Below are 225,451 nucleotides of genomic sequence, written 5' to 3' on the forward strand. Positions count from 1 at the left end.
CGCCGCGGCGCTGGCCAGCGCCGCTCCCACAAGGCCAAAGGCGGGCACAAAAACCATGGCCAGGGCCGCCGTTATCGCCAGAACACCCAGTCCCACCAGCACGCCCTCGCGCTGCCGGCCCATCACGATCAACACTTCGCCAGCCTGTCCCGACAGCGCCCGCGCGATCATCCCGGCGCCGAGCACCCACAAGACGCTCTGCCCTGCCAGATAGTCCGGCCCAAACGCTGCCAGCAGTACTGGCCCCACCAGCAGCGTGGCGCCCACGGCGATGCTGGTCGCCCAAAAGGTCAGCCGCGTGCTCTCGAGAATGCTGACCTGCAGGTCAGCGCGGGTTTTCCCAGCGAGGTCGAGAGCAAAGCGCCGGCCCGCAACCAGCGTCATCGCATAGGCAACAAAACCAGCCAACGCCAGGCTGCGCGCCGCCGCGAAATAGACACCCACCACATCGGGCTCGGCCAGCAGCGACAGCACCAGCACATCCGCATAGTTGGTCAGATCGTCCAGCCCCGAGAGCAGCAACAACGGCAGCGATGCCCTGAGCCAAAGTCTTTTTTGTTTTGGGGTCGAGGCCCTTTCCGCCCGCGTAATAGTTCGCAATCGCCGCGCCAGGAGCATCATCATGCCAATGGCCACCACCGCCATTGATCCGATCAGCACCGCCCCGACCAGCGGCAGGGTCAGACGCACCCCGCTTGCCCAAAGTGTCAGACAGACCCCGCCGATCAACACAGGTCGCACGATGTAGACAGGCACCGCCGCCAGGCGGAACCACCCAAAGCTGCGCGCCACCCCTTCGAGGTAATATTCGACCGCCAGGAACGGCAGACCAGCTGCCACCACCAGCACCGTCAGTCCGGGACCGTCTATTGCCCCCAGCCCAATGACAAGGCCGACGACAACCAGCGCCAGCGCCAGGCCAGCGCCGCTCACTACAAGCAGTCCAAAGGCCCAATACTGTCCTATGGCCGTCGCCCGTCCCCGCATCTGGTAGCGCGGCAGGAACCGCACGCTGGATTCGGCAAAGCCAAGCGACGCAAAGCTCCCCATCGCCAGCATCCAGGTCCACAAGGTCACAAAGCCACCATAGCCGTCGGGCGGCATCAGTCGGGCTAGCAGCACTTGCAATCCGAACACCAGCGCCGCGCTCGCCACCCGAATGACCAATGCCACAGCGGCATCCACCGCGCTGCCGCGCCCCTCAGACATAGAGTAACAGGCAGACGGCGGGCCGCAGGACACTGGTGATGCGATCGATCAGCGTCGGCAACCTGCCATGCAGGCTTTTGAGCGCAGGTCGCAAGGTGGGCAGCCAAGCCGAAGCATAGACATGCCCTTTCCATGTCAACGGCTGCGCGTGCGTTCGCACCACGACGCTCGTGTTTGTCCAACTGGCCTTGTAGTCAGCGGGATTTATCAGCAGATCATACGTCTTGATGCGGTTCTCGATCAGCCAGGCAATGGTCATTTCCATCTGCACCTTGCCCGGCGACAGATGGCGCAGCGCCCAGTCGAACCCACCCACATAGGCATAATAGTGCCGCTGCCGGATGAATCCGATCTCCAGTGACACCACCCGGCCGCCCGCACGCAGCATCGACAGGCATGCGCCCTCTCCTGCCACCGGGTCGCCCGGCAATCCGGCAAGGAAGTCGTCGTAACCATCAATGGAGAAGCCGGCACTGTAGCGTCGGGTTTCCCTCAGCCATCGCCGCTTCATCTGCGTACAGTGCCGCGCCAGTTCAGCGAACCGTGGATCGTTCGGCCAGATGACTGCGAAGTCCAATGCACCCAGCCGCGCCAGATGATTCCGCCGCCGATTGCGGTTGCGCTTCTGCAGCTTGCCCAATCCGTTGGTGTAGTGCTCGACAGAAGCAAAAGCCGACAGGTCAAGCATCGAGGCGACATTATCCGCCCCGCGCACCTCAGGCTTGTCTGCCACGAAGCCCGCCAGCGCAGTCCCCTCCGGCACTGCCCGGCAAATCGTCACGTCGCACCCCGACTGCAGCGCCGCCGCCTCCAGCTTCTGCGCGATGCCGAGCTTGGGAGACGTTCCGCGCCGCACCAGGGCACCACAATACTGACTATGCGGCACACCCAGCGTTTCCAGCCGCCTGATGCCCGCCGCTTCGACGATCATCCGCGGCCACAGCGCCAGTAAAGTCTCTTCGCGCCACAGCGTGATCACATAGGGTCGACCGATGTCGCCGAACTGGCGCACCCAATTGCGGCACCAGTCATAGCTCTGAAAATAGGCCATCGGGTCGGCGCAGCTGACCTCGATCTCGCGCCATGCATCTGCACACGCTTCGATCTCGTCCAGCGTGCCCAGCACGCGCATGACTATGCTGTCCTCTGGCCGCACCGCTTCTCTCCCCTGTTCACCACAACGGTAGTGCTCACTTCTGAACATGCCGTTGCCGAGAATGTTGAACAAAAGACTATCGAGGCGAAATCTAAAGTATCGCCAATGCTAGAGAAAGAAACGATTGACGACGTCGAGCGCGCCGGCGACATCCTCGTCATCCACGTCCAGATGCGTGACCCAACGCTGTTGCCCATAGCGCCCGATCACGGCGATACCATTGTCGGCCAGATAGGTGTCGAACCGCTCGGCAATATCTGCATCGGCGTTGACCCAAAGGATATTGGTGTCCGGCATGTCGACCTTGAGGGCCGCATGCCGCGCCAATCCCTCCGCCAGTTGCCGCGCCCGGCGATGGTCATCGGCCAGCCGCGCCACATGGTGCTCCAGCGCATAAAGGCCGGCGGCGGCCAGAATGCCCGATTGGCGCAGACCCCCGCCCAGCATTTTGCGGTTGCGGCGCGCCTTTTCGATCAGGTCCGCCCGACCGACCAACACCGACCCAACCGGCGCCCCCAGCCCCTTGGACAGACAAATCGACACCGTATCGAACGGCGTGACGAAGTCGGCAATGTCCATGCCCAACGCTACTGAGGCATTGAAGGCTCGCGCACCATCCAGATGCAGCCCCAGCCCATGTCGCTGCGCAATCCCGGCCACCGCCTGCATGTAGCCCATCGGTAGCACCCGCCCGCCAAAGGTGTTTTCCAGCGCAATCACCCGCGTGCGGGCATAGTGATTATCGTCCGGCTTGATGGCATCCTCGATGTCGCCAAGCGCCATCGTGCCATCGGGTTGATGTGCAATCGGTTGCGGCTGGATCGAGCCCAGCACGGCCGCGCCGCCAGCCTCGTTGACATACAGATGCGCCTTCTGACCGGCGATGAATTCGTCGCCGCGCCCGCAATGGCTCATCAATGCCAGAAGGTTCGACATCGTGCCCGATGGCACGAATAGCGCCGCCTGCTTGTCCAGCATCGCCGCCATTCGCTGTTCCAGCCGGTTGACGCTCGGGTCGTCCCCAAACACGTCATCGCCAACCTCGGCCTCGGCCATGGCTGCGCGCATGCCAGCTCCCGGCTTGGTCACCGTGTCGGATCGAAAATCATGGCGAATGGCGTTCATGGCAGGCTCCGAATGGGGAGAACCCTTCTGCCAAGCCCGCACAGAAATTGCTAGGCCGCGACGTCGCCGCCATCGACGCCGTCATTGGCGGCGGTCATTTCGACGGCGGGCTTGCGCGCCACCACCAGAATGCCGGTGATCGGCGCACCGCGATCAAACCGCAGCTGTGCCGTTTCAAAGCGCAGCACTTCGAGCCCCGCCACCACCAGCGCATCCCGCGCCGCGGCAACGCCATGCGCATAGCGCAGGCTCGGACGCAGGAACAGCGCTTCGTCTCCGTCATGGGCTTCGAGCGAAAACGCCACCAGACCGCCCGGCCGGAGCGCGGGCACCAGCGCCGTCAGCACCGGCGGCAGCGCACCGCAGTAAATCAGCACGTCGGCGGCTGTCACCAGATCCGCATCAGCGCGGCGGGCATTGAGTGTCGCCACCAGTTCAGCCTTCTGCAGGCTGTCATAAATGCTTTTGCGCGCCGTTTCGGCGATCATCGCCGCCGAAATATCCACGCCTTCCAGATGCCCGACCTTGGCGCGCAGCCGCTCGCCCATCAGGCCCGTGCCGCACCCCAGGTCCAGTGCCCGTTCAAAGCTTGCAATGCCAAGCCGCGCCATCTCTTCCTCGACCATGGCGTCGAGCAGGTCCGGCACGCGATAGCCCAGCTTGCCCACCAGCGCTGCCTCGAACTGCGGCGCATACTGGTCAAACAGCGCTTCCACATAGCCCACAGCCGTGCCTTCGCCCGCTGGCCCGGCATTGTGCGAGGCCAGTTTCAGCCGCGCGCCGAACACGCCTTCATCATCCAGCGCTTCCAGCTGCCGCCAGGCGGCGATGGCGTTTGAAACATTGCCTGCCTTTTCGTGATAGCCGCCCACCAGGTCCCAGCCGGCGGCCCAGTCCGGCACCAGCTCCAGCGCCTGCCCCATCAGCTCGGCCGCGGCCGCATGGTCACCCTGCTCGGCCAGCATGCGGGCATAGTCCGCGCGCCGGTCAGCGATCACATCGCCGGAAGAATAGAACGCCTTGGTCAAGACGAGGAACTTTCGAGAAAACCGGCCCTTTTGGACGGCGCGCGGGATGTGCCGGAAAGCGTGGAAAAAGGCAAGCAAATTGCTGGTTATCCGGCGCAGGCCTGCCTGTGACCAATTGTTCACTTTCCATCCTCCCAGACTTGTCTAGAATGGTAGTGGTCGATCCTCAGCCGAAACTTCGCCTGTCCGATTGACCGCCACGCCTGTTCGCCTCGGCCCGTCCGGGCCACTACGGCGCCGGATGCAAATAAGCCTAACGCGTTGCTGCCTCTGTGAAACTTCTGTTTTCGCCGAGCGATTTTGCACGCCTACACGACATATTGATACCTCGCCTTTTTCGAGCTAGGCTTCGCCCCATCGAATATTGCGGCCGACTGATCTGAAGACGCGAATTCCATTCGCAACTGCTGACGTCATCTTCCGATATTTCGATATCAACTAGGTTCCTGGCCAGGTGCATGGTCGGGGCCGATCCAGCAGCGACTGCACGAGGGAACGCGCATCATGGCAACTGGTACCGTTAAGTGGTTCAACGGCCAAAAAGGCTATGGCTTCATTCAGCCGGACGAGGGTGGGGCGGACGTATTCGTCCACATTTCCGCCGTCCAGCGTTCGGGTCTCAATGGCCTGGATGAGGGCCAGAAGGTCAATTACGAGATCGTCAAGGACAAGCGGACCGGCAAGTCCGCCGCCGACAATCTCGAAGCCTCCTGATCCACGACACATGTTATGATGGGGCGTGTTCCGCAGCGGAGCACGCCCTTTTTAGGCCTAGTCGGCGGGCGCTATGCGGATCAAGCGCCCATTGCCCTCGTCGGTGAGCAGATAGATCGCGCCATCCGGCCCCACGCGCACATCGCGAATGCGGCCCAGCTGACCCTCGAATAGCCGCTCCTCCCCGACCACCGCGTCGCCCTCCATATCGAGCCGCACCAGCACCTGACCGCTGAGCCCGCCCAGCACCAGGTCGCCCGTCCAGTCCGCGAACAGATCGCCCTCGTAAAAATCGAGCCCCGACGGCGAAATCGAGGGGTCCCAATAGTGTAGCGGCTGCTCCATGCCTGCCTGCGCCTGCCCCACGCCTATGGCCGAACCGTCATAATCGGTGCCATAGGCGATTTCCGGCCAGCCATAATTCTTGCCCGCCTGGACCAAATTGACCTCGTCGCCGCCGCGCGCGCCATGCTCCACCGCAAACAATGCGCCGTCGCTGTCCCGCAGCGTCGCCCCCTGTGGATTACGGTGGCCAATGCTCCAGAACTCGGGCGCCCAGCCCTCAATGTGCGGATTGTCCGCCGGCACACTGCCATCGGGAGCAATGCGCACCACCCCGCCCGCCAGGTCCGCCGGGTCCTGCGCCCGCGCGCCATTGCCCCGCTCTCCCAGCGTCACGAACAGATTGCCATCCTGCCCGATGACGATGCGCGACCCGAAATGTCGCGTCGATCCGTCAAACCGGTTCATGCGAAAAATCACGTCCTGCTCGACGAGTTGCCCACCATCGCCGTCCAGTTCCAGCCGCGCGGACATGACCGCCGTGCCGGTGACACTTTGCGCTCCGGCATCGGCCGCGCGCTCGGAAAAGCTGAGATAGAGCCGCCCCGTTTCGGCAAAATCGGGCGCCAGCACCACGTCGAGCAGCCCGCCCTGCCCCTGTGCCACCACCTGCGGCACACCCGCGATCTCCGCCCCGACGCCATTGTCCGACACAAGGCGCATCTGCCCTGATCGCTCGGTCACGAGAAATCGGCCATCGGGCAGAAAAGCAAGCGCCCAGGGATGGTCGAGCCCCTCCGCCAGGACGCGCGCGGTAATTGCCCCCACACTGCTCTCAATGCTGCGCTCCTGCGCATGGGCCAACGGTGTGACAGCCAGCGCACCGAGCATCAGCGCGGCAATGGACTTCTTCACGTTTGACATGGGCATTCCTCGCTTGGACGGACCGTGCTCCTCCCAGATCGTCTGGGCATGGCAAGGGCAAGGCCGCAACGACAATGTGAACCGGCGGGCGGCCGCGAACCATATGCCCGCAGCTCTTGAACGGGCATGTGGACACCTTATCTGCTTGTTGCACACTGGCTTGACCGAACGGCGCGGCGCGGGCAATCTGGCCGGCATCTCCCTGAAAGACTTGTCGTGAAGCAGTTGCCGAACGGAGTTTGGCAGGGAGAAGCTTTGCCGGGCGCCGCACATTTGCGGCATGGCCCAACACCACACTCTGGACTGTCGCGGATCGGTATGAAGCCGGACGCGCGACAGCATTTGTTATGCCCAGCCCATTGGAGGCAGCACGATTATGGACAAGGTTCCGATGACGATTCAGGGCCACAAGGCCCTTGCCGCGGAGTTCGAGCACCGCACCAGCAACGAGCGTCGTCGCATCATCGACGCCATTGCCGAGGCCCGCGCCCACGGCGATTTGTCCGAAAACGCCGAATATTCGGCGGCCAAGGAACAGCAGAGCCTCAACGAAGGCCGCGTCAAGGAACTCGAGACCCTTCTCGCCCTGGCCGACGTTATCGATGTCAGCAAGTTGAGCGGCGACAAGGTCAAGTTCGGCGCCACGGTCACCTATATCGATGAGGACACCGAGGAAGAGAAAACCTATCAGGTCGTTGGCGATCCCGAGGCCGACGCCTCGGCGGGCCGCATTTCCATCTCCTCGCCCATCGCCCGCGCCATGATCGGCAAGGAAGAAGGCGATTCGTTCGAAGTGGCAGCGCCTGGCGGCGCCCGCAGCTACGAGATCATCAAGATCCGTTACATCTGACTGCCCGAGAATCGGCACGGTCCGATTCTTGCGCTGCAAACCCTGCTGATCGGCTGGATCGTCCATTCGCGACGGTCCAGCGCTCATTTTTTGAGCAGCACCCCAGATTCCTGTGTCTTTCCTGTCCACTCGCGCGAGCATCTGCCCCGCGAGAGTGACTTTGCCTTGAAACCATCCCCCTTCGCCCCTTAACTAGGGACAGAGGGAGAATTCCTGACTCTATTGGAGAAGCGTCGCGATGCACGCGAAAGTCATCATTATTGGCTCCGGTCCGGCCGGCTATACAGCTGCCATCTACGCGGCGCGCGCCATGCTTGAACCGGTGATGATCCAGGGCCTGCAGCCCGGTGGCCAGCTCACCATCACCACCGATGTCGAGAACTATCCCGGCTTCGCTGATGTCATCCAGGGCCCCTGGCTCATGGAGCAGATGAAGGCTCAGGCCGAGCATGTCGGCACGCGCATCATCAATGACATTGTCACCTCGGTCGATTTCGATCAGCGCCCCTTCGTGCTCAACACCGATAGCGGCGAAACCCACACCGCTGACAGCCTGATCATCGCTACCGGTGCCCAGGCCAAGTGGCTTGGCATTCCGTCCGAACAGAAGTTCCAGGGCTTTGGCGTATCCGCTTGCGCCACCTGCGATGGCTTCTTTTATCGCGGCAAGCAGGTGCTGGTGGTCGGAGGCGGCAATACCGCCGTTGAGGAAGCCCTGTTTCTCACCAATTTCGCCGAAAAGGTTATCGTCGTGCACCGCCGCGACGAGTTCCGCGCCGAACGCATCCTGCAGGATCGCCTGTTCAAGAACCCCAAGATCGAAGTGCGCTGGAACACCGAGGTCGCCGAAGTTGGCGGCACGCCCATGCCACCCTCGGTCAACACCGTCACCCTGCGCAGCACCACTTCAGGCGAGACCTACGAGCAGCCCATCGATGGAATTTTCGTCGCAATCGGCCATGCGCCGGCGACCGCCATCTTTGCCGGCAAGCTCGACATGAAGCCCGGTGGTTATCTGCAGGTGAAGCCGGGGTCGACCGAAACCAATATTCCCGGCGTTTTTGCCGCCGGCGACGTGACCGACGACATCTACCGCCAGGCCGTGACTGCGGCAGGCATGGGCTGCATGGCGGCCCTCGATGCCGAGCGGTTCCTGGCCGAGCACGAACTGGCAGAGGCGGCCGAATAGACGTGCAAATCACCCGGCCAAGTCACGCTGCTGTCACAATCATTGCCCCTCCCTCGCCACGGGATGGGACCAGTGTTCGACCTGGCTGAGAGTAAACAAAGAAAGCGTCACCAACATGCTCGACTGGGACAAGCTACGGATTTTCCACACGGCCGCCGAGTCGGGCAGCTTCACTCATGCCGCTGAAAAGCTGGGCATGAGCCAGTCGGCGGTCAGCCGCCAGATTTCTGCACTCGAGGATGATCTGGGCCTCAAGCTCTTCATTCGCCACGCCCGCGGCCTGGTGCTGACCGAGGTTGGCGAACAGCTCTTCCGCACCGCCCATCGCATGCACTGGGAACTCCAGCAGGTCGAAACCCAGATGTCCGAAAGCCAGGACGTCCCCACCGGCCCGCTCATTGTCACTACCACCGTGGGTATCGGCTCAACCTGGCTGTCCTCGCGCCTCGACGAGTTTTTGAAGCTCTATCCGCTGATCCAGCTCGAAATCCGCCTCAACGACGCCGAACTGGACCTGGCCATGCGCGAGGCCGACGTGGCCATCCGCCTGCACCGGCCCAACCAGTCGGAAATGATCCAGCGCAAGCTGTTCACTGTCCACAACCACTTCTATGCCGCCGATACCTATGTCGATGAGCATGGCATGCCAAAATCCCCTGAGGACCTCGACAACCATCGCATCATCAGCTTTGGCGAGCCGGTGCCCTCCTATCTGGGTGACATCAACTATCTCGAACGCATGGGCCGGGCCGATTCCAGCCCGCGTCGCGCCGCCCTTCGCGTCAACGCCATCTATGGCATGATGCAGGCCTGCCGCGCCGGCATCGGCATCGCCATGCTGCCCGACTATGTTACCGAAAAAGAAGACGGCCTGGTCCAGATCCTGCCCGAAATCGAACTGCCCCACTACGAGGCCTATTTCGTCTACCCCCCAGCCCTCAAGAACTCCAAGCGCGTCGGCGTCTTCCGCGACTTCCTCGTCTCCAAGGCCCGTGAGTGGTCGTTCTGACCCATCAATTCGGGGCACGTCGACCGCGGCGCCAATGCTCATCACCTCCCTCCCCCTTGTGGGGAGGGTAGCGTCGCTAGACCCGCAGGGTCGTAGCAGAGCTGGGTGGGGGTACTGATCCACCACGGCCTCCGCTTCCTGAAGAGCACCAAATGCCCCGCATCACCACCATCGCCCTCGATGCCGATGACACGCTCTGGCAGAACGAGCAGTTTTTCCGCCTGACCGAGCAACGCTTTTCCGATCTCTTGCGCGACTATACCGATGCGCCCGACCTCACCGAGCGTCTGATCACCGCCACCGCTCGCAATCTCCAGTTCTACGGCTTTGGCGCCAAGGGCTTTGCCCTTTCCATGGTCGAAACCGCGCTTGAGGTCACCGAACATCGCGTCCCCGGCACCGTCATTGCCGAAATTCTCGCCGCCGGTCGTGAACTGCTCGACTATCCGCTCGAAACCCTGCCTTATGTCGATGCGGCGCTCGAGCACCTGCAGCATCGCTACCGGCTGATCGTTATCACCAAGGGCGACATTTTCGATCAGGAGCGCAAGCTGGCCGCTTCGGGCCTGGCGGATTATTTCGCCGCCGTCGAAGTCGTGGCCGACAAGACCGAAGCCGTCTATCGCCGCATTTTCGCCCGCCACACCGAGGGGGCCGAACACACCATCATGGCCGGCAATTCCCTCAAGTCCGACATTCTTCCCGCCATAGCGGCAGGCGCCTTTGCCGCCCACGTGCCGCACGATCTCACCTGGTCCTACGAGCACGCCGAGGAACCCGCCGATCATCCGCGCTACACCCGCATCGCCCACCTGGGCGAGCTACAAGCTGCCATCGACCGCCTTGAGGCTTCGAACTAGGCGGCCGGCTTATGCACTCAATCTAGGTTTGTCCCTCCCTCCCCCTTGTGGGGAGGGTAGCGACGCTAGACCCAACGGGTCGTAGCAGAGCTAGGGTGGGGGTGCCGGATTTGCCACCTCACGGGGCCAGGGTCGGTGCCGACGTCCGGCCCCCGGGCCCCTGCGGCCCCGAACCAGCCTCCCCGCAACCCACTGAACCCGGGTTTGTCCCTCCCTCCCCCCTGTGGGGAGGGTAGCGACGCTAGACCCAACGGGTCGTAGCAGAGCTAGGGTGGGGGTGCCGGATTTGCCACATCACGGGGCCAGGGTCTGTGCCGACGTCCGGCCCCCGGGCCCCTGCGGCCCCGAACCAGCCTCCCCGCAACACACTGAACCCGGGTTTGTCCCTCCCTCCCCCCTGTGGGGAGGGTAGCGACGCTAGACCCAACGGGTCGTAGCAGAGCTGGGGTGGGGGGGGGTGCCGGATTTGCCACCCCCGTAAGAAACCGCCTGGGCGAGCACAAGCCGCCATCGGCCGCCTTGCGGCGCCGAACCAGCCTCCCCGCTACACACTGAACCCGGGTTCGTCCCTCCCTCCCCCTTGTGGGGAGGGTAGCGACGCTGGACCCAAAGGGTCGTAGCAGAGCTGGGGTGGGGGTGCCGGATGTGCCCCCTCACGGCGCCAGGGGCGGTGCCCCCGTCCGGCCCCCGCGCCCCTGCGGCGCCGAACCAGCCTCCCCGCTACACACTGCACCCGGGTTCGTCCCCCCCTCCCCCTTGGGGGGAGGGTAGCGACGCTGGACCCACAGGGTCGTAGCAGAGCTGGGGTGGGGGGGGGTGCATGGAAAGCCACCCCCGTAAGAAACCGCCAGGGCGAGCTACAGGCCGCCATCAACCGCCTTGAGGCCCCGAACCAGGCTCCCGGCCATATACTGAACCCAGCTCCGTCCCTCCCTCCCCCTTGTGGGGAGGGTAGCGCCGCTAGACCCAACGGGTCGTAGCAGAGCTGGGGTGGGGGTGCCGGGATTTACCACCGCCCGTAAGACACCGACAGGGCGAGCACCAGGCCGCAAGCAACCGCCTTGAGGCCCCGAACCAGGCGCCCGGCCATATACTGAACCCAGCTCCGTCCCTCCCTCCCCCGGGTGGGGAGGGTAGCGCCGCTAGACCCAACGGGTCGTAGCAGAGCTGGGGTGGGGGTGCCGGATTTGCCACCCCCGCAAGAAACCGCCTGGGCGAGCACAAGCCGCCATCGACCGCCTTGAGGCCCCGAACCAGCCTCCCCGCTACACACTGAACCCGGGTTTGTCCCTCCCTCCCCCCTGTGGGGAGGGTAGCGACGCTAGACCCAAAGGGTCATAGCAGAGCTGGGGTGGGGGTACCGGGATCTCCCACCGCCCGTAAGAACCGCCTGGGCGAGCTACAAGCTGCCATCGACCGCCTTGCGGCGCCGAACCAGCCTCCCCGCTACACACTGAACCGGGGTTTGTCCCTCCCTCCCCCCTGTGGGGAGGGTAGCGCCGCTGGACCCAACGGGTCGTAGCAGAGCTGGGGTGGGGGTGCCGGATTTGCCACCACCGCACGAAACCGCCTGGGCGCGCTACAAGCTGCCATCGACCGCCTTGCGGCGCCGAACCAGCCTCCCCGCTACACACTGACCCGGGGTTTGTCCCTCCCTCCCCCCGGTGGGGAGGGTAGCGCCGCTGGACCCAACGGGTCGTAGCAGAGCTGGGGTGGGGGTGCCGGATTTGCCACATCGCGGGGCCAGGGTATGTACCGACGTCCCCAGGCCCTTGTGCCGCCTAAGCGCTGGCGACCCCAACGCCGCTCAAAAATCGCCCTGCACCCCTGTGGCAGCGGGTCGCATGCCCGCACCCTCCATTGTTTTCATTGAATAAATCTCAACCACATGCACCAGCCGCATGGCTGGCATAACTTTAGTCGGATTGGCGAACCGGGTGACCACCCCTATATGCGCCTCATCACAGCGGGTGTTTTCTCCTCCCTCCCTTGCGCCCGCTGCGTTCCCTCCTGACAGATCCTTGATCTGTCCCCCTTAGGGCTCCGCTCTCCCCTCGAGCGGGGCCTTTCTTTTTGTTCTCCGGCATAACCGTCCCCTGCAAAAGCGCATAGCTGGCATGCCGCTTCTGGGATTGTCTATCAAACCGGTAGAGTTCATATATGTCCTCGTTGCTGAGGCGCGCTCCGATCTCCTCCTCCCTTCGGACCCCGTATCGCAACACCGGACTAAGGATCATCTCCTCCTCCCTTGATCCAAGGTCCATGGCAGAGCGGCATACTCCTCCTCCCTTGCTCTCTGCCCCACTTTCGATTTGGCTTCGGCCCAGTCATCAGGCCCCATCCTCGGATGGGGCCTCTTTTTTGCCCAAGAGCGCTTCTAGCAAAAGTGGCAACGGTTTTGCGGTTCAGAGCGCGACAAAACAAAGACCTAGAGCATTTCAGCGTTTCAGCTAAACGGTGAAATGCTCTAGGCGCAACCTGTCACCAGCCTGTCGGTTTGCCTATTTGTTGGACAGATTGTCGCTGTGCCTAATGCATAGCAGTTATGACGACCCATGCATTGCTGACCATCCGGTCAAAACCTATATTGGCTTTGTCGCTGGTGAAGCCGCTCCGTATCCTCCTCCCTCGGACCCGCTTCTTGCGACACCGGATCGAAACCGCATCCTCCTCCCGCGGCGACGATCCACCGGTCTGGTGCAAATCCTCCTCCCTTGCATCCGGGCCATCACTTGCGATTTGGCTTCGGCCCTATCATCAGGCTCCAACTTCGGTTGGAGCCTCTTTTTTTTGCCATGATGTCCCCCGGCCGCGGCCCAATAGGCGCGGCAATGCTCATCGAATCTGCATGGCAGCATTTCCAATTGCGCGTTTGCGTGGCCAATGGCGGCGTCGGATAATGATTTCAACGACGGCACTCGTGGTGGCCGTCCCTCCAAGGTCAGCGGCTTCGGCCAAAGACCTCATGGCCCCGCCCATCCCCTCGGGCGGGGTCTTTTTTTGGCCTACGCCAGAAAACGCTGCGGTTCAGGCAATCCCTGCACAAAACGCCTGGATGCGCTTCACCGCTTCTTCCAGCTCTGCATTGCTCGCCGCGTAGCTCAACCGGAAATGTCCCGGCAGGCCGAATGCGGTGCCATGCACCAGCGCCACGCCGGTTTCTTCCAGCAGCGCCAGGACGAAATCCTCATCGGTGACAAGCTTGGTGCCCCCCGCGCTGGTCTTGCCCAATAGCCGCTGACACGAGGGGAACACATAAAACGCCCCCTCCGGCACGAGGCAGTCGAGCCCGGTATTGGCATTGAGCCCGGCGACCACAAGGTCGCGCCGCGCCTGGAACACGTCGCGCCAGTCCTTGAGGAAATCCTGCGGTCCGTTGAGCGCCTCCACGGCCGCCCATTGCGAGATCGAGGAGGCGTTGGTGGTCGATTGGCTCTGTAGCTTCACCATGGCGGCCAGAAGCGGCCTCGGCCCGGTGCAATAGCCGATGCGCCAGCCGGTCATCGCATGCGACTTGGAAACCCCGTTCATGGTGAGGGTCCTGGCCTGCAGCCGGGGCTCCACCTGCACAATGGTCGCGAACTGCTTGCCGTCATAGACCAGCACTTCATAGATGTCGTCGGTGAGGATATGCACATGCGGATGCCGCATTAGCACCTCGGCCAAGCCCTTCAATTCATTGGCAGAATAGGCCGCACCCGTCGGGTTGGACGGCGTATTGAGGATCAGCCACTTGGTTTTTGGCGTAATCGCCGCCTCCAGGACGTCCGGCGTAAGCTTGAATCCGGTTGACGCATCAGCCACCGCAAACACCGGCTCAGCCCCGCACAACCGCACGATTTCGGGGTAACTCACCCAATAGGGCACCGGCACCACGACCTCGTCGCCGGGGTTCAGCGTCGCCATCAGCGCGTTAAAAATGATCTGCTTGCCGCCCGAGCCGACGAAACAATCCGCCGCCGTCACGTCCAGTCCATTGTCGCGCCGGAACTTTGCGGCGACCGCTTCCTTCAGCTCGGCGATACCATCGACATTGGTATAGCGCGTCTTGCCTTCGTCCATGGCCCGCTTGGCGGCATCGCGCACATTCTCGGGCGTGTCGAAATCCGGCTCCCCCGCCGAAAGCGCAATGATATCCTTGCCTTCTGCGGCCATCACCCGCGCCTTCTGGCTGATCGCCACGGTCGCCGATGGCGCCACGCGCCCCAATGCCTCGGACAGAAAACCCATCTTCGCCTCGTGTAAACAGCTCTATGGGCATGGGTTTTATCGGCCAGATCGGGAACTGCGAAGCGGTTTTTGCAGCCTGGCTAGATGCCAATGCCCGCGGTACTGCGCAGGACCACGCCTTGCACCCGCCAACCCTCGTCGCGCTCGTCGGCCAATTGATAGATTGCCTCCCAAACGCGTCCGTCCGCATCCACGAACTCCACCTCCTGCACCACGGCGCCGGGCGCGACCGCGCGAAAAGCCCCGAAACTATGAGAACGCGAGCTTGCGATTGGCCCGTAGCCGGACCGCGTCACGTCATCCACGAATTTCTGCGGGTCTTGATAGGCGGCCCGGAACCCGGCCCCGGCAAACCCGAGCGCGGCAATGCCATCGCCGCTGCGCAGCGCCTCGATCTGCCCCGTCACCGTTTCGCGCCAAGGCGTTTCATTGTCCTGCGCCGCCACTGGCACCAACATCAGAACACTCAGAACCATCATCCAGAATAAACGCATAGCTCGGCCTCCTCGGCATGGGGCGCTCAGGCGCCCGCCACAGTTCTGCCCTCAAATGGTCCCGTCCTGTCCCCCTTCGCTTCACAGTCGAACCGCTTTTGCGTGATTTTGTGACAGCATCGGAAACGAGGATACGACGTCGATCCCATGCACATATCTACGTCCCCCAAGCGCAAAAGTTTCAGGTTTATGGCCGTTCTGGGCACATTTGGTGTCCTACTGGCTGCAACCGGAGCGCTCATTCTTGGCGTGTCGCCGGCCCAGGCTGCCAATTTTGCCAATCAGCCCGATACCCAGATTGCGGTCTTCATGGTGCCCCTGACCCTTTTGGTTCTTGTCCTGCTTTTCGAGGTGGCGCGCTTTGCCTGGCGCGGCGCCCTTCCTGCCAAAACGCCCGCCCGCTCCCCGCGGCCCACTGACTGGGCCAGGCCGGCCGGCGGCCGTTGAGTCCAGGCACTTTTTGACCCCCGACGACCCACTGGCCGGCGCTTGCGTCGGCCTTCTTTTTGACCTTGTGCCTATTGCGGAGCCTTGGGGGCGGGTTCACACTGGGCTCGCCTATCAGGAGGACTGACCCATGCATGTCGATACCATCCTGCAGACCAAGGGTGTCGCCGTTCACACCCTTTCCAAGTCCGGCACGCTGGCCGATGCCGTTGCCCTGCTCAATGCCCACAATATCGGCGCCGTCGTGATCGTTGAGGACAAGGGCCGCATTGTCGGCATTCTCTCTGAGCGCGACATCGTCCGCCAGCTCGGCAAGAGCCCCACTGGCGCCCTCTCGCTCTCCATTGCCGATTGCATGACCAAGGATGTCGTCACCGCCGAGCGCACCACCACCATTGACGACGTTATGGAACGCATGACCCGGCGGCGCATCCGCCACATGCCCATTGCTGACGATGGCGTGCTCGTGGGCATTATTTCCATCGGCGACGTGGTCAAACTCAAGATTGCCGAAGTCGAGCACGAGGCCGAAGCCCTGCGCGAATATATCTCGAGCTGAACGCCTTACTGATCGAGCCGCATCAGGCCGGCCGCCGTCGGGCCAAATCCGCACGCACGGTAAAACCCCTCCAGATGCGGCTCGAAGTCGACGTGCAGCCAGTGTACCCCCTGGTTTCTGGCAATTTCGGCGGCCCGACGCACCAGCGCTGACGCAATGCCTTGCCGCCGATAGTCCGGGTCCACCCCCGTATCGAGAATGAAGGCGTGCACACCCCCGTCCCAGGCCAGGTTGACGAACCCGACCAGCCTCTCGCCGTCGATAGCCGCCACATGTGCCAGGCTTCGCTCGAGCACGGCAGCGTAATTGCCCGGCGGTGGGTCCCCCCAGGCTCGACGCCAGAATGTCTCCAGCACGTCTGCTTGGGGGAATGGATTTATGCGCAATTCCATCATCTCAGCCACATTACCAAACTCTCCAAATCTTCATCCCATCGCAAGGTCGTGAAGAGCTTGCCATCGCTAGGGTCGTCGTCATGCCGGTTACCGGCGATATCCCATGCAAAGGATGAACGACCATGAAAACCATTTCCACCTCTGCCATCGTGGCGCTGATGACGGCCACCATTGGCCTTGGCGCTTTGGCACCGACTCTGGCCCAGGAAACAGCGCCCGCGACCCAGTCTCAGCCAGCCGACACCAATCCTGCCGAACACGGCTTCCGCCATGGCGGTGGCATGCGCCAGGGCAGTATGGGCGGCGGCATGGGGGGCGGCATGGGCGGTTTCCTGAACATTGAGCGCGGCGCCGAAGCCATCGAGATCGCCATTGTGCGTCTCACCCACGCCATCGATCTCACCGATGAACAGTCCGTGCTGCTCGAAGACCTCAAGTCCGATGCTCTCGCCGCTGCTGCCGCATTTGAGACGGCAACCGATGGCCTGCGCCCAACACCGCCCGCCGAGGGTGAAACGGCCGAGCGTCCCGACATGTCCGAGCGCTTCGGCAATCGCATCGCCATCCAGTCGGCACAGCTGGCTGCCCTTGAAGCCGTTCAGCCTGCTTTTGCAGCCTTCTTCGACAGCCTCACCGACGAGCAGCTGGCCGAGCTGATGCCGGAGCACGGCGAACGCGCCGCCGGGATGGGCAAGCACGGCGGTGGCCAGCACGGCGGCCAGCACCCCATGGGTCCGGGCAACCGTTAAGCCGAGGGCCGCCAGCAAAAGTGGTGGCCGGTTTTGCGCCCGGCGGCCCGACCCAGGCATCAACCGGGCCGCCAGCAAAAGTGGTGGCCGGTTTTGCATCCGGCGGCCCGACCCAAAGACCAACCGGACCGGCCATCCTTCGTTGGCGGTCCGCTCAGCGGTGCCCACATGACCCTGTTGGCCTCGGCACCGCCGAACCCCGGCTCTCAACAGCCGGGGTTTGCTTTTGCCCGTGTCTGGACTACGAAATGGAGAACATTTCCGGCGGGCCCTTCATGACCAATCTCCCTCTCGATCTTGCGCGCATTCGCGCCCTGTTCCCTGCCTTTGCCGAACCCAGCCTTGCCGGACAGGCATTTTTTGAGAACGGCGGTGGGTCCTATACCGCGCAGACGACGCTCGACCGGCTCGATCATTATTATCGCGCCACCAAGGTGCAGCCCTATGGCGTCTATCCGGCCTCCGAAGCCGCCGGCCAGGCCATGGACAATGCCTATGCGCGTCTGGCGCAGGCCCTCAATGTCTCGACCGACTGGATCCACATCGGCCCATCCAGCTCCGCCAACACCTATGTGCTCGGCAATGCCTTCGGCGCCTGGCTCAAACCCGGCGACGCCATCGTCGTCACCAATCAGGATCACGAGGCCAATACCGGCAATTGGCGGCGCCTCGCTGCTCGCGGCATCGAAGTCCGCGAATGGCGCGTCGATCCAGAAACCGCCTGCCTCTCCCTCGCCACCCTCAATGCGCTGCTCGACGAAAAGGTAAAGCTCGTCACCGCCCCGCATTGCTCCAACATCGTCGGCGACATCAATCCGGTGGCCGAGATCGCCGCCCGCGCTCATGCTGTCGGCGCTGTGGTCGTCATCGACGGCGTCAGCTACGCCCCCCATGGCCTGCCCGACCTCACCGAACTGGGCGCCGACATTTACTTTTTCTCCGCCTACAAGACCTTTGGACCCCATCAGGGCGTGATGGCCATTCGTCCAGAGCTGGCCAGTGCCCTGCCCAATCAGGGTCATTATTTCAACGACGCCAAGCTGCGCTACCGTCTGACGCCCGCTGGTCCCGACCATGCGCAGATTGCCGCCACTGCGGGCGTTGTCGACTATCTCGAACAGGTCGCCGCGCTGGCACCGCCGTCAATCGGGGGCGCAGATCCTTTCCGCCGCGCCCATACCGCCATGCGCGCCCAGGAGATTGCCCTGGCGACACCGCTGCTCGATTATCTGCGCACCCGCAACGACATCCGCCTCATCGGCCCGTCCGATCCGGCCCGGCGTGCGCCCACTATTTCCGTCCTGCATGCCGAACCCGGCATCGCCCTCGCTCGCCGTCTGGCCAGCCACGGCATCATGGCCTCGGGCGGCAATTTCTACTCCGTGCGCCTGCTCGAAGCCTTGGGCATCGACCCGTACAACCACGGCGTCCTTCGTCTCTCCTTCGTGCACTACACCTCGCCCGAAGAAATCCAGCAGCTGATCAAGGCTCTCGACGCCGAACTCTAGCACCTCGTTTCGACCATCCACCGGCCCCGCCCTCCCCCTCGTGGGGAGGGACGCGAGATAGGGCTCGGCAATTGCCAAGTCCGTTGAATCGAACAGGGCGGGGAATGACGCCCACCACGCCTGCAGAAAAGCAAAAAAATGTCCCGCCTCCTCGCCTCGCTCCTCCTCCTGCTGTGCACCATGTTCTGGGGCTTTGCCTTCATCGCCCAGAAATCGGCCATGGATGTCATGGGGCCACTCACCTTTTCCGGTGTCCGTTTCCTCATTGGCGGCCTGCTCATTCTGCCGCTGGCCCTGCATGAATTGCGCCGCAAGGCCGTCCGGCTCGGTGGCACGCAGTGGTTCTTCATCCTCGCCATGAGCACAGTGTTTTTCCTCGGCTCCTGGCTGCAACAGGCAGGCCTGCTCACCACCACCGTCACCAATGGCGGCTTCCTCACGGGGCTCTACGTGTTCTTCGTGCCGCTCCTGGGCTTCCTGCTGTTCCGCAGCCGCCCGCATCCGATCATCTTCATCGGCGTGCCGATGGCGCTGGTCGGCATCTATTTCCTCAATGGTGGCGGTCTCGACAGCTTCAACGGTGGGGATTGGCTGATCGTCGGCAGCGCCATCTTCTGGGCCCTGCACGTTATCCTGCTCAGCCATGTGGCACGCATGACCGGCCTGCCGATCTTTGTCTCGGCTGTCAGCTTCCTTTTTGCCGGCGTGGCGGCCAGCGCCCTGGCGCTCGGTACTGAAGCACCAAGCCTTGCGGCCATTTCGCTGGGCTGGGTCGAAATCGCCTACGCGGCCGTGCTCTCCACCGCCGTCGGCTTCACCCTTCAGGCCATCGGCCAGCAGCATGTGCCGCCAGCCAATGCTGCGATCATCCTCTCGGCCGAAAGCCTCTTCGCGGCTCTGGGCGGCGCTGTCATTCTTGGCGAACGCCTGCCCATGGTCGGCTATGCCGGCGCGGCGCTGATCTTTTCCGCCATTCTGCTGGTGGAAGCCATTCCGGCTCTTTGGGCCCGTCGCAAGCCGCACGAGCCCCGTATCGTCAACTGAGGGCCTACTCCGCGTAGCGATACATCTGATAGGTCTTGCAGATGATGAAGGCGACGCAGCCCGTGAGCGTGATCTGGTTGGCGCTGACCTGCGAGATGGTCCCCGCCGCCCGCTGCCCGTAGATATGCAACTCGCCCTTCCACTGCCCGGGCTTGGTCTGCCGGGCGTGATCGATCAGCAGCGTATTCATATAGGGCAGGTTCTCTGGGCTGTCGGCGCCATTGCCCAGCCAAACCAGTTCGGCGCACAATTGCGTGCCATCGCCGCATAGGCTCACGTCATAGCGCGAGTCCCGCATTTCGATTTCCCACATTCCGACCGGCGAAGCACTGGCCGGCACAATCGCTGCCAGACCAAGCGCAAGTCCAAGGGCCAAATGGGCAAGTCGCTTCATGGTGTTCTCCCGCACAATACAATGCGTCATTTCTGGTTTCCCGTGCCTGAACCCAAGCTGAACGGCTTTTGGTGGGCAATCTCTAAAATGAGGTCTGCACCGTCACTTACCCGTCATCTTGGACACATAGGGTCTGCGTGTCCCGGCGCCCCCATTGCCAGGACCTGCCGGTCCCGCGTCCCCAACGCCGCACCTGCATTGGAAGGCCCGGGCCGCCAACCCCCGGCTTTCCCGACCGAACATTCGGTCCTGGCCGCCTTCGGGCGGCCTCTTTTTTTGTGGAGCGGGTCCGATTTCACCTCGCGCCCGTCTCCACCCTGCGCCAAAGCTTAAAGCCGTTATTTCAGGCGCGACCATGGCCAAGCTCTACTTTTCCTACGCAGCAATGAATGCCGGCAAATCCACCTTGCTGCTTCAGGCCGCCTATAATTATCGCGAGCGCGGCATGCGCCCGCTGCTCTTTACCTCCGCGCTCTATGCCGAGGGCGGGGTTGGCCTCATTACCTCGCGCATCGGCATTGCCGAACAGGCCGAGCTCTATGCGGCTGGCGACGACCTCTACCAGTCCGTCCGCGACTATCACGAGGAATCCAAGGTCGACTGCGTCTTCGTCGACGAAGCCCAGTTCCTCACGCGCGACCAGGTCTGGCAACTGGCCCGCGTGTCGGATCGGCTGGGCATTCCTGTCATGTGCTATGGTCTGCGCACCGATTTCCAGGGCAAGCTGTTCCCCGGTTCGATGGAACTGCTGGCCGTCGCCGACACGCTGCGCGAAATCCGCACCATCTGTACCTGCGGATCAAAGGCGACCATGGTCGTACGCCAGGACATGTCCGGCCGCGTCCTGACCGATGGCGACCAGGTCTCGATTGAAAAGTCCGTCTACCTTTCCCTCTGCCGCAAGCATTGGGAAGAAGCGGTGGGCCGCTGGCCCGTGAAAGGACCCTGACCGATGCACACTGACGCCACCGAACCAAAGGGCGCGCTCACCATCCGCACCCTCGCCATGCCCGCCGATACCAATCCGGCCGGGGACATCTTTGGCGGCTGGGTCATGAGCCAGATGGATATTGCCGGCGCCATCGCTGCCGTCGAGCGGGTCAAGGGTCGCGTGGTTACCGTGGCGGTTGAGGCCATGACCTTCATCGCCCCGGTCAAGGTCGGTGATGTGCTCTGCGTCTACGCCTCGATTGAGCGGGTCGGCACCACCTCGATCACGGTGGGCCTTGAAGCCTGGGTCCGCCGTAATCGCCTTGATGACCGCACCAAGGTCACCGAGGCGCGCTTTGTCTATGTTTCGCTCGACGACAACGGCCAGAAGCGCCCCATCCCGACCAGCTGACCAGTTTCGTTCAGACTGCGTTCAGCCAGGTCCTGCTTAAGTCATGCTCAAGACACTGGCCGGTGCTATGGTGTAACAAGTTGATTACGCCAATAATGCTGTGCCGGAACTCTTTGCGCATCGACTCCGTTTCTGGAGTCATAATCAAAATGGCAAGGCTGCCGAAAAGCGTCGCCTCGGATGTCCGGGGCCGGAAAAGCCAGGCCGAGGGAGCATGACATGCATCGTCAAACACGTAAGAAACTTCTGAACCTGGCCACCGGCGTCGCTGTCGCCGCCGCTGCCGTCGTGGTTTTCCTGCCCGCCGCCCAGGCTGCACCGGGCACCGTGACCACCAATGTCAACGTGCGCTCCGGCCCTGGCACCAATTATGCCGTCGTCGATGTCGCCCGCGCCGGCCAGCAGGTCGATGTGCAGCAGTGCCAGGGTTCCTGGTGCTACGTTTCCAAGCCCGGTCCGGACGGCTGGGTATCATCGAGCTATCTCAGCGCCAGCGGCCGTCCGGTCAATCCGTCCAATCCGGGCATTTCCTTCGGCTTCACCATTGGTGGACCCAATGGCCCGCAGATCAGCATTGGCGTCGGCAACCAGCCGCAGCGCCCCGGCACGCGCCCCCCGGTCATCCAGCCGGTTGACGATGAAATCTGCTTCTATGATCGCACCCGCTTCCGCGGCAACAGCTTCTGCATGGATCCGGGTGAATCGACCCGCGACCTGCGCAGCTGGGCCGACCGGATTTCCTCCATCGACAATCCCGGCGGCTATGAGGTCCAGGTCTGTTCGGAGCCCAATTATCGCTCCTGCCGCACCTACACAACCAGCGCTTCCTCGCTGGGCGATTTCGACGACTACATCGTCTCGATCCGCACCCGCTGAGTTCTGTACTCGGCCCAATCCAATCGGCTGCAACGCCGCCCCTCACCGGGCGGCGCTTTGCTTTGCATCCGCCGCCGCACCGCGCTAACCTCCTGGCGCTTTCACAGATGGATTTGCCATGCGCTCGTTGCTCGCCCTTGGACTAGCCCTCGCGTTCTGTCTTGTTCCCGCAGCTCCTGCCCTATCCGCCTCCGAAGCCGGCAGCCATGGCTGGAGCCGCGAAACACTGGTCCTGCGCGCCGGCCCCGGTGCCCATTATGACGTTGCTGGCGAAATTCCCGGCAAGGTCGCCATCAAGGTGCTGCGCTGCCAAAAACTCCAGTGCCTGGTCGATGGCCCAGGTGGCCGCGGTTGGACCGGCAAGGCCGCCATCGATTTTGGCAAGGACCCGCATTGGCCCCTGCTGGACGCCGACAACAACTGGCCCGATCTCGCCGGCGGCCAGATGTGCTTTTACGAAGGCACCAATTACACGGGCCGTTCCTTCTGCGCCGGCACCGGCGAGGTGTTTCTCGATCTAGCCACCTGGGGCTGGGACAATCGCATCGCCTCGATCAAGGTGACGGTCCAGACCAGCGCCGCCATCTGCCGCGATCGCAACTTCCAGTCTTACTGCGAGCGTATTGCCGGCAGCCAGCCCAGGCTCGATCCGCTGCTGGCCCGCAAACTTTCTTCCATCCGCGTTTACTGAGCGTTCTCCGTTCAGTTTGAACGGTCTTTGCCGCCCGGTTTTCGGGCGCTTTGCCACGGCTGCCTAAATGCCCCATTCAGCGCCGGTTCAGCGCCAGAAGCGCCTTATAGCCCTCAGAAACGAGCTGCCGCAGCGGCTTGTCACACAACAAATGAGGGAAACCAAATGACCATCAAGCGCATCACGTTCGGCACCACCATTGCCGCTATCACCCTGCTCACCACCCTTGCCGCATCAGCCGCTCCCGGCGTTGCCACCGGCGCAGTCAATGTCCGCACCGGCCCCGGCACCGGCTATGCCAAGGTCGGCACCCTGGCCGCCGGCGAAGTGGTCGATGTCAAGCAGTGCCAGGGCTCCTGGTGCTTTGTGGACCGCAATTCGGGCACCGACGGCTGGGCCTCCAAGAACTACCTCGCACCCTATGAGGGCGGCGGCGGTGGCGGCGGCTCGGACGACACCGAAATTCCGTTCAACTTCGGCATGAGCGTCGGCCCTGGCGGCCCCAGCTTCTCCTTCGGCATCGGCGATGCCCCCCCGCCGCCTCCGCCGCCGCCCGCTCCGGCCAAGGTGTGCTTCTTCAAGGGCAACAATTTCTCCGGCGCCCAGTTCTGCGTCAGCGCTGGCACCGACGACCCCAACCTGCCCGGCGGCTGGAATGACTCCATCTCGTCCATCAAGGTTCAGGGCGGGGCCCAGGTCACCGTGTGCAAGAACGTCTGGTATGGAGGCTTCTGCACCACCATCTCCACCGACAAGCCCGCACTGGGCAGCTACAACAACGCCATTTCGAGCTATCAGGCCTTCTGAATACGCTCCGCCAAGTGATCAGGACGCCGCCCTTCGGGGCGGCGTCTTTTTACATTTGGTTCCCCAATATTCGCCCCGCTGTACCGGCCCGCGACGCAGCGCTACTCTCTCATTGTGCGCACGAATCGCCATCCTGGCGCCCGGCGCACCTTGGGGGGACTTTCAGCATGCCAAATCTGGCACAGGTATACTTCCGCACGGCCATTCTGTTTCTCATCGCCGGCATCAGCATCGGCATCTACATGTCGATGAGCGGCAATCACAACGTCGTGGGCGCCCACGCGCATATCAACCTGCTGGGCTGGGTGACGAGCGCTCTGTTCGGCACCTATCTGGCGCTCAATCCGGCCAAGGCCAACGGCACGCTGCCGCGCCTGCAGTACTTTATCTATGTGATCGGCGTCATCGTCATGGGCGCGTCGCTCTATCTGATGCTCGACGGCAATACGGCCATGGTTCCGGTCGTTGCAGGCGCTTCGCTGGTCGCCTTTGCCGGTGTCCTGCTCTTTGCCGTCATCATCTTCATGCCGGCTCGCAGCTAACCAGAATGCCCGACGCGCTGGCTTTGGTCAGCGCGCCGCCTTGGCCGTTGCGGCAACTCTGCCGATAACGCGGCTGGTCAGTCTTTCAAGGTCGCTGAGCAGGGGTTCAAAGGGCGCAAGGTCGCTCCCCCGGCACTGGTCCTGTTGTGCGAAGGCCAACGCATCAGCATAGCATGCCGCCTCTTTTGGGCGCATTTCGGCGCCGTCGATGACGACCGCGTCAAGGCAATCAAAACTATGCATCGCGACCTCGGTCAGCAGGTGCAATCCGGCAAGCCCAGCCAGGTCACGCGTCAGCGCCGCCCAGGTGCACCCCTGTGCCGCCTGGCCCACATCCCAGTTTCTCAGCAAGGCCAGCAGCGCGGACACTGCTGTTGTGATCTGCTTTTCGACGTCCGCCTTCATCGCGCGAACGGATCGATCCGAAGCCATATTGGCGCCGCTGCGGTTGATGCCGCCGGGTCGCACCGCCTCGCGATAAAACTTGGTCTTGACCGCCACCAGGCGACCGTTTTCCTCATTCGGCATCGTCGGCCTCCAGATCGCCGTCTGTGCTTTCGGTATCGCCCTGCCGACGCTTCGGGGTGCCGCCACGTTCGTCTTCTCGAAACCGGCGATCCGGGCCGAAATAGGTGGCGCTGTCCCAGAACGGGCGCGGCTTTCGGGCGATCCAGTTGATGCGATCATAGAGCACAACCGGTGCCACTGGCTTGGACAGCACGAAATTGGCGCCGCAATCACGGGCTTGTCCGACGCTGATGCGCCGCGCCGTACCCATTGTGATCACCATCGGAATGGCACGCCTCGGATGTTTGGTGTCGAGCCGTATGGCCCGCACGAAATCGAGCCCATTGCTGGCGCGACGATCCTTGTTCGCGGGACCCGCAAGATCGACTGCGCAAATCATGAAATCCACTTCGCGGTCGGTTAGCAACCGGGCCGCAGTCTGGGCATTGGTGGCTTCGTGTACAGTCTTGGCGCCAAAGCCGAACAGCAGACGGCGGAACAACTCACGATACAAATCACTGGGGTCGGCGACCAGAAAACCGACCTCCGAGAGATTGACTGAATCTTCCGCGAACTTGAGCGCCATGAAGGCAATGCTTAGCGCAAAACTCCTGACGCACCCTTAAACGCCAGGCCTGTTCTGATCGCCAGCGCTCTTCACGCCATCCATTTCGCCGAACGTATTGAACCCGTGGTTGAGGTGGAATTTCAGCGCATATTGATAGCCAATCCGGTCGCGCGCCCTTAGCGCGTCGATAATGGCGGCGTGCTGCTCAAAGGTCGATGTGCGGAAATCCTGACGCGACTTCCCCTTCTCCATGATGCGGATGATGATCGGCTTCATGATCCTGTAGGTCTCGTCGAGCGCGGCATTGTCAAGCACGCGCACCAGCCGCATGTGAAACGCAAAATCGGCCTCCGACGCCTCCGGGATCGTCAGCGCATCCCGCATCGCCTCATTGGCCGCTGTCAGGTCCACCAGATCGACTTCCCGCAGCAGATCCATGACGGAGTCCACCGAATTGACCTCGATGAGGGATCGATATCCCTGGATATCGGAAAAGGTTTTGCGCGAGATTTCGAGCGTATTGAACGTGAACAGGTCCATTGCCCGCGCCATGCGGTTGTCGATGATCGTCGCGCCGACCTTGGGCCGCACGTCCACCACGCCATAGGCCTTGAGCATGCGCATGGCTTCGCGCACCGTGTTTCGGCTGGTGGAGAACCGCTCGCACAACTCGCGCTCAGATGGCAGGGCATCGCCCACGCTCAGCGTCTGCTGGTCGATCATGGCCCTGATCTCGCGCACCAATGTCTCGACCGCCGAGGACTTTTCACCTTTGCCGGTCTCCATCTCCTCGCCGCCTGTCATCGTCAGCCCCCTCCCGAACCCTCGGCATTTTGTAGGACCACGCATCGCCAGAATGCAAAGTATTTCGCGGGATAGGCCCGATTGCTGGTGAAAATGTATCGATTTCATTGAAACTGGTTGGGCAAAAAAGCGAAAACGCCGGACCTTGCCCATTGATCATACTTTTAATCCATGCAAGTTCTGGCGCGCTGCGACGTCGGGAGTCATCGCACAATCAATCAGACGTACGTCTCAATGGGAGGAAAGCATGGGGATTTTTAATCACCTGTCGAAATTCGCCGCCGTAACCGTTTCGCTGGTCGCCATGAGCGGTGCAGCGCTGGCCGCTGACTACAACTGGACATTCCAGACCTCTGAAACTGCCGGTGAACCGGGTTTCGTCAACAAGACCAAGTGGGCTGCCGACGTCGGCGTGCTCTCCGGTGGTCGCATTGCCATCGAAGTTCTGCCCATCGGCTCGGTTGTTCCGCACACCGATACGCTCGACGCTGTCGGCGCCGGCATTCTGCAGGGCCACCTGACCGACCCGAGCTACTTCTCCGGCAAGGATCCCGCCTTCGCCATGATGGGCAACCTCGTCGGCGCCTGGAGCGATCCCTTCGAGCTGCTCGGTTTCATGCAGTCGGGCGGCGGCAATGAACTCTATGCCGAACTGGTCGAGCCCTATGGCGTCCACTTCATCGGCGCAGCAGCCACTGAGCCGGAAGCCTTTGTTGCCGGCGTGCCGATCCGCACCGTCGAAGACCTCAAGGGCGTCAAGCTCCGCGCGCCTGAAGGCATGGTCTTCGAGATTTTCTCCAAGGCTGGCGCCGCCCCTGTGTCGCTGCCCGGTTCGGAAATCTTCTCGGCGCTCGACAAGGGCGTTGTGGACGCGGCCGACAACACCGTCTTCGCGACCAATCAGGCTCTGGGCATGAACGACATTGCCCCCTATCCGCTCTATCCCGGCTTCCACTCGCTGCCGCTCATCGACATTTCGATGAACAAGGAAATCTGGGATGGTCTGCCGGAAGACCTGCAGGCAATCCTGACCGCCTCGGTCAGGCAGTTCAGCTTCAACCACATCTATTCGGTGCGTCAGCTCGACGCCGCTGCTGTCACTGAAGCCAAGGCCAATCCTGAGATCGAGATCATCAACTGGTCGGGTGACGAACGCGCCAAGTTCCGTCGCATCGCGCAGGAAGAATGGCAGAACTGGGCTTCGCGCAGCGAGATGACCCAGCGCTACTACGACACGGTCACTGCCTATCTCACGGGCCGCAACCTGCTCTAGTACCGCTCACTGTCGGAGATAAGCTGCGCCCGGCGACCTTTCGTCGGGCGCAGATGTATCGGGGAGGAAATCATGACCAAAGAAGCTGAGATCATTGCCGCTGTGGAGGACGGGGACGCCGAAATCCGCACCGGTTTCGACCGTGTGATCGCAGGGTCGAGCAATATTCTGGCATGGGCGATCTTTGCCGCCTTTGTCATCACCGTCGTCGAAGTCATTGCGCGCTACGTGTTCGACAGCCCGACCTTCTGGGCCCACGAAAGCACCACCTTCCTGATCGCGGCGACCTTCCTGATTGGCGGTCCCATCGCCCTGGCCCGCGACAAGCATATTCGCGTCCGCATGTTCTACGACGCCGTCACCCCGGCCCGCCGCCGCCTCCTCGACATCGTCAATTCGGTCATCGCGCTCGTCTTCTTTGCCGGCCTGGCCTATGCGGGCTGGATCATGGTTGGCAAATCCTGGTTCTCACCCATTGGTGAACTGCGCCTTGAAGGCACTGGCACGTCCTGGAACCCACCCACCCCGGCCCTCCTCAAAATGCTCGTCCTGGTCGCCGTTGGGGTGATGTTTGTCCAGACCCTGCTGCACCTGATTGCGGCCATTCGGCGCGATGTGTCGTCGCCGTCCACGACCGCCGGGGAGAAATAATCATGGGCCTGAGCGCTCTCGGTATTGAATTCGGCTCCTATGTTCTGGTCGCCGCCATCTTTCTGCTGCTGCTGACCGGCCAGCCCCTGGCCTGGGTCACCGGGCTTGTCGCCCTGATCTTCACCTTCGGCTGGTTTGGCGGCATGGCCCTGCCGCTGGTGACCTCGCGCATTTTCGGTTTCATCACCGAATATTCGCTCGTCGCCATTCCCATGTTCATTCTCATGGCCGCACTCCTCGACCGCTCCGGCATCGCCAGATCGCTGTTCAGCGGCATGCGGATCCTGGCCGGTCGTTTGCCCGGCGGCGTTGCCGTGCAAACGCTCATCGTCGCCATCCTGATGGCCGCCATGTCCGGCGTCATCGGCGGTGAAATCGTGCTCCTCGGCATCCTGGCCCTGCCCCAGATGCTGCGCCTGGGCTATGATCGCAACCTGTCCATCGGCGTCGTCTGTGCGGGCGGCTCGCTGGGCACCATGATGCCGCCCTCCATCGTGCTCATCATCTATGGCCTCGTCGCCAGCGTCTCGATTGCCGACCTCTTTGTGGCTGCGGTCACTCCGGCGCTGCTGCTGCTGGCCTTCTATGTCGCCTATGTGCTGTTCATCTGCTGGCGCAACCCCACGCTTGGCCCGCCGATGACCAAGGAGGAGATGTCCCAGGAATCCCTGGGCTCCGCCCTCAAGTCCCTGGCAGCGCCCCTGTTCATCGTGCTGGTCGTTCTGGGCTCGATCTATGGGGGCATCGCCTCCATCACCGAGGCTGCCGCGCTTGGCGTGTCCGCCGTGCTGCTCATCTCGCTGTTCCGGCGCGAACTGACCTTCAAGATGCTGCAGGACAGTCTCGTCCACACGCTTGAAACCTGCGGCATGATCATCTGGATCGGCATCGCGGCCGCTGTGCTGGTGGGGGTTTATAACCTCATGGGCGGCAATCGCTTCGTTGCCGACGCCATTCTGGGCATCGACGCAGCGCCTGTGGTCATCATCATGGTGATGATGCTCATCCTCCTGGTCCTGGGCATGTTCCTGGACTGGATCGGCATTGCCCTTTTGACCCTGCCCATCTTCGTGCCCATCGTCATCCAGCTCGGCTACGACCCGATCTGGTTCGGCATCCTGTTCGCGGTCAATATGCAGGTCTCCTACCTGACCCCGCCCTTCGGCCCTGCCGCTTTCTATCTCAAGAGCGTGGCCCCGAGGGAAATCACCCTCAAGCACATCTACACCGCGTTGCTGCCCTTCATCGCGCTGCAACTGGTGGTGCTGGCCATCATCCTTTTCTTCCCCCCCATCGCCACCTGGGCGGTCAACTAAACCTGAAAAGGCCGGGCGATCTGCCCGGCCTTTTGCTTTGGGCCATCACCGCACAAGCGGAAACACCGCCCGCACCTTCTCCTCGCGCAGCCAAAGCGCCAGCCACACCGCGATCCCCAGATAGATCGAAAACAGCGTGTGACTGAACAGCGGATTGTCGACCCGCAGATTGGCCGCCAGCGACCCGCCCAGCAATCCGGTGGTCAGCGCCGCGCCCAGCAGCGCCGTGCGTGGAATGAGGAACAGAACCATGCAGACCACCTCGATTGCGCCGATCAGCACCAGATATTTCATCGGCCACCCCACCACCTCCATGGTGGAGGTCGCCGCCTCGATCCCCATGAATTTCGGCGCCGCCGAGGCCCCTGCCAGAAACAGCGCGATCAACACGCTCAACACCCAACCTGCAATTTTCATTTCACTTGTCCCCGTGGCGAACCCTTCGCCTTCTGCCAACGCGACGTTGGGCTCGCCCCATTTTCGACCGCGTCTATCGAAAATTTGACCCTTTCCCGCAACGCATGCTGATCGTCTCGCCCCCGCTCGGGCTGTGCAACATCTGGACAATTGTGGACGCGTCGCTCCAGCAGGCTTGACCTCCCTGCTCCTCCCCCTATCAGGAAGAAGCCGGGTGGGGGTAACCTTGGCCCAACACATAAGGACACCCCATGATCCCTTGGCAAAAACTCGGCGAGACCACCATGCCCGGCGGCGGCCCGATGACGCTGATGCAGCGCGGTACCGAGTTCTCCGTTATGTCCGGCGTCATCACCCTGATGAACAGCCGCATGAGCAATTCCGAGGAGCAACTCGCCAGCATGTCGGCCTCCCGCATCGGATCGCGGTCCGCTGCGCGCGTCCTCATTGGTGGCCTCGGTCTGGGCTTCACCCTGCGCGCCGCGCTCAAATGCTTTGCCGCTGACAGCGAGATTGTGGTGGCCGAGCTGGTGCCCGAAATCGTCGAATGGGCGCGTGGCCCCCTTTCGCCGCTCCACGGCGATAGCCTCGACGATCCACGCGTCCGCATTCACCTGGGCGATGTGTCGACGGCCATCAGTGCCGGCAAGCCGTTCGACGCCATCCTGCTCGACGTTGACAATGGCCCCGACGGCCTGTTCCGCCCTGCCAATGATCGCCTCTACAATGCCGCCGGCCTCGCCGCCGCCCGCGCCGCGCTGACGCCGGGCGGTCATCTGGCGATATGGTCATCCCACCCCGACGCCCGCTTCACCAAACGCCTCAAGCAGACCGGCATGCAGGTTGACGAAGTCACCGTCCGCGCCCGCAACAACGGCAAGGGCGACCGCCACACCCTTTGGTTTGCGACCAAGGCGGGCGGCTGACCTCAGGCCTTGCGATACTGCACGCCGGCCGAACCAAGCGCCGGAACGCTGGCGGAGCGCTGCAAATTGCCCCATCCCACCATCGTCCCGCGCACTGCCGTCAATGTGGCCTTGATCGCCACCAGGTAAAGCAGCTGCCGGTAGTAGAAGCGCTGCGGCAGGAGCCAGGGCAGCAGGCGCCAGTCCTCGCGCCGTTCGTGCCAGAAGGCGACGGCGGCGGCCAACAGGTCAAGCAGAATGAAGGCTCCGAACAGCGCCAGGAAGATCAGCGCCTCGGTCAGCCCGATCACGCTTGATCCCGTAATCATCTGCGCGCCCAGCCCGATCAGGATGCCCAGGGCCACCAGATCGGCGAGCGGCGCCAGAAGGGGGAAGACAATCTGGAACAACAGGATATTGGGCATGCCGATCAGGGCGAATGCCTTGGAATCCCGCAGAGCCAGGGCGCCGCGATGCTTCTGGGTCACTTGCAACATGCCGAACATCCAACGGAAACGCTGCTTGAACAGCTGATGTGTCGTTTCCGGTGCTTCAGTTAGCGCAATGGCGCCCTCTTCATAGGTCACCTTGTATCCCGCGCGCAGAATGCGGATCGTCAGGTCGGCATCTTCTGCCAGCGTATCGGTACTGTAACCGCCCAGTTCGATCACCGTATCCCGCCACCAGGCCCCCACGGCGCCTGGAACCACGGTGATGCAATTGAGCAGGTCAAAGGCTCGCCGGTCCAGGTTTTGCGCGGTGATATATTCCAGCGCCTGCCAACGAGTGAGCATATTGAGGCGATTGCCGACCTTGGCATTGCCGGCAACGGCGACAACGCGATCATCGTGGAAATGACCCACAAGCCTGGAAATCGTGTCCGGCATGAAAATGGTATCGGCATCGAGCGCCACGACGACGTCGACATCGAGCATCCTGAAGCCGAAATTGAGCGCTGCCGCCTTGCCGCCATTGGGTTTGGTGACCACTTCGACGCGCGGCTCCTCAGCAAAGGCATCGCGGCAGATCGCATATGTCTGATCCTTGGACCCGTCGTCCACAACCAGAATCTTGAGGTTACTATAGTCGGACTGAAGCAGGGACTGCACCGTCTTGAGAACAACCTTTTCTTCGTTGTAGGCGGGCACGATCACACCCACGCGCAGGCCGTCCTGCGCTGGCGGCAAGCGGCGATGCGGACGCCGGAAAGCGGCCAGCGTAATCAGGATCACCGAGCGGGCAATGCCCAGCCCAATGGCCAGCAGGAACAGCCCCACAATGAGTTTTTCGCCTTCGCGCAACAGGGCAAATCCCAGCGTCTGCGCTAGCGTCTGCCAACCAAGGTCGGCCGGCGCGTAAGGCATGACCTCGTCGGCGCTCAGGCCGATCAGCTCGGAGACCGCGACAAATCGATACCCGCGTGCCTGCAACGTCTCGATAATCTCGGGAAGAGCATCGACTGTGGCTTGGCGGGGTCCACCACCGTCATGCAAGAGGACAATATTGCCGCCACCCTCAAGAATGCCGTCCACCGTATCCGAGACGATGCGATCTTTGTTGGGAAGCCACCAGTCAACCGGATCGATATTCATGTTGACCGTGACATAGCCCATGGCGCCAACGGTCTCCAAAGGCGCGATTTGCGAGGGCGTGATCGGATTTGCGTCCACCGCATAGGGCGCGCGGAACATCGCCATTTGCCGGCCGGTTATGCTTTCGAACACACGCTGCGTCGCATTGAGGTCCAGGCGCAGCATATCCGCACTCATGGTCGAAATATTGACATGCGAGTAGGTGTGGCTGCCCACTTCATGGCCTTCCGCCACGACACGTTCAACCAGCTCGGGATGCCGCAGCATCTGCGCGCCAACGGCAAAGAATGTGGCCGAGACGTCATAGCGCGCCAGAATATCAAGGACTTGCGGGGTGAAGGTCGGATCTGGCCCGTCATCGAAAGTCAGCGCAACCAGTTTGGCGTCGCTGGCTCCCCAGTGATCGATTTCATAGGCGCGCGGGATAAGATCGACCTTGGCTGCGCGGATCAGCCCCGCCTCAAGGCTCAGCGACCGCCTGCCCGTGCGCGGCAAATCAACGAGCTTGATGACTTCGCCAACGCCATTTCGGGCGATCTGATATTTGTAGTCGATCTGTTCCAGCGCCGCGGCACTGGCCCCATAGGGGTCGGACAGGATCTGCCAGATGCTCGCATCTTCAGTTCCCAGTCGGTTCAGTGCAATGCCGTGCGGCGCCACCGCCGCCAGGCTCCTCATCTGGTTGAAGGCGCTGACCCCATCGAGCATCCAGACGGTATGCCTGCCGTCCTCCGCTGTGTAGGTGAAGCGGTTGTTGAGGGCCTCGACGTCCAGGGCAATCTCGCCCCCTGCCCATTCGGCGCGTCGAAAGGCCTCGAGCACGGAGATCGCTTCTGCCGTTTCGCCGTCCTTCCAGTCCAGTGCAAAATTGGCAATGGCAAAGACCAGCTTGTCCGCCGATATGCGCCGCCGCCAGGAGGCCAAGCGCTCTTCGAACCAGAGCTGAGAAGCCATCGGGCCCGGTGACCCGGCCATGGTCGTCTGGCCCTGGATTTCAACGATGAGCACATCGACAAGATCAGCAAAAAGCGTCGCGTCCAACGCGCCGCCTTCAATGTTGACCACATGCTGCAACCGCAGCCCCTCGGCTTCAAGCAATGGCTTGAGCAGGCGAAGGAAGCGGAGATGATCCGCCCGGTCATCCACCGCCAGGCCTACAAAGCGAAGTGTTAGACCATCGAAATCGTTATCGACCAGATAGGCGATGACCGATGCAGCAAGCCTGTTCGCTGCCTCCGGTGAGCGTAGGACTGACCGCAGGCGCTCTGCCTGCCATGCGCCGTCTGCAAAATTGGTCAGAACCGGCATGATCTGAAGGTCGGGATGAGCATCATCGCGCAGCGCCAGCGTTTGCTGTGTGCGCTGTCCTCGCTCAACAGTCACCGCACCCTGTTCGTCCCGCAGTGTGATCCACTCGGGCAGCAGAATATCGATATTGCGAATGTGCTCAGCCAGCGAAGACGCGCTGGCCTGATCCCAGTTGACGTGAAACGCCTGAATTTCAGGATCGACCGGCGATGCTGTGAACTCCTGTGCGGCCACCGGCGGCGCCAGCACGGCAAATAAAGTACCGAGGACAGTGTCGAGCAGTGTCGGCTCGACAGCGCCCAGGTCCATGTCATCGGACTGAGGGCGTCCCAGGGTCACGAAGGAACCGCTCGTGCCCAACGTGACCGTAGTCCCGCCATTCCCGCCGCCGAGCGTCGTAAAGCTGGGGCTGGATAGACTGGCCGGCGGCGGCGGCTGCCTTTGATGCTGGTCTGCGAGCACCAGTTGAAGGGGGGCTACTGCCGGGCGCGGACGCGGCAAGGGTGGCGTGGCGACGGCGATTTCCGCCAAGGAAATCGGGTCCGGCACTGCCTCAACCACTGCATCGACCGTGCTTTCGCCCTGCGTCGAGGCCATCACGACAGTTGCAGTGACAGCCAATGGCATTTGGGCTGGCCGCCGCACAAGGGCGCCCGTATCGACGCTCGGCTCGTTCGGCAGGCTGGCGACAGCAGCAACCGGACTTGCGAGCGGCACGGGACGAATGGTGGGAGTCTCGACGATGGCCAGGCCCAGCATGCCCAGCAAAACGGCGACAAAAATACCCAAGGCGCTGGAGACCAACGAAAAGCCGAACCAGCGCCGACGCGAAGCATCGTAGAAAATCGGGACGCTTCCGTGACCCGCCTGATCTGTATTTACCGCCGCAATACTCATCCGCCACAATCTCCCGCATGATCGGCGCGACACCCGCCTGCATGCTTAAGGAAATGTTAATAAGGAAGAGGCGTCGGTATCTACAAGGTTAACAAAGCGTTACAGTAAACAGCCGTGGAGTTCATTAAAATTGAATGGAAATATCTCCGCGTGATTTCCGCACCTGCAGACCGTTCAACTGACCTGAGGCCAGCTATTGTCTGGCCACTTGCTGCCACCCAAAACTCAGGAGTATTGACCGGCCCGATCCCCAATTGTCGCGCCATGATTGCGCGCGCCGCGGTGCGGCCTGTTAGCGCTCTGTTCGCCTCGTGCTAAGACCAATCGGCATTCAGCTCAGGCTCAGCCGAAAATGTCGGTTTTCGAGAACCGGAGCGCAGCCGCATTTGGGTACGTGAGTGCCGGATGCGCAGAAAACTGCTGTTTGCAGGCCAGCATCAGTTGAATGTCGATTGATCCTGACGCCGCCCCGCGTTCCCGGGTCTTTGACGCTCGACTGCCAGCATGACCATCGCAGCAGGTATCGCAAAAACCAGGCCGCCCAGGGACACCTTGTTGCGACGTCGATGAGCCTTTGGAGAGACATCCTCGCCCGGCCACGGCGCCCCGACATGGTCGGCCACATAGGCGCCGCGCTGACCCAGGGGCTCCCATGCGCCAGTCGTCGAATCCTGCGCCGTCTGGTGCTCGATTTCCGCATTGGCCATGGCGCCCACGATGATCACCGTTGCCGATATCCAAAGCCATGTCATCAGGCCGATCACCGCCCCCAGCGACCCGTAGGCTGCGTTGTCGTCGGAGAAATTGGCGACATACCACGAAAAGCCGACCGACCCAGCACCCAGGGCGACCACCGCCAGCACGACGCCGGGCGTGATCCAGCGCCACTTGGCCTGCTGGCGGCTCGGGCCCCAGCGATAAAGAGCGGCAATCATCAAGGACAGAAGCAGGAGCATGGCGAGATAGCTCGCGATGCGCACTGTCCATTCCAGGCCCGCGCCCATGGGAAGGAGGCTGACGATGAGGGGCATCACCAACACAACCGATACGATCAGCACCGCAGCCACTGCGCCGCCCAGCGTGAACAACAGCGATAATGCAATGATATGAAAGAAATTGCGGCGCTCTTGTTCGCGATAAGCCACGTTCATGGCCTCGAACAGCGCCTTTACCCCGGCGCTGGCGCTCCACAGGGCAATGCCGAGGGACACAATCAAAGTCCACCCAAGGGTGTCATTGCTTTCCGAGGTGAGGCGCGTCAATTGCTCGGTAACGACGGACAGAGCACCCGGCGGCACGATGCCCCGCAACAGCTCTACTTGATCGAGCACGCTGGCACGGTCGTTGAACAGGCCATAAATGGACACAAAGGCTGTCAATGTCGGGACCAGCGACAGCAGCAGGTAAAAACTGACCCCCGCCGCCGTGAGCAGGATGTGGTTCTGGCCAATGGCCCTGGCCAGCCGCCCGGCAATGTCCTTCCATCCGGTCCTCGGAATTTCTTTCGGCTCGTCGGCCTGCCTGCCGCGGCCCTCCGTCCAAGCGGGATCATTCGGGGGTGCCATGTTCGCCTCAGAACAAGAAAGCTGCGGGCACATCGCACCCGCAGCCTGTATGGTCAGTGGTTTCCGTCGGTCGTGTCGTGGCCGGTTGAGCCCGTCAGGCTCTCCTTGGCGCGGTCATAGGTCCGACCGGCTTCGGTGGCAGCATTCTCGTAAAGCTCGACCGCCTTGTCTCGGCCCTGCTGATAGAGCCCTTCAGCCTGCTCGGCAGCCACGGATTTGAGACCGTCGGCGGTTTCGCCCATCAGCTCATCCTCCTGCTTGGTATGCGGCAGGGCCGAGCCGAAGGCAGCGCCGGCGGCAAAGGCCAGAGCACCTGCGACCAGTGGTTGATCGCGAAACTGGTGCATGATCGTCTGGTTGAGCGAGTTGAACTGCTCGCCAACCACCTGCCCGGCATGCTCGGCCTGGGCCCTACCTTTGGCCATGCCGTGGCTGACAGCCTCGCGAGCGCCATCGACCATGTCGTGCGCGCGCTGCCAGGTGTGAGAAGCCCAACCGCTCGCCTCGTCCAGCAGATTGCCTGCCTCATCGCGGAAGTGCTGGATCTGTTGACCTGCCTGATCGGTGAAGCCGCGATAGGTCTTGCCGGTTTCATCCATGAAATGCCCGGCCCGCCGACCCGCTTCATCGGACGCCGCACGGTACTTTTTGCCCGCGTCGTCGATGAACTCGCTGACATGGGCGCCGTGCTCGTCCTTCTGATGCGATACCCGCTGCATGCTGGTGCCCGAAATGATGGCCACCGGGTAGTCCTCATAGGGACCATGCGCGCCATACCCGCGACGGGCATTGATGCTGTTGTCCCACTGCCGGTCAGTCTCGGCCGTTGTCGGAACGGGTTTGGCAATCAGCCAGGCCAGGCTGACGCCCAACAGGGCAACCGGCAGCGGGTTATGGGTCACATTGCGCTGCAAGCCGGAGAAAAATTCTCCGCCGCCGCCCTTGGCATAGGCCAGGACCTCGTCCACCAGCTGCCCGGGCGACAGCCGTTCCTGGATAGTGTCCAGTCGATCTTCCAACTGGGCCCGTTGCTGTTCGACTTCGCGCTGCAACTGGGCGGAATTCTTTGTGTCATCGTAAGCCATTAGAGCCTCTCCTTGACCATATCTGCGTCACGACCCAGAGAAGTCGTGGTCCGATTGAGATTGAGATTGGATGCCTTGAGCGTGTTCAAACCCTTGGAGATGAACATCCAGGCGATGATACCCACGACGATGGTGACGATGCCGGCCGCCAAGGCGTTCGACAGTGTGGGGTCCATGCCTTGGGCAACGAACATCGACGCGACCAGGGTGACGATGGCGCTGAGCAATACGCCCAGGGCGCCAAGGGCCAGCACGCCCCCGATCAGCAAGGAGACTGCCCCGCCCATCATCTCGCCGACCTTCTCGGAAGTCTCGGCCTTGGCCAACTGGATTTCCTTGCGGAACAGCCCGGAAATATCGCTCACCAGGCCAGACAGCAGCGTCGAAAGTGAGCTGTCCTGATTAACCTGAGACATTGCCACCTCCCGCATAGTTCCCGCTGGACTGGCCATAGGCAGATGAACCCGACGTGCCGGCGCCCCCGGCATCGCTGGTGCCATAGCTCGCGCCCGAAGGGCTCACCGCGCCGGAATTGGTCCGACTGTCCGGGTTCTCTCGGCGCTGCGCCGAAGCGCCGGCAAAGCGGCTGGCCAGGAAGCCTGCCAGGGCCGCACCGCCCAGAAAGGCCAGCGGCTGCGAGCGGCCGAAGCGCTCTGCCTCACCGAACAGTTCGTCGACATTCTTGCCCTTCACCTGCTGGCCGAAGCGCTCGAGGCCGTTGGCGAGATCGCGCATGTAGCGCGCCGTTGTCGCCTGGTCGCCGTCAAGCTCGTCGGCAACCCGGGACATCGCCGAGGCCACGCCTTCGACCTGTGTGGCGACGAAGTCTTTCTGGTCTGTGGCAAAGGTCTTCGCCTTCTCGGCAGCCTTGTCGACCTGATGCTGCGCCTCTTGCTTGAGGTTCTGCACGTCGTGAGCAGCCCGTTCACTCACGGCATCGAGATCGTGCTGAAGGCGGCTCGCCGCATCATTGGCGTCTTGCCGGGCCTTGTTCTCGGCATCAGACATGGGAAGTCCGTAGGTTTCCGGCTGATCGCTGTTCATTGTCATCTCCTCATAAGCTTGGGCGTTCAGCGCCCTTGTGGGACATCAATGGCGTGGCGCGGGCTCGGTTCCGGTCTCACGCATAATGTGTACGAAGCGACGGCTCCCGGTTGTCAGTTCGTCTCCGGTTCATCCGGCGTCACGACGTCGCCCAGCCGCCTGTTCCCTCTCCGTTCGCCTCGTGCTAACACTCGTGATCCATTCCCCTGCTGACATTGCGTGACAGAGCGCCCATCTATGGGATCATCTGTACCGCCCCCCTGTTGCTGATCTTGCGAGCGCGCCATGGCCCCCAAATCCACCCGTCCGGGAAAAGCCGAATTCTCCATCGACGAGTTCTTTGCCGAAATCGAGAAGGCCGAGGACATGCAGGCGAGCAAGCCGCTTTATGCCGAGCGCATGAAGAACAAGCGCGCCCTCGACCGGGCCGACGCGGCAGAGAAGGAGGCAGCGGCGCCCCAGCCCGCCCGGCGCGAGGGCGAAAAAAAGACCGCCCTCGAAAAGCGCCGCACCACCAAGTCAAGCCACGACACCGCCACCGGCATGTCCGCCAAGGCCGGCAAGACCAAGATCAACTCGGTGGACCGCGTCGATGTGGAGGGTTTTGGCGAAGCGCCCCAGGCCGGCTTCGGCCACATGCCGTCCCAAAAGCTCACTGCCCGCGATATCTCCCGCACTGCCGCCGCCGATCCAGAGACCCAGGCCAAGCTGCGCGAAGCGCTCGACGCTTCGGTGAAAAAGAACAAGGCCCGCAACAACGAGGACGTGTCGGGCGCCACCACGGTCGGCGTCACCGCCACCGTCAAGGCGCTCGAGCAGATCATTCTGCATGGCCGCAAGGAGGTGGAAGGCTCCGCCCCCTGGATGCCGCACCGCCCCGAGCGCCCGGCCAAGCGCGGCGAGAGCAAGCCCTTCCGCCTCGTCACCGACTATGTCCCCGCCGGCGACCAGCCCACCGCCATTGCCGAACTCGTCGAAGGCATCGAGAATGGCGAGACCGACCAGGTCCTGCTCGGCGTTACCGGCTCGGGCAAGACCTTCACCGCCGCCCAGGTCATCGCCCGCACCCAGCGCCCGGCGCTGATCCTGGCGCCAAACAAGACCCTCGCCGCCCAGCTCTATTCCGAGTTCAAGGGCTTCTTCCCGGACAATGCGGTCGAGTATTTCGTCTCCTACTACGACTATTACCAGCCCGAGGCCTACGTCCCGCGCACCGATACCTATATCGAGAAGGAATCGACCATCAACGAGCAGATCGACCGCATGCGCCACTCGGCCACGCGCGCGATCCTCGAACGCGACGACGTCATCATCGTCGCCTCGGTCTCCTGCATCTATGGCATCGGCTCGGTGGAAGACTACACCGCCATGACCATCGACGTGCAGAAGGGCGAAAAGATCGACCAGCGCCAGCTGCTCGCCAAGCTCGTGGCCCTGCAATACAAGCGCGGCGACACCGGCTTCGTGCGCGGCACCTTCCGCGTGCGCGGCGATACCGTCGAGATCTTCCCTGCCCACTATGAAGCCGCCGCCTGGCGCGTCACCCTCTTCGGCAACGAGGTGGAATCGATCACCGAATTCGACCCTCTAACGGGCAAAAAAAGCGCCGACCTCACCTTCATCCGCGTCTATGCGAACTCTCACCACGTGACGCCGCGCACCACGATGAACCAGGCGATCAAGCAGATCAAAGCCGAGCTGGCGGCGCGCCTGCAGGAGCTCAACGGCGCCGGCCGGTTCCTGGAAGCCCAGCGCCTCGAACAGCGCTCCCTCTTCGATCTCGAAATGATGGAAGCCACCGGCTCCTGCGCCGGCATCGAGAACTATTCGCGCTACTTCTCCGGCCGCAAGCCCGGCGAGCCGCCCCCGACGCTGTTCGAATATCTCCCCGATGACGCCCTGGTCTTTGTCGACGAAAGCCATGTCACCATCGGCCAGCTCGGCGCCATGTATCGCGGCGACCTCCGCCGCAAGGCGACCCTGGCCGAATACGGCTTCCGCCTCCCCTCCTGCATGGACAATCGCCCCCTCCGCTTCGAGGAGTGGAACGCCATGCGCCCGCAATCGGTCTATGTCTCGGCCACCCCCGGCTCCTGGGAAATGGAACAGACCGGCGGCGTCTTCGCCGAACAGGTCATCCGCCCCACCGGCCTCATCGATCCCCCGGTCGAAATCCGCCCGGCCACCCATCAGGTCGACGACGTCATCGACGAAATCCGCCAGACCATCAAGGCCGGCTACCGCACCCTTTGCACCGTCCTCACCAAGAAAATGGCCGAGGACCTCACCGAATATATGCACGAGCAAGGCATCCGCGTGCGCTACATGCACTCGGACGTCGACACCATTGAGCGCATCGAGATCATCCGCGACCTGCGCCTCGGCGCCTTCGACGTGCTGGTGGGCATCAACCTCCTCCGCGAAGGCCTCGACATCCCCGAATGCGGCCTCGTCGCCATTCTCGACGCCGACAAGGAAGGCTTCCTCCGCTCCGAAACCTCACTGATCCAGACCATCGGCCGCGCCGCCCGCAACGTCGACGGCAAGGTCGTCCTCTACGCCGACCGCACCACCGGCTCCATGGAACGCGCCCTGGCCGAAACCAACCGCCGCCGCGAAAAACAGATGGCCTACAACCTCGCCAACGGCATCACCCCCCAATCCGTCAAAGCCCGCATCAACGACATCGTCGACAGCACCGCCGAACGCGACCACGTCACGATCAGCATCGGCAAGGGCAAGGACGGGAAAGAGAAGGTCGTCACCGGCGACAACCTCGCCACGGTCATCAAGGACCTGGAACGCGAAATGCGCGAAGCCGCGACGAACCTTGAGTTTGAAAAGGCGGCGCGGCTCAGGGACGAGGTCAAGCGGCTGCGGGAGATGGAACTGGATACGCTCGAGGGGGAGGTATCCTAAGCCACAGAACGCCCGGCTCCATGGCCTCCCTCCCCCTTGAGGGGAGGGTAGTGAAGCTGGCTGCGGAGCAGCCTAGCGCAACTAGGGTGGGGGTGTCGGATTGTGCTGCAAATCTCGATGGTTGCCGGAGGCGCTGACACCCCCACCCGAGCGCCGCTAAGGTCCTGACGGACCTAAGCTCTGCTTGCCCTCCCCTCAAGGGGGAGGGAAGCCAGAACCGAAAGTCCCGCGGACGCCCCCCGCAGCCCTCATGGGGAGGCGCGCAGCGAAGCGAAGCCTCGAACCACGAGGGCACCGACCGCGTCCCAGGACACTCAATTGTCACCCCGGCGCAGACCCGGGGCCAATCCTGAACGCGGGTGATGGATACCGGATCAACGCCGGGATGACAGCCGGTGGTTGCTGCTCTACCATGAGGATAGTCTTATGGGGGCCGGCGCGTGCAAGAATTTTTCAGAGCCGCAATTGAGAATATCTACAAACACGGGGACACCGATATCTTCCCGTTTCCGATAGAGAATAGAATTCTCTACGATAAAATAGATAGCGTGCTGCCCCTTCTAGTCGAAGCGCATGAAAACTTCGATTCAAATTTTGCCGCTAATGCGCCGCAAGACATAAGTTCCCTCGTTCCCGCTGGGACATTTGGCTTCCGTCAAGGAACTCAACTGGACCCTTTTTGGAACGCATTTTTCTTGGGAAATGTCCTATCCGTAGCTGAGAAAATAGAGGACGCCAGACTCTCTGACAAAGAGATTTTCTCGTATCGGCTATCCAGAGAAAACTACATGTCCGGAGACACATTCAGGAGGGACATTGGTTGGATAGATTTCATGCGACGTTCGGCAGAAATAGCAGAACAACATGAATATATAGTCGTTTGCGACATTGCAGACTGTTACTCTAGGATAAGCCATCACAAAATTGAGAATGCACTGCAGTTGATCGGCGCGGACCCAAAGGTACGAAAAAGCATCATGGGTTATCTGGGAAATTTAACACAGACCCGATCAAGCGGACTTCCCATTGGCGGACCAGCATCCAGAATTTTGGCAGAACTGGCCCTAGTCAATTCAGACATATACATGAGAAGCAGCCAGATAAATTTCACAAGATATGCCGATGATTACCATATATTCTGCACATCGAAGCATGAAGCTTATGCATCGCTCCTTAATGTATCTAAAATTCTTTCAAACGATAGTTTGTCCTTGCAGAAATCAAAAACGAGAATTCTCACAAGGGCAGAATTCATAGCAGTAAACAAGAATGTTTTGGTTGATGCCGGCGCGTCTGTGACACCTGTTCAAAGGTTAATGTCACTTACCTTAAGATATGATCCGTATTCATCAAACGCTGAGCAAGACTACGAAGCTCTAAAATCCGAATTGAACTCAATCGACATTGTAGCTTTACTCAACGAGCAGTTGGCGCAAACCAGAGTTCATGTCGCGACGACAAAGAAGATAATTTCCGCACTCCGGCACGTATCGGAAAGTGCCCAGTTTGGTGCGGCAATTTCCATGCTAGACAATATGGATGTCCTATACCCTATCGCCTCGAACGTTTTCATAGCAATTGCGTCATTCTTTAAAAACCTCAACTCCCAGTCCAGGTCTCAGATATGCGATAGAATTAGAGATTTATATTCGGATAAGCACGAGGTATTGCAATCAGCAGCAAATTTGGCGTTCGCAAATCGTATCATTTCGATGGAAAAGAGTGCACTGAATCAGGAGCATCTACACAGATGCTACGACAACTCGACCGATTCAATCGTTCGTCGTGACGTGATTATTACGTTCGCCAACTGGCAGAACTTTGCTTGGATTTCGATGGAGAAGCAAAAATTTCAGACACTTAGCCTTTGGGAGCGACGCGCACTTATCCTAGCCTCATATTACCTAAATGATGAAGGTAAGCATTGGCGAGGCTTTGCAAAGGATTGGTTCAATCCTTTCGAAAGTATCGTTCGCGATTGGCGAGCGGAGAAGCAGCCAGATTTCAAGTTGCCGCTATGATCAATGAGCGAACTTTTGCGCACAATTTCTCAGGTTTTTGGCGCTCTGCGCTCCCAAATTTGGAGGCAGTTCTTCGTACCCTCAACCTCGGCTATGAACGGTTGCAAACACCCCTTAAGACGAAATCGGAACCGTCAAGACGCGACTTGATTAGCGAAGTTGGCTTTCGATTGGCGGCGCTTGGCGACAAGCCGCCTATCGAAGAGAATTTAAGTGTCGCCTTTGACGAGGCCACCCGCTTCCTCTCAAGCGAGACAAGCTCAAATGCTTCCACGGATGGAATTAGACTCACGGCGCCTGAGTTGTCCGAAGTCACCTCAATCGCGCAACGCATAACAGAGCTTTGTAGGTCAGTCGGTGGAAAAGACGTCACGTTTTTCCCCGAATTTCGCGGTTTAGGAATGCTAGAAAAATGCCAAGGGGACATTCGGGTAGATGATACAATAATAGAAATAAAATATGTTGATCGATCGTTTAGAAGTACAGACTTCAGACAAGCTCTAACTTATGCGACTCTGGCAAACTTGGGGGGGGATAATGGAATAGATAGAATAATTCTATACAATCCTCTTCGAGGAACTTACGTGGACACCACGCTTGAAGAGCTCATATTCAGCTCCAGCGGACGATCGGTTGAGGAATTTGAATTTGAATTTTTGAGCGTTTTAGATGGATCAGGTGTGTCTCGCTGATTCTTCTTGAGCGACATTGTGACCTTTCATGTTGAATCACCTAGCCCTATCCCCCCAATAAAAATCCTTCATTGGACACCAGAACCCTCCGGCGCCACACTCCCCTCATGCCACCGCGTTTCTCTCCAACAGCGGCCCGCCGCTTGATGATGACGACACCTACACCCCGCCCAGCGGGCTTCGCAGGCCGTCCGGCATAGCCGGATGAAAGGCTCCGGTGGAGCCTTTCAAGCCAAGAAGGCCATGAGAGCTATGCGCGAGTGGCAGTCCTCGAAATCCTCGAACGCGGGCGGTATCTCGGCGCCAGCGACACTCGCCATTCGAGCGTAGCTCTCATGGCCTTCTCACCTAAATTCGCTCCACCGGAGCGAATTTGCCTACGGCCCGGCTCGAAGATTGCGCAGATCGTGGCGAAGCGTGGGGTGAGGTACTAGCGAAAACCCCACCCAACCTCCCCCTGAAACAGGGGGAGGAGCAGAGGGGGTCCACCGCAGGTCCGGCATACGGGAGCAGAGGGGGTCCACCGCAGGTCCGGCATGCGCCGGCGCGTCACCGCCCCCTGGAGGGGGGAGGCAAGCAAAGCTTGGCCGCAGGCCTTAGCGCAGCTAGGAGGGGGTGACACGTCCACCCATGCCGCGCTCTGCACTGAAACGACACGCCCTCGGCCCAAGCCCGAGGGTGACGATCCGAGCAAGACGACGGCCCATGCGTAGCGACCTCGCCCGCCCCTAAGTCCCATCCCCATCGACCGGGCAGGCCTCAAACAGCCGCGCAAATTCGTCTCCCGCGCCCGCGGCCGAGTAGCGCCCCTGCTCCACGCCGTCGACTTCCACCGAGAATTGGCCCGAGAGGATGTCCATCACCTCCGGCGTGAACAGTGTCGTGCCGCCCGTCGAATAGCGCTCGTTGACCACTCCGCTGACCGGGGACGCCATATCCACCCGCCGGTCACCCGCGACCACGCTCAGCACCTTCGGCTCGGTTTCGGGTTCGTCCATGAAGGCGGCAATGCTCACATCGGGCCAACCCTCCTGGCAGCTGATCTGCAGCACCTGTCCGCCCACCGCCGGGTCCAGCCAATAGAGATAGATATCGGTCAGGCCCGAACGCGCAAATTCTTCGAGAAACCAGCCCTCCGGCATTGCCTCCTGCGCCGCCGCCGCGCCGCCCATTGCCAGCGCCACGCCCAAAGCGACCCATCCAGCACCTTGCCTCATCCACGCCTCCTGCTCCGATGTCATGATCCTACGCTGCGCAGCGCCGGGCGCGCCAGTGGTGCGACTGTGGCAGGGCAGGAAAGGACTTGTCCCCGCCCCCGATCCCCGCGCGCACAATGGCCCAAACCACTTTTGGAGATCCATCATGCGCAAAGATTGGCGGCTGAATCACAGCTCCATTTCCTTTCACCAGCTCAACACCTTTCGGCATCTCGCCATCGAGATCGACCAGCTCGAAGCTCAGCTGCGGACCCTGCCCGACGCCGTTTCGCCATCGCCGCTGCTGGTCGAACTGGTGCGCCTGCTGCGGGCCGATCTCTATCGGCTGGTGTCGCGCGAAGTGGGCGCCCGCGCCCTCCGTCGTCCCCTGCCCGAGGCGCCCGGCAAGGCCACGCTGACCCAGAACCTCGACGAAGCGCGTCTGGCGCTCGCCCGCTTCCGCGAGGCCCATTCCGCCGCCTGGTCCGACCGCGACGACCGCTGGCTGGTGGACCGAGAGCCGTCCTGAAGGGCAAATCTGAAAAGGCCATAAGACCTGTCGTCGAGTGGCGAGGGCCGCTGCTGTCCCACCGCATTGAAACACCCCCACCCAACCTCCCCCTGAAAAGGGGGAGGGGTAGAATTGAGTTTCTCTGCTGATCCGGACGCCACCACCATGCGCTCCTCCCCCCCTGTCAGGGGGAGGCAAGCAAAGCTTGGCCGTCAGGCCGTAGCGAAGCTGGGTGGGGGTATCCTCTTCAAAAAAAATCACAAATCCGAAAGTAATCCCCGCCCCATCCAGCGTCCCCCATACTGCCCTCGTTCCCGCCGATAACACGCGGCACTGACGAGGTGTCGGGCGGGAAGACTGGGCCGCACGGTGTCGACCGGGCGGAGGCGTGTATGCTGACCACCGGCCAGTTGTCGGCGGCACGGCTTGAGATCGGGACCAAGCGCCATCGCGAGGCCCCACCGGCAGACCACCGCCGGGCGTATCCATTCCGTGATCCGAGGCAACAACCTGCAAGGGGGCCGCTCGATGCGTGCGTCCGAAATCCCGGGCGTGGGAAGCGGCTTTCGCCTCTTCTTTACTAAAACCTTCGGGGCGAAAGCCGCTTTTCACCGTGTCACCGCACGCCGTAAGGCGAAGCGGCGATTCTGCACGTCTTGATGTCGCCATGCCGATCCCGCATGGATGGGAAAATTTCCTCAGGAGGCCCCCATGCGCGCCCTCACCCGCCTTGCCATCGCTGCGCTCGCCGCCCTTGTGCTCGCCACGCCCGCGCTCGCGATCACCGTCACCGCCCGCGTGTCCGGCGGCACTATCGCCGTCCATGCCGGGCCCGATGCCCGCTTCGCCGTTCTCGGCCATGTCCGCGAGGGGCAGGAAATCCCCATCGACTATTGTACCCAGACCGATGGCGACAGCGACCGCGGCACCTGGTTCGGCGACGCCGGCCACCCGCTCTGGCCCTCGGGCTCCACCCAATGGTGCCGCATCCCCGACTATGGCTGGGTGGAGCGCAGCTATATCGTGGGCCGGGGCCTGGTCAACGTCACCCCGCCCGATTTCGTCGGGCGCGGATGGTGATGTCACGCCACCCTCATTCCCTCCCCATCAAGGGAGGGAGGCGCAGACCAAAACGCCGGTGTTCATCCCTCCCTCCCCCTTGTGGGGAGGGTAGCGTCGCTAGGCCAGGGGCCGTAGCACAGCTAGGGTGGGGGTAAACGAGGGGGAGGTCAAAGCCACCCCGCCAGTTCCCGCCGCACCATGGCTTCCACGAAGTCCATGCCGCCGGGCGAGGCATTCAGGCACGGGATATAGGCGAACTTCTCCCCGCCCGCTTCCATGAAGCTATCCTTGCCGCCCATGGCGATCTCTTCGAGCGTCTCGATGCAATCGGCCGAAAAGGCCGGCGCCAGGATCGCCACCTTCTTCTTGCCCTGCCCCGGCAGCGCTTCGAGCGTCTTGTCGGTATAGGGCTGCAGCCATTCGGTCGGCCCGAACCGGCTCTGGAAGGTGACCATCAGCCGGTCCTTGTCCCAGCCCAGGTATTCGCGCAGCAGCCGCGTGGTCTTGTAGCACTGGCAATGGTAGGGGTCGCCGCGCTGCAGATATTCCACCGGCATGCCGTGGTAGGAGGTGATCACCACATCCGGCTCGAAATCGAGCGCCGCGACACCATCCCGGATCGAATCGCCCAGGGCCTTGATATAGGCCGGGTCGTCGAAATAGGCCGGCGCCGTCCGCACTGCCGGCTGCCAGCGCATGGTCTTGAGCACGTCGAACGCCTTGTCATTGGCCGTCGCCGTCGTCGTCGCCGAATATTGCGGATAAAGCGGCACCAGCAGGATCTTCTGGCACCCGGCAGCCTGCATTTTTTCGAGCACGCTCTGGGTCGATGGATTGCCATAGCGCATGGCGAATTCCACCACGATATCCTCGCCCTTGAGGCGCTGTGCTAAATTCTCCGTCTGCTCCCGCGTGATCACCCGCAATGGGCTTTCGTTCTTTTCCTTGTCCCAGATCTGGGCATAGGCATGCCCGCTCTTTTGCGGCCGGAAGGAGAGAATGACCAGATTGAGGATCGGCCACCAAAGGAACTTGTTGGTCTCGATCACCCGAGGATCGGAGAGGAATTCCTTCAGATACCGCCGCACGCTCCAATAATCAGTGCCATCAGGCGTACCCAGGTTGAGCAGCAGAACGCCGATTTTCTGCTTGGGCACGGGAGGATGGTCAGGGGGAAGCTGCGCGGACATCAGGGACCAGTTTGGAAAAGTTCCAGGGTGACGCACCATAGCCTGTTACCGCATGGCCGCAAGGCGGCGATGGGTCGCGCCGATCCGGGTGATCCAACTCAGAAGCTGGCGATCAGCAGCAGCACCCCGAATGCCAGCACCGCAACTGCGCCCAGCAATTCGGCCCACCACACCAGCGCCCCGGCCAGCGCACTCTCGGCTCCGCCGATCCGCCCGGCCAGGCCCTTGGCCGTCGCCGCCAGGGTCGCCAGTGCCGCCACGGTAATCGCCGTCCCCAGCCCCATCAGCAGCACCGCCGCAATCCCGGCCGCCAGCAGGCCCTGCGATAATGCAAACACCAGCACCACCAGTGCCCCCGAACAGGGCCGCAGTCCCACCGCGAGAACCACGCCCAGCTGCTCGCGCCAATTGCCCCGAATATCCCCGGGGCCTACCGCGTGGTGCATACTATGCTCGTGATGCCCATGGTCGTGATCGTGATCGTGATGATGTTCAACATGGGAGTGATCATGGCTGTGCCCCCAGCCAAATATCTTGCGCGCTACCAGCCACAGCCCCAGCAGCGCCACCATGGCATAGCTGACGACGCCCACCCAGTGCGCCGCCTCGCCCAGCGCGGTGCTGGTCAGGTTCAGCGCGCCCGCCAGCACCAGCACGAAGCCGATCGCCACCAGCGACTGCATCAGCGCCGACAGCGCACTCAGCACGATGCCCTGGCGCAATTGCTGTTCATTGGCCAGCACATAGGACGAAATGACCACCTTGCCGTGCCCCGGCCCGGCAGCGTGGAAAACGCCATAGAGAAAGCTCAGTCCGCCCAGCACCCAGAACGCCGTCCAGTCGGTGCGCAGCGCATCCAGCGCCGCCGTCAGGGCCGCATAAAATTCACGTTGCTGCGCCTGCAGCCAGCCGAAAAACCCGCTGCGCGGCAAGCTGATGCCCACTTCGGGCGGCGGCCCGCCAAAGGGCGCTGCTGGCCGGGCGGCGGCCACCTGCTCAACCGCCTCAATCGCGGTCGCGGCGACAGGTGCCGCACCGCAACTCACCACCACCAGCCCCTGCGTACCCCGCATGGCGGCGGCAAGATCGGGCGGCAGCTCCAGCACATCTGGTCCAAGCGAATAAAGCCGCTCCTCGACTTCGGGGGCCACTGGCACGGGCGGTTCAAGCCGCGCCGCGCAGCCCTCAGGCGCATTCTCCAGCGTCACATCGGCAGGCTCATTGACCGTGATCGCCACGTAGTATTCGGGGTCATAGACACCCAGTTCAAACCGCTCGCCCACGGCCTGTGGTGTCGTCGCCGTAATGGTGAAATCCAGCGTCACCCGATTGTCGGCATAGACCATCTTCTGGTCCCCGACCGGGGCAAAATCCATGCCGTCCCCGGCATATGTATAAAACCCGTAGTCGGCCAGGCCGAGCATATTCTCGTTGGCCAGGTCCTGCATTTCCGCCGAGCTGACGGTGCCGTCGCCGTCCGTATCCAGTCCCTGCACCATCCACACCGAAAAGGCGGTGTCGAAGGTCCAGCTGTGGTGCAGCGCCGTGACCCGGCCTGCATCATCGAGACGAACCACCGCCCTGGCGTCGATCATGATGTGCGGATGCGCCAACGCGGGCTGCGCCAGCCCCAGTGTGATCAGTGCCACACCGATCAATCGCGCCGAAAGTCTGGTCAAGTCGGGCCTCTAGTGCACGGGATGGGTGGCGAACCACTCCACCAGATGATCGATCAGTGCCCGCACCTTGCCGGCCAGGTGTCGCCGGTGCGGATAAACGGCCTGCAGGGTTTGCCCGGTCGGCAGGAAATCCGCCAGCACCGGCACCAGGTCACCCTGCTGCACCGCCGGCTCGGCCAGATAGGAAGGCAATACGACAAAACCGAGGCCCATCACCGCCGCCGTGCGCGCCGCCAGCGGCGAGTTGACACGCAGCGGGCCGGTCACGGGCACCGAAATGGTCTTGCCATCCTCGGTAAAGCGCCAGTTCGACTGTCCCTGCAAGTTGACATCGACAATACAGGGCAGATGCCGCAGGTCCTCGGGATGCTTGGGCGTACCCACCTTGCCGATCAGTTTCGGCGCAGCGCCCACCACCACATGCATATCGGCGATCTTGCGGGCGATAAGCGAGGAATCGGCCAGCGTCGAAATCCTGAGCGCAACATCGATCCCCTCGTCGACCAGATCGACATAGCGATCCTCCAGCCGCAGGTCGAGTGTCACCTTGGGAAACTTTTCGAGATAGGCAAAGATCGCCGGCGCCAGCGTGCGTTCGCCGAAATTGCGCGGCGCCGACACCCGCAGCATGCCGCGTGGCTCGGTCGTCTGGTCGGCAATTGTCGCGTCCAGATCGTCGAGTTGCTGCAACAGGCTCGAGGCTTCGCGGTAATAGGCCTCCCCCGCCTCGGTCAGGCTCAGCCGCCGGGTCGTGCGGTTCATCAGGCGCACGCCCAGGTAATCCTCGAGATCAGTGACATATTTGCTGAGCAGGGCTTTGGAGCGCCCGTGCTGCCGGGCAGCGGCCGAAAAACCGCCTGCGTCGAACACTTGCACAAAGGCACGGATGCGGGAAATATCCTGCGACATGACGGGTCCGTTCGATGACAGCGACAGCGTGGCGCGCTTGCGATTATGAGCAGGGAGCCGCCCAATGGTGGTCAATCGACGCATAACTCATCTGCGCACAGTGAACAATAACGCCCCTTGGTCGTTGAGCGATTAACGATAGGATGGATGCGCAATCGACGGCGACGAGGAGATCGGATTATTTTCCCGCCCATGTCCAGACCCTCCCCCCGCTCCGCGCTCTATCGGCTCATCGAAGCCGGACAACTCGCGCACAAGGCGCTTCTGGTGCCTGTGGTCGAGAAGGGCCTCGAGCCGGGTGATGACGCCGTGCTGTTCGTGCTTGGCCGCTCCGGCACCACCGAGGCGGACCTGGCGCGTGAACTGGGCCTGTCTGCCGACATGCTCTCAAGCCGTCTCGAACGCCTCGCCAGCCGCGATTTCATCACCCGCCAGGCGGTTGGGCCGGAGCTGGAGCCGGGCCTGGCCCTGACCGAGCGCGGCGTGCGCATTCGCAATGCCCTGGCCGATCACTGGGCTCAGCTCGAAGAGGCGCTGATGGGCGAACTCAAGCCCAAGCACCGCAAGAAATTTGCCGACGCCCTGGGCCGCTTCGTCGACCTGCTGCGCTTCTAGAGCGTTTCCCGCAACGCGGTGCCGTTTTTGCGCCTCGGACTTGATCCGAGAATCGGAAACACGACAACCAAACACCTGGATCACCGGCCACATCAGCCTTAACGCTTCGTTCAGCTTGGGTTCATGCGCAATGGGGTTCTCTGAGACCAAGGCATCAATGCCAACAGTACAGGGAAAGGACCTCCGCCATGACCCTCAGGAAAAAACTCTTCGCCTCCGGTCTCGCGACCCTGGCCGTCATCGCCACCACCATGGCCGCTTCCGCCGCACCCGCAGTCGCCACCGGCAATGTCAACGTTCGCACCGGCCCCGGAACCGGCTATCGCGTGGTCGATACGCTGCGCCGCGGCGAGCCTGTGAACGTCCAGCAATGCCGTGGCAGCTGGTGCTACGTCGAAAAGCGCGGCCCGGACGGTTGGGTTTCCGCAAACTATCTCAGCACTGGCCGCCCGCATTGGGACGACCGCTGGGATAACGATTGGGACAATGGTTGGGATAACGGCTGGGAGCGCCCGCGTCCGCCGCGCCCACCCCACTGGAACCCGCGCCCACGCCCGCAGCCGACCTATCCGGGCCACTCCGGGGGCAGCGTCTGCTTCAATGGCCCCAATGGCTACTTCTGCATCGGCAACTGACCGATCCTGCGCCGCTCCCTCACTGGGGGCGGCGTCCTTGTCTGGAACCTATTCGACCATCAACCGGTCGATATCGACGCCGCGCCGCTCCAATGGCGCGCGCATCCGGCGCGCCAGATATTCATTGGCGCCGTAAGTCACGATTGCGCCGATAGCAGCAACCGCACCAAAGCCCAGCCAGCCTTCCTGGCTGCCCACAACCGATGCGCCCAGCACCGTTGCGATTGCCGTCCCCATCACAATCCAGCTCTTGCGCTGAGCAGCGATCTTGAGGTTTCGCGCACCGGAATGCAGCAAGTCGCGCAATTCAGTGTCGCTCATGGCCGCCAGCTCTGCCGAGCGACGTTCCCTGCGGATGGTTTCGATATAGGCATCAACCCGCCGCATGGTCAGCGCGTCGCGCTTGTCGCTCTGCTTTCCGCGCGTCAGCATGGTCCAGCCGCCACCAATCAGCAGCAACACCAGGGCAATCTCGATAAGCCAGATCATTGCGCGCCTCCCATGCCTGTCGGAGCGTCGTCGCTCAACACTGTGCACACATGCCCTTTGCGGTCCGCCAGTTCAAGACCGCCTTACTCGACGGCGGGCAGCGCTTCCTGCCCCACCTTTGGCACACGCTTTGCCCGCTCACGCGCCATCACCACAAGGCCGGCCGCGACAATGACCGCAGCGCCAAGCAGCGAAATGGCATCGATCCACTGTCCGAACACCACGACGCTGAGCACAATGGCCCAGGGCAGCGAGAAATAGTTGAAGGGCTGCAAAACGCTCGCCGGCGCCATGGTCAAGGCTATGGTCATCAGCCCGTGCCCGGCACAGGTCGTCGCCATGATTACCACCACAAGCGCGACATCCGTCCAACCCATATTCTGCCAGAAGAACATGCCGACGATGCCCGACAAGACCAATCCCACAAGGGCAGCATAGGTCATGCTGGTCGCAGCACTATCGATCGCCGCAACCTTGCGCGTGACCACGATGTAGAGCGCATAAAGCGTCGCCGAGGCCAGGGCAAAGCCAGCGCCCCAGTCCAGCGGCACGCCACCGGGACGCATGATGATCAGTGCACCGATGAACCCGGCGCCAACCGCCGCAAACCGGAACAACCCGACTTTTTCGCCCAATATGGGAATGGCAAACACCGTCACCAGCAGCGGATAGACAATGACAATGGCCTGCAATTCGCCCAGCGGCACCGATTGCAAGGCCAGCGCGAAAAACCAGATATCAGCCATCAGCAGCACGCCGCGCAGCAATTGCAGCTTCGGCGTTCGCGAGCGCAGCGCTTGCCGCAACGGCGCCTGCCGTGCCACCAGAAACAGCGCGAACGCGGCAAAGCCCCAATAGCGCATCATGGTGATCTGGAACGGCGAATAATCCTGCACCAGCAGTTTGGCGACAGCATCCTGGATGCCGAAGACACCGATGGTGATGAGAGTCAGGACAATGGCGCGCCCCACCTGGTCAGCGCGCTCGACAGCAAAATTATGCGGCATGGAGAACTCGGACGTGAACGCGCCCCGCAATGCAATGATCGCGGGGCGTGGGAAGCCTATTGCAAGCTTCAGCTCTTCGCCATGGCCGACTTGATGATCCCGGCGATGGCCGTCAGCAGGCCGCCTCCGACGAGGCCGGCAGCACCCTGGCCGGCCAGGGCGCCAAAGTCGAACGAACCGGCAGTGCCCGCTGCACCGGCGGCTGCACCCACCAATGTATCGAGACCCGGTATCATGCCAGCCAGCCAGGTGCCTGCGAGCCCGCCAATGGCGCCGACAATAGAATTGCCAGCGGTGCCCAGATTAAGTTGCTTTGCCAATTGACCGATGACATTGCCGCCGGCACCGCCAGCAATCAATTGCACCAGGATGGGCACGATTACGTCCATGCTAGTCCCCCTCTTCTTTGCGCGAAGCCTCCCGCTCCGCAACACCATGAGGCTACGCCCGTTTTAAGTTCGGACAAAGCACAAAACCTGCTGCCAAGGGGTGACAGGGGCTTTGTCTAGTTCTGCCGAGGATGCGGGCCTGCAGCAAGCCCGATTGAAGCCCGCCCCCGTTCCGGCCTATGGTCCGCTCGATGTCCAAACCGCTCAAAATCCAGCCGAATCAGTCCACTGCCGTCGCTCTTGTCACCGGCGCCGGCGACCGCATCGGCGCTGCCATCGCCATGGCGCTGTCCAATGCCGGCCATGCCGTTATCATCCATTATCGTTCCGACGCCGAGGGCGCCAAAACCCTGCGCTCGCGCATCCGGGCGGAGGGCGGCCAGGCCGAGATCCTGCGCGCCGATCTGGCCAAACGCCGCCAGCGCAGCACGCTTGTTGCCCGCGCAGCGGCCCTCTTCGGCCCGCTGACAGTTCTCGTCAACAATGCGTCGGCCTTCGAGCCAGACAGCGCCCGCGATGTCGATGAAGCGCTCTGGGATGCCCACTTCGCTGTCCACGCTGAAGCGCCGGTGTTTCTCTCACGCGATTTTGCCGCCCAATTGCCCGAAGGCGCCCCGGGCAATATCGTCAATATCATCGACGAACGCGTGCTCAATCCCAGCCCCGCCTATTTCAGCTATTTCCTGTCAAAATCCGTGCTCTGGACGGCCACCCAGACCCTGGCGCAAACGCTGGCCCCCGCCATTCGCGTCAACGCCATCGGCCCCGGGCCCGTCCTGCCCAATGCCAGGCAAACCCAGGCCGAGTTCGACCTTTCGGTCGACAACCTGCCGCTCAGGCGCCATGCTGGCCCCGAAGCCATTGCTCAGGGCGTCCTCGCCATTCTCTCGATGCCGTCCTTCACCGGCCAGATGCTGGCGCTCGATGGCGGACAACACCTGACCTATCCGGCCAAGCGTGGCCCGACGCCTCGATCATGACTGACATGACCAATCCGCCCCCGTCCGGCCCGGACGTCATCCGCGCCTTTGTCCGCACCCTCCCGGCTGCGCCCGGCGTCTATCGCATGCTCGATGCCGATGGTGGCGTCATCTATGTGGGCAAGGCGCGCAGCCTCAAGGCCCGCGTCACCAACTATACCCGCCCCGAAGGCCTGCCCGTCCGCATCCAGCGCATGATCGCCGCCACGGTGAGCATGGAGTTCGTGCGCACCGAAACCGAATCCGAAGCGCTGCTGCTCGAAGCCAATCTCATCAAGCGGCTGAAGCCACGTTTCAACGTGCTGCTGCGCGACGACAAGAGCTTCCCCTATATCCTCATCACCGGCGATCACGAAGCGCCCGAACTCACCAAGCATCGCGGTTCGCGGCGTCGCAAGGGTCACTATTTCGGCCCCTTCGCCTCGGCCGTCGCGGTCAGCCGCACCATTGCGAGCCTCCAGAAGGCGTTCCTCCTGCGCAATTGCTCGGACAGTTTCTACGCCGCCCGCACCCGCCCCTGCCTGCAATTCCAGATCAAGCGCTGCGCTGCCCCCTGCACGCGTGAGATCAGCCTTGAGGGCTATGCCGAACTGGTCGAGGACGCGCGCCTGTTCCTCTCGGGCAAATCGCAGACGGTCCGTGACCACCTGCAGCGCGACATGAACGCGGCCGCCGAAAATCTCGATTTCGAGCGCGCCGCCCTGATCCGCGACCGCCTGTCGGCGCTGGCCCTGATCCAGTCCCAGGGCGATGCCACTGCCCGTTCCGTGGAGGAAGCCGACGTCTTCGCCATTCATCACGAAGGCGGTCAGTTCTGCGTGCAGGTCTTTTTCTTCCGTGCCTTCCAGAACTGGGGCAACCACGCCTTCCGACCCAAGGCCGACGACAGTCTCACCGACGCCGAAGTGCTCGAAGCCTTCCTGGTACAGTTCTACGAGGATCGCAGCCCGCCCCGCCTGGTGCTGCTCAGCCACGACATGGCAGAGCCTGCCCTCATCGAAGAGGCGCTATCTTCCCGCGCCGGCCGCAAGGTGCGCCTCGAAACCCCGCAACGCGGTGAAAAGCGCGATCTGGTCAATCACGCCCTCAACAATGCCCGCGAAGCCCTTGGGCGCCAACTGGCCGAAGGCGCGTCAAACCGCACGCTGCTTGAAGGGGTGGCCGAAGTTTTCGCCCTCGAAGACGTTCCGCGCCGCATCGAGGTCTACGACAATTCCCACATCTCCGGCACCAATGCGGTGGGCGGCATGATCGTCGCCGGCGAGGAAGGCTTTTCCAAAAAGCACTACCGGACCTTCAACATCAAATCGACCGACATCACCCCCGGCGACGACTTCGGCATGATGCGCGAAGTGCTCACGCGCCGCTTCTCGCGCCTCGCCGCCGAAAGCGACACCGACGCCGAGGACGAAAACACCGGCATGCCCGACTGGCCCGATGTCGTCTTTATCGACGGCGGCGCCGGTCAGCTCAACGCCGTGCGCGAAGTGATTGCCGAGATGAACCTGCCCAAGGAGGTCACCTTCATCGGCATCGCCAAGGGCGAGGATCGCGACGCCGGGCGCGAGAAATTCTTCATCGAGGGCCGCGACGCTTTCATGCTGCCCCACCGCGACCCGGTGCTCTACTATGTCCAGCGCCTGCGCGACGAAGCCCACCGCTTCGCCATCGGCACCCACCGCTCGCGCCGCAAAAAGGACGTGGTCAAGAACCCCCTCGACGAAATCGAAGGCATCGGCCCCACCCGCAAGCGCGCCCTGCTCAATCACTTCGGCTCCGCCAAAGCCGTCTCCCGCGCCTCGCTCGTTGATCTGCAGGCCGTCCCGACCATCTCCGCCGCCATGGCCCAGCTGATCTACGATCACTTCAATCGGACCTAGGTGCTCGAACACCACTTGGCGCCGCGGGAAATATTTTACGCGGCGCGCGAACCGTTTTGGCCGTCCCTCTCCTCTTTACTTGCAGCTGCATCGCTGTGGTGCTGCATGAAACAGGAGAGAGCGATGCTCTACCGCAAGAACATCTATGAATGGGAACAACGGTCCCGGGTCGCCGCCGGCATCGCCATGGCCGTCTGGGGATTTGCCTTCGCCCCCAACCCAATCTTGGGCTACACCATTGCCGTTGCGGGGATCGGACTGGCGATCACCGGAGTGTTTGGCTGGTGTCCGGCCTGCGCCATGATTGGCCGCCGCTTGAAGGATTGACGATGTCCCAGGGCCGCATGGATGCACAATCAAGCACGGATCTCGTCATTCGCGCCCAGGCTGGCGATCATGCGGCCATCGTGGGCTTGCTCGAACATGCGCAGTCCGATGTCCGGCGTTACGCGCGGCGCAATTGCAAGCTGGAAGATGTCGATGACGCCGTGCAGGAGGCCATGACCGTGCTGGCGGGCGGGATCAAGGCGTTGCGCAGTCCGGCCGCCCTGGCGGGATGGCTGTTCACGGTCGTCAAGCGCGAATGTTCCCGCCTGGGGCACTGGGCCACCAGCACCTTGCGCAGCAGGGCCGCCGCCGAAAGCCTGGCCGCCATCGCGGCGCGCCCAGACCCTGATCTGCGCTATGATCTCGGCATGGCCATCCAGTCACTGCCAGAGCACTACAGGGTGATAGTGATCAAGCGGGATTTGGAAGAGCGGACCATTGAGGAAATCGCCCAGGCCGAAGGTCTGTCGAGAGAAGCGGTCAAGGCCAGGCTACACCGGGCCCGGCTCATGATCAGGGAATATCTGACGCCCTAGGAGCCGACCTCGCAATTCCGGCTTGCCCGCTACCGCGCAATCAGCAATTGCCGCGTTCAATGCCAAAAATGTCGAATTCCGCCCGCCCCAATCGTCGCCTCGGCATAACCCCCAAGGGAGACCCACAATGAAATTCATCACCATGGTCAAGACGCTCAATCCCGAGGTCGCCATCAATCCGCCGCCCGAATTGATGGGCGCCATCGTGCAGCTCGGCATGGAAGCGGGTGCGAAAATGACCGAGACCGGCGGCATGGCGCTGGCGGGCACCGTCACGACCCGCAAGGGTCAGATGATCACCGACGGACCCTTTGCCGAGGCCAAGGAAATGGTCGGCGGCTACGCCATATACGAACTCGATACCGAAGCCGAAATCGTCCGCTGGACCGAGCGCTTCGTCGAACTGCACCGTCAGCACTGGCCTGAATGGGACGGCGAAGTGAGCATCCTCCATCTGCAGCAGTTCAACATGGCCGGTTGAGCCAACGCGCTCACAGATCGCAAAGAATCGGTTAGCCTCCTTTTCCCAAGGGGAGCTGACCCGATGTCACCGATCATTTCCGCGACTGGCGTGGGCAAGACCTTCCGCCAGCTCAAGCGCCAATCCGGTTTCGGTGGCGCGCTGAAAAGCCTGTTCTCGCGCGATTACACCGACATCCGGGCCGTCGACGGCATCAGCTTTGCCATCAATGCTGGCGAGGCTGTCGGCTATCTCGGTCCCAATGGCGCCGGCAAGTCGACCATGATCAAGATGATGACCGGCATTCTCACGCCCAGCGCCGGTACCCTCTCGGTGCTCGGCCGCGAGCCGCATGCTCACCGCATGACCAATGCTGCTGAAATCGGCGTGGTCTTCGGCCAGCGCAGCCAGCTCTGGTGGGACCTGCCGGTGCGCGACAGCTTTGATCTGAACCGTCACATCTACGACATTCCCCCGGCGCGCTTTGCCGACAACCTGCGCTATCTCACGGCCATGCTGGACATGGCCTCCTATCTCGATCGCCCGGTTCGCCAGCTCAGCCTTGGCCAGCGCATGCGCGCCGAAATCGCCATGGCGCTGCTGCACGATCCCAAGATCCTGTTCCTCGACGAACCCACGATCGGCCTCGATGTTGTTGCCAAGGACGCGGTGCGCAAATTCCTGGCAGAGATCAACCGCGAGCGCGGCACCACCATCATTCTCACCACCCACGATCTGGTCGATATCGAGGAGATCTGCCCGCGCCTCATCATGGTCGATGATGGCAAATTGCTGTTCGACGGCGAGTTGAACCGCCTGCGCGCCAGTCTCGGCTCCCGCCGCCGCCTGACCCTCGAATTTGCCACCGACCCCGGCCCCATCGCGTTGACCACGGCAACGCTGACCGCAGACGAGGGCGCCGCCAAGCATTTCGTGCTCGACGATGAAACCGTCTCCCTGCTCGACGTGCTGGGCGAACTCGGTCGCGGCCACGGCCTCAAGGACGTCAAGCTCGAGGAGCCCGACATCGAGGAGGTGATCCGCACCTTCTACCTGAACAAGCCAAATCTGGCGTCGGCGCCATGAAACTGAGCGCCTACCCCGCCTTCACCGCCACAGCCTTCACCTCGCGCCTGGCCTACCGCAACCAGGTCTGGTCCGGCATGTTTGGCGAATTGGTCGCCACCTTTGCCTTCATCGCGGTCTGGACGGCAGCCTTTGTTGGCCGGGGCACGGTCGATGGCGTCACCCTGCCCGACATGGTCACCTATGTGATCATCGCCGGGCCGCTGCTCAATTGGAACACCACCCGCTATATCCGCGAGGTCGGCGACGCCATCCGCACCGGCGACGTCACCACGTTTCTTTTGAAACCCCTTCACTATCCGGCCCTGCTGTTCTTCAACCAATTGGGCAACAACGCCTTCGAACAACTGAGCATCACTCTCCCCGTGGCCGTCATCGTCGCCCTCGCGGTTGGTCTGCTGCCTCCGGCCAGTGTCGCCCATGGCCTGCTTTTCCTGGCCTATTGGGTGGTGTCCTGGAGCATGATGTTCCTTATTGCCACGCTGACCGCGATGCTGGCCTTCTGGCTCCTGACAGCCTTTGCGCTGGATTGGTTCCTGCGCGGCATCATGGCGGTCGCCTCGGGCGCCGTCGTGCCGCTCTGGTTCATGCCCGCGCCCCTGGCCGCGATCCTGGGCTATCTGCCCTTCGCCTGGGTCAGCTATTATCCAAGCGCCGTTTATCTTGGAAAACTCGACCTGCCCGCTGCCAGCCTGCATCTCGCCATCGGCTGTATCTGGCTGGCCACGCTGGTCGGCATCTTGACCTGGCTCTGGTCCCGCATGCGCCATCGCCTGATCGTGCAGGGAGGCTGAACATGTCCAGCATCCTCAGGGTCATCCCCCATCTGGTCGGCATCCATATTCGCACCCATATGGAATATCGAGGCGCCCTGCTCATCGGCTGGATCGCCCAGGCCATTGGCTACGCCGGCATCTATGCCTCCATCGCCCTGCTGTTGGCGCGCTTTGAAAATCTTGGCGGCTGGACCTGGCCGCAAATGGCTCTGCTGCTCGCCTTCCACCTCCTCGCCTATGCCCTGGGCGCCGCCGTCAGCTTCGTGCAGTTTCGCGACATGGAGGAAAAGGTTCGGCTCGGCACCTTCGACGCCATCCTCGTCAAACCCATTGGCCCGTGGACCTTTCTCGCCTTTTCCGGTCTCAATATTGAATATGGCGGTCACATTGCCTTGGCCATCGGCCTGATGGTCTGGTCGGTCTCCAGCCTCTCCATCGACTGGTCGCCCGGCCTCGTCCTCTATTTCCTCGCTGCCCTCATCAGCGCCGCCATGCTGACCGCCGCGCTCATGACCATGATTGGTGCGACCGCGCTCATCTGGGTGCGCTCGCGGCACCTGTTCGCGATCTATTTCGGCTTCTGGGAACTGGCGCGCTACCCGCTCAATATCTTTCCCCTGCCACTACAGGTGATGATGATCACCGTCGCGCCGCTCGGTTTCCTGGCCTTCATCCCCACCGCGGTAATGCTGGGCAAGCCCGTCCCCATTCTGGGCGATTTTGCGCCCCTCGCTTCCCTGCTTGTCGGCCCCCTGTTTGTCCTCATCGCAATGGCCCATTGGCGCCATTGCCTGCGCAACTACCAGGGCGCCGGCGGCTGATCGCAGAAGTGATGGCGTCGTCGGCAACCGGCGGCACACCGTTCCGTTCTCCTTCCACCGGTTTGAAGGAGTTCGGACATGACCGACGACAACAACGACCATCTCTCGCAAGACGAAGCAGTCGATCGCATCTGGAAGCTGGCTGAAAAGATCGATATCTGCATGTTCACCACCTGGGATGGCGAGCAGCAGCGCAGCCGCCCCATGTCGGCGCGCGTCAGGCGCGACGAACACGCCATCTATTTCCTCACCGACCTGGAAGGCCACAAGCTCACCGAGATCGACAAGTTCCCCCATGTATCACTCGCCTGGGCTGACAATGGCGGCCACAAATATGTGGTCATTGCAGGCGAAGCCGAAGTGTCCAACGACCGCGACAAGATCCATGAACTCTGGGAAGCTTTCGACAGAGCCTGGTGGGACGATGAGCACGACCCCCGCATACGCCTCCTCAAGGTGACGCCGGACGACGGCGAAGTCTGGGATAGTCCCAACATGCTCGTCTCCGGCGCCAAAATGCTGGTCGCCGCGGCCACCGGCGCCAAGCCCGAGATGGGCGAAACCGGCAAGGCGGAGCTGTAGGGCGCATCGTCCGTCAAACACCGTTCCGCCCTTGGGCCTGACCCGAGGGCCCGCCTTGGCGGGCAAGGTTTCAGCTCTGGGCAACCTGTGTCAGTCGGGGTGGTCTGCGGCTCAAGCCGAGGGCGGCAGGACGCCCAACCGTAATTCCACCCCGACCAAAGTCGGGACTCGACAAGCCTGCCACTCGTCGCTAACAATCGCCGCCATGACCAACGCCGCGACCTTCTTTTGGTATTTTAGCTATCCGCTCCCGGCGGAGGCTATCGCGCGCGTGTTCTGACCCCAGACCAAAACACCAAACCGCAAGCCAGCCGCCCGACTTCCGAGGCGGCTTTTTTGTTGGCCGCTTCGAGCAACCCTCGAAAGACCGACAAATGCTCAAATCCACCGACGACCTGCGCATCGCTGAAATCAAACCGCTGCCCACGCCCATCGACGTGATGCGCACCCATCCGCGCACCGATGCTGCCACGCGCACCGTGATCACCGCCCGCCACGACTTCCACAATATCCTGACCGGTGCCGATGACCGCCTCGCCGTCATTGTCGGACCCTGCTCCATCCACGATCCACAAGCGGCCATGGACTACGCCCGCCGCCTTGCACCCCTCCGTGAAGAGCTGGGCGACCGCCTTGAAATCATCATGCGGGTCTATTTCGAAAAGCCCCGCACCACGGTGGGCTGGAAGGGGCTGATCAACGACCCCGATCTCGATGGCAGCTTCAACATCACCCAGGGGCTGCACACCGCCCGCACCTTGCTGCTCGATATCGCCAATCTCGGCCTGCCCGCCGCTTGTGAATTCCTCGATATGACCACGCCGCAATACCTGGCCGACCTCGTCGCCTGGGCCGCCATTGGCGCGCGGACAACCGAAAGCCAGATCCATCGCGAGCTGGCCTCGGGCCTTTCCTGCCCTGTCGGTTTCAAGAACGGCACCGACGGCAATGTGAAGATCGCCCTCGACGCCGTCCTCTCCGCTGCCCAGCCGCACCATTTCATGGCCGTCACCAAGGGCGGGCGCTCGGCGATTGCCGCCACCACCGGCAATGAGGACTGTCACATCATCCTGCGCGGCGGCAAAACCACCAATTACGACGCAGAAAGCGTCGATGCCGCCGCCATGGCCGCCAAGAAAGCCGGTCTCAACCCAGCCATCCTGATCGACGCCAGCCACGCGAATTCGTCGAAAAACCCCGAAAACCAGCCCCTGGTCCTGGCCGACATCGGTGTTCAGCTGGCCAATGGCGACAAGCGCATCATCGGCGTCATGGTCGAATCCAATCTGGTTGCAGGCCGCCAAGATCTGGTCCCCGGCCAGGACCTTGTCTATGGCCAGTCCATCACCGACGGCTGCATCGACTGGGATACCACCGTCACGGCCCTCCGCGCCCTCGCCGAGGCCGTCGAACAGCGCCGCGCAGTCAACAGGAAGGCGGTTGCGTAACACCCCCACCCTTGATCCCTCCTCACAAGGGGGTGAGAGGCGCAGGCTGCGGCGGTTCGGTTCTTTCTGCACCCTCCCCCCTGTGGGGAGGGAAGCTGAGCAGGACTTAGCTTGCTAAGTCCGTTGCAAAGCAGGGTGGGGGTGCCGCCGGCCTATCCCCAATCCCGATCAATCCCTCCCCCTATCAGGGGGAGGTTAGGTGGGGGTATCCACTCAAGAAACACATCCCGCTTGACCCCTCCCCCGCCATCCTGTTCTCTCGCGCCATGAACCGGAACCCGCTCTTTCTCGTCCCCAATATCATCACCATCGCCCGCATTCTGGCGATCATCCCCATTGCCGCCCTGGTGATGTCCGGCGACACGACGGCGCGATCAGTCGCCCTGTTTCTCTACATTGTCGCGGCCACCAGTGACTGGGTTGACGGCTACCTCGCGCGCGCCTGGAACCAATATTCCGATCTCGGCCGCATGCTCGACCCCATTGCCGACAAGCTGCTGGTGGGCATTCTCATCGCCGCCTTCGCATGGGATGGCAGTCTTTCCGCGCTCGACATGATCCCGGCCATCGCCATTCTGTTGCGCGAATTCTTCATTCCCGGCCTGCGTGAATTTCTCGGCAACAAGACCGTCGTCCTGCCGGTCACTCAGCTCGCCAAGTGGAAAACCACCATCCAGCTGATCGCCTTGGGCCTGGTTCTCGCCGAACCCATCGTCCCTGGCCTGTCTTTCGTCTCGGACCTCGTGCTCTGGATCGCTGGCGCCATCACCCTCTGGACCGGATGGAATTATCTCCGTGCCTCCTGGCCGCATCTGTCGGGCGTGGGCAAATGAAAGTCCTCTACTTCGCTTGGCTGCGCGAGCGTCTCAACCGCGCCAGCGACGAGGTGTCCCCACCCCCCGACGTAAGAACCCTGGCCGATCTCGTCGCCTGGCTTCGGAGCCAGGACGACGCCCTCGACCACGCCATGGCCAATCCGGCAATTTTCAAGCTCTCCCGCGACGCCCGCATCGTTCCCTGGGACACCCCGCTTGCCGGCGCCCGCGAGGTGGCCATCCTGCCCCCCATGACCGGTGGCTAGCCATGATCCGCGTCACCGCCGACCCCTTTGATCCGGGTGCCGAGGCCAATGCCTTCCAGGCTTCCCATGTCGAAGCCGGCGCCATGGTCACCTTCACCGGCATCGTTCGCTCGCGGCCAGACGACCCGATCACCGCACTCATCCTCGAATGCTATCCCGCGCTGGCTGAAAACGAACTCGCCGCCATCCGCAACACCGCCATGGTCCGCTTCGGCCTCATTGATGCGGGTATCATCCACCGCCACGGCCGCCTTGTGCCCGGCGAAACCATCATGATGGTGATGACCCTCGCTCCCCACCGCCAGGCCGCCTTCGACGGCGCGGCCTTCCTCATGGACTACCTCAAGACCGGCGCCCCCTTCTGGAAACAGGAGGAGACAGCCGCCGGACTGCGATGGGTCGAGGCAAAGCAAGAAGACGACGCTGCAAGGGATCGGTGGCAATAACCCCCTCATCCGCCGCTACGCGCCACCTTCTCCCCGAGGGGGAGAAGAATGAGTCGGCGCTCGCCTCTAATTCCTCGCCCCCTCGGGGAGAGGTGGCTCGGCGAAGCCGAGTCGGTGAGGGGGATGTAGCCACAAACAAAAAAGCCGGGGCAAAAACCCCGGCCTTCTGAAGTCCAAACGCGGAAAACCCTTATTCCGCCGCTGCCTTCTTGGGCTGCACCGCCCGCGCATAGGCATCGATCAGCGTCCGGCAGGCATCGCCCGGCGTGAACTTGTACTCCCCGATCAGCGACACCGGCGTCACTTCTGCCGCCGTGCCGGTCAGGAAGCATTCGTCGAACTGGCTCAGTTCCTCGGGCATAATGTGCCGTTCGGTGACGGTGTAGCCATTTTCCTTGGCGAGACCAATCAGCGTCTGGCGGGTAATGCCATTGAGGAAGCAGTCCGGCGTCGGCGTCGTGATGTCCTTGCCCTTGACGAAAAACACATTGGCGCCGGTCGCCTCGGCCACATAGCCGCGATAGTCCAGCATCAGCGCATCCGAATAGCCATTGGCCATGGCCGCGTCTTTCGACAGCGTGCAGATCATGTAAAGACCAGCCGCCTTGGCCGAGGACGGAATGGTTTCCGGGCTCGGACGCTTCCAGCGGCTCCACTCAAGGCGAATGCCCTTGAGCTTTTCCTCGACCGAGAAATAGCTCGGCCACACCCAGGCGGCGATCGCCAGATGCACCGTGTTGTTCCGGGCCGGCACCGAAAGTTCTTCCGAACCGCGCCAGGCCACCGGACGCACATAAGCATCCACCAGATTGTTCTTTTCCAGCACCAGCGCCTTGGCCGCCTCGATCTCGTCGACGCTATAGGGCATGGGCATATCGAGCGTTGCCGCCGAGCGGATCAGCCGCTCTGTGTGCTCGCGCGACTTGAAGATTTCGCCGCCATAAGCGCGCTCACCCTCGAATACGGAACTGGCGTAGTGCAGCCCGTGCGTCAGCACGTGCACCTTCGCGTCTTTCCAGGGTTTGAGTTCGCCATCAAACCAGATCCAGCCTTCACGCTGGTCCATAGGCAGGCCTGCCATTGTTCCTCTCCGAAATCCGTGGTCTGTGCCAGTTCTTGCCGAACGGGCTGTTTCGTCAATCATGCATCAGGGTCATACCCTTGGCAAACCTGAACGGCTTTGGGATAAGACGAAGCGGCGGCGCTGACGGAGGGACCATGCCAGCGGACCAAAAGAATGTCAACAAGGCTGACATAAATTCGCTGGCGGGACAGGCGCACCTTCCGCTCGACATCATGGGGCTGTTCTTTTTCGCCTACCGCGATTTCACCGGCGACGCCGATGCCCTGCTCGAACGGCAGGGTTTTGGCCGCGCCCACCATCGCGTCCTCTACTTCGTCAACCTGCGGCCCGGCATGCCGGTGGCCGACTTGCTCGATATTCTCAAGATCACCAAGCAGAGCCTGGCCCGCGTGCTGCGCCAGCTGATCGACAATGGCTATGTCGAGCAACGCACCGGCCACGCCGACCGGCGGCAGCGTCTGCTGCATGCCACCGACAAGGGCCGCGAATTTTTTGGCCAGCTGTCGGCCACCCAGGCCAGCCGCATTGATTCAGCGATCAAGGCGATGCCGCCCGAGGCCGCCCATGTGGTGCGGCAATTCCTGGTCGGCATGGTCGATCCCGCCGACAGGCCGGTGCTTGATCGATTGAGTCTCACGGCCAAACTGTAATCAGGCGTCGAGGGGGTTGCCGTGACTGTGACTGCCCCGCGCGACGCCAATAGCGCCCAGATCCTCGCCCACATGGCCGCCGCCATGACCCACATCGGGGCCAACCGCCTCGTGGATGCTGCTGCGCAATACCATGCCTGCCTGCGCCACCCGGCGCTGGCCAGGTTTCCCGCCGCTCGTGCCGAAGTGCTGGCCAACTACGGCACCGTGCTGCTGCAAAGAGCGCGCTTGATTGCCGATACGGGTGACAGCGAACGTCGCCTGGACCTTGCAATTGCCATGCTTGTCCAGGCACGCATCGGCTCGCTCCTGACCAATGCCAGCCAGCTGCGGACGATCATCGATTCCAATCTGGCTCTGGCCTATCTGGAACGCGACCGCGTTGCCGGCCGCCACGTTGATCTAATTTCCGCCCAGCTTGCGCTCGACAGAGCCGAAGCCGCCACGGATCAAGCCGATAGCGACCTGCACCCGTGGATCCAGTCCATTCGCGACACAGTGTCAAAGCGTATGGAGCATCAACGCCATCCGCGTTGATTAACCGCGCCCCAGTTCCTCGCTGCGCTTGCGCGCGGCTTCGACGGTTCGACCGATGAGCGGCGTCAGGCCGTCATCGGCCATCAGCACCGCCAGCGCTGCCGCCGTGGTGCCGTTTGGCGAGGTCACATTCTGCCGCAACACGCTCGCCGGCGCCGCATCGGCTTCCAGCAGCGCGGCCGAACCCACGACCGTCTGGCGCGCCAGCTGCATCGCCACCGCAGCATCCAGCCCCTGCGCCACCCCGGCTGCGGCCAGAGCCTCCACCAGGTTGAACACATAGGCCGGGCCGGACCCGGACACCGCCGTCACCGCATCAAGATCGCCCTCGGCATCGAACCAGGCCACCTGCCCGGCCGCCGACAACAGCGCATCGACAGCTTCGCGATCCTCGGGACCAATGTCAGCCCCGGCAACCGCGCCGGTGATCCCCTTGCCGATCTGCGCCGGCGTATTGGGCATGGTCCGCACCACGCGCGCCGTGTCGAGGCCCGCCGAGAGCTTTTCGATGGAAATACCGGCGGCAATCGAAAGCACCAGCGTCTGCGGACCGATGACGGGCTTGAGGCCCTCCATCACCGCACCGATGATCTGCGGCTTGACCGCGAGCACCAGCACATTGGGCTCAAGCCCCGCGGCTTCCCCATGCACCACCAGCCCATAGTCTAGGGCAAATTCCTGGGTCGCCGCGCTCGGCGCCGGATCAACCAGCACCAGATTGCTCGCGGGCAGCCCGGCGTCGAGCCAGCCGCGCGCCAGGGCCATCCCCATCTTGCCGGCGCCCACCAGCATCACTGGCCCAAGGCCCCGCAAATTTGTCATCAGGCTTCGCCCACAGTCTCGAACATCACATGGCTCAGTGCGTCGCCGGCCGATTTACCGGCCCACACCACGAACTGAAACGCCTGGTAATAAAGATCGCAGCTATCGCTGGCCGAGCGCAACAGCGCCTCGCACTGCTGCGGCGACACATCGGCACCGCCGGTCAGCAGGTGCGAATTGCGAAACAGCACCACGCCTTCCTTGTGCCAGATGTCGAAATGGCCGATCCACAGCTGCTCATTGATCAGGCTGATCAATTGCTTGATTTCGGCCCGGCGCCCCTCGGGCACCTTAAGGTCGAAAGCGCAGGCAATGTGCAGGCTTTCCAGATCTTCCATCCAGTTGAACGACACGTGATAGTCGCTCCACCCGCCGCGAACGGAAATGGAGATTTCGTCGGCGTCCTGCCGCTCGAAAGTCCAGTCGTTGATCGATGCGATGTGCTCGACCAGGTCCACCGGATGGGCCACTCGATCGGGCTCGTATTCAATCAGGGACATGAAAAAGTCCGTCCTCAAAAGGCGTTAGTCGGTAGTGCAGCCACATGGCCACCGCTCGTCGGATACGCAGGAGAAACAAACTTCGCCGCAACTACGGCACTCGAATCGTCCTTGGGATGAACCCTACACCGCGCCATTGATTCAGGGCACGCGGGGGACGGGGAGAACTCCAATCTCTTGTGGATGATGATTGGGCTGCGCTGGTTAACGAAAGATTAACGCCGTCCGGCACGCTGTACCAGAATGGCAAATCTCCCATGGTTTAGACGCTTTCCACTGTCTTGCCTCGGCCACGGCCTCTTCTCCTCCCCCGATCAGGGGGAGGCAGGGTGGGGGTCTCCAAACGCATTTCCGTCGCAGGGAGCCATGCGGCCACCCCCTACCCCAGCGTCTCCGGTCCGGCCCAGCCAAAGCGGATCGCCTCGCCCCAGCCCGGAAAGCCATTGGCCTCCGCCATGCGCGCCGCTGCCTCGGCATCATAGGGCACGCCGATCAGCATGGTCTGCCAGCCGCCGCGCCGCTTTTCGATCACCGCATAATGCGCATCAGGTGTTCCGCGCACCAATTGCATGCCCACCGATCCGGGATTGGCAATCAATCGCCCGTCCGGGAGCCGCAGCGTGCGCGCAATATGGGTGTGCCCGCAAAGGATCACGGGATGCACGATGCCCACGGCCTCGCGCGCAACCTCAGCCTCCGAAGGCAGCACCGTGGTTCGGCCATTGTAGAAATTATCGAGCCAGGCCGCCTCGTCGTCCGCCGGCGTGCCATGGCACAAAAACACCGCGTCCCCCACGCTCGCCGTGGCCGGCAAACTCCCGAGCCAGTCGAGGTGCGCCGCACCGAGGCATTCGCGTGCAAACACATCCACCGACCAGGGCTCGGCGCGCCGCGATGGGTCCAGCACCCAGCGATCATGATTGCCGCGGATCGAAATGGCGCCCAGCGCCATGATCCGCTCTGCCGCGCCCGCCGGATCTATCGGCCCGCTGACATGGTCCCCCAGGCACACCACCGCATCAAAGCTCTGGCGCGCCATATCCTCGAGCACGGCGTCAAGCGCCGGCACATTGCCGTGAACGTCGGAAAGGACCGCTACGCGCAAACCGGGACCCGGGCGTCAGGACTTGGACTTATCGCCCGCAAGCGCCGCCAGTTGCGCCCGCAGCGCCTCGATTTCCTCGCCCTGCACCTGCACCAGCTCACGCAGCGCATCGAAATCCTCGCGCTTGACCAGGTCCATGTCATTGACGATCCGCGTCGCCTGAGACTTCACCACCGTCTCGACCTCGCGCCGCACCCCGTCAGCCACCCCGGCCGCCTCATTCATGACGCGCCCCAACCCATCAAAAATCCGATTGCTCTGGTTCATGGCACGGCTCCGGCTCGTGTGAGAATTGTTCTGCACGATATGTAGGGCACACGCAGGAACTTGACCAGTGCGGCGGATTGGTGCGGGACTGGCTTGTTAGGGGTCGGCACCGAGCTTCAGCTTTGCCCTGATGTCTCCACCCTCTCCGGCTGTCACCCCGGGCCTGACCCCGGGCCCATCCTGAGATGCCCTCGCGCGTGTTGAACGCCTGTTGGAGCAGGTGGGTGCACCAGGATCGCCCACCCACTGGCCGTCACCCTCGGGCTTGACCCGAGGGCTCTGTACTTGAAGAAGCCGGAATGGGCGGCTTCGTTTACATCCTCGCCAATATGCGTCGGGGGCGCACCTACATCGGTGTGACCAGCGACCTGGTTCGTCGCGTCTATGAACACCGAGAAGGGCTGGTGTCGGGCTACACCAAGGCGCGTGACATCAAGCGGCTTCTCGCTCAAGCGCTGGTACAGCCGCTGGAAGCAAGACCCGATCGAGCAGCATAACCCGGAATGGCGCGATCTCTGGGTCTTTCCGTGGAGCGAACCAACCTCGATGCGCTCCTCCCCCTATCAGGGGGAGGCTGGGTGGGGGTATCCAACAAGAAACTTATCCCCGCCTCTCAACCATCCCCCATACTTCCCTCCATCCCCACCGGCAACACGCGGTGCCGACGAAGCATCGGGTGGGGAGACGGGCCGCACGGTGTCGATCGGGCGGGGCGTGTAAGCTGACCACCGGCCGCTCAACCGAAGCGAATGGCGACAGGCGGCGATGGATGTCTAAAAACATCCGGGCCCAAGGTCTGCGCCGACAGCCAAGGGGATGAGCACCTGCAAGGGGGCCGCTCGAGGCATGCGTCAGAAATCCCGATCGTGGGAAGCGGCTTTCGCCTCTTCTTTACTAAAACCTTCGGGGCGAAAGCCGCTTTTCACCGTGTCACCGTAAGCCGCAGGGCCGGGCGGCGTCGAACCATGTCCGCACCGCCTCATGCTCACCCTTGAACCGCCGGCGGCATCGGGTTACGGCACTCACGGTGCTGCCATGATTTGACGGCATGCCGGTCGGACCCGCGGAGACAATCCTTGCCCTTCCCCAATATCGACCCCATCGCCATTGCCATCGGCCCTATCGCCATTCGCTGGTATGCGCTGGCCTATCTCTTCGGCGTGCTGCTCGGCGCCGCCTATGGCTATCTGCTGCTGGCCAATGAGCGGCTTTGGCATCGCGGCCGCCCGCCCTTCCCTGCCAAGGACATCTGGGACTTTGCCTTCTGGACCATGCTGGCCATCGTCATCGGCGGGCGCGTGGGCTATGTGCTGTTCTACAACCTGCCCTATTATCTCGAAAATCCGGGCCAGATCATCAACACGCTCGACGGCGGCATGTCCTATCATGGCGGCATGCTCGGGCTGATGCTGGCCGTCGTGGTCTTCAGCATCCGCCGGGGAGGCAATTGGCTCTCCGGGCTCGACCTGATCGCCGCCGTCGCCACCATCGGCATCTTCCTTGGCCGCATCGCCAATTTCATCAATGCCGAGCTTTATGGCGCGCCAACCACCGTGCCCTGGGGCGTCGTCTTCCCCACCGATCCATTGCAAGTCGCCCGCCACCCCAGCCAACTTTATGAAGCCGCGCTTGAGGGCCTTCTGCTGTTCCTCATCATCCGTGTCGCCACCCACATCTTCTATGCGCTGCGCAAGCCGGGCCTGGTCGCCGGCATATTCGCCATTGGCTATGCGCTCTCGCGTATCCTGGTCGAATTCGTGCGCCTGCCCGATGTGCAGCTCGGTTATCTCTATGGCGACTGGCTCACCATGGGCCAGGTGTTGAGCCTGCCTATTCTCTTGGGCGGCCTCGTCCTCGTTCTCTATGCGGCCACCCGCCGCGAAAACCCGTTGCGCCCATGACCTCGACCGAAACCCTCACCCTCGAACAGCAGATCGACCTGCAGATCCGCACGTCCGGCCCCATCTCGGTTGCCACCTATATGGGCCTCTGCCTGACCCATCCCTCCAAGGGCTACTATCGCGCCGCCGACCCACTCGGCGCCAAGGGCGATTTCGTCACCGCCCCGGAAATCTCGCAGATGTTCGGCGAACTGATCGGCTTCTGGCTTGTCAATCTCTGGCAGCAGATGGACCAGCCCAAGAGCTTTACCCTGCTCGAACTCGGCCCCGGCCGCGGCACGCTGATGGCCGACATATTGCGTGTCGCCTGTCGCGCCCCGGGTTTTCGCGATGGTCTGAACCTTCGGCTTTTTGAAACCAGCCCAGGGCTGATGGCCGAGCAGAAGGCTCGCCTCGAGGTCTACGACCCCAAATGGCTGCAGGACTTCGAGACGTTCGATGCTGGCCCGGTGCTGGTCATCGCCAATGAATTCTTTGATGCCCTGCCCATCCGCCAGTTCGTGCGCAAGTCAGATGGCTGGCACGAGCGCCAGGTGGGGCTGGTCGAGGGGAAGCGCGCCTTTGGTCTCTCGCCCACGCCCATTCCCGCCACCGCCATGCCCGATGCCGTCGCCAATGCCGAACCCGACACCATGCTCGAAGTCTGTTTTGCTGCCGCCGAAGTGCTGACGCGGCTGGGCAAGGTCGTCAGCCGGCAGGGCGGCGCCGTGCTGGCAATCGACTATGGCTATGCCACCACCCAGACCGGCGACACCCTCCAGGGCGTCCGCCGCCACGCCTATGCCGATGTGCTCGAAGCCCCAGGCGACACCGATCTTTCGGCCCATGTCGATTTCGGCGCGCTGGGCAATGTCGCCCGCAGCACCGGCCTCGCCACCCAGCCGCTGGCGACCCAGGGCCAGTTCCTCGCGCGCCTCGGCATTGGCGAACGCGCCGCCGCGCTCACCGGCGCCAACCCCGCCTCGGCGCCCGATATCCGCGCTGCCCACGACCGCCTCGTCGGCCAGGACCAGATGGGCACCCTCTTCAAGGTCTTCTGCGCGCATAGCCCCGGCCTCGCGCCTGTGGGGTTCACCGCGTGAGCGTCCCTAGGGAACAGGCGCCCGGCCTGGCCGCCCTGCCCATGCTCCGTCACGGCTTCTTCGGTCGCGCCGGTGGCGTGTCCAAGGGAGAATTTGAAGGGCTCAACGTCTCCCTCTCCATGGGCGACGACCCAGCTGCCGTTGACGCCAACCGCCAGGCCATTGCGGCCACGCTGGCCTCTGGTCCGCTTGTCATCCTCAAGCAGATCCATTCCACTCGCGTAGAGACCATCACCGCGCCCATCGCCCCCGGCTCTGTCGATGCCGATGCTATGGTCACCGCCACGCCCGGCCTGGCGCTGGGCATTCTCACTGCGGACTGTACGCCGATCCTTTTCGCTGATCCCGAGGCAGGCATCATCGGCGCGGCCCATGCCGGCTGGCGTGGCGCGGCCGATGGCATCATTGGCAACACCATTGCCGCCATGGCCGCACTGGGCGCCGAACCATCGCGCGTCCGCGCGGCCATCGGCCCCACCATTTCGCGCGAAAACTACGAAGTGGGCGACCAGTTCCGCGCCGATTTCCTCGCGCTCCATCCTGGCGGCGCGCACCACTTCTTCACCCCGTCGGGTGGAAAAGCGCATTTCGACTTGCCTGGCTTTGTCATCGAACAGCTGCACGCCGCCGGGGTCGCAGGCGTCGAGCAGGTCGGTGCCTGCACCTATGCCGCGCCCGAGCGCTATTTCTCCCATCGCTATGCCACCCACCAGCACACTCGAACCGGCCGCCAGATCGCCGTCATCGGAATGACATGAGGTTTATTTACCGATCATCCCAAAGTGCCGTTGTCAGGTCCGAGACGACCCGCTAAAGCTGCCCGCGAAACTGGAAGGTCCCGCCCCCGAGGGACCGGTTGAGACAGGATCGCGCGCATGAAGCTGGTGACCGGCAATTCCAATCGCCCTCTGGCTCAGGCCGTCGCCAGTTATCTCGAGCTTCCTTTGACCGATTGTACGGTCAAGCGCTTTGCCGACAAGGAAGTGTATGTGGAGGTGCACGAGAACGTGCGCGGCGAGGACGTATTCATCCTCCAGTCCACCAGCTATCCGGCCAATGACAATCTGATGGAGCTGCTGATCATCACCGACGCGCTGCGCCGGTCCTCGGCCCGCCGCGTCACCGCCGTGCTGCCCTATTTCGGCTACGCCCGGCAGGACCGCAAATCAGCGCCCCGCACCCCCATCTCCGCCAAGCTGGTATCAAACCTCATCACCGAAGCCGGCGCCAACCGCGTGCTGACCCTCGACCTGCACGCCGCCCAGATCCAGGGCTTCTTCGATATTCCGACCGACAACCTGACCGCCGCGCCCGTCATGGTCCGCGACATCAAGGACAATTACGACGTCAAGAACGTCATGATCGTCTCGCCGGACGTCGGCGGTGTGGTGCGCGCCCGCAATGTCGCCAGCCGCATTGGCGCCAACCTCGCCATCGTCGACAAACGCCGCCCCCGCGCCGGCGTTTCCGAAGTCATGAACATTATCGGCGATGTCTCGGGGCAGACCTGCATTCTCATCGACGACATCGTCGACTCAGGCGGCACCCTGGTCAACGCCGCCGAGGCCCTGCTCAAAGCTGGCGCCAAGCAAGTCTCAGCCTATCTGACCCACGGCGTTCTCTCCGAAGGCGCGTCCGAGCGCATCGCCGCATCCAAGCTCAAGGAACTGGTGGTTACCGATTCCATCCTTGATACCGAAGCGACCAAGGCTGCGGCCAATATCCGCCGCATGAGCATCGCCCCGCTGATTGGCGAAGCCATTGCCCGCACTGCCAGCGAACAAAGCGTCTCCAGCCTGTTCGACTGAAGTGTCGCCTGGGAGGTGACCCCAGGAAAGCGGCGAGCAAAGCTATCCTCCGAACGTCCTCCGGCGTTATGCTTGGGCCACACTCAGGCAGGGAGGCCAATATGCCACGTTTTCTCGCACTCTATATGGGCACGCAGGATTCCGAAGTGCAGCGGGCCTGGGCAAGCCTTTCCGACGCCGAAAAGGCCGACCGCTCCCAGCGCGCCATGACCGAATGGGGCCAGTGGGCCGAGCGGCACCAGCACGTTATCGTCGATATGGGCGCGCCTTTGGGCAAGACCTTGCTGGCATCGCCCGATGGTATTTCGCCCACGCGCAATGCCATTACAGCCTATGTCATTGTCGAGGCGGCCTCGCACGAAGAAGCGGCGCAGATGTTCAGGAGCCATCCCCATTTTACGATCTTTCCGGGCACCGGCGTCGAAATCCTCCAATGCCTGCCCATGCCGGGGGCATAAGGCAGCAGCAGCGGCCGGAATCCCTTGCTCATGCCCGCCCTTTCCTCTATATCCCGCCGCCATGAAGCGCTCGTCACCCCTGGAGGACGGGCGCGTATGCCGTTGAGATGACGCCATACACCAACCCAATGGATGCTTTCCATGGCTGATACTAAGGTGCTCAAGGCACAGGCGCGTGACGGAGTGGGCAAGGGGGCCGCTCGCGAAACCCGTCGTCAGGGACGTGTTCCCGCTGTTATTTATGGTGACAAGAAGCCCCCCGTCACCGTCTCCGTGGCCTATAAGGACGCGCTGAAGTTCATCTACGCCGGTGGCTTCAAGTCGCACGTGCTCGACCTCGACGTCGACGGCACGATCCACAAGGTCATCCCGCGCGATTACCAGCTTGACGTCGTTATGGACCAGCCGGTCCACATCGACTTCCTGCGCGTTTCGGGCAGCTCCAAGCTGCACGTCGAAGTGCACGTGGCCTTCATCAACGAAGAAAAGAGCCCCGGCCTGAAGCGCGGTGGCACGCTCAACGTTGTGCGTCACACCGTGGAACTGATTGCTCCGGCCAACGCCATCCCCGAAGCCGTCACGGTTGACCTTACTGGCACTGAAATCGGTGACTCGCTGCACATTTCCGCCGTCACCCTGCCCAAGGGCGTGACGCCGGCCATCACCGATCGCGACTTCACCATCGCGACCCTGGTTGCTCCCTCGGGCCTCAAGTCCTCCGACGCAGCCGGCGGTTCCGACGACGAAGCCGCTGCCGACGCGGAGTAATCTCCCGCTACAGCGACAGCTTTGCTGAGGCGGCCCCACGGCCGCCTCACTCATTTCGTAAGGGTCGTCTCCATGAAACTGCTTGTTGGCCTTGGCAATCCCGGCGCCCAATATGCCGGCAACCGCCACAATATCGGCTTCATGGCCATCGATGCCCTGGCTTCGGCCCATGGCATTTCTACATGGAAAACCAAGCATTCCGGCCTTGTGGCCGAGGGCACCGTGGGCGGCGAGCGCGTGTTGCTCCTCAAGCCCCAGACCTTCATGAACAAGTCGGGCGACAGCGTCCAGCAGGCCGCACGCTTCTTCAAGATCGCTAATGCCGACATCGTGGTGTTTTACGACGAACTCGACCTCGCGCCGGGCAAGGTGCGCGTCAAGGTCGGCGGCGGCAATGGTGGCCACAATGGCCTGCGCTCCATCGACCCCCAGATCGGGCTCGACTACAAGCGCGTGCGCCTGGGCATTGGCCATCCCGGCAAGGAGAATGTGACCCATCACGTGCTGAGCGACTTCGCCAAGGCCGACAAGGCCTGGCTCGATCCGCTACTCGACGAAATCGCCCGCCAGGCGCCGCTCCTACTCAATGGCGACGACGCCGGCTTCATGAACAAGCTGGCGCTGGCCGTGAAGAGCGACGAGCCCCAAAAGGCCGAAAAGCCGGCCCCCAAGGCCCAGAGCCACATCCGCCAGGCCCGGGACACCAAGCCCCAGGCCGAGTTGCCGAAGTCCGGCCCCATGGCCGACATGCTGAGCAAGCTCTTCGGCAATAAGGGCGAATAACCCCGCTCGCCTATTTGCCGCCCCGCGCCCATTCCGGCAGCCAGGCGCCATGAGCCGCGATCAACTCGTCCACTAGGCTCCAAATCTGGTCGAGGTCGAGTTCGGCCGCCGTATGCGGGTCCATCATGGCGGCATGATAGATGTGCTCGCGCTTCTCCTCCACCAGCGCCCGCACCGTCAGCTCCTGAACATTGATATTGGTGCGCATCAATGCCGTCAGCTGCGGCGGCAAATCACCGATAAATGTGGGCTGCAGACCATTGTCATCGACCAGGCACGGCACTTCCACCGCCGCCGCGTCGGGCAACGAGGTGATGACCCCATTATTGCGCAGATTGCCGTAAATCACCGAAGGCTCGCCCGTCCAAACCGAATTGACGATGGAGCTGGCATATTCCTTGGATGGCTTCACCGTGATCGTGTCGGCGGAACGATACTGCTCTGAAGTCTTCTTCCAACTCTCGATCTGCTCGACACAGCGCTTGGGATATTCATCGAGCGGAATGCCGTATTTCTCGATCAGGTCTTCGCGCCCTTCCTTGATGAAATAGGGCGTATATTCGGCAAAGTGCTCAGAGCTTTCGGTTACGAAATAGCCCAGCCGCGTCATCATCTCATAACGCACCTTGTTGGGGCAGCGCGGGTTCCAGCCGGGCTTGGGGGCTCGTCCCTCCCGATAGCCACGCAGCAGGTCGGGATAGAGGTCCTTGTAAGTGCCGTCCGGCTGGCGATGCTCGAACTTGAGGTAAAACGCCATGTGGTTGATACCGGCCGAGCGGTAGCGGATCTCCTCGTAGGGAATGTCGAGGTCATGGGCCAATTCCATGGCCGTACCCTGCACCGAGTGGCACAATCCCACCTGCTTGATGCTCGGATATTTTTCCGCGATTGCCCAGGTGTTGATGGCCATCGGGTTCACATATTGGAGCATGACCGCATCCGGCGCGACGGCCAGCATGTCCTCGCAAATGCTCCAGAGGTGCGGAACAGTTCGCAGTCCACGCATAATCCCGCCCACGCCCAGCGTGTCGGCAATGGTCTGGCGCAGATTGTACTTTTTGGGCACTTCGAAATCGACGACCGTCGATGGCTCATAGCCCCCGATCTGGAAGCAGACGACAACGAAATTGGTCCCGTCGAGCGCCGCCCGCTGATCCGAATAGGTCGTTACGGTCGCCGAAGCGCCAAGCGTCGAGATCAGCTTGTCGGCAATGATCGCGCTCTCTTCGAGCCGCTGCGGATTGATGTCCATGAGCCGGATTTCCGCGCCAGCCAGCGCAGGCCGGTGCAGGATGTCGCCGACAATGTTCTTCATGAACACAGACGAGCCTGCACCGATAAAGGTGATTTTTGGATTGGCCATGGGGTATGCTCCGTTGGTGGCCGAGAACCGGCCTGCGGCTCCTCCGGCCGCCTTTTCTCAATGCTATCGGGTGCCGCCAAACTTGCAATCCGGCATCAAAGCCCCTTCTTCCGGTTTTCTAAGAATTTTTGACGTCAGGGGTTTCGCGTTGGTCGCCCCTGCCGAGCCTCCGACTGCAACGCTTGACCGGTTAGGGACGCGCACAATCGCCGGACGGCATAGCTGCCTCCGGTATCTGGGTTGGACGTGTCCCGAGGCGCGTGCGTCTCAGTAAATTTGAATAAATAGAGACGTCGCCGCCTCGGAACGCCGGGTTTTTCCCGCGCATCCGGACCCCTTTTGATCGCTCGTCGCAAGGTGATCCGATGGGCAGGCGAGCCCTGGAGCGACCCAGTCTCACCGGCTCCCCCGCAAAAGTTCGCTGCAGTCCGTCCACCGCGGGGTGATGGAGGAAATATGGGGGACGGTGGAGGGGCCGGGGATAAATTTCTTGTTGGATACCCCCACCCAGCCTCCCCCTGATAGGGGGAGGAGCGCATCAAGGGCGGATGGCAAGGACTCGCCCCGTTTCGAACGTTGAAACCACGGGATCGAAGGGTCAAAACCCGCCATATTCACACCCTCCGCGCGTCACCCTCGGCCTTGCGCCGAAGGCTCTTCACTTGGCGCTGTCATTCCAGCGACTGCGTCGGTGAAGGCGTCGACTGCTGGTCGTAACGTAGACCTGGCCAAGCTTCCAGCAACCAGAAGCAAAGAGGCCGAGGGTGACGGGCGGTGGGTGTTGATGGACAATGTAAGGGTGAAGACACCAGGACAAAGCTAGAAGACTGGTGTCGCCCCGTTGCGGTCGTTTGATGATTCCAAAGCGCGGCGCTGTCGCATCTGCGCCAAAACATCGTGGGCATATTCGTCTAGCTGGAAGACGACGGCAGCTGGCAGTGCAACTGGGGCGATCTGGTCGACTATCGCGGTGGCCGGGCAAGTAAAAGGCCGGCACCCGCGGGGCACCGGCCTTGATCAATGAGCCAGACGTGTCTTGTGTCTGGGACTAAACGTTGAACTTGAACAGCATCACGTCGCCATCCTTGACGACATAGTCCTTACCTTCGTCGCGCGCCTTGCCCGCTTCCTTGGCCGGCACTTCGCCGCCCAGCGTCACGAAATCCTCATAGCCGATGGTCTGGGCCCGGATGAAGCCGCGCTCGAAATCGGTATGGATGACGCCCGCTGCCTGCGGGGCCCGGTCGCCCTTGTGGATGGTCCAGGCACGTGTTTCCTTCGGACCCACAGTGAAATAGGTCTGCAGGTGCAGAAGGTCATAGGCGGCGCGGATCAGGCGATTGAGGCCCGGTTGGTCGAGACCCAGGGATTCCAGATATTCAGCCTGCTCCGCATCCGGGAGCTGGGCCAGCTGGCTTTCGATCTCAGCGGAAATGATCACCATGCCGGCGTCATGCGAGCGGGCATAATCCTCCACCCGCTTGGACAGCTCGTTGCCCGTGGCGGCCGAACCCTCATCGACATTGCACACATAGAGCACCGGCTTGCTGGTCAGCAATTGCAGCTCGGCGAAGGCCTTTTCCTCCTCGGCCTCGCGCTTGACGAAGCGGGCGGATTTGCCATCGCGTAGCAGCACCAGCGCGCGATCAATCAGCTCAAGCGTCAGCTTGGCATCCTTGTCATTGCCCTTGGCCTTCTTCTCAACGCCAGCGCGGCGCTTTTCGAGGCTTTCGAGATCGGCCAGCATCAGCTCAGTTTCAACCACCTCGGCATCGGCCAGCGGATCGACCCGGTTGGACACGTGAATGACGTTGGGGTCTTCAAAGCAGCGCAGCACATAGGCGATGGCGTCGGTTTCGCGGATATTGGCCAGGAACTGGTTGCCCAGTCCTTCGCCCTGCGACGCGCCCTTCACGAGGCCGGCAATGTCCACAAAACTCATGCGCGCCGGCAGGATATTGATTGATTTGCCCACAGCTGCCAGTTTTTCCAGCCGCGGATCGGGTACTGAGACCTCGCCCACATTGGGCTCGATGGTGCAGAACGGAAAATTGGCTGCCTGAGCGGCGGCGGTGCGGGTCAATGCATTGAAAAGCGTCGACTTGCCGACATTCGGCAGGCCGACAATGCCCATCTTGAAGCCCATGGGTATCTCCGGGAAAATGTTGCGCTCCAATTGGGCGGGATCGGGTGAGATGTCAATGTTTGCTCAGGAGTCGATGGCCATTTCTCAAGAGCACCCCACCCTTGATCCCTCCCACAAGAGGGAGGGAGACGATGAACAGGATACGCTCGGGCCTGCGTCACCCCGCTCTTGATAGGAGGGAATGAGGGGGTGATACCGGAAGCCGCACAAACTGGGTTCCCCGGGCCCCCTTTAGCCCGCTATGCCTTGCCCCGAACAGAAACTCGTGGCAAAAGCACCGTTGACGTATAGGGCAAGCAAATGACCAATCCTGTCACTCATGATCGGCGTCATTTCGAAGACCTCGCCGTGGGCGAAGTCATCGACCTGGGCCACACCACTGTCAGCAAAGACATGATCATCACCTTTGCGCGCGAATTCGATCCCTTCCCATTTCACCTCGATGAGGAAGCGGCCAAGACGAGCCTGCTCGGTGGCCTGGCCTCCAGCGGCTGGCAGACCGGCGGGTTGAGCCTCAAGATGCTGGTCGACAGTTTCCTATCTAAGATCGCGTCCTGCGGCGGCCTGGGGTTCAACGACCTCAAATGGAAGACCCCGGTCATGGTTGGCGACACTATTGGCGGCACCGTCACCATTGCCGAGTTGCGCCGCTCGTCCAGCCATCCGCAATGGGGCATTGTCACCATGGATTTTGACGTCCGCAACCAGAAGGACAAGCCGGTCATGACCATGCGCCTGGCCAATCTGGTCGAGTGCCGCCAAGCGGAGGTGCCGGCATGACGCGCTGGTTCGAGGACATCACCATCGACGAGGATTTCCCGCTCGGCAGCCACACCTTTTCCGCCGAGGAGATCATCCGCTTTGCCACTCTCTACGACCCGCAGTATTTTCATGTCGACCCCGAGCTGGCCAAGCAGAGCCATTTTGGCGGGCTGATTGCTTCGGGCTGGCACACCGTCAGCGTCGGCCACCGCAAAATGGTCGATGCGCTGTTTGCCGAAGAAGACCGCCTGCGCGGCCTCGGGCAGGAGCCGGGCGTGTCAGGGCCCTCCCCCGGCGTCAATTCCATGGAGTTCAAGGCGCCGGTCCGCCCCGGCGACACGGTCACCTATACGCTGACCGTCACCGGCAAGCGGGCGTCCAATTCCATTCCGGGCTGGGGCCTTCTGTTCAATCGCCTGGTGGCAATCAACCAGCACGGTGAGATGGTCTATAAATCCGACCTGGTCGGCTTCTCCAAGCTGCGCGACTATCAGATGCCGGCCAAACTGCGAGTGTTGCTCGCGCTCACCAAAGTGCCCGTTCTCGGAAAGCTGATCAGCCGTCGCTCTTGATCGGGGCATGCCGGGTCGGCATGCTCAGCCTATGCGCCGATTCGCCCTTTGCCTCGCCCTCACCGCCCTGTCCGCCACGCCGGCTCTCGCCCAGGCCTATCAGGGCAATTGGAGCTGTCGCGACGCCACCACCAATCGGGCGGGCATCCTGACCATTTATGGCGAGGTCTATGGCTGGGCCTCGCGCACCGCCAATGATCCCAATTCGGGCACCGGCTCGCTGACCCCCTATCAGGATGGCGTCGGCTTTAACGACGGCAATTTGCGCGCCAATGGCGCCATCCAGGCCGGGCGCCTGGTCGACGATGCCAACTTCGGCTCGGCCTTGCAGCTGGAAACCGCCGAAGCCATCGTCATGTTGTGCACCCCGCGCTAGCCTTCCCCCAAAGCAGGGGTTGAACTTTGTTGCCCTTTCGCGCATTTATGAGGGGCAGTGCCGGGCCCCTCTGGTCATAGCCCCTTGCTATGGCGATGTCGGAACTGCTCCACAATTCACATGGAGAAGGTCCGGCGATGGAATCGCTTCTTGCCGCCCTTTCGGGCGATTTTCTCGGTACTCCCGTCTATTTCTGGGTCGCGTTCATCGCGATCGTCATTGGCCTGCTTGTTTTCGACCTCGGCATCCTCCACCGCGATGAGCACGAGATCGAAGCCAAGGAGAGCCTGCTGCTCTATGGCTTTTATGTCTTGATTGCCCTGGCGTTCGGCGCTTGGGTGTGGTTCCAGCGCGGCGCGACGGCGGGGCTGGAGTTCTATACCGGCTATCTGATCGAACAATCGCTGGCGATGGACAATATGTTCGTCATTGCCACGATATTCGGCTTCCTCGGCATCCCCCGGCTCTATCAACACCGCGTGCTGTTCTGGGGTATTCTGGGTGTCATCCTGTTCCGCGCCGTGCTCATCGGCTTGGGTGCAGCGCTGGTCTACCAGTTCAACTGGGTCCTCTTCCTGTTCGGCGCCTTCCTGGTGTTCACCGGCATTCGCATGTTCAGCCATTCCGATGAAGAGCCGGACATCGAGGCCAACCCTGTCCTCAAATTCCTGCGCAAGCGCTTCCGCATTACCAATGAGTTGCGCGGCCGCCACTTTGCGGTCAGGGAACCTGATCCGAAAACCGGCAAGCTCGTCACCTGGTTGACCCCGCTGGCGGTGGCGCTGATCATGGTCGAAGTCGTCGACCTGATCTTTGCCGTCGACTCGGTGCCTGCCGTCTTTGCGGTCACCCAGGATACGTTCATCGTTTATACGTCCAACATCTTCGCCATCCTGGGCCTGCGGGCGCTCTACTTCGCACTGGCCGCGGCGATGAACCGCTTCCGCTACCTGCAGATTTCGCTGGCGATCATCCTGGTGCTGATCGGCATCAAGATCTTCCTGGTGCCCCTGCACATCCACATCGACACCCTGCTCTCGCTGGTGATCACGCTGGCCATTCTTGCGGGCGGCGTTCTCTACTCCTTGTGGAAGACACGCAACGAGCCCGACGTCAGCGCCGAGCAGAAGCCGGAAACGGGACAGCTCGAGCCTTGATCACAACTTTATCCCCGGCCCCTGCGGCCGGGGAACTTGCACCAGTCTTGCCGCAATTGCCGATTAACGAATTGTCAAACGACAAGGAGACCGGCAAATGGGCGCCATCCACGAAATCGTCTTTGATTGTGTCAAGCCGGCCGTTCTGGCCCCCTTCTGGGCCGAGCTGCTGGAGGGGTACCAGGTCCGCCAGGGCGACGGCACGGATGCCGCGATCAGCCTGGCCCTGGGCCTCGACCCGGACACGCCCAGCACCGTCATGCTCGACGGTCCCGGCCCCTCCATATGCTTCCAGAATGTCGACGGTCAGCGCCCCGACAACAACCGTGTCCATTTCGACGTTGAGGTTGGCGACCGCGCCACTGAAGTGGAACGCCTCAAGGAAGTCGGCGCTACGGTAGACCGCGTGCTCCCCACGTATACGGTCATGCGCGACCCCGAAGGCAACCAGTTCTGCCTCGTGGATCAGCGGCAGCAGGAACTGGCCGAGGCAGTCACGCAGGCGGCATGACCTCCTGACAGGCGCTGTCGCTGGCTCGCTTCACTCTGGCGCTATCAGAATGAAGGAGACAGCAATGACCCTGACCGCATCCTGCCATTGCGGCGCCACCCGGATCGCGCTGCCCAGCCAGCCGAGCGAAGCAAAGTCCTGCAATTGCAGCTACTGTGCCCGCACCGGTGCCGTCTGGGCCTATTACCGCCCCGACGAGCTTGAATTCCTCTCGCGCGGCGGCGAAACCACCTACTCGTCCCGCGGCGTGAATCTGCACCATTTCTGCGCCACTTGCGGCATGCAGACCTGGGGCGACAGCCCGGATTGGGCATCGCTCTACAACGCCGACGGCACGCCCAAGCAGCATGGCGGCGAAGGGGCCATGCCAACCGAACGGATCTATGCCGTCAATCTCCGGCTGATCGATGACCTCGACTGGTCTGCGGTCAAAATCGAGCAGATGGACGGGCGCAAAAACTGGTAGGCGGGAACGGGCTCAGTGCCCGTCAAACGCCATCAGCGCCGAGACGGTTACGCCCTCGGCCTTGAGCTTGGCCGCACCGCCAATATCGGGCAGGTCGATGACAAAGGCCGCATCGTCGCAAACCGCGCCGGTGCGGCGCAGCAGGCCCACGGCGGCAATGGCCGTGCCACCCGTGGCGATCAGGTCGTCGACCAGCAGCACCTTGTGCAGCGGCCCGACCACATCGGCGTGTATCTCGATTGTGTCCACGCCATATTCGAGCGCGTAGTTCTGGCCGATCGTTTCACCGGGCAGCTTGCCCTTCTTGCGCACCGGCACAAACCCGGCGCCCAGCGCGATGGCGACGCCCGCTCCAAAGATGAACCCGCGCGCCTCGATGCCGGCGACATGGGTAATGCCCTCCCCCCGATAGCCGGCGGCGATGCGCTCGACACTCTCACGGAAACCTTCGGGATGCTCGATCAGGGTCGTAATGTCCCGGAACAGAATGCCCTTCTTGGGATAGTCCGGGATCGTGCGGACGAGCGACTTCAGGTCGAGCGACATGGATGGCCTTGAATGGGAGAAAAGGTCAGGACTTGTTACGGCCTAGCACATGGCGGGCGATGACGCCGGCATTGTAGGCCACATTGCGCGTGGTGCTGATTGCAGTTTCACGCGCCTTGGGATTGTTGACGACAGCCTGCACACTGGCACGCACCACCGGATGGCGGCTCATGGCAATCGCGGTGCTGACCACAGTAACGGCAAGGCGAACGGCGGACATCGCAGTCTCCTTCAACAACCCGAACGTTCTGCAATATCGCGACTGCGGGGCGCCATGACAAGGGCCTCACGGCGCTGGAACCAAACAAAAGGGCCCCGGCGGGGGCCCTTTCAAATTATGCCTTGACCGTGCCTCGCGGGCTTGGCCCCTAGTGCTCGATGCCAGCCCAGAGCTTGCGCTTGGTGCCATACATCAGGCCAGCGAACAGCACGAGGAACAGCAGCACGACAAAACCAGTCTGCTTGCGGCTGACCAGATGCGGCTCAGCCATCCACATCATGAAGGCAGCTACGTCACTGGAATACTGCTCCAGCGTCTCGGGAACGGCAACGCCATCCTCGCCTGGCTCATAGGTTACAGAGCCTTCGGCCAACGGCGGCGCCATGCCAATCGCCTTGCCCGGGAAGTAGTCATTGTAATACTTGCCCTCAGCCAGTTCGAACCCTTCGGGGGCCTCTTCATGGTAGCCATTGAGCAGGGCATGGATATAGTCCGCGCCGCCTTCCTGGTAGCCGGTGAAGTAGTTGAACACCCAGTTCGGGAACGGATCGGTCACGCCGCGAGCCTTGGCCAACACCGAGAAGTCCGGCGGCAACGAGCCGCCATTGGCATCGCGTGCTTCCTGGTCATTGGCGAACGGCGCCGGCCAGCGGTCAGCGGCGACACCCGGACGACGACCGCCTTCGGCTGTTGCATCTTCCACTTCATATTCTGCAGCGAGCGCTTTGACCTGGGCTTCCGAGAAGTCCGGGCCACCCTCTTCCGACAGATTGCGGAAGGAGATCAGGTTGGCGCTGTGGCAGCTCGAGCAAACCTCCCGGAACACCTGGAAGCCGCGCTGCAGCTGGTGCACGTCATAGGTGCCGAAGATACCGGCAAAGCTCCAGCCCTGCCGCTCGATGTGCGGCGTCGCATGGCTATCCTCGGCGGCCATGGCCGGCAGGCCAGCAAACCCGGCCAGTGCGGCGAAGGCGGCGATGATGATCTTGGTCTTGAACATGGTTTTTGCCCCGATCATGCGTGTGCCTTGCCGAGAACGCTCTCGGAAATGCTGGTCGGCAGCGGCTTGGGCGTTTCGATACGCGACAGCACCGGCAGGATGACCAGGAAGTAGAGGAAGTAATAGGCCGTGCAGAGCTTGGCCAGGTGCGTATAGGGGGCCTCGGCCGGCTGCGCGCCAAGGTAGGTCAGCGCCACGAAGTTGATCACGAACAGCCAGTAGAACCACTTGAACAGCGGACGAAACGAGCCCGAGCGGACCTTTGACGTATCGAGCCACGGCACGATCAGCAGCATGACCAGCGCACCACCCATGGCGATCACGCCGCCAAGCTTGGAGTCGATGAACAGCACGTTGAAGTCGATGGCACGCAGGATCGTATAGAACGGCAGCAGGTACCATTCGGGCACGATATGGGCCGGCGTCACCTGACTGTTGGCCATGATGTAATTGTCGGGGTGACCCAGGATATCGGGGGCGAAGAACACGAACCACGCAAACGGGATCATGAATACCACCATCGCGAACAGGTCCTTCATCGTATAGTACGGATGGAAGGGAACCGTATCGCGGCTTTCCTTGACCTCGACGCCGATCGGGTTGTTGTTGCCCGGAACATGCAGGGCCCAGATGTGCAGGCCGACGATAGCGGCAATCACGAAGGGCAGCAGGTAGTGCAGCGAGAAGAAGCGGTTGAGCGTCGGATTGCCGACTGCAAAGCCGCCCAGCACCAGCTGCTTGATGTTTTCGCCGACCACCGGAATGGCCGAGAAGATGTTCGAGATAACCGTGGCACCCCAGAACGACATCTGGCCCCAGGGCAAGATGTAGCCCATGAAGGCGGTCGCGACGGTCAGGATGAAGATCAGCACGCCCAGGATCCAGATGATCTCACGTGGCGCCTTGTAGGAGCCGTAGAAAAGACCGCGGAACATGTGGATGTAGAGGGCCACGAAGAACATCGAGGCGCCCACGGCATGGACGGCCTGGATGATGCGGCCGCCATTCACGTCACGGCGGATATGCTCCACCGAGTCGAAGGCCAGGCCGACATTGGGCGTGTAGTGCATGGCGAGAATGACGCCAGTCACGATCTGCACGCCAAGGCACATCACCAGGATGGCACCGAAGGTCCACCAATAGTTGAGGTTCTTGGGCGTGGGGAAGTCCATCAAATGTTCTTTGGCGAACCGGACGACCGGCAGGCGGTCATCGAGCCACTTCTCGACGGCATTACCGGGAGTATAGGAGGAATGTTCTGACATCGGGAAAGTCCCCACTAACCGATCTGGACCAGCGTATCGCTGACGAATTCATAAGGTGGCACGACCAGATTCTTGGGCGCGGGACCGCGGCGAATACGGCCGGCCGAGTCATAGTGCGAACCATGGCAGGGGCAGAACCAGCCATCGAAATCGCCCGATTCACCCACCGGGATACATCCCAGATGCGTGCAATTGGCGATCATGATGAGCCACTCCTCATGGCCTTCCTTGGTCCGCGCCTCGTCGGTCTCGGGGTCCTTGAGCTCGCTCAGCGGAACCGCCTTGGCCTCTTCGATCTCGGCACCGGTGCGGTGGCGCACGAAAACCGGCAGGCCACGCCAGGTGATGGTCACCGACTGCCCTTCGGGAATTGCGCCGACGTCGAACTCGATACTGGCGAGCGCCAGGGTCGAGGCATCGGGGTTGAGCTGATTGATCAGCGGCCAGACCACAGCGGCTGCGCCAACCGCGCCAACGGCGCCGGTTGCAACGAACAGGAAGTCCCGCCGGTTGGTAGATGAATGTTCTGCTTGCGTGGCCAAGGTCCGTATCCCCGTACGATGCACAATTGACGGGGCCGGCTCCGGCACTGTCGCCCGCGTAAACGGATTCGACCGCCGTCCGCCCTCAAGCGGCCCGTCAGGTCAGGTCTTTTTGCACTGTCACAGGAACTTGTCCAGTGCGCGCACCGTGACAGCCCACAACTGCGACACTATACCCGAGGCACTGCGCAAACGCCGCCCCTCAAGGCGCCTGACAGGATGCACCATGTCTATCGCCCTGGCCCTTTATCAGCCCGACATCGCCGCCAACACCGGCACCCTGCTGCGGCTCGGTGCCTGCCTCGGCGTCACCGTCCATGTCATCCACCCGGCCGGCTTCGCGCTGACCGACCGTAATCTGGCGCGCGCCGGCATGGATTATCTCGACAAGGCCGCATTGGCCGAACATGCCAGCTTCGCCGCCTTCGAGGCCTGGAGACAGCATCAGGCGCGCCGGCTGGTGCTGCTCACCACCAAATCCAGCGAATCGGCCTATGCCGCAACCTTTGCACCCGGCGACATCCTGCTGCTGGGCCGGGAAAGCGCCGGCGTGCCCGACAGCGTGGCTCAGGTCTGTGATCTACGGCTGCGCATTCCCATGCAGCCCGGTTTGCGTTCGATCAATATGGCCCTGGCAGGCGGGATGATATTGGGCGAAGCGCTGCGCCAGACGGGAGCATTCCCGGTGCTGTCCGACGCCGCTCCCTTGTGACACACTTTACAGAACCGATCTGAAGGTCCATTCCCCCCTCTCATGACCCTCCTCGCCGATATCGACACCAAAAAATCCACAGCAAGCGCCTGGTTCCGCGCCCTGCGCGACCGCATTTGCGCCGAACTCGAAGCCATTGAGACCGAGGTCATCGGCCCTCATGCCGAGATGTCCGCCGGGCGGTTTGAGCGCACGCCCTGGGACCGCGCTGCGGGTGGCGGCGGCGAAATGTCGATGCTGCATGGCCGCGTTTTTGAAAAAGCCGGCGTCCATATCTCGACCGTGCACGGCAATTTCACCGAGGAATTCGCCAAGCAGATGCCGGGCACCGATGCGGGCACCGCCTTCTGGAGCTCGGGTATTTCGCTCATCATCCACCCTTGGAACCCTCATGTTCCGGCGGTGCACATGAACACCCGGATGATTGTCACCGGCAAGCAATGGTGGGGCGGCGGCGCCGACCTGACCCCGGTGCTCGACAATCGCCGTACCCAGACTGACCCGGACACACTCGACTTCCACGCCGCCATGAAGGCGGCCTGCGACAATCGTCCCGGCGTGGACTATGAGCGCCTCAAAGCCTGGTGCGACGACTATTTCTTCCTGCCCCACCGCAACGAACCGCGCGGCATCGGCGGCATTTTCTACGACCACTTCAATTCCGGCGACTGGGACGCCGATTTCGCCTTTACGAGGGGTGTAGGCGAAGCCTTCCTCGACATATATCCCAAGCTGGTGCGCCGTAACTTCGAGAAGGCCTGGACCGAGGCCGAACGCGACGAACAGTTGATACGGCGCGGCCGCTATGTGGAATTCAACCTGCTCTACGACCGCGGCACCACTTTCGGCCTCAAGACCGGTGGCAACGTCAATTCCATCCTCTCCTCCATGCCCCCGGCGGTGAAGTGGCCCTAAGGATTGAAACTGACGGAAAGCGTCCGGTGACGGTCCGGTCTTGACTGGCGATGTCGCGTGAGGATGCTCTAGGCGCTCGAAAGCGCGAGTCCCCATGTCCCTGTCCGACCTCGAGATAACCGGCTATCGCTCCATCCGCGCCATCCGCTTTCCGCTCAAGCGCTTGACTGTACTTGTCGGCGGCAATGGCGTGGGCAAGACCAATCTCTATCGTGGCCTCGAATTGGTGCATGCCGCAGCCACGGGGGATATTGTCCTCAACCTGGCGCGTGAGGGCGGACTGGCCTCGGCCATGTGGGCGGGGCCGCGCAAGGCCATTGATAAGCCTCGATTGGTTTTCGAAGTCGGGCTCGACACGTTCCGGCCAGGGGACGATGAAGCCGCCTTCGTGCCCCGCTATTCGGTCGAAGTCGGTTTCGGCGACCGCTACGAGGCCGTGTTCGAGCAGGAGCCGCAGATCAAGGCCGAAAGCCTGATCCTGCCCGGCCGACGCAGCGTCACGCTGCTTGAGCGCAAGGGGCCAGCCGCCTGGTATCGCGCCGAAGACGGGCGGATGCGCCAACTCGATCATCCGCTTTTGGCCAGCGAGACCGCCCTCTCCGCCCTGCGAGGCACCCTGCCCGAGCTCGACGCCGTGCGACACATGCTGGCGGAATGGCGTTTCTACCATGGTTTCCGCACTGATGCCGCCTCACCGTTGCGCCGCCCCTCACTGGCCGTGACGTCACCCACGCTCGATGCCGATGGCGGCAATCTCGGGGCAGTGCTGGCCACGCTGCGTCACATCAGGGGCGACACCGTCGATCTTGACGCCGCCATCGACCAGGCCTTTCCCGGAGCTCGCATTGAAATTCCCCCGCCCCAGCGGGATGCCAGCTTCTCGATGGTCTTCCCCGAAGTGCCACACCGGCCCTTTGAGCAGGCCGAACTCTCGGACGGCACGCTGCAATTTCTCGCGCTTCTTGGCGCACTGCTGGCCTATCGCTTGCCGCCCTTCATCGCGCTGAACGAGCCGGAAACCTCGCTCCACCCCGACCTGTTGCCGGCCCTTGCCCGCGCCATCGCGCGCGCCGCCGAGCGCACTCAGGTCTGGGTGGTGACCCATTCAGCTCCATTGGCGGCGGCCATCGCCGAGGAGATCGGCATCACTCCCCGCACCGTGATCCGCCGGGATGGAGCCACCTGGATCGAAGGTCTCTCCGAGATGGGAATTTTTCCGGACGAATAGGGAACCGAAATCCGATCCGTGCGTTTTCTCAGACTGTCCAGAGCGAGAAACGAGGGAGGTTCAGCAATGAAACGCTTTGATTCCGGGACGCTTATTCCAGGGTCCACTTGGCGCGCCGAAGCCGAAACCGTGGCCGAAGTGGTCCGCCGCGCGGTCGAAAACATGCGCAATCTTAACGGCGAAACGGATGTGCGCCCCGAAATGGTCGAGCGTATCAAGGAACGTATCGTCGACGTTGACGACCTGGGGCGACCGACTAAGCACTGACTCCAGACCAATTGATCAGCCCCGGTTCGCCGGGGCTCTTTTGTGCCCGAAGCGTCTTATCTCTAGTGAAAAATCCGCTCCAGCAGCGCTGCCTTGCCGAGGCTGAATTCGCTTTCCACCCAGGCGCGTTCCATGATGGCCAGTGCAGCGCCCATGTCGGGACCCGGCTTCATACCCTTGGCCTCGAGATCGGCGCCACTCACCGGCAAGGGCGCGACCGGTAGCCGTCCGAGGTCCCGCGCTATTTCGGCCAATTGTTCGCGCGGCCACGCTTCTTCGGCCGCGGCAACCGCCAGCCCCTCCACCGCGTCCTCACCAAACCGATAAGCGGCCCACCCGATGTCGCCCTGGCGCAGCAGTTGCGCAGCCTCGGCAATATGGTCGGCATGGGTCATGATCGCCTTGCTCAGACGCCATTCCCCCTGCCGGCGTTCAAGCCCCTCGCGCCCCATCAGCGCCAGCCGCGCCGTCGCGGTCTGCCCGCCCAGCGTCTCATAGCGCAGCAGCGCCGCGGCAGCGCCCGGCTCGATGCAAAGCAGCCCCAGTTTGTCCATGACGCCCAGCGTCTGCGCCACCCGCGGCAAGGCCAGCATCCGCATCATTTCGGCGCCGACGCGCTCGCGCGCGATATGGTCGATTTCCTCGGCGGCATCGCGGCAGGCATCAAGCCCCTCTGGGTCGAACTGCTCACCGCCGTGGCTCGCCGAAAAACGGAAGAAACGATAGACCCGCAAGCCATCCTCGGCAATGCGCCGGGCAGCATCGCCGATAAAGCGCACCCGCCCGTTGACCAGGTCTCCAACTCCCTTGAGCGGATCGAACAGCGTCCCGTCGGCATGGCAATAGAGCGCATTGAGCGTGAAGTCGCGCCGCTCGGCATCGGCCACCCAATCGGTGCCGAACTGCACCTGGGCATGCCGGCCATCGGTGACAACGTCCTGCCGCAGCGTCGTCACTTCCACCGTTGTATCCTCGAGCCGCAGCGTCACCGTTCCGTGCTCGATGCCGGTGGGATAGGCGTCGATCCCCGCCGCCTTGGCCTTCTGCATGACCGAGACCGGCAGCAGTTCTGTCGCCATGTCGATATCGGCATGCTCGCGCGTCCGACCGATAAGGCCGTCGCGCACCGCACCGCCCACTGCGCGCGTCTGCCCTTCGGCACCGCCGAGCACGGCAAAAATCGTCTGCACCGCGGGTCGCACCAGCCATTCGGCATTTTCGATCCGATCCGGGATCACGCCGCCACCTCGCCAACTACAAGGTCGCGGAACAGCCGCGTCAGATTTGCGGTGATCCCCCAGATCACATGGCCGTCATGATCGATCTGCCAGGTCGAATGTTCCGTGCCGCCCCGACTGACGCGGAAGCGGCCATAGGCCTCTGCGTCCAGAATTCGGCTCAGCGGCACCTCGAACACCGAATGCACCTCGCCCGGATTAGGCACAAAGGGTCCACTGGGGGTCACCTCGGCGACCACCGGCGTAATCAGGTAATTGGTGCCGGTATAATAGGTCGGCATATAGCCCAGGATGACCGCGTCCTCGGCCGTCATACCCACTTCCTCATTAGCCTCGCGCAGCGCGGCGGCAGCAACGCTGACGTCCGACCCATCGATCTTGCCTCCGGGAAACGCCACCTGCCCCGAATGGGCGCGCAAATCCGGCGAACGCTCCGTATAGAGCACCGTATGACCTTCGGGGCGTCGCACCAGGGCAATCAGCACCGCCGCAGGCACCGGTGGGCGCTCAAAAGGCTGCAGTGGCTGCCAGTCTGGCACCAGTTCGCGCGCCGGCTCGAGCGGTGGCGGCTCGGACAGCAGCTGCGAACTCAACAATGCGACAATGTCGTTCTCGATGGTCAAGGTGGGCTCGGCTTTGAGGATTGACCAAAGTCTAAGCCAGGCAACTGGAACTGACACCCCATTTTCTGCGCATGCACCACCCCCCTCATTCCCTCTTCCCTGTGGGAGGAAATGAGGGAGGATTCTTGGCACATTCTTCCGTAAGGGAAGAAGAAATGGCCTCACTGCCCCGCGTCGAAGGCCGCAATGCTACCCTTGAGCGATTTGGCGAGGCTCTTGTCATCGGCCATCAGCAACACGCGCGTGGGATCAACCGGCCCGGGAAACTGGATATTGCCCGGTGTGGTGATGTCCCAGCCCAGCGGGCAATAATAGTCCTGGTCACCAACCAGCAGCACAAAGTGCCCATCGCCCCGCGCCAGCGCCAATCGGGCAACTTCGCGCGCCAGAAGCTTGCCGGCGCCCCGCTTGCGGAAATTGGGGTGGGTGGCCAGCGGGCCCAGCAGATAGCCCTTCTGGCCATCGACACTGATCGGGGTCATCCAGACCGAGCCACAGGGCGTGCCATCGACTTCGGCAATCAGGCTCAGGCTCGGATCGATGGGGAACCGCTCGCGTACCCGAAACGCGGTGCGTGAAAACCGTCCCGGACCAAAGGCAATCGCCTGCAGGTCCTCGACAAACACGTCATCGGCGGGCGTAGCGAGCCGCACATGGGGTTGGCCGTCAACAGGGGTGGAAGCGGCCTCGGCCGCAACGAGCGTGGTCATGGGTCTGATCCAGGAAAGGGAATGTGCAGGACAAGGCGCGGTCAGCCCTTGGGCATACCGCTCATTACAACCACTTAGGGTCGTCGGTTCGTCTGCAAGACCTTCGCCATCCTGGACGCCTCCACGTCTAATTTCGCATTAGCATCCACCGGGTTGGCGGTAAATGGGAATATTGGGCTCATGCCACCGATTTCCTCGCTCGCCCCCGCTGCTATGATCCAAATGCATAACGCATTGTTCCGTTGCATCGCACTTATCCCCTTGGCGCCCGCGCCCTAAATAGGGGCACACACCGCAACCATGCGGCTATTGGGGATTTGACCTGCCAAAGCCGACAGCAAGATGACCAAAGGGGTATTGAGATGGGACGATTGATTGACGGAAAGTGGTCAACCCAGTGGTATGACACTGCCAATACCGGCGGCAAATTCGTCCGTAGCCAATCCGGCTTCCGCAACTGGGTCACCGCCGATGGCAGCCCCGGCCCCTCGGGTGAGGGTGGCTTTGGCGCCGAAGCCGGGCGCTATCACCTCTATGTTTCCCTCGCCTGCCCCTGGGCGCATCGCGCCCTTATTTTCCGCAAGCTCAAGGAACTCGACAGCTTGATCGACGTGTCGGTCGTTTCTCCCAAAATGCCTGACGAAACCGGCTGGAGCTTCAAGAAAGAGGAAGGCTCGAGCGGCGACGCCCTTCTCGGCAAGGACTACCTCTGGCAGGTCTATACTCAGGCCGTCCCCGACTATACCGGCCGCGTCACCGTGCCGGTACTGTGGGACAAGAAGACCAACACCATCGTCTCGAACGAAAGTTCGGAAATCATTCGCATGTTCAATTCGGCTTTCAACGAATTGACCGGCAACACCGACGATTATTATCCAGAAGCACTGCGCGAAAAGATCGATACGATCAATTCCCGCGTCTATGACGACATCAACAATGGCGTCTACAAGGCCGGCTTCGCCACCACCCAGGACGCATATGACGAGGCCGTCTCAAAGCTGTTCGACGCACTGGACTGGGTCGAAAATCTGCTGGGCGAAACCGCCTATTTGACCGGCGACACCATCACCGAGGCCGACTGGCGCCTGTTCACGACCCTCGTGCGTTTCGACGCGGTCTATGTCGGACATTTCAAATGCAACCGCACACGCATCGCCGACTACCCCAATCTCTCGCACTATCTGAAAGCGCTCTACGAGGTGCCCGGTGTCAAGGAAACGGTCGACCTCGACCACATTCGCACCCACTATTATTGGAGCCACACCACCATCAACCCCCACCGGATCATTCCGATAGGGCCGGAACTGCCGTTCCTGGGGTAGCCAAACTTACCCTCTCCCAACCTCCTCCTGAAGGAGAGGGAGCACCCCGATGCGCTCCTCCCCAATGAAGGGGGGCTGGGGAACTTCGACGATTGATGCGCCCTCAGTACCCCCACACCGTCCGCTTCTCCTGGCCATCGAAATATTCGTCGATCCGCTGGCTGGTGGCGGGCGTTACCTTGTCAGGCAGTTTATGCCGGTCGAACCAGCCGACTTCGGCAATCTCATGGTCGGGCTTGCGCTCGGAGACAAATTCGAAGCGCTTGGCGACGTAGAAGGCCACATGGTCCCGGTCCGTCACCGGGCTCGAATTGTGATAAAGCCCGAACAACTCCATCGGCCCAATGACGCGATAGCCCGTTTCCTCCAGCGTTTCGCGCGCCCCGGCCTCCTCAAAAGTCTCGCCTGGTCCAACGCCGCCGCCGGGGAATTGCCAGCCCGGCACATAGGTATGGCGAATGAGCAATACCTTGTCGCCGTCGACCACCATCACCCTGGCGCCCACGGTCATGCGATGCCACAGCCCCTTGAGGGTGAGGAAAACCTTGGCGCGCACGCGCTGGAAGCGATTCATCATGGTCTTGGCTCCATCTCTGCCCCTTGGCTATCAGAGCTTGGCCCGCGACAAAATCGTGCGTTGTGACGATTGAACGTTTTCTTGCCTCATCCGTTCTGGCAAAACCCCCGCGATGATCACACTAGCGCACATATCGGATATCCACCTCTCCCCCATGCCCGCGGTGGGACTGCGTGATCTGTTGGGTAAGCGCCTGACCGGCTTTCTCAATTGGAAGCTCAAGCGCCATGGCGAGATGAACACCGAGACCCTGTCTCGGCTCGTCGCACACATGCAGGAACAGAACGCCGATTTCACAGCTGTCACCGGCGACCTGACCAATCTGGCGCTGAACAGCGAAGTGGAGCGCGCCGGAGATTGGCTGCGCTCGCTCGGCGGCGCCGACAAGACAGCGGTCTGCCCTGGCAACCACGATGCCTATGTGCCCGGCGCTCTCGACTACGCCCGCGACCAATGGGGCGATTATCTGCGCGGCGAGACGGTCGAGGGCGAGGCCTTCCCCTTTGTGCGCCGCATTGGCGACGTGGCCATTGTGTCCTGCTCCAGCGCTGTACCCACCCCGCCCTTCATGGCCATCGGGCGCTTTGAAGAAAAGCAGGCAGCCCGCCTCACCCGCATCCTCAAGCTTCTCGGCGATGCCGGCTATTTCCGCGTGGTGCTGATCCACCACCCACCCAATGCCGAGTTGCAGCACCCGTCCTTCGGGCTCAAGGGCCACCGCCTGTTCCGCCAGGTGATCACCAATGAAGGCGCCGAACTGGTGCTGCACGGGCATACCCATCGCTCGTCCATCCACCACATCCCCGGCAAGGGCCACGAAGTCCCGGTCATCGGTGTTGCCGCTGCCAGCGCGGCCCAGGGCGGCACCCTCGACGACCCGGCCCGCTACAATCTCTTCCGCATCGAGAAATCGGGAGAAGAGTGGCGCTGCACCATGCGCGAATACGGCTTCCAGCGCCTGGGCGCAGACATCGTCATGCGCATGCAGATGCGGATCTACTAGCCGGCCAAAGGGCCATTTCCCCCAGTGGGGAGATCTGGGCGAGCAGACCACACGCGCAACGCGCGAGTGGCTGTGCCGGGAAGTTGCCACGCCCCTGTCGAAACCCCCACACGTCCCTCGTCATGCTGGTATAACCTGTAGCCTGAGGGAGGCCTGCATGACTGCCACCAAGCCCACCACCATCGACGAATACAACGCCGGGCAGGTCGACCAATTCCGCCTGATCTGCGACCAACTGCGCACTATTATCGACCGCACCCTTCCTGATGGTGAGAGCAAGATCTGGCATGCTCATCCGGTGTGGTTTCTCGATGGCAATCCGCTCGTGGGCTATTCCAAGCTTAAGGGGCCGGTCCGCCTCCTCTTCTGGAGCGGGCAGTCCTTTGATACACCCGGCCTCGAACCCGAAGGCACGTTCAAGGCCGCCGAAAAGCGCTATACGTCACCCAGCCAGATCAATTCCAACGAACTGGTCAGCTGGCTCGAAGAGGCGCGCATCGTGCAGTGGGATTACAAGAACATCGTCAAGCGCAAGGGCCGGCTCGAGCGGCTCGCCTGAGCCGCGCGCCTTACCAGTCTTCCGGCGGCCCGCCCGCATAAAGCGCTGCTTGCGCCGCATAGGCATGCTTATAGGCAGAACGCGCCTCCCCCCGCGCCACATAGGCCGCAAGGTTGGGAAATTCCGCCAGCAGCGGCGCCTCGGCGCGACGCAACACCAGCACCATCATCAGGTCGCCAGCGCTGAATGCGCCATCGAGCCACTCACGTTCGCCCAGATGCGCGGAAAGATCCTGCAGCCGCGCCCGGATTGCGTCATCGAGGAAGGCGAAGCGCTCGGGACTATACCAGGGCTTGCCGCGGTCGGTGAACTCTGACTGTTCCCGCTCGACAATCGGCGGCTCCACCGTGCTGACCGCCGCGAACATCCACATCATGGCCCGCGCCCGACCGTCCGGATCGCTCGGCAACAGGCCAGGATGCCGGAGCGCCAGGTGCAGCACGATGGCACCCGATTCAAACAGCACCAGCCCGTCCTGCTCAAAGGTGGGGATTTGCCCGAAGGGGTGCCGTGCCCGATGCTCGGGGGCCTTTAGTCCCTTGAACGACACGAGCCGCACTTGATAGGCCTGCCCCACCTCCTCCAGTGCCCAGCGCGCCCGCATGTCGCGCGCCAGGCCCTTGCCTCCGTCGGGGGACCATTTGAAAACCGTAAGAATGGGCAGCATGTTCGATCTCCGGGGGCGCTTGCCTCAATGACGAACGGGCCTCCCCGCCATCGACAGGTCGCTGCTATTGGCGCTATTCTGCCCCCATGGACTACGAAAATCATCGCATCTACGGCATGAGTGTGGCCAGCGTCTATGTGCACTACGTCACCAAGGCCGAACGCAAGGGCCGGACCAGGGACGAGGTGGACGAGGTCACGCGCTGGCTCACCGGCTACTCGCAGCAGCAACTCGAACAGGCGCTCGCGGACAAGACACCATTCCAGGATTTTTTCGACAACGCGCCACGCCTCAATCCGTCCAGATCCTTGATCAAGGGCGTGATCTGCGGCGTGCGCCTTGAAGAAATCGATCACCCGCTGATGCGCGACATCCGCTACCTCGACAAACTGGTGGATGAACTGGCCAAGGGCCGGCCCATGGCAAAAATCCTGCGCAGCTGAGCTGGACTCGCCCCACTCCCACCACAGCCGCAAATCACCTATATGGGGAGCACAGAGCCAACGAGTAGTCCGTGACCGAATTCTTCCGTATCGAGCACCCATCGTTTGACCCCGCCACCGGCGAGGCGCGATTTCCCTATACCCTCAACGATCTGAACTTCACCGAAACTCTGCTGTTGCCGCAAGGCGCCGATGCAGAAACAGCCGGTTCAGCTGCGTTTGAAAAGCTGCTCGGCCTGACGGCACTGGTCCTCGGCGTCAGCTACTTCAAGCTGCGAGCGCCTTATGCCATTCACGCCTCTGGCATTGCGCTGACTGCAGCCGAGCGTGCCTTCGTCATCGACGTCTATGAGAACGGCCTGGGTGAATTCTATGCGCGCAACGACCTGGCCCGCTTCGGCAAGCTCACGCTGACCGCCCCCGACGACGCAAGCGAGCGCAAGCCGGCCCCTGCCCTGCCCGAGCGCACCCTGCTGCCCATTGGCGGGGGCAAGGATTCGCTCGTCAGCGTCGATCTGCTCACCCATACCGGCCAGCAATTCACCCCCTTTGCCGTCAATCCCAAGGGTCCGATCCTGACCTCGGTGGACGCCATCGGCACGCCGCCGGTCTATGTCACCCGCACGCTCGACCCTGAAATGATCCGGCTCGGACAGCTGCCGGGCTACTACAATGGCCATGTCCCCTCGACGGCCATCAATTCGATGATCGCCTCACTGTGTGCAGTACTGTTTGGCTACAACCAGATTGTGTTATCCAATGAGCGCTCGGCCAGTGAGGGCAATGTGGTGTTCGACGGGCGCGAAACCAATCACCAATATTCCAAGTCGCTAGGCTTTGAACTGCTGATCGCCGACACATTGGCCAATGCGACAGGTGGCGCGCTCAAATATTTCTCGCTGCTACGCCCCTATTCTGAAGCGCGGATTGCCTCGCTGTTCACCAAGGAAAGCCGGTTCGACGCCGTCTTTTCGAGCTGCAATCGCAATTTTCGCCTGACCGGCAATGATGGTCACCTATGGTGCGGCCAATGTCCGAAATGTCACTTCGTTTTCCTGATCTTTGCGCCCTTCATGGCCAAGCAGCGGATGCTGAAGATTTTCGGCAAGAACCTTCTCAATGAACCGGCCAATGAACAATCATTCCGCGAACTTGCCGGCCTCACCGGCCAGAAGCCATGGGAGTGTGTCGGCGAAATCCTCGAAGCGGCTGCCTGCTTCTATACGCTGACGCGCCATGCCGATTGGCATGAGGACGCCGTGGTTCGCGCCATCAAAGCAGACCTTTTCGCCCAATATGGCGAGGAGAAGCTGCAATTGGCCATGGCCGAGTGCCTGACCGACAGCCACGACCATCATATTCCCCCGGCGCTGGCCGCCAAGGTGGCCGCCTATGCAGTTTGATACACCCGTCCTGCTCTATGGTGCGGGGCGCGAAGCGCTGTCCACGCGCGCCTTTCTCAAGGCGCGCCAGCCGAACCTCAAGGTTTTCGTGACGGTGGATAGTGGCACCGCCGACATCCCTGAGACCGAGCAGATCGACGCCGCGGAACTGCCGGCTGCCATCAAGGCGCATCGTTTTGGCCTCATCGTCAAAAGTCCGGGCGTATCGCGCTACAAGCCGGTGTTTGATCTGGCCCGCGACGCCGGCATTGCCGTCACCTCCAACCTCAATCTCTGGGGCGCGGCCTATCGGCACAACCGCACCGTCATCGCCATCACCGGCACGAAGGGAAAGTCGACCACGGCAACCCTTGTTCACCTGATGGTCACCCGGTCCGGCATTGATGCTGGCCTGGCCGGCAATGTCGGGCTCGCCCCGCTCGAAATCGCCGACAAGCATCCCGTGATCATTTTTGAGTTGTCCAGTTATCAAACCGCGGACATGAATTTCCTGCCCGATTTGGCGGCACTGACCAACCTTTATGCCGAACATGTCGACTGGCATGGCTCGGTCGATCGCTACTATGCCGACAAGCTTAACCTGATCGACCGGGACGGCGTCTTTGCCGTGGCGCTGGGGCAGGCCGCACGGGGCAATGCGCTTGTCGCCAAGGCAGTGCGCGACCACCGCCGCCTGCTGCCTGACCTGGCACCGGAAACCAGTGCCTTGATCGAGAAGGCCGTGGCCCATTCACGCCTGCGGGGCGCCCACAATCTCGACAATGCCCTCCTGGCCGCGCAGATCACCCTGGGCATTGGCGGCACGCTCGACGGCATCATCCAGGGCATCGCCGCATTCCGCCCGCTGCCGCACCGCCTCGAAGAGCACCTCTTCGGCGGCATGACCGTGGTCAACGACTCCATCTCAACAACGCCCGAAGCCACCAAGGCGGCACTTGCGGCCTATCCCGGCCGGCGCATTGCCCTTGTCGCCGGCGGCTACGAACGGCAACAGGACTACACCGAATTGTCCGAATTGCTGGCCCAGCGTGGAGTCACCACCCTGGTGACCCTGCCGGTGACAGGCGACAGGCTGGCGCGCGCCACCGCGATGGTCGCGCCAGACATCGTCGTACACAAAGCGCCCCATCTCGAAGCGGCCATCGCGCTCCTGGCGGATCTCCAGGCACGCTTTGACACGATCATCCTCTCCCCAGGAGCACCGTCCTACAACCAGTTCAAGAATTTTGAGGAGCGCGGCACCCGCTTTGTCGCACTGTGTCGCAAGCATTTTGCTCCGGACGCCTGACAATCAATAGGCGCTGTCCAGGCTCTTGTCTGGCACACCGGCGTTGAGCAGCGCCACTTCAATGCGACCGAGTAAAGCTTGATCGGTTATCCGATGTCGCAGCCGCGTCATAATGCCGGCACTGCGGAAGCTGGCAACCTCGAGAAGTGTGGGCAGCACCTGTCCGACCATGGCGACATCGCCTGCCCCCTGGGCGATGAGGATGGACAAGACGGCCCCTAACTCCGTGTCAACGCGCCCACATTCGAGGGCCAGCCGCTGGGCCTTTGCGAATGCCTTGTCCTCAAGTGCGGCCATAGCTGGAACGCATTGGAACCAGTCAGGCACTTCCAGTGGCGGCACGGCGTCTATGGCCCGCTGTGCCAATGCCCTCGCCCTATCCAACTGACCGATCAGGGCCAGATGCCGCGCATGCGCTGCCGTGCCGTCGATATTGGCGGTGTTGAGTTGCAACGCCGTTCCATAATCGGACTCGGCGAAATCATGCTGGCCCAACGCCTCGTGCAGTCGCGCCCTCTGCTCCCAGACAAAGCTGCTTGTCGGTGACGCTTGTAGCGCCTGCGCCAGCAGCGCCTCGGCGTCAGCAAAGCGTTCGGCCTGCCTTTCAGCGTTCAACTGACCTTCGAGGGGCGTTTCCGCCAGCAGGCTGGCCCGCGCCGCCAGGACATTACCGCTCTTTTGATCATCGGCATTCAAGGCGCGAACGCAGGAATCGAGCCGGGCCGAAGCCCCTGCAGTGGGCGAGGTTCGATATATCGAGAACAAAAGACCACAGAGATAGAAATTTTCCTGCCCGGCAATGTCGTTTCGTGCCAGGTACTCCCTTGCCTTCACATGCAGAGGACCACGCGGCCCACCCAATCTCAGGATCAGTTCCTGGGAGACAAAATCAATGCCGCCACGCTGAGCCATCCGCTCGCGTGGAACGACCCCAGACCAGTTCCAGACCACATTATTGGTGGCGGCATCGGTCAGGATGGCGTTGAACTGGAAATTCTCGCCCACTCCGACATCGCTGCGAACAATACCGGTAAGCACGAAATCATCCTGCCGGTCAGTCTCGACCATGACGCTGCCCCGACCGCCAAACGCCACGTCGACGATCAGAAGCGGCTCGAAATCAGTCACGAGTTCGACAGCAAGGGCGGCAATGGAGGGGGTGAAACTATTGTCCCCCGTCAGGTTCTGGAATTCCATAATCCGCAGTTTGGGCATCTGCATGGCGCCGGTTGAGGCGACGACTACCTGTGCCTGACGCGGTCCCATGGTGGCCAAAGCATAGGTCAGAGCCGTGGCGCCCAGCGCCAACACCAACAGCACAAACCAGGACACGGTGACATGCCCCCGTTCCCGCACAGGCGGCGGGCCGGACGGGACACCGGCTACGCGTCCGATCGGCTTTGCCGATGGCTCGGTTGCCGAGTCAACGAAATCGGGAACATAGCGACCAATTGGCAGCTGTATGCGCACGGGATCATCAACCCCCGGGCCGATATAATACTGATCGAGCAACGCGCGCAGTCGTCGTGCCTGCACTCGAACGATTGGATCGGCCTGCGGGTCGAAGTCGGGCGATCGTCCGAAGACATCGACTGCAATCGAATAGGCTTTGATCGCCTGGGCGTCCCCCGTGAGCCGGCGTTCAACAATATAGGTGAGAAAATTGGCGAGTTGCGGGGAGCGCGCGAGGTCCGGCCACGCCAGCAAACGGGCCAGAGCCTGTTTTACCCCTTCGATGTCCGCATTCGCCGCAGCCACCCGCAAACTCCTACCGCTCTTGGAGAGTTTGCGCTGCTTTACATGTAAAACACAAGGGTGGCTTACCCCCGTTTTACCCGATTTTGCCTCCCCCTAGTGATCCGCATCAATCATATGCGCCCTCGTCGATGTCACGAACTCGACATGTTTCCCGAGCGGTTAGGCCCCGCCGGGCGTGTTCTACAAACCGTATAAACCACACTGGCCAGGCCGCTTCGGCGTTCGGACAGCGATGGCGTTTTGTTGTGTTCGGCCTCCGTGCGGCACGGGGATGAGGTGACTCTTGAACGTTGTAACCGACGATACTCCCTTCATCGCGTTGATCGATGATGACGGGCACTCTGCACACCTGCTGACCCGCATGTTGCTGGCACATGGTGCGCCCGAGGTCAGGCATTTGGACTCTGTCGCCACCGGCGAGGCCTTTCTGGCCACGACCTTGGCGGACACAAGCCGCGAATGGCCCGGCTTGGTGATCGTCGATCTCAAGGCCCACAGCGGTGCGAACCTGGAGTTCGTTGCCCGCAACCAGGCGCTGCTCCGGCAAAAGGGCGTTCCCCTTGCCGTCATGACGCAGACCATCGACCGGGCCGCTCGCCAGGCGCTGCATGATGCAGGCGCCGCAGCGGTATTCTTTCGGCAGGCCGAACTCGAAGCCTATCGGCATGAGACGGCTGCAATAGTCAGTTTCTGGGCGCGCAGTCAGCGCCTGGATGCGGTTGGCATGTGACTCCTGCGTCCACAGGTTACATGCCGATTGGCGGAGAGTGATGCTGCGCGATGATCCTCGGATCAGCCTGCATTCCCAAGTGTCTCTCTCCGCCGTTTGAAAAGATCAACGGTCTGCACCGCCGTTGATCCTCCAGCGCGGATCTTGCTTGCAAGATTTCGCGCACGGGCGCGGATGCGGCACCTCCCGGTCGCCATCCGTACGGGGGGAGAAGTAGATCGCCGGCGACACATGTCCCTCAGTGTTGCCTGGCACGCCTGATTGCTTCTCCCCGCGGCCCTTCCGGTCTCAACCATCTCCCCCTCGCCCCCGAATGATCTGATGGGCAAAGGCACGCAGCGCCGCCATCACCAGCACCGCCAGCAATGCCGTGCCCGCAGCGACGAGATAGTGGCCCAGTGACGTTGCAACGCCGACTGCCCCGGCAAGCCACATTCCCGCCCCGGTGGTCAAACCCTGCACGCTCCCACGGTCGCGAAAAATGGCACCAGCGCCGAGAAAGGCGATGCCGGCCGTCACCGCCTCCACGGCGCGGATCGGGTCGGCATTGGTCTGGCCGGTCTCCTGAATTGTATGAAAGATTTCGAAGGCGAGGATGGTGAAGAGCGCGGCGGCGACGGACACCAGAATGTGGGTTCTGAGGCCGGCTTCCGCCGTGTTCATCTCCCGCTCAAACCCGATCAGCGCGCCCAACATCGCCGCTATGGCGAGGCGGATGGCGATAATATGCCCAGGGAGATAGGTGTCCACCCATCCAATTTCGTTGCCGATGTCCATCAGGTCTTGCCCATGCTGTAATGCTGCAACCACAACACGCGGTTGCGACACCGGTTCCGGCGCGCGCAACGGACAGAAAACGCTTAGATGAGCAAGACTTGAAATGGTCAGCTGCTTGGCGCTGGCTGCATCAAGCCAAAACCAAAATAGAGAATGGCGAACAACACCACGATGCCGATCAGCGAACCGATCAATACCCGCAGGTTCATCCGGCGCGGATTGGCCTGACGGACCTCGGTGGCATTCTTCTTGGGGTCATAGGTCTGCATGCGGGGCTCCTTGTCTATCGTTACATGGGCAACGAAACCCGCGCGTCGCGGTTCCGTGACCTGCGCTCACAGGGACTTGACGGCAACCGCATGGAAGCCGACCCTTTGGCATGAACAGTAATGAGAACAAGACCATGACCAGCCCCGCCCTGCTCACCCGCATGATCATGGCCGGGCAGGGCAAGGAACCGGTGGACCTGGTCATCCGCAATGTCGGCCTGCTCGACGTCATTACCGGGATGGTGACTGCCACCGACATCGCCATCGTCGCCGACCGCATCGTGGGTACCCATGCCCGCTATGAAGGAACGACCGAGATTGACGGCACCGGGCGCTTCGCCGTGCCGGGCTTCATCGACACGCACCTCCATATCGAATCCTCACTGGTGACCCCGCTGGAATTCGACCGTTGCGTGCTGCCCTATGGCGTCACCACGGTCTTCTGCGACCCCCACGAGATCGCCAATGTGTTGGGTGTCGAGGGGCTTCGCTATTTCCTCGACAGCGCCGAGCGCACCATTATGGATGTGCGGGTCAATCTATCCTCATGCGTGCCGGCAACCCCGTTCGAGACTGCCGGGGCCCGATTGGAAATCGACGATCTCCTGCCGTTCCGCGACCACTCAAAGGTGCTGGGCCTGGCTGAAATGATGAACTTCCCCGGCGTGCTCAACGCCGATCCGGGGATCATCGCCAAGCTGGTCGCCTTTCAGGACAGCCACATCGATGGCCATGCCCCCCTGCTGCGCGGGGAAGCGCTCAATGGCTATCTCGCGGCCGGTATTCGCACCGATCACGAAGCGACCAGCGCCGCCGAGGCGCGCGAAAAGCTGAGCAAGGGCATGGCCATCCTTATCCGCGAAGGCTCGGTTTCCAAGGATCTCAACGCCCTGGCTGAAATCCTCGACGAAAACACATCAAGCTTTGTCGCTCTTTGCACCGATGATCGCAATCCACTCGACATCGCCGAGGAAGGTCATCTCGATAGCTCCATCCGTCGATTGATCGCCAAGGGGCGGCCGCTGCACCATGTTTATCGCGCTGCCAGCCATTCGGCGGCCCGGATTTTCGGCCTCAAGGATCGCGGTCTGTTGGGGCCGGGCTGGCGGGCCGACATTGCCATCCTCGACAGCCTGGAAGACTGCCGCGTGTCCGACGTCATCGCCGGTGGGCGCCTCGTGACACCCGAACTCTTCGACACGCGTGAGCCGGTCGCTCCAGTCGGCCTCGCCTCGATGAAGGCAAAGCCAATCACCCCCGACGCCTTTGTCACCGTGCCCAAGTCGGGGCAGAACAGCATTCCTGTTATTGGCGTCAGGCCGGGCCTTATCCTCACTTTCCGCGAAGAGGCCAGCCTGGCTCACACTGATCAGGGCCTGCAGCCCGATCTCGAGCAGGACGTGATCAAGGTCGCCGTCATCGAACGCCATGGCAAGAACGGCAATATCGGCCGCAGCTTTGTCACCGGCTTCGGTTTGAAGCGTGGAGCCATCGCCTCATCGGTCGGCCACGACAGCCACAACATCACCGTGGTTGGCGCCAATGACGCCGACATGGCCGTGGCGGTCAATCGCCTCATCGAACTGGGTGGCGGATTTGCCGTTGCCGATGGCGGCAAGGTCACGGCCGAGTTGGCCCTGCCGATTGCGGGGCTGATGAGCCTCAAGAGCTTTGAAGAGGTCGCACATGACCTCCACCACCTGCGCGACGCCGCCAAGGCGCTCGATTGCGTCCTGCCCGAACCATTCCTGCAGGTGGCCTTTCTCGCCCTACCGGTGATCCCCCACCTCAAGATGACGGATCGCGGTCTCTTCGACGTCGACAAATTCGACTTCGTGAGTTGAACCGGTGAGCCTCCCTTCACTCTATCTTGCCTGGGTGGAAGACTTGCCGCCGCGCCTCAATGGGGTGCGCAGGAAGCGCGGCATCGCCGTGCCAATGGCCGATGGCGTGCTCCTCAAGACCGATCACTACGCCCCCAACACCCCGGGCCCCCACGCCACCATTCTCATGCGCCTGCCCTATGGACGCCGCGGCTTCGGCCCGGTCGCCGAAGCCTATGCCGAGCGTGGTTTTCACGTTGTGGTTCAGGCTTGCCGCGGCACCGAGCGATCCGGTGGGCAGTTCGACCCCTTCGCCAATGAGCGGGCCGACGGCCTTGCCACGCTGGACTGGATAAAGGGCCAGCCCTGGTATGACGGCCGCATCGGCCTGACCGGCCCGAGCTACCTCGGATATGCCCAATGGGCCATCTGCGACGCCCTGCCCGAAACAGCGGCAATGGCTACAAAAGTGACCACAGCAAATTTCCGCCCCGTGGTTTTCCCGGCCGGCGCCTTCCACCTCAACCTCTGGCTCTCCTGGGTGCAGGTGGTCGAGGGCCTTCGCACCCGCACGCTGGCGACAGCGGCGCGCATGTTCTCGGGCGATATTGAGCGACGCACCGATCGAGCCGCCGCCGTCTTGCCCCTCGTTGAGGCCGACAGGGCCGCCGTAGGCCATCAAATCGGGTTCTGGCGGCACTGGTTCGAGCATGCCATCGGCAATGACGCCTTCTGGGCGGACCTCGACCATCGGCACCGCCTAACCGAAAATACCCCGCCTGTGCATTTCATTTCCGGCTGGTACGACTTCATGGTCGATCCGCTGCTGGCCGACTATCAGCGTCTGGTGGAGCTGGGGCACCGTCCCTATCTCACCATCGGCACCTGGTTTCACATTGCCGAGGAGTTGCAGCGCGACAACCTGCGCGAAACCCTCGCCTGGATGCGCGCCTGGCTCCTGGGGGATCGGTCCGGCCTGCGTCAACGGCCGGTTCGCATCCACATTTCGGGGCGCAATGAATGGCATGAGTTCGAACGCTATCCACCAGGCCCGCCCACGCCGCAAACCTGGGCCCTCGGGTCTGGCAGGAGCCTTGTCGAGCACGGAACGGCGTCAACCGGAAGCGACGCCTATCGCTACGATCCGGCCGATCCGACGCCCAATCTTGGCGGCGCCATCTTCGCCTTCACCGGCGCCGGTGCGGTGGACAATGCGCCACTGGAAAATCGGCCCGACGTGCTGGTTTATACCGGCGGGGTCCTGACGCGTGAAATGACCGTGATCGGCCAATGCCAGGTCAAGCTCGTGGCCCGCGCAAAACTACCCAATGTCGACTTCTTCGTTCGCCTCAACGACGTGGGACCGGACGGTGTCTCGCGCAATATCTGCGATGGCTTTACCCGCCTCACTCCCGAAACACCCATCGAAGACGATGGCAGCTGGCACGTGACCGTCGCACTGCACGCTACGGCGCATACGTTTCTTCCCGGGCATCGCCTGCGCCTGCTCATCACCTCGGGTGCCCATCCCCGTTACGCCCGCAACATGGGCACCGACGAGCCGATCAGTACTGCCACCACTCTAGTGGCGAACGACGTAGAAATTGTCCATGCCGGCACCACGATCACACTGCCGGTTTATGGGCTGGTCTGACGAACGTCCCTCAAAAAATGTGTGCGGAGCTTTTCCACAACCGCCGCTATCGCCCAGGCTAAAACGATAAATTACAAGGCCTTGAAGAATATCTGCTTTTGCGAGCAGTCCGCCAGAACGTTAGCCGTTCACCGCTCTGTGCCTTCCGACACACTTGCCAGATTTGTTATTCTACATAACTATATTCGGGCATCGAGGATGCAAGGGAGGAAGAGATGACAAGACAATGGCGGAGTTCCATCGCGCTCGGCGCGATGCTGCTGGCAGCGTCCTGGGCCGGAGCGGCGCAGGCACAGGCGCTCGACTGTGCTGATATCGCGACCCACGACTTCGGGGCGGCGGACCTGGCGGTCGCGGAGGCTACGGCTACGCCGGTGGGCGAAGATGCGCCTGTCGCGCATTGCCTCGTCCGTGGCCATGTCGGCGAACGCATCGGCGCAGACGGCAATGCCTACAAGGTGAGTTTTGAGTTGCGCCTGCCCGCTGACTGGAATGGCCGATTCGTGCACCAGTTCAATGGGGGCAATGACGGCGCGGTGGTTCCGGCCATGGGCAATCTGCTCAATGCCGATCCTGCCGACTCGGCACTGGCGCGCGGCTATGCGGTGGTCTCAAGCGACGCCGGTCACGATGGCTCAGTCCATCCAGAAGCCGGCCTAGCCGGCGGCGCAGCGTTTGGTCTCGACCCCGAAGCACGCAGCGACTACGGCTATGGGGCGGTCATGAAGCTCAACCCCGTCGCCACCAATATGGTGGAAGCCTACTATGGCGACGAGATCGCCTTTAGCTATGGCGTCGGGGGCTCGAATGGGGGCCGCCATGCCATGGTGCAGGCCACCCGCTCGCCCGAGGCCTTTGACGGCATCCTGGCGGCGTATCCCGGCTTCAACCTGCCCCGCGCCGCTATCCAGCACGCCTGGGACATTCAAAGCTTCAAGGCCGTCAATGGCGATGTCCGCACCGCCTTTACGCCCCAAGACATGAAACTGGTATCCAATGCCATTCTGGGCGCCTGTGATAGCTTGGATGGCCTGGAAGACGGCATTATCGCCGATAGCCCCGCCTGCCAGTCCGCTTTCGACATTTCGACCCTGGCCTGCGGCACCGGCGACACCAACGCCTGCCTCAGCGCCGAACAGGTTGAGGCGTTGCGTCGAATTCATGCCGGCCCTACCAATTCGGCCGGTGAAGCACTCTATAGCAACTGGGCCTGGGATCGCGGCCTTGAGAGCGGCGACTGGCGCTTTTGGAAGCTGGAAAGCCCGATCCCACCGTGGAACAACATGCCACTGATCGCCACCATGGGGGCGTCCTCGCTGGCCATGATCTTCTCCAACCCTCCGGTGGAAGTGGGCGGCGATCCGGCCTCGCTGGAACAGTTCCTGCTCGACTATGATTTCGACACCGACGCCACGGTTACGGCAAGCGACGCGACCTTTACCGAGTCACCGGTCGAATTCATGACCCCCACCGACATGGACAATCCAGAACTGGCGGCATTCCGTGACGCCGGAGGCAAGATGATTGTCTTCCACGGCAACAGCGACCCGGTGTTTTCAGTGATGGACACGATTAATTGGTACGAAAAACTCGACGCTAACAACGGCGGCATGGCCGAGGATTTCGTGACGCTCTACACCGTGCCCGGCATGGGCCACGGCTCGGGCAGCCCCGCAACCGACAAGTTCGACGCCTTTGACGCGTTGGTCGATTGGGTCGAGAACGGTACGACACCCACGCATCTGGTGGCGACGGCTACGCCGGATAACCAATATGTTCCCGAACTGATCGGCGTCACGCGCAAGCTTTGCCCCTACCCGGCAATCGCACGCTACACGGGCAACGACGAAGCAAGCCATGAGAGCTTCACCTGCCAGTAAAATGAAAGAGCCCGCCGAAAGGCGGGCTCTGCACTTCTAGCTGGCCGCGCGCGCTTTCACCTTGCGACGCGCCGCATGCAGCAGCGGCTCGGTATAGCCAGAGGGCTGGTCGGCGCCGTGCAGCGCCAGGTCCAGTGCTGCCTGGAACGCAACCGACTGGAAATTGTCGGCCATTGGCCGGTAAAGCGGATCGCCGGCATTCTGTTCATCCACGACACTGGCCATGCGCTCGAACACCGCGGTGACCTCGTCGCGACTGACGAGACCATGACGCAGCCAATTGGCGACCGCCTGCGAGGAGATCCGGCAGGTCGCCCGATCTTCCATCAGGCCCACATTGTTAATGTCGGGGACCTTGGAGCAGCCAACACCCTGCTGCACCCAGCGCACCACATAGCCCAGAATACCCTGGGCATTGTTTTCCAGTTCGCGCGTGATCTCTTCGCGATTCAGCGAATAGGGGACCTGCACCGGCATCGAAAACAGGTCTGAGAGTCCCGGCAGCGCCTGGTTGTGACGGCGCTTTTGTGCCTCAAACACATCGACCTGGTGATAGTGTAGCGCATGCAGCGTCGCTGCCGTCGGCGATGGCACCCAGGCGGTATTGGCGCCAGCATTGGGATGACCAATCTTGGCGTCCATCATCGCTGCCATGTCGTCGGGCCGCGCCCACATCCCCTTGCCGATCTGCGCCCTGCCCGAGAACCCGCAGCTTAGGCCGATCAGCACGTTGCGGTCCTCGTAGGAATTGATCCAGCGCTCGGACTTGATCTCGTCCTTGCGCAGGACCGCGCCGGCTTCCATCGAGGTGTGGATTTCGTCGCCCGTACGGTCGAGGAAGCCAGTGTTGATGAAAAACACCCGCTGCCGCGCCTCGTAGATCGCCGCCTTGAGATTGGCCGAGGTGCGGCGCTCCTCATCCATGATGCCGATCTTGATCGTGTTGGGCTTGAGCCCCAGAAACCCTTCGACCGAAGCGAAAACCGAGCAGGCGAACGCCACTTCTTCTGGCCCGTGCATCTTGGGCTTGACCACATAGATCGCCCCATGGCGCGCATTGGCGCCCTTGTCATGCATGGCGCAAAGCGCGGTGACCGCCGCATCCATCAGCCCTTCGCCCACCGGCTTGCCATCGAGCAGCACCGCATCGGTGGTCATCAGGTGACCGACATTGCGCACCAGCAGCAGCGAGCGGCCCTTGAGCACCAGCTTCCGGCCGTCGGCACCTTGATACTCACGGTCGGCCTTGAGCTTTCGGGTGACGGTTTTGCCACCTTTTTCAAACGTGTCTTCCAGCGTGCCGTTCATCAGGCCCAGCCAGTTGCGATAGACGCCGACCTTGTCCTCGGCATCCACCGCCGCCACCGAATCCTCGCAGTCCTGGATCGTCGTTAGCGCCGCCTCGACAATAACATCGCTGAGACCGGCGGCATGGGTGCCGCCGATGGGGCTCGACGGATCGATGACCAACACAGCATGCAGGCCATTGTGCCGCAGAACGATCTCGGCCTTATCACCCTCACCGGCATAGCCCACAAAGGCCGCGGCGTCCTTCAGGGTTGTCGGCCCCGACTTGGTGTCGATGACGAAATTGGCAAGCCCGGCCTGCTCAGCCACCACATAGGATGTAACATCGGCATGGCTGCCGTTCGTCAGCGGGAAAGCCTCGTCGAGGAACGCCGCCGTCCGCGCCACCACAGCCGCGCCGCGCGCGGGATTATACGCCTTGCCAGGAGCCAGATCGCCATCACGGCTCAGTGCATCGGTGCCATAAAGCGCATCATAGAGGCTTCCCCAGCGCGCATTGGCGGCGTTGAGAGCATAACGCGCATTGCTGACTGGCACCACCAGCTGTGGGCCGCAGATACTGGCGATTTCGGGATCGAGACCTTCCGTCTCAATGGTGAAATCACCCGGCTCGGGCACCAGATAACCAATCTCCTTGAGGAAAAACTGATAGCCCTGGGCATTGTTGGCGACCGGCCCATATTTCTGGTGCCACTCATCGATCCTGGCCTGGATGTCATTGCGCCTGGCCAGAAGCCGCGCATTGGTGGGCACATGCTCGGCCAGCATCGCCGCAAAGCCATCCCAGAATTGATCTGCCGATACCGACACCCCCGCAAGAGCTTCCTTCTCCACGAAGTCCACGAGCAGCGGATGCACGGACAGGCCGGACTTAGTCTGGTATTCGGTCATGGCGGAAGGCTCTCCATACGCGTTTGTGATGAAGGTTTAGGCCATTGCGACCCTGCTTCACAACCCGACCAAAGTGGACTTCGCCCTTGCGCCCGCCACATAGACTTCGGCGATGGCGCGGTCGTCGCCAAGCGTCTGGAGCAGGAATAATTCTTCGACCAGCGTTTGCACCGTAGCAAGGCGCATCCGCATGGTGGGCGTGGCCCCGGCATCGAGCACGATGAGATCGGCTGCGCGCCCGGGCGCAATCGAGCCGATTGTGTCTTCCAACCCCAGCGCCTCGGCATTGCCGCGGGTCGCCATGTGAAACGACGCAAGAGGATTGAGCCGCTGCTTGCGCAATTGCAGCACCTTGTAGCCCTCGTCGAGCGTACGCAGCATCGACACACTCGTCCCCCCGCCAATGTCGGTGGCAATACCTACGCGCACGCCATTATTCATCAGGCGCTCGCGGTCGAACAGGCCCGAACCAAGGAACAGGTTCGAGGTGGGACAGAACACCGCCACCGCGCCGGTTTCGGCCAATACCGACGTTTCGCGATGGTTGAGATGGATGCAATGGCCCAGCAGCGTCTTGCGGCTCAGCAGCCCATAGTCCTCGTAGATCCCCGTATAGTCAGACGAGCGTGGATAAAGCTCCATTGAGAAGGTGATCTCGGTGTCATTCTCGCTGAGGTGGGTCTGCACATAGCAATCGGGATGTTCGGCAACCAGCGCCTGCGCCATAGCCATCTGCTCGGGCGTCGAGGTGATGGCAAAGCGGGGCGAGATGGCATAGAGCGCCCGGCCCCGCCCGTGCCAGCGCGCGATCAGCGCCTTGGTATCGTCATAGCTCGACTGGGCGGTGTCGCAGAGCCCTTCAGGGGCATTGCGGTTCATCATCACCTTGCCGCCGACCATCAGCATGTTGCGCCGCTGCGCCTCGGCAAAGAAGGCATCGACGCTGCGCGGATGGCTTGAGCAATAGGCCACAGCCGTGGTTGTGCCATGGCGGATCAGCGCGTCGTAGAAGTCCACGGCAACCGCATCGGCATGACCCTGCTGGGCAAACTTCTGTTCCTCGACAAAGGTATAGGTATTGAGCCATTCAAGCAGCGACCCGGCATAGGCCGCCATCATCTGGCTCTGCACATAGTGCAGGTGCAGGTCGATGAAGCCGGGCAGGATCAGGTGAGGCCGGTGGTCGATCACCTGCGCGCCGGTGGTATCGGCCTCACCGAAATCGCCAACGGCGATGACCAGACCATTCTCGATGCTGACGGCACCATCCTCGAGATAGAGATGGCTCCCGACGTCATCAATCGTTTCGGGAGCGCGATGAAAACTAAGCACCCGTCCGCGCAGTATAGTGCGGGTCACGAGCCGGACCCTTCGCGATACCATTCCACCAGCAACGCCCGCTCGGCATCGGTCATGTCGGTGACATTGCCAGGCGGCATGGCGTGGCTCCAGCCGGCCTGAATGGCAATTTGCTGGGCGTGGTTGGCGATAGCCACTTCATTGTCGAGAATGACATTCTTGGGCGCCTCATAGACACCCTCCCACACCGGCTCGGCGGTGTGGCACATGGCGCAGCGCGTCAGAACGGTCATGCTTGCCGAGGCAAAGTGCTCGGTCGCCATGAATTTCTCGCCGCTCGCGGTCACCAGTGCAGCATTGTCCACGCCGGGCAGCTTGGGCGCAGTAGAGAGCCAGGCGATTACCAGCATCAGGATCACCGCCACGGCCCAGGTCCAGTGCGGATTGCCTTTGCGGGCATGGCGGGTGTTGAAATAGTGCCGCACGACCACGCCAACGAGGAAAATTAGCGAGGCGATGATCCAGTTCCACTGCGTCGCGAAGGCCAGCGGATAGTGGCTCGAGAGCATGAAGAAGATGACGGGCAGCGTCAGGTAGTTATTGTGCAGCGAGCGCTGCTTGGCGATCTTGCCATATTTGGCATCGGGCACCCGCCCGGCCTTCAAATCCCCCACCACGATCCGCTGGTTGGGAATGATGATCATGGCAACATTGGCGGTCATGATCGTTGCCGTGAAGATGCCCATGTGCAGCATGGCGGCGCGGCCGGTAAAGAGCTGCGTATAGCCCCAGCTCATCACTACAAGGATGGCGAACAGCACAAGCATCAACCCGGTGGTCGATTGCCCGATCGGGGATTTGCACAAGGTGTCATAGAGCAGCCAGCCGAGGACAATTGACCCCGCTGAGAGCAAGATTGCGGCCCAACTGGGGACATCGAGCACATTACGATCAACAAGGAACAGATCAGCGCCAATATAATACACCAGGGCCAGCAGAACCGCCCCGGAGAGCCAGGTGGCGTAGCTTTCCCACTTAAACCAGGTCAGGTGTTCGGGCAGGAATTCGGGCGCCACGAGGTATTTCTGGATGTGATAAAAGCCCCCGCCATGCACCTGCCATTCCTCGCCATGAGCAAGCGGCGGCAGGCTCGGGGTTTTCCTCAGGCCCAAGTCTAGCGCGATAAAATAGAATGATGAGCCGATCCAGGCGATGGCCGTCACGACGTGCAGCCAGCGCGCCGCAAACATCGCCCATTCGTAAAAAATGACCAGATCGCCCATGTCTGCCCTCTTTGACTCTTGTCCCCCTCGGAGAGAGGTAGCTCGGCAAAGCCGAGTCGGTGAGGGGGATGATTCCAAGAACTCAGGGCCCTTGGCAGCATCCCCCTCATCCAGCGCTCACGCGCCACCTTCTCCCCGAAGGGGAGAAGAATGGGCCGGCAAAGCGCCGACCCTCAGCGCACGCCCAGCCACAATCAGGCTGGCGGAATGACGCCTTCGACGTACCAGTCCATGCTGAGCAGTTCTGCATCGGTCATGATGACGCCGGCCGGGACCTTTTCTGCGCCGGTGTGGTCGTTGATCGGGCCGGTGAAGATATTGAACGAACCATCGATCTGTCCGTTCTTGACGGCTTCGGCAGCGGCGACGACGTCAGCAGGGACGCTTTCGCCATATGGCCCGATCTGCACTTCACCTTCCTTCAGACCCGGCCAGCGGTCACCGGTTTCCCAGGTGCCGTCGATCACGGCCTGGGCAGCGTTGACATAATGCGGACCCCAATGGTCGATGATCGAGGTCAGTTGGGCCTTGGGTGCGAAGGCGCTCATGTCGGCACCCTGTCCGAAGCCGCCAACAATGCCGCGTTCTTCGGCAACCTGCAGCGCAGCAGGACCGTCGGTGTGCTGAGCGATCACGTCGATACCCTGATCAATCATGGCACGGGCCGTGTCGGCTTCCTTGGCCGGGTCGTTCCAGGTCGAGATATAGACCGGGGTGATGGTGAAGTCGGGGTTCACCTTGCGCGCTGCGAGCACGAAGGCATTGATGCCCATGACCACTTCCGGGATCGGGAAGGAGCCGATGTAGCCAGCCTTGCCGGTCTTGGACATGTGGCCGGCAATCGTGCCACAAACGGCTCGGCCTTCGTGGAAGCGCGCGTTGTACGTCGCCACATTGTCCGAACGCTGGTAGCCGGTGGCGTGCTCAAAGCGCACGTCGGGGAACTGCTCGGCAACCTTGATGACATAGTCGCCATAGCCGAAGCTGGTGGCGAAGATCAGCTTGTGGCCGGACTGGGCCAGTTCGCGCAACACGCGTTCGCAGTCCGGGCCTTCCGGCACGTTTTCAACGATGGTCGGTTCCGCCACGAGGTCACCCAGCGTGTCCTTCATGAACTTGGCGCCGGTCGCGTGGCCGAAGTTCCAGCCGTTGTCGTTGACGGTGCCGATCAGCATGAAACCGACCTTGAGCGGTTCGGACTGGGCAAAGGCCCGCGAGCCGAGCAGCGGCAGCGCTGCGGCCGCTACACCGGCCTTGAGCAGATTGCGACGATTAAGGGTCATTGGTTTTCTCCTGAATGACGGGATTTATTCATCGAAGCGGTCGTTTCGCGCCGCCTCAATTCGAGGGCAAGAACGGCTTGCCTAGGCAGGCCGGAGCATTGGTGGACGCATCGCGGCGCAGGGATATCAGCACCAGTACCGCAATCGTGGCAAGATAGGGCATGGCCGCCCAGAGCTCGGCCGGAATGACCGAGAGCGGCCCGCCACTGGCCTTGGCATAGAGTTCCATGGTCATAACGAGACCAAAGAGATAGGCGCCCGCAAGCAGGCGGAACGGTTTCCACGAAGCAAACACCACCAGCGCCACCGCGATCCAGCCGCGGCCCGCCGTCATGCGCTCGGCCCATTGCGGGGTCAGCAGCAGCGGGAAACACGCCCCGGCAATACCAGCCATGGCGCCACCGAACATCACCGCCATATAGCGCACGCCCACCACCGAGTAGCCGATGGAATGGGCCGAAAGGTCGTTCTCGCCCACGGCGCGCAGGATGAGACCCGCTCGTGTCTTCTTGAGGAACCACCAGACAGAAAAAACCAGCGCAAAGGAAAAATACACCAGTGCCGAATAGCCGAACAGCACCCGCCAGATGGGATGAGCTGCCAGTTCGCTCGGGAACAACGGCCCAAGTAGCGTTACCGGGCGCGCCGAATAGCCCTGCCCGGCAAGCGCCGAGAAGCCGGTGCCGAAAATAGTCAGGGCCAGGCCGGTCGCCGTCTGGTTGGCGGAAAGGCTCAGCGTCAGGAAGCCGAAAATCAGAGACGTCGCCACCCCCGCAGCTGCGGCGACCAAAATGGCCAGATAGTGATTGCCGGTAGTGAACAGCACGACAAAGGCGGCAATGGCGCCGACCAGCATCATGCCCTCCACACCCAGATTGAGCACGCCGGACTTTTCAACGATCAGCTCGCCCATGGCGGCGATCAGGATTGGCGTGGAGGCGCCAACCACGGTGACGAGAATGGCGATGGCGAGTTCGAGCGTCATGCGCGCGCCTCCCCCTGCGGCGCCACTCGCTTGAGGCGGTAGCGCACCAGAATGTCTCCGGCCAACAGGAAAAACAGCATCATGGCCTGGAAGACACCCGTGGCCGAACTCGATAGTCCGATGGTTGTCTGTGCCACCTCGCCACCCACGAAGGTGATGGCCATGACAATGCCGGCAAAGATCACGCCCAGCGGATTGAGCCGGCCAAGGAAGGCCACGATGATGGCGGTGAAACCGTAATTGGTCGGGAAACCCGGCACCATGCGCTGAAAAGGCCCGGCCACTTCCAGCATGCCGGCAAGACCCGCCAGAGCGCCACTGACCAGCAGTGCCAGCCAGATGGTCTTGTTCTCGGAAAACCCGCCATATCGTGCCGCATGGGGCGCCGCGCCGACCACCCGCATCTGATAACCGAACACCGAACGGGACATGATGAACCAGGCGACGAGCGCCACGATCACGGCTATGGGCACGCCCGCATGGACAATGGTCCCCGGCAGGATATTGGGCAGCAGCGCCTCGCTGGCAAAGCGCCGCGTCTGGGGAAAGCCCATGCCCATCGGGTCCTTCCAGGGGGCGCGGACCAGATAATAGATCAGTTGCACCGAGGCATAGGTCAGCATCAGCGAGGTCAGTATTTCATTGACGTTGAGCCGCGTGCGCAGCAGTGCAGGGATCGCCGCATAGGCAGCGCCGCCGGCCACACCGGCCAGCATCATCACCGGCAGGGTCCACCAGCCGCCCATGCCGTGGGTCGCCAGCGCCACCCAGGTGGCGGCGAGTCCTCCCATGATGTATTGGCCTTCGGCCCCGATGTTCCAGACATTGGCGCGATAGGCGATGGACAGCCCAACCCCGACAATGATCAGCGGCGCCGCCTTCACCCCAAGGTCCTGCCATTTGAACGCATTGGTTAGCGGCGTCAGGAAAATTTCCCGTACTGCACCCACGCCGTCATAGCCAATGGCCGAAAAAATGATGGCGCCCACGATCATGGTCAGCACGACCGCCGCAACCGGCGTCGCATAGAGCATGACCTTTGAGGGCTCACGGCGCTTTTCGAGACGGAACTGCATCATGCCGCGGCCTCGGTGCCATGAACGCCGCCCATCAAGAGACCGATTTCATCCACGCTGAACGCCGAAACCGGCCGCGCTGCACTCAATTGCCCCATGTTGATTACCGCCAAAGTGTCGCTGAGGGCCCGCAATTCATCGAGATCCTGGCTGATGACAACAATGGCCGAGCCTGCCGCCGCCAGATCGACCAGCGCCTGGTGAATCGCCGCCGCGGCTCCCGCATCCACGCCCCAGGTTGGCTGGCTGACCACCAGAACCGAAGGCTTTTGCAGGATTTCGCGTCCCATGATGTATTTCTGTAGGTTACCGCCGGACAAGGACCCTGCCGTCGAGGCGGGGCCAAGTGCCTTGACTGCAAAGTCAGCAATCACTTTGCCGGTATAGGTCCTGGCGGCCCCCGAATTGATCAGTCCCAGCACCACCATGCCGAGCCGGTCGCGCGCTGTCAGCACGGAATTATCGGCCAGCGAAAAGTCACCCACTGCCGCGTGGCCATTGCGTTCCTCGGGCACGGCGCACAATCCGTGCCGGCGGCGCTCAGTGGTGTCCATCAGCCCGATGCCGAGGCCATCAATGGTGATGGCATCGCGTTCCTCGCCCCGGATTTCGCCCGAAAGCGCATCGAGTAGAGCGTTCTGTCCGTTGCCGGCCACCCCGGCTATCCCGAGGATTTCGCCGGCGTGAACAGTGAACGTCACGCCATCGACGGGCACGTCGAAATGTCCAGTTTTCTTGGTGCGCAGCCGGTTCACCACCAGCTTAGGCTCGCCGAAGGTCCGTCCCTCGGGCTTGATAATATCCTTCAAGCCGGTGCCGATCATCTTTTCGGCCATGGAGCGGCTGGTCTCCTGCTTGGGATCGCATGTGTCGACCAGCTTGCCGCCGCGCAGGATCGTCGCGGTGTCGCACAGCGCCTTGATCTCATGCAGTTTGTGGGAAATGTAGAGGATCGAACAGCCTTCCGCGGCCAGCTTGCGCAGCACGGTGAAGAGCTGGTCCACCTCCTGCGGCGTCAGCACGGAGGTCGGCTCATCCATGATCAGCAATTGCGGGTCGAGCAGCAGGGCACGCACGATTTCGATGCGCTGTCTCTCGCCAACAGAAAGTGTTGCCACGGTGCGGTGCGGATCGAGCAGCAGGCCATAGGTCTGCATCACCGCACGGATGCGCTGTTCCAGCTCTCGCGAGGGGATTTTCGCATCCATGCCCAGGGCGATATTTTCAAGCACGGTCAGCGCTTCGAACAGCGAAAAATGCTGGAAAACCATGCCGATGCCCAGCTTGCGGGCAGCCTTGGGATTGGGCACCACGACCGGCACGCCGTTCCAGCGGATTTCGCCGGCATCGGGCGCCATAATGCCATAGATCATTTTGACGAGGGTGGATTTGCCGGCGCCGTTTTCACCCAGAAGCGCGTGGATTTCGCCCGGCTTGACGGCGAACGACACCTGATCATTGGCGAGAACGCCAGGAAATTGCTTGGTGATGCCGCTCAACTCGAGCCGATTGGGCATATCAGAATCCACTCGCCACCCCCTCGTTGCTGGGGGTGGACACATGCCCGATCAAAACTTCCCGTTTCCCAATCTGGACCATAATTTCGGCCGCCGCCAGTGCCGCGATAACCGAAGGTCGTTTATCCCCAAGCCCTTGCGCGCCAATAGGTAATACCAATCGCTCGAGCGCCGAAGGATCGCCGCCCTGCTCCAGATACCAACTGGCAAACTTGGCCCGCTTGGTCCGCGACCCGACCATGCCGACATAGGGGCTATCGGCGCGGGCAAGTGCTTCATTTGCAATGAGAAAATCGAGCGCATGATCATGGGTCAGAATGACGAAGGCGCTGCCCATGGGTGCTGCACGCACCACGGCCTCGGGCATGGCGACCCGGCGGTTGGGAATACCGGGCGCCAGGCTATCGAGTTCCTCCTGCCTTGTGTCGATCACTTCGAGCTTGACCGGGAGCAGTGACAGGATCTGCGCCAGCACTCGGCCCACATGGCCAGCTCCAAAAATGTAGACATTACAGGCACTTGCGTCATCATGGGCGATCCGGGCGGCCAGTTCGGAGCGCAACTTCACATCTGCATAGCGCAAGCTGACCTTGACCCTGCCTCCGCAGCATTGCCCGATTTCCGGCCCCAGCGGCACATCCATGGCGGCCTCGGCGCGGCCCTCCGAAATCAGTCGGCGCGCATGATCGATGACCATATATTCGAGCGCACCGCCACCGATGGTGCCCAGGATGGCGTCCAGGCTGACCAACATGAACGTGCCTTCGGCCCTCGGGGAGGAGCCCCGCACCGAAGTCAATTCGCACGCAATCGCGTCGGGATTGGTCGCGAAAAAGGCTTCGAGCGCGGCGTGTGAGGTCATGTCAGGAGCCCCGCGCCCTCTTCATCCGCTCGACCCCCATCAGCACCCGCTCGGGGGTGACGGGTGTGTCGAGCTGCGGGGCCAATTTGTAATCGCCGACGCTTGCCACCGCCATGCCCAAGGCCTCGACGACGCTCATGGCCAGCATGAAGGGCGGTTCACCCACTGCCTTGGAGCGGCCGATGGTGGGCTCGCGGTTTTCCGACCATTCGGCCAGTTGCACATTGAAGATCGGCGGCACGTCGGAGGCCAGCGGGATCTTGTAGGTGGAGGGCGCATGCGTTCGCAATTGACCCTTGTCGTCCCAAACCAGTTCCTCGGTGGTGAGCCACCCCATGCCCTGGATGAAGCCCCCCTCGATCTGACCGATATCGACCGCCGGGTTCAGCGACTTGCCCACGTCGTGCAGGATATCGACGCGATCAACCACGTACTCGCCGGTGAGCGTGTCCACCGTCACTTCGCTGACCGAGGCACCATAGGCGAAATAGTAGAACGGATGGCCGCGGCCCGTGGCGCGATCCCAATGGATTTTCGGGGTCTTGTAGAAGCCCGCCGCGGAGAGTTGGACCCGGTTCAGATAGGCCGACGCCGCCAGTTCGGCAAACGTCACGAATGTGTCGCCGGCCTTGATGCCCCCCTCTACCCATTCCACCGCAGCCTCGTCGCATTGGTAGAGCTGGGCGGCATGCACGGTCAGCCGCGCCTTGATCTGGGCGCAGGCATTATAGGCCGCCATGCCGTTGAGATCGGAGCCGGACGATGCTGCCGTGGCGGAAGTGTTGGGCACCTTGCCAGTTGAGGTTGCCATGATCTTGATGCTGTCGAGATTGACCCCGAAGGCATCGGCCACCACCTGCGCCACCTTGATATAGAGCCCCTGCCCCATCTCGGTGCCGCCATGCGAGAGGTGGATCGAGCCATCCTTATAGACGTGCACCAGTGCGCCGGCCTGATTGTACCAGGTGGCGGTAAAGGAGATGCCGAACTTGACCGGGGTGAGCGCAATGCCCTTTTTCAGCACGTTGTTGGAGCGGTTGAAATCGAGCACCGCCTGCCGCCGCGCCTGATAGTCCGAGGAGGCTTCCAGTTCCTCAACGACGCGATGGACGATGTTGTCCTCAACCGTCTGGTGGTAGGGCGTCACATTGTCGGTGTCGGTGCCGTAGAAATTGGCCTTGCGGATGTCGAGGGGGTCCTTGCCCAGCGCATAGGCGATGTCCTCAACCCAGCGCTCCGCCGCAATCATCCCCTGCGGTCCGCCGAAACCGCGGAAAGCGGTGTTGGAAACGGTATTGGTATAGAGCGGCTCGGATCGCGCCCGCACCGCCGGATACCAATAGGCATTGTCGCAGTGGAACAGCGCCCTGTCGGAAACCGGGCCGGTGAGGTCCGACGAGAAGCCGCCGCGCGTGCCATAAACAGCGTCCACCGCGAGAATTTTGCCGGTGTCGTCATAGCCGACATCATAGTCCACCACGAAATCGTGGCGCTTGCCGGTGGCGCTCATGTCATCGTCGCGATCAGGGCGGATCTTGCAGGCGCGGTTCCATTTCTTGGCGGCCAGCGCAGCGACGGCGGCGAAGAGGTTGCCCTGCGTTTCCTTGCCGCCAAAGCCACCACCCATGCGGCGAACGGTGACGGTCACCGCATTGTGGCGGATGGCCAGCACCTGCGCGACCATCAACTGCACCTCGCTCGGATGCTGGGTCGAGGAATAGACGGTGACGTCCTCATCCTCGCCGGGCACCGCAAAGGCAATTTGCCCTTCGAGATAAAAATGATCCTGCCCGCCAATGGTGATGGCGCCTTTGGCGCGCCGCGGCGCAGCTGCAAGCCCGGTCTCGACGTCCCCGCGCTCGAGCTTGAGCGGTTCAGTGACCAGCTTGCCGCCTGCCGCCTGGGCAGCGCGGACATCGGGGATATGCGGCAGATCGTGATATTCGACTTTGACCAGATGCGCGGCACGCCGGGCGGCGTCCCGTGTCTCGGCAATCACCGCAAACATCGGCTGGCCCCAGAACTGCACCCTGCCTTCGGCAAAGATCGGCTCGTCATGCTTGTGGCTGGGAGAGACGTCGTTCTCGCCCGGAATATCCTCAGCCGTCAGCACCCCGATGACGCCCGGCGCGGCACGCACCGCATCGAGATCGATAGAGATGATCTCCGCATGCGGCTTGGTCGAGAGCCCCAGATAGGCGTGCATCGTGCCGACCGGCTCGACCATGTCGTCGATATATTCAGCGGTGCCGGTCACATGCTTGGGGCCACTGTCGTGGCGGGTGGGTGCATGGAGCGTGGCGAGCGAAATGTCAGTCTGCTTGTTCATCACGCCACCGCCCGCTTGAGGCGCGCACCTTCGCCCTGGCTTTCGAGGAAGAACCGCTTGAGCAGGTTCTGGGCGGCCAACAACCGGTATTGGGCCGAAGCACGCATATCGCTGATCGGCTGGAAGTCCTCGGCAAACGCCGGAATTGCGGCCTCGATGGTTTCCATGGTCCAGGGCTTACCCAAGAGAGCTGCCTCGACCGCCTTGGCGCGCTTGGGCGTTGCCGCCATGCCGCCAAAGGCGATGCGCGCCATGCCCACGGTACCGGCGTGGTTGATGAACACCCGGAAGGCGCCGCAGAGCGCCGAGATATCTTCTTCGCGCCGCTTGGAAATCTTGTAGGCGGCAAAGGTCTCGCCCGCCGGAAGCAGGGGCAGGGTGACGCTTTCGACGAATTCGCCCGGCTGCCGATCCTGCTTGCCATAGGCGATGAAATAATCCTCGAGCTTGATTTCGCGGCGATGCTCGCCCCGGCGCAGATGCAGCTTGGCGCCCAGCGCGATGAAAGGCGGCGGCGTGTCGCCGATGGGGGAGCCATTGGCGATATTGCCACCGATGGTGCCCATGTTGCGGATCTGCTCGCCGGCAATGCGATCCCAGAGTTCACCAAGCTGCGGGAAGTTCGCCTCTATGACGGACGTCGCCTCGGAATAGGACACCCCGGCATAAAACCGCACTTCGCTGGCATTTTCGGCGATGCGCTTCAGCTCCTGCAAATGGCCGATGAAGATCACCGGGCCGATATTGCGCATGAACTTGGTGACCCAGAGCCCCACATCCGTCGACCCGGCCACGATCCGCGCTTCCGGGTTGGCTTCGTAGACCGCCGCAAAATCATCGAGCGAAGCGGGGATGATGATCCGCTTGTCGCCCGCACCAATCTCGACCCGGCGGCCATCGTGCAAGGCCTTGATCTTCTCCTTGACCGCAATGCGCTCAGCCCAGAGCGGATCGCCCTGCGGCTGGCCATGGCTCGATATCGCCTGCGCCGCGCGGATGATCGGTGCATAGCCGGTGCAGCGGCAAAGATTACCCTGCAAGGCCTTTTCAATGGCAGACCGCGAGGGGTCAGGATTGCGCATCCAGAGGCCATAAAGGCTCATGACGAAACCGGGCGTGCAAAAGCCGCATTGCGAACCATGGTGATCGACCATGGCCTGCTGCACCGGATGGAGATTGCCATTCTCGCCGCGCAGATGCTCGACGGTAACCACATGGGTGCCGTGCAGACTGCCCACGAAACGGATGCAGGCGGTGACCGAGTCGTAGATGATCTCGTCATCCATCATCCGCCCGACCAGGACCGTACAGGCCCCGCAATCGCCCTCGGCGCAACCTTCCTTGGAGCCGCGCAGGCGCCGTTCGAGCCGCAGCCAGTCGAGCAAGGTCAGATCGGGCGCTACATCGGTGAGGATGATCTCTTCGCCGTTGAGCAGGAAGCGGATGGCGTTGGTTGTTTCGATCATTTCAGAGACCCCTCACCCTGACCCTCTCCCCAAAGGGGCGAGGGGACGCAGGAGCCGAAACGCTGGAGACTGTTGTGACGCCGAAGCTGCACCCATCGCCCCCTCGCCCCCTTGGGGAGAGGGATGGGGTGAGGGGTCCGCGAGCAAACACCGCCGTCATGCCTCAACTCCCCCGATAGGTCGAATAGGCGAAGGGGCTGACCAGGAGAGGCACGTGATAATGCCGGTCTTCGGAGATAGTGAAACGAATGGGCACGACATCCAGAAACGGCGTTTCGGGCCCGGCGCCGATGCGCTCGAAATACTGCCCGACGTGAAAGCGGATTTCATATTCGCCGTGCTGGAACTCGTCGCTCAGCAGCGGCTGGTCCACCCGTCCATCTTCATTGGTGTAGCTGTCCACAAGGTGATGGGTGTGATCACCATGCACATAGTGCAGCTCCAGCCGCATGCCGCGCGCCGGCTTGCCCTGCATGGTGTCGAGTACGTGCGTGGTGAGGGCTCCGCCGGCCATATTTGCTGCTCCCTTGGCATGCCCACCCCGGAGGCAGAAGCCGGCCTCGGGCCAGCGGCATGCGCAGATAAACTCATTCCCCAAACGTCACCATAGCACGCGCGATTGCTCTTGATACTCTCAAATTGGGAGCATTATGCTGCCGAAACGGCAACAGAGGATTGCTCCATGGAACCGCGCCTTCCGCCCGAACGGCCCCGCGAACATGCCCTTTCCGCCAACCTCCTGGCGCGGGTGTTCCATCAACCCTCCCTGCTCTATTTCAATGCGGTCGCCACGCACCTGTCGATCCGGGAGGCGGCGCGCCGCCTCAATGTCGCCTCGTCCGCGATCACTCGACAGGTTGCGCAACTTGAGGACGCGATGGGCATTGCCCTGTTCCTACGCGAAAAGCGTCGCCTGCGGCTGTCCCCGGCTGGTGAAATCCTCTTCCGCCATTCACGGCGGCTGGTCGCACCCATGGAAGCGGCGGTGTCCGAGATTGAATTGCTGCGCGGGGTCCGCGCCGGATCGGTCCGCATCGCCGCGGTTGAAAGCGTTGGCTTGTCCTTCCTGCCGCAATTGATCAGCGATTTCGGCAAGCGCTATCCGCGACTGACGCTCGATATTTCGATCATCTCGTCCTCCGAAGTGGTGGAACGCCTCGTGGACGAACGCATCGACATCGGCCTGGGCTTCATTGCCAAGCCGCCGCGCCAGGTGGATGTCGCCTTCCGCCGCGATGTCTCCATCGGCGCAGTCATGGCACCCAACCACCCCTTGGCCGGGGTCGAAGGCCTCACCATGGCACAATGCCTCGAACATCCGCTGGCTGTCGGCAAGCCGGAAATCTCGATCCGCGAGGTGATCGAACCCTTCCTTAGATCCGCGGCCGGCATCAGCCCGCCCTTTGTGGAAGCCAATTCGATCCGGCTGCTGGTCGAACTGGCGTTGGGCGGCCACTATGCCGCGATCATGACCCCCATCGGCGCCCAGAACGAAATCGCCGCCGGGCGACTGGTTTTCCAGCCTCTCAACGATGGCGGACTGCCCACCAATCGCTTCGGCATCCTGGTGCGCTCGGGCAGCGCGCTGCATCTGGCGCCCGCGATCTTTTTTGAACACGCCAAAGCCTATTTCGAGGGCCTGTCACTGCCTGGGGCCATTTAGGAGGCCGACCCGCTTGACATCCATTCATGATTGGCTATTGATTGCATTCATAGCCAATCATGAATGGATTGACATGAATACGCATCAGGACGCCCTGTTTCGCTCGCTCGCCGATCCGACGCGGCGCGCCATATTCGAGCAGCTTTGCCGGCAGGGCGAACAAACCGTCGGCACGCTGACCAGCGCGGCCGGGGTGGCCCAGCCCACGGTCTCCAAACACCTCGCCGTGCTCAAGCAGGCCGGCCTGGTGCAGGACCGCCATGCCGGCCGGCAGACCCATTATTCCGCCCAGGTGCAGGCCCTCTCGCCATTGATGGACTGGACCAGGGAAATGACCGGCTTCTGGGAGGCGCGGCTCGACGCCCTCGAAAATTTGCTCGAAAGGATAGACCAATGACCCGCTTCATCCGCAGCTTTCATCGCTGGACCTCGATGGCCTTCACGCTGACCGTCATCGCCAACTTCGTCGCTATCGGTTTCATGGGCCAGGCCAGCGTGCCGCCCCTCGTCACCTATTCGCCGCTCCTGCCGCTGTTCCTCCTGCTTTTCTCGGGCCTGTTCATGTTCTTCCAGCCCTATTTCGCCCGCCGCCGGGCCAGCGTGGCGAGCTGAGCCATGGCCGAAGGCAAGCCGATACGCCCGCCGCTCAAACCCGGCCCCGATGGCGTGGTGCGCCTCTCCGGCGGCAACCCGCAGGTCGCCAAAGGCTATGGCAATGACATTGTGCAGAAATACATCGCCGCCATGCCCGGCTGGCAACGTGACGTCGGCGAAACGCTCGACGCGATCATCGAAGGCACAGTGCCCGGCGTTGAGAAGGCAGTGAAATGGAACACGCCCTTCTATGGCCTGGAAAAGGACGTCTATTTCGTCAGCTTCCACTGCATGAGCAAATACGTGAAGGTCGCCTTCCACAATGGCGCCGAACTCGACCCCCTGCCCCCGGGCACCTCGAAACAGGCCAGGGTGCGCTATCTCGACATCCACGAAGATGATGCCATCGACGAGACCCAATTCGCCGACTGGGTGAAACAGGCCAGCCGGCTGTCCGGCGAAAAGATGTGAGGACCTCGCTATGACCTTTTCCAAGAACAGCGCCGCCGATCTCGCCACCGGAGCCACGCCAAAAGAGCTGATCGACAAGCGCATTGCCGACCTGCCCGACTGGCGCGGCCAAAAGCTTGCGCAGTTGCGCAGGGTCATCCACGAGGCCCTGCCCGACGTCGAGGAAGAATGGAAATGGGGCAAGCCGGTCTGGTCGCACAATGGGCTGCTCTGCACTGGCGAGGTCTATAAGGCCTCGGTAAAAACCACCTTCCCCAAGGGCGCATCGCTGGACGATCCTGACCACCTGTTCAATTCGAGCATGGAGGGCAATGTCCGCCGCGCCATCGACTTCTTCGAGGGCGAAATCATGGACGAGGCCGCCTTCAAGGACCTGATCAAGGCCGCTGCCACGGCCAATGGCGAAGCCGCCACCAAGAAAGCAAGTAAATAGGACCCCGCCATGAGCACCGCCACACAAACCCGCTCCGTCATCGTCGAGCGCGAAATCGCCCAGCCGGCCGCCAAGATCTGGAAGGCGCTGACCCAGTCGCACCTGATTTCCGAATGGCTGATGAACAATGATTTCGTTGCTCAGGTCGGCCACAAGTTCAAGCTGCGCGGCGAATGGGGCGGCATACTCGATTGCGAAGTGCTGGCCATCGAGCCCGAGCGCTCGCTCTCCTACGCCTGGGACCACGCCAATGACGACCCGCTCTATGCTCTCAAGAGCGTCGTCACCTACACCCTGACTCCGACCGCCACCGGCACGCATCTGCGCGTCGAGCAGGCCGGCTTCCGCCCCGAACAGAAACAGGCCTATGGCGGCGCTCATGCGGGCTGGAAGCAGTTTCTGGAAAAGCTGGAAGGGGTTGTGGACCAGCAGGCGTGAAGTCACCCCACCCTCAGTCCCTCCCCATCGAGGGGAGGGAGGCGCAGGGTCGCGGCGGCAGGGTTCATCGTCTCCTTCCCCCTTGTGGGGAGGGATCAAGGGCGGGGGTACTGCGCAGGCAGAAGCGCTCTGCCTCTAGCGCCCCACCCCGCCTTCTGCTTACCATTGGTCTCCCACCCGACGTTGAAGAGACCCGCATATGTATCGTTACCCCCGCAACATGCATGGCTATGGCCAGACCCCGCCGCATGCCAATTGGCCCGGCGGCGCCCATGTGGCGGTGCAGTTCGTGCTCAATTACGAAGAGGGCGGGGAGAACAATATCCTGCATGGGGACAATGCCTCCGAGGCATTTCTCGTCGATGTGCTGGGCGCCGCGCCCTGGCCAGACCAGCGCCATGCCAATGTCGAGAGCATGTACGAATATGGCGCCCGCGCCGGCTTCTGGCGGCTGCATCGCCTGTTCACCGAGGCCAACCTGCCGGTCACCATTTATGGCGTCGCAACGGCGCTGATGCGCGCCCCGGCCCAATTGGCGGCAATGCAGGAGGCCGGCTGGGAAATCGCATCGCACGGTCTCAAATGGGTGCAGCACAAGGACATGCCGCCCGCCGAGGAAGCCGCCCAGATCGCCGAGGCGGTGCGGCTCCACACCATTGCCACGGGCGCCCGGCCGCTGGGCTGGTACACCGGGCGGTCGAGCCTCAACACGGTCGATCTGGTCGCCGACCACGGCGGCTTCGCCTATATTTCGGACACCTACGACGACGACCTGCCCTATTGGAGGGTCATCGGCGGCAGGCCGCAGTTGATCATTCCCTATACGCTCTCGGCCAATGACATGCGCTTCGTCACCGCGCCCGGCTTTGACAATGGCGAAGAGTATTTCACCTTCCTCAAGGACAGCTTTGACTGTCTCTATGCCGAAGGCCAGGCGGGCGCGGCCAAGATGATGTCGATTGGCCTGCATTGCCGGCTCGTCGGCCAGCCGGGGCGCTATCAGGGCCTCAAAAAGTTCGTCGACTATATCAGGGGCTTCGACAAGGTCTGGGTGCCGACCCGTCTGGAGATTGCCCAGCACTGGGCCCGCGAGCACCCCTATGTGGCGCCGGAGGTGATCCCCAGCCAACTCGACAAATCCGAATTCGTCGCTCGCTATGGCTCGATCTTCGAGCATTCCCCCTGGATCGCCGAGCGCGCCTGGGAAGCGGAAATGGGACCGGCCAATGATACCGCCATCGGTCTCCATTTTGCGCTCAGAACCCAGTTCCGCTTGGCAACAACCGAGGAACGCCTGGCCGTGCTCCGCGCCCACCCGGACCTCGCCGGCAAGCTCGCCGCCGCCAAGCGCCTGACCGCGGAATCCACCGCCGAGCAAGCCTCGGCCGGCCTTGACGCGCTGACCGATGCTGAGCGGGACAAATTCACCGCGCTCAACAATGCCTATGTCGAAAAGTTCGGCTTCCCCTTCATCATCGCCGTGCGCGATCACACCAAGGCGTCGATTCTGGAGAATTTCGAGCAGCGCGTCGCCAATTCAGCGGCCGAAGAATTCGTCACCGCCTGCGCACAGGTGGAGAGGATCGCATTGCTGCGATTGCAAGCCGTTCTGCCCTGATCGAGGCGATCAATCGTCGCGACGTGACTCACCAGGAGCGACGTCGTCGCGATCAAAGCCGAACACTATGGCCAGCACTGCCAGCCAGGGCAGGTTGTGCTGCACCCAATGGTGCGGTGAAACGCCGATACTCAACAACACTTGACGCATGATGGGCATCATCGCGCCAAGTGTTGAAGATTGCGTAACCCTATCGAAGCGCTAACGACTACTTGTAAAAGCCCTCGCGCAGGTTGATGCCGTGCTCGAGATACACCTTCATGGCGCACAGCATGCCGGTCCAGCCTTCGCAATTGCCATAGGATGACTTGAGCCCGCCCGGGGTCTTGCGCCAGCCCGTTTCGGAAATCGTCACCAGGGTCCGATTGTCTTCAAGCGCCGCGAACTCCATGGTTACGGTCGTCTTGTAGCCCACAGTCTGCGGCGCCTCGCCGGTGGTGCTGGGTTCAGTCGCCTCGCTCGCGTCCCAGCGCAACACAATGCGGCTGTCGGAAACCACCTCGACTACCTCGACGGGAAATGCCCCCGGAAAGTCGTGAAAATCCCAAGTGACGGTTGCACCGGTTTCCAGCCGCCCCTTGGCGCCTCCGGTGGTGAAATAACCTGAAAGCTGGGCCGGGTCGGCCACGGCCTCGAACACCTGATGGACGGGCTTATTGATCCGGCCCGAAACGCGGAATTTCAGTTCCAGATCGGTTTCCTTTGCGACAACGGCACGCATTGAACATCTCCTTGCCTTGACGTCATCGATTATATGTTATATTTTTATAACATGTCAAATGACGACGCAGATGACCTGATCTTCAAGGCGCTCAGCCACCGCGTGCGTCGGCGCATTCTCGATCTGCTCAAGACTGAACCGCGCACCACCGGCATGCTCTGCGATCTCATTCCCGATCTTGATCGCTGCACGGTGATGCAGCATCTGGGCGTGCTCGAAGACGCGGGGCTGGTGGTGGCGGAAAAACGCGGCCGCGAGCGTTGGAACCATCTCGACGCCCTGCCCGTCCACGCCATTCACGAGCGCTGGATCGGTCCCTACGCGGCCTATGCCGCCGCCATGCTGAGCCGGCTCAAACGCGGCGTGGACGCGTGACGGCTTGCGACGCGCCCCTGCCCCGCGCTACTCCCTAGGTGCAGGAGAAGACCAATGCTCAAGCTCGTCATCGGCAACAAGAACTACTCGTCATGGTCGCTGCGCCCTTGGCTGGCGCTGCGCATGGCGGATGTGCCCTTTCAGGAGGAGCTTCAGCCCTTCGTCGATCATGGCAGCCACGACAAATTCCGCGCCTTTTCGCCCACAGGCCGCGTGCCGCTGCTCGTCGATGGCGCAACCAGCGTCTGGGACTCACTGGCGATCATAGAATATGTGGCCGAGACCCACCCTGGCCTATGGCCCAAAGACCGAGCCGCCCGAGCCTACGCGCGCTCGGTGGCAGCCGAGATGCATTCGGGGTTTTCCGAATTGCGCAATGTCTGCACCATGAATTGCGGTCTGCGCGTGCAACTGCACCGCCGCTCCCCCGCCCTGGACCGCGAGTTGGAGCGCATTGCCGAGATCTGGTCTACGGGCATTGAGCGCTTCGGCGGACCCTTCCTGGCTGGACCTCGCTTCACCGCGGCGGACGCCTTCTATGCACCCGTGGCCCTCCGCCTTCAGACCTATGGCATTAGGCTTGGAACCGTACCTGACGCATACGCGGCCCGCCTTCTGGCATTGCCGCCCATGGTCGAATGGTACCAGGCCGGCATAGCCGAAACCTGGCGCGAACCCGACCACGAGGCGGAAGCCCTTGCCGCCGGCACCATCATCAGCGATCTGCGCCGCAAGGCGTGAGCGGAGACCAACATGTCCACCTACGCCTCCCCCATTGCCGGCCTGCCTGACCAAATGGCCCTCCATACCGGCCGCGCCGTGTTCACCGAGGCCTATGCCCTTATTCCCCGCGGCGTTATGCGGGACATCGTCACCTCCTATCTGCCCCACTGGCGTGATGCCCGCCATTGGGTGATCGCCCGGCCTCTGAGCGGCTTTGCCGAGACCTTTTCGCAATATATCGTCGAGGTCTTTCCCGGCGGCGGCAGCGAACGGCCAGAGGAGAACCCAGAAGCCGAAGGCGTGCTGTTCGTGGTCGCTGGACAGATGACGCTCACCCTTGAGGGCAAGACACATTTGCTCAAGGAAGGGGGCTATGCCTTTCTGCCGCCTGGCTGCGCCTGGAGCCTGGTCAACAAATCCACCGAGCCGGCGCGTTTCCACTGGGTCCGCAAGCGCTACGAAGCCGTCGATGGGATCGAGACGCCCGCTGCCTTTGTTGCCAATGAGCAGGATGAGCCTATCATCTGGATGCCCGGCACCAACAACACCTGGGGCACGACGCGCTTCGTTGATCCGACCGATGTGCGCCACGACATGCACGTCAACATCGTCACCCTCGAACCCGGCGCCGTCATTCCGTTCGAGGAAACCCATGTCATGGAACACGGGCTTTATGTGCTGGAGGGCAAGGCGGTCTATCGCCTCAATCGCGACTGGGTCGAGGTCGAGGGGGGCGATTTCATGTGGCTGCGCGCCTTCTGCCCGCAGGCCTGTTATGCCGGACCGCAGCGCTTCCGCTACCTGCTCTACAAGGACGTCAATCGTCACGCCAAGCTGCCGTTCTGACCATGGGCGAGCCGCGCAGCATTATTATTGAGCCTCTCACCGCCGACGCCTTTGCCCCCTTCGGGCAAGTGATCGAGCGACAGGGCGCGCATCACTATCCCATCAACGCCGGGATGACGGAGCGCTTCCACGACCTGGCACGCGTGGAACTGGGCGGGGTGCATTCGCGCCCACTGATTTCCATTTTCGAGGGCCGACCCTACGCCCTGCCGCTGACCCTAAAAATGGTGGAGCGCCACCCGCTCGGCAGCCAGGCGTTCTTTCCCCTTTCAGACGGGCCCTGGCTGGTGATCGTCGCCGAGGATGACGGCGGCAAGCCTGTTCGCCCACGCGCCTTCCGTCCCACACCCGGCCAAGGCGTCAACATCGCCATGAACACCTGGCATGGCGTTCTCAGCCCACTCGAACGCGACAGTGCCTATCTGGTGGTCGACCGTGGCGGCGAGGGAAACAATCTCGAAGAGCACTACTTCGACACCCCCTGGATCGTCCGCGACGCCCAGCCCGCGGCGTAACCCTAAATACGCTGTTGTCTCGCAACCTTTTGCGACCTCAGGTAGTCTTGCTTGCACAGGGATGGAGACCAACATGCGCATGCAAAATCTCATCCGCGTCGTCGCGGCGCTTCTGGTCGGATTGGCGTCTCCAGTCTGGGCTGCGGGTGTCACCATTGATGGCAGTGTGAGCTACCGCGAGCGCATGGCACTGCCGCCTGATGCCTGGCTGACGGTCACCCTGGTGACGCTGCCGACGGCAAGCCCCGTGGCCGGCGCCAGTGCGGACATACCTGCCAAGGGCCAGGTCCCCATCAGCTTTGTGCTCAATATCCACGATGCGCTCAATACCGCAGCCAGCTATGGCCTTGTTGCAGAGATCAGCAGCGGCGGCCGGGTCATCTTCCGCAATCCCGTCCCGACCCCGGTTACCCCTGGCGCCGGCCAGACCCCAACCATTGTCGTCAATTACGCGCCAGAGCGCCTTGAAGAGCCCCCTCCGCCGCTACCCGACACAGGCCTTGTGGAGATACTCTGGACCGTCACCAGCATAGGGGGCAAACCCGTGTCCGGCACACGCCCGCTAACCCTCTCCATCGCCGCCGACCATCGCGCCGGCGGGTCGGGCGGGTGCAACAATTACTTCACTGAAGCCAGCATTACGGAAGACGGCATCAGCTTTGGCGCCACTGCCGCGACCCGCATGGCCTGTGCCCCACAGATCATGGATCAGGAGGCGGCCTATTTCACTGCGTTGGCCGCCGTGGCATCTTATGAACGCGATGAACAGGGATTGCGGCTGCATGATGCGGCAGGTGTCCCGCTCATCGGTCTGGTCGAGGCCACGGAGTAGATCGGGTTGGACACTGCCGCATTGATTTCACGCCTTCTCGACGTCATCGAGAGGGATGTCGCCCCGATGACCGCCAAAGGTGTCGCCCATGGCAACAAGCTTTTTGGCGCAGCAATCCTGAAAAAGTCCGATCTGTCGGTCGTCGTCGCGGAAACCAATAACGAGATCGAAAACCCGCTCTGGCATGGCGAAATGCACGCCATCAAGCGCTTCTTCGAAATCCCCGAAGACCAACGCCCGGCCACCAGGGACTGCCTGTTTCTGGCGACCCACGAGCCATGCTCGCTCTGCCTGTCGGGCATCACCTGGTCGGGCTTTGACAATTTCTACTATCTGTTCAGCCATCAGGACAGCCGCGACAGCTTCGCAATTCCGTACGATATCCAGATTCTCAAGGCCGTTTATGCCGTGCCTGAGCCCGAGACCGGCACGGTCTCGCCGCAGCGCGATCTCTACAACCGCCGCAACGACTTCTGGTCGAGCCATGGCATTCAGGACATGATTGCGGGCCTCGATCGCAGTAGCCGCGAAGCGCTGATGGCGCGCATCGACGATATCAATGCGCTCTATGCCGATCTCTCGGACCGCTACCAGAAGGACAAGGGCGCCAAGGGTATCCCGCTAGCCTAGTCCAGCGCGACAACAGCAGGCAAATATTCGCTGCGCGGCGCCTCGGCAAAGGAGGCGGCGAAAGTCAAAAAGCTGATCGACAAGGCGAACAGCGCGGTGAGCAAAAGCTGTGACATGATCTGAAGGACCCTCATATTGACGCTCGGCGGGATCGGATTGCCCCGCCCGCCTTGATGTCCTTCTAGCCATTGCCGTTTGAACCCCGCACCAATGCCCCATTAACCTGCCGTTCATAAATCCCACTTGGCGCATGGCAGCCATGAGACGCGAACTTTTTGCCCCGCTCCGCGTTAAAACCTGTGACCATCAAAGTAACCGAGGGGGTAGCCATGCCCGAACCGACAGCACATCCCGGCGGCGCGGCACCATTGCTCGCCATTTTCACCGATTTCGACGGCACGCTCGTCGAGATCGCCGAAACACCGGATGCCATTGAAATTCCCGCCGAACTGGCCGACCAGCTTGACCGCACGGCCCGCGATTTCGACCAGGCCTTCGCTGTGATTACCGGGCGGGAAATCGCCGACATCGACCGCTTTCTGTCGCCGCTCCATCTCGCTGTCGCCGGGGCTCATGGCGCGCAGCGCCGTCGTGCGGATGGCACGCTGCTTGAGCTGGACGAGGCGGTGAGCACCGCTGCCGACGCGATCGCCAAGTCCATCGCGCCGCTCGTGGCCGAGCACCCCGACCTCATCCTCGAGCCCAAGGACGGCGCAGTTGCTCTGCATTTCCGCCAAGCGCCTGACCTGGAGGAAGAGTGCCTTCTGGCCATGCAGGAAGCCATTGCCGAGCACCCCGATTTCACCCTTGTCCCAGGCAAGATGGTGATCGAGGCGCGGCCAGCCGGCTTCGACAAGGGGAGCGCCCTGCGCGCCTTCATGCAGGAAGAGCCGTTCGCCGGACGCACGCCGATCTTTATTGGCGACGACACCACCGACGAGGACGCCTTCCGCGTGGCCCAGGAAATGGGGGGTATCGGCATCAAGCTGGGCGCGGGCGAAACCATTGCCCGCATGCGCATCGCCGATGTCGCTTCCGTGCACGCCCTGCTCAAGGGGCTGGCGGACATTGCCGCTCGCCCGCACGCCAGCAGCGGCGTCGCAGAGGAAGCGCCGATCCTAGCGGACTCCACCGCGCACTAATTTTGAAATAACCACGGGGGCACCAGTCGCATGAGCCGCATCGTCATTGTATCGAACCGCACGCCCGGCAAGGGCCCCGCTGCAGGTGGGCTTGCCGTTGCCTTGCGCAAGGTGCTGGGCGAACGCGAGGGCTTCTGGTTCGGCTGGTCCGGCAAACTCACCGAGCAGCCTGCCAGGGCGGCACGGATCGAGGATATCGACGGGCTCGAAGTTGCCCAGATCGACCTCACCCGGGAAGATCACCACGCCTATTATGCGGGGTTCTCCAATTCCATCCTCTGGCCCAGCTTCCACCTGCGGCTCGATCTGGCGACCATCGAGAGCCATTGGTACGAGGGCTATCGGCGGGTGAACCAGCAATTCGCCAGGGCCTTGTTGCCGCTGCTGAAACCCGACGACATCATCTGGGTCCACGACTATCACCTGATCCCGCTTGCCTCCGAACTGCGCCAACTGGGCGCCCGCAACCGCATCGGCTTTTACCTGCACATTCCCTTCCCCACCGCGGATGCGCTCTACGCCATTCCGCACCACGAGGAACTGATGCGCGACCTGTCGCGCTACGATCTGGTCGGCATGCAGGCCAAGCGCGACGTTTCCGCCTTCACCGAATTTGCCGAGCATCAGGCCCCGTCCACCTTTGGCGGGCACAAGGTGCAGGCCATTGATTTCAGCCGCACTGAAATCGAAGCGTTCCCCATCGGCTCGGACCCCGACGCCTTTGCGAGGCTTTCGATCAGCCCCGCTGCAACCAAGATGGTGCATCGCATGAAGCGCGCGCTGGGGGACCAGCGGCTGATCCTGGGGGTGGACCGTCTGGACTATTCCAAGGGCCTGCCGCAGCGCATCGAGGCCTATGAAAAGCTGCTCGCCAATAATTCGCGCATGCGCCGCTCGGTGCATATGCTGCAGGTGGCGCCGCCTTCGCGTGACAGCATCAAGGAATACCAGGAGACCAGCGACACGCTCGACGCCATCTGCGGCCGTGTCATGGGGCACTTCGCCGAACCCGACTGGCAGCCGCTGACCTATGTGAAGCGCGCCTATGGCCAGCCAAGCCTGGCCGGCCTTTACCGCATGGCCCGCGTCGGTCTCGTGACGCCGCTGCGCGACGGCATGAACCTGGTCGCCCATGAATTTGTCGGAGCCCAAGACCCCGACGACCCCGGCGCTCTGGTGCTCTCGCGCTTTGCCGGCGCGGCGGAGATTTTCCCCGAGGCGCTGCTGGTCAATCCCTTCGACACCGACGAAACCGCCGAAGCCCTGCGCATGGCTCTGGACATGCCGCTCGACGAGCGCAAGGAGCGCTGGCAGGCGCTGATGGCCGCCGCGCGCAAATATAATGTCGATGACTGGGCGGTGAGCTTCCTTGCGCGCCTGGCCCCGGGAACGCTGGAAAAATCCAGCACCCGCGACGTGCTTTACCTGGCTTCGGTCGCCTGAACCCAGGGGCTGGCTGAGGCCGCCAACAATGTCACCAGCATGCGGTTGGCCGGCGTGGGAATGCCGTGCTTTTCGCCCAGTCGCACGATGACGCCATTGCGCGCGTCCACCTCCATGGGATTGCCCGCCAGACGATCAGCGTGAATGGACCCGCCGACGCTGCCTTCCTTCATGCCCTGCATGGCGGCGACTGTGCTCTCGACCACGCTCTGGGCAATCTCGGCGCCTTCGGCACGACCGACGGCGGCGCATTCTTCTGCCAGCGCCCGGACAATGGCCTCCATGTCAGCGCTCCACACAGGTCCCGTTGCCCGCAGCGTCAACGCCGGAACAATGGACGCGCAATTGCCGCACAGCTTGACCCAGAGCTGGGAGACAAAATCGGCATGGGCCTTGGCCGCGATGTTCGTATGATCGAACAGCGCGGCAAAATCCTCTCCATTGGCGCCCGACGGAACCGCGATGATACCGTCACGGCTCTGCACGATCCGGCCCGGCGCGCTGCGGGCGGCGGGCAGGTTGATCATCACCGGCACCAGCCGCTCGGCGGGCACCATGTGCTCGAACAGGCGCACCTGCTCCACCCCGTTCTGAATGATGGCCACGCGCGTTTGCGGCCCCACCAGCCGCTCGAGCCAAGGGCGGGTGGTGTCGGCGCTATAGGTCTTGGTCGCGATCAGCACCCAGTCCACCAGCTTAGCCTGTGCCGGATCGGTCCACACGGTCGGGGTGGCACGCAGCGTGCCTTGCGGCGTTTCGACCACCAGATCCACCAGCGGCGTCCGCGCACAAAGGGCGATCTCGAAACGCTTATCCTGCGACAGCCAGGCAGCAAGCGTACCGCCGATGGCGCCGGGTCCGACAATGGCAATGCTGGTCATCACTCAATCCCCTCAAACAAAATGGGCGACCCGAAGGCCGCCCATCCTTTTAACGAGATTCGCGCTTTATGCGCTGGCTGAACTACGACGCGCCCGGCCTGCCTCGCGCTGACCCTTGTTCCAGCGCGGCTTGCCGCTCTTGGCGCCCGCCGGACGATTGCCAACCGGCTTGCCGGTTTCGGGATCGCGGCGCACATGCTTGACCTGGCCGGACTTGCGTCCCTCGCCCTCGGCCACGGCAGCACCCTTGCCACCCAATTCCTTGGCAAACTCGGCAAAGGGACGACGGGGGCCCGCGGGACGGCGGGGCGCTTCGGCCTTGGGATTGCGCGCGCCACGCGGGCCGGGACGACCAGCATTGTTGCGCGGCTGGCGCGGGGCCGTGGCTTCCTCAACCATGTTGAGATCGCCAGAGACCGGCAGCGTGCGGCGGATCAGCCGCTCGACATCGCGCAGCTTGCTCTTTTCGGTGCCATCGCAAAGCGTAATGGCAATGCCCGAGGCGCCATTGCGCCCGGTGCGGCCGATGCGATGCACATAGTTTTCGGGATCGTCGGGCAGATCATAGTTCACCACATGGGTGATGCCCTGCACGTCGATGCCGCGCGCCGCAATATCGGTGGCAACCAGAATGCGCACCGAACCGGCAGCAAAGCCCTTGAGCGCCGCCTGGCGGGCATTCTGGCTCTTGTTGCCGTGAATGGCAGCGGCATCATGGCCGTCGATTTCAAGGTTCTTGGTGACGCGGTCGGCGCCATGTTTGGTGCGGGCAAAGACGATGACCCGGTCCATGCCTTCCTTCTCGTCGGCAAGCAGGTCGTTGAGCACGCCGCGCTTGGCCTTGGAGCCGGAGAGGATGACGCGCTGGTCGATCTTGACCACGGTGGAGCCCTGCGGCGCCGCCTCGACCTTGATCGGGTCCTTCAGAAGCGTCTTGGCCAGATCTTCGACCTCGGCCGCCATGGTTGCGGAGAACAGCATGGTCTGGCGCTTGAGGCCGATCTGCTTGGCAATGGCGCGCACCGGGGCGATAAAGCCCATGTCGAGCATGCGGTCAGCTTCGTCGAGCACCAGCCAGCGCGTTTCATTGAGGCGGATCTTGCCGTCGTCGAGCAGATCCTTGAGGCGGCCCGGCGTGGCAACGACCACATCGACGCCCTTGGCGATCTTCTGCACCTGGTGGTAGCGCGACACGCCGCCAAGGACGAGCACGGTATCGAGCTTCATCTTGGAGCCGGCGAACTTGCGGATATTTTCGTCGATCTGAACGGCCAGTTCACGCGTCGGCGCCAGGATCAGCGCGCGGGTGGTCATCGGGCGGGGGCGACCGGTGAGGCCAAGGAGGCCGGCAATGATCGGCAGGCCAAAGGCGGCCGTCTTGCCCGAACCGGTCTGGGCGATACCCAGCATATCCCGGCCCTCAAGGAGCTTGGGGATGGCCTGGGCCTGAATTTTTGTGGGCTCGGTGAAGCCGCCGGCAGTCAGGCTGTCGGTGATGATGGTCGGCAGGCCGAGCGAAATGAAATCGGTCAAACTTTTGTCTTTCGTGGTGCGCGAAACCGCGCGTGCGCCACGCCGCTCGTGCGACAGGCGCGTCTTCAACTTTGCAATCGAGCGATAGGGATTATCGCGCGGGTGCTGGCTCAAACCCGGAGCGCTTGGAGCGTCTTCAGAAAAAGTGGGAACCGGTTTTTCGGTTCGAAGACACGACCACTAAGGCACTATCCGGGCTGACTTCGCCGCTCACCGCTTGAGTAAGAAGAGAAGTCCATCAGCGGTCATTCTGCCGCGACGTGGCTTCCATATGGGCGAAACGACGCTAAAAGGCAAGCGCGGCAAGCGCATGGGTGATGTGCGGGGCAGGCCCTGCCTCTGTCACCCCACCCTCATTCCTTCCCCTCCAAGGGCAAGGAGGCGAAAGACCGTATCGCCCGTGCCATCGTCTGCCTCCCCCTTGTGGGGGAACCAAGGGCCGGGATCTCTGAGTGCTAAATCCCGCCATACCAGTCATAGCCATTGTCCGGCCAGTAGCCGCCCTTGCCCTGTCCGAAGGGCGAGAGGTCATCGACCAGTTCGATGGTGTGGAGATATTTGGGCTGCTTGTAGCCCAACGCCCGCTCGATGCGCAGGCGGATCGGCGCACCATTGCTGACCGGCAGCACCGCGTCATTGAGGCCATAGGAGAGGATCGTCTGCGGGTGGTAGGCGTCCACCAGGTCCGAACTTTCATAATAGAGAATGTCGCCCGAGATGCTGCGCTGGATATTGTCGTAGCAGTGATAGACGCAATAGCGCGCACCCGGCTTCACCCCCGCCTGGTCCAGCACCGGGCCCAAGGCCGTGCCAGTCCATTTGGCGATGCAGCTCCACCCCTCTACGCAATCATGACGGGTGATCTGCGACCGCGCCGGCATGTTGCGCAATTCGGCCAGCGAAAAGCTCACCTCCTTGTCCACCATGCCCTTGATGGTCAGCCGGTAGGGCTCGAAATTCATGCCGCGCAGGAACATGTATTCGGCCGTGGTCGGCTCGGTTGAACCATTGGGCTTCATGCCCTGGCGGATTTCGCTGGCCGCGTATTCGCGCGCCAGCACCTGGTCACCGATCAGCGCCCGCTGCGCCTGATAGGTCAACACATTGGCCTGCTCGATCGCGTTGCGAATGGGGTTGTCTCGCTGCGCTAGGAAGTCAAACTGGCTACAGCCGGCAAGGGCCATTGTCGACCCCAGCGCGGCCGACCCCGTGAGAAAGCGACGGCGATCAATGATCAGGCGGCTCATGGCTTGTCTCCCTTGGCGGCGAGCGTGCCGGGGCTGGTGCGATACCAGCCGGTGATCATGGAGCGCAGCTCGTTGAGCGGCCCGGCCAGCAGCACCATGATGATGTGGACAATAAAGAACAGCACCAGCAGCACCATGACCACAAAGTGGATGGTGCGCGCCGTCTGCCGGCCGCCAAACACGTCCAGCAGCCAGGGCCAGGCGGCATCCATGCCCGGGCTCATGGTCAATCCGGTCAGAATGATCAGCGGAAAAAGAATGAAGAACACGGCGAAGTAGCTGAGCTTTTGCAGCGGCGTATAGGTTCGCCCGTGATGCAGACGGAATCTCGCATGATCGAGCGCATCCCTGGGCAGTCCGGCAAGATCGGCGCCCTTGGGGATGATGTCGCGCCGCATATGGCCGTTTATGAAGCTGGCAAGGAACCAGATGAACAGCGCCCCAACGAATATCCAGCCAAAGAAGAAATGCACCACCCGCCCTGTCGCGAGGTCGCGGGTCGAAGGAATGGTCACGGCGCCAGGGAATCCCACGAACTGCGGGCGCTCCGCCGAGCCGCTCATGCCCAAAACGCCAGTGGTATCGAAAGTCTGTCCGAACACGGTGGTCTGCCCGCGCGGACCCTCGGGCGTATTGATCGCCCCGATGCGAAGGATCGAATTATTGAACTCAAAACCCGATTGCTGGCCGACATAGAGATTGGGATGCGCGTTGAAAATCTGCAGGCCCGAAAGCAACAGGAAGAACAGGCAGATGGCCCAGGTCCAATGGGTCAGCCGCGTCCAGATCGACTGGCGATAAACAAGCGGGCCACGCGTTGGCGGCAATTCCTGCGGCGGCGTCATGGTGTTCTCCCCAAGCTTGGTCCCCATTAGCTACGCTAGCCCGGCACACATGTGCTGGTCATCACTGAAATGTCATGGCTTATTCGGTGGGAGCCGGCCTCTGGTTACAGTGGTACGGCTTGTGTAACCTTGATGCGTGACGCAACGAATGGAATGCAATGGTGAAGTCTGATCCGATCGAGGAGCGCCTGCGCAGCCTGATGCTGGCCTCGCTCGAGGGCGATGGTGCGGCCTATCGCGCGCTGCTGTCCGACCTCGGCCGTCATCTTCGCCCCTATTTTGCGCGGCGCCTGAGCGCCGCCCACGCTTCGCATGCGGAGGATCTCGTGCAGGAAACCCTGCTGGCCGTCCATTCACGGCGCATGACCTATGATCGCACCCGGCCCTTCACGGCCTGGCTGCACGCGATTGCGCACCATAAATTCGTCGATCACGTCCGCCGCCACGCCATTCGCCCCACCGTGCAGCTCGACGACGATGCGCCTGTCTTTGCCAGCGATGACAGCGCCCATGCCGCAGATCGGCGCGATGTCGAAGCGGTTCTGGGCACCGTCCCCGACCGGACGGCCGACCTGATCCGCCAGACCCGTATCGAGGGCGCCAGCATTGCCGAGGCTGCAGCGCGCCACGGCATGACCGAAACAGCCGCCAAGGTCTCGATACATCGCGGCCTCAAGTCACTGATGGCGCGCTTTGCGGGAGGCGAGAAATGACCGACGACCTCATCGCCCGCCTCAGCACCGACCTGCAGCCCGTGCCACCGCGCGCGCTCGAACGGCGCCTGTGCCTGGCCCTCGCCATTGGCCTTGTGGCCACTTTGCTGGTCGGCCCGCTGGTGCTCGACCTGCTGGTTGGCCGCCCCTTTGGTGGCGCCTGGGGCAGTTCGATGTTCTGGGGCAAGCTCGCCTATACGATTGGCCTGGGGGGCCTCGGCCTTGTTGCGGTGCCAGCCCTTTCACGCCCCGACCGGCGCCTGGTGTGGCCCTTGCTGGCCGCCGGCGCCCTGGTGCTCCTTGCGCTTGGCGCAGGCACAATGGGCTGGATGCAGGCCGACTGGGCCATGCCCGTGTTGATGGGCGGCACCGCGCTCGTCTGCCCCTGGCTGATCATCCTGACCGCCGCGCCGCTGCTGGGCATGCTGCTGGGCACCATGCGCCGCTTCGCCCCCGCCTCGCCCACACTGGCGGGTCTGGCGGCGGGCCTTCTGGCCGGCGGTTTCGGCGCGGCCGCCTATGCCTTCTATTGCGGCGAGACCAGCATGATGTTCATGGCGGTCTGGTACTCGCTGGGCATTGCCCTGACCGCGCTGATCGGCGCGATCATCGGGCGGGTCATGCTGCGCTGGTAGCGGCGAAACCTACTTGTCGCGCGCTGCCCAGTTGAGACCACGGCGCATGATCGTGGCCATGTTGGAATTCTCGAATTCCTTGGCCTGATGGCCCAGCGTCATGTGGAACACCCGGCCTTCGCCATAGCGATGCTTCCACACCACGGGCATCACGGCGCCCTCGATCCAGGGCGCGTGCTCGCCGGTGAAGGTCGTTGTGGCCAGCACCTCGATCATCGGATCGACATGCATGTAATACTGTTCGGACGTGTAGGGGAAACTGGACTTGATACCGGCCATGATCGGATCATCGGGCTTGGTCACATCGACCGTGTAGTCGATGATATTGCCCGGGTGCGCCACCCACTGGCCGCCCACCATGAACTGATAGTCCACCGAATCGCGGAAAGCGTCACTCATGCCACCGTGGTGCCCGGCCAGGCCCACGCCGCCGCGCACCGCCTTGGTCAGGTTCTCCACCTCTTCCTTGGCGATCTTGCTCATGGTGAAGATGGGGATGATCAGCGACAGATCGGCAATCGAAGGATCTGCAAAGGCACTGGTTTCGGTGGCGGTGCGCACCGAATAGCCATCCTCATGCAGCCAGCGCCGGTAAATGGTGGCGCATTCCTCCGGATCGTGACCTTCCCAGCCGCCATAGACAATCAAAGCACTGCGCATGAGCATTTCCCCGCAAATCAAACGGCGCGGAGAATACCCTAGTGAGCTGGTATTGAAAGCCCATCAGCTGCGATTGCTGTGCTCCAGCCGGCTGACAAAATGCAAATTGCGCTCAAAGGCCCAGCTTAGCGGAGCCGGGTAAAGCCGCAAATGCGCCTGACGTCGGGCCTCTGCCAGCCCCGCGCGCTCAAACGCCTTCGCCCACTGATCACTATCAAGATAATTGTAGGGCAGGCGCACGTCGTGGCCCCGATTGCCCACCCAATCCATCAGCCGCAGCGTCGGCCCTGCCAGAACACCTTCGCGCAGATGGTCCTTGACCACGACGCTCAACCGCGCCACCCGGGCCGCTTCCGCCAAAACTGCGGCCGGGTCATCGGTGTGGTGCAGGACATCGACAATGGTCACATGGTCAAAGCTTCGGTCGGCAAAGGGCAGCACCGAGCCATCATATTGCGTCACCGGAATATGGGTCACCGGGCGCACCAGGACATCGACGCCTTCCAGGCGCAGGTCCGCCCGCCTTTGCATCAGCGCCACCGCCACCTGCCCATCGCCACAGCCCAGATCGAGCACGCGGCCCGGACCATCCGGGATAGCCTCGGCCAAGGCATCGGCAATAGCCCTTACGCGCCGGCCGAAGATCAGCGCGCCATGCACAGCATTGAGAAGTTGCTTGCCCGCTTGCATGCCGCTCATGCGGGCACGGTCTCCAGGCGACGTTCAAAGGCAAAGGCCCAGCCCTTGAGCATCAGATAATTGACGCCCGACGTCAGCGCGATCACCAGCATGGCCGCCGGCAGGCTCGGCAGCGCCAGTGCACCGTAGAAGACAAAACCGAACAGGGTCGCGAGCACGAGCGCCATGGCCTGCACGGCCATATAGCGCGGCAACGCCTGGCGATGGGCCACGTCGGACGCAAAGGTGAAGCGCCGATGCAGCAGATAGACCGGCACGATATACGCTGCATAGCAAGTTGCACTCACCACCCAGCCCTCAAACATGGGCAGGAGGCCCACCAGGACGCTGCTGACCACGACAAAGCTGGCCGCGGCCCCGCCCCCGATCAGCAGGAAGGAGAAAATGCCCCCGCCGCGCCGCTCCACCGATGGGGTCGAAGGCGGCGCGCGCATCAGGCTTTCGAGGGCAAAACTCATCAACAGCATCCAGACAAAGCGAGCATTGGCATCAGCAATACGCTCTAACTCTTGCGGGCGGGTTTACGGACAACGCAAACGCGGCCGGTGCGCTGCATGTGTCAGGAAATTTGACCAAAAGGTCCACTTTTCAGTGTCACAATTACCTGATTAACTGTTCGTTGACGCAGCCGGCGGGGCCCTCAGGCGTCTGGGTCCGGTCTGGCAAGGATTAACGTCGATCTGAAAAAAGCAACAAAGGGACAACAGGGATGAAGAAACTGCTTCTGGGCGCGACCGCGCTTACCCTCTGCGCCGGATTTTCCAGCGCCGCATATGCCGAGTTCACATTGAACATCCTGCATATCAATGACTTCCACTCCCGCTTCGACCCGATCACCGGCACCGATTCCAATTGCGACGCCGAGACCGATGCGGCCGGCGAATGCTTTGGCGGCATCGCCCGGCTCAAGACCATCATCGACGACACGCGCGCCAAATACGAAGGCGGCAATTCGCTGCTGCTCTCTGCCGGCGACAATTTCCAGGGTTCGCTCTACTACACCACTTATAAGTCCAAGGTCGTTTCCGACTTTTTCAACCAGATGGGCTTTGACGTTGTCGGCACCGGCAACCACGAATTCGACGATGGCCCCGAGGAATTCCTGAAGTTCATCGAAGCTGCCGAATTCCCGATCATCGGTGGCAATTTCGACGTCTCCAAGGACCCCAGCCTGGCCGGCAAGATCAACGGCTCGATCGTTGTTGAAGTGGGCGGCGAAAAGATCGGCATCATCGGTGCCACCACCGAAGACACCCCCGACATCGCTTCACCCGGCCCCAATGTCGAGTTCACCGACGTTGTTCAATATGTCCGCGGCGCCTCCGAGGCGCTGGACGCGGCTGGCATCAACAAGATCATCCTGGTCAGCCACATCGGCTATACTGTCGATATGGAAGTGGCAGCCGCTCTCCCGCTGGTGGACGTGATCGTGGGTGGCCACAGCCATACCCTTCTCTCCAACACCGCGGAAAACGCAGCCGGCCCCTACCCCACCATGGTGACCAATCCTGCCGGGGTTGAAGTGCCGGTGGTTCAGGCCAATCAGTATGGCAAGTATCTTGGCGACATCGCCATCACCTGGGACGACGACGGCACTGTCATCAGCGCCGAAGGCGAACCCTACCTGATCGACGCCTCGGTTACCGGCAATGAAGACTTCAAGACCCAGCTGGCCGACCTTGCCGCGCCCATCCAGGAAGTGATGAACCAGGTCATCGGCACCGCCACCGAGAGCATCGAAGGTTCGCGTGACGTTTGCCGTGCCATGGAATGTTCCATGGGCAACCTGGTTGCCGACGCCATGCTTGACCGTGTTGCCGACCAGGGCGTGACCATCGCCATCCAGAACGGCGGAGGCCTCCGCGCCTCCATCGATGCGGGCGAGATCACCATGGGTGAAGTCGTCACCGTCCTGCCCTTCTCCAACACGCTCGCCACCGTCGATCTCTCGGGTGCCGATGTGATCGAGGCGCTCGAAAACGGCGTCAGCGATGTCGAAAACGGTGCAGGTCGCTTCCCGCAGGTTGCCGGTCTCAAATACACCGCTGATCTGACCAAGCCCGCAGGCGAACGCATCAGCGATGTCATGGTTGGGTCGGGCGACAGCTTCGCGCCGATTGACGAAGACGCAACCTTCACCATCGTCACCAACAACTACATGCGTGGCGGCGGCGACGGCTATGGCACCTTTGCCGAAGGCGACAACCCGTATGATTTCGGCCCGCCGCTGGAACAGGTCCTGGCCGACTACATTGCCAAGCAGGGCGGCGAATACACCCCCTATACCGATGGTCGCGTCACCATCGTGAAATAAGGTTCGGCATAGCCGAAACGGAAAGGGCGCCCATCGGGCGCCCTTTTTTCATGCGGCGAGGGTCGAGGCTCAGGCGCGCCGCGCAATTTGCCCCCAGGCGAGCAGAATAATGACAGCGCCGATAATGGCGCCGATGAAGTTGGCCCCGTCTCCCGGCCCATACCAGCCGATCTGCTGACCCAGCCATGTCGCCAGCACCGAACCCACGATGCCCAGCACCGTGGTGAGAATGAAGCCGCTCGGCTTTTTGTCGCCCGGTGTAATCCACTTGGCGATCAGTCCCGCGAAAAATCCAATGATGATGGCCCAGACAATGCTCATGCGACGCTCCTTTTTCTGATCATAGAAATTGGTACGGCCCCGGCAGGTTGCAACGCGTCGAAAAAATAGAAAGCCGATTGTGATCGACCCGGTCGCAACCACAGCCGCCAGCGCTCGTTGTCTGACTGTTCAAGTGGGGGGCACATCCCACAACAGGAGCGAAACTATGAAAAAGACTATTATTGCAACCACTATCGCAGCACTTCTGGCATCGAGCGCGGTGCCGGCCATTGCACAGGACGCCGCAGTTGGTGTCGGCGTGGACGCTGGTGCAGGCGTTTCCGCTGAAACGCCCGCTCTGGATGCCAAGGCTGGTGCCGGCGTCGATGCGTCTGCAAATGCAGCCGCAAATGCCAGCGACATGGCCGACAACAACTATGGCTCGGTCGTAGCCGCTCTCAAGAGCAACGCCGATTTCGACTTCACGGCAGTAACCGAAGACACCGAGATCACCATTGTGCTGCTCTCGTCCCTCAAGGGCGAAGCTGAAAACAATGCCGCCGCGCTCGACAATGAGCTTGCTGCCAATGCAGATGCCCAGGCCGACCTGAGCGCCAGCATTTCTGAAAATGCTGCCATCATGGCCAAGCTCGAAGCCGAGGGCTATGCCGCCGAGGACGTGGTCACCCTCAAGACCAAGGCCGACGGTTCGGTTATCGTCTATGTCGACGACCGCGCCTAATTAGGCGACCAATGAGGAAGGCCCCGGCATTGCCGGGGCCTTTTTTGTTGGGGTAAAACAGCACGCTGGCTCGCCCCGCTCTGGCCCTTGCGCTAGGCCCTGGCCTCGAGGGCGAATGTAACTCGCTTCGCCCTACGGACGTGGCCCGAGCCAGTCAGACCCGATGCTCTGTCCTGTCCCGATCGGTGACCGTCGCCAGATCCAGCACCTTCTGGATGTTGGTGGCATGCCGGAAACTGGGTTCCAGGTTCTGCCCCGAGCGGCACGCTTGGACAAAGCGCTCATAATTGGTGGGCACAGGATCGACATCCACCTCGGTCCAGGTGCCGGTTTCGGCATCGTGCCCCAGGCAGGTGAACAACTTGGACCAGTCATGGCGATGCTGGATCTCCACCGATCCCTTCTCGCCATACACCCGCAGCCGCAGCTCGTTGAAATGCCCGGTTGCCCAGCGCGAAGCATGCACCACGCCCAGAGCCCCGTTTTCGAGCTGCGCCGTCATGGCAAAGCTGTCATTGGCGTCGAGGTCATATTCCCCGATCCGGTTGCCCTCGGCCTTGTCGAAAGTTTCGAGACGACAGAACACTTTGGAAAAATCGCTGCCTGCGCCATAGGCGGCAAAATCGAGGATATGCACGCCGATATCGCCCAAAACGCCGTTTGAGCCGTGCTTTTTCGACAGGCGCCACAGCCACTGGCTTTCGGTCCGCCAATCGCCCCAGGCCTTGGATACCAGCCAGCTCTGCAAATAGCTGGCCTCGAAATGCTTGACCGTGCCCACTGCGCCCGACTGCACGATCTCGCGTGCCTTTTGTAGCTGCGCAACGTTGCGATAGGTCAGGTTGACCATGTTCACAAGGCCCAGCCGCTCGGCCGTCTCGGTCATTTCCATGGCGCGCGCATGGTCGGTCGCCAGCGGCTTTTCGCAGAATACGTGCTTGCCTGCGGCCAGCGCCGCCATAGTCGTGGGATAATGCACGCTGTCGGGCGTCACATTCGCCACCGCGTCGAACTCGCCCCAGGCGAGCGCCGCATCGAGCGAGCCAAAGCCGCGCTCGATGGAATGCGCCGCGCAGAATGCCTCGACCCGCGCCGGATCGACATCGACGCCGCCAGCAAGGGTAACCCCTTCGATGCCCGCGAAATTCTTGGCATGTGTATTGGCCATGCCGCCGGTACCCAGAATGAGGATACGCATAATGTTATTCCTTCGGGGTCACCGCCCCGTCTAGATGTGCACGGGTCGATCCCGCCGCGGCGGAAGCCCTGTTTCAATCAATGGAGGCCCCCGCCTGCGGCGGGAGCCTCCGGGGGGAGATCAGCTTTTCACCTGGCCGGCATGTTCGGACGACGACAGCTTGGCGCCGCGCTCCTCGATGGGCTCGATAGCTTGGGCAACCGGCGTGTTCGGCGCCTTCATCAGATGGGAATGGCGGGTGCCGTCATAGGCCCAGTTCACCGCATTGCGCAGGACCTGCCCGACATTGGCGTCGTGATAGGTGGGATAGGTCTCGTGGCCGGGGCGGAAGTAGAAGATATTGCCGGCGCCGCGCCGATAGGTGAGGCCCGAGCGGAACACTTCGCCACCCTGGAACCAGGAGACGAAAACGGTTTCGAGCGGCTCCGGCACGCTGAAGGGCTCGCCATACATCTCTTCGTATTCGAGCTCGAAATAGGGCGGCAACCCCTTGGCAATCGGATGGCCGGGATTGACCACCCACAGCCGTTCGCGTTCGCCCGCTTCGCGCCAGTGCAGGTTGGCGGGCGACCCCATCAGTCCCTTGAACACCTTGGAATGGTGCCCCGAGTGCAGCACGATCAGCCCCATGCCCTGCCAGACATGCTCCATGACGCGCTTGACCACGACATCATCAACCTTGTCATGGGCCGCATGGCCCCACCAGACCAGCACATCCGTTTCGCTCAGCGCCGCCTCGCTGCAGCCATGCTCGGGCTCCTGCAGCGTCGTGGTCTTGACCGAGATATTGGCGTCCTCTTTGAGCAGCGCGGCAATCTGGTTATGCATGCCATTGGGGTAGTTGTCGGCGACGACCTTGTTCTTCTGTTCGTGAACGTTCTCGCCCCAGACCAGGGTACGGATCGGCATGATGGACTCCTAATATTCGTGCCCGGCAGGGAGTCGCCGGGGTAATGCCTGATTGTCTGCGTCATTCCCGCAAAATCGGGAACCCCCGTTTTCTCAACTGAGGTTCCCGCCGAGAGGGACACGGTGTTTGAAGAAGGTGACGGCCACATGGCCGCCACCCTAAGAAATCAACGCCTAGCGGATCGGTTTGCCGGCCTCGTCAAAGCGGTGGACCTTGTCTTGCATGGGTGAAACCCTGAGGACTTCACCGCTCTTGTAGCGGGCAGCCCCTTCAAGGCGGACCACGACCGGCTCTTCGGCGCCCATTTCGAGATAGACATAGGCGTCAGCGCCCAGGTTTTCGGTGTGGATTACGGTGCCCTCCCAGATGCCGTCATCCTTGATCTGGAGGTGTTCGCCGCGAATACCCAGGGTCGAGCAATCGAAGTTGGCAGCCTTCTCCCCGGCAATAAAGTTCATTTTGGGCGAGCCAATAAACCCGGCAACGAAGATGCTGTCCGGCTTCTCATAGAGCTCCATGGGCGTGCCCACCTGCTCGATCAGCCCGTCTCGCAGCACGCAGATGCGGTCAGCCAGCGTCATTGCTTCCACCTGGTCATGCGTCACATAGACCATCGTGGTCTCGTGCATGCCCTCATGGAGCTTGGCGATCTCGATGCGGGTGGCAACGCGCAGCGCCGCGTCAAGGTTCGACAGCGGCTCGTCGAACAGGAACACCTTGGGGTCGCGGGTGATAGCCCGGCCGATGGCAACACGCTGGCGCTGGCCACCAGACAATTGCTTGGGAAGCCGGTCGAGATAGTCCCGGATCTGCAGCATGTCGGCGGCTCTTTCGACGCGCTTGCGGATGTCTTCCTTGTCCTTGCCCTTTTCGAGGGTCAGGCCAAAAGCCATGTTCTCGTAAACCGTCATATGCGGGTAAAGCGCGTAAGACTGGAACACCATGGCGATGCCGCGCTTGGACGGCGCCAGCGCATTGACGACCTTGCCGTCGAACAGCATTTCACCCGAGGTGATGTCCTCAAGTCCCGAAATCAGCCGCAACAGCGTCGACTTCCCACAGCCCGATGGGCCGACGAAAACCATGAACTCGCCCTTGCGGATTTCGAGATCAACGCCCTTGATGACGTTCACGATGCCGAAGGACTTTCGGATGTTGCGAAGCTCGATGCTTGCCATTGTTGTTTCTCCCTAACCCTTGACGCCACCGGCGGTCAGGCCGGACACAATTTTGCGCTGGAATATCAGCACCAGAATAACCAGCGGCACGGTGACGATCACCGATGCGGCCATGATGGCGCCCCACGGAATTTCATACTGCGAGCCGCCCGAGAGCAGCGCGATGGCCACCGGCACGGTTCGCGTATCGTTGGACGAGGTAAACGTCAGCGCGAACAGGAACTCGTTCCAGGCGCCGATGAAGGCCAGAAGGCCCGTGGTCACCAGCGCCGGCCACATCAGCGGCATGAATACGCGCGTGATGATCACCCAGGGCGTCGCCCCATCGACAATCGCGGCTTCCTCGATCTCGATCGGCAATTCACGCATGAAGGTGGTCAGCACCCATACGGTGAAGGGCAGGGTGAAGATCGTATAGGAGAAGATCAGCGCCCAGGGCGTGTTGTAGATGCCCAGGAAGCGGATGACTTCGAACAGGCCTGCGAGCACCGCGATCTGCGGGAACATCGACACCGCCAGGATGGTCATCAGCAACAGGCTCCGGCCCCGGAACCGCACGCGGCTGAGAGCAAACGATGCCGTCACCGCCAGGAACAGCGCCAGCAACACCGTAACCGAGGCGATGAACACCGAATTGAGCAGGTTGCGCGGGAAGCTGCCGACCCGCAGCACCGATTCATAGTTCTGGAGGCTGAACGAGGTCGGCCAATAGGTGATGCGGAACAGGTCCGTACCGGATTTGAAGCTCGTCAGGATGGCATAGTAGAACGGGAACACCGACACCACCACGATCACCACGACCAGCAGGTAGAACAGAGCCGTCTTGGTCAGCTTCCAGAGATCGAAACTGGCGGTCATCAGCGGTCTCCCCCATCAAAATTCACCTTGCCCAGCCAGATGTAGAGGATGGTGAACGCGGCGATGATCAGGAACAGCAGCGTCGATTGCGCCGATCCATACGCAAAGTTGTCGAAATCGAAGAGGTTTTCTCGCGCCAGCACCGACATGGTCTTGGTTGCGGCGCTATTGGGCGTCAGCACATAGATCAGGTCGAAGATGCGCAGGGCATCGAGCACGCGGAAGATGATCGCCACCATCAGCGCCGGACGCACCAGCGGCAGGGTGATCTTGAAGAACTGCTTGACCGGATGCACGCCGTCGATGTCGGCGGCTTCATAGATGTCCTTGGGGATCATCTGCAGGCCGGCCAGGATCAGCAGCGCCATGAAGGGCGTCGTCTTCCAGATATCGACTACCAGCACCGCGGTCATTGCGGTTTCCGCCGTGGCAGTCCACGCAACTTTCTGGCTCAACAAGCCCAGGCGCAGGCCCAGGTCATTGAGAATGCCAAACTGATCGTTGAGCATCCAGCCCCACATACGGGCCGAAACGATGGTGGGAATGGCCCACGGAATGAGAATGGCGGCGCGCACAATGCCCCGGCCCCTGAACTCGGCATTGAGCACCAGCGCCACGATCATGCCCAGCACGGTTTCCCAAAGCACGGACCAGAAGGCGAAGCGCACGGTATTCCAGACCGCGTTCCACCATGCCGGGTCCACCAGCAGGCCGCGATAGCGCACCGTCCCGCTTTCGAGCACGGACCACCGCAGGTAATTGCCGAAACCGATCCACTCGGCGCCGTACAAATTGTTCAGCGAGGCGTCGGTAAAGGAGAAATAGATCGAACGCAGCAAGGGCCATCCGGCCACAATCGCCAACGCGATCAGCATGGGAAGAAGGAACCAGCGCGCTGCGCGGACGCGCTGCTGCATCAGTTCCGATTTGATCTTGGCTCCGGCCGACACAACCGGTGACGCCATTGTCTCAGTCGCCATCTCGTCCCCTACCCACTTATAATTGCTTGATCTTTACGCGAAGCGGGCGGCGGGAAACCCCGCCGTCCGCTCGCTTGGGCCCTGGGAGGACTTACCAGGCGTCGCCCTTGAGGTCGGCCAGATCGGCCTCGAGCAGTTCAAGGTTCTCCGAAGCCGAACCATTGCCCGAAAGCGTGTTATGCACGGCGCTCCAGAACAGCGAGGAAACCTCGTTGTAATTGGTCTTGGTCGGAGCAGACGGACGCGGCACGGCGTTCTGGAAGATTTCCTTCCAATTGGCCATGAACGGGGACGCTGCCAGCACGTCGGCATCTTCGTAGAGAGCCTCGATGGTGGGCAGGTTCGACTGGTTGATCGCACGTTCCTTCTGGACTTCAGGCGAAGCCAGGAACAGCGCCAGCTCGATTGCCGCATCGGGATCCTGCGAGTACTTGGACACCGCATAGTTCCAACCGCCCAGCGTTGCCGCCGAACGTGCGTCCGGGCCTTCACCAGCCGGCAGCGGAGCAACGTCGAACTTGCCCTTCACCGGCGAGTCATCGCCATTGCCCAGCGAGTAGGCATAGGGCCAGTTGCGATGGAACACGGCATTGCCGAGCTGCCAGACGCCACGGCTTTCTTCTTCCATATAGGCCAGGTTGCCTTCTGGAGAGATGGTGCCGATCCAGCTTGCTGCCATCTCGATGGCCTTGGCAGCCTGCTCATTGTTGATCGAGATGGTGCCGTCGGCTTCCACGATCTGGCCGCCGCCATAGGACTTGACCCATTCCAGGGCATCGCAGGTCAGGCCTTCATAGGCATTGCCCTGGAACACGAAGCCCCACATGTCGGGATTGCCCGCAGCACGTTCGGCATCCATGATTTCCTGCGCCGTGGCAGTCATCTCGACCCAGGTGGTCGGGACTTCCTTGTTATACTTCTCAAGCAGGTCGGTGCGGTAGAACAGCGCCGGTGCGTCGGTAAAGGCCGGTACGGCAACCAGACGGCCATCCACAGTCTGGGACTCGATGATCGAGGGGAAGTGCTGGTCAACGACACCTGCAGCGGCTTCGGTCAGATCGAGGAACTGATCGGCAAGCTGGGGAGCCCAGATCACGTCGGTGGTGTAAACGTCGATGTCGGTGTTGCCGGCAGCAAGCCACAAGCGGTACTGGCCGAACTGGTCGGTGGTCGAAGAGGGCATCGGCACCACAGTCACGGTGTGGCCGGTCTGCTCTTCGAACTTGTCGAGCTGGGACTGCAGGAACGCCAGGCCATTGCCGGTATCGCCCGAAACCACGGAGAGCTCGGCAGCCTGGGCGGAGCCCGCCACCAGCGTTACGCTCGTCAACAGACCGACGAGCAACTTGTTCATCTTCATTGGAAATCCTCCCGAAAGAAACAGTTACGGGAGAGGCGCGTTGAACAGGCCCAGCGCGTTGACGCCGGACCGGGTCTCCTCCCCCTCAAAAGCACCCCACTGAACCGATTTTGTCGTTCAGTTTTAAAGCGCTTTGGAAGATAAGGAAACAGAGCCCCGAAAATCTGTCAAGCGCCACTCCATCTGATTTTTTGAAATTCTCGGCAAACGCCGCGATTTTCGTTTTATTTTCAATGCTTTAAAAATCCACAGGCTTTTGAGGCCGCGAAAATAGCGGCCCCGACCCTGATGTACGCACCTCATTTATCTGAAACGATTTCGGCCTCTTGCTTCAAAATTTGAAATCGCTTTGAATAGCTTTAGGAGGAGAATGGCAGGAACCCCTGTTCAAAAGGGACTGCCTGCCCTAATGGCTGAACGAACCGGAATTTTCGCACCGCAAATCCCTTGTGGCCGGAGCGTCAGACCTTACGGGGCCGTATCGCCGCCATGAGATTGAAAGACCTCGCCGAACATCTCGGCCTGTCGCAAACCACGGTCAGCCGTGCGCTCAACGGCTATCCTGAAGTCAATGAAGCCACGCGCCTTCGCGTCGCCGAGGCCGCGAACACGCTTGGCTATCGCCCCAATGCCAGCGCACAGCGCCTGGCCACCGGCCGGGCCGGCGCCATTGGCCTTGTGCTGCGCGGCGCCGATGAGCTTGGTCCGCACATGTCCGAATTTTTGTCCGGTGTTGGCAGCTATATGGCCAACCAGGAAATCGACATGCTGGTCTCGACAGTCGCCAACCACCAGGAGGAACTGGCCGCTTATCGCCGTCTGGCCGCCAGCCAGAAGGTCGATGCGGTCATCCTCCATTCGCCCACGATCCGCGATGAGCGCGCCGAATTGCTGATGGATCTCAAGATCCCCTTCGTCCTGCACGGGCGCACCGATATCGGCAGGCCCGTTGCCTGGCTGGACATCGACAACACCAGCGCACTTGAACGCGCCACAAGCCACCTGCTTGACCTTGGACACCGGCGTATCGCCCTGCTCAACGGAGACAAGGGGCGCACTTTCGCCGAACATCGTGAAATGGGTTATCGCGCAGCGCTTTCCGCACGGGGCATTGCGGTGGATCGCGCGTTGATCGGCAATTCGGTTTTCACCGATGAAGTCGCCTTCCGTATCGCCCAGTCCATGCTGCAGCTGCGCCCCCATCCTACGGCCTTTCTGGCCGGCTCGATGATGACCGCGCTTGGCGTTTTCCGCGCCATTCGCCAGGCCGGAATGCAATTGGGCAAGGACGTCTCCATGATCGCCCATGACGACGTATTCCCCTATCTCAATGCCGACAACATGTACCCGTCCATGTCGACGACGCGCTCCTCGATCCGCCAGGCCGGCACTCGCATCGCCGAGCTGATCATGCAGATCCTCGCCGGCAAGCCGCAGGCTGATGTGCATGAGCTCTGGCCAGTCGAGCTGGTGCTGCGCGAAAGCTCCGGCCCGCCACCGTCAATCTAGGCTTCCAGCAGGCGGGAAGCCCGTCACAATCTGTCCGGGTGCCGATTTCATCTGGTCTGCAAATGTCAATCCCAGCCCCCCGGACGTCGCTCGCAACAGCTCACTCAATCCCGTCGAGGTGCAGGAAGCTTGGGATTTTTGACCATATGGACAACACTGTCACAATAGCGCACTGTCCCCTCGCAGCTGGGAGATGCGGGCAGATGGACGAGGTGGACGCAAGCTGTTGAACCTCAGGGCGGGTTGACTGCTCAGGCAGCCACCGGCCTTGTCACCCAACCGTCATAGCGCTGTCATCTCACCTCTCTACTCCCTCACCGAGTTCGCCGGAGCGACCGACAATCGGGCGTCTGCGAAAGATCATCCAGGGAGTCAAAAATGACCTTCAAGTCCGCCCTTACCACGTCGGTCTCTCTTCTGACCGTTCTGAGCTTTTCCGCCCCGGTCTTCGCCCAGACCGATATCGACGCTCTCTATGAAGCCGCCAAGGCAGAGGGCATGCTGACCACCATCGCCCTGCCCCATTCCTGGTGCGGCTATGGCAAGGTCATCGAAAGCTTCAAGGCCAAATACCCGGGCATCGAAGTCAACGAACTGAACCCCGATGCCGGCTCGGCCGATGAACTTGAGGCCATCCGCGCCAATGTCGGCAACATGGGCCCGCAGGCGCCCGACGTGCTCGATATCGGCCTCGCCTTTGGCCCGCAGGCCAAGGAAGAAGGTCTGCTCCAGCCCTATATGGTCTCGACCTGGGACGACATTCCGGCCGACGCCAAGGACGCCGAAGGCTATTGGTATGGTGACTATTATGGCGCCATGGCCATGCTGGTGAACACCGATCTGGTCTCGACCCTGCCCACCGACTGGTCCGACCTGACCAAGCCAGAATACGCCAACTCCGTTGCGCTCGCCGGCGACCCGCGCGCCTCCAACCAGGCCATCCAGGCCGTCTATGCCGCTGGCCTTGCCCAGACCGGCACTGACGAAGGCGCGGCCCAGGCCGGTCTCGACTTCTTCAAGGCGGTCAATGACGCCGGCAATTTCGTCCCCGTTATCGGCAAGGCCGCTTCGGTCGCCCAGGGCACCTCGCCGATTCTGATTGCCTGGGACTACAACCTGCTCGCCTGGCGCGACAGCTTTGAAGGCAATCCGCAGGCCGAAATCGTCGTGCCGGCCAATGGCGTTGTGGCGGGTGTCTATGTGCAGGCCATCTCGGCCCATGCTCCGCACCCCAATGCCGCCAAGCTCTGGATGGAATACCTCTATTCGGACGAAGGTCAGCTCGGCTGGCTCGAAGGCTATTGCCACCCGATCCGCTTCAATGCCCTGGCCGATGCCGGCGTGATCCCGCAGGACCTGCTCGACGCCCTGCCGCCCGCTGAGGCCTATGCCAAGGCCGCCTTCCCCAGCATCGAGCAGCAGAACGCTGCCAAGGACGTGATCACGTCCGGCTGGGACAGCACTGTCGGCGCCAACGTTCAGTAGCATCGCGAGGGGCCCGCGCCTTGCGGGCCCCTCCACAGTCACGGCGCACAATGACCGAAATCCCCGCTCCAGGACGACCGATCCGCCGCCTTAACCTTGAATGGCTCGGCGTTGCGCCCTTCATCATCTTTGCGGTGATGTTCCTCATTCTGCCCACGCTCTATCTGGTGAGCGCTGCCTTTGTCGGTCGCGACGGCCAGCTGACTTTCGACAATATCGCGGGCCTGTTCACCGACCAGATTCTGGCCGCCTACTGGATCTCCATCCGCATTTCGGCGACGTCGGCGGGGATCGGCGCCATTGCGGGCCTTGCCATCACCCTGGCCATAATCCGCGGCCGCCTGCCCGATGCGCTGCGCTCCGCGATCATGACCTTTTCCGGGGTCGCCTCCAATTTTGCCGGCGTACCGCTGGCCTTTGCCTTCATCTCGACCCTGGGGCGGCTTGGCCTCGTCACCATTATTCTCAAGGCCCTGTTCGACATCGACATCTATCGCGCAGGGTTCAACATTCTCTCCTTCTGGGGCCTGACGCTGACCTATCTCTACTTCCAGATTCCGCTGATGATCCTGATGATCGCTCCGGCTGTCGACGGATTGAAGCGGGAATGGAGCGAGGCCGCCCAGACCCTTGGCGCGTCCTCCTGGCAATTCTGGCGCCATGTGGGCTTTCCCATTCTCTGGCCCAGTTTCCTCGGCACGCTGAGCCTGTTGTTTGCCAATGCCTTCGGAGCCATCGCTACCGCCTATGCGCTGACCGGCTCCTCACTCAACATCGTGCCCATCCTGCTCTATGCCCAGATCCGCGGCGACGCCCTGCAGAACCCCGGTCTTGGCGCCGCACTGGCCCTGGGGATGATCGTCATCACCGCCTGCGCCAATATCATCTACCTCGTCATTTCCGCCCGCGCCGAAAGGTGGATGCGATGAAGCCGAACAAGCTCTGGGCCTGGATTGTCTTCGGCATCGGCGCCGCCTATTTCCTCGTGCCGCTGATTGCCACCTTTGAGTTCTCCCTCAAGATGCGGCGGGGCTATTACAGCTTTGACAGCTATGCCTCGGTCTTCTCCGATCCGCGTTTTCAGACCACGTTCGGCTATTCCACGCTGATCGGCCTGTTTGCCATCGTCGTTGGCATTCTTGTCGTCGTCCCGGCGGTCTATTTCGTGCGCCTGCGCCTGCCACATCTCCGGCCGCTGATGGAATTCATCACTCTCCTGCCGCTGATCATCCCGGCCATCGTCTTGGTCTACGGCTATATTCGCCTCTATAACTCAAGCTCGATCATTCCCTTCACCGGCTCGGCGCTGGGCACCGACGTCCTGCTCACCTGCGCCTATGTGACCCTGGCCCTGCCCTATATGTATCGCGCCGTCGATACCGGCATGCGCGCCATCGACATCAAGACCCTGACCGAAGCCGCCCAGATCATGGGCGCCGATACAGCGCGCATCATCACCAGCATCATCCTGCCCAATATTCTGGTGGCCGTGCTGTCAGGCGCCTTCCTCACCTTTGCCATCGTCATTGGCGAATTCACCATTGCCAGCCTGCTCAATCGCCCGGCTTTTGGTCCGTATCTGCAAAACATCGGGGCAAACCGCGCCTACGAGCCTTCGGCGCTGGCCATCATTTCCTTCATCATCACCTGGGGGGCGATGGGCATGATCCAGCTTCTGGCGCGTTTTGCGCCGCGCACCTCGGCCCGCACGGATTGACCCCATGAGCGACGAACACTTCCTCCGCGTCGAAAACCTCACCAAGACCTATGGCACCACCACTGTGGTCAAGGGCGTCAGCTTCGACTTCGCCAAGGGCGAGTTCATCTCCCTGCTCGGTCCCTCCGGCTGCGGCAAGACCACCATCCTCAGGATGATCGCCGGCTTCGAGACGCCGAGCCGCGGGTCGATCACCGTCGATGGCGAGAACATCACCGCCATCCCACCCAATCAGCGCCGTCTCGGCATGGTGTTCCAGGCCTATGCTCTGTTTCCCAATCTGAACGTGGGCGACAATATTGCCTTCGGCCTCAAGGTCGCTGGCATTGGCAGGGACGAGCGCCGCACCCGCGTCGAGGAAATGCTCAAGCTCATTGGCCTGCCCGGCTATGACAAGCGTTTCCCCTATGAATTGTCGGGCGGCCAGCAGCAGCGCGTCGCCCTCGCCCGCGCCATCGCCCCGCGCCCGCGCCTGCTGTTGCTCGATGAGCCGCTGTCCGCCCTCGACGCCAAGATCCGCGTATCCCTGCGCCAGGAAATCCGCGCCATTCAGCGTGAACTGGGCATCACGACGGTCTTTGTCACCCACGACCAGGAAGAGGCGCTGTCCATTTCCGACCGGATCGTGGTGATGAATGCGGGCGATATCGAGCAGCTTGGCACGCCCCACGACATTTACAATCGCCCCGCCACCCGCTTTGCCGCCACCTTTGTCGGGCAGCTCAATACCCTGCCTGCACGCATCTCGGACGCTGCCGCCGGTCAGGCCAACCTTGGGGGCCGCACCATCACCCTGCCCGGTCTGCCGTCAGGCATCGTGAATGGAGCCGAGATCGGCCTTGCCATCCGGCCGGAAATGCTGTCCCCCGTGCCGCGCGCCGAAAGCGATATCTCGCTTGATGGCACCATCCATGATGTCAGCTTTCTCGGCTCGGTGGTTCGGCTGCGGGTCGACCTGCAAGGAACCATGGTCAATGTGGATACGTTCAACGACCAGTCCGCTGTCCCGCCGAGCCGTGGCGATGCGGTTGCCGTTCATATGGCATCGCGCGACCTCATGATTCTGCCGCGTTAGCAGTCTGCTGTGTCCGGGTGCCGAATGGTGCTTGCCGCGGCACCATGCGCGGGGCTACCACCGTTTGGAACCCCGGCCCGGAGCCTGCCCATGACCCCGCCCTTCGTCTCCACCGCCTGGTTGGCCGACAATATGGCACGCCCCGACCTAGTCGTTGTGGACGCCAGTTGGCACCTCCCCAATGCCTCTCGCAATGCCCAGGCCGAATACCTGGCTGGGCACATTCCGGGCGCCGTATTCTTCGATATCGACGGCATTGCCGATACCTCCACCGACCTGCCGCACATGCTGCCCAGCCCCGCCGAATTTGCCCGCGCCGTCGGCGCACTGGGCATTTCGGAGGACATGACCATCGTCGTCTATGACGAAATCGGCCTCTTCAGCGCGCCCCGCGTCTGGTGGACCTTTCGAGCTTTCGGCGCAAAGAACGTCGTCATGCTGGAGGGTGGCGGGCCGAAGTGGCGGGCCGAGCGCAGGCCGCTGCAATCAGGACTCGTGAACCGCGAAAGAGTGCGCTTCGAGGCCAGCTTCGATACTCACACCACGGTCGATTTCGAGGCCGTTTTAGCCAATTTGCGCAGTCATGCGGCGCAGGTCGTTGATGCCCGACCCGCCCCGCGCTTCCACGGCGAAGTCCCCGAGCCGCGCAGGGGCCTCAAACCCGGCCATATTCCCGATAGCCTCAATGTGCCGGTCAGCCTTCTGACCGAGGGTGGCCAGCTCAAATCGCCCGACCAATTGCGCGCCCTATTTGCCGAGCGCGGCATTGATCTCGAAAAGCCCCTGATCACCTCCTGCGGCTCCGGCATCACCGCCGTGACCCTTGCCCTGGCGCTCGAACAGGCCGGCGCCAAGGACGTTGCCGTCTATGATGGCTCCTGGGCCGAATGGGGTGCCCACAAGGACGCCGAGATCGAAAGCTAGACACCGGGCGCCTGATTGCGACGGATTACGCGTCTCCAGCAAAGCAAGGAGTTCACATGATCGATCACACGGGTATCGTCGTCACCGACCTCAAGAAGGCCCGCCGCTTTTACGATGCCATCGCCGAAGCACTCGGCCTGCAGACCATCGACAATGGAACTGAAGCCTTCTTGTTCGGCAAGAGCGCCCAGGAACCCATCCCCTACCTCTGGATCGGCACCACCCGCCCCTCCTATTGGATCGAGGGGTCGCGCGCCGGCATCAACCAGATGCATGTTGCCTTCCAGGCCAGGGACCAGGCCATGGTCCACGCCTTCTACGAAGCGGCCCTTGCGAACGGGGGCATGGACAATGGCGCACCAGGGCCGCGGCAGGGTGCAGGCGAATATTTCGGCGCCTTCGTGCTCGATCCTGATGGCAATAATATCGAAGCCTGCGCCCGCGGCGCGGCGTCCAAGTCCTAGGCGTATGCCACCCAGCCACGGAAATCGAAGGCCGCATAAAACAGACTCACGCCTTCAAACCCCGCTTCCGCCAGCATGGCCTCCTCGTCTTCGGGCGAGAGGAAATGCAGCCGATCCAGCATCATCTGCTGGGCCGCCTCAGCGCTGAGCGCGTCAACCCCGTTTGAAGCGGCAAAGGCCGCGTGGCGCTTTATCCAGAGCTTCCGGCTGGCGTCGTCCTGCGCAAAACTCATATGGGCCAGCACCAGCGGTGCCCCCGGCTTGAGGCGCTGCCGCATGGCCTTGAGGGTCGCCAACCTTTGCTCGCGTGGAATGAAATGGAACACCAGCAGGCAGGTTGCGCCGTCGAACGGCCCTTCCGGCGCCACCTCTATGGTGCCACGATGCAAATGCACCCGCTCTGCATGGTCAACCGTCGCGATCCGCGCCGCTTCCAGCATTTCTGCCGACGGATCGACGCCGTCGAACTGCCAGCCCGAATGCGCCCCCGCCAGTGTCGTCAACTCCATGCCCCCGCCGGCCCCCAGCACCAGCACGCGACCTGTTTCGGGCACTCGTTCGGCCAGCAGCAACTGCATCATCCGATGCAGGCCGGCCAGGCCCGGCACCTGCTTTGGCGGGCCCTCCGCATAGCTATTGGCAATATGTGCAAAGCCGCTCATGGACATCCCCAGCTCATAATGTAACTTTCATTGTTACATAATGAGCTGCCCGTCAACCCCGAACTTCGGCGCTCTCACATGGACGCAGGGCGCTAGCACCCACTTGAATAAAAAGGGCCGCCGGATCACTCCGGCGGCCCTCAAATTCGGCTCCTGAAAGGTCAGGCCGAGCGGTTCTTGTTGTAGAGATCGAAGAACACGGCGGCGAGCAGAACCACGCCCTTGATCATCTGCTGCCAATCGATGTTGACGCCCATGATCGACATGCCGTTGTTCATTACGCCCATGATGAAGGCGCCGATGACCGCGCCGGCCACCTGGCCCACGCCGCCCAGCGCCGAGGCGCCACCGATGAACACCGCCGCGATCACGTCCAGTTCCAGCCCCTGCCCGGCTTTCGGCGTCGCCGAATTGAGCCGCGCGGCATAGATCATGCCGGCCAGGGCCGCCAGCGCGCCCATGATGGCAAAGATGTAGAACGTGGTGCGTTCGGTCTTGATGCCCGAAAGCGCCGCGGCCTTGAGGTTACCACCCAGGGCATAGATGCGACGACCAAAGGTCATGCGCTTGGTCAGGAACACAAAGACCGCGATCAACACGCCCATCACCACCAGCACATTGGGCAGCCCGCGATAGGACGCCAGCATATAGGCGAAGAACAACACCAGCGCCGCGATCACCACATTCTTGATCACGAACAGGCTGAACGGCTCGACATCGTAGCCACGGGCCTTGCGACGGGCACGGGTGCGGATCGAGGAGAATGCCATGCCCACAATCGCCAGAATGGCGATCACCATGGTGGTGGTGTGCAGGACCACGTTTTGACCATTTTCAGCCAGCCAGGGCAGCGTCGTCGGCCCGATCACATCGGGGATGAAGCCGGCGGACAGCATCTGGAACTCAGCAGGGAACGGCCCGACCGACTTGCCGGCCAGGATTGCCAGCGACAGGCCCTTGAAGATCAGCATGCCGGCCAGCGTCACGATGAACGCCGGAACGCGGTGATAGGCGATGATATAGCCCTGTGCCGCGCCGATAGCCGCCCCAACAACCAGGCAGATAGCCCCCGCAATCAGCGGATGGGCGAGGAAAGCCAGCTCCGGCGGGAAGTCCCAGCCGACCATCAGCATGGCCGCCAGCGCCCCGACAAAGCCGGACACCGAGCCAACCGACAGGTCGATATGGCCGGCCACAATCACCAGCAGCATGCCCAGCGACATCACGATGATATAGCTGTTCTGCAGGATGATATTGGTCAGGTTCACCGGCTTGAACAGCACGCCATTGGTGAAATACTGGAAGAACAGCATGATGAGGATCAGCGCCAGCAGCAGGCCGTAATCGCGCATATTGGCGCGCAACGCGCCCACCAGGCTCAACTCGTGGGACTGGGTCGGCTGGGCCGCCGCGCCGGGTCCGGTCGATGCAGTTTCGGTCGTCATGATGCTTTTCCTTCAGCGCGCACGATGGAGCGCATGATCTTTTCCTGGCTCGCTTCGCTTGTGGGCATTTCGCCCGCGATACGGCCCTCGTTCATTACATAGAGGCGGTCGGTGATGCCGAGCAGTTCGGGCATTTCCGAAGAGATGACAAGGATCGCCTTCCCCTGTGCCGCCAGCTGATTGATGATCGTATAGATCTCATACTTGGCGCCCACATCGATGCCGCGGGTGGGCTCATCCAGGATCAGCACGTCCGGATTGGCATAGAGCCACTTGCTGAGCACCACCTTCTGCTGATTGCCGCCCGAGAGATTGCCCACCACCTGATAGACGCTGGATGAGCGGATGTTGGTCTTCTTGCGGTAGTCATTGGCGGCATCGAGCTCGGCGAGGTCGTCAATGACCCCCCATTTCGATACGCCGATCAGATTGGCAATGGTGGTGTTGTGCTTGATGTGGTCGATCAGGTTCAGGCCGTAGGTCTTGCGGTCCTCGGTGGCATAGGCAATGCCATTGCGGATGGCCTTGTCCACAGTGGACGTATCGATCTTCTGGCCGTTGACGAACACTTCGCCGGAAATCTTCTGGCCATAGGACTTGCCGAAAACGCTCATCGCGAATTCGGTCCGGCCCGACCCCATCAGCCCGGCAATGCCAACCACTTCGCCCTTGCGCAGGTTGATGCTCACATCGCGGATGATCTGCCGTTCGCGGTGCTGCGGATGATAGACATTCCAGTTGCGGACCTCGAACACGACGTCGCCCACCTGGGGGGTGCGTGCCGGGTAGCGGTCATCGAGCGAACGGCCGACCATCGAGGTGATGATCCGGTCCTCGGTGATGTCCTGGGTGTCCATGGTCTCGATGGCCCTGCCATCGCGGATCACGGTCACCCGGTCGGCAACGCGGGAAATCTCGTTGAGCTTGTGGCTGATGATGATCGAAGTGATGCCCTGGGTCTTGAACTCGAGCAGCAGATCGATCAGTGCCTGGCTGTCTTTCTCCGAAAGCGAAGCGGTCGGCTCATCAAGGATGAGCAGCTGCACCTGCTTGGAGAGCGCCTTGGCAATTTCGACCAGCTGCTGCTTGCCCACACCGATATTGGTGATCAGCGTGTCGGGGTCCTCGTTCAGGCCCACCATCTTGAGCAGCTTGCGGGCGCCATCGCGGGTCTCATCCCAGTCGATCACGCCGCCCTTGGCCTGCTCATTGCCCAGAAAGATGTTCTCGGCAATCGAAAGCAGCGGCACCAGCGCCAGCTCCTGGTGGATGATGACAATGCCCTTGTGTTCGCTGTCGCTGATCGACTTGAAGTGCTGCTCTTCGCCCTTGTAGACGATCTGCCCTTCATAGGACCCGGACGGATAGACACCGCTCAGCACCTTCATCAGGGTGGACTTGCCAGCCCCGTTCTCGCCGCAGATGGCGTGGATTTCGCCTTCCCGCACGTCCAGATTGACATCGGACAGCGCTTTCACGCCGGGGAAGGTCTTGGTGATGCCGCGCATCTCCAGAATGGTCTTGGTCATGCTGACCCTGTCATTTCAGTGACCTGTCATAGGCTCGACGAAAGGACCTGCCTCTCTACGAACCGGACCTCCCGATCACCCCCTTCAAACTAGAAGGTTGCGCGCGCGAGGTCTTGCGAAAAATCGAGAAAGGGGCCCCGCGCTTGGCGGAGCCCCTCCATTCTTGCAGATTACTGCAGTTCTTCAGCCTTGATGTAGCCCGAAGCGATCACGCGTTCTTCGTAATTGGTCGCGTCGACTTCATACGGGGTCAGCAGGATCGAGGGCACAACCTTGACGCCATTGTCATAGGTGGTGGTGTCCAGGCCGCCCGGCTCGTTGCCCGAAAGCACGGTGTCGATCAGCTGGGCAGTGTACTGAGCCAGTTCGCGGGTGTCCTTGAACACGGTCGAATACTGCTCGCCGGCAATGATCGCCTTGACCGAGGGGACTTCAGCGTCCTGACCGGTCACGATCGGCCAGGCGAGATCGCCCGAGCCATAGCCCACGCCGCGGAGCGACGAGATGATACCGCGCGACAGGCCGTCATAGGGGGCCAGAACGCCGTGGACGACCGAACCGTCGGAGTAGTTTGCCGACAGGATGTTGTCCATGCGGGCCTGTGCAACAGCACCGTCCCAACGCAGGGTACCAACCTGTTCCATGCCCATCTGGCCCGACTTGATGACGATGTCACCAGCGTCGATCATCGGCTGCAGGACGGCCATGGCGCCATCATAGAAGAAGAAGGCGTTGTTATCGTCCGGCGAACCGCCAAACAGTTCGACGTTCCAGGGCTTGTCGTCGCCGAAGCGCTCTTCAAGGCCCTTCACCAGGCTGTTGGCCTGAAGCACGCCCACCTGGAAATTGTCGAAGGTGGTGTAGTAGTCGACATTGCCGCTTTCGCGGATCAGACGGTCATAGGCAATGACCTTGACGCCCTGATCGGCAGCCTGCTGCAGCACGGCCGACAGCGTGGTGCCGTCGATCGAGGCAATCACCAGAGCCTTGACGCCCTTGGTGACCATGTTTTCGATCTGGGCCAGCTGGTTCGGAATATCGTCTTCTGCGTACTGCAGATCGACGGTGTAGCCCATGCCTTCAAGGGCAGTCTTGAGCTCATTGCCGTCCGAGATCCAGCGCAGCGACGACTGCGTCGGCATGGCGATACCGACCTGGCCCTTGTCCTGGGCAAAGGCGCCAGTGGCAGCGGTGGCCAGAACGGCACCGGCAGCGACCAGCGTCGCGATTGATTTGAGAACCTTCACGTCTCGACTCCCTAAAAATATTCGAGATTGGTTGTTTTATGGTCTTCTGGGTTTGGGAAAATCAGGCAGCTGCTACGGACAGGCCGCCCTAAGCGTGGCCATCAGGCCACAACTTCGGACGCCGCTTGGCGCCGCATCTGGTCGGGTCGACACCCTGAGGCATCGCCGCTCGGATCTGCATGAAGTCCTCCGGCACGGACGACATTATTGTCGCCATGGACTCTCCCAAGCCCATAGGCCCGGACGCTAAGACAATCAGATAGGCCTGTAAAGCATCGAGTTGCGTTGGCCGTATATTTTTTCGACTCATGCAATAAAAGGATACGCCCGCTTGCCGCCTCACTCAGCCATGGATATGGTGCCCCAGCCTGAGGGAGGAGCCGTTGTCACGGGCCAAAAAAGAGCCCACAACAGCCCAAAGGTATCAGATACCTTTGAGGAGTTTGAACAATTACGTCCGGTGAATCCCGGCCCGATCAAACCAGCGCCGCCAGCACGGTGGCCGATGATCTGGCCAATGAAATCCTGAACGAGCTAGCGCCAGGCGCCAGCTTGCCGAGCGAGGCCGAACTGGCCGAACGCTATGCCGTGAGCCGACTGACCATCCGCGAAGCCGTCAAGCTTCTGGCGGGACGCGGGCTGTTGGAATTGTCGCGCGGCCGGCGCGCCATCGTGCGCGAACCCGACGGCGCCGCCTTCGCCGACTTCCTTACCTCTATGCTCAACAACGACTCCAAGGGCCTCTTTGACCTGGTCGAGGTCCGCTTGTCGCTGGAGGTGCAAAGCGCCACGCTTGCCGCCAAGCGCGCCAGCCGCGCCGGCATCGCCGCCGTGGAGAATGCCCTGCAAGGCATGCGCGATACCGTCGAGGCCGCCAGCGCCGAAGACCCGGAGGCCGACCGGCGTTTCCACGATTTCGACGTCGGCTTCCATGAGGCCATAGCGCTCGCCAGCGGCAATCGCGTCATGGGCTATCTCTTTGAGGCCATGGCGAGCCCACTGCGGCAAGGCATCCAGATCAGCCGGCGCGGCCATGCCAATCGCGGCCACACCTTGTTTGACACCATTCAGGCGCATCAACGCATTCTCGAGGCCATCCGCGATGGCAATGGCCGCGCTGCCGGGGAGGCCATGCGCCTCCACCTCAAGGACACCGAGCGCGACATCCGCAATGCACTCTCCAGCATGGCCGACCCGCCGACCCGACAGCGCACGCGGTAATCACCCTTGCGGCCAGCCGCGGTATCGGAATAATCGATACAACTTCTGGACGAGGGGCTGATGGCTGCGCGAAACGACAATACTGCGACCCGGCTGGATGATGCGGCGCGCGCCGGCTGGCTCTACTATGTAGCAGGCAACACCCAGGAAGAGATTGCCGCCAAGATGGGGATCTCGCGTCAGTCCGCGCAGCGGCTGGTATCACTCTCGGTCACCGAGGGCCTGATCAAGGTGCGGCTCGACCACCCCATCGGGCACTGCCTCGACCTTGCCGAACGTCTGCGCACCCGATTTGCGCTCGACCACTGCGAGGTCGTCCCGTCCGACCCGGGCAGTTCCTCTACCACCATCGGGGTGGCCGAGGCCGGCGCCGCCGAAATCGAGCGCTGCCTGCGCGCCGCCGATCCCATCATCATGGCCATCGGCACCGGCCGCACGCTCAAGGCGGCCATCGAGCAACTCCAGCCCATGGACTGTCCACACCACAAGGTCGTATCCCTCACCGGCAATATTGCACCCGACGGCTCTGCCGCTTTCTACAACGTCATTTTCAACGTCGCAGATACGGTCAAGGCACGCTCCTTTCCCATGCCGCTTCCGGTCATTGCCTCGTCGGCACAGGAGCGCGAAATGCTCCACACCCAACCGATGATCGCCTCGACCCTCGACCTGGCCGCCCACGCCAACATCACCTTTGTCGGCATCGGCCATCTCGGCGCCGACGCCCCCCTGCTGCTCGACGGCTTCCTGTCCGAAGCCGAGCACAAGGCCCTGCTGAAAGCCGGCGCCGTTGGCGAAATTTGCGGCTGGGTCTTTGATGCCGAGGGCCGGCTGATTGATGGCCTCACCAATGAGCGCGTCGCCTCCGCCCCCATTCCCAGCCGTGAAAATGGTCTCGTTATTGCCCTCGCCATGGGGGACAAAAAGGCATCTGCCATCCGCGCCGCGCTGACACGCCGGCTGGCCAACGGCTTGATTACCGACGAACGCACGGCCGAATTGCTGCTGGCCTAGGCGCACCATCACTGCGCCTGCCGCCCTGCGATATTCCAAGCAATAGCCCATTGTCGGGCGCAACTGCCTGCGACCAACCGAACATGCCTTGACGCACGTGTAGCAAGAATTGCCGCACAAGCCCGCTTGACTCTTCCGCTCAGTTTGTGAACATTTGCCCATCGCTGAGGCAAATGCTCGCTTCGGCTTCTGGGAGGAAATAGATGAAACTGACACCGCTTTTCGCGGGCGCGCTTGTGCTCGCCCTGACCGGCGCCGCTTCTGCGCAGACGCTCACCATTGCCACCGTGAACAATGGCGACATGATCCGCATGCAGGGCCTGTCCGGCGCCTTCACCGAAGAAACCGGCATCGCGCTCAACTGGGTGGTTCTGGAAGAAAACACCCTGCGCCAGAACGTCACCACCGACATTGCCACCAATGGCGGCCAGTATGACATCATGACCATCGGCACCTACGAAGCCCCGATCTGGGCCAAGCAGGGCTGGCTCACGCCGCTCGATGGCCTCGCCGCCGACGCCGAATATGACGTCGACGACCTGCTCCCGCCGATCCGCGACGGCCTCTCGCTCGATGGCAAGCTCTATGCTGCGCCGTTTTATGGCGAGAGCTCGTTCATCATGTACCGCACCGATCTGATGGAAAAAGCCGGCCTTGAAATGCCGGAAGCCCCGACCTGGGAATTCATCGGTGAAGCGGCCCGCGCCATGACCGATCGCGCCAATGACATCAACGGCGTATGCCTGCGCGGCAAGGCCGGCTGGGGTGAAAACATGGCTTTCCTCACGGCCATGTCCAACTCCTTCGGCGCCCGCTGGTTCGACGAAAACTGGCAGCCCCAGTTCAACACGCCGGAATGGAAGGCAACGCTCGACACCTATCTCTCGCTGATGGCCGACGCCGGTCCCTCTGGCGCCTCGTCCAACGGCTTCAACGAAAACCTGACCCTGTTCCAGCAGGGCAAGTGCGGCATGTGGATCGACGCCACCGTCGCGGCCTCCTTCGTGACCAACCCCGATGACTCCACGGTTGCCGACAAGGTTGGCTTTGCCCTGGCGCCCGATACCGGCCTTGGCAAGCGCGGCAACTGGCTCTGGGCCTGGTCGCTGGCCATCCCCGCAAGCTCGCAGAATGCAGAAGCTGCCGAACAGTTCATCGGCTGGGCAACGTCAAAGGCCTATCTCGAAATGGTGGCGGCCGAAGAAGGTTGGGCCAACGTGCCCCCCGGCACCCGTGTCTCGCTCTACGAAAACCCGGAATACCAGGCAGCAGCGCCCTTCGCTGAAATGACCCTGGGCTCGATCTACGCCGCTGACCCGACCCAGCCATCGGTGAAGCCCGTGCCCTATGTTGGCGTGCAGTTCGTGGCCATCCCCGAGTTCGCAGGTATCGCCACCAATGTGGGCCAGCTGTTCTCCGCAGCCCTCGCCGGTCAGATGTCGGCCGATGACGCCCTGGCACAGGCCCAGGACGCCACCACCCGCGACATGACCCGCGCCGGCTACATCAAGTAAGGCTTCCTCCGAAGCTCCGGCGGCCGGACCTCTCCTCCCGGTCGCCAATCTCTGGGCCCGTGCACGGACCGCTAGTCCTCCCTTGCATCGTGTCCCGAACCGGAGCCGCCCGGCAAATCGTCCCCCTCAGGACGCCGGACGGCTCCATCCACCACCGATACAACACCTTGCGGACCTGATCCGATGGCCACCTCCCGCGTGGCGATCCGATGAGGACCGGCGGACCGGACAAAACCGGACCCGACGAACGGCCCTGGGAGGAATGGATGGCAACCCGGCAGACCCGCACCCTGGCGCGCACCATGATGGCACCGGCCGTCATCTTGCTTTTCATCTGGATGATCGTGCCGTTGGTCATGACCATCTGGTTCTCCTTCCAGAACTACAGCCTCATCAATCCGATGATGACCGGCTTTGCCGGCTGGGGGAACTACGCCTATGTCATTGGCGATCCCAGCTTCACCCAAGCCCTGGTCAACACCCTGCTGCTCGTCGGCGGCGTGCTGCTGATCACCGTGATCGGCGGCACCTTCCTGGCCCTCCTGCTCGATCAGCCGATCTGGGGCCAGGGCATATTGCGCATCCTCGTCATCTCGCCCTTTTTCGTCATGCCCCCGGTGGCGGCCCTGATCTGGAAGAATGGCTTCATGCACCCCGGCTACGGCATGCTGGGACACCTGTGGAAGGCCTTTGGCCTGCAGCCGGTCGACTGGTTCGCGCAATATCCGCTGTTCTCGGTCATCGTCATTGTCGCCTGGCAATGGCTACCCTTCGCCACGCTGATCCTGCTTACGGCGCTCCAGTCCCTTTCCGAGGAGCAGCGTGAAGCCGCCGAAATGGACGGCGCCAAGGCCATCAACCGCTTTCGCTACATCATCCTGCCGCACATGGCCCGGGCGATCACCATCGTGATCCTCATCCAGACCATCTTCCTGCTCGGTATCTTCGCGGAAATCCGCGTCACCACCGGCGGCGGCCCGGGCTATGCCTCGACCAATATCGCCTTCCTCGTCTTCCGCACCGGCATCCTGTCCAACGACATCGGCGCCGGCTCGGCAGGCGGCGTGGTGGCCGTCATCATCGCCAATGTAGTCGCCATCTTCCTGATGCGCGCCGTGGGGAAGAACCTCGATGCGTAGTGTCAGTCAATACAGGCCCCTCTTCACCTCTCCCTTTGGGGGAGAGGTCGCCCCCCTTGGGGCGGGTGAGGGGGCCTTCTCTCTGTCCGGTGCGTGGGCAAGGCCCCCTCACCCATCGCTTCGCGCCGACCTCTCCCCCAAAGGGAGAGGTGAGGCCGCGCACCACTCCAGCGTCAGGAGCTGAACCATGGCCCGCACCGCATCCGTTCAGACCAAAATCGGCTTCACCATTCTGGCATGGGCCGTCGCCCTGCTGCTGTTCTCCCCGATCCTGTGGACCATTGTCACGGCATTCAAGACCGAAGCGGAGGCCATTGCCGCCCCGCCCACCTTCCTGCCGCAAACTTTCACGCTCGAAAACTTCGCCGATGTGCAGGGCCGCTCGGACTATATAAAGCACGCCTGGAACTCGATCCTGGTCTCGGTCGGCTCGACCCTGCTCGGCCTCGTCATCGCCATTCCGGCGGCCTGGTCCATGGCCTTCGCCCCCACAAAACGCACCAAGGACATTTTGATGTGGATGCTCTCCACCAAAATGATGCCCGCCGTGGGTGTGCTGATCCCGATCTACCTGATCTTCCGCGACCTGCGCCTGCTCGACACGGTGCATGGCCTGACGCTGATCATGACGCTCATCAACCTGCCGATCATCATCTGGATGCTCTACACCTATTTCAAGGAAATTCCCGTCGACATCCTCGAAGCCGCCCGCATGGATGGCGCCGAGCTGTACGATGAGATCGTCCACGTCCTGGTGCCCATGGCAGTGCCCGGCATCGCTTCGACCCTGCTCCTCAACGTCATCCTCGCCTGGAACGAGGCCTTCTGGACCATCACCCTGACCTCGGGCCGGGCTGGCACGCTGACCGCCTTCATCTCGTCATTCTCATCGCCGCAGGGCCTGTTCCTCGCCAAGCTCTCCGCCGCATCCCTCCTCGCCATCGCCCCCATCCTGCTGCTCGGCTGGTTCAGCCAGAAGCAACTGGTGCGCGGTCTGACTTTCGGAGCGGTGAAGTGATGGGCATCTCTTGCTTCACCTCTCCCCTTGGGGCGGGTGAGGGGGCCTTCCTCGAACCCGGCGCATGGAGAAGCCCCCCTCACCCGTCGCTTCGCTCCGACCGATCCCCCAGAGGGAGAGGTGTGGTGCTCACCCCAACCTCCGCCGCCGGCCATCAAGAGGACCACTGAAAATGGGCTCGATTACCCTCGAACACGTCAACAAGTCCTTCGGTGAAGTCGAAATCATCCCGGACATCTCGCTCGACATCAAGGACGGCGAGTTCGTCGTCTTTGTCGGCCCCTCGGGCTGCGGCAAGTCCACCTTGCTCCGGCTGATTGCCGGGTTGGAAGACACAACCTCGGGCCATATCAAGCTCGATGGCCAGGACGTCACCGACGCGCCTCCGGCGCGACGGGGCCTCGCCATGGTGTTCCAGTCCTATGCGCTTTATCCGCACATGAGCGTGCGCGACAACATCGCTTTCCCGCTCAAGATGGCGAAAATGCCCCAGGCCGAGATCGACAAGAAGGTCGAATACGCCGCCCGAACCCTCAATCTCGGGTCCTATCTCGACCGCCGCCCGCGCGCCCTTTCCGGTGGCCAACGTCAGCGCGTCGCCATTGGCCGCGCCATTGTGCGCGAACCCAAGGCGTTCCTGTTCGACGAACCGTTGTCCAATCTGGACGCAGCGCTGCGCGTCAACATGCGGCTCGAAATCACCGAACTGCACCAGCAGCTCAAGACCACCATGATCTACGTGACCCACGATCAGGTGGAAGCCATGACCATGGCCGACCGCATCGTGGTGCTCAATGCCGGCAATGTCGAACAGTTCGGCTCCCCGCTCGACCTCTACAAGAAACCCGCCAACCGCTTCGTCGCCGGCTTTATTGGCTCGCCCAGGATGAACTTCGTCGACGGCCCCGAAGCCGAAAAGCACAAGGCCCACTCCATCGGCGTGCGCCCCGAGCATTTCACGCTCTCGACCACCGCTGGCGCAGGCCAATGGTCGGGGACGGTCAATGTCGCCGAGCAATTGGGCAGCGATACATTCCTTCATGTCGAGGTCGATGGCCTTGGCCTGATGACGGTGCGTACCGACGGCGACCGCACCTTCGCGCATGGCGACAAGGTCTACCTGACGCCCGACCCCAATCGCATCTACCGCTTCGATGCAGCTGGCAAGGCGATCTAGGTGTGCGCCCCTTCCACCCATGCGGCGGTTCCTGCGCCTTCCTCCCCCTTGGGGACGGAAATTTTTCACGGCCTGACCACTCCCTATCCGGGATCTAACCCATGATCACCAAACTCTCCGCCGCCCACCTGCCCACCATCACCACCGCATCGGTGCCCGCCTATGACCGGACCAGTCTCCGCGCCGGCATCGTCCATTTCGGCGTCGGTAATTTTCACCGCGCCCATCAGGCGGTTTATCTCGATGCCCTGTTCAATCTCGGCCAAGACCACGATTGGGCATTGATCGGCGCCGGCGTTCGCGAGGCCGACGAGGCCATGCGGCAAAAGCTGGGTGCGCAGGACTGGCTGACGACAGTGGTCGAGCAGGAGGCCGACACCAGCGCCGCTCATGTCACTGGTGCCATGGTGGATTACATCAAGCCCGGCGACAGCGCTGGTGTCATTGCCCGTCTCGCCGATCCGGCCATTCGCATCGTGTCGCTGACCATCACCGAAGGCGGCTACTACATCGACCCGGCCAGCCAGAAGTTCGATCCGACCCATCCCGACATCGCCTATGACGCCGCCCACTTCGACGCGCCGAAAACCGCTTTTGGCCTGATCCTGGCCGGGCTGGTGAAACGCCGAGACGCCGGCATTGCGCCCTTTACGGTGATGAGCTGCGACAATATCCCCGGCAATGGACACGTCACCGAAAACGCCGTTGCGGGCCTCGCCGCCCTGATCGATCCGGCCCTCGCCCAATGGATCAAATCCGCCGTGGCCTTCCCCAATGGCATGGTCGACCGCATTACCCCTGCCACCTCGGAGCGCGAGAAAAAGCTGCTGGCCGATCAATATGGCATTGACGATGCATGGCCGGTCTTTTGCGAGAATTTCAAGCAATGGGTGCTGGAAGACAATTTCCCCGCCGGCCGTCCGGCGCTGGAAAAGGTCGGCGTACAGTTCGTGCCCGATGTCGCGCCCTACGAGCACATGAAGATCCGCATCCTCAATGGCGGCCACGCGACAATCGCCTATCCGGCCGGCCTGCTCGATATCCATTTCGTCCATGAAGCGATGGAACACCCCCTCGTTTCCGCCTTCCTCAAGAAGGTCGAGGCCGACGAGATCCTTCCCGTCGTGCCGCCGGTGCCAGACACCAACCTCGATGACTATCTGGCCCTTTGTGAGCGCCGCTTTGCCAACCCCAAGATTGGCGACACGGTGCGCCGGCTAGCGCTCGATGGCTCCAACCGCCAGCCAAAATTCATCATCCCTTCGGCGCTGGATCGCATCCGCGACGGCAAGGGCGTCACCGGCCTGGCGCTGGTTTCAGCCCTCTGGTGCCGCTACTGCTTCGGCACCACCGACAGCGGTGCAACCATCGAGCCCAACGACCCCAGCTGGGCCCGCCTCACGGCGCAGGCGCACAAGGCCAAAGATAATCCCAGGGCCTGGCTCGAAATGGCCGATATCTATGGCGATCTGGCAAAGGCCCCCGATTTCATCGCCGCCTTCACCAAATCCCTTCAATCCCTCTGGGCACGGGGGACCACCCGGACGCTCCAAGACTATCTGGCCGACACGCTTTGAAGCGTTTTGCCCAGGGCCATGTTTTGGGAAGATGGCACCATGCGCCTGTCTCGGCCCCTAGCCCCGCCCCGAACCATCCGCTAAGGTCTCGCCGGACCGAAAAGAGAGGGCGGCGTGTCGCAAAACCTCCTGGTGGGAGTGGACGTCGGAACCGGTAGTGCCCGGGCCGGTGTGTTCACGCGCGAGGGCCTGTTGCGGGGCCGCGCCGAATTCCCAATCGCCATGCGGCGCACCGACGCCAATTTCGCCGAACATGACAGCGAACAGATTTGGGCTGCCGTCAGCGCCGCCGTGCGCGGCGCCATGGCCGAGGCCGGGGCCGAGCCCGGCGCCGTGGTCGGCATCAGCTTTGACGCCACTTGTTCGCTCGTCGTTCGCGACGCCGCCGGCGCCCCGGTCACCGTCGCTCGGGACGGCGAAGATCGATGGGACACCATCGTCTGGCTCGACCATCGCGCGCTGGAAGAGGCAGACGAATGCACCCGCACCGGCCATGAGGTGCTGCACTATGCCGGGGGCGTCATGTCCCCGGAAATGGAAGTGCCCAAGCTCATGTGGCTCAAGCGCCACCTGCCGCAAAGCTGGGCCCGCGCCGGACAGATGTTCGACCTGGCCGATTTTCTCTCCTGGAAGGCCACCGGCTCACGCGCCCGTTCGCAATCCACCCTCACCTGCAAATGGACCTATCTCGGCCATGACGCAGATCCCTGGCGCCACGATTTCCTTGCCCGTGTCGGCCTCGATGATCTTATCGCCAAGGCCGCCCTGCCCGATCGGGCCAGCCCCGTTGGCGCCGATCTTGGCCCCTTGACCAGCGCGGCCGCCGACCAACTTGGCCTCACGCCCGCCTGCCGGGTTGGCGCCGGGCTCATCGACGCCCATGCTGGCGCGCTGGGCGTTCTCGGCGCCTTTGCTGCCGATGTCGATACCATCGACCGACATCTGGCGCTGATCGCCGGCACCTCCAGTTGCGTTATGGCCCTCTCGGCCGAAGCGCGGCCCACCTCAGGCGTCTGGGGCCCCTATTTCGGCGCGGTCCTGCCGGGCGTCTGGCTCAACGAGGGCGGCCAATCGGCCACCGGCGCCCTGCTCGACCATATCATTCGCTGGCATGGCGCAGGTGGCGAACCCAGCCGCGACAAGCACCTCGCCATCTGCGAGCGCGTCATGGAACTGCGCCAATCCGAAGGGCTTGCGCTGGCCGACCGCCTCCATGTCCTGCCCGATTTTCACGGCAATCGCTCACCGCTTGGCGATCCGTTTGCCCGTGGCGTTATTTCCGGCCTGACCCTCGACAGCGATTTCGACAGCCTCTGTCGCCTCTACTGGCGCACCTGCGTTTCCATTGCCCTCGGCGTCCGCCATATCCTGGAAACCCTCAACACTCGCGGCTATGCCATCGACACGCTGCACATCACGGGCGGACACACCCGCAATCGGCTGTTGATGGAACTTTACGCCGACGCCACCGGCTGCACCGTGGTCGAACCGGCCACGCCCGACGCCACCCTTCTCGGCATGGCCATGGTCGCCGCCAATGCCGCCGGCCTCTTTCCAAGCCTGGATCAGGCCTGCATCGCCATGCAGCAAGGCGGGACCTCGCGCGCGCCCAATGCCGCCGCCCGCCCGCAGTTCGAGCGTGACTACCGCATCTTTCTCGAGATGCTGCGCCAACGTCAGGCAATTGACGCGCTGGAATAGCCCGTCGGCCCCGCCTGCAAGACGAACGCGTTGCCGCCTATCCATCGGCCCAAATCCCCGTTAAGCTCCTTATCGGGAAGCCTATTTTCGTGGCCAAATAGCGAGCGACAAACCTGCATGTCGATCAAAGCCGCCATCTACCATCTCACCCACTACAAATATGATCGTCCGGTGCACTTGCAGCCGCAGATCATTCGCCTGCAACCGGCGCCGCATTCGCGCACCAAGGTCCTGAGCCATTCGCTGCGGGTCAGCCCATCGCTGCACTTCGTCAATGTGCAGCAGGACCCCTATGGCAATTTCCTCACCCGTTTCGTCTTCCCCGAGCCGGTGACCGAGCTCAAGATCGAAGTCGATCTGGTGGCCGACATGACGGTCTATAACCCCTTCGACTTCTTCGTCGAGGAAAGCGCCGAAACCTGGCCCTTTGAATATCCCGAGGATCTGCGCGACGATCTCGCCATCTACCGGCAACCCGAGCCGGCCGGTCCCCTCCTGGCGCAGTTCCTGGGCAGTATCGACCGCACACCACAGAACACCGTCACCTTCGTCACAGGTCTCAATGCGCGGCTGCAAACCATCGTCAATTACATCGTGCGCATGGAGCCGGGCGTCTGGACGCCTGAGGAAACGCTGGGCAATGCCAAGGGCTCATGCCGGGATTCGAGCTGGCTGCTGGTCAATATCCTGCGCCAGCTCGGCTTTGCCGCGCGCTTCGTCTCCGGCTACCTGATCCAGCTCAAGCCCGACCTCGTCTCGCTCGACGGACCCGCTGGCACCGATCACGATTTCACCGACCTTCACGCCTGGTGCGAAGTCTATCTGCCCGGCGCCGGCTGGATTGGCCTTGACCCCACTTCGGGCCTCCTCACCGGCGAGAGCCATGTGCCGCTGGCGGCCACCCCGCATTACAAGAATGCCGCGCCCATTTCCGGCTTCGCCTCCTTTGCCGAAGTCGATTTCGCCTTCGACATGAGTGTGACCCGCGTCGCCGAGCATCCCCGCATCACCAAGCCGTTCTCCGACGAAAGCTGGCAGCGTCTCAATGCCTTGGGCAAACAGGTCGATGCCAAGCTTATGGAACAGGATGTCCGCCTCACCATGGGCGGCGAACCCACCTTTGTCTCCATTGATGATTTCGAGGCCGATGAGTGGAATGCCGGCGCAGTCGGCCCGACCAAACGCGGGCTGGCTGATACGTTGATCCGCCGCCTGCGCCAGCGCTTCGCGCCCAATGGCATGCTGCATTACGGCCAGGGCAAATGGTATCCCGGTGAAACCCTGCCGCGCTGGACCTTCTCGCTCTACTGGCGGCTCGACGGCAAGCCAGTGTGGAAAGACGAAAGTCTGGTTGCCCGTGAAGGGGTCAAGACCAGCGCCACCCACGAAGATGCCAAGCGCTTTCTCCACGCCTTTGCGCGCAACCTCGGCCTTGGGGGCGATACCATTGCCGAGGCCTATGAAGACCCTGGCCAGTGGCTGCTCAAGGAAGCCAACCTCCCGGCCAATGTCGATCCGGCCAATTCCGAGCTTGCCGATCCCGAAGCACGCCTGCGTATCGCAAGGGTGTTCGAGCGCGGGCTGACCAATCCGACCGGCTATGTCCTGCCGGTACAGCGCTGGAACGCCGCCGCATCCAGTCCCTGGCTGACCGAGATGTGGAAGACACGGCGCGGCAAATTGTTCCTCGCGCCGGGCGACAGCCCCGCCGGTTATCGCCTGCCGCTCAGTTCCCTCAAGCATCTCAACGCCACCGATTATCCGCATGTCGTCCCGCTTGATCCGGGAGCACCACGCGTACCGCTGGCCGACCCCGACGATCTGCTGGCCTCCCGCCAGACCGGGCTTGAGGCGGACCCTCGCGCGCAGGCCACCACCGATTTTACTGCCGCCACCGAGCAGCAGGACATCACCGAGCAGGAAATCAGCGAGATCGAAGGGCAGGTCCGCACCGCCGTCACCGCCGAAGTGCGCGATCACCGCCTCTGCGTCTTCCTGCCGCCGGTGGAAAAGCTCGAAGATTTCCTCGAACTGGTGGCCGCCACCGAAGCGGCAGCCAAGGAAATCGGCCAGCCCATCCATCTTGAAGGCTATGCGCCCCCGACCGATCCGCGCCTCAACGTCATCCGCGTCGCCCCCGATCCGGGCGTCATCGAGGTCAATATCCATCCCGCTGCCGGCTGGGACGATTGCGTTGCCACCACCGAAGCTGTCTATGAGGAAGCGCGCGCCTGCCGCCTCGGCGCCGACAAGTTCATGATCGATGGCAAGCATGTGGGCACCGGCGGCGGCAATCACGTCGTCGTGGGTGGCGCAACGCCCCATGACAGCCCCTTCCTGCGCCGGCCCGACCTGCTCAAGTCCCTGGTGCTGCATTGGCAGCGCCACCCTTCGATGAGCTACCTGTTTTCGGGCATGTTCATCGGCCCGACCAGCCAGGCGCCCCGCTTTGACGAAGCGCGTCACGACAGTCTCTACGAACTCGAAATCGCCATGGCGCAAGTTCCGGCACCAGGCGAAGGCGAGGCACCCACGCCCTGGCTCACTGACCGCCTGTTCCGCAATCTGCTTGTCGATGTTACCGGCAACACCCATCGCGCCGAGATCTGTATCGACAAGCTCTACTCTCCCGATGGCCCCACCGGCCGCCTTGGCCTTGTCGAATTCCGCGGCTTTGAAATGCCGCCCAATGCGCGCATGTCGCTGGCCCAGCAATTGCTGATCCGGGCGCTGATCTCACGCTATTGGGACAAGCCGCTGACCGGCGATTTCACCCGCTGGGGCACCGCCCTGCACGACCGCTTCATGCTCTCGAGCTTTGTCTGGCAGGACTTTCTCGGCGTGCTCGCCGACCTGCGCGAACACGGCTTCGATTTCGAGCCTGAATGGTTCGCTGCCCAGCGCGAATTCCGCTTCCCCTTCTGCGGTGAAGTCAGCGTCGAGGACGTTAAACTCGAGCTGCACCAGGCTCTTGAGCCATGGCATGTGATGGGCGAACAGGGCGCTATCGGCGGCACGGTGCGCTTTGTCGACTCGTCGGTCGAGCGCCTGGAAGTGCGGCTCGAAACCGCCAATCCAGGCCGCTACATCGTCAGCTGCAACCAGCGCCCGGTGCCGCTCAAGCCGTCGACAACCAATGGCACCATGGTCGGCGGGGTCCGCTTCAAAGCCTGGCAGCCCGCCTCCGGCATGCACCCGAACCTGCCGGTGCACGCGCCGCTGGTTTTTGACATCTATGACACCTGGACCGGCCGCGCCATCGGTGGCTGCACCTACCACGTTGCCCACCCCGGCGGCCGCAACTACGAAACCTTCCCCGTCAATGGCAACGAGGCTGAAGCGCGCCGCCTCGCCCGCTTCGTGCCGCACAACCACACCCCCGGCCCCTATCCCCTTCGCCCCGAAAAGCCTGCGGATGACTTCCCGTTGACGCTTGACCTCCGGCGGCCGCCACGGTTCACGTAATCCATGAATTCGCGGAATCACCAGACCCGCGGCAAGCCCCCGGCCGGACCCAGCATCATCGCTGACTATCGGCTGCTACCAGGCGTGCCGGACGAGATGATCGACCCGTCCGGCAACATACGCCCGGGCTGGGACAAGCTCATGTCCGCTTTCGACGCTTTGGGGCCGACCGAGCTGGCCGCCCGCTTCGAGCGTGCCGATCAATATCTGCGCGATGCCGGCGTCTTTTATCGCAAGTATGACGGCGCCGAGGGCAAGGAACGGGCCTGGCCGCTGGCCCATATTCCGCTGCTGATCGACGAAGCTGATTGGGTGCAGATTTCCCACGGCCTGACCCAACGCGCTGATCTGCTCGAGCGCATTGTCGCTGACATCTACGGCAGCAACACGCTGGTCCAGCAAGGCCTGCTGCCGCCCGAACTGATCGCCCAGAACGGCGAATTCCTCCGTCCCTTGGTTGGGGTGCAGCCGGTCAGCGGTCACTATCTGCACTTTTGCGCCTTTGAGCTTGGTCGCGGTCCCGATGGCGCCTGGTGGGTGCTGGGCGACCGCACCCAGGCGCCCTCCGGCGCCGGCTTTGCGCTGGAGAACCGCGTCGCCACCACGCGGGCGCTCAGCGATATCTACTCGGGGCTCAACATCAATCGCCTGGCCGGCTTCTTCCGCGGCTTCCGCGACGCGCTCTTTGCCCAGGCCCGCCGCGACGGGGGCCGGGTTGGCATCCTGACCCCGGGCCAGCTCAACGAGACCTATTTCGAACACGCCTATATCGCTCGCTACCTGGGCCTCATGCTGCTCGAAGGCGAGGACCTGGTGGTCGAGGATGGCCGGGTCATGGTGCGCACCGTGGCCGGCCTCAAGCCGGTCAGCGTGCTCTGGCGCCGGCTCGACGCCAGCTTCGCTGATCCCCTCGAATTGCGCTACGACAGCCATATCGGCACGCCCGGCATGGTCGAGGCCCTGCGCGGTGGGTCGATCTCGATGATCAACGCTCTGGGCACCGGCATCATGGAAACCCGCGCGCTGGCCGCCTTCATGCCGCGGCTGTGCAAGCATTTGCTCGGCACGGGCCTCGAACTGCCCGAAATCGCCACCTGGTGGTGCGGCCAGGGCGCCGAGCGCGAATTCGTTCTCGACAATTTCGACAGCCTGATGATCGGCCCGGCCTTTTCGACTGCGCTACCCTTCGACGACCTGCGCGGCACCGCGCTGGGCGCCAGCATGACTGCCGAACAGAAAGCCGACCTCAAGAACCGCATCGCCGCTGGGGGTAGCGCCTATGTCGGTCAGGAGCCGGTGCGCCTCTCGACCGCCCCCGTCTATACCGATGGCAGACTCGAACCGCGTCCGATCACCCTGCGCGTCTATGCTGCCCGCACCAACGAAGGCTGGACCATCATGCCGGGCGGCTTCGCCCGCGTCGGCTCCACCACCGACACCACCGCCCTCGCCATGCAGCGCGGCGGTCAGGCCGCCGACGTCTGGGTCATGTCCTCCCAGCCGGTCGAACAGGTGTCACTGCTGCCGCGCGAAGGACAAAAGCTGGTCCGCAACTCGCCCGGCAGTCTGCCCAGCCGCGCCGCCGATAATCTCATCTGGCTCGGGCGTTATGCCGAACGCTGCGAAGCGACCGTTCGCATCCTGCGCGCCTACAATGCCCGACTGGCGGAACTGTCCAAACCCGACCTACCGATCCTCGCGCATTGCGCCGCCTTTCTCGAAACCGTCGATGTCGATGCAACCGAGGCCATGCCGATTGGCCTCCTCGCCTCCATCGACAGCGCCGTCCATAGCGCCGGGCAGATCCGCGACCGCTTCTCGCCCGATGGCTGGCTGGCGCTCAACGATCTGCAAAAGACCGCGCAGCGCTTTGCGTCCCGCATCAGCACCGGCGACGATTCCACGCGGGCCATGACCGTGCTCCTGCGCAAGCTGGCCGGGTTCTCAGGCCTGGTGCATGAGAACATGTATCGCTTTGCCGGCTGGCGCTTTCTCGAACTGGGCCGTCGGCTTGAACGCGCGATCCAGATGGCGCGGGTCACCGCCTGGCTGACCGCGCCCGATGCGCCTGATGGCTCGCTCGAAATGCTGCTCGAAATCGGCGACAGCGTCATGTCCCATCGCCGCCGCTATTCGGTCAGCGCCGGTACCCAGAGCGTTGTCGACCTTCTGGTGCTCGACGCGCTCAATCCCCGCTCGGTGCTGTTCCAGCTGACCGAATTGCGCCACCAGGTAGAAACCCTGCCCGGCGGCATTCATGACGAACAGCTCTCGCCTGCCGCCAAGCTGGCCCTCGAAATCCACACGGATCTGGTGATTGCCGAACCCGGCGACATGACGCCCGAAAGGCTCGACGCCCTCGCCAATGACATCGGGATGCTGTCCAGTCTGATCGCTGCGGCCTATTTCACCTGACGCCATGCTCTACGACATCCGCCTCACGCTCGAATATGATTATGACGCCCCGGTGCATGGCGGCCGTCACCACATTCGCGTTGCGCCCGCCAACGTGCCGGGCGTTCAGCGCCTCATCGCCTCTTCGCTCGCGGTCGAACCGGGTCCGTCGCGCCAAAGTGGCTTTCTCGATTTCTTTGGCAATTCGGTCACCGCCATCACCATGACCGAGCCGCATGAGGCACTGACCATTCGCCTCTCCGCACGCGTGCAGGTCGAAGACCTGACCCCGCCCGCCGATCTCTCCCCGCCGCTGCCACAACTGGCGCGCGAGATCGCCCAATACTGGTCGATTGCACCAGCCAGTCCGCAGCACTTCCTCGCTGCCTCGCCCCGCATCCAGATCGTGCCTGCCATCACCGACTATGTGCGTGATGTGACAAGCGGGGAGCCCACGACACTGTCCATGGCCACCGCCCTTTGCATGGCAATCCACAAGGACTTTGAGTACGATCCCAAGGCCACCGATGTCGAAACCCGCCCTGCCGAGGCCTTTGCCCTGCGCAAGGGGGTCTGCCAGGATTTTGCCCATGTCATGATCGCTGGCTTGCGTGGCCTTGGCATTCCGGCGGGCTATGTATCGGGCTTCCTGCGCACCAATCCACCGCCCGGAAAGCCGCGCCTGGAAGGTGCCGATGCCATGCATGCCTGGGTGCGCGCCTGGTGCGGGCAGCATGTGGGCTGGGTCGAGTTCGATCCCACCAATGCCATGATCGCGGGGCCTGATCACATCTCGATCGGCCATGGTCGCGACTATGCCGACATCTCGCCTATCGTGGGCGTCTTGCGCACCCATGGCTCGCACGAGACCAAGCAATCGGTCGATGTGCTGCGCGTCGAGTAATCGCGCCAAGGAACCAAATCTTCTTCTCTCCGTTCTTCTGACACGCGGTCCGCAAGGCGCTGCCAGGAAAAAGCCCGGCGATCCCGGGTTGCAGGAGACACGACAATGAACCACAACCAGTCGAGCACGTATGACCGCTCAGCCCGCGCCACCACCGCTGTGTGGAGCGACGACATGCTGAACCATCAGCCGCACTTTGCTGAAGTGGCCATGGCCCTCCTCCCGGCCTCGCTGATCCTGGCCGCAGCAACCGCCTTGTTGGTCGTGCTGGTCTAGGGTCGAACAGCGCGCCGCATTTTCGAGTTTCTAGGAGGGTTTCATGACGCTCGGCACAATCCTGATCATCATTCTTATTCTGCTGCTCATCGGCGCATTGCCGAACTGGGGATATTCGCGTGGCTTCGGCTACTTCCCCTCCGGCATTCTCGGCGCCGTGCTGGTAGTGGTGCTGATCCTGGTCCTGATGGGACGGATCTAGCCAGCTCGAATTCAGAAACGGGCACGCCAGATCCCTCTGGAATTCCGGTTAATGGAATGTGCCCCTAGCGGACCGGTGGTCGCCCCCAAAATCGGTCCGCGCCCTTTGTCCCGGCAGGCTTGGCTTGTCGGGACATCTTTTTCGAGGTGCATTTCCACGGTGAAATGCTCTCGAGCCCGCTTTGGGGGAACTTGCCGCTAATGCGCCGCGTTATGCGGTCACGATTACAAGGAGCGTCCAATGGCGACCACTTCCGACATGGCCCCGAACCGTCGCAAGACGACGACGGCGACAACACCCCCCCAAAGCACCAAGCCCCCCCTCACCCGTGAAGAAGAACTTGAAGCGCAGGTTCACCAGCTTCAGAACGACCTCAAGGCCATCACCGACACGCTCGGCAAGCTGACCGGCGAAAAGATGGGCGAGGCCCGATCTCTGGCTACCACCGAGATGAAACACCTGCAGGCCAAAGGCCAGCAGATGCTCGGTGAAGCGCAGGATCAGGCGGGCGAAATGGAAAAGCAGATCAAGGACACCATCCGCGAAAAGCCCCTGACGGCCGTGGCAGCGGCCGCCGGCGTCGGCTTCGTCCTGGCCCTTCTCACCCGGCATTGACCATGGGCCTGCTTGCCCCGCTCGCAGCGCTGCTCGGTTTGGAGGCAGGAAACCTGGTTTCCCACGCCAAATCGACAGCGCTGATCTATGGGCTGATCGCCCTGTTCAACTTTGCCGCGGCCGCGTTTCTGGTCGCCGCCGGCTATATGGCCCTGGCCGATATTTTCGGCGCCATCATAGCGGCGTTGATCTTGGCGGGTGTGTTTCTGCTGCTGGCGCTTGCGGTCTATCTGGGCTCCATGATCGGCCGTGGCCGACACCAGCGGGATCTGGCCGAAAAGCGGCGCGCCAGCGAAAAAGGCGCCCTGATTTCGACCGCCGCCATCACGGCCCTGCCGCTGCTGGCGCGCACGCCCGGGCTCCTGCGGCTCGGCCTGCCGGCTGTGGCCATCGCCGCATTCCTGCTGTTGCGCGACAGCAAGGACGAATAGCACCAAGGGGCGCGACGTCCGATTTAGGCGTCGCGCTCCACATTATTTTGCGCCGGCCAGATCACCGACAGCCCACCCGGATGGACCTCCAGCATGACCTCGGCCGCCAGGTCGATCAATTCCCCATCGATCACCGCATGCGTACCGCGCTTGCGCTTTGGAAATCGCAGCACCAGGTCCTTCACTTCCGTTTCGCGCACCGCCGGATTGGCACGCCAGCGCCCGGTCATCACATCGAGCGCCAGCCCAAGCAATTGATTGGTCGCAACGCTCCGGGCCACATAGACACCCAGCACTCCTGCATTCAGAGTGGCGGCCACCGGCACGGGACTGTCATCGAGCGGATTGTTCGAGATCGCCACGCCTGAAGCGATGAACCGCACGTCACCCTTGGAAGTGTGCAGTTCCACCTCAAACCGCGGCGGATTGACGGCAGACGCCAGAATGGCGCGAAGGCTTGCCATCATCTTGCCGACGCGGCTGCTATAGACCATGCCATTGCGGATGCGCACCAGGCGCGCGTGGATGCCCACGCCGAACTGATGCACAAACGGGCGCCCATTGGCCGTGGCAATATCCACCTTGGTCACGCGCCCCCGCGCAATGGCGGCCAGCGCCTGATCGAGGTCGAGCGGCATGCCCAGGGCGCGGGCAAAAAGGTTCATGGTGCCCGCGGGCAGGATTGCCAGCGGCTTGCCGCTGGCAAAGGCCGAGGCCGCGGCTGCCGAGATCGTGCCGTCTCCCCCGCCGGCCAGCACCGCCTCGACCTCGGGATCGTCCGCCGCCGCGCGCAGCTCCGCCTCCACCGATTGCCCCGCCACGATCCGGCACTCAAGGCCATGCCCCTCGCGCTCGAAAAGTTCGGCCGCCTTGGCGCAGAACGCGTCGAGTTCCATGGTGCGGAGCGTGCCTCCATCCCGGTTCAGAACGGCCCTGAATTTCAAAGGTTTTGATCCTCGATTGATGGCATCGCCCGCCCCAGTTCCGGCATCTGAATGGTCACATCCACCCCGCCGCCTTCGGGCACGCCATAGGCCGGCTCGCCGCCAAATTGTCCGGCGAGCTGCTGCACGATGAGCGAACCCAGTCCGGCCTCGGTTTCAGCCATATCCGGCGGCATCCCCACCCCGTCATCCTTGACGCTAAGCACCGGCACGCCGTCGTCATTGCGCCAGAGCGAGACGTTTATTTTGCCCTTGCGCTCGCCGGGGAAGCCATATTTGAGCGCATTGGTCACCAGTTCGCTCACCAGAATGCCCAGCGTCGTCGCATCCCGCGCACTGACCTCAATGGGGGACAATTCGCCCTGCAAGGTGATGCGTCCGCCATCGGTCTGCGTCTCTGCGATGTCCTCCAGCACAGCCGAGAGAAATTCGTCGGCACTCGCTGTTTCCAGGTCGTCGCCCAGCCGCAGTCGCCGATGTGCCGAGGCCACCGCGTGAACCCGCAGCCGCGCCGCTTCAAGCGCCAGGCGGACGGGCTCGGACTTGCTGCGCATCACTTGCAGCGCCAGAAGCGAGGAGACCGTGGCCAGCGAATTGCCGATCCGGTGATTGGTGTCCTGCAGCAGCGCTTCGACCCTTTGCCGCTCGCGTTCGGCATGGGCCCTGGCCTCTTCGATGTCGCGGGTACGCGCGGCCACCTCGATTTCCAGCGCCTCGTTCTGCGTCAGCAATCCGCGATGTCGCTGGGCCAGCGCACTGACCTGCTTCTGGGTTCGCTTCAACAGCGCATAGGCCAGAATAACCGCTGCGGCGAGGGCCGCGATCAGCGCCGCCACCAGCCCTGTGCGCGTCTCGTCGATGGCGTGGTTCCGATTGGCCAGCTTGCTATCTTCCTCGGCGATGAAATCTTCCAGGGTTTCATTCACCTCAGCCATCAGCCGCGCACCCATGCCGGTCTCGGTCAGGGTCTGCGCTTCGTCGCTGCGTTGCGACGTCACCAGCTCGACCGTGCGGTTCATTTCCGCCATCTTGCTCGATATATCGCCGGTAATACTTGTGACCCGCGCACTCTGTCCCGGATCATCCGCCGTCATTTCCATAAGCGCGGTGACGCGCCGGTCGAGACCGGAAACAGCCTCGCGATAGGGCCGCAGGAATTGTGGATCGGCAGTGAGCAAATAGCCGCGCTGGCTGGCTTCGGCCTGGCTGAGCGCATGGGCCAGCTCCCGCGCCGCCGTGCGCACGGCATAGGTATCGGCGATGTCTCTGAGCTGCCGGTCGATGCCCTGCATGAGCAGCAGCGCGGCCACCGCGGCAAGACAGATCAGCCCCAGCGAAACCCACACGGCCAAGCGCCGTGTTACGCGTCGTCCAGGCTTGGCAGCAATTGCGTTATGCGCCCCATCACTCAAAACGCTCATCTCCCGCACCCACCGGTATCAAGATCGTGAGCAGGACCAGCATTGCCTGTCCGCCGTGGCAGCATTGAGGCTCCTCCCTAAATCAGTGGCCGGACGCGTTCGAACGGACCTTCCCACCCCGCGACGCGGCGCAATTCGAGCGCATCAAGCACTTCACAACTGCGCCCCATCCAACGGATGAGGCCTTTATTGGTCAGCTTGCGCAGCGTCTTGTTGGTGTGGACGATGGATAGCCCCAGCGTATCAGCCACATGCTGCTGGGTCAGCGGGATGTGCACGGTCCCGTTGCCCAGCCCGACGGACTGCGCCCGCTCGTGAAGAAACGCCAGGAGATAAGCGGCACGCTCCAGCGCCGTGCGCCGTCCCAGGCTCAGCAGATGATCATCCAGCATCCGCTCTTCGCGCGCCGCCAGCCAAGTCACGTCGAAACCAAGGCCAGAATGGTGGCGGAACAACTCATCGAGCCTGTCGCGCTGGAACACGCAGAGCACCAGTGGCGACAGCGCTTCGACCGAGTGTTCCATTTCCCCGATCACCGAGCCTTGCAGGCCCACAAGGTCCCCTGGCAGCAGGTAATTCAGGATTTGCCTGCGGCCATCGTCGAGCATCTTGAATCGGAAGGCCCAGCCGGACAGCAATGTAAAAAGATGGGCGCTGTGAGCACCTTCCGAGAGGATCACCGCGCCGGCCTCGGCTGTCAGTTCGCCGGTTTTGAAGCTGGAAACGAATTTGAGTTCCGCCGCGGAAAAATCGCGGAAGGCCGCTCTCTTGCGCAAGGGGCACTGTTCGCAGGGCACCCGGCGCCCCGTGGAAGGAAGGACAAGACTCACGAGTTTTCCTGACGCTTGGTAAGTCGCTCAATCAAACGCACCGGCGCAACTGACTGTTCCCGACATGTCAAAGTTAAATGACAGTTTGGTCCAAGCGGGCCATCAAGTGGGTTCACAAGCGGAAAGCGCGCTCATGCTCGACGGCCAAACGGTTCTCGTTGTCGAGACCGAATTTATTATCGCGCTGGGCATCCAGTCGGTACTGCAATCGCTGGGGGCCGCACAGGTTGTGCTCGCAACCGGCGCCGCAGACGCGCACAAACTGACACCATCCTGGACCACGGTCAGCCTCGCCATCATCGAAATGGAAGCCAATCGCCCCGAGCTGATCGAGTTGGCCCGCCAGGTGTCCCAGAGCGGCATCCCTGTGCTGGGCCTCAGCGCCGACGTCGGGCTGTCGAGCGGTGTGCCGGAACTGCCCGGCACACCCGTGATCATCAAGCCGATCCCCGATGAGGATTTGCGTGCGGCCATTCGGGGCCGCCTCCGTCAGAAACCGTTGCCCGACGTGACCTGAGCGGACACGGCGTCCGGCCCATAATCCGATTCGCCGCTGATCTTGAGCAGTTCGGTCAGGCGCGTTCTGGCCCGGCTCACCCGGCTTTTCATCGTGCCCACGGCGCAATCACAGATGGACGCGGCTTCCTCATAGGAAAAGCCCGAAGCCCCGATCAGGATGATCGCTTCGCGCTGGTCATCCGGCAGCTTGGTCAGCGCGGCCTTGAAGTCCTCAAGATCCATGGAACCATATTGCGGCGGGTGAACCGACAGACGCTCGGTGAATACCCCATCGCTATCCTGCACTTCCCGGCCGCGCTTGCGCATCTGGCTGTAGAACTCATTACGCAGGATCGTGAACAGCCAGGCCTTGATATTGGTGCCCATTTCAAAGCTGGTCTGCTTGGCCCAGGCCTTCATCACGGTGTCCTGCACCAGATCGTCGGCCTTGTCATGCTTGCCGGTCAGCGAAACGGCAAAGGCTCGCAGGCTCGGCAAAGTCGCGAGCATCTCGCGCTTGAAGGAAGTTCCCTCGGCACTCATGCCGTTACTCCCCACCCTGGTCGGTCGATTTGCCACCTTGGGCCTTTTCCGCATTGTCGAGCTTCTCGAGCAGATCGAGCAGTTGATCAGGAACGCCTTCGTCCTGAACCGCCCCATACAGCGCACGCAAACGCGAGCCGATATCGGTCGTAGGACCGAGCCCATCGTCTGCCCGCCCCGCCTGCATGCGCACACGTTGCTGGGTCACCAGATTATCCTTCTTCATGCCAGTTCGACCGATCAGTCTTGGAAATCGTTATCTTGCCAACCCCAAATGCGCGCTGGCGCAGAAAAGTTCCGCCTCTTTGGAACTTTTGTTGGACCCGCACGTTTTGGGGCACTGTGAGGTTCAGAACCACAAGCGTCACCTGGGAGTAATCGTCTATGTCATTGTCCACGCGGATCGCACCGCATTTGCCCTATCTGCGGCGTTTTTCCCGAGCCGTAACCGGCTCACAAACCTCCGGCGATGCCTATGTAGCGGCCACTCTCGAAGCCCTTATCGCCGACATCTCTTTATTTCCCGAAGCCTCAAGCGACCGGATCGCACTCTATAAACTTTTCTCGGCCCTGTTCTCATCCTCGGCCGTTTCCATCCCCGAACCCTCCTCAAGCTTTGCCTGGGAGCAGCGCGCTGCTGCCAACCTGGCCAATCTTGCCCCGCTTCCACGCCAGGCCTTCCTGCTGGTCGCGGTAGAAGGCTTCAACCACGCCCAGGCTGCAGAAATCCTCTCCTGCAGCGAGAGTGAATTCGCCGACCTCATTGACCAGGCAGCCACCGACATTTCCCGTCAGGTGGCAACAGAGATCATGATCATCGAGGATGAGCCGCTGATCGCCATGGACATCGAGCAGATGGTGCAAAGCCTTGGTCACAAGGTCGTCAGCATCGCCCGCACCCACAAGGAAGCGGTGACCCTGTTCAACCAGACGCGGCCCCGCATGATCCTGGCCGATATTCAGCTCGCCGATGGCAGCTCGGGCATCGACGCGGTCAACGACATCCTCAATACCCATTCGGTGCCGGTGATCTTCATCACCGCGTTCCCCGAGCGCCTTTTGACCGGGGAGCGGCCTGAGCCGACATTCCTCGTCACCAAGCCGTTCAATCCCGAGATGGTGAAGGCCTTGATCAGTCAGGCGCTATTCTTCGACGAAGGGTCACGCGCCGCCGCCTGATCGAGCCGCATCAAAGTGTTTAAAGGCCAGTGAAAGCTGGCCTTTTTGCTTTTGGCTGGAACTTTGGCGAAGTGGCGGGCGTTGAGTGGACAAGTTTGAAACATGGAGTCCACCATGCTGTATTATGCACTCGTCTTTCTGGTCATCGCCCTGATCGCCGGCGTTCTCGGTTTCGGCGGCATTGCAGGCGCTTCGGCCGGTATCGCCCAGATCCTGTTCTTCCTGTTCCTGGCGTTCCTGGTGATTTCGCTGGTTATCGGTCTCTTCCGCAGGACCTGATCTGAGTTTTCCAGTTCAACAAACGGCGCCCAAAGGCGCCGTTTGCTTATGGGGCTGGAAAAACCTCTTCGATCTGCCCGGTCAGCCGGTATATCAGCAACCCGATCCATTCTCTGATCGCAATTGACGCCGTCTCGAAGTTGCGGCTGGGATTGGCAAGGTCGGGACCCAGCACCTCATTGCCGATGCTGCGGTAGTCGGTAGGCCATGGGATGACCGGCACGCCTTGGGCGCGGAACAGACCCACGGATCGCGGCATGTGAAAACCCGAGGTCACGAGAAGGATATCGCCAGCCCCCTCTTCGATTAACTGGCGGGAGTTGGCCGCGTTTTCAATCGTGTTGCGGGAATGTCCTTCGAGCACGAGCCGGTCCTGCGAGATACCATGAGCGATAAAAAACCGCTCCGCCGTTTCAGCCTCGCTTTCCGCAGACCCCTCCAGGGCGCCCCCGCCCCCCGACAGCACTATCGTGGCTTCTGGATAGCGATTGGCCAGCCACAAAGTGGTCGTCAGCCGCTCGCCGGCGTCGTTCATGGCCACCATGGATCGCACCGCACTGATATGGGAGTTGGTGGCGCCACCCAGCATGATGATGGCGCCGACGCGTTCCGGCGGAGTCCCGGGCACCGCAAATCGGTCCTCCAGCGGTTGGATCAGCAGATACCCAAGGCTGGTATAGCCGAGCAGGGCCACGAATATCCCTGCCAGAGCCAGCGCAGCAACGGCGCTGCGGCGACGGTGCAGCAGCACCAGAACCAATCCCGCCAGCACCATCAGCAACACCAGGCTGAGCGGTTGCGCGAGCAGCCAGAACACCTTTGAGAGAACGAAGAACATGGAGCCACTCACCTTACGCCGACGCGGGCAAAACCCGCTTTTTCGCTTGCTATCTCACTGACTTCTGCTTTTCTACCAATCGGTCAAGATTGCCAGCCCTAATAAGGCAATCGCCGGTCAGGTAGGCGCCCGAACAGGGCCAATGGTGAGCATGAAGCAGGCTGAACCCGCCATCGCGGGGGCATCGCCGGTCGTTGAACTGCGCGATCTTCACAAATCCTTCGGCGCGCTGGAAGTGCTCAAGGGCATTTCCTTTGCTGCCCGCGAGGGGCAAGTGGTCTCCCTCATCGGGTCCTCGGGGTCAGGCAAGTCCACCCTGCTGCGCTGCATCAACATGCTCGAAATCCCCGACCAGGGCGAAGTGCTCATCGACGGCGAAGCCATTGCGCTCAAGGGTAATGGCCAGGGCCGCGCCATCGGCGACGAAAACCAGATCCGCCGCATCCGCTCGGAGCTGGGCATGGTGTTCCAATCGTTCAATCTCTGGGCCCATATGACCATTCTCGAAAATGTCATGGAAGCGCCGCTCGTGGTGCAGAAGCGCGCCCGGCCCGAGGTTGAGGCCGAAGCCCGCGCTATGCTCGACAAGGTCGGCATCGGCGCCAAGGCCGACGCTTATCCGGCCCAGCTCTCCGGCGGCCAGCAACAGCGCGCCGCCATCGCCCGCGCGCTGTGCATCAATCCGCGCGTCATGCTCTTTGACGAACCCACCTCCGCGCTCGACCCCGAGCTTGAAGTGGAAGTCCTGCGCGTCATCAAGCTTTTGGCCGATGAAGGCCGCACCATGGTGCTCGTCACCCATGACATGGATTTTGCCCGCTCAGTCTCGGATCGGGTGATTTTCCTCCATCAAGGCCTGATTGAGGAGGAGGGCACGCCCGCCGAAGTCTTTGGCGCCACCCGCTCCCCCCGCCTCAAGCAATTCCTCAATGCCGCCCACCATGCGTGAGGGCATTGGGAACCGACCCGGAAAACCGGGCGCATCCGCAAAACCGAAAACCCAACGGAGAACAACCATGAAGAAGATGATGCTGGCGGCAGCCGCCATCCTGGCGCTCGGCACCCCTGCCTTCGCCCAGGACAGCGTGCGCATCGCCACCGAAGGCGCCTATGCCCCCTGGAACTTTCTCAACGATGCTGGCGAACCCGCCGGCTTCGAAATTGCCCTGGGCAATGCCATCTGTGAAACCGCAGGCCTCACCTGCGAGTGGATCATCAACGACTGGGATTCCATCATCCCGAACCTGCTCGCCGGCAACTACGATCTGATCATGGCCGGCATGTCGATCACCGACGAGCGCCTTGAAACCATCGACTTCTCGGACAATTACTTCCCGCCCGATCCGTCCCGCTTCGTCGCCGCTGCGGGCGCAAACCTCGATTTCGCCGCGCTTTCGGGTGCCCGCGTTGGCGTCCAGGGCGGCACCATCCAGGCGGCCTATGCCGAGGAAAACCTGGGCGGCGCCAATACCGTGGTCACGTTCACGACCGCTGATCAGGCCATGGCCGACCTTGCCGCCGGCAACCTCGACACCATCCTGGCAGATGGCGCCTATCTGGACCCGGTTGTTACCGCCTCGAACGGCAGCATCGAGTTCGTTGGCGAGGAAGTGATGATCGGCAATGGCGTGGGCGCTGGCATCCGCAAGGAAGACACCGCGCTCAAGGCCAAGATCGACGAAGCCCTGGCTTCGCTCAAGGCCGACGGCACTGTCGATGCGCTGATCGCCGAATGGTTCGACGGCATGGGCCCGTTCTTCGCCGAATAAGCCACAAAATCCTGCTCCTCCCGCCAACGGGGGGAGCATCCAACCGCGGGGCGGCGGCATGTCCGAAGACTTGGCCTTCTGGGCCGGCTACATCACCAATGGCAAGCACCTGACCTGGTACGCGAGTTTCCAGTTCACGGTCTATGCTGCCCTTCTGGGCGGTGCGCTTGCCGTCGTCTTCGGCCTCACCGGCGCCACCCTCAAGAATTCGCGTTTTGTCGGCTTCCGCCTCATTGGCTCGACCTATTCGTCCATCGTGCGCGGCGTGCCGGATGTGCTGTTCTTCCTGTTCTTTCCGCTCGCCTTCGAGCAGGGCGTGGAATGGCTGGTTTCCACCCAGGTCTGTTCAGTCGAATCCATCGCTGCCCAGACCGCGCCTTGGCCGCCCTGCCGCGAGGCCAACTGGTTCCTGGGCACCACCGAATATCTGCTGCTCGCCAGCGTCTCGCTGGGTCTCGTCTATGGGGCCTTTGCAACCAATGTCATTCATGGCGCCATGCGCGCCGTCCCCGCCGGCCAGCTTGAAGCAGCGCGCGCCTATGGCATGAGCGCGGCCCAGGTGCTCTGGCGCGTCCATATCCGCCAGATGTGGGTCTATGCCCTGCCGGGCCTGTCCAACGTCTGGATGCTGATCGTCAAGGCCACCTCGCTGCTCTCGCTGCTGCAGATTGCCGATATCGTGCTCTGGGCCGACCGGCTCGGCGCGCCTAATTTTTTGCCCACGGTGGGTCTCGTGCACGATGACTGGCGCTGGCGCTATTATCTCGTGCTGTTCGTCTTTTACATCCTCGTCACCTGGCTTTCCGAGCGTGCCTTCGAAGCCCTGATGCGCCGCACCGGTCGCGGCATCCTCAGCGAGGTGCCCGCCTGATGGATGGGTTCTTCAACGATCTGGCCATCATGGCCCCGGCGGTTGCGTTCAATATCTATTTTGCCGCCGCCTCCATCCCCCTTGGCTTTGTCATGGCGGTGTTCCTGGCGCTGGGCAAGGCGTCACCCAATCCGCTGATCAACGCCCTGTCGCGCGGCTATATCTATGCCTTTCGCGGCTCGCCGCTGTTCATCCAGTTCTTCATGTTCTATTCGCTGGCGCTCTCGCTCAACCTCACGGTCTGGAAGCCCCTGGGCATTTCCGGCTTCGTGCTGCATCCCCTGTTCGTGGGGCCGCTTGTTCTGGTGCTCAACACGGCCGCCTATACCGCCGAAATCTTTTATGGCGCCCTGCGCGCCGTGCCGCGTGGCGCCATCGAGGCCGCCCGCGCCTATGGCATGAGCCGCACCCAGCAGTTCCGCCGCGTGGTCTGGCCCAACCTTATTCGCCTCGCATGGCCCGCCTATACCAACGAGGTGGTGTTCCTGTTCCACGCCACGGCCATCGTTTACTTCGCCCTGCCGGTGGTTGGCCCGCAGGCCGACCTGATGATCACCGCCAAGACTCTGTTCGAGCGCGACTACAATGCCTTCCTGCATTTTTCCGTCGCCGCGATCTATTTCCTCCTGGTCTCGCTGGTGGTGTTCTTTCTCTTCGGCCTCATCTACCAGCGGCTGATGCGCCATCTTCCGGCGCAGCCCGGCCTGCGTTTTGCTCCAAAATGGCTTCGCTAGAGCGTTTCCAGCAAAACTGGCCACCACTTTTGCGGTTCGGAAGCGCGACCAAGCAAGGACTCTTCTTATGACTTTTCAGCAGCACTCCACCGTGCTCGCCGGCGACGCGCCCGGCCAATCCACTACGCTATACTGGTACACCGCCGGTCCCGAAGATGCGCCCACCAAGGTGTACCTGCAGGCAGCCCTCCATGCCGACGAGCAGCCGGGCACCATGGCCCTGCACCATCTGCTGCCCATGCTGCGCGACGCCGATGCCGCCCGAACCCTCAAAGCCCGTTTCACAATCTTTCCCTCGGTCAATCCGCTGGGCCTCGCCACCCGCGTCTTGCGCCGTCATATCGGGCGCTACGATCTTGAAACCGGCGTCAATTTCAACCGCCGCTGGCCCGACCTCTATCCCCAGATCGCCCAGGCCATTGCGGGCAAGCTGGTCGATGATCCACAGGCCAATCTCGCAACCATCCGCAAGGCTGTCGGCGTCTGGCTCGATCAGCAGCAGCCGGCAACCGCCGCCCAGCGCCTGCGTCTCCTGATCCTGAAAGCAGCCCACGACGCCGACATCGTGCTCGACCTGCACTGCGACGACGAGAGCCTGAAGCACATCTTCACCTCGCCCGACCTGATGCCGGGCCTGCAGGACCTCGCCGACCGCATGCAGGTCGCCGCGACGCTGACCGCCGAGGACAGCGGCGGCGGTTCGTTCGACGAGGTGCTGCCCGGCCTCTACCGCAAGGCCCAGCAGGCCAACCCCGGTTTCCCCATCCCCATGGGCGCCGAGACTGCAACCCTCGAATATCGCGGCCAGGCGGACACCCACGACGCCATGGGCCGCGAAGATGCACAAGGCCTGCACGATTTCTTCGCCGGTCGTGGCCTCATCGCAGCACCCCCTCCTGTGGCCACACCAGCGCCCGGCCCCACCTCTCTTGAGGCCACCGAAATGCTGCGCGCCGACCGGGCCGGCCTGCTCGCCTATCGCGTCAATTTGGGTGATCAGGTGAAAAAGGGTGATGTCATTGCCGACATCATCGCCATGGACGGTCCCGAGGCTTTCATCGGCCGCACCCCGCTCAGGGCCGGAACCGATGGGCTTATCCTCTCGCGCGTCACGGCCAAATATGTCGTCGCAGGCGCGTCCGTCGCCAAGATCGTCGGCTGCGACATCCTGCCGGCCCGCGCCGGCGGCTATCTCCTCGAAGACTGAACGCCCACCCCTTGGTCGGGAATGAGCGGGCGACCCCTGGGACAGGCCGACACTGAAAGAGCCTGGATCATTTCACGTCTAGCTGAACTCGCGGTTCCTTGGCTCCCTCCCCCTTGTGGGGAGGGTAGCGACGCTGGGCCGACAGGCCCAAGCAGAGCTGGGGTGGGGGTTGCGTGACCTCCAAAGTCTCCGAGCCAGGGGACACGCCGACACCCCCACCCTCGATCCCTCCCCACAAGGGGGAGGGAGGCGATGGAACCGCGTCCGACTGAGTATGGAACGCTTTAGCTCGCCAGTGCTCGCAGCGGTTCGACCGGCTCTGTTGCACCACCAGCGACTGTCGAAAGCAGATAGGCCGGCAAATCCTCCGGCGTCAGCGGGCGGGCGAAATAGAAGCCCTGCAATTGGTGACAGGCGATTTCCGACAGGAACTCGGCCTGTTCCGCTGTTTCCACACCCTCGGCGGTGATCTTGAGCTTGAGCGTCTTGGCCATCGAGGCAATGGCCCTGAGGATATCGCGGGCAATCGGATCATTGGTCGAGGCCACGACAAAGGATCGGTCGATCTTGATCTTGTCGAAGGGAAACTTGAGCAGATAGCTCAGCGACGAATAGCCGGTGCCGAAATCGTCCATGGCAATGGTGACGCCAAACGCCCGGATCTCACCCAGCTTCTCGATAACCTCCTCGGGGTTCTCGATCAGCAGGCCTTCGGTGATTTCGATTTCGAGGCGCCTGGGCGCCAGGCCCGAACTTTGGAGGGCGCGCTGCACCACCCGTCCGATATCGGAGCGCCGGAAATGCCGGGCCGACAGATTGACCGCCACCGTCAGATGCTCGGGCCAGGCCGCTGCGGCCATGCAAGCCTCGTTGATCGTCCAGTCGCCAATGTCCACGATCAGGTCGGATTGCTCGGCAATGGCGATGAACTCCGCCGGCGGCACCAGACCGCGCGTCGGATGGTTCCAGCGCACCAGCGCTTCAAACCCGGTGGGCAGTCCGTCCGCGGCGTTTACCAGCGGCTGGTAGTGCAGCACCAGTTCTTGTCTCGCGATGGCGCCGCGCAGATCGGCCTCGATCAAGCGTCGCTCACGCTGCTCGGAATCCATCTGGCTTTCAAAAAAGCGCAGCATCGACCGTCCATCTGCCTTGGCGCGATAGAGCGCCAGATCGGCGTTGCGCAGCAGATGGTCGGGGCGAATGCCATCTCCCGGCGCCATGGCAATACCGACGCTGGCGCCAATCAGGAACATGTCGTGCTCGATCAGGAATGGCTCGCGCATGGCCGCCACCAGCCGCGCCGCCAGGTCCTCAACCTCATCCTTTACCCCTGCATTGGGCAATAGGACGGCGAACTCGTCGCCACCGAAACGGGCCGCGACATCGCCCTCTTTGAGCTCGTGCTGGATTCGGGCGGCGACTTCGGTCAATAGCCGATCCCCGGCCATATGACCCTTGCTGTCGTTGACGCCCTTGAATTGGTCGAGATCGAGGAACATCACCGAAAATGGTGTCCCATAGCGCTCAAGGCGCGCCACGTTCAGCGCCAGCTGTTCGGTGAACTTGGTGCGGTTGAGCAGCCCCGTCAGCGAGTCATGATGTGCCAGAAGCGTAATCTGGCGCTCCGAAATCTTGCGCTCGCTGATGTCCGACCCGGTGCCGAGATAGCCCAGATATTTGCCCGACTCGTCAAACGCCGGTTTGCCGGTCAGCCGCCACCAGCATTCCTGCCCGGTGATGACAATCTGCAGTTCCACGTCCTGAAAGGTTTCACGGTCTGCCATGGCGCGCTCGATTTCACGAACGAGCGGGTCGGACGGCGCCGTGATCTGATGGAGAAACGCGATGAAGTCTGCCCCGACAAGATCATCCTCGGTGGCGCCCGTCGACTTGGTAAACCCGCCAGACAGGCGATTGACCACACCGGTGTCGTCTACCCCCCAGACCCAGTCAGACGCCGTCTGCTCGAACTCGCGCAGCAGGAGCCCGATGATCTGCCCGTTTTCCTCGACCAGCATTTCCGAAGCCCGCAGCGACACGAAGGCGGCCGCATGGTTGAACACCACGGTCACCAGAATAAATGTGAAGCCGCCGATCAGTGTCCCCTGCACCAGGATATCGCCCGATTGCCCGAGACCGGTGAGACCCCGCAATGAGCCGATGACGATAGGAATAGTCATCGAAGCCAGCGCCTGCGGATAGTTGATCAGCGCGATCAGCGAGATGCAAAGCAGCCCCCCGGCACCCAGCAAGGCCACGGTGCGGATAGCAATGTCCTGTTCAACCGGCAGTACCGAAAGCACCACAGCCCAAAGTGCACCCACGCTCAGGGCGAGCATGACCACTTGTGTCGCGGCGCGGCCGGCCACCTGCGCGGGTCGACTGCGGGACGCCAGCGCAGTGGCATAGAGATGGATGACATTGATGGCACTGAGCAGGGCCGCCAGCACACCAAAGCTCGGCAGTCCCCACGTCACCACCATGAACACGACCGAGACGATCAGCGAGGCGGCCATCAGGGCGGGCACCATCAGCGCCACCGATGCCAATTGCTGGCCCAGCAGTTTTTCGCGCAAAGCACCGGACAGACCGTCCGCGCCAATGGCACGGTCGACAAATCCATCAATCTGAGAAAAGGCGGTTCTGGGCGCAGACATGGTCCGCACCATGGGCCTTACGCCTTAATATTGCGTATTTTTCTGGGTCCGCCCAAAACCGGGGCCACCTCATGGCCCCGGTCTTTTTGCTCCAGCCCTGGCCAATCAGCCCTGCGGCAGACCCCATTGAGCGTGCTCGAGTGCCGTCATCACGCCGCGCAGCTCTGCCAGCCCCTTCATCCGCCCAATGGTCGGATAGCCCGGCTGCGAACGCCGTCCCAGATCATCCATGATGTCCTGGCCGTGATCGGGGCGCATGGGGATTTCCCAGTCGGCGCGGCCCTCGGCCTTGCGCCGCCGCTCCTCGGTGAGCACAGCGGCAATCAGCGCCACCATGTCCGTATCGCCTGCCAGATGCTCCGCCTCGTAGAACGAGCCGGCAATGTCCGAGGTGTCGCGCTTGACGTTGCGCAGGTGCAGGAAATGCACCTTGGGGCCAAAGCGCTCCATCATCCCCGGCAGGTCATTGTCGGGGCGCGCGCCGAGCGAGCCCGAGCACAGCGTCATGCCATTGGCACGGCTGTCGACCGCATCGAGAATATACTTGTAGTCTTCTTCGGTGGACATGATGCGGGGCAGGCCCAGCAGCGCGAACGGCGGATCATCCGGGTGGCAGCAAAGCCGCATCCCCAGATCCTCGGCCACCGGCACCACCTCTTCGAGGAAGTCCACGAAGTGCTTGCGCAGCTGATCCCGGCTGATCGCACCATATTCATCCAGGTGAGCCTGGACGTCCTCCAGGGACATGGACTCGGTCGAGCCCGGCAGCCCCATCGTCACATTGCGGCCAAGCTGGCGCTTTTCGTCCTCGCTCATCGCCTCAAACCGCCGCCCTGCCTCATCGGCAATGGCATTGGTGAAATCGGCCGCAGCCCCCGGGCGCTTGAGAATATGAATGTCAAAGGCCGCGAAGTCATTGATATCAAAGCGCATGCACGACCCGCCATTTGGCACGGTCCACCGGAGGTCGGTACGGGTCCAGTCGAGTACCGGCATGAAATTGTAGCAGATAGTCTCGATGCCCGATTGCGCCAGATGCTTCATCGAAATCTTGTAGTTTTCGATATGGGCGCGCCAATCGCCCTTCTGCTTCTTGATATCCTCGGTCACCGGCAGGCTTTCCACCACATCCCACACCAGGCCCGAAGCCGAGCCATCCTTGCGGGTGCCAATCTCGCTATGGCGCTTGGCGATCTCCTCGGGAGACCACACCACCCCATTGGGCACGTGGTGCAATGCGCTCACGACACCCGTCGCGCCGGCCTGCATGATGTCATTGATGCTGGTCAGGTCCTTCGGGCCAAACCATCGCCATGTCTGTCGCAACTTCTAGTCTCCGTGGGAAAAAGGTTTGATTGGGTCCGCCGGCGCCACTCAGTCATTGGCCAGCTTGATCAGGGTATCGACGTGGCAGGGCGAGCCTTCCCGGCACCAGCAGGCAAGGTTCTTGCCCCCGAGGGCGGTACGGATATCGCCCAACGCCGGGCGCGGACGATCCGCCTCGATCTCGCCCCTCATCCAGCGCCCATAGCGCGACACCGCCTCGGCCTGAGCCGCATCCTTGCCCAGGCCCGTCTCGGCCATGACCGCATCGATGGTGAAGGGATTGCCCCATGGCCCCGGCCGCGCCACCGAGTGCGCAGGGAGTCCGTTGATGGCCTCGGAGACGGCCTGCAGGTCGAATCCCGCGCGCCGCGACAACACGATCCGTACCGGCTTCATTTGCGCATCTCCCGGTCGAAGACGAACTTGGGCATTTCCCATTTCAACACCAGCGCCATCACGCGCAGCGTGAAGCCCACCGCAATGGCGATCAGCACCACTAGGTCCCCCGGCAGGCCACCGACGAGGCCGAAATAGTAGATGACACCGGTGATCAGCGAAACGGTGGCGTAAAGCTCGCCCTGGAAGATCAGCGGAATATCGTTGCACAACACATCGCGCAACACGCCGCCCGCGGTTCCCGTCACCATGCCGGCCACGATGACGATGATCGGATGCACGCCCGCCTCGATGCCGATATTGCAGCCGATCACCGTGAACACCACCAGCCCCAGCGCATCGAGCAGCAGGAACGGCCACTTCAGCCGATCCACCAGCCGCGCTAGCGGAATAGTGGCCAGCGCCGCCCCGCACACCAGAAGCAGCACATAGGGGTTCTGCACCCACACCAGTGGGTAGTGATCGAGCAGGATATCGCGCATCGTGCCTCCGCCCAGCGCCGTTACGCAGGCAATCAGGCATACCCCGAACCAGTCCATATTGCGCCGCCCTGCCGCCAGTGCCGCCGTCATGGCCTCGACTGTTATGGCGATGTAGAAAGCGATGACCAGCATGGTGCGTTTTCTCTCCTGCGTCGAAACCGGATTGGCAGCGTAACGTTACGCCATCACCATCTGCCCGTCGCCCCAGTCGGAAACAAGCCCCATGCGCCAGCCCCGCACAGTTCGTGCCCTCGAAGACTTCGGTCGCACCCGGCTGAGTGAGAGTTTTTTCATGCGCGACTTTCTCTATTCCGAGATCGCCGCCATCCATGGCTTCCAGAACCTGCCCGACGATCCCGACCTCGCCATCGCCGCCGGCACGCGCCTCTGTCAGGACCTGCTCGAACCCCTCCAGCAACGCTTTGGCCGCATCTCGGTGCGCTCGGCCTACCGCTCGCCCGAGGTCAATGGCTTCGGCAATGCCAATAAGCTCAACTGTGCCACCAACCCCAAGAACTTCGCCGGCCATATCTGGGACAGGCAAGACGCTGAGGGCCACATGGGCGCCACGGCCTGCATCGTGGTCAACCGCTTCATTCCCTATTATGAACGCACGGGAGACTGGGAAGCCATGGCCTGGTGGGTACACGATCACTTGCCCTACTCCGATATGGAGTTCTTTCCCAAGTTCGCCGCCTTCAACCTGCAATGGCACGAAATGCCAGAGCGGACGATTTACAGTTTCATCCCGCCCCGCCGCGGCCGCCTGACCGCGCCGGGAAAGGCCAATTGGGCCGGACAGCACGGCGAGAACTATGCCGCCATGCTGGCAGAACTGGGTTAGACGAAATCCTGCCGCATGGGCGTGAACACGTCGACCAGCCGGCCCTTTTCCAGCGCCACGACGCTGTGGACGAGCCCGGTCGGCACGATGAAACTGCCACCCTGCCCCACCACTTCGACATTGCCGTCGATAGTCACTTCAAAGCTGCCTTCGGCCACATAGCTGACCTGGATATGCGGGTGGCTGTGTGGCGCGCCCACCGCCCCCTTGTCGAAGCCGAATTCCACCTGCATCAGCTCTGGCGTGTGGATCAGCACCCGGCGGGTGTTGCCCGGTGCCAGTTCGGTCCATGCTGTTTCATTGGGCTGGGCGAAAAGCTTTTGTTCAGTCATCTCATTACCTCGCAAGCCAGCCGCCATCGACCGGAATGACGGCGCCATGCATATAGTTGGAAGCGGGCGCCAGCAGGAAAACCGCCGCGTCACCGATGTCGGATGGAACACCCCAGCGCCCGGCCGGAATACGCCCCAGGATCGACGCCGACCGGTCTGGATCGTTGCGCAGCGCCTCGGTGTTGTTGGTTTCGATATAGCCTGGCGCCACCGCGTTCACATTGACACCCCTGGCGCCCCATTCATTGGCGAGCAGCCGGGTAATGCCGAGCACCCCGCTTTTGGACGCCGTGTAGCTGGCCACCCGAATGCCACCCTGAAAACTCAGCATCGAAGCAATGTTGACCACCCGCGCATTGCGGCCCGCCGCGATGGCCTTCCTGCCAATGGACTGGCACAGAAAGAACATGGACTTCAGGTTGATATCCATCACCGCGTCCCAGTCGTCCTCGGTGAAATCCACCGCGTCGACTCGCTTGATGATCCCGGCATTATTGACCAGGCCATCGATGGGACCATGCTCGTCCCAGGCCGCTTCAAACATCGCCTGCGCGTCCTTGGTGGACCCGAGATCGGCACTGACGCCGACAAACTCGGCACCGATGGCCGCCATCTGCGCTACCGTATCGTCCATCGGCGAACGGCCAACCCCGATCACCTTGCCACCGGCCCGGCCAATGGAAAGGGCAATGCCCTGGCCAATGCCGGTATTGGCGCCGGTGACCATCACGGTCTTGCCGGAAAGGGAAAACGCGCTGAGATCCATCAGCGCAGGTCCTGCATCTCGACCTTTTCGACATCGGTATAGTCGACATTGTCGCCGGCCATGGCCCAGATGAACGTATAGGCGCCAGTGCCCGCCCCGCAGTGGATCGACCACGGCGGCGACAGGATTGCCTGCTCATTGCGCACGATCAGGTGCCGGCTTTCATCAGGCTCACCCATCAGATGCACGACAAAGGCATCGGGCTTCAGGTCGAAATAAAGATAGGCCTCCATGCGCCGGTCATGCACATGCGCTGGCATGGTGTTCCACACCGAGCCGGGCGCAAACTGGGTCAAGCCCACCACCAGTTGGCAGGTCTTGACGCTGTCGGCGTTCACATACTGGAAAATCGAGCGCTCATTGGCAGTCTCGTTGCTCCCCAGGTCCAGCCGCTTGGCGCCCGACTTCTGCAGCAACGTCGTCGGATAGCTCGAATGAGCCGGGGCGCTCAACAGGTAGAATTTGGCGCCCTCGCCTGCAAAGCGCACGTCCTTGGACCCCTTGCCGACATAGAGCATGTCGCGCGGCCCCACGGCATGGTCGGCGCCATCCACCGAAATCGTGCCGGCTTCCCCGATATTGACCACGATCATTTCGCGACGATCAAGGAAATTGGCCGTGCCGGTGGGCTTGATAGCGTCCAGCGTCAGTGCGCCACCATCGGGCATGGCCCCACCCACCGCCATGCGGTCGTAGTGAGTATAGGTCCAGCGCACCTGTCCGGCGGCGAACAGATCATCGATCAGGAAATTGTCGCGCAGTTCGCCAGTGCCCATGGCCGATGCGGTCAGGGGATCAATGGCGAAGCGAATGTCGAAATCGGTGGTCATGTCGGGTCCTAGTTTTTCTGGCTTTGTTCGGCCAGGCGGCTGCGATACCGGCCCTGGCTGCGCGATAGATGTTCGCGCATTGCCTCACGGGCGCCGTCGGCGTCGCGGGCAGATATGGCGTTGAGAATACGGCGATGCTCGTCGTGCAGACCCACTTGATATTCATAGGTCAGCACGCTTTCCGTGCCCCACGGCGAGGCCACGTCACACGGAATGGTCCGGCTTCCCAGCGCATCAAGCACTTCGAGATAGAACGGATTATTGGTCGCTGCCGCGATGGCGCGGTGGAACATGAAATCGGTCTTGCCGGTTGGCGTGCCTTGCGAGAGCAGCCGCCCGAACTCATTCCAGGCCTCCAGGATCGCCGCTACCTGGCTGGTGCTGTGGCGCTGCGCGGCGAGGCCTGCGGACTCGATCTCGATGCCCATGCGCACTTCAAGCACATTGAGCGCCACCGAAATCTTGTTTGAACGCTCCCCCGCGATCGAGCTGAAAGCGGAGCTGGCCTGTGCCATCACGAACACCCCGGCCCCCTGGCGCGGCTGCACCATGCCGTCCGCAGCGAGTGCGGCGATGGCTTCGCGCACCACCGTCCGGCTGACGCCGAAATGCGTGGTCATCTGGCTTTCGGTGGGCAGCTTTTCACCCGGCCCGAATTCACCGGCGGCGATGCGCTTGCGCAGGGCCTCAACCACCATTTCGGCAAGCTTGGGCTTTCGGACCGGGGGGGCAATTTCGATCAGGGACATCGCATCACCGGAAAACGCTTGGCAGCCACAGCGACAGGGCCGGGATGTAGGTCACGAGGCCGAGAACGATCAGCCCCGCACCATAGAATGGCCAGACACTGCGCATGGCGGCCCAGATGGATATCTTGCCCACCGCCGCCGCCACGAATTGCACCGGTCCAAGGGGCGGCGTATTGAGCCCGATCCCCAGGTTGAGGATCATGATGACGCCGAAATGCACCGGGTCGACACCAAAGCTGGTGACCATGGGCAGGAAGATCGGCGTGGTGATGATGATCAGCGGACCCATGTCCATGAACGTGCCCAGGATCAGCAGCAGCACATTGATGAGCAGCAGCACCATCAGCGGATCGCTGGTCAGCTGGCCGACCAATTCGGTCAGGATCGGCGCTACCTTGAGATAAGCCATCAGCCAGCCGAACGACGCCGCCGCACCGATGATGAACAGCACCATGGCCGTGGTCCGCACCGCGCCAGTGACGCAATGCACAAAGGTCGACCAGCTCATGGTCCGGTAGACCAGCAGCGTCACGAGGAAGGCATAGATCACCGCCATGCAGGAGCTTTCCGTGGCGGTGAAAATCCCCGAGCGCACGCCACCAAAAATGATGGCAATGAGCATCAAACCCGGAATGGACACGAGGAAATACTGCAGCGCCTTGGCAAAGCCGGGGAACGGCTCGGTGGGGTATCCGCGACGCCGCGCCACGATATAGGCCGTAATCATCAGCGACAGCGCCAGCAGCAGGCCGGGGATGACACCTGCGGTGAACAGGTCCGCAATGGAAATGCGCCCGCCGCCCGACAGCGAATAGATGATCATGTTGTGGCTCGGCGGCAGCAGCAGCGCAATCAGCGCCGCCATCGACGTCACGTTGACCGCATAGTCGGCGCCATAGCCGCGCGCCTTCATCTGTGGGATCATGATGCCGCCCACAGCCGCAGCTTCCGCCACGGCCGAACCGGAAATACCACCGAAAAGGGTCGAGGCCACGACATTGACCTGCCCCAGCCCGCCCCGGATATGCCCGACCAGGGCGCCGGCAAAGGCAATGATCCGCGCGGCAATGCCGCCGCGCATCATCAGGTCGCCAGCAAAAATAAAGAAGGGAATAGCCAGCAGCGTGAACGGCGATACGCCCGAGTTCAGCTGCTGGAACACCACGACCGGAGGCCGTCCGATATAGACGATAGTGGCAAAGCTGGCGATGCCGAGCGAAAAGGCAATGGGCGTACCCACCACCATCAGGCCACCGAAAACGCCAAAGAGAATCCAGTATTCCATAACGATCAGGCCTCGTTCACGGTCGGCTCGACGGAATCGGCGTCAACTGGTTCGCCGGCCAGGCGCAAAGCCATGCGCTCCAGCACGAACAGGCAAATCAGGACACCTGAAACCACGATGGGGAGATAGGTAAAAGTCTGCGGCAGGCCGATCACCGGAATGCGCACGCTGGCGCCACGAATGGCAAGTTCACTGCCGTACCACACCATGCCGAAGGCAAATGCAAAAATGGCAATGTCACTGATGCTGCGCAGCCAGGGCTTGGCCACGGGCGGCATCACATAGAGCAGCACGTCAAAGCCCATGTGGAATTTCTCCCGCACGCCCACCGCTGCACCCAGGAAGATGAACCAGCTCATGATCATGATCGAAGCACCTTCCGTCCAGGACGGCGAAGCGTTGACCACGTAGCGCATATAGACCTGATAGGCGACGAGCACAGTCATCACCACGAGACCCGTCCCGGCAAGCCAGAGCGCGAGTGTCGAAATCGCGCTCAGCACGCGACTTGCCGCCAGGAGCCCGTTCTTCATCGGCTCATTCTCCTCGGAAAAGAAACCGGGCCGGCCGCAAGGGCAGGCCCGGCAATAGGCATCAGCCTTCGGTGGCTTGGATGCGGGCAACCAGGTCCTGCAGGGCAGGATCGGTCACATACTTCTCGTACACAGGCTTCATCGCTTCGATGAACGGAGCCTTGTCGACTTCGTTGATGGTCACGCCAAGTGCTTCGACCTTTGCCTTGGATTCAACTTCCTTGGCGGCCCAGAGCTCGCGCTGGTAAGCAACCGATTCCTTGGCGGCTTCGCGGAACGCGGCCTGGTCTTCGGCGGTGAGACCATCCCAGACAATCTTGGAAACAACCAGCACCTCGGGCACCATCAGGTGTTCGTTCAGCGAGTAGAACTGGGCAACTTCAGCATGACCAGCAGTATCAAAGCTGGGGTAGTTGTTCTCGGCGCCGTCGATAACGCCGGTCTGGATGCTCGAATAGACTTCGCCATAGGGCATCGGCGTGGCATTGCCGCCCAGGGCCGCAACCATGTCCACGAAAATATCCGAACCCATGACGCGGAACTTCATGCCTTCCATGTCAGCCAGCGTATTGATCGGCTTCTGGCTGTTGTAGAAGGAGCGCGCGCCGCCGTCGTAGTAGGCCAGCGCAACGACGTCCACGGCATCGAAGGCCGCCAGAATTTCGTCACCAATCGGGCCATCCAGCACATTGTGGAAGTGCTCGGTCGAACGGAAAATATAAGGCAGCTGCGTCACGGTCGCCTCTGGCACCTGGGTGCCGAATGCGCCGATCGAGATGCGGTTGAGGTCGATCACGCCGAACTGGGTCTGCTCGATCGTGTCGGCTTCCTGGCCCAACTGAGCCGAGTGGAACACTTCAACCGAATAGCGACCATCGGTCTTTTCCGAGAGAAGTTCACCGAACTTCTTGACGGCTTCGACGGTAGGATAGCCATCGGGGTGCGTGTCCGACGAACGCAGCACCGTCTGAGCGCTGGCAGCAGAAATCATGAGCGAAGATGCAATGACGGCCACAGCCGCCATCTTAGGCAGATGAAACATGGTTGTCCTCCCAATGTGTTTCAAAGGCCGGGAGGCAATAGGTCCCTACCGGCCCAAACGGCAGATCATCCTGCCGTCGGCTCACGTCTCTTTACCGATGGGCGAGCCTTGGATAAAACTGGTATGGAAGTTGAAGTGACAAGTCAACATACAATCATTCGTATGTTGTATGATGAATTTGGCCGCTGATTTCCCCCCGCCGAAAACCAAAAAGCCCCGGACCTGCATCCGGGGCTTTGGCGTTTGAGGCCGTAATGGGGTCAGATGTGGATCGCCCCATCGCCCAGCGACAGCGCGGCCTCGCGGATCGCTTCGCTCAGGGTCGGATGGGCGTGAGTGGTCCGGGCCAGGTCTTCGGACGCGCCAGAGAACTCCATCAGCGTCACCAGTTCATGGATCATCTCGCCGGCATTCTTGCCCACGATATGCGCGCCCAACACCCGGTCGGTTTCGACGTCGGCGAGGATTTTCACAAAGCCCTGGGTGGCCAACATGGCCTTGGCACGACCATTGGCGGTAAAGGGGAATTTGCCGATCTTGTAGTTGACGCCATCGGCCTTAAGCTCGTCCTCGGTCTTGCCCACCGAGGCAACCTCAGGGTTGGTATAAACCACGGCCGGAATGGCGGCGTAGTTCACATGGCCTGACTGGCCACCGAGGATTTCGGCAACAGCAATACCCTCGTCCTCGGCCTTGTGCGCCAGCATCGGCCCGACGATGACGTCGCCAATCGCATAGATGCCGTCGACCGAACTCTTGTAATGCGCGTCGACCCGCACCCGGCCGCGCTCGTCCAGCGCCACGCCGGCAAGGTCGAGGCCAAGTCCCTCGGTGAACGGCTTACGACCGATGGCCACCAGCGCCACATCGGCATCCAGCACTTCCGCCTCGCCACCCTTGGCAGGTTCGACCTTGACCTTGAGCGTGCCGTCTTCCTGCTTGTCGACACCCGCGACCTTGCTCGAGAGCTTGAACTCCATGCCCTGCTTTTGCAGCATGCGCTGGAACTGGCGGGCCACTTCGCTGTCCATGCCGGGCAGGATACGGTCGAGATATTCAACGACGGTCACCTGCGCGCCAAGGCGCATCCACACCGAACCAAGCTCCAGCCCGATCACACCGGCGCCGATCACCACGAGCTTATTGGGCACCTTGTCCAGCGTCAGCCCGCCGGTGGAGGTCACGATGGTCTTTTCGTCAATCTCGATGCCCGGCAGATTGGCCGAAACCGAACCGGTCGCGATCACGATATTCTTGGTGGCGATCTCGGTCTGGGCGCCGGTCTGCGGCGTCACCAGCACCTTGCCGGCCGAGGGGATCGAGCCGATGCCGCGGAAGACGGTGATCTTGTTCTTCTTGAACAGGTAATCCACGCCGCCAACATTGGAGGCCACCGTTTCGGAACGGTGGTTCTGCATCTGCTTGAGGTTGAGCTGGGGCGCGGGAATATCGATGCCCAGCGCCTTGAAGCCATGCCCGGCTTCCTCAAACAATTCAGAAGCATGCAGCAGCGCCTTGGAGGGGATGCAGCCGATATTGAGGCAAGTGCCGCCCAGCGTCGCCCATTTCTCCACCACAGCCACCTTCATGCCCAGCTGTGCCGCACGGATCGCGCAGACATAGCCGCCGGGGCCGGAGCCGATGATGGTAAGGTCGAATTGGTCAGCCATTGTCTTGAGCCTCAACAGAGTTTGTCAGCGCTGCTGTGCCAGTGCGACACGCACCGCCAGCGCCAGGAATGTAATGCCGGTGACCCGATTAAACCACCGACCGAAACGGAAAAAGCCTGCCCGCACCTTCGGTGTCGTAAAGAAAATCGACACCAATGCGAACCAGGCAAAAAGCATGAGGCTCATGCTGCCCACATAAATCACCTTGATCTGCCCCGCCGTGTGGATCGACACCAGCGAGGTGAACAGGGCCAGGAAGAACAGCACCGCCTTGGGATTGAGCAGATTAGTCAGGAAGCCCAGAGCAAAGGCCGCCATGTCGCCCTTGTGCGCAACCTCCCCCTGGCCCACCACGGGCGGCTGCGGCGGCGGGCTGCGCAGCGCCGCAATGGCCAGCCAGACCAGATAGGCGGCCCCGGCCCATTTGAGAATATTGAACACCAGCAGCGACTGCCCGACGATTACGCCGACGCCTAGCAGCGTATAGGACCCATGCACCAGAATTGACGTCGCGATACCCGCTGAGGTCAGCAGCGCCTCGCGCCGCCCATGCACCACCGATTGGCGCAGCACCATCGCAAAATCGGCGCCCGGAATCACAGCATTGATACCAAAGGCCAGCATCAAGCCCAGAAATTCGAACCAAGGGAAGTCCATAGGTCGCCACCGCCGCGATTAAGCAGGCAAAGCGTTACACCAGCACCGCGTGATGGGCAACGCAGGTGCGATGATCGCCCCCTGCCCAATCAGCAAGGCCGCGGGCAAATGCTTAAAACGCGACGCCGACGAACAGCAGCACCAGCCCGGCAAGCGACACTGTCCAGATCAGCGAGCGCAATTGTGGAACATCTACGAAATAGGCCGGCAGATAGGCCCAGCGCGCCCAGAACCAAATCTGCGAACCCCATTGCGTCAAGCCATCTGACCGCCCGGACAATTCCGTCGCCACTGCCAGCGCGATGAACAGGCCATAGGTCTCGAGGAAATTGCTCAGCGCCCGCTCGCCGCGCACCGTCCACTTGTTGGGCGCGCGCTCATGGTCACGCTGGCTATTGGCGTGCTCCACCCCATAGTCGATGCGGTAGAGCGTCGATTGCACCCCAAGATAGGTGCAGGCCAGCACGGCGCTCCAGATGAGCAGGGTCAGTTCGACAGACATAGGTTTCTCCTGTTGCCATCCGCAACGCGGCCCGTGTCCACCTGGATCACCAAAAAACCCGAACTGGCAAAGATTTGGCCCTGGCTCAGGACGATGAAATGTCCTGCGCTCGCTTCAACACGCCCGGCAATTGCTGGTCGATATCGAGGGCCTCGCTATCGACCTGCTCGAGAAAGGTGCGGCAGAACACGCTCTTGTCGGCGGCCTGGTTATAGGCGCTCATAATCTGGCTGCCGCCATAGGTCTCGGCAGCTTCCTGCTGGCCCTCGGTTCCACCGCCCAGCCGGGCAATCACCCGATCCGCCAGATCGAGATAGCCGATATTGCGCAGATACCAGTTCTCGGCCGCCGCCTTATAGGCATTGTCCAACCCCGTGGTCTCGTAGCAATGGGTGGTCATCGCATCGACAATGGCCCTGGAACCATGAAACGCCATGAGTTCGCCCACAAGGCTCGCGTCGGCGCTGGCCTGCTCCTGCGCTGACACCGGCGCGACCAAGAGGGCCACCATGCCCCAAAAACCCAGTCCTGATTTCAAGCCAAACACTCCAGAACGCCCCTGATGCGCGTCCACGCCCCCATGCATATCGACGCCAAATGCTAAAGCAACCTTACCGGCCCGCCTGATCCCCACACCATTACGTGACAACAAAAGGGCCCGCCGGAGCGGACCCTTAAAATCTGAGAACTGTGGCTAGAATTAGAGGTCCAGCACCAGCCGCTCGGGGGCCTCAAGGCTTTCCTTGACGCGCACGAGGAAGGTCACGGCTTCCTTGCCATCGACAATGCGGTGATCGTAGCTCAGCGCCAGATACATCATCGGGCGGATGACGATCTGACCGCCGACGACGACCGGACGTTCCTGGATCTTGTGCATGCCCAGAATGCCCGACTGCGGGGCATTCAGGATCGGCGTCGACATCAGCGAGCCATAGACGCCACCATTGGAAATGGTGAAGGTGCCGCCCTGCATGTCGGCCATGCTGAGCTGGCCGTCGCGGGCCTTGCGACCCAGGTTGCCGATTTCCTTTTCGATCTCGGCAATGCTCATCTGGTCGGCATTGCGCACCACTGGCACGACAAGGCCCTTTTCTGTGCCAACGGCCACGCCGATATGGGCATATTTCTTGTAGATCAGGTCATCGCCATCGATCTCGGCATTGACCGCCGGGATTTCCTTGAGCGCATGGACCACGGCCTTGGTGAAAAAGCCCATGAAGCCCAACTTGACGCCGTGCTTCTTCTCGAACAGCTCCTTGTAGGAATTGCGCAGATCCATCACCGGCTTCATGTCGACCTCGTTGAACGTGGTCAGCATGGCGGCAGAGTTCTGCGCGTCCTTGAGGCGGCGGGCAATGGTCTGGCGCAGCCGGGTCATCTTGACCCGCTCTTCACCAGCCGCATCGTCAGCCGAAACCGGTGCACGCGGCGCTGCCGGAGCCTTGGCAGCAGCCGGGGCGGGAGCAGCAGCAGGAGCCGGTTTGGCCAGCGCGGCCAGCACGTCTTCCTTGAGCACCTGTCCGGCCTTGCCCGAACCGGCAATAGTGTCGGCGTCGAGGCCCTTTTCATTGATCATCTTCTGCGCCGATGGCGCCGGGGCGCGGTCAGTGGCAGTCACCGGCTGGGCCGCAGGCTCGGGCTTGATCACTTCGGGACCAGCCGCATTATTGGCCGGCGTGTCAGTCTTGGCTTCCGCAGCAGGCGCAGCGGCCGGGGCCGAGGCAGCAGCGCCCGAACCGGCGGCGATCGCGCCGAGCAGCGCGCCCACATCAACGGTTTCGCCCGGCTGCGCAGCAATGGCTTCCAAAACGCCAGCCGAGGGGGCCGGCACTTCGATGGTCACCTTGTCGGTTTCCAGCTCGACGATAGGCTCATCGGCGGCAACACTGTCGCCCACCTTCTTGAACCACTGGCCGATGGTGGCCTCGGTAACGCTTTCACCCAGGGTCGGGACGCGGATTTCTGTCGACATTGAGAATTGTCCTTCAAGAGCGCTTCCAGCAAAAGTGGCAACGGTTTTGCGGTTCGGAAGCGCGACAAAAAATACTTTAGATCAGTTCGCCGTTTTAGCGAAACGGTGAACTGATCTACTCGGGTTACTGCGCGAACGCGTCGTCAAGGAATGCCTGGAGCTGGGCCAGATGCGTGCGCATCAGCCCGGTCGCGGGCGATGCGGCGGCTGGACGGCCGACATAACGCACGCGCTGGCCGGTGCGGCCCATCTGGTCCAGAACCCACTCGACATAGGGCTGGATAAACGCCCAGGCTCCCATGTTGCGCGGCTCTTCCTGGCACCAGACCACTTCAGCATTGGGGAAACGGCCGAGTTCGTCCAGCACGGCCTTGGCCGGGAACGGATAGAGCTGCTCGACGCGCAGCAGATAGACATCGTCGATGCCCTTCTTTTCGCGGTCTTCGAGCAGATCGTAATAGACCTTGCCGGTGCACAGCACCACGCGGCGGATCTTGTCATCCGCAGCCAGTTTGATTGTGGTCTTGGGCAGGCCGGGCGCCTCGGCATCGTCCCACAGCAGGCGATGGAAGACACTGTCGGGACCGAGTTCCACCAGACCCGAAACCGCACGCTTGTGGCGCAACAGGCTCTTTGGCGTCATCAGGATCAACGGCTTGCGGAAGTCGCGCTTCAGCTGCCGCCTGAGGATGTGGAAATAATTGGCCGGGGTCGTGCAATTGGCGACCTGCATATTGTCTTCGGCGCAAAGCTGCAGGAAGCGCTCGGGACGTGCCGACGAATGCTCCGGCCCCTGCCCTTCATAGCCATGCGGCAACAGCATCACGAGGCCCGACATGCGGAACCACTTGCGCTCACCCGAGGAGATGAACTGGTCGATCACCACCTGGGCGCCGTTGACGAAATCGCCGAACTGAGCTTCCCACAAAGTCAGCGCTTTGGGCTCGGCCAGCGAATAGCCATACTCAAAACCCAGCACTGCTTCTTCCGAGAGCATCGAGTTGATGACCTCGTAGCGCGCCTGGTCGGCATGCAGGTTGTTGAGCGGCGTATAAGTCTTGGCCTCGACCTGCTGGTCGTTGAGCACCGAGTGGCGCTGGCTGAAGGTGCCGCGTTCGCAGTCCTGGCCGCTCAGGCGCACCGGATTGCCTTCGGCAACCAGCGTACCGAACGCGAGGGCCTCGGCGGTCGCCCAGTCGATACCCTCGCCCGATTCAATGGCGCTCAGGCGATTGTCCATGAAGCGCTTGACGGTCTTGTGGACGTTGAAATCGGCTGGAACCTGCGCCAGCTTGGTGCCGATTTCGACCAGCTTCTCCATGGCAACGCCGGTCTCGCCACGCCGCGGACCTTCATCCTCGGCCGGCTTGAAGCTCTTCCACTGCCCGTCCAGCCAGTCGGCCTTGTTGGGACGATAATCCTGCCCGGCTTCGAACTCGGCTTCGAGCGTCGCGCGCCAGTCAGCCTTGAGCTTGTCAATTTCGGCCTGGCTGACCAGTCCCTCGCCGATCAGCTTTTCCGAATAGAGCTCCAGCGTCGTCTTGTGACCCCGGATCTTGGAATACATCGTGGGCTGGGTGAAGCTGGGCTCGTCGCCTTCATTGTGGCCAAAGCGACGATAGCAGAACATGTCGATGACGACCGGTCGGCCGAACTTCTGGCGATATTCCACCGCCACCTTGGCTGCAAAGACGACAGCTTCTGGATCATCGCCGTTCACATGCAGCACCGGCGCCTCGATCATCTTGGCGACGTCGGTCGGATAGGGCGAGGAGCGCGAATACATCGGGCTCGTGGTGAAGCCGATCTGGTTGTTGATCACGAAGTGGATCGAGCCACCCGTGCGATGTCCCTTGAGGCCCGAAAGCCCCAGGCACTCGGCGATCACGCCCTGGCCGGCGAAGGCCGCATCGCCATGGATCAACAGGGGCAGCACCATGGAGCGGTCCGGCTTGCCGTCAGTGGCGATGTTCACCAACTTGGCGTCGGGCGCGATATACTGGTCCTGCTTGGCGCGGGCCTTGCCCAGCACCACCGGATCGACGATTTCGAGATGGCTCGGATTGGCCGTCAGGGACAGGTGCACCTTGTTGCCATCGAAGTCGCGGTCCGACGAAGCACCCAGATGGTACTTCACGTCGCCCGAACCCTCTACGTCGTCGGGATAGAAAGCGCCGCCCTTGAACTCGTGGAACAGGGCGCGATGGGGCTTCTGCATCACCTGCGTCAGCACATTGAGGCGTCCGCGGTGGGCCATGCCCAACACGATGTCCTTGATGCCCATGGCACCGCCGCGCTTGATGATCTGCTCGAGCGCCGGAATGGTGGCCTCACCGCCATCAAGGCCAAAGCGCTTGGTGCCGGTATATTTGACGTCGATGAACTTTTCGAAGCCTTCGGCCTCGACCAGCTTGGAAAGGATCGCCTTCTTGCCCTCGGGGGTGAAGGTGATTTCCTTGTCCGGCCCCTCGATGCGCTCCTGAATCCACTGCTTGGCTTCAGGATCGGAGATATGCATGAACTCGATGCCCAGCGTACCGCAATAGGTGCGCTTGAGGATCGCCAGCATCTCGGGGATGGTGGCGTATTCGACGCCCAGATAGTTGTCGATGAAGATCTTGCGGCCGAAATCGGCTTCCGTGAACCCATAGCTTTTGGGGTCCAGCTCGGGCGCCGGTTCGTCGGTCTTGAGCTTGAGCGGATCGAGATCGGCATGCAGGTGTCCGCGCATGCGATAGGCCCGGATCATCATGATGGCGCGGATCGAGTCGCGCGTCGCCTGCAGCACATCAGCTGCGTTCGGCGCCGGCTTGCCCTCGGCAGCGGCCTTCTTGCCCACGGCCTTTTCGACCTTGAGTGCAGCATTACCCCAGTCGCCGTCCAGCGCGCTGACCAGGTCGCCGCCCTCGGCGGGCGGCCAGTCCTTGCGGCCCCAGCTTGCGCCATCGGCGTTTTTCTGGGCCTCGGCCTGGCTGTCATCGAGCCTTGAAAAGAAGCTCGACCAGGTCTCATCCACGCTGGAAGGATCGGTTTTGAACTGGGAATACAATTGTTCGATGTAGTCGGCGTTCCCCCCATAGAGGAACGAGGTCAGCAAGAACGCGTCGTTCTTTTCCTGTCGTGTCATCGCTTGTGTCGCAGGACCTTGCGCCCTGCCATCCTTCTCAACGAACCGGCTTCGAGGATCGGAGCCAGTGCCAATGCGGTCATCCATAAAGTGGGGCGAATATTGACCGCGTTTCCTTTGTAACTTGTTAAGACTTGCGGCGCTCCGCACGGCACCGCGGTTCACTCAATTGTGCTTTAGGCCGGCACGGTCCGGGCTTAGCACCGAACCGTGACCGAAGCGCGACCGACATTGGTCGCAATGGGGGCTCAGGGCGCGCATTTGCGACCAACCCCATCACCACGCAGAGCCACCCTCGGGCTCGATCCGAGGGCCGCCATTCACACGTTTTGGGCTGCCGGCTTTGCGGCCGAAAGGTCCTCGGGACAAGCCCGAGGTTAGCCCGAACAATCAGCTCTTGAGCACTTCCGCCAGCGTCGCGCCGATGCGCGCCGGCGAAGCCGATACCTTGATCCCGGCCGCTTCCATGGCCTGGATCTTTTCTTCAGCGCCGCCCTTGCCGCCAGAGATCACGGCGCCGGCATGGCCCATGGTGCGACCCGGAGGTGCGGTACGACCAGCGATGAAGCCAGCCATTGGCTTCTTGCGACCCTTCTTGGCCTCATCGATGAGGAACTGGGCCGCTTCTTCTTCGGCGGAACCGCCGATTTCACCGATCATGATGATCGACTTGGTGGCTTCGTCGGCCAGGAACATTTCGAGCATGTCGATGAATTCGGTGCCCTTGACCGGGTCGCCGCCGATACCGACAGCGGTGGTCTGGCCCAGGCCTTCATTGGTGGTCTGGAACACAGCTTCATAGGTAAGCGTGCCGCTTCGAGAAACAATACCAACCGAGCCCTTCGAGAAGATGGAGCCGGGCATGATGCCGATCTTGCATTCTTCCGGCGTCAGCACGCCAGGGCAGTTCGGCCCGATCAGTCGCGACTTGGACTTTTCGAGCTTGGCCTTGACCCGCACCATGTCCATGACTGGCACGCCTTCCGTGATGCAGACGATCAGCTCGATCTCGGCGTCGATGGCTTCCTCGATGGCAGCGGCAGCGCCGGCCGGCGGCACATAGATCACCGAGGCATTGGCGCCGGTCTTGTCCTTGCCTTCGGCAACCGAGGTGAAGATTGGCAATTCGGTGCCATCGACACCCGAGGACCAGACTTCGCCGCCCTTCTTGGGATGGGTACCACCCACCATCTTGGTGCCGAAGTAGGCCAGTGCCTGTTCGGTGTGGAAGGTGCCGGTCTTGCCGGTCAGGCCCTGAACCAGAACCTTGGTATCTTTGTTGACGAGAATGGACATCTGTTTCTCTTCCGTCTTCGGGCGCCAGGCGCCGCATTCATGCCCGCATCAGAACGGGCGGTTTACTATTCGCTCGAAGCGTTTTTCGGCGTAATGATGGTGAGCTGGATGACGAAACCGACGTCGTCCCAATGGGTAATCAGCAGGGTATTGTCATTGTCCGAACCCTTGAGGCTGGCGTAGCTGCCCCCGTTTTCGGTCTCGACATTGCCCTGGTAGCGCTCAAGCGCCGCGAGGGCCGCAATCACGGCCTCGCCAGCACCCTTGGGTTCGGCGACATCGAGCCGGCAATAGCCCAGCGTTGCCTGAGGATAGCTTTCCACCAGGGCGAACACATCGCCCCAGCCCATGCCCGGGATTTCGCGGGTGGCTGCATAGGACCGGATGAACGGGCTTTCCGCATCCTGGTCATAGGCATCCCAACCTGCGGCAATGGCGGCATCGACCGCCATCACGTCACCCTTGGCAAAACTCTCGCACACGCCCAGCGCCGCCACGGCCTCTTCGACCGGCGACGACTTGGTCTTGCCCTGGGCCATGGCTGGCTGAACAGCCAGCATCAGGCCCAGCAATAGCGCGAGACCGGTTCGCATCACCTCAGCCCTGCACAGCCTTGACGATCTTCTGGGCAGCATCGTCCAGGTCATCAGCCGAGATGACATTGAGGCCGGACTGATCGAGGATTTCCTTGCCTTCCTTGACCCGGGTGCCTTCGAGGCGAACCACCAGCGGCACTTCAAGACCAACTTCCTTGACCGCGGCGATCACGCCCTCGGCAATGACGTCGCAGCGCATGATGCCGCCAAAGATGTTGACCAGGATGCCCTTCACGGCCGGATCGGCAGTGATGATCTTGAATGCAGCCGTCACCTTCTCCTTGGAGGCGCCGCCACCAACGTCGAGGAAGTTGGCAGGCTCAGCGCCATAGAGCTTGATGATGTCCATGGTGGACATGGCAAGACCTGCGCCATTGACCATGCAGCCGATGTTGCCGTCGAGGGCCACATAAGCGAGGTCATACTTGGAGGCTTCGATTTCCTTGGCGTCTTCTTCGGAAAGATCGCGCAGGGGCTTGAGCTCCTCGTGGCGGAACGCAGCATTGTTGTCGAAGCTGACCTTGGCATCGAGCACGCGCAGACGCCCATTGGTCATCACGATCAGGGGGTTCACTTCCAGAAGGCTCATATCCTTCTCGGTGAACGCCTTGTAGAGGATCGGGAACAGCGCCTTGCCATCTTCAGCCGCAGCGCCTTCGAGTTCATAAGCCGCGTTGATCTTGGCCACATCGTCAGCGGTCACGCCAGCCACCGGATCGATGGCGACCGTGATGATCTTTTCGGGCGTGTGCTCGGCCACGGCCTCGATATCCATGCCGCCTTCGGTCGAAACGACGAAGCTCACCTTGGAGGTGGCGCGGTCGACCAGCAGCGAGCAGTAGAGTTCGCGGGCAATATCAGCGCCGTCTTCGATATAGAGGCGGTTGACCTGCTTGCCATGCTCGCCGGTCTGCTTGGTCACCAGGGTGTTGCCCAGCATTTCCTTGGAGAACGCGACCACATCGTCGATGGACTTGGCCAGGCGCACGCCGCCCTTGGCATCGGGGCCCAGTTCCTTGAACTTGCCCTTGCCGCGGCCGCCGGCATGGATCTGGCTCTTGACCACATAAAGCGGGCCGGGCAGCGACTTGGCAGCCGCTTCAGCCTCGTCGGCCGAGAAAATGGCAACGCCCGAAGCAACCGGCGCGCCGTATTCCTTCAGCAGCGCCTTGGCCTGGTGTTCATGGATATTCATCGTTTTCCCCTTGGGTGGGCAGTTTGTCATCCGGCATTTCTGGAGCCGGAAAGCCAAAAGCCGCTGGCTGAACCAGCGGCTTGTTGTGTTACGCCAGTTTGGGCGCGATCTTCTTGCAGGCCTCGATCAGGCCTTCCACTGCGCCGACCGACTTGTCGAAAGCCTTTTGCTCGGCAGAGTTGAGCGCGATCTCGACGACCTTTTCTGCGCCACCGGCGCCGATGACCACCGGCACGCCCACATAGGTGCCCTTGACGCCATATTCGCCATTCAGCTGTACGGCAGAGGGCAGCACGCGCTTCTTGTCCTTGAGATAGCTCTCAGCCATGGCAATGGCCGAAGCAGCCGGCGCATAGAAGGCCGAACCGGTCTTGAGCAGCCCAACGATCTCGGCGCCGCCATCGCGGGTGCGCTGGATGATTTCGTCGAGCTTTTCCTTGCTCATCCAGCCCATCTTGACGATGTCCGTGAGCGGAATGCCCGCAACAGTCGAATAGCGCGGCAGCGGCACCATGGTGTCGCCATGGCCACCGAGCACGAAGGCATTGACGTCTTCGATCGAGACGCCCAGCTCATCGGCAATGAAGTGGCAGAAGCGCGAGCTGTCGAGCACGCCGGCCATGCCAATCACCTTGTTGGCGGGCAGGCCGGAGAACTTCTGCAGCGCCCAGACCATGGCATCGAGCGGATTGGTGATGCAGATGACCAGCGCGTTGGGTGCATATTTGGAAATGCCCGCACCCACCTGCTCCATCACCTTGAGGTTGATTTCGAGCAGGTCATCGCGGCTCATGCCGGGCTTGCGCGGCACGCCGGCGGTGACGATCACCACATCGGCGCCTTCGATGTCCTTGTATTCGGAAGTGCCCTTCATCTTGACGTCGAAGGACTGGGTCACAGCGGACTGGGCAATGTCCAGTGCCTTGCCGGGGCCGACGCCGTCGACCACGTCGAACAGCACGACGTCACCGAGTTCCTTCTGCGCCGTCAGCAGGGCCAGCGTCCCGCCAATCTGACCTGCACCGATAAGGGCAATCTTTTTGCGCGCCATAAATCCTCATCCCGGACTGCGTTGAATTGGCGCACGTCTTAACCCTGTCAGCACAGCCGGGCAAGTGAACCCTTCGTCGTAATCCCGGAATCTGCCTTGCTCATGGGCGATGGGGGTATGCCTTTTGGGCAAACGTCATACTATTGGGACGACTCGGCGGGCGCCGCATCACGCAGCCCCTTGCCCAGATATTCCTCCGACTGCATTTCGGTCAGCCGCGACAGCGTGCGCTGAAACTCGAACGCCGTCCTGTCGTCCGCGCCCAATTGCTCAAGCGGCACCGCGAAACTGGCTGCCAGTTTGACGCCCCGGTCATAGAGCGAGTCGATGAGAAGGATAAACCGCTTGGCCGCATCCGAACGCGTGCGGTCCATCTGCTGCACATCGTCGAGCACCAGGGAATCGAACTGATGGGCAATACGTACGAAGTCGCGCGTCCCCAGCGGTTTTTCACACAGATCGGAAAAACCAAACCGCGCGGCGCCCATAGCCATCAGCGGCACCGGAATTTGCCGGCCAATGCTCTCCACCACCCCCGGCGAACCTGGTTCGCCCCCGGTAATGCGCAACCACATCTTGTCCATTGCTATGCGCACTTCGGGTCCGCTGCCGAAGGCATAGACCTGCTGGCCCGCAAACTTGAGGCGCCGGTAATCCTGCTGGCTCGGCAGGTCGGCAACCACGGTCTTCTCCTTGAGGAGCGCGATGAACGGCAGGAACAGCTGCCGGTTGAGCCCATCCTTGTAGAGCCCGTCCGGCACCACATTGGATGTTGCTACCAGCGTCACTCCGCCGGCAAACAGCTTTGAGAATAGCCGGTCGAGCAGCATGGCATTGGCAATGTCGTGCACGTGAAATTCATCCAGGCACAGCAACCGCAACCCGGACTTGAGGATCGGCTTGACCACCGCCGCCACCGGATCGGCATCATCGTCCTTGCCGCGCGGCGACTTGCGGAAGGCGGCGATCCCCGCATGCACCTCGTCCATGAACTCATGGAAATGCACCCGCCGCTTTTCCCTCAGTGGCACCGCGGAAAAGAACAGGTCCATCAACATGGTCTTGCCGCGCCCGACCTCGCCATGAAGATAGAGCCCGCGCACGGATTTGGCCGGCTTTTCAAAAAAGCCGAAGACCCTTCGGGGCTTGTGAGAAACGAGGTCCGACAGCACCCGGTCCAGTTCCCGCGCCGCGTCAACCTGTGCTGGATCGGGGGTCAGGGCGCCCCGGGCAACAAGCTCGTGATAGGCGGCAAGAACGGAATTCTTGTGTGCGGTGGTACTTGAAGACATGAACTGATCCGTGGCCGCCCTCGGGCCTGACCCGAAGGTCAATCGCCACACCCATTGCGTTGAGAGTGACCCTCGGGTCAAGCCCGGGGGCGGAACAGGGGATGAAGGGGCGTCCTTGAGAATAAAAAAGCCGGCCCTGGCGGACCGGCCTTCAAACCTCAGCGGGCCATGGAGACGGCCTGGCCGCCGCCCATGGTGCCGATGTAGCGCCCGCCCGAAGGGGCGAGGAAAGCAGCGATATTGCCGTTCTCATCATAGAGCTGAAGCTGGCTGCCCACCTGCTGCCAGCCCGTCACCGACGCGATCTGCGGCACGGTGCAGCCCGGCGCCGAGGCGCGGTAGTAATTGGTGCCGGTCTTGGCAGTCAGCGGCAGGTTGAGGCGGCAGTTCTGGCCGGCGGCCACAACGTTCCAGGCACCCTCGGGGCCGGTCGATACGCCGCTCGTCAATGGCGCGCCCACAGTGGTGATCGAGCTATTGGCGCCAAGGGCCGCCGTGGTGGTGGTCGTCGTGGCTGTCTGACCACCCAGAACCGGCTGGCCAGAAAGACCTGCGGCCGGCGTGCCGGTCGCGCCGATGGCCGGCAGCGAGGTCTGCTGCACGGTGGAATTCTGCACCGGCTGTAACTGCTGGGGCTGGCCCACGACGTTCAGATTGGCGGTATTGGTCCGACTGGACGGAGAACAGGCCGCCGCCAGTAGGGCGAGGGCCGTAAGGCCGGCTACGGATGAAGCGCCGCGCTTCCAATCCTGCATTGATCACTCCTGCCGCTAGGCTTAATGCACATTAACACTTGTGGCGGCTTATAACCAAAGCCACCGAATGGTTCAATCGCCCGACCCGCATCAATCCCGCTCTCAGAGACTGTCTGAAAATTCGCTCTGGCGAGCCAGTTGGCGTGGTTTTCCAGCACCGGCGCGCAGCGTACATTCTGTGCGTGAGCACCGGAAGCGCAGAAAATTGCGCCAGATGGCCGTCAAAGTAGAATTTACGAACCGTCTCCCACACCAATGTGGCTGATTTAGGGGGCAGACCCCTGCATGTCCTTGAGCAGGTCGGTGGCCAGAAGCGTGGCGTCGGCCACTTCGTCCTCGGGCACCTCAACGATAAACCCCTCTGGGCCGAAAAGGTTCGGCACCCCCGGCAATCCCCCCTCGCGCGGATCGAGCGGGTGAAACCCATGCGCGCGCAGCGCCACGATCAGCACCCGCGCGATCGACTGGTTTTTCACCTGAATAATGGGGGCAAATTTCATGAATGGCTCCGTATTGCCGGTGATCCTGAACAGTTGAGCCGCCATTCGCAAGTGCGTTCGCGTCTGCGCGCCCGCGATCACGCAGGCTTGCCATTGGCGCGGCTTGCCAAGTGGTCATCGAAATGTTGCATTGGATCAAAGCCGGGCCCGGCACTGATTTGGATGGCCGGCAGCCACTTTTTCGATGTGACACGGGGCAACCGGAGCCGGAATGGGCGCCTATATTATCCGCCGCCTCTTGCTGATGATCCCGACCGTGTTCGGCATCATGGCCATAAGCTTCCTCATCACCCAATTCGCCCCTGGCGGCCCTGTCGAACAGGCGCTGGCCAATATGACCGGCCAAAATTCGGGGATGATGGAGCGCATCACCGGCAGTGACAGCGGCGATCTTGCCAATCAACAGCAGGACGGCAACACCGGCTATCGCGGCAGCCAGGGTCTGGCGCCCGAGCTGGTTGCCCGCATCGAAAAGCAGTTTGGCTTCGACAAGCCCCCGCTCGAGCGCTTCTTTTCCATGATCGGCAATTACCTGCGCTTCGATTTTGGCGAGAGCTATTACCGGGACATTTCGGTGATCGACCTGATCCTTGAAAAAATGCCGGTTTCGATTTCGCTCGGGCTATGGATGACGCTGATCGCCTATGCCATCTCCATTCCGCTCGGCATTGCCAAGGCCATGCGCGACGGCTCACGCTTCGACGTCTGGACGTCCACCATCATCATCATCGGCTATGCCGTCCCCGGCTTTCTCGTCGCCATTGCGCTGGTGGTGCTGTTTGCCGGCGGTAGCTTCTGGTCGCTTTTTCCGCTGCGCGGCCTGACCTCACCTGGCTTTGACACATTCCCCTGGTGGCGGCAGGTACTCGATTATTTCTGGCATCTGGTGCTGCCCATCTTTTCCATGGGCCTGGGCGCCTTCGCCACCGCGACGCTCCTCACCAAGAATTCCTTCCTCGACGAGATCGGCAAGCAATATGTGGTCACAGCCCGCGCCAAGGGCCTGACCGAAAACCAGGTGCTCTACCGCCACGTCTTCCGCAACGCCATGATGCTGATCATCGCCGGCTTTCCGGGGGCCTTCATCGGTGTCTTCTTCGGCGGATCGCTGCTGATCGAGACCATCTTCCTGCTCGACGGGCTGGGCCTTCTCGGCTTTGAAGCCGTGGTCAATCGCGACTATCCGGTGGTCTTTGCCACCCTCTATATCTTCTCGCTCCTTGGCCTTGTGATCGGTCTCGTCTCGGACCTCACCTATATGTGGGTCGATCCGCGCCTCGATTTTGAAGGCCGCAACGTATGAGTGCGGCACAAGGCATTCCGGAGCAGCCGACGCACTGGCTGTCCCCGCTGAACCGGCGACGCCTCGCGAACTTCCGCGCCAATCGCCGCGGCTGGTGGAGCCTCTGGATCTTCCTGTTCTTTTTCATCATCTCGCTGGGCGCTGAATTCGTCGCCAACGACCGGCCGATCCTCGTCATGTACAAGGGCGAACTGCTGGTCCCGGCGCTTGTCGATTATCCCGAAGCCAAGTTTGGCGGTTTCCTCGCCACCACCAATTTCCGCCACGCCATCAATATCGACGAAATCGAGGCCAATGGCTGGATGATCTGGCCGCCGATCCGTTTCAATCACAACACCGTCGATACCTACATCGCCTTTCCCGGCGCCAATCCGCCCAGCTGGCTGCTCACCCGCGACCAAATCTGCCAGCGCTACCCCGATGGCAGCGCCGACACCTTCTGCGTCCCTGGTAATTACCATTGGCTTGGCACCGATATCGGCGGACGCGACGTGCTGGCGCGGCTGATCCACGGCTTTCGCATCTCCATCCTCTTCGGACTGGTGCTGACGGTGCTCTCCTCGATCATCGGCGTCGCCGCCGGTGCCATCCAGGGTTATTTCGGTGGCTGGATCGACCTCATCGCCCAGCGCCTCATCGAAATCTGGACCTCGGTGCCCGCACTCTACCTGCTGCTGATTATCTCATCGGTCATTGCCCCCAGCTTCTGGGTGCTGCTGGGCATCCTGCTGCTGTTCTCCTGGGTGACGCTGGTGGGCATCGTACGTGCCGAGTTCCTGCGCGGCCGCAATTTTGAATATGTCAACGCGGCGCGGGCGCTGGGCGTCTCCAATCGCCTGATCATGTGGCGGCACCTGTTGCCCAATGCCATGGTCGCAACGCTTACTTTCATGCCCTTCATTCTCTCCGGTTCCGTGGCAACGCTCACCTCGCTCGATTTCCTCGGCTTTGGCATGCCGATCACAGCCCCCTCGCTGGGGCGGCTGCTCGCCGAGGGAAAATCGAGCCTTCAGGCGCCCTGGCTGGCGCTCACCGGCTTTTTCACCATTGCCATCATCATGACCCTCCTGGTCTTCATCGGCGAAGCCGTCCGCGACGCCTTCGATCCCCGAAAGACCTTCCGATGAGCGCCCCCCTGCTCTCCCTCCGCGACCTCACCATCGGCTTTGGCCCGAACGAGGCCGCGCGGCGCATCGGGTTCGATATCGCCCCCGGCGAAACCCTGGCTCTGGTGGGGGAAAGCGGCTCGGGCAAATCGGTCACCGCCCTTTCGGTTCTCAACCTGCTGCCCCCATCGGCCACGGTCTCCGGCCGGATCGCTTTCGACGGCACCGAATTGGTCGGCGCCAATGCCGCGACCCTGCGCACCATTCGCGGCAACAAGGTCGGCATGATCTTTCAAGAGCCGATGAGTTCGCTCAATCCGGTCCACACCATTGGCCGGCAGATCGGCGAAGTGCTCACACTGCATCAGGGCCTGCGCGCCAATGCGGCCCGTGCCCGCACCCTCGACCTGCTCGACGCCGTCGGCATCCCCGATCCCGCTGGCCGGATCGATGATTTCCCGCACCAACTCTCCGGCGGCCAGCGCCAGCGCGCCATGATCGCCATGGCACTCGCGAACGATCCCAAGCTGCTGATTGCCGACGAGCCCACCACCGCGCTCGACGTCACCGTACAAGCGCAGATCCTCGATCTGCTCAAGACCCTGCAACGCCAGAACGGCATGGCCATGCTGTTCATTACCCACGATCTCAGCATCGTCCGGCGCATTGCCGACCGCGTCTGCGTCATGACCGGCGGCGAGATCGTCGAGACCGGCCCAGTCGAAACCATCTTCACCGCCCCCCAGCACACCTATACCAGGCACTTGCTGGCCGCCGCCCCCAGCGGCGCACCGCTCATCCCCGACCCCGACGCCTCCCGCATCATCGAGACAACCGACCTCAAGGTCTGGTTCCCGATCAAGCGCGGCCTGCTGCGCCGCACTGTCGGCCACATCCGCGCGGTCGATGGCGTCGACCTCTCGATCCGTAAGGGCGAGACACTGGGCGTTGTGGGTGAAAGCGGCTCGGGCAAATCCTCGCTCGGTTATGCGCTCCTGCGGCTCATTCCCTCCACCGGGCGGATCGTGCTCCTCGGCAATGACGTGCAATCGCGCTCTTGGTCCGCCCTGCGTCCCCTGCGAAAGCACATGCAGATCGTCTTTCAGGACCCCTTCGGCTCGCTCAGCCCCCGCATGTCGGTCGGCGAAATTGTCGAAGAAGGTCTCTCGGTCCACATGCCCCGCCTCAGCCGCACCGAGCGGACCGAGAAAGTCGCCGCCGCCTTGCGTGAAGTGGGCCTCGACCCTGCAACAGCGGCCCGCTACCCCCATGAATTCTCCGGCGGCCAGCGCCAGCGTATTGCCATCGCGCGCGCCCTGGTGCTCGAACCCGATTTCCTCGTCCTCGATGAACCCACCTCGGCGCTCGATGTCTCCATCCAGGCCCAGGTGATCGATCTGCTGCGTGCCGTCCAGGCGCGGCGGCAGTTGAGCTATCTGTTCATCAGCCATGACCTGCGCGTGGTGCGCGCCCTCGCCCATCGCCTGATCGTCATGCGCGACGGTCAGGTGGTGGAACAAGGTCTCGCCGCCGACATCTTCGCGGCCCCGCAAGAGGCCTATACCCGCCAATTGCTCGCCGCTGCCCTCGATCTCGGCGCGCCGCCGAATGTGAGTGCGGGCACATTGCCCAAAGCCCCGACGAGCGAATAACATCCACTCCAAACATCACCCGGAGCCGCGCCATGACCCAATTGTTCAAGCTTGCTTCCGTCGGCCTGGCCGCCGTGCTGGCGCTGGCCCCGACGCTGCCCGCCATGGCGCAGACACCAACCGGCGTCTGGGTTCAAGCCGACTCCCTCACCGAAACCCCGAAATATCCCGAGGGTTTCACCCATTTCGATTACGTCAATCCCGATGCCCCCAAGACTGGCACGGTACGCCTGGGCACCCGCGGCGGCTTTGACACATTCAACCCCATCCTGCCCCAAGGCGATGCGGCGGCCGGGCTCGGCCTCATCTATGAAACGCTGCTGACCCCTTCGATGGATGAGGTGAACTCTTCCTATGGCCTGTTGGCCGAAGCCATGATGGTTGCCGACGACTATGGCTCGGTCACCTTCCGCATGGACCCCGACGCCCATTGGCACGATGGCGAACCCGTCACTGCCGAAGACGTCGTCTGGTCCTTCGACAAGGTCATCGAGATCAGCCCGATCTATGCTCAATACTATGCCAATGTGGTCTCGGCAGAAGTGACCGCCCCCGGCCAGGCCACCTTCACCTTCGACCAGACGGGCAATCGCGAATTGCCCCACATCCTGGGCGAGTTGATGGTGCTGCCCCAACATTGGTGGGAAGGCACTAATGCTGAGGGCAAGACCCGCGACATCGGCGCCTCGACGCTCGAACCACCGCTGGGCTCGGGTCCCTACAAGCTCGCCAGTTTCGATGCCGGGCGCACCGTCACCTATGAGCGCGTCGAGGATTATTGGGCTGCCGACCACCCGACCCAGATCGGCACCAATAATTTTGACCGCCTTGTCTATGAATTCTTCCTCGACGAAACCGTCTGGTTCGAGGCCTTCAAGGGTGATCAGTTCGACTGGTGGAGCGAATACACCGCCCGCCGCTGGGCCACCGGCTTCGATTTCCCGGCCGTCGCCGAAGGTCGCGTCATCAAGGAAGAATTCGCCGAGGACTACAATGGCAGCGGCGCGATGACCGGCTTCATCCCCAATCTGCGCCGCGAAAAATTCCAGGACGAGCGCGTCCGCGAGGCCCTCAACTACGCCTTCGATTTCGAGGAGCTGAACGCCACAGTCTTCTACGAACAATACGACCGAATCGACAGCTACTTCTACGGCCTGCCCTTTGCCACTACCGGTCTGCCGACCGGTGAAGAGCTCGAAGTGCTCGAAAGCATTCGCGATCTGGTGCCCGCCTCGGTCTTTACCGAGCCCTATACCAATCCGGTGAATGGCGACCCGACCAAGCTGCGCGCTAATCTGCGGATCGCGCTCGATCTCCTGGGCGAGGCCGG

General features: G+C 62.2%; 228 protein-coding genes and 2 pseudogenes (1 of these 230 only partly in view). 124 read left to right on the forward strand and 106 right to left on the reverse strand.

From position 1 onward, the window contains the following. The 4 genes from NIM87_RS10020 to NIM87_RS10035 all read right to left on the reverse strand — a co-directional run. The coding region (locus NIM87_RS10020) for an oligosaccharide flippase family protein (RefSeq protein ID WP_254674519.1) at window positions 1–1,173 on the reverse strand (1,173 nt) is incomplete at its 3' end. Window positions 1,174–1,201: 28 nt separating this feature from the next. Continuing rightward, window positions 1,202–2,437, reverse strand: coding sequence for a GNAT family N-acetyltransferase (locus NIM87_RS10025; protein ID WP_254674520.1), 1,236 nt, complete (start codon window positions 2,435–2,437; stop codon window positions 1,202–1,204). A gap of 36 nt (window positions 2,438–2,473) precedes the next feature. Continuing rightward, window positions 2,474–3,490 (reverse strand): low-specificity L-threonine aldolase, encoded by a 1,017-nt coding sequence (ltaE, locus tag NIM87_RS10030; protein WP_254674521.1) that lies wholly within the window; start codon window positions 3,488–3,490, stop codon window positions 2,474–2,476. Window positions 3,491–3,540: 50 nt separating this feature from the next. Continuing rightward, window positions 3,541–4,641 carry a methyltransferase gene (locus tag NIM87_RS10035; RefSeq protein WP_408640065.1) on the reverse strand — a complete coding sequence of 367 codons (1,101 nt, stop codon included), beginning with the start codon at window positions 4,639–4,641 and terminating at the stop codon, window positions 3,541–3,543. A gap of 381 nt (window positions 4,642–5,022) precedes the next feature. On the opposite strand from NIM87_RS10035, the gene NIM87_RS10040 reads away from it, so the two are divergent. Next, complete coding sequence (locus NIM87_RS10040) at window positions 5,023–5,232, forward strand: cold-shock protein (RefSeq protein WP_254674522.1); 210 nt, start codon at window positions 5,023–5,025, stop codon at window positions 5,230–5,232. A gap of 57 nt (window positions 5,233–5,289) precedes the next feature. Here the strand turns inward: NIM87_RS10040 and NIM87_RS10045 are convergent, their stop codons facing one another. Further along, window positions 5,290–6,438 carry a PQQ-dependent sugar dehydrogenase gene (locus tag NIM87_RS10045; protein WP_254674523.1) on the reverse strand — a complete coding sequence of 383 codons (1,149 nt, stop codon included), beginning with the start codon at window positions 6,436–6,438 and terminating at the stop codon, window positions 5,290–5,292. A gap of 376 nt (window positions 6,439–6,814) precedes the next feature. Between NIM87_RS10045 and greA the strand changes: the two genes are divergently transcribed. The 4 genes from greA (at window position 6,815) to NIM87_RS10065 (ending at window position 10,346) form a co-directional block, all read left to right on the forward strand. Beyond that, window positions 6,815–7,288 carry a transcription elongation factor GreA gene (gene greA / locus NIM87_RS10050; RefSeq protein ID WP_254674524.1) on the forward strand — a complete coding sequence of 158 codons (474 nt, stop codon included), beginning with the start codon at window positions 6,815–6,817 and terminating at the stop codon, window positions 7,286–7,288. A gap of 238 nt (window positions 7,289–7,526) precedes the next feature. Further along, window positions 7,527–8,477 carry a thioredoxin-disulfide reductase gene (gene trxB, locus NIM87_RS10055; protein WP_254674525.1) on the forward strand — a complete coding sequence of 317 codons (951 nt, stop codon included), beginning with the start codon at window positions 7,527–7,529 and terminating at the stop codon, window positions 8,475–8,477. A 115-nt stretch (window positions 8,478–8,592) separates the two neighbouring features. Beyond that, the gene (locus tag NIM87_RS10060) at window positions 8,593–9,486 is read left to right on the forward strand and encodes a LysR family transcriptional regulator (RefSeq protein ID WP_254674526.1); all 894 of its coding nucleotides are present in this window, start codon (window positions 8,593–8,595) and stop codon (window positions 9,484–9,486) included. A gap of 152 nt (window positions 9,487–9,638) precedes the next feature. Then, entirely contained in the window at window positions 9,639–10,346 is a 708-nt protein-coding gene (locus tag NIM87_RS10065) for an HAD family hydrolase (protein WP_254674527.1), read from the forward strand. A gap of 3,027 nt (window positions 10,347–13,373) precedes the next feature. Here NIM87_RS10065 and NIM87_RS10070 read toward each other — a convergent pair. Together NIM87_RS10070 and NIM87_RS10075 are read right to left on the reverse strand one after the other, a co-directional pair. After that, window positions 13,374–14,576, reverse strand: a complete 1,203-nt coding sequence (locus NIM87_RS10070; RefSeq protein WP_254674528.1) for a pyridoxal phosphate-dependent aminotransferase — start codon at window positions 14,574–14,576, stop codon at window positions 13,374–13,376. Between the two features lie 80 nt (window positions 14,577–14,656). Next, the gene (locus NIM87_RS10075; protein ID WP_254674529.1) at window positions 14,657–15,070 is read right to left on the reverse strand and encodes a DUF4864 domain-containing protein; all 414 of its coding nucleotides are present in this window, start codon (window positions 15,068–15,070) and stop codon (window positions 14,657–14,659) included. A 189-nt stretch (window positions 15,071–15,259) separates the two neighbouring features. Here NIM87_RS10075 and NIM87_RS10080 point away from each other — a divergent pair, with 189 nt between their 5' ends. Continuing rightward, window positions 15,260–15,517 (forward strand): hypothetical protein, encoded by a 258-nt coding sequence (locus tag NIM87_RS10080; RefSeq protein WP_254674530.1) that lies wholly within the window; start codon window positions 15,260–15,262, stop codon window positions 15,515–15,517. A 130-nt stretch (window positions 15,518–15,647) separates the two neighbouring features. Continuing rightward, entirely contained in the window at window positions 15,648–16,076 is a 429-nt protein-coding gene (locus NIM87_RS10085) for a CBS domain-containing protein (RefSeq protein WP_254674531.1), read from the forward strand. A gap of 5 nt (window positions 16,077–16,081) precedes the next feature. Here the strand turns inward: NIM87_RS10085 and NIM87_RS10090 are convergent, their stop codons facing one another. Then, window positions 16,082–16,471, reverse strand: a complete 390-nt coding sequence (locus NIM87_RS10090; RefSeq protein WP_254674807.1) for a GNAT family N-acetyltransferase — start codon at window positions 16,469–16,471, stop codon at window positions 16,082–16,084. Between the two features lie 122 nt (window positions 16,472–16,593). Between NIM87_RS10090 and NIM87_RS10095 the strand changes: the two genes are divergently transcribed. The 3 genes from NIM87_RS10095 to NIM87_RS10105 all read left to right on the forward strand — a co-directional run bounded on the left by NIM87_RS10095 (window position 16,594) and on the right by NIM87_RS10105 (window position 19,772). Continuing rightward, window positions 16,594–17,220 carry a Spy/CpxP family protein refolding chaperone gene (locus NIM87_RS10095; RefSeq protein ID WP_254674532.1) on the forward strand — a complete coding sequence of 209 codons (627 nt, stop codon included), beginning with the start codon at window positions 16,594–16,596 and terminating at the stop codon, window positions 17,218–17,220. A gap of 275 nt (window positions 17,221–17,495) precedes the next feature. Further along, window positions 17,496–18,728, forward strand: a complete 1,233-nt coding sequence (locus NIM87_RS10100) for an aminotransferase class V-fold PLP-dependent enzyme (protein WP_254674533.1) — start codon at window positions 17,496–17,498, stop codon at window positions 18,726–18,728. Window positions 18,729–18,866: 138 nt separating this feature from the next. Next, entirely contained in the window at window positions 18,867–19,772 is a 906-nt protein-coding gene (locus NIM87_RS10105; protein WP_254674534.1) for a DMT family transporter, read from the forward strand. Window positions 19,773–19,776: 4 nt separating this feature from the next. Here NIM87_RS10105 and NIM87_RS10110 read toward each other — a convergent pair whose 3' ends face one another. Continuing rightward, complete coding sequence (locus tag NIM87_RS10110) at window positions 19,777–20,166, reverse strand: DUF2147 domain-containing protein (protein WP_254674535.1); 390 nt, start codon at window positions 20,164–20,166, stop codon at window positions 19,777–19,779. A gap of 355 nt (window positions 20,167–20,521) precedes the next feature. Here NIM87_RS10110 and NIM87_RS10115 point away from each other — a divergent pair, with 355 nt between their 5' ends. The 6 genes from NIM87_RS10115 to NIM87_RS10140 all read left to right on the forward strand — a co-directional run bounded on the left by NIM87_RS10115 (window position 20,522) and on the right by NIM87_RS10140 (window position 24,424). Next, window positions 20,522–21,115, forward strand: coding sequence for a thymidine kinase (locus NIM87_RS10115; RefSeq protein WP_254674536.1), 594 nt, complete (start codon window positions 20,522–20,524; stop codon window positions 21,113–21,115). 3 nt (window positions 21,116–21,118) lie between these two features. After that, on the forward strand, window positions 21,119–21,508 hold the full coding sequence (locus NIM87_RS10120) for an acyl-CoA thioesterase (protein WP_254674537.1): 390 nt from the start codon (window positions 21,119–21,121) through the stop codon (window positions 21,506–21,508). Between the two features lie 219 nt (window positions 21,509–21,727). After that, on the forward strand, window positions 21,728–22,384 hold the full coding sequence (locus NIM87_RS10125) for an SH3 domain-containing protein (RefSeq protein WP_254674538.1): 657 nt from the start codon (window positions 21,728–21,730) through the stop codon (window positions 22,382–22,384). Window positions 22,385–22,502: 118 nt separating this feature from the next. Further along, window positions 22,503–23,075 (forward strand): peptidase inhibitor family I36 protein, encoded by a 573-nt coding sequence (locus tag NIM87_RS10130; RefSeq protein WP_254674539.1) that lies wholly within the window; start codon window positions 22,503–22,505, stop codon window positions 23,073–23,075. 165 nt (window positions 23,076–23,240) lie between these two features. Then, a complete protein-coding gene (locus tag NIM87_RS10135; protein ID WP_254674540.1) occupies window positions 23,241–23,882 on the forward strand; it encodes an SH3 domain-containing protein in 642 nt (213 codons plus the stop codon). A 167-nt stretch (window positions 23,883–24,049) separates the two neighbouring features. Continuing rightward, complete coding sequence (locus tag NIM87_RS10140) at window positions 24,050–24,424, forward strand: hypothetical protein (protein ID WP_254674541.1); 375 nt, start codon at window positions 24,050–24,052, stop codon at window positions 24,422–24,424. A gap of 27 nt (window positions 24,425–24,451) precedes the next feature. Here the strand turns inward: NIM87_RS10140 and NIM87_RS10145 are convergent, their stop codons facing one another. From NIM87_RS10145 to NIM87_RS10155, 3 genes are read right to left on the reverse strand one after another with little or no spacing between them, the layout of a single operon-like run. Next, window positions 24,452–24,952, reverse strand: a complete 501-nt coding sequence (locus NIM87_RS10145) for a hypothetical protein (RefSeq protein ID WP_254674542.1) — start codon at window positions 24,950–24,952, stop codon at window positions 24,452–24,454. Beyond that, a complete protein-coding gene (locus tag NIM87_RS10150; RefSeq protein ID WP_254674543.1) occupies window positions 24,942–25,517 on the reverse strand; it encodes a response regulator in 576 nt (191 codons plus the stop codon). The genes NIM87_RS10145 and NIM87_RS10150 overlap by 11 nt, the downstream gene beginning before the upstream one ends. 36 nt (window positions 25,518–25,553) lie before the next feature. Beyond that, window positions 25,554–26,303 (reverse strand): FadR/GntR family transcriptional regulator, encoded by a 750-nt coding sequence (locus NIM87_RS10155; protein WP_254674544.1) that lies wholly within the window; start codon window positions 26,301–26,303, stop codon window positions 25,554–25,556. A 247-nt stretch (window positions 26,304–26,550) separates the two neighbouring features. Here NIM87_RS10155 and NIM87_RS10160 point away from each other — a divergent pair, with 247 nt between their 5' ends. The 3 genes from NIM87_RS10160 (at window position 26,551) to NIM87_RS10170 (ending at window position 29,543) form a co-directional block, all read left to right on the forward strand. Further along, window positions 26,551–27,576, forward strand: a complete 1,026-nt coding sequence (locus NIM87_RS10160; protein WP_254674545.1) for a TRAP transporter substrate-binding protein — start codon at window positions 26,551–26,553, stop codon at window positions 27,574–27,576. Between the two features lie 72 nt (window positions 27,577–27,648). After that, the gene (locus NIM87_RS10165) at window positions 27,649–28,227 is read left to right on the forward strand and encodes a TRAP transporter small permease subunit (protein ID WP_254674546.1); all 579 of its coding nucleotides are present in this window, start codon (window positions 27,649–27,651) and stop codon (window positions 28,225–28,227) included. A 2-nt stretch (window positions 28,228–28,229) separates the two neighbouring features. Beyond that, a complete protein-coding gene (locus NIM87_RS10170) occupies window positions 28,230–29,543 on the forward strand; it encodes a TRAP transporter large permease (RefSeq protein WP_254674547.1) in 1,314 nt (437 codons plus the stop codon). A 45-nt stretch (window positions 29,544–29,588) separates the two neighbouring features. Here the strand turns inward: NIM87_RS10170 and NIM87_RS10175 are convergent, their stop codons facing one another. Next, window positions 29,589–29,960 carry a DoxX family protein gene (locus NIM87_RS10175; protein ID WP_254674548.1) on the reverse strand — a complete coding sequence of 124 codons (372 nt, stop codon included), beginning with the start codon at window positions 29,958–29,960 and terminating at the stop codon, window positions 29,589–29,591. Window positions 29,961–30,211: 251 nt separating this feature from the next. Here NIM87_RS10175 and NIM87_RS10180 point away from each other — a divergent pair, with 251 nt between their 5' ends. After that, on the forward strand, window positions 30,212–30,886 hold the full coding sequence (locus NIM87_RS10180; protein WP_254674549.1) for a polyamine aminopropyltransferase: 675 nt from the start codon (window positions 30,212–30,214) through the stop codon (window positions 30,884–30,886). 2 nt (window positions 30,887–30,888) lie between these two features. Here the strand turns inward: NIM87_RS10180 and NIM87_RS10185 are convergent, their stop codons facing one another. The 5 genes from NIM87_RS10185 to NIM87_RS10205 all read right to left on the reverse strand — a co-directional run bounded on the left by NIM87_RS10185 (window position 30,889) and on the right by NIM87_RS10205 (window position 38,356). Further along, window positions 30,889–34,662, reverse strand: coding sequence for a glycosyltransferase (locus NIM87_RS10185; protein WP_254674550.1), 3,774 nt, complete (start codon window positions 34,660–34,662; stop codon window positions 30,889–30,891). 437 nt (window positions 34,663–35,099) lie between these two features. After that, complete coding sequence (locus NIM87_RS10190) at window positions 35,100–36,227, reverse strand: YihY/virulence factor BrkB family protein (RefSeq protein ID WP_254674551.1); 1,128 nt, start codon at window positions 36,225–36,227, stop codon at window positions 35,100–35,102. Between the two features lie 53 nt (window positions 36,228–36,280). After that, on the reverse strand, window positions 36,281–37,312 hold the full coding sequence (locus NIM87_RS10195; protein WP_254674552.1) for a DUF3618 domain-containing protein: 1,032 nt from the start codon (window positions 37,310–37,312) through the stop codon (window positions 36,281–36,283). After that, window positions 37,312–37,728 carry a phage holin family protein gene (locus NIM87_RS10200; protein ID WP_254674553.1) on the reverse strand — a complete coding sequence of 139 codons (417 nt, stop codon included), beginning with the start codon at window positions 37,726–37,728 and terminating at the stop codon, window positions 37,312–37,314. The genes NIM87_RS10195 and NIM87_RS10200 overlap by 1 nt, the downstream gene beginning before the upstream one ends. Then, window positions 37,715–38,356, reverse strand: a complete 642-nt coding sequence (locus tag NIM87_RS10205) for a hypothetical protein (protein WP_254674554.1) — start codon at window positions 38,354–38,356, stop codon at window positions 37,715–37,717. Before NIM87_RS10205 ends, NIM87_RS10200 begins: the two co-directional genes overlap by 14 nt. A gap of 786 nt (window positions 38,357–39,142) precedes the next feature. Here NIM87_RS10205 and uvrB point away from each other — a divergent pair. The 3 genes and pseudogenes from uvrB to NIM87_RS10220 form a co-directional block, all read left to right on the forward strand. Beyond that, window positions 39,143–41,248 (forward strand): annotated as a pseudogene (gene uvrB / locus NIM87_RS10210) (excinuclease ABC subunit UvrB); the annotation flags it as partial. Between the two features lie 467 nt (window positions 41,249–41,715). Beyond that, window positions 41,716–43,296, forward strand: a complete 1,581-nt coding sequence (locus NIM87_RS10215; protein WP_254674555.1) for an RNA-directed DNA polymerase — start codon at window positions 41,716–41,718, stop codon at window positions 43,294–43,296. 146 nt (window positions 43,297–43,442) lie between these two features. After that, window positions 43,443–43,988, forward strand: coding sequence for a hypothetical protein (locus NIM87_RS10220; RefSeq protein WP_254674556.1), 546 nt, complete (start codon window positions 43,443–43,445; stop codon window positions 43,986–43,988). A 728-nt stretch (window positions 43,989–44,716) separates the two neighbouring features. Here NIM87_RS10220 and NIM87_RS10225 read toward each other — a convergent pair. Next, window positions 44,717–45,205 (reverse strand): hypothetical protein, encoded by a 489-nt coding sequence (locus NIM87_RS10225; protein WP_254674557.1) that lies wholly within the window; start codon window positions 45,203–45,205, stop codon window positions 44,717–44,719. A gap of 145 nt (window positions 45,206–45,350) precedes the next feature. Between NIM87_RS10225 and NIM87_RS10230 the strand changes: the two genes are divergently transcribed. Further along, window positions 45,351–45,713 (forward strand): hypothetical protein, encoded by a 363-nt coding sequence (locus tag NIM87_RS10230; protein ID WP_254674558.1) that lies wholly within the window; start codon window positions 45,351–45,353, stop codon window positions 45,711–45,713. 693 nt (window positions 45,714–46,406) lie between these two features. Next, window positions 46,407–46,775 carry an SH3 domain-containing protein gene (locus NIM87_RS10235; protein WP_254674559.1) on the forward strand — a complete coding sequence of 123 codons (369 nt, stop codon included), beginning with the start codon at window positions 46,407–46,409 and terminating at the stop codon, window positions 46,773–46,775. Between the two features lie 149 nt (window positions 46,776–46,924). Here NIM87_RS10235 and hemH read toward each other — a convergent pair whose 3' ends face one another. The 3 genes from hemH to NIM87_RS10250 all read right to left on the reverse strand — a co-directional run bounded on the left by hemH (window position 46,925) and on the right by NIM87_RS10250 (window position 50,619). Continuing rightward, window positions 46,925–47,947, reverse strand: coding sequence for a ferrochelatase (hemH, locus tag NIM87_RS10240; RefSeq protein WP_254674560.1), 1,023 nt, complete (start codon window positions 47,945–47,947; stop codon window positions 46,925–46,927). Between the two features lie 98 nt (window positions 47,948–48,045). Further along, window positions 48,046–49,626, reverse strand: coding sequence for a HoxN/HupN/NixA family nickel/cobalt transporter (locus NIM87_RS10245; protein ID WP_254674561.1), 1,581 nt, complete (start codon window positions 49,624–49,626; stop codon window positions 48,046–48,048). A gap of 9 nt (window positions 49,627–49,635) precedes the next feature. After that, entirely contained in the window at window positions 49,636–50,619 is a 984-nt protein-coding gene (locus tag NIM87_RS10250) for a LysR family transcriptional regulator (protein ID WP_332017516.1), read from the reverse strand. A gap of 108 nt (window positions 50,620–50,727) precedes the next feature. Between NIM87_RS10250 and NIM87_RS10255 the strand changes: the two genes are divergently transcribed. Both NIM87_RS10255 and NIM87_RS10260 read left to right on the forward strand, forming a co-directional pair. Further along, a complete protein-coding gene (locus NIM87_RS10255; protein WP_254674562.1) occupies window positions 50,728–51,150 on the forward strand; it encodes a MarR family winged helix-turn-helix transcriptional regulator in 423 nt (140 codons plus the stop codon). A gap of 188 nt (window positions 51,151–51,338) precedes the next feature. Next, on the forward strand, window positions 51,339–51,785 hold the full coding sequence (locus tag NIM87_RS10260) for an SH3 domain-containing protein (protein WP_254674563.1): 447 nt from the start codon (window positions 51,339–51,341) through the stop codon (window positions 51,783–51,785). A 48-nt stretch (window positions 51,786–51,833) separates the two neighbouring features. Here NIM87_RS10260 and NIM87_RS10265 read toward each other — a convergent pair whose 3' ends face one another. The 3 genes from NIM87_RS10265 to NIM87_RS10275 all read right to left on the reverse strand — a co-directional run bounded on the left by NIM87_RS10265 (window position 51,834) and on the right by NIM87_RS10275 (window position 53,670). Then, complete coding sequence (locus NIM87_RS10265) at window positions 51,834–52,274, reverse strand: hypothetical protein (protein ID WP_254674564.1); 441 nt, start codon at window positions 52,272–52,274, stop codon at window positions 51,834–51,836. 83 nt (window positions 52,275–52,357) lie between these two features. Beyond that, window positions 52,358–53,281 (reverse strand): DMT family transporter, encoded by a 924-nt coding sequence (locus tag NIM87_RS10270; RefSeq protein WP_254674565.1) that lies wholly within the window; start codon window positions 53,279–53,281, stop codon window positions 52,358–52,360. 68 nt (window positions 53,282–53,349) lie between these two features. Further along, complete coding sequence (locus NIM87_RS10275; protein ID WP_254674566.1) at window positions 53,350–53,670, reverse strand: hypothetical protein; 321 nt, start codon at window positions 53,668–53,670, stop codon at window positions 53,350–53,352. Between the two features lie 191 nt (window positions 53,671–53,861). Here NIM87_RS10275 and NIM87_RS10280 point away from each other — a divergent pair, with 191 nt between their 5' ends. The 13 genes from NIM87_RS10280 (at window position 53,862) to NIM87_RS10340 (ending at window position 64,093) form a co-directional block, all read left to right on the forward strand. Next, window positions 53,862–54,650, forward strand: a complete 789-nt coding sequence (locus tag NIM87_RS10280) for an SDR family oxidoreductase (RefSeq protein ID WP_254674567.1) — start codon at window positions 53,862–53,864, stop codon at window positions 54,648–54,650. Further along, complete coding sequence (uvrC, locus tag NIM87_RS10285) at window positions 54,647–56,530, forward strand: excinuclease ABC subunit UvrC (protein WP_254677787.1); 1,884 nt, start codon at window positions 54,647–54,649, stop codon at window positions 56,528–56,530. Before NIM87_RS10280 ends, uvrC begins: the two co-directional genes overlap by 4 nt. Window positions 56,531–56,653: 123 nt before the next feature. Next, window positions 56,654–56,857, forward strand: a complete 204-nt coding sequence (locus NIM87_RS10290) for a YgaP family membrane protein (protein ID WP_254674569.1) — start codon at window positions 56,654–56,656, stop codon at window positions 56,855–56,857. A gap of 2 nt (window positions 56,858–56,859) precedes the next feature. Continuing rightward, complete coding sequence (locus NIM87_RS10295) at window positions 56,860–57,393, forward strand: RNA polymerase sigma factor (protein ID WP_254674570.1); 534 nt, start codon at window positions 56,860–56,862, stop codon at window positions 57,391–57,393. A 127-nt stretch (window positions 57,394–57,520) separates the two neighbouring features. Beyond that, window positions 57,521–57,874 (forward strand): YciI family protein, encoded by a 354-nt coding sequence (locus tag NIM87_RS10300; RefSeq protein WP_254674571.1) that lies wholly within the window; start codon window positions 57,521–57,523, stop codon window positions 57,872–57,874. A 63-nt stretch (window positions 57,875–57,937) separates the two neighbouring features. Then, a complete protein-coding gene (locus tag NIM87_RS10305; protein ID WP_254674572.1) occupies window positions 57,938–58,939 on the forward strand; it encodes an ABC transporter ATP-binding protein in 1,002 nt (333 codons plus the stop codon). Then, the gene (locus NIM87_RS10310) at window positions 58,936–59,733 is read left to right on the forward strand and encodes an ABC transporter permease (protein ID WP_254674573.1); all 798 of its coding nucleotides are present in this window, start codon (window positions 58,936–58,938) and stop codon (window positions 59,731–59,733) included. Before NIM87_RS10305 ends, NIM87_RS10310 begins: the two co-directional genes overlap by 4 nt. Before the next feature lie 2 nt (window positions 59,734–59,735). Further along, on the forward strand, window positions 59,736–60,536 hold the full coding sequence (locus NIM87_RS10315) for an ABC transporter permease (RefSeq protein ID WP_254674574.1): 801 nt from the start codon (window positions 59,736–59,738) through the stop codon (window positions 60,534–60,536). Between the two features lie 78 nt (window positions 60,537–60,614). Further along, on the forward strand, window positions 60,615–61,118 hold the full coding sequence (locus NIM87_RS10320; RefSeq protein ID WP_254674575.1) for a pyridoxamine 5'-phosphate oxidase family protein: 504 nt from the start codon (window positions 60,615–60,617) through the stop codon (window positions 61,116–61,118). Between the two features lie 374 nt (window positions 61,119–61,492). Then, window positions 61,493–62,566 carry a 3-deoxy-7-phosphoheptulonate synthase gene (locus NIM87_RS10325; RefSeq protein WP_254674576.1) on the forward strand — a complete coding sequence of 358 codons (1,074 nt, stop codon included), beginning with the start codon at window positions 61,493–61,495 and terminating at the stop codon, window positions 62,564–62,566. A 266-nt stretch (window positions 62,567–62,832) separates the two neighbouring features. Beyond that, window positions 62,833–63,399 carry a CDP-diacylglycerol--glycerol-3-phosphate 3-phosphatidyltransferase gene (gene pgsA, locus NIM87_RS10330; protein ID WP_254674577.1) on the forward strand — a complete coding sequence of 189 codons (567 nt, stop codon included), beginning with the start codon at window positions 62,833–62,835 and terminating at the stop codon, window positions 63,397–63,399. Continuing rightward, window positions 63,396–63,647, forward strand: coding sequence for a MoaD/ThiS family protein (locus NIM87_RS10335; RefSeq protein ID WP_254674578.1), 252 nt, complete (start codon window positions 63,396–63,398; stop codon window positions 63,645–63,647). Before pgsA ends, NIM87_RS10335 begins: the two co-directional genes overlap by 4 nt. A 2-nt stretch (window positions 63,648–63,649) precedes the next feature. Beyond that, window positions 63,650–64,093 carry a molybdenum cofactor biosynthesis protein MoaE gene (locus tag NIM87_RS10340; protein ID WP_254674579.1) on the forward strand — a complete coding sequence of 148 codons (444 nt, stop codon included), beginning with the start codon at window positions 63,650–63,652 and terminating at the stop codon, window positions 64,091–64,093. A gap of 190 nt (window positions 64,094–64,283) precedes the next feature. Here the strand turns inward: NIM87_RS10340 and NIM87_RS10345 are convergent, their stop codons facing one another. After that, entirely contained in the window at window positions 64,284–65,174 is an 891-nt protein-coding gene (locus tag NIM87_RS10345; RefSeq protein WP_254674580.1) for a branched-chain amino acid aminotransferase, read from the reverse strand. Between the two features lie 137 nt (window positions 65,175–65,311). Between NIM87_RS10345 and NIM87_RS10350 the strand changes: the two genes are divergently transcribed. Together NIM87_RS10350 and NIM87_RS10355 are read left to right on the forward strand one after the other, a co-directional pair. Further along, a complete protein-coding gene (locus NIM87_RS10350; RefSeq protein WP_254674581.1) occupies window positions 65,312–65,827 on the forward strand; it encodes a MarR family winged helix-turn-helix transcriptional regulator in 516 nt (171 codons plus the stop codon). Between the two features lie 21 nt (window positions 65,828–65,848). Further along, entirely contained in the window at window positions 65,849–66,364 is a 516-nt protein-coding gene (locus tag NIM87_RS10355) for a hypothetical protein (RefSeq protein WP_254674582.1), read from the forward strand. Here the strand turns inward: NIM87_RS10355 and proC are convergent, their stop codons facing one another. The 4 genes from proC to NIM87_RS10375 all read right to left on the reverse strand — a co-directional run bounded on the left by proC (window position 66,365) and on the right by NIM87_RS10375 (window position 69,058). Then, window positions 66,365–67,186, reverse strand: coding sequence for a pyrroline-5-carboxylate reductase (proC, locus tag NIM87_RS10360; RefSeq protein WP_254674583.1), 822 nt, complete (start codon window positions 67,184–67,186; stop codon window positions 66,365–66,367). After that, a complete protein-coding gene (locus tag NIM87_RS10365) occupies window positions 67,186–67,686 on the reverse strand; it encodes a type III secretion system chaperone family protein (protein WP_254674584.1) in 501 nt (166 codons plus the stop codon). The genes proC and NIM87_RS10365 overlap by 1 nt, the downstream gene beginning before the upstream one ends. Window positions 67,687–68,065: 379 nt before the next feature. Next, the gene (locus NIM87_RS10370) at window positions 68,066–68,791 is read right to left on the reverse strand and encodes a metallophosphoesterase family protein (RefSeq protein ID WP_254674585.1); all 726 of its coding nucleotides are present in this window, start codon (window positions 68,789–68,791) and stop codon (window positions 68,066–68,068) included. Between the two features lie 15 nt (window positions 68,792–68,806). Further along, window positions 68,807–69,058, reverse strand: coding sequence for an accessory factor UbiK family protein (locus NIM87_RS10375; protein ID WP_254674586.1), 252 nt, complete (start codon window positions 69,056–69,058; stop codon window positions 68,807–68,809). Window positions 69,059–69,357: 299 nt separating this feature from the next. On the opposite strand from NIM87_RS10375, the pseudogene NIM87_RS10380 reads away from it, so the two are divergent. From NIM87_RS10380 to pth, 8 genes and pseudogenes are all read left to right on the forward strand, one after another. Continuing rightward, window positions 69,358–69,589: pseudogene (locus tag NIM87_RS10380) on the forward strand (GIY-YIG nuclease family protein); the annotation flags it as partial. 545 nt (window positions 69,590–70,134) lie between these two features. After that, window positions 70,135–70,959, forward strand: a complete 825-nt coding sequence (gene lgt, locus NIM87_RS10385) for a prolipoprotein diacylglyceryl transferase (RefSeq protein WP_254674587.1) — start codon at window positions 70,135–70,137, stop codon at window positions 70,957–70,959. Beyond that, window positions 70,956–72,041: a class I SAM-dependent methyltransferase gene (locus NIM87_RS10390; RefSeq protein WP_254674588.1), complete on the forward strand. Its 1,086-nt coding sequence runs from the start codon at window positions 70,956–70,958 to the stop codon at window positions 72,039–72,041. The genes lgt and NIM87_RS10390 overlap by 4 nt, the downstream gene beginning before the upstream one ends. 41 nt (window positions 72,042–72,082) lie before the next feature. Next, on the forward strand, window positions 72,083–72,799 hold the full coding sequence (pgeF, locus tag NIM87_RS10395; RefSeq protein ID WP_254674810.1) for a peptidoglycan editing factor PgeF: 717 nt from the start codon (window positions 72,083–72,085) through the stop codon (window positions 72,797–72,799). A 117-nt stretch (window positions 72,800–72,916) separates the two neighbouring features. After that, window positions 72,917–73,849, forward strand: coding sequence for a ribose-phosphate pyrophosphokinase (locus tag NIM87_RS10400; RefSeq protein WP_254674589.1), 933 nt, complete (start codon window positions 72,917–72,919; stop codon window positions 73,847–73,849). Between the two features lie 101 nt (window positions 73,850–73,950). Then, complete coding sequence (locus tag NIM87_RS10405) at window positions 73,951–74,307, forward strand: YciI family protein (protein WP_254674590.1); 357 nt, start codon at window positions 73,951–73,953, stop codon at window positions 74,305–74,307. Window positions 74,308–74,448: 141 nt separating this feature from the next. Then, window positions 74,449–75,075, forward strand: coding sequence for a 50S ribosomal protein L25/general stress protein Ctc (locus NIM87_RS10410; protein WP_254674591.1), 627 nt, complete (start codon window positions 74,449–74,451; stop codon window positions 75,073–75,075). Between the two features lie 72 nt (window positions 75,076–75,147). Further along, window positions 75,148–75,858 carry an aminoacyl-tRNA hydrolase gene (gene pth, locus NIM87_RS10415; protein ID WP_254674592.1) on the forward strand — a complete coding sequence of 237 codons (711 nt, stop codon included), beginning with the start codon at window positions 75,148–75,150 and terminating at the stop codon, window positions 75,856–75,858. 10 nt (window positions 75,859–75,868) lie between these two features. Here pth and melA read toward each other — a convergent pair whose 3' ends face one another. Both melA and ychF read right to left on the reverse strand, forming a co-directional pair. Continuing rightward, window positions 75,869–77,221 (reverse strand): alpha-glucosidase/alpha-galactosidase, encoded by a 1,353-nt coding sequence (gene melA / locus NIM87_RS10420; RefSeq protein WP_254674593.1) that lies wholly within the window; start codon window positions 77,219–77,221, stop codon window positions 75,869–75,871. Window positions 77,222–78,269: 1,048 nt separating this feature from the next. Further along, entirely contained in the window at window positions 78,270–79,367 is a 1,098-nt protein-coding gene (gene ychF, locus NIM87_RS10425) for a redox-regulated ATPase YchF (RefSeq protein WP_254674594.1), read from the reverse strand. 300 nt (window positions 79,368–79,667) lie between these two features. Between ychF and NIM87_RS10430 the strand changes: the two genes are divergently transcribed. From NIM87_RS10430 to NIM87_RS10455, 6 genes are all read left to right on the forward strand, one after another. Continuing rightward, a complete protein-coding gene (locus NIM87_RS10430) occupies window positions 79,668–80,147 on the forward strand; it encodes a MaoC family dehydratase (protein WP_254674595.1) in 480 nt (159 codons plus the stop codon). Further along, window positions 80,144–80,701: a MaoC family dehydratase gene (locus NIM87_RS10435; RefSeq protein ID WP_254674596.1), complete on the forward strand. Its 558-nt coding sequence runs from the start codon at window positions 80,144–80,146 to the stop codon at window positions 80,699–80,701. The genes NIM87_RS10430 and NIM87_RS10435 overlap by 4 nt, the downstream gene beginning before the upstream one ends. Window positions 80,702–80,732: 31 nt before the next feature. After that, complete coding sequence (locus NIM87_RS10440; RefSeq protein WP_254674597.1) at window positions 80,733–81,077, forward strand: hypothetical protein; 345 nt, start codon at window positions 80,733–80,735, stop codon at window positions 81,075–81,077. Window positions 81,078–81,214: 137 nt separating this feature from the next. Then, window positions 81,215–82,234: a TerC family protein gene (locus tag NIM87_RS10445; RefSeq protein WP_254674598.1), complete on the forward strand. Its 1,020-nt coding sequence runs from the start codon at window positions 81,215–81,217 to the stop codon at window positions 82,232–82,234. Between the two features lie 97 nt (window positions 82,235–82,331). After that, window positions 82,332–82,745: a VOC family protein gene (locus NIM87_RS10450; protein ID WP_254674599.1), complete on the forward strand. Its 414-nt coding sequence runs from the start codon at window positions 82,332–82,334 to the stop codon at window positions 82,743–82,745. 64 nt (window positions 82,746–82,809) lie between these two features. Then, window positions 82,810–83,211: a GFA family protein gene (locus NIM87_RS10455; protein ID WP_254674600.1), complete on the forward strand. Its 402-nt coding sequence runs from the start codon at window positions 82,810–82,812 to the stop codon at window positions 83,209–83,211. 12 nt (window positions 83,212–83,223) lie between these two features. On the opposite strand, the gene NIM87_RS10460 is transcribed toward NIM87_RS10455, so the two are convergent. The 5 genes from NIM87_RS10460 to petA all read right to left on the reverse strand — a co-directional run bounded on the left by NIM87_RS10460 (window position 83,224) and on the right by petA (window position 86,784). After that, window positions 83,224–83,757, reverse strand: a complete 534-nt coding sequence (locus tag NIM87_RS10460) for an adenine phosphoribosyltransferase (protein WP_254674601.1) — start codon at window positions 83,755–83,757, stop codon at window positions 83,224–83,226. Window positions 83,758–83,782: 25 nt separating this feature from the next. Continuing rightward, the gene (locus NIM87_RS10465; protein WP_254674602.1) at window positions 83,783–83,977 is read right to left on the reverse strand and encodes a hypothetical protein; all 195 of its coding nucleotides are present in this window, start codon (window positions 83,975–83,977) and stop codon (window positions 83,783–83,785) included. Window positions 83,978–84,125: 148 nt separating this feature from the next. Next, window positions 84,126–84,977 carry a cytochrome c1 gene (locus NIM87_RS10470; RefSeq protein ID WP_254674603.1) on the reverse strand — a complete coding sequence of 284 codons (852 nt, stop codon included), beginning with the start codon at window positions 84,975–84,977 and terminating at the stop codon, window positions 84,126–84,128. A 14-nt stretch (window positions 84,978–84,991) separates the two neighbouring features. Beyond that, entirely contained in the window at window positions 84,992–86,242 is a 1,251-nt protein-coding gene (locus NIM87_RS10475; protein WP_254674604.1) for a cytochrome b, read from the reverse strand. A gap of 14 nt (window positions 86,243–86,256) precedes the next feature. After that, window positions 86,257–86,784 carry a ubiquinol-cytochrome c reductase iron-sulfur subunit gene (gene petA / locus NIM87_RS10480; RefSeq protein WP_254674605.1) on the reverse strand — a complete coding sequence of 176 codons (528 nt, stop codon included), beginning with the start codon at window positions 86,782–86,784 and terminating at the stop codon, window positions 86,257–86,259. 226 nt (window positions 86,785–87,010) lie between these two features. Here petA and NIM87_RS10485 point away from each other — a divergent pair, with 226 nt between their 5' ends. The 4 genes from NIM87_RS10485 to NIM87_RS10500 all read left to right on the forward strand — a co-directional run bounded on the left by NIM87_RS10485 (window position 87,011) and on the right by NIM87_RS10500 (window position 89,906). After that, the gene (locus tag NIM87_RS10485) at window positions 87,011–87,496 is read left to right on the forward strand and encodes a tRNA (cytidine(34)-2'-O)-methyltransferase (protein WP_254674606.1); all 486 of its coding nucleotides are present in this window, start codon (window positions 87,011–87,013) and stop codon (window positions 87,494–87,496) included. Window positions 87,497–87,538: 42 nt separating this feature from the next. Further along, on the forward strand, window positions 87,539–88,411 hold the full coding sequence (gene hemF, locus NIM87_RS10490; protein ID WP_254674607.1) for an oxygen-dependent coproporphyrinogen oxidase: 873 nt from the start codon (window positions 87,539–87,541) through the stop codon (window positions 88,409–88,411). 94 nt (window positions 88,412–88,505) lie between these two features. Then, window positions 88,506–89,639: an AAA family ATPase gene (locus NIM87_RS10495; RefSeq protein WP_254674608.1), complete on the forward strand. Its 1,134-nt coding sequence runs from the start codon at window positions 88,506–88,508 to the stop codon at window positions 89,637–89,639. Between the two features lie 66 nt (window positions 89,640–89,705). Next, a complete protein-coding gene (locus NIM87_RS10500; RefSeq protein ID WP_254674609.1) occupies window positions 89,706–89,906 on the forward strand; it encodes a DUF1059 domain-containing protein in 201 nt (66 codons plus the stop codon). Window positions 89,907–89,968: 62 nt separating this feature from the next. Here the strand turns inward: NIM87_RS10500 and NIM87_RS10505 are convergent, their stop codons facing one another. From NIM87_RS10505 to NIM87_RS10515, 3 genes are all read right to left on the reverse strand, one after another. Then, a complete protein-coding gene (locus NIM87_RS10505; protein ID WP_254674610.1) occupies window positions 89,969–91,144 on the reverse strand; it encodes a CCA tRNA nucleotidyltransferase in 1,176 nt (391 codons plus the stop codon). Next, a complete protein-coding gene (locus NIM87_RS10510) occupies window positions 91,141–91,767 on the reverse strand; it encodes a CoA pyrophosphatase (RefSeq protein ID WP_254674611.1) in 627 nt (208 codons plus the stop codon). Before NIM87_RS10510 ends, NIM87_RS10505 begins: the two co-directional genes overlap by 4 nt. Window positions 91,768–91,928: 161 nt before the next feature. Next, on the reverse strand, window positions 91,929–92,477 hold the full coding sequence (locus NIM87_RS10515) for a GNAT family N-acetyltransferase (RefSeq protein ID WP_254674612.1): 549 nt from the start codon (window positions 92,475–92,477) through the stop codon (window positions 91,929–91,931). A 362-nt stretch (window positions 92,478–92,839) separates the two neighbouring features. Here NIM87_RS10515 and NIM87_RS10520 point away from each other — a divergent pair, with 362 nt between their 5' ends. Next, window positions 92,840–93,799, forward strand: a complete 960-nt coding sequence (locus NIM87_RS10520; RefSeq protein ID WP_254674613.1) for a glutathione S-transferase family protein — start codon at window positions 92,840–92,842, stop codon at window positions 93,797–93,799. 103 nt (window positions 93,800–93,902) lie between these two features. Here the strand turns inward: NIM87_RS10520 and NIM87_RS10525 are convergent, their stop codons facing one another. Further along, window positions 93,903–94,376, reverse strand: a complete 474-nt coding sequence (locus NIM87_RS10525) for an NUDIX domain-containing protein (protein WP_254674614.1) — start codon at window positions 94,374–94,376, stop codon at window positions 93,903–93,905. 112 nt (window positions 94,377–94,488) lie between these two features. On the opposite strand from NIM87_RS10525, the gene NIM87_RS10530 reads away from it, so the two are divergent. Together NIM87_RS10530 and NIM87_RS10535 are read left to right on the forward strand one after the other, a co-directional pair. Next, window positions 94,489–95,379 (forward strand): metallophosphoesterase family protein, encoded by an 891-nt coding sequence (locus tag NIM87_RS10530; RefSeq protein ID WP_254677789.1) that lies wholly within the window; start codon window positions 94,489–94,491, stop codon window positions 95,377–95,379. 157 nt (window positions 95,380–95,536) lie between these two features. After that, window positions 95,537–95,938, forward strand: coding sequence for a DUF1801 domain-containing protein (locus NIM87_RS10535; protein WP_254674616.1), 402 nt, complete (start codon window positions 95,537–95,539; stop codon window positions 95,936–95,938). 10 nt (window positions 95,939–95,948) lie between these two features. On the opposite strand, the gene NIM87_RS10540 is transcribed toward NIM87_RS10535, so the two are convergent. Then, a complete protein-coding gene (locus tag NIM87_RS10540; protein ID WP_254674617.1) occupies window positions 95,949–96,605 on the reverse strand; it encodes a glutathione S-transferase family protein in 657 nt (218 codons plus the stop codon). A gap of 86 nt (window positions 96,606–96,691) precedes the next feature. Here NIM87_RS10540 and NIM87_RS10545 point away from each other — a divergent pair, with 86 nt between their 5' ends. From NIM87_RS10545 to murD, 3 genes are all read left to right on the forward strand, one after another. Further along, window positions 96,692–97,048: a DUF2200 domain-containing protein gene (locus NIM87_RS10545; RefSeq protein WP_254674618.1), complete on the forward strand. Its 357-nt coding sequence runs from the start codon at window positions 96,692–96,694 to the stop codon at window positions 97,046–97,048. 71 nt (window positions 97,049–97,119) lie between these two features. Further along, window positions 97,120–98,451: a hypothetical protein gene (locus tag NIM87_RS10550; protein ID WP_254674619.1), complete on the forward strand. Its 1,332-nt coding sequence runs from the start codon at window positions 97,120–97,122 to the stop codon at window positions 98,449–98,451. Then, a complete protein-coding gene (gene murD, locus NIM87_RS10555; protein ID WP_254674620.1) occupies window positions 98,441–99,739 on the forward strand; it encodes a UDP-N-acetylmuramoyl-L-alanine--D-glutamate ligase in 1,299 nt (432 codons plus the stop codon). The genes NIM87_RS10550 and murD overlap by 11 nt, the downstream gene beginning before the upstream one ends. 3 nt (window positions 99,740–99,742) lie before the next feature. Here murD and NIM87_RS10560 read toward each other — a convergent pair whose 3' ends face one another. Then, window positions 99,743–101,497: a tetratricopeptide repeat protein gene (locus NIM87_RS10560; RefSeq protein ID WP_254674621.1), complete on the reverse strand. Its 1,755-nt coding sequence runs from the start codon at window positions 101,495–101,497 to the stop codon at window positions 99,743–99,745. A 283-nt stretch (window positions 101,498–101,780) separates the two neighbouring features. Between NIM87_RS10560 and NIM87_RS10565 the strand changes: the two genes are divergently transcribed. Further along, a complete protein-coding gene (locus tag NIM87_RS10565) occupies window positions 101,781–102,227 on the forward strand; it encodes an ANTAR domain-containing protein (RefSeq protein ID WP_254674622.1) in 447 nt (148 codons plus the stop codon). A 288-nt stretch (window positions 102,228–102,515) separates the two neighbouring features. Here NIM87_RS10565 and NIM87_RS10570 read toward each other — a convergent pair whose 3' ends face one another. Both NIM87_RS10570 and NIM87_RS10575 read right to left on the reverse strand, forming a co-directional pair. After that, window positions 102,516–103,004 carry an MgtC/SapB family protein gene (locus NIM87_RS10570; protein ID WP_254674623.1) on the reverse strand — a complete coding sequence of 163 codons (489 nt, stop codon included), beginning with the start codon at window positions 103,002–103,004 and terminating at the stop codon, window positions 102,516–102,518. Between the two features lie 107 nt (window positions 103,005–103,111). Then, on the reverse strand, window positions 103,112–103,273 hold the full coding sequence (locus tag NIM87_RS10575; RefSeq protein WP_254674624.1) for a hypothetical protein: 162 nt from the start codon (window positions 103,271–103,273) through the stop codon (window positions 103,112–103,114). A gap of 134 nt (window positions 103,274–103,407) precedes the next feature. On the opposite strand from NIM87_RS10575, the gene ade reads away from it, so the two are divergent. The 3 genes from ade to NIM87_RS10590 all read left to right on the forward strand — a co-directional run bounded on the left by ade (window position 103,408) and on the right by NIM87_RS10590 (window position 108,630). Continuing rightward, window positions 103,408–105,117: an adenine deaminase gene (gene ade, locus NIM87_RS10580; RefSeq protein WP_254674625.1), complete on the forward strand. Its 1,710-nt coding sequence runs from the start codon at window positions 103,408–103,410 to the stop codon at window positions 105,115–105,117. Between the two features lie 4 nt (window positions 105,118–105,121). Beyond that, complete coding sequence (locus tag NIM87_RS10585; RefSeq protein ID WP_254674626.1) at window positions 105,122–106,750, forward strand: CocE/NonD family hydrolase; 1,629 nt, start codon at window positions 105,122–105,124, stop codon at window positions 106,748–106,750. A gap of 215 nt (window positions 106,751–106,965) precedes the next feature. Next, window positions 106,966–108,630, forward strand: a complete 1,665-nt coding sequence (locus tag NIM87_RS10590) for a tannase/feruloyl esterase family alpha/beta hydrolase (RefSeq protein ID WP_254674627.1) — start codon at window positions 106,966–106,968, stop codon at window positions 108,628–108,630. A gap of 36 nt (window positions 108,631–108,666) precedes the next feature. On the opposite strand, the gene NIM87_RS10595 is transcribed toward NIM87_RS10590, so the two are convergent. The 11 genes from NIM87_RS10595 to uraH form a co-directional block, all read right to left on the reverse strand. Next, on the reverse strand, window positions 108,667–110,829 hold the full coding sequence (locus NIM87_RS10595) for a malate synthase G (protein ID WP_254674628.1): 2,163 nt from the start codon (window positions 110,827–110,829) through the stop codon (window positions 108,667–108,669). A 57-nt stretch (window positions 110,830–110,886) separates the two neighbouring features. Further along, window positions 110,887–112,188 carry a guanine deaminase gene (guaD, locus tag NIM87_RS10600; RefSeq protein ID WP_254674629.1) on the reverse strand — a complete coding sequence of 434 codons (1,302 nt, stop codon included), beginning with the start codon at window positions 112,186–112,188 and terminating at the stop codon, window positions 110,887–110,889. Then, a complete protein-coding gene (locus NIM87_RS10605) occupies window positions 112,185–113,411 on the reverse strand; it encodes a urate hydroxylase PuuD (RefSeq protein WP_254674630.1) in 1,227 nt (408 codons plus the stop codon). The genes guaD and NIM87_RS10605 overlap by 4 nt, the downstream gene beginning before the upstream one ends. A 194-nt stretch (window positions 113,412–113,605) precedes the next feature. Then, on the reverse strand, window positions 113,606–114,694 hold the full coding sequence (locus NIM87_RS10610) for a BMP family ABC transporter substrate-binding protein (RefSeq protein ID WP_254674631.1): 1,089 nt from the start codon (window positions 114,692–114,694) through the stop codon (window positions 113,606–113,608). A 55-nt stretch (window positions 114,695–114,749) separates the two neighbouring features. After that, on the reverse strand, window positions 114,750–115,679 hold the full coding sequence (locus NIM87_RS10615; protein WP_254674632.1) for an ABC transporter permease: 930 nt from the start codon (window positions 115,677–115,679) through the stop codon (window positions 114,750–114,752). Continuing rightward, window positions 115,676–116,758, reverse strand: a complete 1,083-nt coding sequence (locus NIM87_RS10620; RefSeq protein WP_254674633.1) for an ABC transporter permease — start codon at window positions 116,756–116,758, stop codon at window positions 115,676–115,678. Before NIM87_RS10620 ends, NIM87_RS10615 begins: the two co-directional genes overlap by 4 nt. Beyond that, the gene (locus NIM87_RS10625) at window positions 116,755–118,272 is read right to left on the reverse strand and encodes an ABC transporter ATP-binding protein (protein ID WP_254674634.1); all 1,518 of its coding nucleotides are present in this window, start codon (window positions 118,270–118,272) and stop codon (window positions 116,755–116,757) included. Before NIM87_RS10625 ends, NIM87_RS10620 begins: the two co-directional genes overlap by 4 nt. Window position 118,273: 1 nt before the next feature. Continuing rightward, window positions 118,274–119,134 carry a xanthine dehydrogenase accessory protein XdhC gene (gene xdhC, locus NIM87_RS10630; RefSeq protein WP_254674635.1) on the reverse strand — a complete coding sequence of 287 codons (861 nt, stop codon included), beginning with the start codon at window positions 119,132–119,134 and terminating at the stop codon, window positions 118,274–118,276. A gap of 1 nt (window position 119,135) precedes the next feature. Continuing rightward, window positions 119,136–121,463, reverse strand: coding sequence for a xanthine dehydrogenase molybdopterin binding subunit (gene xdhB / locus NIM87_RS10635; protein ID WP_254674636.1), 2,328 nt, complete (start codon window positions 121,461–121,463; stop codon window positions 119,136–119,138). After that, window positions 121,463–122,929: a xanthine dehydrogenase small subunit gene (xdhA, locus tag NIM87_RS10640; RefSeq protein ID WP_254674637.1), complete on the reverse strand. Its 1,467-nt coding sequence runs from the start codon at window positions 122,927–122,929 to the stop codon at window positions 121,463–121,465. Before xdhA ends, xdhB begins: the two co-directional genes overlap by 1 nt. A gap of 163 nt (window positions 122,930–123,092) precedes the next feature. Continuing rightward, window positions 123,093–123,443, reverse strand: a complete 351-nt coding sequence (gene uraH / locus NIM87_RS10645; RefSeq protein WP_254674638.1) for a hydroxyisourate hydrolase — start codon at window positions 123,441–123,443, stop codon at window positions 123,093–123,095. A gap of 168 nt (window positions 123,444–123,611) precedes the next feature. Here uraH and NIM87_RS10650 point away from each other — a divergent pair, with 168 nt between their 5' ends. From NIM87_RS10650 to puuE, 7 genes are all read left to right on the forward strand, one after another. Beyond that, on the forward strand, window positions 123,612–124,592 hold the full coding sequence (locus NIM87_RS10650; RefSeq protein WP_254674639.1) for a LysR family transcriptional regulator: 981 nt from the start codon (window positions 123,612–123,614) through the stop codon (window positions 124,590–124,592). Between the two features lie 73 nt (window positions 124,593–124,665). After that, entirely contained in the window at window positions 124,666–124,989 is a 324-nt protein-coding gene (locus NIM87_RS10655; protein WP_254674640.1) for an ArsR/SmtB family transcription factor, read from the forward strand. Further along, a complete protein-coding gene (locus NIM87_RS10660; RefSeq protein WP_254674641.1) occupies window positions 124,986–125,204 on the forward strand; it encodes a hypothetical protein in 219 nt (72 codons plus the stop codon). Before NIM87_RS10655 ends, NIM87_RS10660 begins: the two co-directional genes overlap by 4 nt. A 3-nt stretch (window positions 125,205–125,207) precedes the next feature. Then, window positions 125,208–125,657 (forward strand): DUF1801 domain-containing protein, encoded by a 450-nt coding sequence (locus NIM87_RS10665; RefSeq protein ID WP_254674642.1) that lies wholly within the window; start codon window positions 125,208–125,210, stop codon window positions 125,655–125,657. 10 nt (window positions 125,658–125,667) lie between these two features. Then, window positions 125,668–126,090 (forward strand): DUF1801 domain-containing protein, encoded by a 423-nt coding sequence (locus NIM87_RS10670; RefSeq protein WP_254674643.1) that lies wholly within the window; start codon window positions 125,668–125,670, stop codon window positions 126,088–126,090. Window positions 126,091–126,099: 9 nt separating this feature from the next. After that, on the forward strand, window positions 126,100–126,528 hold the full coding sequence (locus NIM87_RS10675) for an SRPBCC family protein (RefSeq protein ID WP_254674644.1): 429 nt from the start codon (window positions 126,100–126,102) through the stop codon (window positions 126,526–126,528). 199 nt (window positions 126,529–126,727) lie between these two features. Continuing rightward, complete coding sequence (gene puuE, locus NIM87_RS10680) at window positions 126,728–128,146, forward strand: allantoinase PuuE (RefSeq protein ID WP_254674645.1); 1,419 nt, start codon at window positions 126,728–126,730, stop codon at window positions 128,144–128,146. Window positions 128,147–128,155: 9 nt separating this feature from the next. Here the strand turns inward: puuE and NIM87_RS10685 are convergent, their stop codons facing one another. Both NIM87_RS10685 and NIM87_RS10690 read right to left on the reverse strand, forming a co-directional pair. After that, window positions 128,156–128,296, reverse strand: a complete 141-nt coding sequence (locus NIM87_RS10685; protein ID WP_254674646.1) for a hypothetical protein — start codon at window positions 128,294–128,296, stop codon at window positions 128,156–128,158. Between the two features lie 58 nt (window positions 128,297–128,354). Further along, window positions 128,355–128,837, reverse strand: a complete 483-nt coding sequence (locus NIM87_RS10690; protein ID WP_254674811.1) for an SRPBCC domain-containing protein — start codon at window positions 128,835–128,837, stop codon at window positions 128,355–128,357. Window positions 128,838–128,918: 81 nt separating this feature from the next. Here NIM87_RS10690 and NIM87_RS10695 point away from each other — a divergent pair, with 81 nt between their 5' ends. The 8 genes from NIM87_RS10695 (at window position 128,919) to NIM87_RS10730 (ending at window position 135,373) form a co-directional block, all read left to right on the forward strand. Then, the gene (locus tag NIM87_RS10695; protein WP_254674647.1) at window positions 128,919–129,242 is read left to right on the forward strand and encodes an ArsR/SmtB family transcription factor; all 324 of its coding nucleotides are present in this window, start codon (window positions 128,919–128,921) and stop codon (window positions 129,240–129,242) included. A gap of 54 nt (window positions 129,243–129,296) precedes the next feature. Next, the gene (locus NIM87_RS10700; RefSeq protein ID WP_254674648.1) at window positions 129,297–129,983 is read left to right on the forward strand and encodes a glutathione S-transferase family protein; all 687 of its coding nucleotides are present in this window, start codon (window positions 129,297–129,299) and stop codon (window positions 129,981–129,983) included. Between the two features lie 12 nt (window positions 129,984–129,995). Then, complete coding sequence (locus tag NIM87_RS10705; RefSeq protein ID WP_254674649.1) at window positions 129,996–130,811, forward strand: bifunctional allantoicase/(S)-ureidoglycine aminohydrolase; 816 nt, start codon at window positions 129,996–129,998, stop codon at window positions 130,809–130,811. A 2-nt stretch (window positions 130,812–130,813) separates the two neighbouring features. Further along, on the forward strand, window positions 130,814–131,326 hold the full coding sequence (locus NIM87_RS10710) for an ureidoglycolate lyase (RefSeq protein WP_254674650.1): 513 nt from the start codon (window positions 130,814–130,816) through the stop codon (window positions 131,324–131,326). Window positions 131,327–131,399: 73 nt separating this feature from the next. Beyond that, on the forward strand, window positions 131,400–132,158 hold the full coding sequence (locus NIM87_RS10715) for an META domain-containing protein (protein WP_254674651.1): 759 nt from the start codon (window positions 131,400–131,402) through the stop codon (window positions 132,156–132,158). Window positions 132,159–132,224: 66 nt separating this feature from the next. Further along, on the forward strand, window positions 132,225–132,788 hold the full coding sequence (locus NIM87_RS10720) for a nucleoside deaminase (protein WP_254674812.1): 564 nt from the start codon (window positions 132,225–132,227) through the stop codon (window positions 132,786–132,788). Between the two features lie 329 nt (window positions 132,789–133,117). Next, the gene (gene otsB, locus NIM87_RS10725; RefSeq protein ID WP_254674652.1) at window positions 133,118–133,930 is read left to right on the forward strand and encodes a trehalose-phosphatase; all 813 of its coding nucleotides are present in this window, start codon (window positions 133,118–133,120) and stop codon (window positions 133,928–133,930) included. A 30-nt stretch (window positions 133,931–133,960) separates the two neighbouring features. After that, window positions 133,961–135,373 carry an alpha,alpha-trehalose-phosphate synthase (UDP-forming) gene (locus NIM87_RS10730; RefSeq protein ID WP_254674653.1) on the forward strand — a complete coding sequence of 471 codons (1,413 nt, stop codon included), beginning with the start codon at window positions 133,961–133,963 and terminating at the stop codon, window positions 135,371–135,373. On the opposite strand, the gene NIM87_RS10735 is transcribed toward NIM87_RS10730, so the two are convergent. From NIM87_RS10735 to NIM87_RS10750, 4 genes are all read right to left on the reverse strand, one after another. Then, the gene (locus NIM87_RS10735) at window positions 135,352–136,254 is read right to left on the reverse strand and encodes a 2-dehydropantoate 2-reductase (protein WP_254674654.1); all 903 of its coding nucleotides are present in this window, start codon (window positions 136,252–136,254) and stop codon (window positions 135,352–135,354) included. The two genes, NIM87_RS10730 and NIM87_RS10735, sit on opposite strands and share 22 nt — an antisense overlap. A gap of 66 nt (window positions 136,255–136,320) precedes the next feature. Next, on the reverse strand, window positions 136,321–137,787 hold the full coding sequence (locus tag NIM87_RS10740) for a DEAD/DEAH box helicase (RefSeq protein ID WP_254674655.1): 1,467 nt from the start codon (window positions 137,785–137,787) through the stop codon (window positions 136,321–136,323). 455 nt (window positions 137,788–138,242) lie between these two features. Then, a complete protein-coding gene (locus tag NIM87_RS10745; protein ID WP_254674656.1) occupies window positions 138,243–139,034 on the reverse strand; it encodes a molybdopterin-dependent oxidoreductase in 792 nt (263 codons plus the stop codon). Beyond that, window positions 139,031–139,879: a cytochrome b/b6 domain-containing protein gene (locus tag NIM87_RS10750; protein WP_254674657.1), complete on the reverse strand. Its 849-nt coding sequence runs from the start codon at window positions 139,877–139,879 to the stop codon at window positions 139,031–139,033. Before NIM87_RS10750 ends, NIM87_RS10745 begins: the two co-directional genes overlap by 4 nt. Window positions 139,880–140,067: 188 nt before the next feature. Here NIM87_RS10750 and NIM87_RS10755 point away from each other — a divergent pair, with 188 nt between their 5' ends. Continuing rightward, the gene (locus tag NIM87_RS10755) at window positions 140,068–140,592 is read left to right on the forward strand and encodes a sigma-70 family RNA polymerase sigma factor (RefSeq protein ID WP_254674813.1); all 525 of its coding nucleotides are present in this window, start codon (window positions 140,068–140,070) and stop codon (window positions 140,590–140,592) included. Continuing rightward, a complete protein-coding gene (locus tag NIM87_RS10760; RefSeq protein WP_254674658.1) occupies window positions 140,589–141,227 on the forward strand; it encodes an NrsF family protein in 639 nt (212 codons plus the stop codon). Before NIM87_RS10755 ends, NIM87_RS10760 begins: the two co-directional genes overlap by 4 nt. Window positions 141,228–141,236: 9 nt before the next feature. Here NIM87_RS10760 and NIM87_RS10765 read toward each other — a convergent pair whose 3' ends face one another. The 3 genes from NIM87_RS10765 to NIM87_RS10775 form a co-directional block, all read right to left on the reverse strand. After that, window positions 141,237–141,887 (reverse strand): ThuA domain-containing protein, encoded by a 651-nt coding sequence (locus NIM87_RS10765; protein ID WP_254674659.1) that lies wholly within the window; start codon window positions 141,885–141,887, stop codon window positions 141,237–141,239. A gap of 63 nt (window positions 141,888–141,950) precedes the next feature. Next, the gene (locus tag NIM87_RS10770) at window positions 141,951–142,586 is read right to left on the reverse strand and encodes a class I SAM-dependent methyltransferase (RefSeq protein ID WP_254674660.1); all 636 of its coding nucleotides are present in this window, start codon (window positions 142,584–142,586) and stop codon (window positions 141,951–141,953) included. After that, entirely contained in the window at window positions 142,583–143,044 is a 462-nt protein-coding gene (locus NIM87_RS10775; RefSeq protein ID WP_254674661.1) for a GtrA family protein, read from the reverse strand. Before NIM87_RS10775 ends, NIM87_RS10770 begins: the two co-directional genes overlap by 4 nt. Window positions 143,045–143,295: 251 nt before the next feature. On the opposite strand from NIM87_RS10775, the gene NIM87_RS10780 reads away from it, so the two are divergent. Further along, the gene (locus tag NIM87_RS10780) at window positions 143,296–144,900 is read left to right on the forward strand and encodes a bifunctional metallophosphatase/5'-nucleotidase (RefSeq protein WP_254674662.1); all 1,605 of its coding nucleotides are present in this window, start codon (window positions 143,296–143,298) and stop codon (window positions 144,898–144,900) included. Between the two features lie 69 nt (window positions 144,901–144,969). Here NIM87_RS10780 and NIM87_RS10785 read toward each other — a convergent pair whose 3' ends face one another. Beyond that, window positions 144,970–145,221, reverse strand: coding sequence for a GlsB/YeaQ/YmgE family stress response membrane protein (locus tag NIM87_RS10785; RefSeq protein ID WP_254674663.1), 252 nt, complete (start codon window positions 145,219–145,221; stop codon window positions 144,970–144,972). Between the two features lie 166 nt (window positions 145,222–145,387). Here NIM87_RS10785 and NIM87_RS10790 point away from each other — a divergent pair, with 166 nt between their 5' ends. After that, on the forward strand, window positions 145,388–145,903 hold the full coding sequence (locus NIM87_RS10790; protein WP_254674664.1) for a hypothetical protein: 516 nt from the start codon (window positions 145,388–145,390) through the stop codon (window positions 145,901–145,903). 154 nt (window positions 145,904–146,057) lie between these two features. Here NIM87_RS10790 and NIM87_RS10795 read toward each other — a convergent pair whose 3' ends face one another. The 6 genes from NIM87_RS10795 to NIM87_RS10820 all read right to left on the reverse strand — a co-directional run bounded on the left by NIM87_RS10795 (window position 146,058) and on the right by NIM87_RS10820 (window position 152,387). After that, a complete protein-coding gene (locus NIM87_RS10795) occupies window positions 146,058–147,101 on the reverse strand; it encodes a Gfo/Idh/MocA family protein (RefSeq protein WP_254674665.1) in 1,044 nt (347 codons plus the stop codon). Window positions 147,102–147,221: 120 nt separating this feature from the next. Beyond that, a complete protein-coding gene (locus tag NIM87_RS10800; RefSeq protein ID WP_254674666.1) occupies window positions 147,222–148,010 on the reverse strand; it encodes a ThuA domain-containing protein in 789 nt (262 codons plus the stop codon). A 174-nt stretch (window positions 148,011–148,184) separates the two neighbouring features. Next, complete coding sequence (locus NIM87_RS10805; protein WP_254674667.1) at window positions 148,185–149,189, reverse strand: ABC transporter ATP-binding protein; 1,005 nt, start codon at window positions 149,187–149,189, stop codon at window positions 148,185–148,187. A gap of 12 nt (window positions 149,190–149,201) precedes the next feature. After that, on the reverse strand, window positions 149,202–150,047 hold the full coding sequence (locus NIM87_RS10810) for a carbohydrate ABC transporter permease (RefSeq protein WP_254674668.1): 846 nt from the start codon (window positions 150,045–150,047) through the stop codon (window positions 149,202–149,204). Continuing rightward, the gene (locus tag NIM87_RS10815; protein ID WP_254674669.1) at window positions 150,047–151,027 is read right to left on the reverse strand and encodes a carbohydrate ABC transporter permease; all 981 of its coding nucleotides are present in this window, start codon (window positions 151,025–151,027) and stop codon (window positions 150,047–150,049) included. The genes NIM87_RS10810 and NIM87_RS10815 overlap by 1 nt, the downstream gene beginning before the upstream one ends. A gap of 91 nt (window positions 151,028–151,118) precedes the next feature. After that, the gene (locus tag NIM87_RS10820; protein WP_254674670.1) at window positions 151,119–152,387 is read right to left on the reverse strand and encodes an ABC transporter substrate-binding protein; all 1,269 of its coding nucleotides are present in this window, start codon (window positions 152,385–152,387) and stop codon (window positions 151,119–151,121) included. A gap of 489 nt (window positions 152,388–152,876) precedes the next feature. Between NIM87_RS10820 and NIM87_RS10825 the strand changes: the two genes are divergently transcribed. The 7 genes from NIM87_RS10825 (at window position 152,877) to NIM87_RS10855 (ending at window position 159,561) form a co-directional block, all read left to right on the forward strand. After that, a complete protein-coding gene (locus NIM87_RS10825) occupies window positions 152,877–153,896 on the forward strand; it encodes a LacI family DNA-binding transcriptional regulator (RefSeq protein WP_254674671.1) in 1,020 nt (339 codons plus the stop codon). A 378-nt stretch (window positions 153,897–154,274) separates the two neighbouring features. Then, window positions 154,275–155,381 (forward strand): ABC transporter substrate-binding protein, encoded by a 1,107-nt coding sequence (locus tag NIM87_RS10830; protein WP_254674672.1) that lies wholly within the window; start codon window positions 154,275–154,277, stop codon window positions 155,379–155,381. Window positions 155,382–155,431: 50 nt separating this feature from the next. Beyond that, window positions 155,432–156,310 (forward strand): ABC transporter permease, encoded by an 879-nt coding sequence (locus NIM87_RS10835; protein WP_254674673.1) that lies wholly within the window; start codon window positions 155,432–155,434, stop codon window positions 156,308–156,310. Next, a complete protein-coding gene (locus tag NIM87_RS10840; RefSeq protein WP_254674674.1) occupies window positions 156,307–157,098 on the forward strand; it encodes an ABC transporter permease in 792 nt (263 codons plus the stop codon). Before NIM87_RS10835 ends, NIM87_RS10840 begins: the two co-directional genes overlap by 4 nt. 4 nt (window positions 157,099–157,102) lie before the next feature. Then, a complete protein-coding gene (locus NIM87_RS10845) occupies window positions 157,103–158,173 on the forward strand; it encodes an ABC transporter ATP-binding protein (protein WP_254674675.1) in 1,071 nt (356 codons plus the stop codon). A gap of 90 nt (window positions 158,174–158,263) precedes the next feature. Further along, window positions 158,264–159,097, forward strand: a complete 834-nt coding sequence (sseA, locus tag NIM87_RS10850) for a 3-mercaptopyruvate sulfurtransferase (RefSeq protein WP_254674676.1) — start codon at window positions 158,264–158,266, stop codon at window positions 159,095–159,097. Between the two features lie 56 nt (window positions 159,098–159,153). Then, the gene (locus NIM87_RS10855) at window positions 159,154–159,561 is read left to right on the forward strand and encodes a VOC family protein (RefSeq protein WP_254674677.1); all 408 of its coding nucleotides are present in this window, start codon (window positions 159,154–159,156) and stop codon (window positions 159,559–159,561) included. Here NIM87_RS10855 and NIM87_RS10860 read toward each other — a convergent pair. The 4 genes from NIM87_RS10860 to chvE all read right to left on the reverse strand — a co-directional run bounded on the left by NIM87_RS10860 (window position 159,558) and on the right by chvE (window position 164,444). After that, window positions 159,558–160,223: a class I SAM-dependent methyltransferase gene (locus tag NIM87_RS10860; protein ID WP_254674678.1), complete on the reverse strand. Its 666-nt coding sequence runs from the start codon at window positions 160,221–160,223 to the stop codon at window positions 159,558–159,560. The genes NIM87_RS10855 and NIM87_RS10860 overlap by 4 nt on opposite strands. Window positions 160,224–160,384: 161 nt before the next feature. After that, window positions 160,385–161,668: a multiple monosaccharide ABC transporter permease gene (mmsB, locus tag NIM87_RS10865; RefSeq protein ID WP_254674679.1), complete on the reverse strand. Its 1,284-nt coding sequence runs from the start codon at window positions 161,666–161,668 to the stop codon at window positions 160,385–160,387. Then, on the reverse strand, window positions 161,665–163,197 hold the full coding sequence (gene mmsA, locus NIM87_RS10870) for a multiple monosaccharide ABC transporter ATP-binding protein (RefSeq protein WP_254674680.1): 1,533 nt from the start codon (window positions 163,195–163,197) through the stop codon (window positions 161,665–161,667). Before mmsA ends, mmsB begins: the two co-directional genes overlap by 4 nt. Window positions 163,198–163,367: 170 nt before the next feature. Continuing rightward, window positions 163,368–164,444, reverse strand: coding sequence for a multiple monosaccharide ABC transporter substrate-binding protein (chvE, locus tag NIM87_RS10875; RefSeq protein ID WP_254674681.1), 1,077 nt, complete (start codon window positions 164,442–164,444; stop codon window positions 163,368–163,370). A 498-nt stretch (window positions 164,445–164,942) separates the two neighbouring features. Between chvE and NIM87_RS10880 the strand changes: the two genes are divergently transcribed. The 15 genes from NIM87_RS10880 (at window position 164,943) to NIM87_RS10950 (ending at window position 183,092) form a co-directional block, all read left to right on the forward strand. Further along, window positions 164,943–165,665, forward strand: a complete 723-nt coding sequence (locus NIM87_RS10880) for a FadR/GntR family transcriptional regulator (protein WP_254674682.1) — start codon at window positions 164,943–164,945, stop codon at window positions 165,663–165,665. A gap of 60 nt (window positions 165,666–165,725) precedes the next feature. Further along, complete coding sequence (locus tag NIM87_RS10885; protein WP_254674683.1) at window positions 165,726–166,679, forward strand: sugar-binding transcriptional regulator; 954 nt, start codon at window positions 165,726–165,728, stop codon at window positions 166,677–166,679. A 203-nt stretch (window positions 166,680–166,882) separates the two neighbouring features. Then, window positions 166,883–168,193, forward strand: coding sequence for an ABC transporter substrate-binding protein (locus NIM87_RS10890; RefSeq protein WP_254674684.1), 1,311 nt, complete (start codon window positions 166,883–166,885; stop codon window positions 168,191–168,193). A 266-nt stretch (window positions 168,194–168,459) separates the two neighbouring features. After that, window positions 168,460–169,332, forward strand: a complete 873-nt coding sequence (locus NIM87_RS10895; RefSeq protein WP_254674685.1) for a carbohydrate ABC transporter permease — start codon at window positions 168,460–168,462, stop codon at window positions 169,330–169,332. Window positions 169,333–169,519: 187 nt separating this feature from the next. Next, on the forward strand, window positions 169,520–170,350 hold the full coding sequence (locus NIM87_RS10900) for a carbohydrate ABC transporter permease (RefSeq protein WP_254674686.1): 831 nt from the start codon (window positions 169,520–169,522) through the stop codon (window positions 170,348–170,350). Between the two features lie 172 nt (window positions 170,351–170,522). Continuing rightward, a complete protein-coding gene (locus NIM87_RS10905) occupies window positions 170,523–171,527 on the forward strand; it encodes an ABC transporter ATP-binding protein (RefSeq protein ID WP_254674687.1) in 1,005 nt (334 codons plus the stop codon). A gap of 101 nt (window positions 171,528–171,628) precedes the next feature. After that, a complete protein-coding gene (locus tag NIM87_RS10910; RefSeq protein WP_254674688.1) occupies window positions 171,629–173,104 on the forward strand; it encodes a mannitol dehydrogenase family protein in 1,476 nt (491 codons plus the stop codon). 114 nt (window positions 173,105–173,218) lie between these two features. Continuing rightward, window positions 173,219–174,805 (forward strand): FGGY-family carbohydrate kinase, encoded by a 1,587-nt coding sequence (locus NIM87_RS10915; RefSeq protein ID WP_254674689.1) that lies wholly within the window; start codon window positions 173,219–173,221, stop codon window positions 174,803–174,805. A gap of 117 nt (window positions 174,806–174,922) precedes the next feature. Beyond that, complete coding sequence (locus NIM87_RS10920; RefSeq protein WP_254674690.1) at window positions 174,923–178,270, forward strand: transglutaminase family protein; 3,348 nt, start codon at window positions 174,923–174,925, stop codon at window positions 178,268–178,270. 3 nt (window positions 178,271–178,273) lie between these two features. After that, entirely contained in the window at window positions 178,274–180,685 is a 2,412-nt protein-coding gene (locus NIM87_RS10925; RefSeq protein WP_254674691.1) for a circularly permuted type 2 ATP-grasp protein, read from the forward strand. Between the two features lie 4 nt (window positions 180,686–180,689). Then, on the forward strand, window positions 180,690–181,568 hold the full coding sequence (locus NIM87_RS10930; RefSeq protein ID WP_254674692.1) for a transglutaminase family protein: 879 nt from the start codon (window positions 180,690–180,692) through the stop codon (window positions 181,566–181,568). Between the two features lie 105 nt (window positions 181,569–181,673). After that, complete coding sequence (locus tag NIM87_RS10935) at window positions 181,674–181,844, forward strand: hypothetical protein (protein ID WP_254674693.1); 171 nt, start codon at window positions 181,674–181,676, stop codon at window positions 181,842–181,844. A gap of 43 nt (window positions 181,845–181,887) precedes the next feature. Continuing rightward, window positions 181,888–182,046 (forward strand): DUF3309 family protein, encoded by a 159-nt coding sequence (locus NIM87_RS10940; RefSeq protein WP_254674694.1) that lies wholly within the window; start codon window positions 181,888–181,890, stop codon window positions 182,044–182,046. Between the two features lie 240 nt (window positions 182,047–182,286). Then, entirely contained in the window at window positions 182,287–182,661 is a 375-nt protein-coding gene (locus tag NIM87_RS10945; RefSeq protein WP_254674695.1) for an ElaB/YgaM/YqjD family protein, read from the forward strand. Window positions 182,662–182,663: 2 nt separating this feature from the next. Continuing rightward, window positions 182,664–183,092, forward strand: coding sequence for a hypothetical protein (locus NIM87_RS10950; RefSeq protein ID WP_254674696.1), 429 nt, complete (start codon window positions 182,664–182,666; stop codon window positions 183,090–183,092). A gap of 23 nt (window positions 183,093–183,115) precedes the next feature. Here NIM87_RS10950 and NIM87_RS10955 read toward each other — a convergent pair whose 3' ends face one another. The 3 genes from NIM87_RS10955 to NIM87_RS10965 all read right to left on the reverse strand — a co-directional run bounded on the left by NIM87_RS10955 (window position 183,116) and on the right by NIM87_RS10965 (window position 186,287). Then, the gene (locus tag NIM87_RS10955; protein ID WP_254674697.1) at window positions 183,116–184,036 is read right to left on the reverse strand and encodes a diacylglycerol/lipid kinase family protein; all 921 of its coding nucleotides are present in this window, start codon (window positions 184,034–184,036) and stop codon (window positions 183,116–183,118) included. Beyond that, the gene (locus NIM87_RS10960; RefSeq protein WP_254674698.1) at window positions 184,033–185,457 is read right to left on the reverse strand and encodes a sensor histidine kinase; all 1,425 of its coding nucleotides are present in this window, start codon (window positions 185,455–185,457) and stop codon (window positions 184,033–184,035) included. Before NIM87_RS10960 ends, NIM87_RS10955 begins: the two co-directional genes overlap by 4 nt. A gap of 77 nt (window positions 185,458–185,534) precedes the next feature. Further along, a complete protein-coding gene (locus NIM87_RS10965; RefSeq protein WP_254674699.1) occupies window positions 185,535–186,287 on the reverse strand; it encodes a Crp/Fnr family transcriptional regulator in 753 nt (250 codons plus the stop codon). A gap of 133 nt (window positions 186,288–186,420) precedes the next feature. Between NIM87_RS10965 and NIM87_RS10970 the strand changes: the two genes are divergently transcribed. Next, on the forward strand, window positions 186,421–186,804 hold the full coding sequence (locus tag NIM87_RS10970) for a response regulator (RefSeq protein WP_254674700.1): 384 nt from the start codon (window positions 186,421–186,423) through the stop codon (window positions 186,802–186,804). Here NIM87_RS10970 and NIM87_RS10975 read toward each other — a convergent pair. Then, a complete protein-coding gene (locus NIM87_RS10975; protein WP_254674701.1) occupies window positions 186,777–187,328 on the reverse strand; it encodes an RNA polymerase sigma factor in 552 nt (183 codons plus the stop codon). The genes NIM87_RS10970 and NIM87_RS10975 overlap by 28 nt on opposite strands. A 4-nt stretch (window positions 187,329–187,332) precedes the next feature. Further along, complete coding sequence (locus tag NIM87_RS10980; protein ID WP_408640066.1) at window positions 187,333–187,536, reverse strand: NepR family anti-sigma factor; 204 nt, start codon at window positions 187,534–187,536, stop codon at window positions 187,333–187,335. A 176-nt stretch (window positions 187,537–187,712) separates the two neighbouring features. Between NIM87_RS10980 and NIM87_RS10985 the strand changes: the two genes are divergently transcribed. Further along, the gene (locus NIM87_RS10985; protein WP_254674702.1) at window positions 187,713–188,507 is read left to right on the forward strand and encodes a response regulator; all 795 of its coding nucleotides are present in this window, start codon (window positions 187,713–187,715) and stop codon (window positions 188,505–188,507) included. A gap of 114 nt (window positions 188,508–188,621) precedes the next feature. After that, on the forward strand, window positions 188,622–188,786 hold the full coding sequence (locus tag NIM87_RS10990) for a DUF1328 domain-containing protein (RefSeq protein WP_046142315.1): 165 nt from the start codon (window positions 188,622–188,624) through the stop codon (window positions 188,784–188,786). A 46-nt stretch (window positions 188,787–188,832) separates the two neighbouring features. Here the strand turns inward: NIM87_RS10990 and NIM87_RS10995 are convergent, their stop codons facing one another. Beyond that, a complete protein-coding gene (locus tag NIM87_RS10995; RefSeq protein ID WP_254674703.1) occupies window positions 188,833–189,624 on the reverse strand; it encodes a YdcF family protein in 792 nt (263 codons plus the stop codon). A gap of 151 nt (window positions 189,625–189,775) precedes the next feature. Between NIM87_RS10995 and NIM87_RS11000 the strand changes: the two genes are divergently transcribed. The 5 genes from NIM87_RS11000 to NIM87_RS11020 all read left to right on the forward strand — a co-directional run bounded on the left by NIM87_RS11000 (window position 189,776) and on the right by NIM87_RS11020 (window position 194,205). Next, the gene (locus tag NIM87_RS11000; protein ID WP_254674704.1) at window positions 189,776–190,573 is read left to right on the forward strand and encodes an ABC transporter ATP-binding protein; all 798 of its coding nucleotides are present in this window, start codon (window positions 189,776–189,778) and stop codon (window positions 190,571–190,573) included. A gap of 67 nt (window positions 190,574–190,640) precedes the next feature. Next, on the forward strand, window positions 190,641–191,393 hold the full coding sequence (locus NIM87_RS11005; RefSeq protein ID WP_254674705.1) for a transporter substrate-binding domain-containing protein: 753 nt from the start codon (window positions 190,641–190,643) through the stop codon (window positions 191,391–191,393). A gap of 58 nt (window positions 191,394–191,451) precedes the next feature. After that, window positions 191,452–192,264, forward strand: coding sequence for an ABC transporter permease subunit (locus tag NIM87_RS11010; protein WP_254674706.1), 813 nt, complete (start codon window positions 191,452–191,454; stop codon window positions 192,262–192,264). After that, window positions 192,264–192,998 carry an ABC transporter permease gene (locus NIM87_RS11015; protein ID WP_254674707.1) on the forward strand — a complete coding sequence of 245 codons (735 nt, stop codon included), beginning with the start codon at window positions 192,264–192,266 and terminating at the stop codon, window positions 192,996–192,998. Before NIM87_RS11010 ends, NIM87_RS11015 begins: the two co-directional genes overlap by 1 nt. A gap of 67 nt (window positions 192,999–193,065) precedes the next feature. Continuing rightward, entirely contained in the window at window positions 193,066–194,205 is a 1,140-nt protein-coding gene (locus NIM87_RS11020) for a succinylglutamate desuccinylase/aspartoacylase family protein (RefSeq protein WP_254674708.1), read from the forward strand. Between the two features lie 284 nt (window positions 194,206–194,489). Here NIM87_RS11020 and NIM87_RS11025 read toward each other — a convergent pair whose 3' ends face one another. The 4 genes from NIM87_RS11025 to NIM87_RS11040 all read right to left on the reverse strand — a co-directional run bounded on the left by NIM87_RS11025 (window position 194,490) and on the right by NIM87_RS11040 (window position 199,198). Next, the gene (locus tag NIM87_RS11025) at window positions 194,490–196,862 is read right to left on the reverse strand and encodes a putative bifunctional diguanylate cyclase/phosphodiesterase (RefSeq protein ID WP_254674709.1); all 2,373 of its coding nucleotides are present in this window, start codon (window positions 196,860–196,862) and stop codon (window positions 194,490–194,492) included. A gap of 105 nt (window positions 196,863–196,967) precedes the next feature. Continuing rightward, the gene (gene uxuA, locus NIM87_RS11030) at window positions 196,968–198,188 is read right to left on the reverse strand and encodes a mannonate dehydratase (RefSeq protein ID WP_254674710.1); all 1,221 of its coding nucleotides are present in this window, start codon (window positions 198,186–198,188) and stop codon (window positions 196,968–196,970) included. A gap of 48 nt (window positions 198,189–198,236) precedes the next feature. Beyond that, window positions 198,237–198,584, reverse strand: coding sequence for a DUF4326 domain-containing protein (locus NIM87_RS11035; RefSeq protein ID WP_254674711.1), 348 nt, complete (start codon window positions 198,582–198,584; stop codon window positions 198,237–198,239). Continuing rightward, window positions 198,581–199,198: a trimeric intracellular cation channel family protein gene (locus NIM87_RS11040; RefSeq protein WP_254674712.1), complete on the reverse strand. Its 618-nt coding sequence runs from the start codon at window positions 199,196–199,198 to the stop codon at window positions 198,581–198,583. Before NIM87_RS11040 ends, NIM87_RS11035 begins: the two co-directional genes overlap by 4 nt. Before the next feature lie 91 nt (window positions 199,199–199,289). On the opposite strand from NIM87_RS11040, the gene NIM87_RS11045 reads away from it, so the two are divergent. After that, window positions 199,290–199,910, forward strand: a complete 621-nt coding sequence (locus NIM87_RS11045; RefSeq protein ID WP_254674713.1) for a hypothetical protein — start codon at window positions 199,290–199,292, stop codon at window positions 199,908–199,910. Here NIM87_RS11045 and NIM87_RS11050 read toward each other — a convergent pair. The 20 genes from NIM87_RS11050 to NIM87_RS11145 all read right to left on the reverse strand — a co-directional run bounded on the left by NIM87_RS11050 (window position 199,907) and on the right by NIM87_RS11145 (window position 220,060). After that, complete coding sequence (locus tag NIM87_RS11050) at window positions 199,907–200,242, reverse strand: cupin domain-containing protein (RefSeq protein ID WP_254674714.1); 336 nt, start codon at window positions 200,240–200,242, stop codon at window positions 199,907–199,909. The two genes, NIM87_RS11045 and NIM87_RS11050, sit on opposite strands and share 4 nt — an antisense overlap. Window positions 200,243–200,246: 4 nt before the next feature. Next, complete coding sequence (kduD, locus tag NIM87_RS11055; RefSeq protein WP_254674715.1) at window positions 200,247–201,008, reverse strand: 2-dehydro-3-deoxy-D-gluconate 5-dehydrogenase KduD; 762 nt, start codon at window positions 201,006–201,008, stop codon at window positions 200,247–200,249. Further along, window positions 201,008–201,838, reverse strand: a complete 831-nt coding sequence (gene kduI / locus NIM87_RS11060) for a 5-dehydro-4-deoxy-D-glucuronate isomerase (protein WP_254674716.1) — start codon at window positions 201,836–201,838, stop codon at window positions 201,008–201,010. Before kduI ends, kduD begins: the two co-directional genes overlap by 1 nt. An 8-nt stretch (window positions 201,839–201,846) precedes the next feature. Next, complete coding sequence (locus tag NIM87_RS11065; RefSeq protein WP_254674717.1) at window positions 201,847–202,587, reverse strand: FadR/GntR family transcriptional regulator; 741 nt, start codon at window positions 202,585–202,587, stop codon at window positions 201,847–201,849. A 4-nt stretch (window positions 202,588–202,591) separates the two neighbouring features. After that, on the reverse strand, window positions 202,592–203,872 hold the full coding sequence (locus tag NIM87_RS11070; RefSeq protein WP_254674718.1) for a TRAP transporter large permease: 1,281 nt from the start codon (window positions 203,870–203,872) through the stop codon (window positions 202,592–202,594). A gap of 5 nt (window positions 203,873–203,877) precedes the next feature. Further along, window positions 203,878–204,405: a TRAP transporter small permease gene (locus tag NIM87_RS11075; RefSeq protein WP_254674719.1), complete on the reverse strand. Its 528-nt coding sequence runs from the start codon at window positions 204,403–204,405 to the stop codon at window positions 203,878–203,880. Between the two features lie 61 nt (window positions 204,406–204,466). After that, complete coding sequence (locus tag NIM87_RS11080) at window positions 204,467–205,447, reverse strand: TRAP transporter substrate-binding protein (protein WP_254674720.1); 981 nt, start codon at window positions 205,445–205,447, stop codon at window positions 204,467–204,469. 260 nt (window positions 205,448–205,707) lie between these two features. Further along, window positions 205,708–207,117 (reverse strand): dihydrolipoyl dehydrogenase, encoded by a 1,410-nt coding sequence (gene lpdA / locus NIM87_RS11085; RefSeq protein WP_254674721.1) that lies wholly within the window; start codon window positions 207,115–207,117, stop codon window positions 205,708–205,710. A 24-nt stretch (window positions 207,118–207,141) separates the two neighbouring features. Further along, window positions 207,142–207,774: a LysE family transporter gene (locus tag NIM87_RS11090; RefSeq protein WP_254674722.1), complete on the reverse strand. Its 633-nt coding sequence runs from the start codon at window positions 207,772–207,774 to the stop codon at window positions 207,142–207,144. A 112-nt stretch (window positions 207,775–207,886) separates the two neighbouring features. Then, window positions 207,887–208,276: an MAPEG family protein gene (locus tag NIM87_RS11095; protein ID WP_254674723.1), complete on the reverse strand. Its 390-nt coding sequence runs from the start codon at window positions 208,274–208,276 to the stop codon at window positions 207,887–207,889. Window positions 208,277–208,361: 85 nt separating this feature from the next. Beyond that, complete coding sequence (locus NIM87_RS11100; protein ID WP_254674724.1) at window positions 208,362–208,814, reverse strand: hypothetical protein; 453 nt, start codon at window positions 208,812–208,814, stop codon at window positions 208,362–208,364. Window positions 208,815–208,976: 162 nt separating this feature from the next. Continuing rightward, on the reverse strand, window positions 208,977–210,248 hold the full coding sequence (gene odhB, locus NIM87_RS11105) for a 2-oxoglutarate dehydrogenase complex dihydrolipoyllysine-residue succinyltransferase (RefSeq protein WP_254674725.1): 1,272 nt from the start codon (window positions 210,246–210,248) through the stop codon (window positions 208,977–208,979). Between the two features lie 124 nt (window positions 210,249–210,372). Further along, window positions 210,373–213,375 carry a 2-oxoglutarate dehydrogenase E1 component gene (locus NIM87_RS11110; protein ID WP_254674726.1) on the reverse strand — a complete coding sequence of 1,001 codons (3,003 nt, stop codon included), beginning with the start codon at window positions 213,373–213,375 and terminating at the stop codon, window positions 210,373–210,375. A 390-nt stretch (window positions 213,376–213,765) separates the two neighbouring features. After that, on the reverse strand, window positions 213,766–214,671 hold the full coding sequence (sucD, locus tag NIM87_RS11115) for a succinate--CoA ligase subunit alpha (protein ID WP_254674727.1): 906 nt from the start codon (window positions 214,669–214,671) through the stop codon (window positions 213,766–213,768). A 65-nt stretch (window positions 214,672–214,736) separates the two neighbouring features. Then, window positions 214,737–215,264, reverse strand: coding sequence for a hypothetical protein (locus NIM87_RS11120; RefSeq protein WP_254674728.1), 528 nt, complete (start codon window positions 215,262–215,264; stop codon window positions 214,737–214,739). A gap of 4 nt (window positions 215,265–215,268) precedes the next feature. Continuing rightward, window positions 215,269–216,462, reverse strand: coding sequence for an ADP-forming succinate--CoA ligase subunit beta (sucC, locus tag NIM87_RS11125; protein ID WP_254674729.1), 1,194 nt, complete (start codon window positions 216,460–216,462; stop codon window positions 215,269–215,271). An 88-nt stretch (window positions 216,463–216,550) separates the two neighbouring features. Continuing rightward, on the reverse strand, window positions 216,551–217,513 hold the full coding sequence (gene mdh, locus NIM87_RS11130; RefSeq protein ID WP_254674730.1) for a malate dehydrogenase: 963 nt from the start codon (window positions 217,511–217,513) through the stop codon (window positions 216,551–216,553). A gap of 140 nt (window positions 217,514–217,653) precedes the next feature. Beyond that, window positions 217,654–218,805 (reverse strand): cell division protein ZapE, encoded by a 1,152-nt coding sequence (gene zapE, locus NIM87_RS11135; protein WP_254674731.1) that lies wholly within the window; start codon window positions 218,803–218,805, stop codon window positions 217,654–217,656. A 158-nt stretch (window positions 218,806–218,963) separates the two neighbouring features. After that, window positions 218,964–219,560, reverse strand: a complete 597-nt coding sequence (locus NIM87_RS11140) for an AprI/Inh family metalloprotease inhibitor (RefSeq protein ID WP_254674732.1) — start codon at window positions 219,558–219,560, stop codon at window positions 218,964–218,966. A 266-nt stretch (window positions 219,561–219,826) separates the two neighbouring features. After that, entirely contained in the window at window positions 219,827–220,060 is a 234-nt protein-coding gene (locus NIM87_RS11145) for a hypothetical protein (RefSeq protein WP_254674733.1), read from the reverse strand. Window positions 220,061–220,271: 211 nt separating this feature from the next. On the opposite strand from NIM87_RS11145, the gene NIM87_RS11150 reads away from it, so the two are divergent. The 4 genes in view from NIM87_RS11150 to NIM87_RS11165 are tightly spaced (at most 32 nt apart) and all read left to right on the forward strand, a layout consistent with a single transcriptional unit that may run on beyond the window. Further along, entirely contained in the window at window positions 220,272–221,363 is a 1,092-nt protein-coding gene (locus tag NIM87_RS11150) for a microcin C ABC transporter permease YejB (RefSeq protein ID WP_254674734.1), read from the forward strand. Then, entirely contained in the window at window positions 221,360–222,490 is a 1,131-nt protein-coding gene (locus NIM87_RS11155) for an ABC transporter permease (RefSeq protein WP_254674735.1), read from the forward strand. Before NIM87_RS11150 ends, NIM87_RS11155 begins: the two co-directional genes overlap by 4 nt. After that, complete coding sequence (locus NIM87_RS11160) at window positions 222,487–224,121, forward strand: ABC transporter ATP-binding protein (RefSeq protein ID WP_254674736.1); 1,635 nt, start codon at window positions 222,487–222,489, stop codon at window positions 224,119–224,121. The genes NIM87_RS11155 and NIM87_RS11160 overlap by 4 nt, the downstream gene beginning before the upstream one ends. Before the next feature lie 32 nt (window positions 224,122–224,153). Continuing rightward, on the forward strand, window positions 224,154–225,451 hold the 5' portion of the coding sequence (locus NIM87_RS11165; protein ID WP_254674737.1) for an extracellular solute-binding protein. 568 nt of this gene lie beyond the right edge of the window; only the first 1,298 of its 1,866 coding nucleotides appear in the window; it begins with the start codon at window positions 224,154–224,156; its stop codon lies beyond the right edge, outside the window.

This window comes from Devosia ureilytica (assembly GCF_024273195.1).
Taxonomy (GTDB): domain Bacteria; phylum Pseudomonadota; class Alphaproteobacteria; order Rhizobiales; family Devosiaceae; genus Devosia; species Devosia ureilytica.

Excerpts from the sequence above, each read along its gene's own strand:
- NIM87_RS10405 (WP_254674590.1), top strand. The coding sequence starts at position 73,951 with ATGCCACGTTTTCTCGCACTCTATATGGGCACGCAGGATTCCGAAGTG.
- NIM87_RS10975 (WP_254674701.1), bottom strand. The coding sequence starts at position 187,328 with ATGAGTGCCGAGGGAACTTCCTTCAAGCGCGAGATGCTCGCGACTTTG.
- puuE (WP_254674645.1), top strand. The coding sequence starts at position 126,728 with ATGTATCGTTACCCCCGCAACATGCATGGCTATGGCCAGACCCCGCCG.
- NIM87_RS10950 (WP_254674696.1), top strand. The coding sequence starts at position 182,664 with ATGGGCCTGCTTGCCCCGCTCGCAGCGCTGCTCGGTTTGGAGGCAGGA.
- NIM87_RS10450 (WP_254674599.1), top strand. The coding sequence starts at position 82,332 with ATGGGCGCCATCCACGAAATCGTCTTTGATTGTGTCAAGCCGGCCGTT.
- NIM87_RS10710 (WP_254674650.1), top strand. The coding sequence starts at position 130,814 with ATGGGCGAGCCGCGCAGCATTATTATTGAGCCTCTCACCGCCGACGCC.
- NIM87_RS11145 (WP_254674733.1), bottom strand. The coding sequence starts at position 220,060 with ATGAAATTTGCCCCCATTATTCAGGTGAAAAACCAGTCGATCGCGCGG.
- NIM87_RS10660 (WP_254674641.1), top strand. The coding sequence starts at position 124,986 with ATGACCCGCTTCATCCGCAGCTTTCATCGCTGGACCTCGATGGCCTTC.
- NIM87_RS10350 (WP_254674581.1), top strand. The coding sequence starts at position 65,312 with ATGCCAGCGGACCAAAAGAATGTCAACAAGGCTGACATAAATTCGCTG.
- NIM87_RS10105 (WP_254674534.1), top strand. The coding sequence starts at position 18,867 with ATGTCCCGCCTCCTCGCCTCGCTCCTCCTCCTGCTGTGCACCATGTTC.
- odhB (WP_254674725.1), bottom strand. The coding sequence starts at position 210,248 with ATGTCGACAGAAATCCGCGTCCCGACCCTGGGTGAAAGCGTTACCGAG.
- mmsB (WP_254674679.1), bottom strand. The coding sequence starts at position 161,668 with ATGACGACCGAAACTGCATCGACCGGACCCGGCGCGGCGGCCCAGCCG.
- otsB (WP_254674652.1), top strand. The coding sequence starts at position 133,118 with ATGCCCGAACCGACAGCACATCCCGGCGGCGCGGCACCATTGCTCGCC.
- NIM87_RS10340 (WP_254674579.1), top strand. The coding sequence starts at position 63,650 with ATGATCCGCGTCACCGCCGACCCCTTTGATCCGGGTGCCGAGGCCAAT.
- NIM87_RS10440 (WP_254674597.1), top strand. The coding sequence starts at position 80,733 with ATGCGCCGATTCGCCCTTTGCCTCGCCCTCACCGCCCTGTCCGCCACG.
- NIM87_RS10595 (WP_254674628.1), bottom strand. The coding sequence starts at position 110,829 with ATGACCGAATACCAGACTAAGTCCGGCCTGTCCGTGCATCCGCTGCTC.
- NIM87_RS10320 (WP_254674575.1), top strand. The coding sequence starts at position 60,615 with ATGACCGACGACAACAACGACCATCTCTCGCAAGACGAAGCAGTCGAT.
- NIM87_RS10120 (WP_254674537.1), top strand. The coding sequence starts at position 21,119 with ATGCACACTGACGCCACCGAACCAAAGGGCGCGCTCACCATCCGCACC.
- NIM87_RS11160 (WP_254674736.1), top strand. The coding sequence starts at position 222,487 with ATGAGCGCCCCCCTGCTCTCCCTCCGCGACCTCACCATCGGCTTTGGC.
- NIM87_RS10445 (WP_254674598.1), top strand. The coding sequence starts at position 81,215 with ATGGAATCGCTTCTTGCCGCCCTTTCGGGCGATTTTCTCGGTACTCCC.
- NIM87_RS10270 (WP_254674565.1), bottom strand. The coding sequence starts at position 53,281 with ATGCCGCATAATTTTGCTGTCGAGCGCGCTGACCAGGTGGGGCGCGCC.
- ychF (WP_254674594.1), bottom strand. The coding sequence starts at position 79,367 with ATGGGCTTCAAGATGGGCATTGTCGGCCTGCCGAATGTCGGCAAGTCG.
- NIM87_RS10575 (WP_254674624.1), bottom strand. The coding sequence starts at position 103,273 with ATGCAGACCTATGACCCCAAGAAGAATGCCACCGAGGTCCGTCAGGCC.
- NIM87_RS10195 (WP_254674552.1), bottom strand. The coding sequence starts at position 37,312 with ATGGCTTACGATGACACAAAGAATTCCGCCCAGTTGCAGCGCGAAGTC.
- murD (WP_254674620.1), top strand. The coding sequence starts at position 98,441 with ATGCAGTTTGATACACCCGTCCTGCTCTATGGTGCGGGGCGCGAAGCG.
- NIM87_RS10750 (WP_254674657.1), bottom strand. The coding sequence starts at position 139,879 with ATGACGCCGCCGCAGGAATTGCCGCCAACGCGTGGCCCGCTTGTTTAT.
- NIM87_RS10855 (WP_254674677.1), top strand. The coding sequence starts at position 159,154 with ATGATCGATCACACGGGTATCGTCGTCACCGACCTCAAGAAGGCCCGC.
- hemF (WP_254674607.1), top strand. The coding sequence starts at position 87,539 with ATGACCCTCCTCGCCGATATCGACACCAAAAAATCCACAGCAAGCGCC.
- NIM87_RS10180 (WP_254674549.1), top strand. The coding sequence starts at position 30,212 with ATGATCCCTTGGCAAAAACTCGGCGAGACCACCATGCCCGGCGGCGGC.
- NIM87_RS10375 (WP_254674586.1), bottom strand. The coding sequence starts at position 69,058 with ATGAACCAGAGCAATCGGATTTTTGATGGGTTGGGGCGCGTCATGAAT.
- NIM87_RS10840 (WP_254674674.1), top strand. The coding sequence starts at position 156,307 with ATGAAGCCGAACAAGCTCTGGGCCTGGATTGTCTTCGGCATCGGCGCC.
- NIM87_RS10545 (WP_254674618.1), top strand. The coding sequence starts at position 96,692 with ATGGACTACGAAAATCATCGCATCTACGGCATGAGTGTGGCCAGCGTC.
- pth (WP_254674592.1), top strand. The coding sequence starts at position 75,148 with ATGAAACTGCTTGTTGGCCTTGGCAATCCCGGCGCCCAATATGCCGGC.
- NIM87_RS10830 (WP_254674672.1), top strand. The coding sequence starts at position 154,275 with ATGACCTTCAAGTCCGCCCTTACCACGTCGGTCTCTCTTCTGACCGTT.
- NIM87_RS10570 (WP_254674623.1), bottom strand. The coding sequence starts at position 103,004 with ATGGACATCGGCAACGAAATTGGATGGGTGGACACCTATCTCCCTGGG.
- NIM87_RS10800 (WP_254674666.1), bottom strand. The coding sequence starts at position 148,010 with ATGCCGATCCGTACCCTGGTCTGGGGCGAGAACGTTCACGAACAGAAG.
- NIM87_RS10745 (WP_254674656.1), bottom strand. The coding sequence starts at position 139,034 with ATGAGCCGCCTGATCATTGATCGCCGTCGCTTTCTCACGGGGTCGGCC.
- NIM87_RS10650 (WP_254674639.1), top strand. The coding sequence starts at position 123,612 with ATGGAACCGCGCCTTCCGCCCGAACGGCCCCGCGAACATGCCCTTTCC.
- NIM87_RS10775 (WP_254674661.1), bottom strand. The coding sequence starts at position 143,044 with ATGAGTTTTGCCCTCGAAAGCCTGATGCGCGCGCCGCCTTCGACCCCA.
- NIM87_RS10925 (WP_254674691.1), top strand. The coding sequence starts at position 178,274 with ATGAATTCGCGGAATCACCAGACCCGCGGCAAGCCCCCGGCCGGACCC.
- NIM87_RS10620 (WP_254674633.1), bottom strand. The coding sequence starts at position 116,758 with ATGATGCAGTTCCGTCTCGAAAAGCGCCGTGAGCCCTCAAAGGTCATG.
- NIM87_RS10810 (WP_254674668.1), bottom strand. The coding sequence starts at position 150,047 with ATGACCGCCAGTTTCGATCTCTGGAAGCTGACCAAGACGGCTCTGTTC.
- NIM87_RS11065 (WP_254674717.1), bottom strand. The coding sequence starts at position 202,587 with ATGTCCCTGATCGAAATTGCCCCCCCGGTCCGAAAGCCCAAGCTTGCC.
- NIM87_RS11040 (WP_254674712.1), bottom strand. The coding sequence starts at position 199,198 with ATGCTGGTCATCGCTTTCTACATCGCCATAACAGTCGAGGCCATGACG.
- NIM87_RS10315 (WP_254674574.1), top strand. The coding sequence starts at position 59,736 with ATGTCCAGCATCCTCAGGGTCATCCCCCATCTGGTCGGCATCCATATT.
- NIM87_RS10045 (WP_254674523.1), bottom strand. The coding sequence starts at position 6,438 with ATGTCAAACGTGAAGAAGTCCATTGCCGCGCTGATGCTCGGTGCGCTG.
- NIM87_RS10970 (WP_254674700.1), top strand. The coding sequence starts at position 186,421 with ATGCTCGACGGCCAAACGGTTCTCGTTGTCGAGACCGAATTTATTATC.
- NIM87_RS10910 (WP_254674688.1), top strand. The coding sequence starts at position 171,629 with ATGATCACCAAACTCTCCGCCGCCCACCTGCCCACCATCACCACCGCA.
- NIM87_RS10225 (WP_254674557.1), bottom strand. The coding sequence starts at position 45,205 with ATGAGGCAAGGTGCTGGATGGGTCGCTTTGGGCGTGGCGCTGGCAATG.
- sucC (WP_254674729.1), bottom strand. The coding sequence starts at position 216,462 with ATGAATATCCATGAACACCAGGCCAAGGCGCTGCTGAAGGAATACGGC.
- NIM87_RS10715 (WP_254674651.1), top strand. The coding sequence starts at position 131,400 with ATGCGCATGCAAAATCTCATCCGCGTCGTCGCGGCGCTTCTGGTCGGA.
- NIM87_RS10815 (WP_254674669.1), bottom strand. The coding sequence starts at position 151,027 with ATGGCGACTGAGACAATGGCGTCACCGGTTGTGTCGGCCGGAGCCAAG.
- NIM87_RS11015 (WP_254674707.1), top strand. The coding sequence starts at position 192,264 with ATGGATGGGTTCTTCAACGATCTGGCCATCATGGCCCCGGCGGTTGCG.
- NIM87_RS10170 (WP_254674547.1), top strand. The coding sequence starts at position 28,230 with ATGGGCCTGAGCGCTCTCGGTATTGAATTCGGCTCCTATGTTCTGGTC.
- NIM87_RS10255 (WP_254674562.1), top strand. The coding sequence starts at position 50,728 with ATGTCCAGACCCTCCCCCCGCTCCGCGCTCTATCGGCTCATCGAAGCC.
- NIM87_RS10670 (WP_254674643.1), top strand. The coding sequence starts at position 125,668 with ATGACCTTTTCCAAGAACAGCGCCGCCGATCTCGCCACCGGAGCCACG.
- xdhA (WP_254674637.1), bottom strand. The coding sequence starts at position 122,929 with ATGATCGAAACAACCAACGCCATCCGCTTCCTGCTCAACGGCGAAGAG.
- NIM87_RS10460 (WP_254674601.1), bottom strand. The coding sequence starts at position 83,757 with ATGTCGCTCGACCTGAAGTCGCTCGTCCGCACGATCCCGGACTATCCC.
- NIM87_RS10995 (WP_254674703.1), bottom strand. The coding sequence starts at position 189,624 with ATGTTCTTCGTTCTCTCAAAGGTGTTCTGGCTGCTCGCGCAACCGCTC.
- NIM87_RS10525 (WP_254674614.1), bottom strand. The coding sequence starts at position 94,376 with ATGATGAATCGCTTCCAGCGCGTGCGCGCCAAGGTTTTCCTCACCCTC.
- NIM87_RS10335 (WP_254674578.1), top strand. The coding sequence starts at position 63,396 with ATGAAAGTCCTCTACTTCGCTTGGCTGCGCGAGCGTCTCAACCGCGCC.
- NIM87_RS10590 (WP_254674627.1), top strand. The coding sequence starts at position 106,966 with ATGACAAGACAATGGCGGAGTTCCATCGCGCTCGGCGCGATGCTGCTG.
- ade (WP_254674625.1), top strand. The coding sequence starts at position 103,408 with ATGACCAGCCCCGCCCTGCTCACCCGCATGATCATGGCCGGGCAGGGC.
- NIM87_RS10150 (WP_254674543.1), bottom strand. The coding sequence starts at position 25,517 with ATGGCGCTCAAGTTCGCGGAAGATTCAGTCAATCTCTCGGAGGTCGGT.
- NIM87_RS11090 (WP_254674722.1), bottom strand. The coding sequence starts at position 207,774 with ATGGACTTCCCTTGGTTCGAATTTCTGGGCTTGATGCTGGCCTTTGGT.
- NIM87_RS10890 (WP_254674684.1), top strand. The coding sequence starts at position 166,883 with ATGAAACTGACACCGCTTTTCGCGGGCGCGCTTGTGCTCGCCCTGACC.
- NIM87_RS10625 (WP_254674634.1), bottom strand. The coding sequence starts at position 118,272 with ATGCCCAATCGGCTCGAGTTGAGCGGCATCACCAAGCAATTTCCTGGC.
- proC (WP_254674583.1), bottom strand. The coding sequence starts at position 67,186 with ATGACAAATTTGCGGGGCCTTGGGCCAGTGATGCTGGTGGGCGCCGGC.
- NIM87_RS10175 (WP_254674548.1), bottom strand. The coding sequence starts at position 29,960 with ATGAAAATTGCAGGTTGGGTGTTGAGCGTGTTGATCGCGCTGTTTCTG.
- NIM87_RS11080 (WP_254674720.1), bottom strand. The coding sequence starts at position 205,447 with ATGTTTCATCTGCCTAAGATGGCGGCTGTGGCCGTCATTGCATCTTCG.
- NIM87_RS10685 (WP_254674646.1), bottom strand. The coding sequence starts at position 128,296 with ATGCGTCAAGTGTTGTTGAGTATCGGCGTTTCACCGCACCATTGGGTG.
- NIM87_RS10145 (WP_254674542.1), bottom strand. The coding sequence starts at position 24,952 with ATGCCGAATGAGGAAAACGGTCGCCTGGTGGCGGTCAAGACCAAGTTT.
- NIM87_RS10205 (WP_254674554.1), bottom strand. The coding sequence starts at position 38,356 with ATGAACAGCGATCAGCCGGAAACCTACGGACTTCCCATGTCTGATGCC.
- NIM87_RS10530 (WP_254677789.1), top strand. The coding sequence starts at position 94,489 with ATGATCACACTAGCGCACATATCGGATATCCACCTCTCCCCCATGCCC.
- NIM87_RS11110 (WP_254674726.1), bottom strand. The coding sequence starts at position 213,375 with ATGACACGACAGGAAAAGAACGACGCGTTCTTGCTGACCTCGTTCCTC.
- hemH (WP_254674560.1), bottom strand. The coding sequence starts at position 47,947 with ATGTCCGCGCAGCTTCCCCCTGACCATCCTCCCGTGCCCAAGCAGAAA.
- NIM87_RS10795 (WP_254674665.1), bottom strand. The coding sequence starts at position 147,101 with ATGCGTATCCTCATTCTGGGTACCGGCGGCATGGCCAATACACATGCC.
- NIM87_RS10165 (WP_254674546.1), top strand. The coding sequence starts at position 27,649 with ATGACCAAAGAAGCTGAGATCATTGCCGCTGTGGAGGACGGGGACGCC.
- NIM87_RS10160 (WP_254674545.1), top strand. The coding sequence starts at position 26,551 with ATGGGGATTTTTAATCACCTGTCGAAATTCGCCGCCGTAACCGTTTCG.
- NIM87_RS10095 (WP_254674532.1), top strand. The coding sequence starts at position 16,594 with ATGAAAACCATTTCCACCTCTGCCATCGTGGCGCTGATGACGGCCACC.
- NIM87_RS10410 (WP_254674591.1), top strand. The coding sequence starts at position 74,449 with ATGGCTGATACTAAGGTGCTCAAGGCACAGGCGCGTGACGGAGTGGGC.
- NIM87_RS10665 (WP_254674642.1), top strand. The coding sequence starts at position 125,208 with ATGGCCGAAGGCAAGCCGATACGCCCGCCGCTCAAACCCGGCCCCGAT.
- uraH (WP_254674638.1), bottom strand. The coding sequence starts at position 123,443 with ATGGCCGGCGGAGCCCTCACCACGCACGTACTCGACACCATGCAGGGC.
- NIM87_RS10250 (WP_332017516.1), bottom strand. The coding sequence starts at position 50,619 with ATGCGTCGATTGACCACCATTGGGCGGCTCCCTGCTCATAATCGCAAG.
- NIM87_RS10860 (WP_254674678.1), bottom strand. The coding sequence starts at position 160,223 with ATGAGCGGCTTTGCACATATTGCCAATAGCTATGCGGAGGGCCCGCCA.
- NIM87_RS11000 (WP_254674704.1), top strand. The coding sequence starts at position 189,776 with ATGAAGCAGGCTGAACCCGCCATCGCGGGGGCATCGCCGGTCGTTGAA.
- NIM87_RS10365 (WP_254674584.1), bottom strand. The coding sequence starts at position 67,686 with ATGTCCCTGATTGAATACGAGCCCGATCGAGTGGCCCATCCGGTGGAC.
- trxB (WP_254674525.1), top strand. The coding sequence starts at position 7,527 with ATGCACGCGAAAGTCATCATTATTGGCTCCGGTCCGGCCGGCTATACA.
- NIM87_RS10200 (WP_254674553.1), bottom strand. The coding sequence starts at position 37,728 with ATGTCTCAGGTTAATCAGGACAGCTCACTTTCGACGCTGCTGTCTGGC.
- NIM87_RS11035 (WP_254674711.1), bottom strand. The coding sequence starts at position 198,584 with ATGAAGCCGGTACGGATCGTGTTGTCGCGGCGCGCGGGATTCGACCTG.
- NIM87_RS10470 (WP_254674603.1), bottom strand. The coding sequence starts at position 84,977 with ATGTTCAAGACCAAGATCATCATCGCCGCCTTCGCCGCACTGGCCGGG.
- NIM87_RS10275 (WP_254674566.1), bottom strand. The coding sequence starts at position 53,670 with ATGGACGTAATCGTGCCCATCCTGGTGCAATTGATTGCTGGCGGTGCC.
- NIM87_RS10930 (WP_254674692.1), top strand. The coding sequence starts at position 180,690 with ATGCTCTACGACATCCGCCTCACGCTCGAATATGATTATGACGCCCCG.
- NIM87_RS10115 (WP_254674536.1), top strand. The coding sequence starts at position 20,522 with ATGGCCAAGCTCTACTTTTCCTACGCAGCAATGAATGCCGGCAAATCC.
- NIM87_RS10075 (WP_254674529.1), bottom strand. The coding sequence starts at position 15,070 with ATGCGTTTATTCTGGATGATGGTTCTGAGTGTTCTGATGTTGGTGCCA.
- NIM87_RS10540 (WP_254674617.1), bottom strand. The coding sequence starts at position 96,605 with ATGCTGCCCATTCTTACGGTTTTCAAATGGTCCCCCGACGGAGGCAAG.
- NIM87_RS10655 (WP_254674640.1), top strand. The coding sequence starts at position 124,666 with ATGAATACGCATCAGGACGCCCTGTTTCGCTCGCTCGCCGATCCGACG.
- NIM87_RS10900 (WP_254674686.1), top strand. The coding sequence starts at position 169,520 with ATGGCCCGCACCGCATCCGTTCAGACCAAAATCGGCTTCACCATTCTG.
- NIM87_RS10495 (WP_254674608.1), top strand. The coding sequence starts at position 88,506 with ATGTCCCTGTCCGACCTCGAGATAACCGGCTATCGCTCCATCCGCGCC.
- NIM87_RS10835 (WP_254674673.1), top strand. The coding sequence starts at position 155,432 with ATGACCGAAATCCCCGCTCCAGGACGACCGATCCGCCGCCTTAACCTT.
- greA (WP_254674524.1), top strand. The coding sequence starts at position 6,815 with ATGGACAAGGTTCCGATGACGATTCAGGGCCACAAGGCCCTTGCCGCG.
- NIM87_RS10400 (WP_254674589.1), top strand. The coding sequence starts at position 72,917 with ATGAAGCTGGTGACCGGCAATTCCAATCGCCCTCTGGCTCAGGCCGTC.
- NIM87_RS10960 (WP_254674698.1), bottom strand. The coding sequence starts at position 185,457 with ATGAGCGTTTTGAGTGATGGGGCGCATAACGCAATTGCTGCCAAGCCT.
- NIM87_RS10615 (WP_254674632.1), bottom strand. The coding sequence starts at position 115,679 with ATGACGCTCGAACTCGCCATCGCCATTCTCGTCACCGTGGTTGGCGCC.
- NIM87_RS10305 (WP_254674572.1), top strand. The coding sequence starts at position 57,938 with ATGTCACCGATCATTTCCGCGACTGGCGTGGGCAAGACCTTCCGCCAG.
- xdhB (WP_254674636.1), bottom strand. The coding sequence starts at position 121,463 with ATGAACAAGCAGACTGACATTTCGCTCGCCACGCTCCATGCACCCACC.
- NIM87_RS10125 (WP_254674538.1), top strand. The coding sequence starts at position 21,728 with ATGCATCGTCAAACACGTAAGAAACTTCTGAACCTGGCCACCGGCGTC.
- NIM87_RS10345 (WP_254674580.1), bottom strand. The coding sequence starts at position 65,174 with ATGGCAGGCCTGCCTATGGACCAGCGTGAAGGCTGGATCTGGTTTGAT.
- NIM87_RS10310 (WP_254674573.1), top strand. The coding sequence starts at position 58,936 with ATGAAACTGAGCGCCTACCCCGCCTTCACCGCCACAGCCTTCACCTCG.
- NIM87_RS10990 (WP_046142315.1), top strand. The coding sequence starts at position 188,622 with ATGCTGTATTATGCACTCGTCTTTCTGGTCATCGCCCTGATCGCCGGC.
- NIM87_RS10735 (WP_254674654.1), bottom strand. The coding sequence starts at position 136,254 with ATGACCAGCATTGCCATTGTCGGACCCGGCGCCATCGGCGGTACGCTT.
- NIM87_RS10700 (WP_254674648.1), top strand. The coding sequence starts at position 129,297 with ATGCTCAAGCTCGTCATCGGCAACAAGAACTACTCGTCATGGTCGCTG.
- sucD (WP_254674727.1), bottom strand. The coding sequence starts at position 214,671 with ATGTCCATTCTCGTCAACAAAGATACCAAGGTTCTGGTTCAGGGCCTG.
- NIM87_RS10605 (WP_254674630.1), bottom strand. The coding sequence starts at position 113,411 with ATGGGCGATCTGGTCATTTTTTACGAATGGGCGATGTTTGCGGCGCGC.
- NIM87_RS10295 (WP_254674570.1), top strand. The coding sequence starts at position 56,860 with ATGTCCCAGGGCCGCATGGATGCACAATCAAGCACGGATCTCGTCATT.
- NIM87_RS10885 (WP_254674683.1), top strand. The coding sequence starts at position 165,726 with ATGGCTGCGCGAAACGACAATACTGCGACCCGGCTGGATGATGCGGCG.
- NIM87_RS10820 (WP_254674670.1), bottom strand. The coding sequence starts at position 152,387 with ATGAAGATGAACAAGTTGCTCGTCGGTCTGTTGACGAGCGTAACGCTG.
- NIM87_RS11020 (WP_254674708.1), top strand. The coding sequence starts at position 193,066 with ATGACTTTTCAGCAGCACTCCACCGTGCTCGCCGGCGACGCGCCCGGC.
- kduI (WP_254674716.1), bottom strand. The coding sequence starts at position 201,838 with ATGACCACCGATTTCGACATTCGCTTCGCCATTGATCCCCTGACCGCA.
- NIM87_RS10705 (WP_254674649.1), top strand. The coding sequence starts at position 129,996 with ATGTCCACCTACGCCTCCCCCATTGCCGGCCTGCCTGACCAAATGGCC.
- NIM87_RS10325 (WP_254674576.1), top strand. The coding sequence starts at position 61,493 with ATGCTCAAATCCACCGACGACCTGCGCATCGCTGAAATCAAACCGCTG.
- pgsA (WP_254674577.1), top strand. The coding sequence starts at position 62,833 with ATGAACCGGAACCCGCTCTTTCTCGTCCCCAATATCATCACCATCGCC.
- NIM87_RS10235 (WP_254674559.1), top strand. The coding sequence starts at position 46,407 with ATGCGCGCCCTCACCCGCCTTGCCATCGCTGCGCTCGCCGCCCTTGTG.
- NIM87_RS10790 (WP_254674664.1), top strand. The coding sequence starts at position 145,388 with ATGAAAAAGACTATTATTGCAACCACTATCGCAGCACTTCTGGCATCG.
- NIM87_RS11005 (WP_254674705.1), top strand. The coding sequence starts at position 190,641 with ATGAAGAAGATGATGCTGGCGGCAGCCGCCATCCTGGCGCTCGGCACC.
- NIM87_RS10730 (WP_254674653.1), top strand. The coding sequence starts at position 133,961 with ATGAGCCGCATCGTCATTGTATCGAACCGCACGCCCGGCAAGGGCCCC.
- NIM87_RS11120 (WP_254674728.1), bottom strand. The coding sequence starts at position 215,264 with ATGCGAACCGGTCTCGCGCTATTGCTGGGCCTGATGCTGGCTGTTCAG.
- NIM87_RS10065 (WP_254674527.1), top strand. The coding sequence starts at position 9,639 with ATGCCCCGCATCACCACCATCGCCCTCGATGCCGATGACACGCTCTGG.
- NIM87_RS11095 (WP_254674723.1), bottom strand. The coding sequence starts at position 208,276 with ATGTCTGTCGAACTGACCCTGCTCATCTGGAGCGCCGTGCTGGCCTGC.
- NIM87_RS10060 (WP_254674526.1), top strand. The coding sequence starts at position 8,593 with ATGCTCGACTGGGACAAGCTACGGATTTTCCACACGGCCGCCGAGTCG.
- NIM87_RS11050 (WP_254674714.1), bottom strand. The coding sequence starts at position 200,242 with ATGACTGAACAAAAGCTTTTCGCCCAGCCCAATGAAACAGCATGGACC.
- NIM87_RS10940 (WP_254674694.1), top strand. The coding sequence starts at position 181,888 with ATGACGCTCGGCACAATCCTGATCATCATTCTTATTCTGCTGCTCATC.
- NIM87_RS10535 (WP_254674616.1), top strand. The coding sequence starts at position 95,537 with ATGACTGCCACCAAGCCCACCACCATCGACGAATACAACGCCGGGCAG.
- NIM87_RS10430 (WP_254674595.1), top strand. The coding sequence starts at position 79,668 with ATGACCAATCCTGTCACTCATGATCGGCGTCATTTCGAAGACCTCGCC.
- NIM87_RS10465 (WP_254674602.1), bottom strand. The coding sequence starts at position 83,977 with ATGTCCGCCGTTCGCCTTGCCGTTACTGTGGTCAGCACCGCGATTGCC.
- NIM87_RS10720 (WP_254674812.1), top strand. The coding sequence starts at position 132,225 with ATGACCGCCAAAGGTGTCGCCCATGGCAACAAGCTTTTTGGCGCAGCA.
- NIM87_RS10695 (WP_254674647.1), top strand. The coding sequence starts at position 128,919 with ATGTCAAATGACGACGCAGATGACCTGATCTTCAAGGCGCTCAGCCAC.
- NIM87_RS10905 (WP_254674687.1), top strand. The coding sequence starts at position 170,523 with ATGGGCTCGATTACCCTCGAACACGTCAACAAGTCCTTCGGTGAAGTC.
- NIM87_RS10080 (WP_254674530.1), top strand. The coding sequence starts at position 15,260 with ATGGCCGTTCTGGGCACATTTGGTGTCCTACTGGCTGCAACCGGAGCG.
- NIM87_RS10935 (WP_254674693.1), top strand. The coding sequence starts at position 181,674 with ATGAACCACAACCAGTCGAGCACGTATGACCGCTCAGCCCGCGCCACC.
- NIM87_RS10100 (WP_254674533.1), top strand. The coding sequence starts at position 17,496 with ATGACCAATCTCCCTCTCGATCTTGCGCGCATTCGCGCCCTGTTCCCT.
- NIM87_RS10190 (WP_254674551.1), bottom strand. The coding sequence starts at position 36,227 with ATGGCACCCCCGAATGATCCCGCTTGGACGGAGGGCCGCGGCAGGCAG.
- NIM87_RS11070 (WP_254674718.1), bottom strand. The coding sequence starts at position 203,872 with ATGGAATACTGGATTCTCTTTGGCGTTTTCGGTGGCCTGATGGTGGTG.
- NIM87_RS10230 (WP_254674558.1), top strand. The coding sequence starts at position 45,351 with ATGCGCAAAGATTGGCGGCTGAATCACAGCTCCATTTCCTTTCACCAG.
- pgeF (WP_254674810.1), top strand. The coding sequence starts at position 72,083 with ATGCTCCGTCACGGCTTCTTCGGTCGCGCCGGTGGCGTGTCCAAGGGA.
- NIM87_RS10475 (WP_254674604.1), bottom strand. The coding sequence starts at position 86,242 with ATGTCAGAACATTCCTCCTATACTCCCGGTAATGCCGTCGAGAAGTGG.
- kduD (WP_254674715.1), bottom strand. The coding sequence starts at position 201,008 with ATGGATCTCAGCGCGTTTTCCCTTTCCGGCAAGACCGTGATGGTCACC.
- mdh (WP_254674730.1), bottom strand. The coding sequence starts at position 217,513 with ATGGCGCGCAAAAAGATTGCCCTTATCGGTGCAGGTCAGATTGGCGGG.
- NIM87_RS10500 (WP_254674609.1), top strand. The coding sequence starts at position 89,706 with ATGAAACGCTTTGATTCCGGGACGCTTATTCCAGGGTCCACTTGGCGC.
- NIM87_RS10260 (WP_254674563.1), top strand. The coding sequence starts at position 51,339 with ATGACCCTCAGGAAAAAACTCTTCGCCTCCGGTCTCGCGACCCTGGCC.
- NIM87_RS10945 (WP_254674695.1), top strand. The coding sequence starts at position 182,287 with ATGGCGACCACTTCCGACATGGCCCCGAACCGTCGCAAGACGACGACG.
- NIM87_RS10920 (WP_254674690.1), top strand. The coding sequence starts at position 174,923 with ATGTCGATCAAAGCCGCCATCTACCATCTCACCCACTACAAATATGAT.
- NIM87_RS10610 (WP_254674631.1), bottom strand. The coding sequence starts at position 114,694 with ATGACCCTTAATCGTCGCAATCTGCTCAAGGCCGGTGTAGCGGCCGCA.
- NIM87_RS11150 (WP_254674734.1), top strand. The coding sequence starts at position 220,272 with ATGGGCGCCTATATTATCCGCCGCCTCTTGCTGATGATCCCGACCGTG.
- mmsA (WP_254674680.1), bottom strand. The coding sequence starts at position 163,197 with ATGACCAAGACCATTCTGGAGATGCGCGGCATCACCAAGACCTTCCCC.
- NIM87_RS10765 (WP_254674659.1), bottom strand. The coding sequence starts at position 141,887 with ATGCGCAGTGCTTTGATTGTCTATGGCGGCTGGGAAGGTCACGATCCG.
- NIM87_RS10390 (WP_254674588.1), top strand. The coding sequence starts at position 70,956 with ATGACCTCGACCGAAACCCTCACCCTCGAACAGCAGATCGACCTGCAG.
- NIM87_RS10070 (WP_254674528.1), bottom strand. The coding sequence starts at position 14,576 with ATGGGTTTTCTGTCCGAGGCATTGGGGCGCGTGGCGCCATCGGCGACC.
- NIM87_RS10895 (WP_254674685.1), top strand. The coding sequence starts at position 168,460 with ATGGCAACCCGGCAGACCCGCACCCTGGCGCGCACCATGATGGCACCG.
- zapE (WP_254674731.1), bottom strand. The coding sequence starts at position 218,805 with ATGTCTTCAAGTACCACCGCACACAAGAATTCCGTTCTTGCCGCCTAT.
- NIM87_RS11045 (WP_254674713.1), top strand. The coding sequence starts at position 199,290 with ATGCGCCAGCCCCGCACAGTTCGTGCCCTCGAAGACTTCGGTCGCACC.
- NIM87_RS10085 (WP_254674531.1), top strand. The coding sequence starts at position 15,648 with ATGCATGTCGATACCATCCTGCAGACCAAGGGTGTCGCCGTTCACACC.
- NIM87_RS10265 (WP_254674564.1), bottom strand. The coding sequence starts at position 52,274 with ATGATCTGGCTTATCGAGATTGCCCTGGTGTTGCTGCTGATTGGTGGC.
- NIM87_RS10435 (WP_254674596.1), top strand. The coding sequence starts at position 80,144 with ATGACGCGCTGGTTCGAGGACATCACCATCGACGAGGATTTCCCGCTC.
- NIM87_RS10280 (WP_254674567.1), top strand. The coding sequence starts at position 53,862 with ATGTCCAAACCGCTCAAAATCCAGCCGAATCAGTCCACTGCCGTCGCT.
- NIM87_RS10110 (WP_254674535.1), bottom strand. The coding sequence starts at position 20,166 with ATGAAGCGACTTGCCCATTTGGCCCTTGGACTTGCGCTTGGTCTGGCA.
- NIM87_RS10155 (WP_254674544.1), bottom strand. The coding sequence starts at position 26,303 with ATGACAGGCGGCGAGGAGATGGAGACCGGCAAAGGTGAAAAGTCCTCG.
- NIM87_RS10785 (WP_254674663.1), bottom strand. The coding sequence starts at position 145,221 with ATGAGCATTGTCTGGGCCATCATCATTGGATTTTTCGCGGGACTGATC.
- NIM87_RS10455 (WP_254674600.1), top strand. The coding sequence starts at position 82,810 with ATGACCCTGACCGCATCCTGCCATTGCGGCGCCACCCGGATCGCGCTG.
- NIM87_RS11155 (WP_254674735.1), top strand. The coding sequence starts at position 221,360 with ATGAGTGCGGCACAAGGCATTCCGGAGCAGCCGACGCACTGGCTGTCC.
- NIM87_RS10825 (WP_254674671.1), top strand. The coding sequence starts at position 152,877 with ATGAGATTGAAAGACCTCGCCGAACATCTCGGCCTGTCGCAAACCACG.
- NIM87_RS10040 (WP_254674522.1), top strand. The coding sequence starts at position 5,023 with ATGGCAACTGGTACCGTTAAGTGGTTCAACGGCCAAAAAGGCTATGGC.
- NIM87_RS10090 (WP_254674807.1), bottom strand. The coding sequence starts at position 16,471 with ATGATGGAATTGCGCATAAATCCATTCCCCCAAGCAGACGTGCTGGAG.
- NIM87_RS10300 (WP_254674571.1), top strand. The coding sequence starts at position 57,521 with ATGAAATTCATCACCATGGTCAAGACGCTCAATCCCGAGGTCGCCATC.
- xdhC (WP_254674635.1), bottom strand. The coding sequence starts at position 119,134 with ATGACCTCACACGCCGCGCTCGAAGCCTTTTTCGCGACCAATCCCGAC.
- NIM87_RS10985 (WP_254674702.1), top strand. The coding sequence starts at position 187,713 with ATGTCATTGTCCACGCGGATCGCACCGCATTTGCCCTATCTGCGGCGT.
- NIM87_RS10515 (WP_254674612.1), bottom strand. The coding sequence starts at position 92,477 with ATGACCACGCTCGTTGCGGCCGAGGCCGCTTCCACCCCTGTTGACGGC.
- NIM87_RS10485 (WP_254674606.1), top strand. The coding sequence starts at position 87,011 with ATGTCTATCGCCCTGGCCCTTTATCAGCCCGACATCGCCGCCAACACC.
- NIM87_RS10185 (WP_254674550.1), bottom strand. The coding sequence starts at position 34,662 with ATGAGTATTGCGGCGGTAAATACAGATCAGGCGGGTCACGGAAGCGTC.
- NIM87_RS10290 (WP_254674569.1), top strand. The coding sequence starts at position 56,654 with ATGCTCTACCGCAAGAACATCTATGAATGGGAACAACGGTCCCGGGTC.
- melA (WP_254674593.1), bottom strand. The coding sequence starts at position 77,221 with ATGGCCAATCCAAAAATCACCTTTATCGGTGCAGGCTCGTCTGTGTTC.
- uvrC (WP_254677787.1), top strand. The coding sequence starts at position 54,647 with ATGACTGACATGACCAATCCGCCCCCGTCCGGCCCGGACGTCATCCGC.
- NIM87_RS11075 (WP_254674719.1), bottom strand. The coding sequence starts at position 204,405 with ATGAAGAACGGGCTCCTGGCGGCAAGTCGCGTGCTGAGCGCGATTTCG.
- NIM87_RS10770 (WP_254674660.1), bottom strand. The coding sequence starts at position 142,586 with ATGAGCGGCATGCAAGCGGGCAAGCAACTTCTCAATGCTGTGCATGGC.
- NIM87_RS10675 (WP_254674644.1), top strand. The coding sequence starts at position 126,100 with ATGAGCACCGCCACACAAACCCGCTCCGTCATCGTCGAGCGCGAAATC.
- NIM87_RS11010 (WP_254674706.1), top strand. The coding sequence starts at position 191,452 with ATGTCCGAAGACTTGGCCTTCTGGGCCGGCTACATCACCAATGGCAAG.
- NIM87_RS10780 (WP_254674662.1), top strand. The coding sequence starts at position 143,296 with ATGAAGAAACTGCTTCTGGGCGCGACCGCGCTTACCCTCTGCGCCGGA.
- NIM87_RS10140 (WP_254674541.1), top strand. The coding sequence starts at position 24,050 with ATGCCAAATCTGGCACAGGTATACTTCCGCACGGCCATTCTGTTTCTC.
- NIM87_RS10845 (WP_254674675.1), top strand. The coding sequence starts at position 157,103 with ATGAGCGACGAACACTTCCTCCGCGTCGAAAACCTCACCAAGACCTAT.
- NIM87_RS10130 (WP_254674539.1), top strand. The coding sequence starts at position 22,503 with ATGCGCTCGTTGCTCGCCCTTGGACTAGCCCTCGCGTTCTGTCTTGTT.
- NIM87_RS10760 (WP_254674658.1), top strand. The coding sequence starts at position 140,589 with ATGACCGACGACCTCATCGCCCGCCTCAGCACCGACCTGCAGCCCGTG.
- sseA (WP_254674676.1), top strand. The coding sequence starts at position 158,264 with ATGACCCCGCCCTTCGTCTCCACCGCCTGGTTGGCCGACAATATGGCA.
- ltaE (WP_254674521.1), bottom strand. The coding sequence starts at position 3,490 with ATGAACGCCATTCGCCATGATTTTCGATCCGACACGGTGACCAAGCCG.
- NIM87_RS10805 (WP_254674667.1), bottom strand. The coding sequence starts at position 149,189 with ATGGCAAGCATCGAGCTTCGCAACATCCGAAAGTCCTTCGGCATCGTG.
- NIM87_RS11025 (WP_254674709.1), bottom strand. The coding sequence starts at position 196,862 with ATGTCTGCGCCCAGAACCGCCTTTTCTCAGATTGATGGATTTGTCGAC.
- lpdA (WP_254674721.1), bottom strand. The coding sequence starts at position 207,117 with ATGGCTGACCAATTCGACCTTACCATCATCGGCTCCGGCCCCGGCGGC.
- NIM87_RS10135 (WP_254674540.1), top strand. The coding sequence starts at position 23,241 with ATGACCATCAAGCGCATCACGTTCGGCACCACCATTGCCGCTATCACC.
- NIM87_RS10520 (WP_254674613.1), top strand. The coding sequence starts at position 92,840 with ATGGGACGATTGATTGACGGAAAGTGGTCAACCCAGTGGTATGACACT.
- NIM87_RS11140 (WP_254674732.1), bottom strand. The coding sequence starts at position 219,560 with ATGCAGGATTGGAAGCGCGGCGCTTCATCCGTAGCCGGCCTTACGGCC.